Source organism: Oceanobacillus sp. FSL K6-2867, from assembly GCF_037963145.1.
In the GTDB taxonomy this organism is placed as follows: domain Bacteria; phylum Bacillota; class Bacilli; order Bacillales; family Amphibacillaceae; genus Oceanobacillus.
Genome location: NZ_CP150144.1, coordinates 519043 through 749728, shown reverse-complemented (window position 1 = coordinate 749728; position 230686 = coordinate 519043). Strand labels below are relative to the sequence as shown.

At 37.6% G+C, this 230686-nt stretch carries 233 protein-coding genes, 1 tRNA gene, 1 pseudogene, 4 riboswitches and 1 other annotated feature (1 of these 240 cut by a window edge); of the genes and pseudogenes, 153 read left to right on the top strand and 82 right to left on the bottom strand.

From position 1 onward, the window contains the following. From NSQ77_RS03525 to NSQ77_RS03515, 3 genes are all read left to right on the top strand, one after another. A protein-coding gene (locus NSQ77_RS03525; RefSeq protein ID WP_339228847.1) for an AAA family ATPase crosses the window boundary here: on the top strand, window positions 1-2651 show its 3' portion. It extends 295 nt beyond the left edge of the window; 2651 of the gene's 2946 nt are visible here — the last part of the coding sequence; its start codon lies off the left edge, out of view; it ends in the stop codon at window positions 2649-2651. 30 nt (window positions 2652-2681) lie between these two features. After that, the gene (gene yhaM, locus NSQ77_RS03520) at window positions 2682-3629 is read left to right on the top strand and encodes a 3'-5' exoribonuclease YhaM (RefSeq protein ID WP_339228846.1); all 948 of its coding nucleotides are present in this window, start codon (window positions 2682-2684) and stop codon (window positions 3627-3629) included. 72 nt (window positions 3630-3701) lie between these two features. Beyond that, a complete protein-coding gene (locus NSQ77_RS03515; protein WP_339228845.1) occupies window positions 3702-3902 on the top strand; it encodes a sporulation YhaL family protein in 201 nt (66 codons plus the stop codon). 46 nt (window positions 3903-3948) lie between these two features. On the opposite strand, the gene NSQ77_RS03510 is transcribed toward NSQ77_RS03515, so the two are convergent. Next, a complete protein-coding gene (locus tag NSQ77_RS03510) occupies window positions 3949-4848 on the bottom strand; it encodes a peptidylprolyl isomerase (protein ID WP_339228844.1) in 900 nt (299 codons plus the stop codon). A gap of 754 nt (window positions 4849-5602) precedes the next feature. Here NSQ77_RS03510 and NSQ77_RS03505 point away from each other — a divergent pair. Then, the gene (locus NSQ77_RS03505) at window positions 5603-5962 is read left to right on the top strand and encodes a DUF1878 family protein (RefSeq protein ID WP_339228843.1); all 360 of its coding nucleotides are present in this window, start codon (window positions 5603-5605) and stop codon (window positions 5960-5962) included. 61 nt (window positions 5963-6023) lie between these two features. Here NSQ77_RS03505 and NSQ77_RS03500 read toward each other — a convergent pair whose 3' ends face one another. The 3 genes from NSQ77_RS03500 to NSQ77_RS03490 all read right to left on the bottom strand — a co-directional run bounded on the left by NSQ77_RS03500 (window position 6024) and on the right by NSQ77_RS03490 (window position 7824). Further along, on the bottom strand, window positions 6024-6383 hold the full coding sequence (locus NSQ77_RS03500; protein ID WP_339228842.1) for a YtxH domain-containing protein: 360 nt from the start codon (window positions 6381-6383) through the stop codon (window positions 6024-6026). 267 nt (window positions 6384-6650) lie between these two features. Continuing rightward, window positions 6651-7172: a tryptophan transporter gene (locus NSQ77_RS03495; protein ID WP_339228841.1), complete on the bottom strand. Its 522-nt coding sequence runs from the start codon at window positions 7170-7172 to the stop codon at window positions 6651-6653. A gap of 226 nt (window positions 7173-7398) precedes the next feature. Next, on the bottom strand, window positions 7399-7824 hold the full coding sequence (locus NSQ77_RS03490) for an HIT family protein (protein WP_339228840.1): 426 nt from the start codon (window positions 7822-7824) through the stop codon (window positions 7399-7401). Between the two features lie 618 nt (window positions 7825-8442). Between NSQ77_RS03490 and NSQ77_RS03485 the strand changes: the two genes are divergently transcribed. Together NSQ77_RS03485 and NSQ77_RS03480 are read left to right on the top strand one after the other, a co-directional pair. After that, a complete protein-coding gene (locus NSQ77_RS03485; protein ID WP_339228839.1) occupies window positions 8443-9189 on the top strand; it encodes an ABC transporter ATP-binding protein in 747 nt (248 codons plus the stop codon). Then, on the top strand, window positions 9182-10396 hold the full coding sequence (locus tag NSQ77_RS03480) for an ABC transporter permease (RefSeq protein WP_339228838.1): 1215 nt from the start codon (window positions 9182-9184) through the stop codon (window positions 10394-10396). The genes NSQ77_RS03485 and NSQ77_RS03480 overlap by 8 nt, the downstream gene beginning before the upstream one ends. A 64-nt stretch (window positions 10397-10460) precedes the next feature. On the opposite strand, the gene NSQ77_RS03475 is transcribed toward NSQ77_RS03480, so the two are convergent. The 5 genes from NSQ77_RS03475 to NSQ77_RS03455 all read right to left on the bottom strand — a co-directional run bounded on the left by NSQ77_RS03475 (window position 10461) and on the right by NSQ77_RS03455 (window position 15638). Continuing rightward, the gene (locus NSQ77_RS03475; RefSeq protein ID WP_339228837.1) at window positions 10461-11630 is read right to left on the bottom strand and encodes a M20 family metallopeptidase; all 1170 of its coding nucleotides are present in this window, start codon (window positions 11628-11630) and stop codon (window positions 10461-10463) included. 357 nt (window positions 11631-11987) lie between these two features. Further along, window positions 11988-12830 (bottom strand): aldo/keto reductase, encoded by an 843-nt coding sequence (locus NSQ77_RS03470; RefSeq protein WP_339228836.1) that lies wholly within the window; start codon window positions 12828-12830, stop codon window positions 11988-11990. A 96-nt stretch (window positions 12831-12926) separates the two neighbouring features. Further along, complete coding sequence (locus NSQ77_RS03465; RefSeq protein ID WP_339228835.1) at window positions 12927-14225, bottom strand: MFS transporter; 1299 nt, start codon at window positions 14223-14225, stop codon at window positions 12927-12929. A gap of 113 nt (window positions 14226-14338) precedes the next feature. Continuing rightward, complete coding sequence (locus NSQ77_RS03460) at window positions 14339-14836, bottom strand: phosphatase PAP2 family protein (protein ID WP_339228834.1); 498 nt, start codon at window positions 14834-14836, stop codon at window positions 14339-14341. Between the two features lie 367 nt (window positions 14837-15203). Next, the gene (locus NSQ77_RS03455) at window positions 15204-15638 is read right to left on the bottom strand and encodes a ferritin-like domain-containing protein (protein ID WP_339228833.1); all 435 of its coding nucleotides are present in this window, start codon (window positions 15636-15638) and stop codon (window positions 15204-15206) included. Window positions 15639-15772: 134 nt separating this feature from the next. Between NSQ77_RS03455 and NSQ77_RS03450 the strand changes: the two genes are divergently transcribed. The 6 genes from NSQ77_RS03450 to NSQ77_RS03425 all read left to right on the top strand — a co-directional run bounded on the left by NSQ77_RS03450 (window position 15773) and on the right by NSQ77_RS03425 (window position 20237). Next, window positions 15773-16411 (top strand): phosphatase PAP2 family protein, encoded by a 639-nt coding sequence (locus tag NSQ77_RS03450; protein ID WP_339228832.1) that lies wholly within the window; start codon window positions 15773-15775, stop codon window positions 16409-16411. Between the two features lie 116 nt (window positions 16412-16527). Next, the gene (gene liaF / locus NSQ77_RS03445; RefSeq protein ID WP_339228831.1) at window positions 16528-17304 is read left to right on the top strand and encodes a cell wall-active antibiotics response protein LiaF; all 777 of its coding nucleotides are present in this window, start codon (window positions 16528-16530) and stop codon (window positions 17302-17304) included. Window positions 17305-17316: 12 nt separating this feature from the next. Then, a complete protein-coding gene (locus tag NSQ77_RS03440) occupies window positions 17317-18369 on the top strand; it encodes a sensor histidine kinase (protein ID WP_339228830.1) in 1053 nt (350 codons plus the stop codon). A 38-nt stretch (window positions 18370-18407) separates the two neighbouring features. After that, entirely contained in the window at window positions 18408-19034 is a 627-nt protein-coding gene (locus NSQ77_RS03435) for a response regulator transcription factor (RefSeq protein ID WP_339228829.1), read from the top strand. Window positions 19035-19319: 285 nt separating this feature from the next. Next, the gene (locus NSQ77_RS03430) at window positions 19320-19754 is read left to right on the top strand and encodes a disulfide oxidoreductase (protein ID WP_339228828.1); all 435 of its coding nucleotides are present in this window, start codon (window positions 19320-19322) and stop codon (window positions 19752-19754) included. A gap of 3 nt (window positions 19755-19757) precedes the next feature. Then, window positions 19758-20237 (top strand): thioredoxin family protein, encoded by a 480-nt coding sequence (locus NSQ77_RS03425; RefSeq protein ID WP_339228827.1) that lies wholly within the window; start codon window positions 19758-19760, stop codon window positions 20235-20237. Window positions 20238-20347: 110 nt separating this feature from the next. Here NSQ77_RS03425 and NSQ77_RS03420 read toward each other — a convergent pair whose 3' ends face one another. Then, window positions 20348-22117, bottom strand: coding sequence for a dihydroorotate dehydrogenase (locus tag NSQ77_RS03420; RefSeq protein WP_339228826.1), 1770 nt, complete (start codon window positions 22115-22117; stop codon window positions 20348-20350). 258 nt (window positions 22118-22375) lie between these two features. On the opposite strand from NSQ77_RS03420, the gene NSQ77_RS03415 reads away from it, so the two are divergent. Continuing rightward, window positions 22376-22747, top strand: coding sequence for a YbaN family protein (locus NSQ77_RS03415; protein ID WP_339228825.1), 372 nt, complete (start codon window positions 22376-22378; stop codon window positions 22745-22747). Between the two features lie 95 nt (window positions 22748-22842). Here NSQ77_RS03415 and NSQ77_RS03410 read toward each other — a convergent pair whose 3' ends face one another. Further along, window positions 22843-23343: an antibiotic biosynthesis monooxygenase gene (locus NSQ77_RS03410; RefSeq protein WP_339228824.1), complete on the bottom strand. Its 501-nt coding sequence runs from the start codon at window positions 23341-23343 to the stop codon at window positions 22843-22845. A gap of 160 nt (window positions 23344-23503) precedes the next feature. On the opposite strand from NSQ77_RS03410, the gene NSQ77_RS03405 reads away from it, so the two are divergent. From NSQ77_RS03405 to hemY, 4 genes are all read left to right on the top strand, one after another. Then, window positions 23504-25675, top strand: a complete 2172-nt coding sequence (locus NSQ77_RS03405; RefSeq protein WP_339228823.1) for a PBP1A family penicillin-binding protein — start codon at window positions 23504-23506, stop codon at window positions 25673-25675. A gap of 124 nt (window positions 25676-25799) precedes the next feature. Further along, window positions 25800-26834, top strand: a complete 1035-nt coding sequence (hemE, locus tag NSQ77_RS03400) for a uroporphyrinogen decarboxylase (RefSeq protein WP_339228822.1) — start codon at window positions 25800-25802, stop codon at window positions 26832-26834. A gap of 43 nt (window positions 26835-26877) precedes the next feature. Beyond that, entirely contained in the window at window positions 26878-27813 is a 936-nt protein-coding gene (gene hemH, locus NSQ77_RS03395) for a ferrochelatase (protein ID WP_339228821.1), read from the top strand. Then, window positions 27813-29219 carry a protoporphyrinogen oxidase gene (gene hemY / locus NSQ77_RS03390; RefSeq protein WP_339228820.1) on the top strand — a complete coding sequence of 469 codons (1407 nt, stop codon included), beginning with the start codon at window positions 27813-27815 and terminating at the stop codon, window positions 29217-29219. The genes hemH and hemY overlap by 1 nt, the downstream gene beginning before the upstream one ends. Before the next feature lie 210 nt (window positions 29220-29429). On the opposite strand, the gene NSQ77_RS03385 is transcribed toward hemY, so the two are convergent. From NSQ77_RS03385 to yhfH, 3 genes are all read right to left on the bottom strand, one after another. Beyond that, the gene (locus NSQ77_RS03385; protein ID WP_339228819.1) at window positions 29430-30056 is read right to left on the bottom strand and encodes a GyrI-like domain-containing protein; all 627 of its coding nucleotides are present in this window, start codon (window positions 30054-30056) and stop codon (window positions 29430-29432) included. Between the two features lie 153 nt (window positions 30057-30209). Continuing rightward, entirely contained in the window at window positions 30210-32021 is a 1812-nt protein-coding gene (gene pepF / locus NSQ77_RS03380; RefSeq protein WP_339228818.1) for an oligoendopeptidase F, read from the bottom strand. A 219-nt stretch (window positions 32022-32240) separates the two neighbouring features. Further along, on the bottom strand, window positions 32241-32372 hold the full coding sequence (gene yhfH, locus NSQ77_RS03375; protein WP_095309598.1) for a protein YhfH: 132 nt from the start codon (window positions 32370-32372) through the stop codon (window positions 32241-32243). A gap of 111 nt (window positions 32373-32483) precedes the next feature. Between yhfH and NSQ77_RS03370 the strand changes: the two genes are divergently transcribed. The 3 genes from NSQ77_RS03370 (at window position 32484) to NSQ77_RS03360 (ending at window position 34964) form a co-directional block, all read left to right on the top strand. Next, the gene (locus NSQ77_RS03370) at window positions 32484-33215 is read left to right on the top strand and encodes an MBL fold metallo-hydrolase (RefSeq protein ID WP_339228817.1); all 732 of its coding nucleotides are present in this window, start codon (window positions 32484-32486) and stop codon (window positions 33213-33215) included. 79 nt (window positions 33216-33294) lie between these two features. Next, on the top strand, window positions 33295-34290 hold the full coding sequence (locus tag NSQ77_RS03365; RefSeq protein ID WP_339228816.1) for a lipoate--protein ligase: 996 nt from the start codon (window positions 33295-33297) through the stop codon (window positions 34288-34290). Between the two features lie 155 nt (window positions 34291-34445). After that, window positions 34446-34964: a competence protein ComK gene (locus NSQ77_RS03360; RefSeq protein WP_339228815.1), complete on the top strand. Its 519-nt coding sequence runs from the start codon at window positions 34446-34448 to the stop codon at window positions 34962-34964. Here the strand turns inward: NSQ77_RS03360 and NSQ77_RS03355 are convergent. Next, complete coding sequence (locus NSQ77_RS03355; RefSeq protein WP_339228814.1) at window positions 34912-35301, bottom strand: hypothetical protein; 390 nt, start codon at window positions 35299-35301, stop codon at window positions 34912-34914. The two genes, NSQ77_RS03360 and NSQ77_RS03355, sit on opposite strands and share 53 nt — an antisense overlap. A gap of 222 nt (window positions 35302-35523) precedes the next feature. On the opposite strand from NSQ77_RS03355, the gene NSQ77_RS03350 reads away from it, so the two are divergent. From NSQ77_RS03350 to NSQ77_RS03315, 8 genes are all read left to right on the top strand, one after another. Continuing rightward, on the top strand, window positions 35524-36180 hold the full coding sequence (locus NSQ77_RS03350; RefSeq protein ID WP_339228813.1) for a TVP38/TMEM64 family protein: 657 nt from the start codon (window positions 35524-35526) through the stop codon (window positions 36178-36180). A 53-nt stretch (window positions 36181-36233) separates the two neighbouring features. Next, on the top strand, window positions 36234-36791 hold the full coding sequence (gene lepB / locus NSQ77_RS03345) for a signal peptidase I (RefSeq protein ID WP_339228812.1): 558 nt from the start codon (window positions 36234-36236) through the stop codon (window positions 36789-36791). Window positions 36792-37333: 542 nt separating this feature from the next. Next, window positions 37334-40801, top strand: a complete 3468-nt coding sequence (gene addB / locus NSQ77_RS03340) for a helicase-exonuclease AddAB subunit AddB (RefSeq protein WP_339228811.1) — start codon at window positions 37334-37336, stop codon at window positions 40799-40801. A gap of 103 nt (window positions 40802-40904) precedes the next feature. Continuing rightward, window positions 40905-44627: a helicase-exonuclease AddAB subunit AddA gene (addA, locus tag NSQ77_RS03335; protein ID WP_339228810.1), complete on the top strand. Its 3723-nt coding sequence runs from the start codon at window positions 40905-40907 to the stop codon at window positions 44625-44627. A 353-nt stretch (window positions 44628-44980) separates the two neighbouring features. Continuing rightward, window positions 44981-45226 carry a hypothetical protein gene (locus tag NSQ77_RS03330; protein ID WP_339228809.1) on the top strand — a complete coding sequence of 82 codons (246 nt, stop codon included), beginning with the start codon at window positions 44981-44983 and terminating at the stop codon, window positions 45224-45226. Window positions 45227-45230: 4 nt separating this feature from the next. Next, window positions 45231-46142: a DUF418 domain-containing protein gene (locus NSQ77_RS03325; protein ID WP_339228808.1), complete on the top strand. Its 912-nt coding sequence runs from the start codon at window positions 45231-45233 to the stop codon at window positions 46140-46142. Window positions 46143-46145: 3 nt separating this feature from the next. Continuing rightward, on the top strand, window positions 46146-47348 hold the full coding sequence (locus NSQ77_RS03320) for a DUF2157 domain-containing protein (protein ID WP_339228807.1): 1203 nt from the start codon (window positions 46146-46148) through the stop codon (window positions 47346-47348). A gap of 2 nt (window positions 47349-47350) precedes the next feature. Then, a complete protein-coding gene (locus tag NSQ77_RS03315) occupies window positions 47351-47863 on the top strand; it encodes a GDYXXLXY domain-containing protein (protein ID WP_339228806.1) in 513 nt (170 codons plus the stop codon). A 79-nt stretch (window positions 47864-47942) separates the two neighbouring features. Here the strand turns inward: NSQ77_RS03315 and NSQ77_RS03310 are convergent, their stop codons facing one another. After that, window positions 47943-49133, bottom strand: coding sequence for an ornithine--oxo-acid transaminase (locus tag NSQ77_RS03310; RefSeq protein WP_339228805.1), 1191 nt, complete (start codon window positions 49131-49133; stop codon window positions 47943-47945). A gap of 217 nt (window positions 49134-49350) precedes the next feature. Here NSQ77_RS03310 and NSQ77_RS03305 point away from each other — a divergent pair, with 217 nt between their 5' ends. After that, a complete protein-coding gene (locus NSQ77_RS03305) occupies window positions 49351-49725 on the top strand; it encodes a YisL family protein (RefSeq protein ID WP_339228804.1) in 375 nt (124 codons plus the stop codon). A gap of 168 nt (window positions 49726-49893) precedes the next feature. After that, a complete protein-coding gene (locus NSQ77_RS03300) occupies window positions 49894-51387 on the top strand; it encodes an alpha-amylase family glycosyl hydrolase (RefSeq protein WP_339228803.1) in 1494 nt (497 codons plus the stop codon). Between the two features lie 118 nt (window positions 51388-51505). Here NSQ77_RS03300 and NSQ77_RS03295 read toward each other — a convergent pair whose 3' ends face one another. The 3 genes from NSQ77_RS03295 to NSQ77_RS03285 all read right to left on the bottom strand — a co-directional run bounded on the left by NSQ77_RS03295 (window position 51506) and on the right by NSQ77_RS03285 (window position 53972). Next, window positions 51506-52378, bottom strand: coding sequence for an SDR family oxidoreductase (locus tag NSQ77_RS03295; protein WP_339228802.1), 873 nt, complete (start codon window positions 52376-52378; stop codon window positions 51506-51508). A 117-nt stretch (window positions 52379-52495) separates the two neighbouring features. Then, complete coding sequence (gene yppF / locus NSQ77_RS03290; RefSeq protein ID WP_339228801.1) at window positions 52496-52693, bottom strand: YppF family protein; 198 nt, start codon at window positions 52691-52693, stop codon at window positions 52496-52498. Between the two features lie 412 nt (window positions 52694-53105). After that, window positions 53106-53972: a DegV family protein gene (locus tag NSQ77_RS03285; protein WP_339228800.1), complete on the bottom strand. Its 867-nt coding sequence runs from the start codon at window positions 53970-53972 to the stop codon at window positions 53106-53108. 167 nt (window positions 53973-54139) lie between these two features. Between NSQ77_RS03285 and NSQ77_RS03280 the strand changes: the two genes are divergently transcribed. Together NSQ77_RS03280 and NSQ77_RS03275 are read left to right on the top strand one after the other, a co-directional pair. Next, window positions 54140-54982 (top strand): YitT family protein, encoded by an 843-nt coding sequence (locus NSQ77_RS03280; protein WP_339228799.1) that lies wholly within the window; start codon window positions 54140-54142, stop codon window positions 54980-54982. A gap of 14 nt (window positions 54983-54996) precedes the next feature. Next, window positions 54997-55383 (top strand): hypothetical protein, encoded by a 387-nt coding sequence (locus tag NSQ77_RS03275; protein ID WP_339228798.1) that lies wholly within the window; start codon window positions 54997-54999, stop codon window positions 55381-55383. Window positions 55384-55450: 67 nt separating this feature from the next. Here NSQ77_RS03275 and NSQ77_RS03270 read toward each other — a convergent pair whose 3' ends face one another. The 4 genes from NSQ77_RS03270 to NSQ77_RS03255 form a co-directional block, all read right to left on the bottom strand. Then, entirely contained in the window at window positions 55451-55714 is a 264-nt protein-coding gene (locus NSQ77_RS03270) for a NifU N-terminal domain-containing protein (RefSeq protein ID WP_339228797.1), read from the bottom strand. Window positions 55715-55917: 203 nt separating this feature from the next. Then, window positions 55918-56112 carry a DUF3813 family protein gene (locus tag NSQ77_RS03265; protein WP_339228796.1) on the bottom strand — a complete coding sequence of 65 codons (195 nt, stop codon included), beginning with the start codon at window positions 56110-56112 and terminating at the stop codon, window positions 55918-55920. Then, window positions 56113-56262, bottom strand: coding sequence for a hypothetical protein (locus tag NSQ77_RS03260; RefSeq protein ID WP_339228795.1), 150 nt, complete (start codon window positions 56260-56262; stop codon window positions 56113-56115). A 136-nt stretch (window positions 56263-56398) separates the two neighbouring features. Beyond that, entirely contained in the window at window positions 56399-57235 is an 837-nt protein-coding gene (locus tag NSQ77_RS03255) for a Cof-type HAD-IIB family hydrolase (protein WP_339228794.1), read from the bottom strand. 139 nt (window positions 57236-57374) lie between these two features. On the opposite strand from NSQ77_RS03255, the gene yjfP reads away from it, so the two are divergent. Together yjfP and NSQ77_RS03245 are read left to right on the top strand one after the other, a co-directional pair. Continuing rightward, entirely contained in the window at window positions 57375-58136 is a 762-nt protein-coding gene (gene yjfP / locus NSQ77_RS03250; protein ID WP_339230928.1) for an esterase, read from the top strand. A gap of 94 nt (window positions 58137-58230) precedes the next feature. Continuing rightward, on the top strand, window positions 58231-58542 hold the full coding sequence (locus NSQ77_RS03245; RefSeq protein ID WP_339228793.1) for a metal-sulfur cluster assembly factor: 312 nt from the start codon (window positions 58231-58233) through the stop codon (window positions 58540-58542). 51 nt (window positions 58543-58593) lie between these two features. On the opposite strand, the gene NSQ77_RS03240 is transcribed toward NSQ77_RS03245, so the two are convergent. After that, window positions 58594-59406, bottom strand: coding sequence for an undecaprenyl-diphosphate phosphatase (locus tag NSQ77_RS03240; protein WP_339230927.1), 813 nt, complete (start codon window positions 59404-59406; stop codon window positions 58594-58596). Between the two features lie 104 nt (window positions 59407-59510). Here NSQ77_RS03240 and NSQ77_RS03235 point away from each other — a divergent pair, with 104 nt between their 5' ends. After that, window positions 59511-59831: a hypothetical protein gene (locus NSQ77_RS03235; protein WP_339228792.1), complete on the top strand. Its 321-nt coding sequence runs from the start codon at window positions 59511-59513 to the stop codon at window positions 59829-59831. 49 nt (window positions 59832-59880) lie between these two features. Here the strand turns inward: NSQ77_RS03235 and NSQ77_RS03230 are convergent, their stop codons facing one another. Next, the gene (locus NSQ77_RS03230) at window positions 59881-60057 is read right to left on the bottom strand and encodes a DUF2929 family protein (protein WP_339228791.1); all 177 of its coding nucleotides are present in this window, start codon (window positions 60055-60057) and stop codon (window positions 59881-59883) included. Window positions 60058-60281: 224 nt separating this feature from the next. On the opposite strand from NSQ77_RS03230, the gene NSQ77_RS03225 reads away from it, so the two are divergent. From NSQ77_RS03225 to NSQ77_RS03200, 6 genes are all read left to right on the top strand, one after another. After that, on the top strand, window positions 60282-60899 hold the full coding sequence (locus NSQ77_RS03225; RefSeq protein ID WP_339228790.1) for a hypothetical protein: 618 nt from the start codon (window positions 60282-60284) through the stop codon (window positions 60897-60899). Window positions 60900-60995: 96 nt separating this feature from the next. Continuing rightward, window positions 60996-61943: a BMP family ABC transporter substrate-binding protein gene (locus NSQ77_RS03220; RefSeq protein ID WP_339228789.1), complete on the top strand. Its 948-nt coding sequence runs from the start codon at window positions 60996-60998 to the stop codon at window positions 61941-61943. A gap of 123 nt (window positions 61944-62066) precedes the next feature. Next, window positions 62067-63005: a beta-ketoacyl-ACP synthase III gene (locus NSQ77_RS03215; protein WP_339228788.1), complete on the top strand. Its 939-nt coding sequence runs from the start codon at window positions 62067-62069 to the stop codon at window positions 63003-63005. 31 nt (window positions 63006-63036) lie between these two features. Continuing rightward, window positions 63037-64275: a beta-ketoacyl-ACP synthase II gene (gene fabF, locus NSQ77_RS03210; protein WP_339228787.1), complete on the top strand. Its 1239-nt coding sequence runs from the start codon at window positions 63037-63039 to the stop codon at window positions 64273-64275. A gap of 431 nt (window positions 64276-64706) precedes the next feature. Then, window positions 64707-64907 carry a hypothetical protein gene (locus NSQ77_RS03205; protein ID WP_339228786.1) on the top strand — a complete coding sequence of 67 codons (201 nt, stop codon included), beginning with the start codon at window positions 64707-64709 and terminating at the stop codon, window positions 64905-64907. 83 nt (window positions 64908-64990) lie between these two features. Next, window positions 64991-65752, top strand: coding sequence for a YjbA family protein (locus tag NSQ77_RS03200; protein WP_339228785.1), 762 nt, complete (start codon window positions 64991-64993; stop codon window positions 65750-65752). A 73-nt stretch (window positions 65753-65825) separates the two neighbouring features. Here the strand turns inward: NSQ77_RS03200 and trpS are convergent, their stop codons facing one another. Then, entirely contained in the window at window positions 65826-66815 is a 990-nt protein-coding gene (gene trpS / locus NSQ77_RS03195; protein ID WP_339228784.1) for a tryptophan--tRNA ligase, read from the bottom strand. Window positions 66816-66872: 57 nt separating this feature from the next. Next, window positions 66873-67047: a binding site (T-box leader), on the bottom strand. A 720-nt stretch (window positions 67048-67767) separates the two neighbouring features. Between trpS and NSQ77_RS03190 the strand changes: the two genes are divergently transcribed. The 8 genes from NSQ77_RS03190 (at window position 67768) to pepF (NSQ77_RS03155) (ending at window position 77050) form a co-directional block, all read left to right on the top strand. Beyond that, a complete protein-coding gene (locus NSQ77_RS03190; protein ID WP_339228783.1) occupies window positions 67768-68976 on the top strand; it encodes a putative glycoside hydrolase in 1209 nt (402 codons plus the stop codon). A 120-nt stretch (window positions 68977-69096) separates the two neighbouring features. Further along, on the top strand, window positions 69097-69690 hold the full coding sequence (locus tag NSQ77_RS03185) for a GNAT family N-acetyltransferase (protein WP_339228782.1): 594 nt from the start codon (window positions 69097-69099) through the stop codon (window positions 69688-69690). 413 nt (window positions 69691-70103) lie between these two features. After that, entirely contained in the window at window positions 70104-70499 is a 396-nt protein-coding gene (gene spxA, locus NSQ77_RS03180; RefSeq protein WP_149474586.1) for a transcriptional regulator SpxA, read from the top strand. 90 nt (window positions 70500-70589) lie between these two features. Beyond that, entirely contained in the window at window positions 70590-70991 is a 402-nt protein-coding gene (locus NSQ77_RS03175; protein WP_339228781.1) for a thiol-disulfide oxidoreductase DCC family protein, read from the top strand. A 453-nt stretch (window positions 70992-71444) separates the two neighbouring features. Next, window positions 71445-72137 carry an adaptor protein MecA gene (gene mecA / locus NSQ77_RS03170; protein WP_339228780.1) on the top strand — a complete coding sequence of 231 codons (693 nt, stop codon included), beginning with the start codon at window positions 71445-71447 and terminating at the stop codon, window positions 72135-72137. Between the two features lie 145 nt (window positions 72138-72282). Next, window positions 72283-73584: a DUF5068 domain-containing protein gene (locus NSQ77_RS03165; protein ID WP_339228779.1), complete on the top strand. Its 1302-nt coding sequence runs from the start codon at window positions 72283-72285 to the stop codon at window positions 73582-73584. A 361-nt stretch (window positions 73585-73945) separates the two neighbouring features. Then, window positions 73946-75139, top strand: coding sequence for a competence protein CoiA family protein (locus NSQ77_RS03160; protein WP_339228778.1), 1194 nt, complete (start codon window positions 73946-73948; stop codon window positions 75137-75139). A gap of 99 nt (window positions 75140-75238) precedes the next feature. Further along, window positions 75239-77050: an oligoendopeptidase F gene (pepF, locus tag NSQ77_RS03155; RefSeq protein ID WP_339228777.1), complete on the top strand. Its 1812-nt coding sequence runs from the start codon at window positions 75239-75241 to the stop codon at window positions 77048-77050. A gap of 38 nt (window positions 77051-77088) precedes the next feature. Here pepF (NSQ77_RS03155) and NSQ77_RS03150 read toward each other — a convergent pair whose 3' ends face one another. The 4 genes from NSQ77_RS03150 to NSQ77_RS03135 all read right to left on the bottom strand — a co-directional run bounded on the left by NSQ77_RS03150 (window position 77089) and on the right by NSQ77_RS03135 (window position 79546). Then, window positions 77089-77280, bottom strand: a complete 192-nt coding sequence (locus tag NSQ77_RS03150) for a hypothetical protein (RefSeq protein WP_339228776.1) — start codon at window positions 77278-77280, stop codon at window positions 77089-77091. 306 nt (window positions 77281-77586) lie between these two features. Then, entirely contained in the window at window positions 77587-78480 is an 894-nt protein-coding gene (locus NSQ77_RS03145) for a ClpXP adapter SpxH family protein (protein ID WP_339228775.1), read from the bottom strand. An 18-nt stretch (window positions 78481-78498) separates the two neighbouring features. Next, entirely contained in the window at window positions 78499-78885 is a 387-nt protein-coding gene (locus NSQ77_RS03140) for a globin (RefSeq protein ID WP_339228774.1), read from the bottom strand. Between the two features lie 88 nt (window positions 78886-78973). Further along, window positions 78974-79546, bottom strand: coding sequence for a CYTH domain-containing protein (locus NSQ77_RS03135; RefSeq protein ID WP_339228773.1), 573 nt, complete (start codon window positions 79544-79546; stop codon window positions 78974-78976). Window positions 79547-79768: 222 nt separating this feature from the next. Between NSQ77_RS03135 and NSQ77_RS03130 the strand changes: the two genes are divergently transcribed. The 3 genes from NSQ77_RS03130 to NSQ77_RS03120 all read left to right on the top strand — a co-directional run bounded on the left by NSQ77_RS03130 (window position 79769) and on the right by NSQ77_RS03120 (window position 82467). Further along, entirely contained in the window at window positions 79769-80377 is a 609-nt protein-coding gene (locus NSQ77_RS03130) for a GTP pyrophosphokinase family protein (RefSeq protein WP_339228772.1), read from the top strand. A gap of 374 nt (window positions 80378-80751) precedes the next feature. Beyond that, a complete protein-coding gene (locus NSQ77_RS03125; RefSeq protein WP_339228771.1) occupies window positions 80752-81561 on the top strand; it encodes an NAD kinase in 810 nt (269 codons plus the stop codon). A 15-nt stretch (window positions 81562-81576) separates the two neighbouring features. Beyond that, window positions 81577-82467, top strand: coding sequence for an RluA family pseudouridine synthase (locus NSQ77_RS03120; RefSeq protein WP_339228770.1), 891 nt, complete (start codon window positions 81577-81579; stop codon window positions 82465-82467). Here NSQ77_RS03120 and prpE read toward each other — a convergent pair. Continuing rightward, the gene (prpE, locus tag NSQ77_RS03115) at window positions 82458-83195 is read right to left on the bottom strand and encodes a bis(5'-nucleosyl)-tetraphosphatase PrpE (protein ID WP_339228769.1); all 738 of its coding nucleotides are present in this window, start codon (window positions 83193-83195) and stop codon (window positions 82458-82460) included. The two genes, NSQ77_RS03120 and prpE, sit on opposite strands and share 10 nt — an antisense overlap. A gap of 237 nt (window positions 83196-83432) precedes the next feature. Here prpE and mgtE point away from each other — a divergent pair, with 237 nt between their 5' ends. Both mgtE and NSQ77_RS03105 read left to right on the top strand, forming a co-directional pair. Then, complete coding sequence (gene mgtE / locus NSQ77_RS03110) at window positions 83433-84818, top strand: magnesium transporter (protein WP_339228768.1); 1386 nt, start codon at window positions 83433-83435, stop codon at window positions 84816-84818. A gap of 125 nt (window positions 84819-84943) precedes the next feature. After that, entirely contained in the window at window positions 84944-85441 is a 498-nt protein-coding gene (locus NSQ77_RS03105) for a CotO family spore coat protein (protein WP_339228767.1), read from the top strand. Window positions 85442-85491: 50 nt separating this feature from the next. Here the strand turns inward: NSQ77_RS03105 and NSQ77_RS03100 are convergent, their stop codons facing one another. Further along, on the bottom strand, window positions 85492-85977 hold the full coding sequence (locus tag NSQ77_RS03100; RefSeq protein ID WP_339228766.1) for a CotY/CotZ family spore coat protein: 486 nt from the start codon (window positions 85975-85977) through the stop codon (window positions 85492-85494). A gap of 225 nt (window positions 85978-86202) precedes the next feature. On the opposite strand from NSQ77_RS03100, the gene NSQ77_RS03095 reads away from it, so the two are divergent. After that, entirely contained in the window at window positions 86203-86454 is a 252-nt protein-coding gene (locus NSQ77_RS03095; protein ID WP_339228765.1) for a hypothetical protein, read from the top strand. A gap of 53 nt (window positions 86455-86507) precedes the next feature. Here the strand turns inward: NSQ77_RS03095 and NSQ77_RS03090 are convergent, their stop codons facing one another. From NSQ77_RS03090 to NSQ77_RS03060, 7 genes are all read right to left on the bottom strand, one after another. After that, window positions 86508-87215: a DUF421 domain-containing protein gene (locus NSQ77_RS03090; protein ID WP_339228764.1), complete on the bottom strand. Its 708-nt coding sequence runs from the start codon at window positions 87213-87215 to the stop codon at window positions 86508-86510. Between the two features lie 156 nt (window positions 87216-87371). Continuing rightward, the gene (locus NSQ77_RS03085; RefSeq protein WP_339228763.1) at window positions 87372-87794 is read right to left on the bottom strand and encodes a GNAT family N-acetyltransferase; all 423 of its coding nucleotides are present in this window, start codon (window positions 87792-87794) and stop codon (window positions 87372-87374) included. Beyond that, entirely contained in the window at window positions 87791-88309 is a 519-nt protein-coding gene (locus NSQ77_RS03080; protein WP_339228762.1) for a YjcG family protein, read from the bottom strand. The genes NSQ77_RS03085 and NSQ77_RS03080 overlap by 4 nt, the downstream gene beginning before the upstream one ends. Before the next feature lie 94 nt (window positions 88310-88403). After that, complete coding sequence (locus tag NSQ77_RS03075) at window positions 88404-89129, bottom strand: alpha/beta hydrolase-fold protein (protein WP_339228761.1); 726 nt, start codon at window positions 89127-89129, stop codon at window positions 88404-88406. A 135-nt stretch (window positions 89130-89264) separates the two neighbouring features. Next, window positions 89265-91082: an ABC transporter ATP-binding protein gene (locus NSQ77_RS03070; protein ID WP_339228760.1), complete on the bottom strand. Its 1818-nt coding sequence runs from the start codon at window positions 91080-91082 to the stop codon at window positions 89265-89267. Beyond that, window positions 91072-92802, bottom strand: a complete 1731-nt coding sequence (locus NSQ77_RS03065; protein WP_339228759.1) for an ABC transporter ATP-binding protein — start codon at window positions 92800-92802, stop codon at window positions 91072-91074. The genes NSQ77_RS03070 and NSQ77_RS03065 overlap by 11 nt, the downstream gene beginning before the upstream one ends. A gap of 217 nt (window positions 92803-93019) precedes the next feature. Further along, window positions 93020-94309: an adenylosuccinate synthase gene (locus NSQ77_RS03060; protein WP_339228758.1), complete on the bottom strand. Its 1290-nt coding sequence runs from the start codon at window positions 94307-94309 to the stop codon at window positions 93020-93022. 324 nt (window positions 94310-94633) lie between these two features. On the opposite strand from NSQ77_RS03060, the gene purB reads away from it, so the two are divergent. The 13 genes from purB (at window position 94634) to NSQ77_RS02995 (ending at window position 110229) form a co-directional block, all read left to right on the top strand. Continuing rightward, the gene (gene purB, locus NSQ77_RS03055; RefSeq protein WP_339228757.1) at window positions 94634-95938 is read left to right on the top strand and encodes an adenylosuccinate lyase; all 1305 of its coding nucleotides are present in this window, start codon (window positions 94634-94636) and stop codon (window positions 95936-95938) included. Between the two features lies 1 nt (window position 95939). Next, window positions 95940-96650 (top strand): phosphoribosylaminoimidazolesuccinocarboxamide synthase, encoded by a 711-nt coding sequence (gene purC / locus NSQ77_RS03050; RefSeq protein WP_339228756.1) that lies wholly within the window; start codon window positions 95940-95942, stop codon window positions 96648-96650. Beyond that, the gene (gene purS / locus NSQ77_RS03045; protein ID WP_339228755.1) at window positions 96647-96898 is read left to right on the top strand and encodes a phosphoribosylformylglycinamidine synthase subunit PurS; all 252 of its coding nucleotides are present in this window, start codon (window positions 96647-96649) and stop codon (window positions 96896-96898) included. Before purC ends, purS begins: the two co-directional genes overlap by 4 nt. Next, window positions 96895-97578: a phosphoribosylformylglycinamidine synthase subunit PurQ gene (purQ, locus tag NSQ77_RS03040; RefSeq protein ID WP_339228754.1), complete on the top strand. Its 684-nt coding sequence runs from the start codon at window positions 96895-96897 to the stop codon at window positions 97576-97578. The genes purS and purQ overlap by 4 nt, the downstream gene beginning before the upstream one ends. Further along, entirely contained in the window at window positions 97562-99790 is a 2229-nt protein-coding gene (gene purL / locus NSQ77_RS03035) for a phosphoribosylformylglycinamidine synthase subunit PurL (protein ID WP_339228753.1), read from the top strand. Before purQ ends, purL begins: the two co-directional genes overlap by 17 nt. Then, window positions 99766-101175 carry an amidophosphoribosyltransferase gene (gene purF / locus NSQ77_RS03030; protein ID WP_339228752.1) on the top strand — a complete coding sequence of 470 codons (1410 nt, stop codon included), beginning with the start codon at window positions 99766-99768 and terminating at the stop codon, window positions 101173-101175. The genes purL and purF overlap by 25 nt, the downstream gene beginning before the upstream one ends. 243 nt (window positions 101176-101418) lie before the next feature. Then, window positions 101419-102675 (top strand): lactate racemase domain-containing protein, encoded by a 1257-nt coding sequence (locus tag NSQ77_RS03025; RefSeq protein ID WP_339228751.1) that lies wholly within the window; start codon window positions 101419-101421, stop codon window positions 102673-102675. A gap of 247 nt (window positions 102676-102922) precedes the next feature. Then, the gene (locus NSQ77_RS03020; protein WP_339228750.1) at window positions 102923-103936 is read left to right on the top strand and encodes a TAXI family TRAP transporter solute-binding subunit; all 1014 of its coding nucleotides are present in this window, start codon (window positions 102923-102925) and stop codon (window positions 103934-103936) included. A 36-nt stretch (window positions 103937-103972) separates the two neighbouring features. Continuing rightward, on the top strand, window positions 103973-105955 hold the full coding sequence (locus NSQ77_RS03015) for a TRAP transporter permease (protein WP_339228749.1): 1983 nt from the start codon (window positions 103973-103975) through the stop codon (window positions 105953-105955). A 23-nt stretch (window positions 105956-105978) separates the two neighbouring features. Next, window positions 105979-106707 (top strand): FadR/GntR family transcriptional regulator, encoded by a 729-nt coding sequence (locus NSQ77_RS03010; protein WP_339228748.1) that lies wholly within the window; start codon window positions 105979-105981, stop codon window positions 106705-106707. Between the two features lie 109 nt (window positions 106708-106816). Next, on the top strand, window positions 106817-107551 hold the full coding sequence (locus NSQ77_RS03005) for a FadR/GntR family transcriptional regulator (RefSeq protein ID WP_339228747.1): 735 nt from the start codon (window positions 106817-106819) through the stop codon (window positions 107549-107551). Next, window positions 107544-108956 (top strand): FAD-linked oxidase C-terminal domain-containing protein, encoded by a 1413-nt coding sequence (locus NSQ77_RS03000; RefSeq protein ID WP_339228746.1) that lies wholly within the window; start codon window positions 107544-107546, stop codon window positions 108954-108956. The genes NSQ77_RS03005 and NSQ77_RS03000 overlap by 8 nt, the downstream gene beginning before the upstream one ends. Then, complete coding sequence (locus tag NSQ77_RS02995) at window positions 108949-110229, top strand: (Fe-S)-binding protein (RefSeq protein ID WP_339228745.1); 1281 nt, start codon at window positions 108949-108951, stop codon at window positions 110227-110229. Before NSQ77_RS03000 ends, NSQ77_RS02995 begins: the two co-directional genes overlap by 8 nt. A 522-nt stretch (window positions 110230-110751) precedes the next feature. On the opposite strand, the gene NSQ77_RS02990 is transcribed toward NSQ77_RS02995, so the two are convergent. The 7 genes from NSQ77_RS02990 to NSQ77_RS02960 all read right to left on the bottom strand — a co-directional run bounded on the left by NSQ77_RS02990 (window position 110752) and on the right by NSQ77_RS02960 (window position 115943). Then, complete coding sequence (locus tag NSQ77_RS02990; RefSeq protein WP_339228744.1) at window positions 110752-111873, bottom strand: ATP-binding protein; 1122 nt, start codon at window positions 111871-111873, stop codon at window positions 110752-110754. Next, on the bottom strand, window positions 111860-112543 hold the full coding sequence (locus tag NSQ77_RS02985) for a response regulator transcription factor (RefSeq protein WP_339228743.1): 684 nt from the start codon (window positions 112541-112543) through the stop codon (window positions 111860-111862). The genes NSQ77_RS02990 and NSQ77_RS02985 overlap by 14 nt, the downstream gene beginning before the upstream one ends. Window positions 112544-112580: 37 nt before the next feature. Beyond that, window positions 112581-113213, bottom strand: a complete 633-nt coding sequence (locus NSQ77_RS02980) for a redoxin domain-containing protein (protein ID WP_339228742.1) — start codon at window positions 113211-113213, stop codon at window positions 112581-112583. Between the two features lie 29 nt (window positions 113214-113242). Then, window positions 113243-113833, bottom strand: coding sequence for a TlpA disulfide reductase family protein (locus NSQ77_RS02975; RefSeq protein ID WP_339228741.1), 591 nt, complete (start codon window positions 113831-113833; stop codon window positions 113243-113245). Between the two features lie 18 nt (window positions 113834-113851). Then, the gene (locus NSQ77_RS02970; RefSeq protein ID WP_339228740.1) at window positions 113852-114610 is read right to left on the bottom strand and encodes a cytochrome c biogenesis protein CcdA; all 759 of its coding nucleotides are present in this window, start codon (window positions 114608-114610) and stop codon (window positions 113852-113854) included. Continuing rightward, window positions 114610-115257, bottom strand: coding sequence for a hypothetical protein (locus tag NSQ77_RS02965; RefSeq protein ID WP_339228739.1), 648 nt, complete (start codon window positions 115255-115257; stop codon window positions 114610-114612). Before NSQ77_RS02965 ends, NSQ77_RS02970 begins: the two co-directional genes overlap by 1 nt. Window positions 115258-115361: 104 nt before the next feature. Beyond that, on the bottom strand, window positions 115362-115943 hold the full coding sequence (locus NSQ77_RS02960) for a class D sortase (RefSeq protein WP_339228738.1): 582 nt from the start codon (window positions 115941-115943) through the stop codon (window positions 115362-115364). 84 nt (window positions 115944-116027) lie between these two features. On the opposite strand from NSQ77_RS02960, the gene NSQ77_RS02955 reads away from it, so the two are divergent. Next, entirely contained in the window at window positions 116028-116342 is a 315-nt protein-coding gene (locus NSQ77_RS02955) for a DUF6526 family protein (RefSeq protein ID WP_339230926.1), read from the top strand. Window positions 116343-116583: 241 nt separating this feature from the next. On the opposite strand, the gene NSQ77_RS02950 is transcribed toward NSQ77_RS02955, so the two are convergent. Next, window positions 116584-116802 (bottom strand): hypothetical protein, encoded by a 219-nt coding sequence (locus tag NSQ77_RS02950; protein ID WP_339228737.1) that lies wholly within the window; start codon window positions 116800-116802, stop codon window positions 116584-116586. Window positions 116803-116939: 137 nt separating this feature from the next. Continuing rightward, a complete protein-coding gene (gene hpaB / locus NSQ77_RS02945) occupies window positions 116940-118382 on the bottom strand; it encodes a 4-hydroxyphenylacetate 3-monooxygenase, oxygenase component (protein WP_339228736.1) in 1443 nt (480 codons plus the stop codon). 640 nt (window positions 118383-119022) lie between these two features. On the opposite strand from hpaB, the gene NSQ77_RS02940 reads away from it, so the two are divergent. Beyond that, the gene (locus tag NSQ77_RS02940; RefSeq protein ID WP_339228735.1) at window positions 119023-119481 is read left to right on the top strand and encodes a hypothetical protein; all 459 of its coding nucleotides are present in this window, start codon (window positions 119023-119025) and stop codon (window positions 119479-119481) included. A 296-nt stretch (window positions 119482-119777) separates the two neighbouring features. Here the strand turns inward: NSQ77_RS02940 and NSQ77_RS02935 are convergent, their stop codons facing one another. Together NSQ77_RS02935 and NSQ77_RS02930 are read right to left on the bottom strand one after the other, a co-directional pair. After that, a complete protein-coding gene (locus NSQ77_RS02935; RefSeq protein WP_339228734.1) occupies window positions 119778-120185 on the bottom strand; it encodes an ester cyclase in 408 nt (135 codons plus the stop codon). Between the two features lie 29 nt (window positions 120186-120214). Further along, on the bottom strand, window positions 120215-120976 hold the full coding sequence (locus NSQ77_RS02930) for an MBL fold metallo-hydrolase (protein WP_339228733.1): 762 nt from the start codon (window positions 120974-120976) through the stop codon (window positions 120215-120217). Between the two features lie 125 nt (window positions 120977-121101). Here NSQ77_RS02930 and NSQ77_RS02925 point away from each other — a divergent pair, with 125 nt between their 5' ends. Together NSQ77_RS02925 and NSQ77_RS02920 are read left to right on the top strand one after the other, a co-directional pair. Next, window positions 121102-121512 carry an Lrp/AsnC family transcriptional regulator gene (locus NSQ77_RS02925; protein ID WP_339228732.1) on the top strand — a complete coding sequence of 137 codons (411 nt, stop codon included), beginning with the start codon at window positions 121102-121104 and terminating at the stop codon, window positions 121510-121512. Window positions 121513-121843: 331 nt separating this feature from the next. Beyond that, window positions 121844-122326 carry a GNAT family N-acetyltransferase gene (locus NSQ77_RS02920; protein WP_339228731.1) on the top strand — a complete coding sequence of 161 codons (483 nt, stop codon included), beginning with the start codon at window positions 121844-121846 and terminating at the stop codon, window positions 122324-122326. A gap of 573 nt (window positions 122327-122899) precedes the next feature. Here the strand turns inward: NSQ77_RS02920 and NSQ77_RS02915 are convergent. Next, window positions 122900-123601 (bottom strand): lysophospholipid acyltransferase family protein, encoded by a 702-nt coding sequence (locus tag NSQ77_RS02915; protein WP_339228730.1) that lies wholly within the window; start codon window positions 123599-123601, stop codon window positions 122900-122902. A gap of 670 nt (window positions 123602-124271) precedes the next feature. On the opposite strand from NSQ77_RS02915, the gene NSQ77_RS02910 reads away from it, so the two are divergent. The 5 genes from NSQ77_RS02910 to NSQ77_RS02890 all read left to right on the top strand — a co-directional run bounded on the left by NSQ77_RS02910 (window position 124272) and on the right by NSQ77_RS02890 (window position 126616). After that, a complete protein-coding gene (locus NSQ77_RS02910; RefSeq protein ID WP_339228729.1) occupies window positions 124272-124463 on the top strand; it encodes a DUF6366 family protein in 192 nt (63 codons plus the stop codon). Between the two features lie 3 nt (window positions 124464-124466). Continuing rightward, entirely contained in the window at window positions 124467-124913 is a 447-nt protein-coding gene (locus NSQ77_RS02905) for a DUF4181 domain-containing protein (RefSeq protein ID WP_339228728.1), read from the top strand. A 172-nt stretch (window positions 124914-125085) separates the two neighbouring features. Next, window positions 125086-125628 carry a topology modulation protein gene (locus NSQ77_RS02900; RefSeq protein WP_339228727.1) on the top strand — a complete coding sequence of 181 codons (543 nt, stop codon included), beginning with the start codon at window positions 125086-125088 and terminating at the stop codon, window positions 125626-125628. A 41-nt stretch (window positions 125629-125669) separates the two neighbouring features. Continuing rightward, window positions 125670-126023, top strand: coding sequence for a hypothetical protein (locus NSQ77_RS02895; protein WP_339228726.1), 354 nt, complete (start codon window positions 125670-125672; stop codon window positions 126021-126023). A 353-nt stretch (window positions 126024-126376) separates the two neighbouring features. Beyond that, the gene (locus NSQ77_RS02890) at window positions 126377-126616 is read left to right on the top strand and encodes a hypothetical protein (RefSeq protein ID WP_339228725.1); all 240 of its coding nucleotides are present in this window, start codon (window positions 126377-126379) and stop codon (window positions 126614-126616) included. Window positions 126617-127738: 1122 nt separating this feature from the next. Here the strand turns inward: NSQ77_RS02890 and NSQ77_RS02885 are convergent. Both NSQ77_RS02885 and NSQ77_RS02880 read right to left on the bottom strand, forming a co-directional pair. Beyond that, window positions 127739-127946: pseudogene (locus tag NSQ77_RS02885) on the bottom strand (IS5/IS1182 family transposase); the annotation flags it as partial. Window positions 127947-128088: 142 nt separating this feature from the next. Further along, complete coding sequence (locus tag NSQ77_RS02880) at window positions 128089-128649, bottom strand: hypothetical protein (RefSeq protein ID WP_339228724.1); 561 nt, start codon at window positions 128647-128649, stop codon at window positions 128089-128091. 288 nt (window positions 128650-128937) lie between these two features. Here NSQ77_RS02880 and NSQ77_RS02875 point away from each other — a divergent pair, with 288 nt between their 5' ends. Then, complete coding sequence (locus tag NSQ77_RS02875) at window positions 128938-129210, top strand: hypothetical protein (protein WP_339228723.1); 273 nt, start codon at window positions 128938-128940, stop codon at window positions 129208-129210. A 211-nt stretch (window positions 129211-129421) separates the two neighbouring features. Here the strand turns inward: NSQ77_RS02875 and NSQ77_RS02870 are convergent. Further along, window positions 129422-129494 (bottom strand) — tRNA-Val (locus tag NSQ77_RS02870). 168 nt (window positions 129495-129662) lie between these two features. Continuing rightward, window positions 129663-129770, top strand: a riboswitch (SAM riboswitch). Between the two features lie 99 nt (window positions 129771-129869). On the opposite strand from NSQ77_RS02870, the gene NSQ77_RS02865 reads away from it, so the two are divergent. The 8 genes from NSQ77_RS02865 (at window position 129870) to NSQ77_RS02830 (ending at window position 140040) form a co-directional block, all read left to right on the top strand. Continuing rightward, window positions 129870-131036 carry an acetyl-CoA C-acyltransferase gene (locus NSQ77_RS02865; RefSeq protein ID WP_339228722.1) on the top strand — a complete coding sequence of 389 codons (1167 nt, stop codon included), beginning with the start codon at window positions 129870-129872 and terminating at the stop codon, window positions 131034-131036. Between the two features lie 234 nt (window positions 131037-131270). Next, window positions 131271-132782 (top strand): sodium:solute symporter family protein, encoded by a 1512-nt coding sequence (locus NSQ77_RS02860; RefSeq protein ID WP_339228721.1) that lies wholly within the window; start codon window positions 131271-131273, stop codon window positions 132780-132782. 139 nt (window positions 132783-132921) lie between these two features. Further along, a complete protein-coding gene (locus NSQ77_RS02855) occupies window positions 132922-134883 on the top strand; it encodes an acetoacetate--CoA ligase (protein WP_339228720.1) in 1962 nt (653 codons plus the stop codon). Window positions 134884-135422: 539 nt separating this feature from the next. Beyond that, window positions 135423-135938, top strand: a complete 516-nt coding sequence (gene ectA, locus NSQ77_RS02850; protein ID WP_339228719.1) for a diaminobutyrate acetyltransferase — start codon at window positions 135423-135425, stop codon at window positions 135936-135938. Window positions 135939-135979: 41 nt separating this feature from the next. Next, window positions 135980-137227, top strand: a complete 1248-nt coding sequence (ectB, locus tag NSQ77_RS02845) for a diaminobutyrate--2-oxoglutarate transaminase (protein ID WP_339230925.1) — start codon at window positions 135980-135982, stop codon at window positions 137225-137227. A gap of 29 nt (window positions 137228-137256) precedes the next feature. Then, complete coding sequence (locus NSQ77_RS02840) at window positions 137257-137643, top strand: ectoine synthase (protein ID WP_339228718.1); 387 nt, start codon at window positions 137257-137259, stop codon at window positions 137641-137643. Window positions 137644-137811: 168 nt separating this feature from the next. After that, window positions 137812-138534 (top strand): sulfite exporter TauE/SafE family protein, encoded by a 723-nt coding sequence (locus NSQ77_RS02835; protein ID WP_339228717.1) that lies wholly within the window; start codon window positions 137812-137814, stop codon window positions 138532-138534. 450 nt (window positions 138535-138984) lie between these two features. Then, a complete protein-coding gene (locus NSQ77_RS02830) occupies window positions 138985-140040 on the top strand; it encodes a M42 family metallopeptidase (protein WP_339228716.1) in 1056 nt (351 codons plus the stop codon). A gap of 69 nt (window positions 140041-140109) precedes the next feature. Here NSQ77_RS02830 and NSQ77_RS02825 read toward each other — a convergent pair whose 3' ends face one another. After that, window positions 140110-140757 carry a hemolysin III family protein gene (locus NSQ77_RS02825; protein ID WP_339228715.1) on the bottom strand — a complete coding sequence of 216 codons (648 nt, stop codon included), beginning with the start codon at window positions 140755-140757 and terminating at the stop codon, window positions 140110-140112. A gap of 136 nt (window positions 140758-140893) precedes the next feature. On the opposite strand from NSQ77_RS02825, the gene NSQ77_RS02820 reads away from it, so the two are divergent. The 4 genes from NSQ77_RS02820 (at window position 140894) to NSQ77_RS02805 (ending at window position 143544) form a co-directional block, all read left to right on the top strand. Further along, a complete protein-coding gene (locus NSQ77_RS02820) occupies window positions 140894-141487 on the top strand; it encodes a DUF1836 domain-containing protein (protein ID WP_339228714.1) in 594 nt (197 codons plus the stop codon). Continuing rightward, entirely contained in the window at window positions 141477-142457 is a 981-nt protein-coding gene (locus NSQ77_RS02815) for an LLM class flavin-dependent oxidoreductase (protein WP_339228713.1), read from the top strand. Before NSQ77_RS02820 ends, NSQ77_RS02815 begins: the two co-directional genes overlap by 11 nt. Window positions 142458-142525: 68 nt before the next feature. Then, window positions 142526-142795: a GlsB/YeaQ/YmgE family stress response membrane protein gene (locus NSQ77_RS02810; protein WP_339228712.1), complete on the top strand. Its 270-nt coding sequence runs from the start codon at window positions 142526-142528 to the stop codon at window positions 142793-142795. A gap of 137 nt (window positions 142796-142932) precedes the next feature. Continuing rightward, the gene (locus tag NSQ77_RS02805) at window positions 142933-143544 is read left to right on the top strand and encodes a DedA family protein (protein WP_339230924.1); all 612 of its coding nucleotides are present in this window, start codon (window positions 142933-142935) and stop codon (window positions 143542-143544) included. Window positions 143545-143627: 83 nt separating this feature from the next. On the opposite strand, the gene NSQ77_RS02800 is transcribed toward NSQ77_RS02805, so the two are convergent. Both NSQ77_RS02800 and NSQ77_RS02795 read right to left on the bottom strand, forming a co-directional pair. Continuing rightward, window positions 143628-143885 (bottom strand): hypothetical protein, encoded by a 258-nt coding sequence (locus NSQ77_RS02800; protein ID WP_339228711.1) that lies wholly within the window; start codon window positions 143883-143885, stop codon window positions 143628-143630. After that, complete coding sequence (locus NSQ77_RS02795) at window positions 143882-144004, bottom strand: hypothetical protein (RefSeq protein WP_339228709.1); 123 nt, start codon at window positions 144002-144004, stop codon at window positions 143882-143884. Before NSQ77_RS02795 ends, NSQ77_RS02800 begins: the two co-directional genes overlap by 4 nt. Before the next feature lie 106 nt (window positions 144005-144110). Here NSQ77_RS02795 and NSQ77_RS02790 point away from each other — a divergent pair, with 106 nt between their 5' ends. From NSQ77_RS02790 to NSQ77_RS02770, 5 genes are all read left to right on the top strand, one after another. Further along, window positions 144111-144461 (top strand): flagellar basal body rod protein, encoded by a 351-nt coding sequence (locus tag NSQ77_RS02790; protein ID WP_339228708.1) that lies wholly within the window; start codon window positions 144111-144113, stop codon window positions 144459-144461. Window positions 144462-144531: 70 nt separating this feature from the next. Further along, window positions 144532-145164: a PspA/IM30 family protein gene (locus NSQ77_RS02785; RefSeq protein WP_339228707.1), complete on the top strand. Its 633-nt coding sequence runs from the start codon at window positions 144532-144534 to the stop codon at window positions 145162-145164. A gap of 149 nt (window positions 145165-145313) precedes the next feature. Then, window positions 145314-146042, top strand: coding sequence for a cell wall-active antibiotics response protein LiaF (gene liaF, locus NSQ77_RS02780; RefSeq protein WP_339228706.1), 729 nt, complete (start codon window positions 145314-145316; stop codon window positions 146040-146042). Next, window positions 146039-147088 (top strand): sensor histidine kinase, encoded by a 1050-nt coding sequence (locus NSQ77_RS02775; protein ID WP_339228705.1) that lies wholly within the window; start codon window positions 146039-146041, stop codon window positions 147086-147088. Before liaF (NSQ77_RS02780) ends, NSQ77_RS02775 begins: the two co-directional genes overlap by 4 nt. Next, window positions 147085-147717 carry a response regulator transcription factor gene (locus NSQ77_RS02770; protein WP_339228704.1) on the top strand — a complete coding sequence of 211 codons (633 nt, stop codon included), beginning with the start codon at window positions 147085-147087 and terminating at the stop codon, window positions 147715-147717. Before NSQ77_RS02775 ends, NSQ77_RS02770 begins: the two co-directional genes overlap by 4 nt. Before the next feature lie 130 nt (window positions 147718-147847). Here the strand turns inward: NSQ77_RS02770 and NSQ77_RS02765 are convergent, their stop codons facing one another. After that, window positions 147848-148894: an aromatic acid exporter family protein gene (locus NSQ77_RS02765; RefSeq protein WP_339228703.1), complete on the bottom strand. Its 1047-nt coding sequence runs from the start codon at window positions 148892-148894 to the stop codon at window positions 147848-147850. A 181-nt stretch (window positions 148895-149075) separates the two neighbouring features. On the opposite strand from NSQ77_RS02765, the gene NSQ77_RS02760 reads away from it, so the two are divergent. The 7 genes from NSQ77_RS02760 to NSQ77_RS02730 all read left to right on the top strand — a co-directional run bounded on the left by NSQ77_RS02760 (window position 149076) and on the right by NSQ77_RS02730 (window position 158202). Continuing rightward, entirely contained in the window at window positions 149076-149180 is a 105-nt protein-coding gene (locus NSQ77_RS02760; RefSeq protein ID WP_339228702.1) for a YhfH family protein, read from the top strand. A gap of 75 nt (window positions 149181-149255) precedes the next feature. Continuing rightward, complete coding sequence (gene aceB, locus NSQ77_RS02755; protein ID WP_339228701.1) at window positions 149256-150860, top strand: malate synthase A; 1605 nt, start codon at window positions 149256-149258, stop codon at window positions 150858-150860. After that, a complete protein-coding gene (gene aceA / locus NSQ77_RS02750) occupies window positions 150857-152134 on the top strand; it encodes an isocitrate lyase (protein ID WP_339228700.1) in 1278 nt (425 codons plus the stop codon). Before aceB ends, aceA begins: the two co-directional genes overlap by 4 nt. Window positions 152135-152493: 359 nt before the next feature. After that, on the top strand, window positions 152494-153762 hold the full coding sequence (locus NSQ77_RS02745; protein ID WP_339228699.1) for an NlpC/P60 family protein: 1269 nt from the start codon (window positions 152494-152496) through the stop codon (window positions 153760-153762). A 280-nt stretch (window positions 153763-154042) separates the two neighbouring features. After that, window positions 154043-155542 carry a BCCT family transporter gene (locus NSQ77_RS02740; RefSeq protein WP_339228698.1) on the top strand — a complete coding sequence of 500 codons (1500 nt, stop codon included), beginning with the start codon at window positions 154043-154045 and terminating at the stop codon, window positions 155540-155542. A 394-nt stretch (window positions 155543-155936) separates the two neighbouring features. Further along, window positions 155937-157232 (top strand): hemolysin family protein, encoded by a 1296-nt coding sequence (locus tag NSQ77_RS02735; protein ID WP_339228697.1) that lies wholly within the window; start codon window positions 155937-155939, stop codon window positions 157230-157232. 163 nt (window positions 157233-157395) lie between these two features. Beyond that, window positions 157396-158202 carry a VLRF1 family aeRF1-type release factor gene (locus NSQ77_RS02730; RefSeq protein ID WP_339228696.1) on the top strand — a complete coding sequence of 269 codons (807 nt, stop codon included), beginning with the start codon at window positions 157396-157398 and terminating at the stop codon, window positions 158200-158202. Window positions 158203-158381: 179 nt separating this feature from the next. Here the strand turns inward: NSQ77_RS02730 and NSQ77_RS02725 are convergent, their stop codons facing one another. The 7 genes from NSQ77_RS02725 to NSQ77_RS02695 all read right to left on the bottom strand — a co-directional run bounded on the left by NSQ77_RS02725 (window position 158382) and on the right by NSQ77_RS02695 (window position 162708). Then, complete coding sequence (locus NSQ77_RS02725) at window positions 158382-158828, bottom strand: SH3 domain-containing protein (RefSeq protein ID WP_339228695.1); 447 nt, start codon at window positions 158826-158828, stop codon at window positions 158382-158384. 78 nt (window positions 158829-158906) lie between these two features. After that, on the bottom strand, window positions 158907-159251 hold the full coding sequence (locus tag NSQ77_RS02720) for a CrcB family protein (protein ID WP_339228694.1): 345 nt from the start codon (window positions 159249-159251) through the stop codon (window positions 158907-158909). Continuing rightward, the gene (locus NSQ77_RS02715) at window positions 159248-159631 is read right to left on the bottom strand and encodes a CrcB family protein (protein WP_339228693.1); all 384 of its coding nucleotides are present in this window, start codon (window positions 159629-159631) and stop codon (window positions 159248-159250) included. Before NSQ77_RS02715 ends, NSQ77_RS02720 begins: the two co-directional genes overlap by 4 nt. Continuing rightward, a complete protein-coding gene (locus NSQ77_RS02710; protein ID WP_339228692.1) occupies window positions 159628-160041 on the bottom strand; it encodes a Fur family transcriptional regulator in 414 nt (137 codons plus the stop codon). Before NSQ77_RS02710 ends, NSQ77_RS02715 begins: the two co-directional genes overlap by 4 nt. A 41-nt stretch (window positions 160042-160082) precedes the next feature. After that, complete coding sequence (locus NSQ77_RS02705) at window positions 160083-160913, bottom strand: metal ABC transporter permease (protein WP_339228691.1); 831 nt, start codon at window positions 160911-160913, stop codon at window positions 160083-160085. A gap of 16 nt (window positions 160914-160929) precedes the next feature. After that, a complete protein-coding gene (locus NSQ77_RS02700) occupies window positions 160930-161685 on the bottom strand; it encodes a metal ABC transporter ATP-binding protein (protein ID WP_339228690.1) in 756 nt (251 codons plus the stop codon). A gap of 63 nt (window positions 161686-161748) precedes the next feature. Then, the gene (locus NSQ77_RS02695) at window positions 161749-162708 is read right to left on the bottom strand and encodes a zinc ABC transporter substrate-binding protein (protein WP_339228689.1); all 960 of its coding nucleotides are present in this window, start codon (window positions 162706-162708) and stop codon (window positions 161749-161751) included. A 394-nt stretch (window positions 162709-163102) separates the two neighbouring features. On the opposite strand from NSQ77_RS02695, the gene NSQ77_RS02690 reads away from it, so the two are divergent. The 17 genes from NSQ77_RS02690 to sufB all read left to right on the top strand — a co-directional run bounded on the left by NSQ77_RS02690 (window position 163103) and on the right by sufB (window position 180210). Then, window positions 163103-165490, top strand: a complete 2388-nt coding sequence (locus tag NSQ77_RS02690) for a 3-hydroxyacyl-CoA dehydrogenase/enoyl-CoA hydratase family protein (protein WP_339228688.1) — start codon at window positions 163103-163105, stop codon at window positions 165488-165490. Between the two features lie 18 nt (window positions 165491-165508). Continuing rightward, window positions 165509-166684, top strand: coding sequence for an acetyl-CoA C-acetyltransferase (locus NSQ77_RS02685; protein ID WP_339228687.1), 1176 nt, complete (start codon window positions 165509-165511; stop codon window positions 166682-166684). 177 nt (window positions 166685-166861) lie between these two features. Then, window positions 166862-168646 (top strand): acyl-CoA dehydrogenase family protein, encoded by a 1785-nt coding sequence (locus NSQ77_RS02680; protein WP_339228686.1) that lies wholly within the window; start codon window positions 166862-166864, stop codon window positions 168644-168646. Between the two features lie 378 nt (window positions 168647-169024). Beyond that, complete coding sequence (locus tag NSQ77_RS02675; protein WP_339228685.1) at window positions 169025-169498, top strand: DinB family protein; 474 nt, start codon at window positions 169025-169027, stop codon at window positions 169496-169498. 173 nt (window positions 169499-169671) lie between these two features. Beyond that, window positions 169672-170028 (top strand): arsenate reductase family protein, encoded by a 357-nt coding sequence (locus NSQ77_RS02670; protein ID WP_339228684.1) that lies wholly within the window; start codon window positions 169672-169674, stop codon window positions 170026-170028. A 106-nt stretch (window positions 170029-170134) separates the two neighbouring features. Further along, complete coding sequence (gene gcvH / locus NSQ77_RS02665) at window positions 170135-170515, top strand: glycine cleavage system protein GcvH (protein ID WP_339228683.1); 381 nt, start codon at window positions 170135-170137, stop codon at window positions 170513-170515. Window positions 170516-170701: 186 nt separating this feature from the next. Then, window positions 170702-171058: a toprim domain-containing protein gene (locus NSQ77_RS02660; RefSeq protein ID WP_339228682.1), complete on the top strand. Its 357-nt coding sequence runs from the start codon at window positions 170702-170704 to the stop codon at window positions 171056-171058. Window positions 171059-171080: 22 nt separating this feature from the next. Continuing rightward, a complete protein-coding gene (locus NSQ77_RS02655) occupies window positions 171081-171395 on the top strand; it encodes a thioredoxin family protein (protein WP_339228681.1) in 315 nt (104 codons plus the stop codon). A 193-nt stretch (window positions 171396-171588) separates the two neighbouring features. Then, a riboswitch (SAM riboswitch) is annotated at window positions 171589-171690 on the top strand. A 162-nt stretch (window positions 171691-171852) separates the two neighbouring features. Then, complete coding sequence (locus NSQ77_RS02650; RefSeq protein ID WP_339228680.1) at window positions 171853-172884, top strand: methionine ABC transporter ATP-binding protein; 1032 nt, start codon at window positions 171853-171855, stop codon at window positions 172882-172884. Further along, window positions 172874-173542: a methionine ABC transporter permease gene (locus NSQ77_RS02645; protein WP_339228679.1), complete on the top strand. Its 669-nt coding sequence runs from the start codon at window positions 172874-172876 to the stop codon at window positions 173540-173542. Before NSQ77_RS02650 ends, NSQ77_RS02645 begins: the two co-directional genes overlap by 11 nt. Before the next feature lie 64 nt (window positions 173543-173606). Beyond that, window positions 173607-174431 carry a MetQ/NlpA family ABC transporter substrate-binding protein gene (locus NSQ77_RS02640; protein WP_339228678.1) on the top strand — a complete coding sequence of 275 codons (825 nt, stop codon included), beginning with the start codon at window positions 173607-173609 and terminating at the stop codon, window positions 174429-174431. Window positions 174432-174630: 199 nt separating this feature from the next. Then, window positions 174631-174801 (top strand): hypothetical protein, encoded by a 171-nt coding sequence (locus NSQ77_RS02635; protein ID WP_339228677.1) that lies wholly within the window; start codon window positions 174631-174633, stop codon window positions 174799-174801. 219 nt (window positions 174802-175020) lie between these two features. Next, window positions 175021-175806, top strand: coding sequence for a Fe-S cluster assembly ATPase SufC (sufC, locus tag NSQ77_RS02630; RefSeq protein ID WP_095309326.1), 786 nt, complete (start codon window positions 175021-175023; stop codon window positions 175804-175806). Between the two features lie 16 nt (window positions 175807-175822). Next, the gene (gene sufD, locus NSQ77_RS02625; RefSeq protein ID WP_339228676.1) at window positions 175823-177133 is read left to right on the top strand and encodes a Fe-S cluster assembly protein SufD; all 1311 of its coding nucleotides are present in this window, start codon (window positions 175823-175825) and stop codon (window positions 177131-177133) included. Continuing rightward, a complete protein-coding gene (locus NSQ77_RS02620; protein WP_339228675.1) occupies window positions 177133-178353 on the top strand; it encodes a cysteine desulfurase in 1221 nt (406 codons plus the stop codon). The genes sufD and NSQ77_RS02620 overlap by 1 nt, the downstream gene beginning before the upstream one ends. After that, window positions 178343-178777: a Fe-S cluster assembly sulfur transfer protein SufU gene (gene sufU / locus NSQ77_RS02615; protein WP_339228674.1), complete on the top strand. Its 435-nt coding sequence runs from the start codon at window positions 178343-178345 to the stop codon at window positions 178775-178777. Before NSQ77_RS02620 ends, sufU begins: the two co-directional genes overlap by 11 nt. A 35-nt stretch (window positions 178778-178812) precedes the next feature. Beyond that, window positions 178813-180210: a Fe-S cluster assembly protein SufB gene (sufB, locus tag NSQ77_RS02610; RefSeq protein ID WP_339228673.1), complete on the top strand. Its 1398-nt coding sequence runs from the start codon at window positions 178813-178815 to the stop codon at window positions 180208-180210. Between the two features lie 61 nt (window positions 180211-180271). Here the strand turns inward: sufB and NSQ77_RS02605 are convergent, their stop codons facing one another. Both NSQ77_RS02605 and NSQ77_RS02600 read right to left on the bottom strand, forming a co-directional pair. Further along, window positions 180272-180517 carry a tyrosine-type recombinase/integrase gene (locus tag NSQ77_RS02605; RefSeq protein ID WP_339230923.1) on the bottom strand — a complete coding sequence of 82 codons (246 nt, stop codon included), beginning with the start codon at window positions 180515-180517 and terminating at the stop codon, window positions 180272-180274. Window positions 180518-181193: 676 nt separating this feature from the next. Continuing rightward, entirely contained in the window at window positions 181194-181649 is a 456-nt protein-coding gene (locus tag NSQ77_RS02600; RefSeq protein ID WP_339228672.1) for a hypothetical protein, read from the bottom strand. Window positions 181650-181838: 189 nt separating this feature from the next. On the opposite strand from NSQ77_RS02600, the gene NSQ77_RS02595 reads away from it, so the two are divergent. From NSQ77_RS02595 to NSQ77_RS02585, 3 genes are all read left to right on the top strand, one after another. After that, on the top strand, window positions 181839-182660 hold the full coding sequence (locus NSQ77_RS02595) for a hypothetical protein (RefSeq protein ID WP_339228671.1): 822 nt from the start codon (window positions 181839-181841) through the stop codon (window positions 182658-182660). Window positions 182661-182745: 85 nt separating this feature from the next. Beyond that, window positions 182746-183372: a putative immunity protein gene (locus NSQ77_RS02590; protein WP_339230922.1), complete on the top strand. Its 627-nt coding sequence runs from the start codon at window positions 182746-182748 to the stop codon at window positions 183370-183372. 303 nt (window positions 183373-183675) lie between these two features. Further along, window positions 183676-183777: riboswitch (glycine riboswitch) on the top strand. A gap of 218 nt (window positions 183778-183995) precedes the next feature. Continuing rightward, window positions 183996-185399, top strand: coding sequence for an amino acid permease (locus tag NSQ77_RS02585; RefSeq protein ID WP_339228670.1), 1404 nt, complete (start codon window positions 183996-183998; stop codon window positions 185397-185399). Window positions 185400-185666: 267 nt separating this feature from the next. Here the strand turns inward: NSQ77_RS02585 and NSQ77_RS02580 are convergent, their stop codons facing one another. Beyond that, window positions 185667-186587, bottom strand: coding sequence for a LysR family transcriptional regulator (locus tag NSQ77_RS02580; protein ID WP_339228669.1), 921 nt, complete (start codon window positions 186585-186587; stop codon window positions 185667-185669). A 383-nt stretch (window positions 186588-186970) separates the two neighbouring features. Here NSQ77_RS02580 and NSQ77_RS02575 point away from each other — a divergent pair, with 383 nt between their 5' ends. Further along, complete coding sequence (locus tag NSQ77_RS02575) at window positions 186971-187513, top strand: cupin domain-containing protein (RefSeq protein ID WP_339228668.1); 543 nt, start codon at window positions 186971-186973, stop codon at window positions 187511-187513. Window positions 187514-187717: 204 nt separating this feature from the next. Next, the gene (locus NSQ77_RS02570; RefSeq protein WP_339228667.1) at window positions 187718-188515 is read left to right on the top strand and encodes a dihydrodipicolinate synthase family protein; all 798 of its coding nucleotides are present in this window, start codon (window positions 187718-187720) and stop codon (window positions 188513-188515) included. A 463-nt stretch (window positions 188516-188978) separates the two neighbouring features. Here NSQ77_RS02570 and NSQ77_RS02565 read toward each other — a convergent pair whose 3' ends face one another. Then, window positions 188979-190265 (bottom strand): S8 family peptidase, encoded by a 1287-nt coding sequence (locus NSQ77_RS02565; RefSeq protein WP_339228666.1) that lies wholly within the window; start codon window positions 190263-190265, stop codon window positions 188979-188981. A gap of 439 nt (window positions 190266-190704) precedes the next feature. On the opposite strand from NSQ77_RS02565, the gene NSQ77_RS02560 reads away from it, so the two are divergent. The 3 genes from NSQ77_RS02560 (at window position 190705) to NSQ77_RS02550 (ending at window position 194090) form a co-directional block, all read left to right on the top strand. Continuing rightward, a complete protein-coding gene (locus NSQ77_RS02560; protein WP_339228665.1) occupies window positions 190705-191049 on the top strand; it encodes a MarR family transcriptional regulator in 345 nt (114 codons plus the stop codon). A 13-nt stretch (window positions 191050-191062) separates the two neighbouring features. Then, complete coding sequence (locus NSQ77_RS02555) at window positions 191063-192250, top strand: MFS transporter (protein WP_339228664.1); 1188 nt, start codon at window positions 191063-191065, stop codon at window positions 192248-192250. 361 nt (window positions 192251-192611) lie between these two features. Continuing rightward, the gene (locus tag NSQ77_RS02550) at window positions 192612-194090 is read left to right on the top strand and encodes an alkaline phosphatase family protein (RefSeq protein WP_339228663.1); all 1479 of its coding nucleotides are present in this window, start codon (window positions 192612-192614) and stop codon (window positions 194088-194090) included. A gap of 214 nt (window positions 194091-194304) precedes the next feature. Here the strand turns inward: NSQ77_RS02550 and NSQ77_RS02545 are convergent, their stop codons facing one another. Further along, complete coding sequence (locus NSQ77_RS02545) at window positions 194305-195906, bottom strand: glutathione ABC transporter substrate-binding protein (protein WP_339228662.1); 1602 nt, start codon at window positions 195904-195906, stop codon at window positions 194305-194307. Window positions 195907-196101: 195 nt separating this feature from the next. Between NSQ77_RS02545 and NSQ77_RS02540 the strand changes: the two genes are divergently transcribed. The 9 genes from NSQ77_RS02540 to NSQ77_RS02500 all read left to right on the top strand — a co-directional run bounded on the left by NSQ77_RS02540 (window position 196102) and on the right by NSQ77_RS02500 (window position 206314). Further along, window positions 196102-197223, top strand: coding sequence for an amidohydrolase (locus NSQ77_RS02540; protein WP_339228661.1), 1122 nt, complete (start codon window positions 196102-196104; stop codon window positions 197221-197223). A gap of 333 nt (window positions 197224-197556) precedes the next feature. After that, entirely contained in the window at window positions 197557-198477 is a 921-nt protein-coding gene (locus NSQ77_RS02535) for a DMT family transporter (protein ID WP_339228660.1), read from the top strand. A 345-nt stretch (window positions 198478-198822) separates the two neighbouring features. Continuing rightward, window positions 198823-199644 carry a sulfite exporter TauE/SafE family protein gene (locus NSQ77_RS02530; RefSeq protein WP_339228659.1) on the top strand — a complete coding sequence of 274 codons (822 nt, stop codon included), beginning with the start codon at window positions 198823-198825 and terminating at the stop codon, window positions 199642-199644. Window positions 199645-199656: 12 nt separating this feature from the next. Continuing rightward, the gene (locus NSQ77_RS02525) at window positions 199657-201066 is read left to right on the top strand and encodes a bifunctional UDP-sugar hydrolase/5'-nucleotidase (RefSeq protein WP_339228658.1); all 1410 of its coding nucleotides are present in this window, start codon (window positions 199657-199659) and stop codon (window positions 201064-201066) included. Between the two features lie 76 nt (window positions 201067-201142). Further along, entirely contained in the window at window positions 201143-201451 is a 309-nt protein-coding gene (locus tag NSQ77_RS02520) for a DUF1805 domain-containing protein (protein WP_339228657.1), read from the top strand. 108 nt (window positions 201452-201559) lie between these two features. Further along, on the top strand, window positions 201560-202336 hold the full coding sequence (yunB, locus tag NSQ77_RS02515; protein WP_339228656.1) for a sporulation protein YunB: 777 nt from the start codon (window positions 201560-201562) through the stop codon (window positions 202334-202336). 48 nt (window positions 202337-202384) lie between these two features. Next, window positions 202385-202564, top strand: a riboswitch (Lysine riboswitch). A 165-nt stretch (window positions 202565-202729) separates the two neighbouring features. Further along, on the top strand, window positions 202730-204286 hold the full coding sequence (locus NSQ77_RS02510) for a Na+/H+ antiporter NhaC family protein (RefSeq protein WP_339228655.1): 1557 nt from the start codon (window positions 202730-202732) through the stop codon (window positions 204284-204286). 385 nt (window positions 204287-204671) lie between these two features. Then, window positions 204672-206210: a sodium-dependent transporter gene (locus tag NSQ77_RS02505; protein WP_339228654.1), complete on the top strand. Its 1539-nt coding sequence runs from the start codon at window positions 204672-204674 to the stop codon at window positions 206208-206210. Next, window positions 206207-206314 (top strand): MetS family NSS transporter small subunit, encoded by a 108-nt coding sequence (locus NSQ77_RS02500; protein ID WP_339228653.1) that lies wholly within the window; start codon window positions 206207-206209, stop codon window positions 206312-206314. Before NSQ77_RS02505 ends, NSQ77_RS02500 begins: the two co-directional genes overlap by 4 nt. 64 nt (window positions 206315-206378) lie before the next feature. On the opposite strand, the gene NSQ77_RS02495 is transcribed toward NSQ77_RS02500, so the two are convergent. Both NSQ77_RS02495 and NSQ77_RS02490 read right to left on the bottom strand, forming a co-directional pair. Next, a complete protein-coding gene (locus tag NSQ77_RS02495) occupies window positions 206379-207314 on the bottom strand; it encodes a M23 family metallopeptidase (protein WP_339230921.1) in 936 nt (311 codons plus the stop codon). A gap of 69 nt (window positions 207315-207383) precedes the next feature. Then, on the bottom strand, window positions 207384-207944 hold the full coding sequence (locus NSQ77_RS02490) for a YhcN/YlaJ family sporulation lipoprotein (protein ID WP_339228652.1): 561 nt from the start codon (window positions 207942-207944) through the stop codon (window positions 207384-207386). Between the two features lie 150 nt (window positions 207945-208094). Here NSQ77_RS02490 and NSQ77_RS02485 point away from each other — a divergent pair, with 150 nt between their 5' ends. After that, complete coding sequence (locus tag NSQ77_RS02485; protein WP_339228651.1) at window positions 208095-208370, top strand: YutD family protein; 276 nt, start codon at window positions 208095-208097, stop codon at window positions 208368-208370. 27 nt (window positions 208371-208397) lie between these two features. Here NSQ77_RS02485 and NSQ77_RS02480 read toward each other — a convergent pair whose 3' ends face one another. Continuing rightward, the gene (locus NSQ77_RS02480) at window positions 208398-208673 is read right to left on the bottom strand and encodes a hypothetical protein (protein WP_339228650.1); all 276 of its coding nucleotides are present in this window, start codon (window positions 208671-208673) and stop codon (window positions 208398-208400) included. A 117-nt stretch (window positions 208674-208790) separates the two neighbouring features. After that, on the bottom strand, window positions 208791-210236 hold the full coding sequence (locus tag NSQ77_RS02475; protein ID WP_339228649.1) for an amidase: 1446 nt from the start codon (window positions 210234-210236) through the stop codon (window positions 208791-208793). 121 nt (window positions 210237-210357) lie between these two features. On the opposite strand from NSQ77_RS02475, the gene NSQ77_RS02470 reads away from it, so the two are divergent. Genes NSQ77_RS02470 through NSQ77_RS02460 form a run of 3 tightly spaced genes read left to right on the top strand, consistent with a single transcriptional unit; the run spans window position 210358 to window position 212250 of the window. After that, on the top strand, window positions 210358-210795 hold the full coding sequence (locus tag NSQ77_RS02470; RefSeq protein ID WP_339228648.1) for a DUF86 domain-containing protein: 438 nt from the start codon (window positions 210358-210360) through the stop codon (window positions 210793-210795). A gap of 11 nt (window positions 210796-210806) precedes the next feature. Beyond that, entirely contained in the window at window positions 210807-211442 is a 636-nt protein-coding gene (locus NSQ77_RS02465; RefSeq protein WP_339228647.1) for a winged helix-turn-helix transcriptional regulator, read from the top strand. Window positions 211443-211479: 37 nt separating this feature from the next. Continuing rightward, window positions 211480-212250 carry a TIGR01457 family HAD-type hydrolase gene (locus tag NSQ77_RS02460; RefSeq protein WP_339228646.1) on the top strand — a complete coding sequence of 257 codons (771 nt, stop codon included), beginning with the start codon at window positions 211480-211482 and terminating at the stop codon, window positions 212248-212250. A gap of 55 nt (window positions 212251-212305) precedes the next feature. On the opposite strand, the gene NSQ77_RS02455 is transcribed toward NSQ77_RS02460, so the two are convergent. Further along, on the bottom strand, window positions 212306-212821 hold the full coding sequence (locus NSQ77_RS02455) for a phosphatidylglycerophosphatase A (protein WP_339228645.1): 516 nt from the start codon (window positions 212819-212821) through the stop codon (window positions 212306-212308). A gap of 83 nt (window positions 212822-212904) precedes the next feature. Between NSQ77_RS02455 and NSQ77_RS02450 the strand changes: the two genes are divergently transcribed. Beyond that, window positions 212905-213870 (top strand): hypothetical protein, encoded by a 966-nt coding sequence (locus tag NSQ77_RS02450; RefSeq protein WP_339228644.1) that lies wholly within the window; start codon window positions 212905-212907, stop codon window positions 213868-213870. A gap of 23 nt (window positions 213871-213893) precedes the next feature. Then, complete coding sequence (locus NSQ77_RS02445) at window positions 213894-214859, top strand: D-glycerate dehydrogenase (RefSeq protein WP_339228643.1); 966 nt, start codon at window positions 213894-213896, stop codon at window positions 214857-214859. A 43-nt stretch (window positions 214860-214902) separates the two neighbouring features. On the opposite strand, the gene NSQ77_RS02440 is transcribed toward NSQ77_RS02445, so the two are convergent. After that, entirely contained in the window at window positions 214903-215127 is a 225-nt protein-coding gene (locus tag NSQ77_RS02440) for a NifU family protein (protein WP_339228642.1), read from the bottom strand. A 379-nt stretch (window positions 215128-215506) separates the two neighbouring features. Here NSQ77_RS02440 and dapF point away from each other — a divergent pair, with 379 nt between their 5' ends. Beyond that, on the top strand, window positions 215507-216367 hold the full coding sequence (gene dapF / locus NSQ77_RS02435; RefSeq protein ID WP_339228641.1) for a diaminopimelate epimerase: 861 nt from the start codon (window positions 215507-215509) through the stop codon (window positions 216365-216367). Window positions 216368-216430: 63 nt separating this feature from the next. After that, window positions 216431-216787, top strand: a complete 357-nt coding sequence (locus tag NSQ77_RS02430) for an iron-sulfur cluster assembly accessory protein (RefSeq protein WP_339228640.1) — start codon at window positions 216431-216433, stop codon at window positions 216785-216787. Window positions 216788-216930: 143 nt separating this feature from the next. On the opposite strand, the gene NSQ77_RS02425 is transcribed toward NSQ77_RS02430, so the two are convergent. Then, complete coding sequence (locus tag NSQ77_RS02425) at window positions 216931-217917, bottom strand: NAD(P)/FAD-dependent oxidoreductase (RefSeq protein WP_339228639.1); 987 nt, start codon at window positions 217915-217917, stop codon at window positions 216931-216933. A gap of 465 nt (window positions 217918-218382) precedes the next feature. Between NSQ77_RS02425 and NSQ77_RS02420 the strand changes: the two genes are divergently transcribed. From NSQ77_RS02420 to NSQ77_RS02410, 3 genes are all read left to right on the top strand, one after another. Further along, window positions 218383-219597, top strand: a complete 1215-nt coding sequence (locus tag NSQ77_RS02420; RefSeq protein WP_339228638.1) for an NAD(P)/FAD-dependent oxidoreductase — start codon at window positions 218383-218385, stop codon at window positions 219595-219597. A 122-nt stretch (window positions 219598-219719) separates the two neighbouring features. After that, complete coding sequence (locus NSQ77_RS02415; protein ID WP_339228637.1) at window positions 219720-220031, top strand: YuiB family protein; 312 nt, start codon at window positions 219720-219722, stop codon at window positions 220029-220031. A 141-nt stretch (window positions 220032-220172) separates the two neighbouring features. Further along, window positions 220173-220835: a 3D domain-containing protein gene (locus tag NSQ77_RS02410; protein WP_339228636.1), complete on the top strand. Its 663-nt coding sequence runs from the start codon at window positions 220173-220175 to the stop codon at window positions 220833-220835. Between the two features lie 101 nt (window positions 220836-220936). On the opposite strand, the gene NSQ77_RS02405 is transcribed toward NSQ77_RS02410, so the two are convergent. The 3 genes from NSQ77_RS02405 to deoD form a co-directional block, all read right to left on the bottom strand. Then, on the bottom strand, window positions 220937-221413 hold the full coding sequence (locus NSQ77_RS02405) for a divergent PAP2 family protein (RefSeq protein ID WP_339228635.1): 477 nt from the start codon (window positions 221411-221413) through the stop codon (window positions 220937-220939). A gap of 122 nt (window positions 221414-221535) precedes the next feature. Continuing rightward, window positions 221536-222132, bottom strand: coding sequence for a biotin transporter BioY (locus tag NSQ77_RS02400; RefSeq protein WP_339228634.1), 597 nt, complete (start codon window positions 222130-222132; stop codon window positions 221536-221538). A 118-nt stretch (window positions 222133-222250) separates the two neighbouring features. Next, the gene (deoD, locus tag NSQ77_RS02395; protein ID WP_339228633.1) at window positions 222251-222958 is read right to left on the bottom strand and encodes a purine-nucleoside phosphorylase; all 708 of its coding nucleotides are present in this window, start codon (window positions 222956-222958) and stop codon (window positions 222251-222253) included. Between the two features lie 212 nt (window positions 222959-223170). On the opposite strand from deoD, the gene NSQ77_RS02390 reads away from it, so the two are divergent. Beyond that, entirely contained in the window at window positions 223171-223434 is a 264-nt protein-coding gene (locus tag NSQ77_RS02390; protein ID WP_339228632.1) for a phosphocarrier protein HPr, read from the top strand. Window positions 223435-223501: 67 nt separating this feature from the next. Here the strand turns inward: NSQ77_RS02390 and kapB are convergent, their stop codons facing one another. Continuing rightward, window positions 223502-223906, bottom strand: coding sequence for a sporulation phosphorelay system protein KapB (kapB, locus tag NSQ77_RS02385; RefSeq protein ID WP_339228631.1), 405 nt, complete (start codon window positions 223904-223906; stop codon window positions 223502-223504). A gap of 119 nt (window positions 223907-224025) precedes the next feature. Between kapB and NSQ77_RS02380 the strand changes: the two genes are divergently transcribed. The 5 genes from NSQ77_RS02380 to NSQ77_RS02360 all read left to right on the top strand — a co-directional run bounded on the left by NSQ77_RS02380 (window position 224026) and on the right by NSQ77_RS02360 (window position 229063). Then, on the top strand, window positions 224026-224220 hold the full coding sequence (locus NSQ77_RS02380; RefSeq protein ID WP_339228630.1) for a hypothetical protein: 195 nt from the start codon (window positions 224026-224028) through the stop codon (window positions 224218-224220). 102 nt (window positions 224221-224322) lie between these two features. After that, complete coding sequence (locus NSQ77_RS02375) at window positions 224323-224904, top strand: superoxide dismutase family protein (RefSeq protein WP_339228629.1); 582 nt, start codon at window positions 224323-224325, stop codon at window positions 224902-224904. Between the two features lie 177 nt (window positions 224905-225081). After that, window positions 225082-226671 (top strand): spore germination protein, encoded by a 1590-nt coding sequence (locus NSQ77_RS02370; protein WP_339228628.1) that lies wholly within the window; start codon window positions 225082-225084, stop codon window positions 226669-226671. 70 nt (window positions 226672-226741) lie between these two features. Then, entirely contained in the window at window positions 226742-227917 is a 1176-nt protein-coding gene (locus NSQ77_RS02365) for a Ger(x)C family spore germination protein (protein ID WP_339228627.1), read from the top strand. A 45-nt stretch (window positions 227918-227962) separates the two neighbouring features. After that, window positions 227963-229063, top strand: coding sequence for an endospore germination permease (locus NSQ77_RS02360; protein ID WP_339228626.1), 1101 nt, complete (start codon window positions 227963-227965; stop codon window positions 229061-229063). A 201-nt stretch (window positions 229064-229264) separates the two neighbouring features. Here the strand turns inward: NSQ77_RS02360 and NSQ77_RS02355 are convergent, their stop codons facing one another. Further along, window positions 229265-230443 (bottom strand): MalY/PatB family protein, encoded by a 1179-nt coding sequence (locus tag NSQ77_RS02355; RefSeq protein ID WP_339228625.1) that lies wholly within the window; start codon window positions 230441-230443, stop codon window positions 229265-229267. Window positions 230444-230686 lie beyond the last annotated feature (243 nt).

The window sequence follows — 230686 nt, the reverse complement described above, 5'->3', positions numbered from 1 at the left end:
GAAAAACATATGATGAAGCATGGTTAAAGGAACAGCTAAATGGAATGACGGCAAAGACTTACGAATCCATTTTTTCTTTCTCTGCATTGGACTTAACAGAAATTCGCAATATGAAAGATGAAGATTTAGGTGAAGTGCTTCTTGGTATTGGGATGACAGGCTCCAATAATATTTATGCTGTGGAAAAAAGATTGGATGCAAAAATAGCTGAGCTGTTTAAACCAACTGGAAAAAAGCCAGTAATGAACCAGAAAATAGAATCATTAAATCGCATTTCCGATTCCTTGCAAAGCTTTCGCGAAGCAGAAGCCTCGTATCGCGAAAAAAAGGAAAACGCTGCACAATTAGAGCGGGAGCTAACGGAAACACAGCAGAAGCAGAAAGACAAAAAGAGTTTGGCATTTACAATTGAAAAAAAGCTGCATGCTCTGCCAGTAATGCAGGAACACCATAAAGTAAAAAGTCTGCTTGAAGATTATCCGGAGAGAATTAAATTTCCGGAAAATGGTGTCAGTCGTTTAGAGAAATGGAAGGAGGCATTATTGCCACTTCAAAGTGAATGGAATGTTGTGAAAGGTCAGGAAAAGAATTATAAGCATACAATTACGGAGATTGAACAGGGCTTACAACCAGAGGAAATTTCAAGAGAAGCAGAGGATCTCCTTGCTGAAAAGGAACGGATTCAATCTAAAGTCAGTGAACTGAAAAAATTACAAACTACTGTAAGCCAGGATGAATTTCAATTAAATGAAGCAATGGATCGATTACATTTAGGAATACAAGTTAAGGAACTTGCTGGACTGGAGATTCCTTTTTATTTAGAAAAGGCATGGACAGAATTAAAAAATGAAACCGACCAGCTTAAACTAGAATCTGAACAGCTGGACAATGAAAAAAAACAGCTAGAGCAAGAGAAACAGTATATGAACAATCAAATCGAGCAGCTTGAAGGTTCAATACTATCAGATAGTCATGTACATGAGCTGCGCAATCGATTAGACATTTTTAAATCAAATCAATTAATGAAACAGTTAAAAGAGGATGCAAAGGAAAAAGAAAAAGCGCGAAATAAAGATAAACAACTTGCTTCAAATCTTTTTATCGGAAGTATCATTATTGCTCTATTTGCAGGTATTGGCGCAGTAATGATGGATATCAGCTGGCTTTATACGGTTATGCTGCTGGTGCTTGTGCTTGGAACCGGGCAATGGCTGATGACGAAACGAACGCATAAAGAACTTGATTATGTTCTTCAAGAATATGAGCAATTTGGTGAACAGGTAACGGAAGCAGAGCGAAGAGAGGCCGAGCAACTGCTGGAAATGCAGGACACGTATAAAAGTGAGCAGGCAGCTTTGCAAGAGCAATTGAAACTTGGTCACATTCAGTATATTAAATGGAATGAAAAGCAGAACCTGTTAGCTGAACGAGAGCGGAGATTAGAAGAGCAAATTCGTCATCAGTATGAAAGCTTTCCTTTTTTAAAACAAATGGAAATAGCATACTGGCCAGAGCTGTATCATCATTTGAAACATGTTGTGAAATTAATAAAGGATTGGCAAAAGCATATAGATGAAGCAGCAGCACTGGAAAAGCAACTCAAGAAAATTCAGCAGAACATTGAGCGCTTCTTAGCGAAACAAGGAATCGCCAATCCAGATGAGCGTCTAGAACAAAACCTGCAAATAATAGAGCGATTCGTTAATTTACAACAAGAGCAACGCAAAGAGCTCAATTATTATAAGCAATTATTAACAGAAATTAAGGAAAAGCAAGATGAGCTGCAACAAAATATGCAAACGTATAAGACGGAAATAGAGCATTTATTTAAACTGGCAGAGGTTGACGCTGAAGAATTATTTTATGAAAAAGCGAGACTGAGAGAGGAAAAGACTGTGCTTGAAAGGGAATTAGTGAAAACGACAACACAGCTTAAAAATCTATTATCTTCGGAAGACATACAGAAGCTTGAAAAAACAATGGTGACAGAGGCAGAACTAGAAATGAATCGACAGCAAACCGAAAGCTCGATTCAATCACTAGAGAGCAAGCTAGAAAAAATAAGAGAAAATTTAGCAGATACAAAAGCAGAGCTTGTTGCAATGGAATCATCGGATTCTTATTCTGCAAGTCTCCATCAATTTGAAATGGAAACAGAGCATTTTAATCAGCTGGCGAAAGAATGGGCGGTTTTAAAAACTGCTAAAGAAATTCTTTCCGAGACAAAGCGTAATTACCGAGCAACTTATTTATCAAAGGTTATTGAAGTAACAGCTCAATATTTTAAAGATATAACAGATGGAAAATATCCTCATGTCTATCCACCAACAGATAGCAGTCCGTTTCAAGTAGAATCATTCGACAATATACGTTACACTGTAAATGAATTATCTCAAGGGACAGTTGATCAGTTATATGTAGCATTGCGTCTTGCAATTAGTGAGATAATGAGTGAAAAGCATGGATTGCCATTTGTGATTGATGATGCTTTCGTGCATTTTGATGCTGTTAGAGTTCAAAAAATGATCACTATTTTACAGCAGGCTGCAGCGAAGCAACAAGTGATTTTGTTTACATGCAGAAAAGAGATTGCTTCTGCTGTAACTGAAATGAAGCAAATCAATATAACGGAAAATGTCCAGCATATATAATTTTAAGAAACTGGAAGGGGTGGAGAAAATATGAAAAAAGGAATTGGTTATAGCACAGTGGGGGAGACATTTGATGACTTTCTATTAATCAAGGAAGCTACTAAAGGCACAACAAGCAATGGGAAACCTTTCCTAACCTTAATCCTGCGTGATGCAACTGGTGAAATAGAAGCAAAGCTTTGGGATGCAACGAAAGAGGATGAAGCCCTTTTTATTGCAGAGCAAATTATTCGGGTCACTGGAGAGATCAACCAATTCCGGGGTAAAAATCAATTAAAAATTTTGTCTGTAAGACCAGCACAGGCAACTGACGGTGTAAAGCTTTCTGATTTTGTTGAGAAAGCTCCCGTGGGTCGAGAGTATTTGACGGAAAAGCTGACAGAGGCAATTTTTGAAATGAAAAACCCAGTCATTCAAAGGATAGTCAGAGCATTTATAAAAAAATATCAGGAAGGGTTGCTTACCTATCCAGCAGCCTCTAAGAATCACCATGAATATGTATCGGGCTTAGCCCATCACGTTGTAAGCATGCTGCAAATAGCGAGAGAGCTGTCTAATCTTTATCCGCAGGTTAATAAAGATCTTCTATATGCGGGAATTATTTTACATGATCTTGGTAAGCTGAAGGAGCTTTCAGGGGTAGTATCCACTACATATACATTAGAAGGGAAATTGCTTGGGCATATCCCGATGATGGTAGAGGAAATTGGATTAATGGCTAGAGAATTGCAAATTGAAGGGGAAGAAGTACTCATTTTGCAGCATTTAGTATTAAGTCACCACGGAAAAGCAGAATGGGGAAGCCCGACGCCTCCATTAGTGCGTGAAGCCGAAATCCTTCACCTTATTGATTTGATTGATGCGAAGATGAATATGCTGAATCGTGCTCTAGATAAAGTGAAGCCAGGTGAGTTTACTGATCGGTTATTTGCTATGGATAATCGAGCATTTTATAAACCATCGTTTGAAGAAAAGTAAGCAATAGTTATTTTCTCGAGTTTTGTTCATATATATATAATAGAAGCTTGGACAAGATTGGGGGATTAATGGATGACTGAAGCAATTCCAATATGGGTATTTGCTGTAATTATTTTGATTTTCCTTAGCGGTTATATGGCATTCCGAGCAATGCTTGCAGAAAGGAAATTAGACCAGCAGTTTATTGAACGAGAAGGACAAATCTATATGGACCGTATTCATGAAGATAAGCTACGGCGTGAGTCAGAAAAAGGACAGCAACGCTCCAATTAAAATAGGCTGTCAGGTGTTTCGTTCACCTTGACAGCCAAATTGTTTTTTATCCTTTTGCTTCATCTGTTCCTTGTGTTTCATCTGTTTTTGGTTTTTCAAGAAGATCCTTAAATTCATCGATTTTAATATCGACCTTTGCGTCTTCAATTAGCGAATCCATTTTCTCTTGAACTTTTGTAACATCCATTCGCTTCGTTAGTAATTCACGACGAAGGTCTTCTTTTACATCTTCAAATTTACCGATGCTTTCTTCTTTATCACGAATATCATTTACTTTAATGATATGGTAACCGAATTGTGACTGTACTGGATCACTGATTTCGTCTACCTTCATGCTGTAAGCAACTTCTTCAAACTCAGGGACCATTTCACCGGTTGAAAAGTATCCAAGATCTCCGCCATCCTCAGCAGAACCGTCTGTTGAATATTCTTTTGCTAACTCAGCAAAATCTTCACCATCATCCAGCTTTTGTTTCACTTCATTCGCTGTAGCTTCATCAGCTACAAGAATATGCTGTGCTTTAATCTCAGTGTTTTGACGATTATATTCTTCCTTAAGATCTTCTTCTGTAATCTCTATATCTTCTGCAATTGCAGCTTCCTGCAGCAGGCTTATGCGAATAATTTCCCGCAGTTCATCTTCACTGCCAAAGTTTTGCTCGATAATTGAATCATATTGATCACCATATGTATCTTTCATCGATTTAATCTCAGCTTTCACGTCTTCATCAGTTACTTCATAATTATTCTCAAGAACCTTGATTGTAATCATTTCTTCAAGGATAGCTTCTCCATTACGGCTTTTTAATTTTTCATAAAAGTCATCTTTTGTAATATCTCCAGCTTCTGATTCCACAACCACTTCAGAATCTGCTTCATTATTTGTACATGCTGCCAACGTGAGAGTACCAGCAGTAATAATAGCAGCCAAGGCTAATTTCTTCATCGTCTTTAAACACTCCTAATCTGTTTGTTGGTTCTAGTTTTCATTAAACTTGGTATTCGCCAAGTATTTGGGCGGATAACTCAGTTGCACTTATGCAGATAAGAATAGTTTATACTGTATTATCTGCCAATGATAAATATAACATACTTCCTTTTAGAAAAAATAGTATTATGTAAAATACCTAAAAAATACCGTTAAACTGTCACATTCATGACACGCAGGTAGGAGCATACGAGTAATGCGACCATAATCATATTGATGACACGGAATATTTTTGCTTGCTTATGTATGTCCATTTGCATTTTGATGCAGAAGGACTTTGTAAGAGTGTTGAAAATAAGCAAAACGACAAAAGCAAAGCACATAAAAAAAATGATCATGATTTGAACTCCTCTCATTCAATGTACACTTGTAATCTTACTCTACCAAAAGAAGAGCTTGATGAACAGAGGCAGTTGAAGAAAAATAGAGAAATGCATTATCTTTTTACAGCTCAAATGAGTTCATTACGGATATATAATGTATGAATCGTTGTGAATAAAGTGAAAGAAGCTTTTTTTGTTATACATGTTTCTGTATAATAGTAGAAAGACGAAAAAATATAATTTTCAACACGAATTTAGCAAGTAGAGCTTCTGTGCAGCAAATGAAGGCAATATAATAGTTGAGCTGCTTGTTATTGATAAAAAAACACAGTTATATATAGAGAGAGAACAGTGTTTTATAGAGACGCTATCTTAAGGGGGAACCTGAGTTGGGGGAATTTGAAAATACAAATGACAGCTCATCATTTCATATACAATTACTTTCCAAAATAATAGATATGAATCAATACCCCGTCATCAAATTGATTATTGAACATAATCTTACCCGCAAGGAATACAGCGAAATGATGGACATGATTGAAGGTTTGAACGAAACGTATGAGCTTCAAAAAGAAGAAGGCCTGTTAGATTTTACATCATTGCTTATTCAATTTGCTGGTATGCTGAATGAAAAGCTGAATCCAAACGAGACAATTGAAGCGCTAAAATCAGAAGGGTGCTATCCATTGCTTATGTCGGAGTTCAGTAAGATATTAGAGGAATATGACAGGCAGCATCGGAGAAGGTGAGTTGGAAAAAACCAAAAATGAGACAGCCCTAACCAAGCTGTCTCATTTTTTAATTCTAGCATTAATAATTTTTGACTTTGTTTTCCAGGTCTCTCAGACTTGTTTCAATCTGTTCCAAGGATTGGTAAATGCTCTCTTGATGGGGTTCTACTGTGTCTTTCCATTCTTCAACAGATTTTCTGATTTCATCTGTTAAGTCTTTAATGAGGACAGCACCCTCTTTGGATGTGTGTTTGATTTGTTGCTGTAGTCGTATACCTTCTACTTTTAGTCGATTTAGGAGGAGTTTTAATTCCAATCCCTGATCTCTTACACGAACACGTACATCCCTTCCTGATTCAGGTGTGCTTAATAATGTAACTGCTGCACTAACTGTCCCCCCGACAAGCAGTCCTAGTAAAAATGATTTTCCCTTAGACATAGCTACGCACTCCTTTCCTGCTTCTATTATATCATTTCCACTTTTCATAGTGCTATCAAACATGTTTATAAAGGTGTTTCAAAAAAGTCCTGCAATAAGACGCTGCAGCCATGTCTGCTCCGGTCCTATTGATTCACATTCTTAACCTTGCACAAATATGAAAAGGCTTCACTAATTTGATTATAAAAAATAAGTGGAAATAATGCTACTTCAAAACAGAAAAACATGAAAAAAACCTCTGAAAATGTTGCAGAGGTTTTTTTAATATTAAGCTGCTGTCATTGGTTTGGACCGTCTCATAATACCCTGTACAATCGGATAAACAACAATCATGATGATGGTGTTTAATACTGTGGCAGGTAATACAATACCAACAAACAATGCCAGGAATCCACCTTCCATTAATCCAACAATAAATAATGCAACGGAAAGGAAGATAGCACCACTGATTATTGTACCAATTGCAGCTAAAACAGGTGCCCCAATTGTAATTTTAACTTTATTCTTAATAAGTAAAAATAAAGCAAAAAATACAAAGGCTGTAACAGGTTTATCAATAATATTGGCAATTTGCCCTCCTGGTGCGGATGTTGTTAAAGCGGATATGATGCCTGTTGCAATGGATAGGATAAGAACATATTTTGCTTTAGGAAATAGTAAAATTCCCAGAAACATCATCGACAACAGCATATCTGGCTTTACACCAAAAAGCATGGGTGGAACAACTGCATGCAAAACAGCACCGATACCTACCAATAGGGATAAAATAATCAATATTCTCGTATTCATTTTTAACTCTCCTCATCTATTCTATGCTCAAGCTTTTCTATTTCCAACTGTACACTCATTGTCAGTTGCGAAATGTTAGCAATAGTATAGCAGAATTTATTGAAAATTAAAAGCTCTAATTTTTGCTAAATGTCTTGAATAGGCATGTCCATAAAGTGCTTCAGCCATAACGAGACTTCTTTCCTTGAAATTCTTACGTTGCTAACGAGGACCTCCGCTTTTGAGCTTAAAACGCTGTTTGAATTTCCTGGGCAATATTTTGCAGATCTTCTGATGTATACTCATCCGTATGTACAATCCAGTTTGGCGTATAGCCATCACCTTCGCCATACCTTGGAATCAGATGCAAGTGGAGATGGAATACAGATTGCTCTGCGGGTGCTTCATTATTGTTTAAAACATTCATACCTAAAGGGCTGTACGTCTTTTTAATGGCATTGGCAATAATTGGAACCCGAGCGAATAATTCCTTTGCAATCTCAGGAGGTGTTTCATAAATGTTTTTTGTATGTGTTTTTGGAATAACAAGTGTATGTCCCTTTGTAACCTGACTTAAATCCAGGAATGCATAGACATGCTCATCTTCATATACTTTGGCAGAAGGAAGTTCGCCAGTAACTATTTTGCAAAAAATACAATCGTCATGTTTCATTTTTTATCTCTCCTTTAATAATTGAATTCGTATGATTATTTTTATTGTAGTAACTTTTAGGGACAAAAGTAAAGCAATTCCCTTTGTTTTCAAAAAAAAAGACAAATTTAAGCAAAATAAAGAAACAGGTCAGACCCGCTTCAAGCGAATCTGCCTGTTATAGGAAGAAAGAGGATGTTTTAACTAATGCTGGGGAACTGTAAACACCTGTAACTCATCAAAGATGATTTGTTATTGGTTTACAAAAACCGTTATACCAATTGTCCACTTCTTATGAAGCGGAAGCTGGTAAAAGGGCTTTATATCATTAGTATGCCAACACTGACACCCCATCTCGTTTTAGTACGAAAAATCAGAGTAATTATCGAACACTAACACCTCATTTTGTGTGTTTTTTACACGAAATTACATTAGATATTCGATCGTCAACACCTCATTTGCGTATGACAAGATTTTGTTGTAGTGAGACATCCTCGTTTCTTCCTTACTATTTTGTTCTGAAATAATTATCCTATACATGGATTTTTAAAAAAGTTGAAGAAAACTGTCGTAAGGTTTGCCTTTGGCAATGTACCACAATAATGATAAAATCAGAAGTAATGAGAAGGAGGGACTTTAATGGAATCCTTATTACATATCGATAACCTTCATGGAGGGTATACACATAAAAATGTATTGCATGGTATTTCATTTGACGTTAAACCAAAGGAAATTGTAGGTTTAATTGGTTTAAATGGTGCTGGGAAAAGTACGACAATCAAGCATATTATTGGGCTAATGCAGCCGAAAAAAGGAACAGTCCGGGTGAATGGAGAGAGTTACAAGGATAATCCAGAAACATACCGCAATCAAATGGCATATATACCAGAGATGCCAATTTTATATGATGAATTAACACTTTATGAGCATCTGCGCCTAACGGCGATGGCATATGGAATTGCTGAGGACGTATTCGAGGAAAGGCTTCATCCGCTTTTAAAGGAATTTCGCCTAGAGAAAAAGCTGAACTGGTTCCCAGTCCATTTTTCAAAGGGGATGCGTCAAAAGGTCATGATTATGTGTGCGTTTTTAATTGAACCACCACTTTATATAGTTGACGAGCCTTTTGTAGGGTTGGATCCATTAGGTATTCAATCTTATCTGCAATTAATGGAAGGGATGAAAAATAATGGATCAGGTGTGTTAATGTCGACACATATTCTTGCTACTGCAGAGCGCTATTGTGATCGTTTTGTTATTTTGCATGATGGGGTTGTGCGTGCGATTGGAACACTGGAAGAATTACGTGAAAGCTTTCAGATGCCTGATTCGACGTTGGATGATTTGTATGTGCAATTAACGAAAGAAGAAGATAGCCATGTTTGATTCACATGAATTTTATAAAAAGCGGTTTTCTTCTCATTTAAAGGAGACAAGCCGTTATTTGAAATATATTTTTAATGGTCATATGGCATTTGCTATTCTATTCTTTATTTCTGCATCTGCTTATTATTACCAACAATGGTTAACGGATCTGCCAGCGAATTTCCCGACAGCAGTAATTATTGGGAGTACATTCGGTTTAATTGCAAGCTATAGCCCTGTCAGAACACTGCTGAAAGAACCTGATCTTGTGTTTCTTATTGTGGCGGAGACAAAGATGGGAGCTTATTTCCGTAATGCGCTGATTTATAGTTTTGTCATCCAGCTTTATATTATCCTGCTGTTCGCTGCGGCATTTGGACCGCTATATTTTGCTACTTATCCAGAAAGAGCAGGAAACATTTACTTGCTCACATTAGTTCTGCTCCTATTATTTAAAGTGGCAAATTTACTGGCAAATTGGTGGATGCTTAAAGTAAGGGAGCCAGGCATTCGTAGTATTGATCTCCTAATTCGCACAATCTTAAATGGAGTTACCTTTTATTTTATCGTAAATGGTGACATGCTGTTTGCAGGAATTACATCCATTTTATTTGTCATCGTTTTTCTCTATGATTATTACTATTCCAGTAAACAATCTGGGTTAGCTTGGGATTTACTTGTTGAAAAAGACCAAAATCGCATGCAGACATTTTATAGGATTGCCAATATGTTTGCCGATGTTCCGCATTTAAAAAACCGTGTGAAAAAAAGGCAATGGCTTGTTCATTTAGTCAATAGGGGAGTTCCTTTTGAAACGAAACATACGTATGACTACTTATTTCGAATTTCCTTTATTCGCAGCGGGGATTATTTAGGGATGTATGTACGTCTCATCATAATTGGATGTCTGTTCATTTATTTCATTCCGAATTTATGGGTGAAGGTGCTGTTTGCAATTTTATTTCTGTATTTAAGCACCTTCCAGCTGATGCCGCTTTATCAGCATCATCGGACAAATATGTGGCTTGATTTATACCCGGTGGAACTCACATATAAGAAAAATGCCGTTCTTAAAATTGTATATCAATTGGCTACTATCCAAACAATCCTATTCGCACTCCTGTTTATTTTAATGCAGGAATATTTAGGATTTGTTATTGTTCTTGGGGGAGGGCTGCTTTTTACAGTTCTCTTTGTAAATGGATACATGAAGCCGAGATTAAAGTAGTAATAAAGGAGACCAAATCTGAATTTGATCTGGTCTCCTTCTTTTGGTCTTAAAAAATATAATATCAGGAATTTTGGTATTCGAAATAAGCACCGATCAATGTCTTTGCAGCTATCGGTAAAGCTTTCTCATCAATATCAAATTTCGGATGATGATGCGGATATGGATTTCCTTCTTTGTTCGCACCTGTAAAGAAGTATGCTCCAGGTTTCTCCAGCATATAATAAGCAAAGTCCTCTCCGCCCATTACAGGTAAAACCTCTTCAGCTGTATGAATTTCATCAATTTGTTTGCTCGCTTCAAGCACGATTTCAGCGCCTTCCGAATGATTGATTAATGGTGGATAGCCTTTTATATAGTTGAAGGTATAAGATGCATCATTTGATGTGCAAATACCTTTAAGGATTTTTTCCATTTCATTGATAATTTGTTCTTGAACATTCATATTAAAATAGCGTACTGTCCCAACTAATTCAGCTTGATCTGCAATAACATTAAATGCATTCCCTGCTTGGAAAATTCCAGTCGTTAACACGGCAGTTTCTAATGGATCTACTCTTCTGCTGACGATTTGCTGAAATTGAGTGATGACTTCTGCTCCAAGAACAATCGCATCCTTTGTTTCATGTGGGTATGCACCATGTCCACCCTGTCCCTGAATCTTTATTTCAAATCGATCTGCCCCAGCCATAAATTCCTTCTTAGAAGTTTGGAGCACGCCTAGAGGAACGGTTGCCCACAAATGAGTTCCGAATACTGCGTCTACTTCATTAAGCACCCCGGCTTCAATCATTGGTTTTGCCCCACCTGGTGCATACTCTTCCGCATGCTGATGAATAAATACAATTGTCCCTGTCAGCTCTGCTTGATACTTTTTCATTACTTTAGCAAGTGTTAGCAGTGTTGCCGTATGACCGTCATGACCACAAGCATGCATGACGCCAGGAACCTTTGATTTATAGGCTACATCTTTTTCATCCTGAATTGGCAATGCATCAAAATCGGCTCTTAAAGCAACTGTTTTACCGGGCTTTGCACCTTTTAATGTTGCCACTACACCATTTCCGCCAACGTTTGTTTTATATGGAATTCCGAGCTTCTTATAACGGTCTGCTATGTATTTCGCTGTTTTTGTTTCTTGAAAGGATAATTCAGGGTATTGATGCAAGTATCTTCTGATCTCTACCATTTCCGGATAAAGCTCATCAATTGATTGATGTATATTTTCTAACAATAATAACGCCACCTTCTTAGTTAATTCACTTTGATAATTATTTTATTATAACATGAGTTTTTACACATAAACTCAATTTTCGCACAAAAATTATTCCGTAACTGTATGTTCTAACAAATATAGATTGTTTGAAATCGGGTATAATTTAGTTGTGTTAAACTATTTTGTGATTGTACTGTGGAAGGTAGCGAAGCAAAATTAGCGTAGGAAGCATACGTAGTCTCATGCGGGAAACGTGGCCAGTCAAGCTTTCTTTAAACGATTGGGTTAGGAAATAGAGTATTACGATATAATGAAAATTGAATTAGTAAAAAGGTAGCGCACCATTTACTGATTATATGATGCGCTAAAGTGAATTTAAAACTCTTCATATACAGCTGGATCTTGATTTTTATTTCTGCCATCAGGTCGGGTTAAATCCCCGATGAGGTTCATTTCTGTTTCGTCCAGTGAGAAGTCAAAAATTGATATGTTTTCTAATTGTCTTTTAGTTGAGCCGGATTTCGGAATTGGAATTGCATCTAGTTGATAATGCCATCGTAAAATTACTTGTGACACTGTTTTGTTATGGTTATTGGCAATTTGCTGGAGTACTTCATTTTGCAATACATCATTTGCACGAGCGATTGGACTCCAAGATTGGGTCTGAACGTGATTATCTTGATGCCACTTTCGTTGTTGTTCTTGGTTGAAAAATGGATGCAATTCAATTTGGTTCATACTCGGTTTTACACCGGTTTCCTTTTCTAATCGCTCTATATGTTCCGGTAAGAAATTACAAACACCGATAGAACGAATGAGTCCCCATTTCTTTGCATCAATTAATGCTTGCCAAGCTTCCACATAGATATCTTGGATTGGGTTTGGCCAATGGATAAGGTATAAATCGTAGTAATCCAGATTTGCACGGTATAATGATTCCTGAATAGTTGTAACAGCTTTATCATATTCATGATATCTTCCCGGTAATTTGGATGTTATTCTTAGTTCTTCTCTCGGAACAGAGCTGCGTCTGACCGCTTCTCCAACTGTTCCTTCATTTTCATAATTGTAGGCTGTATCGATTAAGCGATAGCCAATATCGATAGCACTCGTGATTGCATTTACACCTGGATTACCATTTAGATTATATGTACCAAATCCAATTGCTGGCACATTCATACCGTCATGTAGCCTAATTTCTGGAATTGATGTCGTCAAGATAAACCACTCCTCTCTATAATAAATTAAGCGTATCACTATATTAAAGATAAATTCAAATAAATAAATCGATTTTTACTATTTCCATGTTATACATTATTGCAAAGATGTTTTAAGCTTCTCATCAACCGTGCGTTGTCTGCCAGATCCAATTCCAGATAGCATCAGTAATCCGATGACACCTACTAATAATAGTAATGGGATATGCCAGCTGTTGGTTATATCGTGAATCCCTCCGATAAGTACTGGCCCCGACGCCGCTAATAGGTAACCAAATGATTGAGCCATTCCGGATAACGCTGCAGCCTGTTTTCCATCCGAAGTTCTTAGTGTAAAGAACATCATTGACAAACTAAATGCACTACCAGAGGCAATACCAATCAGGATAGCGCTAATAGGAACGATAGAAGGATGTCCGATTAACAATCCAAGTATGCCTGTTGCATATAAACAAGCGGTTACGATGCTAAGACCGATTTGGTTTTTCAAGCGCTCAGCAATAATCGGGATAATGAAGGTGATAGGAATAACAGAGAATTGCATCAAGAAAACCATCCATCCTGCTGCACTTGAACGATAGCCAATTGTTCGTAATATATCAGGAAGCCAGGTTATTAATGTATAGAATAGAAAAGATTGACATCCCATATATAGTGTAATCTTCCAGGCTAAACCAGATTTCCATAAATGATTACCATTTTTCTTTACAGTAATCGAGTTAGCTGAAATTTTACTTTGAAGTAACTGTGGGATCCAAACAAGTATGGCTAAAAATGAAATACTTGCGAAAACTGCTAAAGCGCCAGACCAGCCAAAACCTTGAACTCCAGCAAGAGGGACACTTAATCCAGAGCCCAACGCACCAAATATGTTCATGGATACAGCATACACACCTGTCATGATTCCGATTTTTAAAGGAAAATTCATTTTGATAAATCCTGGTAGTAACACATTACCAAAAGCTATTGCTATTCCTATTAAGATTGTTCCAATGAATAGAAAGTTAACATCTGCTGCTAACGAACGTACAATAATCCCTGTAGTTAGAACAAGCATGGAAAGAAAAATCGTCCATTCCATGCCAAGACGATTTGCCAGTTTTGGTACAAAGGGAGAAAGAAGTGCAAATGCGATTAATGGTAAAGTAGTAATACTTCCTGCTATGGCATTGGTTAATGCTAAATCATCCCGAATAAATGGGATGAGGGACCCGACAGATGTTAGTGGTGCTCTTAAATTGGAACCAATCAGAATAATACCGAAGACAAGCAGCCAAACTGTTCGTTTAGATGATTGTTGATTTTCTAATATAATATATTTGTTCTTCAATTTTAACCTCCAATAGATTCTGGTTATAGTATGGTGCTTATTAATAAATGATGTTATACTTAACATTGCGATGAGCTGATTTGTGTAAGTCAAAGCACAACGCAATAGATGTGAATGTGAACACATCGTGCTTTGCCGCAAATTTCGTAAAGGCGCCTGTATAAAATACGGGCGCCTTCTTATTTTATAATGGCGTCGCTTTGATTCTTTAACTGCAATTTACGAAGTGAGTTTTTGAGCGGTTGCTGAACGGTAATATAAGTCCCGATTGATATAAATACGGCAGCCATACCAAATAGAAATCCAGCAAGAACGTCAGTTGGGAAGTGGGCTCCTAAGTAAACACGTGTAAATAATATGAAACCAATCCATGCCAGTGTGATAAAGCCAACCACAAGTTTCAGCCAAATTTTAGCAATGATACATACAAGTATTAGACCGATAAACCCATAAAAAATAGTTGATCCTGTGGCATGCCCACTTGGAAAACTTTCATTTGTTTTTTCAATAAGCTGCAAAAAAGCGGGACGTTCCCGGTCAAAAGCCTTTTTTAGAACCTTTCCAGCGATTGCAGCACAAAAGAGTATGGTGCCGCCAAACCAAAGCCCTTCGGCATACTTATGCTTAAAAAATAAAACAATCACGAGGATCATGGTTAAGGCGATAATAAGCTTCATGTTTCCAAGCTCTGTTGTTATTTTAATAAAGGATGTTTTGCTTTCTGATATTGTTCCTTGAATTCGTTCTATCCATAAGGAGTCCAGGGAAGCAATCCATTGACTTTCAACGTGGACGCCCCTAGCTACAGTACAGAATAATAGTAAAAATAAAAACCCTGTCAGAAAAAAGGGCATAGTTGATAATTTTTTATTCCTGATGGTATCACTCTTTCTAATGCTGCTTTGCTTATTTTATATATAAACCTGGTAAATTCTAATTTATTTATCATACCATGAATACACGAGAAATTGTATAAGTAAATGGATGTTAACAAAGAAAGGAGGACAGCTGTTTTAGCCGTCCTAAATAAAAGGGGGGAATCTATTAAGAAAGTCGTGGATCAGCGAGTAATCGTTCGATTTCTTCCTTATGGTGTGTTTCATCCGAAATTAAATCTTCTAATTTAACAACAAGCTCTGTTAATCCAAGATCTTCTGCCTGTTTTTTTCGTTCTTCATAGCGCGTAATCGTATCTGATTCGGCTTGGAGGGTTGCTTCCAATATTGATTTTAATTCTGTTGGCTGTGGTACATCAGCTGATTTAGTTGTTGGAGTGCCCCCAAGAGCTTTGATCTTTTCAGAAAGATAGAGTGCATGTCCAAGTTCATCCGTAATTTCCGATTCGAAAAACGGTTTTAATGCAGAACGGTATAAACCGGAAACAACAGATGCACTGTATGTGTATTGAATTGCAGCACCATACTCATGAGCTAGGTCTTCATTTAAACCATCGATTAAATTTTGTAAGTCTTTTTCCATTATTCATCTCCACCTTTTCAATAGTAAAACCGTTAAGTATATTAATACAATACCCGCTCTGATTTTGTTTAAACCTAAATCCCTGTATAATAGCATTAAATTGAAATGAGAAGATAAAATGGAGGTGTGAAATAATGAAGAAAAATCGAACAGTATTGTTGTTCCTATTTGTCGCAGTACTTATCATTACAGGAGTTTGGGTTATACAAATTGTAAATGGTAATGTGCCCGCTATTGATAGGTGGACAAATCAATTTGTTGAAAGCTTGCACGATTCCATTATTTATCAGCCATTCCGATTGATAACAAATCTTGGATCAGAATCATTTCTTGAGCCATTTGTTGTAATAATGGCGATTGTGTTAAGTGTTTTACTGAAAAAATGGTTTGTTGCTATTCTTTTTCCAGGTGGAATTTTACTTGCGCATCAATTGAATATATTTATTAAAAGCATTGTAGTAAGGGAAAGACCAAGCATTTCGGCAGCAGCTAATGCAGAGGGTTATAGCTTTCCATCTGGACATGCTATGATTTCAATGGTTTGTTACGGCCTGATTGCTTATTTATTGGTAAAGAAAATGAAATCGAATGTCCTGATTGTTATTACACAAACAACGTTTACCACCCTTATATTTCTGATTGGAATCAGCAGATACGTTATTCATGTCCATTATATAACCGATATTGTTGCCGGATTTGCACTTGGGTTTATTTGTTTATGGGGACTCATATATGTATATGAAAAGATTGAATCAGTCTTAAGTCGGAGCTGAAAGCCTCCTCTGGATGGTTTAACAGCGCAGAATCTAGGTTTATGATAAAAGTAATAAAACAGGAAAGCTTTGAACAGTCTCTGTTTATATTGATAGGCTTGGAAGGATGACAAGAGATGAGAAATTTCATTCGGTATTTCTTTGCAATTTTTTTAATTGTAATTGGCATTATGCTTGTTTTGGCTAATCTTGAAGTGATTGATTTCAATTTTAGTGTTGCCTGGCATTATATTTATCCGATTTTCTTTGTTGTGATCGGCTTTACAGGTTTGATTCGTTTTTGGCGAAGAAGAGGGGGAAGCTGGATCTTTGGTTCCTTTTTTCTAATATTTGGTTCGTTGCTAATCATGGATCGGTTAGACTGGATAACATTCACATTTAAGGATGTTATTAATTTATGGCCACTGCTTATTGTATATATTGGATTTTCTCTAATTGGTCGTAAGCGGGTCACGGTCGCTTATTCCTTTGATGACGACAAAAATCGTAATTATGATTACGATACAACATGGTATAAAAGGCATTTCGATAATTCAATGTTTTCCGTCGGCAGCCAAACCTTCGATGAGCAAAATTGGGTTGCAGAGCCGATGCATCTCAAGCATATGGCTGGAGATTTTTATTTTAATTTTTCGAAGGCATTTATTCCTGAAAAGAAAATACCGATTACAATTGATTCACTTGCGGCAGATGTGAATATGGTAGTACCAGAAAACGTTGATTTTCGTATTAATGCGAGAGTAAAAGCTGGTAGTATACAAGTTCTGGATCAGTCTGCGGATGGTATAAATCGTACATTAGTCTATCAAACGAATAACTATGAGGCTGCAGTCAGAAAGCTAGACTTTTATATCAATCTAAAAGCTGGAAACATTCGTATTGATCGTGTGTGAGGAGGCTGTATGATGAAAAACAGGTTTTCAAGTATTCGCTATATCTTTATTCGTTCCCATCTTTACAGTATGTTTTTAACGTCTATCTTGCTGCTTACCATTTTATTATCTGTGTATGTTTTATTTGAGCCAGAATGGCTAACGGTACAAAGCATTTTTCTGTTTGTGGTTTTATATGTACTTATTGCCTTTGTTATCTCATTATATACTGGCTTTAAAGAGGTAGGGAATATGTTAAAAACTAAGCTGGATGGCATTTCACTTCTTATAACGCAGTTTTCAAATGGAAATTATGATTCTTCCATACAGTTTCCAAAGTCAATGAAAGACGAAGATGAGATTACGAGAATTGCTAAAGATTTAAATGAGCTAGGTAATAAATTAAAGAATCAAGTGAAATCGCTGCAGCGAATGGCAGATGAAAAAGCAGATTTTGCTAAGTCAGCACATAAGGCAGCAGTTATTGAGGAAAGGCAACGGATTGCAAGAGACCTTCATGATGCTGTCAGCCAGCAGCTTTTTGCCTTAACGATGATCTCAGAGGCTTCGATCAAGCAATTTGACAAAGATCCAGTATTAGCGAAAAAGCAAATGAAGGAAGTTGCTACCGCAGCATTACAGGCACAAACCGAAATGCGTGCGCTTTTACTTCATTTACGACCTGTTCATCTATCAGGGGATTCATTGGCCACAGGGATACATAAATTAATCGAAGAGTTAAAACAGAAGAGTCCAATTCATTTCCAAGTCACAATAAATGGGGAACTTGAACTTAGTGAAACGATTGAAGAGCATGTATTTCGAATCGTGCAGGAATCTTTATCGAATATTTTGAGACATGCAAATGCGAACACTGTTCAGGTCGAGATTTATAAGAAATCCAGTGAATTATTTGTCCATATTCAGGATGACGGCAAAGGATTTGATGTAGTGAACGATACAGAAAGAAAGACATCCTATGGATTGAAAACAATGCGAGAGCGCAGTGAGGAATTAGGAGGGACATTTGTAATTCGTTCTAATCCAGATGAAGGAACATATATTGATATTCGGATTCCTTGTTAGCAGGAGATAAATCGGGTTATTTAGTGGGAGGAATGAAAATGGTTCGTGTTGTAGTTGTTGATGATCATGAGATAGTCAGAAAAGGAATAATTGCTTATTTGCAGACAGAAGATGATATTGAAATTATCGGTCAAGCATCAAGCGGGAATAAAGGTGCAGAGCTCGCCCTCCAATTAAAGCCAGATGTTGTTTTAATGGATTTAATTATGGATGATGGAACCGGGATTGAAGCGACAAAGCAAATAATGGGAAGCTATCCAGAGTGTAAAATTATTATTTTGACGAGCTATTATGATGATGAACAAATATTTCCAGCGCTTGAAGCTGGGGCTTTTAGTTATATATTAAAAACTTCCGCTGCACCTGAAATTGCAGCAACTATAAAAAAAGCATTTAACGGAGAAAATGTCATTGAGCCAAAAGTAGCTGGGAAAATGATGTCCAATTTCCGCGCTGATCAAAAAAAGCCACATGATGCATTGACAGAACGTGAAATGGAAGTTTTGCTCTGTATCGGAAATGGAATGACGAATCAAGAGATCAGTGACAAACTTTATATTGGCATCAAAACAGTTAAAACACATGTTAGCAACATTTTATCGAAATTGGATGTTAATGACCGAACACAAGCCGCTGTTTACGTACACCGTAATCAATTACTATAAACTGGCTTAAAGCCGCTTAATAGGAATCACTTTAAGCGGCTTTTCCAAAGAAAAAGTATAGAATTCACTTCCGATCAACAACTTTTACTTCATGATTTAAACATGTCCATCCACGAGTAGATCATTCACTTACAATAAAAATTATAAATAAATATAGGAATTACACTTCTCTTGATTGTTCAATAATTTGTCATATTAAGAAAAACAATCAAAGCTGTTTTATTGTTTTTCACTACAACCATTTGTATAATACAAATGTATAAAAGTAGAGAGGAATACTCGAATATGCGGCAGATGACTAAAAAAACTGAGAATTTATTGTTGTTCATGTGGGTACAAGCATTTTTAGCAACTACAGGCAGCCTGTTTTATTCAGAAATAATGGGATATGTTCCGTGTGAAATGTGCTGGTATCAAAGAATCATAATGTATCCACTTGTCATTATTTATGGGACTGCAGCAATTAAAAAGGATATTTCAATTGCATTGCCAGGATTAATTTTGAGTGTAATTGGCTTGCCAATTTCCATTTATCACTACATGCTGCAAAAAGTACCTGCAATGCATGAATTGGGAGGAGCATGTACAGGAGCGGTTCCGTGCAATGCTGTCTATGTCAATTATTTTGGTTTTATAACCATACCATTTTTAGCAGGTATAGCATTTACGGTAATTATTGTTTTACATCTTCTGCTTTTAAAGGAACAAAGGAGGAAATAACGGATGGGTAAGAAAATGATAGCTATTATTGGGGTAATCGTTGTATTATTTATTGCTTTATTTTTCGTTCTCGATTATAAAAATAATCAAGCACTCGATAACAATGAAAATCCATATGGAACAGATAATTTGGATCAGGCAACGATTGACCAGCTAGATGATCCATTATATCAAAATCAAATTCTTCCAGATGAACTAAGTGAAACGATTCAAAGTGGGGAACCTGTAACGGTTTACTTCTACAGTCCAACCTGTATTTATTGTCAAAATACAACACCATACCTTGCACCATTAGCTGAAACAATGGATGTCGATATGAAGAAATTCAATTTACTAGAGTTTGGTCAAGAGGGCAGTGCATATCGTATTGAATCAACACCAACACTGATTCATTTTGAAGATGGAGAAGAGGTTGCCCGTCTAGTTGGACAATACCCTGAAGAGGGCTACGAGACCTTTTTTAATGAATATGTAGTGAACTAATAAAAAAGTAATGGCTTCCTTGACGAAGCCATTACTTCTTTCATGTTGTGATGTAATACTGCTAAAGGAAAATTAAACATGCACTAGGCTTGTATTAAAAAAGTTTAGCACTATACCTTTGTTTTGTTAAAAAACGGATAGGAAAGGACTAACCCAATAAAAAACAAACCAAGCGCAATATATGCAGGTAATAAATGGATAAAAGCCGTATAGCCAATTGCGAAGTGAATATAGATCCCTGCCCCAAATGCTGGCAGACCACCTATTAGATATGTCCACCACACCCACTGATTACCTTGTTGAAATCCCCATAACGAGAGTGTTAATACGAGTAAGCCAACGCTTAATAATGCACTTCCAAATCCAGCGCGATCATGTGCTAGAACAGACAGCAAGTTCTCATTAAATGCGTTCATCATTTCAGGTGGCATACAAATATAAGTCAAATCAGTTGGGACGAAAATGGTAGTTACTCCAATAGTGGAAATGATGATCCCGCCTAATATAAATGAAAATCCTAACAATACAAATGCTAATTGTCCAAATAATCCTTTTTTAAAAATGACATCATTTTTTCTGTTTTTCGAAGATGATGTGCCAGTAATGCCTTTGGTTTTTCTATATCCATATATATATACAGGCAGCAAAACAAGCCAAAAAATAAGATGAAGCCAATCGAAATAACCAAATCCAATAAAAGCAAAAATACCCAAAAAGCCAATAATGGCAGCAAAATCAATTGCTTGCTTTGCCCATTTTATTCCATGTTTCACCCCATGCTTGGATAATTGCATATAAACAATCCCCCCGGATATCATAGTTCCGGCAAGGGTCATCCGGTCATGAGCCATAAATAGCATAATCCGCTCATTAAAAGTTATAATGGTTTGGCGTTTGATGCCTAAAAAAAACTCATCATAGGGAAGGACTACAGTTGTCATGCTGAATAGCAGTGCCAGCAGTCCCCCAATTACAATAAATAAACCAAAAAGCCAATAGGAAAACCATCCAGATTGGTGGGAAGGATTATAATCAAGACGGTCGAGAAGTGCTTCATTGATTCGTTTCGTTAATCCTGGCCCAGCAAATACATAGCCATCTGAAAGCATCATGAAATCAGCACCAGCATCTAATAACTGTAACGCTTGTTCTGGTTCCTTGATTCCACCTGAAGTTATAATTGTGCCTTGAAAGCCGTTTTTTCTTAAATCAACTACTTTATCAAGGAGGGGAACATCTTTTTCCGCATGTTCCAACACAATACCGGCAAAAGGATATTCTGTACGATTCTTATTTGGTGAAGTGGTTGAAAAGAATATAGGCTTATCTGTTTCTCGCATTAAATCTGGATACGGTGATTCAATAATATAACCATCAGCAAATTGATCAAGCCGCTTTATCATCATGCATAGCTCTTCATATGTCCCGATAAGTCTGATGAAGAATGGCTGATTCTTTTTTACCTTATGTAAATGCTCGCGCGTTTTTTCAATTCCAATGGATTCCGCCGTGGCAGCAAAATGAATCTTTTCTATCTTTCTATCAACGATTGGAGTTGAGAAATGATTTATTTGCTTTACTGTTACAGGCCCGATTTCCAGGAAGCCAAAACCTAGGTTCGTAAAAGCTTTTGTTCCGGAAAGGAGCGGATCGATTTTTCCGGATAATCCAACTGGATTATGAAAGGTTAATCCGTGTTCATTTTTTTGAATAAGCGGGGAACTTTCTTCCCTGCCGAGAAATTGGATTACTTGGGGTCCAATCCGGAATGGAAGTGCAGCGATGAGATTCATTCCCCGATGTATAAATTCTCTTGAGGTGGTGGGCGGCAATCTATTTAATAAAGGACGAAAAATACTATGATAGGACCAGTCTGGCACGGTATCCCTCCTTCCAGATGTATTTTATCCCATTGTAGCATGGATGTATTTATGAAAGGAAGAACGCTAGTGTTTGCTTAATTTGGGTAGGAAAATAGAATGTTCATAGTAAAATTGCATTTTCAAATGAACAGGAAGTTGATATTATGGAAGTAAAACGTAATAATAGATATGATTTTATACACTTGCTATTTTGTATTGCTCAAATTCATATAAAGTAAGGTGATTACCATTAAAAATATAAGAAGTGCTCTATTTATGCTTCTAGGCCTTATCTCCTTTGGTATTGGTATTGCTGGTACGATCCTGCCGATCCTGCCAGGGGGACCTTTTTTTCTGTTTTCTGCGTTTTGTTTTGGGAAAAGCTCACAGCGTATTGATAATTGGTTTAAGAGCACCAAGTTTTATGAAAACTACGTTGTTCGTATCAAAGAAAACCGGGGCATGACCAAGAAGGAAAAAGTTCGGATCAACATAATTGCTGATGCTTTTATTTTATTTTCCGTATTTTATGTCGATATCCTGCTTGTAAGGATTGTTTTAATTATACTTATGTTTTATAAGCATTATTATTTCATAAAGAAAATAAAGACAATAACCCCGGAAGAAGCAAAATTAATGCAATCTTAAATATACTAAACAAGGAATAGTCCCTTCATAAATTACTTTGAAAAAACTGCTCAGAGGTTATCCCCTGAGCAGTTTTTTTCAAGCGTGCTTGCTTCTTATTGATCATTTTCATTATACATATTGCAAATTGTTAAAAACGGTTGTTCAAGAAAGTTTGCTGGCTTTTTAGCGTCTTGTTTTTTATGTGCTTCCTTAAATTCTTTCGATTCCTTCCAGTTTTCGAAGTCCTCCGCAGATTTCCACTGGGTGAAGACAACATAGGTATTGCTTTTTGTCGGCCTTAATAAGCGGAAGGCTTGGAATCCAGGCATCCCCTCAACTGAATTGTTGCGTTGTTTGAATCGATATTCAAATCCGGGTTTACTTTCATCGGAAACAGGAATGTTATTCATAACAACAAATCCTTCTGCAAGAATTTCCCCTGTTTGAATTAAAATTTCATATTCTCTTCCAGATTGAAATAGTTTCTTATCATGATTCTCATAATAAGCAATACCTCCTTCACTATTATACATGAGGTGCAGGTTTAATTCTGGGTTTGTCTTTTGCAGCTTTAGAAGAAATTCAATTGTCCCATTTGTCATAAATGCTTTCATGTAACATCCCCCTTTTCTTTTTATACTATCATAATTCCCTTTAATGGCAACGATTACACAAAGCTATATTAAAATTATTATTAAATAATAGGTAGTATATTCTTTAGATTCGGCGAAAAATGTCGTATAATAAATACTGTAATTGTGTAGAGGTGAACATATGCGGAAAAATATTAGAAAAGATAAGCGCAGGCTAACAATTCGGCGCAGATTAAAAGCATTTCTATTTATAATCGTCTTTATGATTGGAATTGGTCTTCTTGGATATGGTGCTGCTTTATTTGGTGGAAAGCTTATTGTTGATCAGGCAGGTATGGTATTAGATGAAACGACTACCATTGAAACACAGAATGGAGAGGTAATCGGGTCGTTATACAATGAAAATCGCATTTATGTCCCAATTGATCAAATACCAGAGCACTTACAACAGGCTTATGTTGCGATTGAAGATAGACGCTTTTATGACCATTCAGGAATTGATATCAAATCAATTATCCGTGCGATCTACCGGGACATAATTGCGATGAGTAAGGTAGAAGGAGCAAGTACGATTACGCAGCAGTTATCGAAGAATCTGTTTTTATATAATGATAAAACATGGTCACGAAAAATCAAGGAAGCAATGGCAGCCATTTATTTGGAAAAAGAATTAACAAAGGATCAGATCCTGGAATTATATATGAATGAAATTTATTTTGGTCACGGTTTATATGGAGTGGAAGTGGCTTCAAACTATTTCTTCTCGAAGTCGGTCAGTGATTTGACAATTGCAGAGAGTGCTATGCTTGCTGGGCTGGCTAAAGCGCCAAATGGATATTCACCAATTAACCATCCAGACAAAGCGCTGAATAGAAGAAATGTTGTCCTGCAAGCGATGGAGAATGCTGAATTTATTTCAGCCGAAACAAGACTTGCAGAACAGGAAAAAACATTGGGGCTGGAAATACAGGAAAAAGAGGCAAAGTCTTGGACAGATAGTTATATAGACCTTGTGATGAAAGAAGCTGCAAGTGATCATCAGCTTTCAGTTGACGCATTAAAGCGTGGTGGATATCGAATTATCGTTAACATGGATAGTACGATTCAAAAAGTCGCATACGATCAATTTCTGAATGACGAATTTTTCCCGGGAAATACAGATGGAGTGGAAGGCGCGTTTGTGATGATGGAAGGTGAAACAGGGAATATAGTTTCTGTTATTGGCGGTAGAAATTATCAGCTTGGCGATTTAAATCGTACAGTAGTTAAACGTCAGCCAGGCTCAACCTTCAAACCAGTCGCAGTATATGGACCAGCTCTCATGCAAGAGGAAAGATATACACCTTTTACACTTTTACCTGACCAGCAGATGGATAAATACATGGTCTCAAACTCGGATGGAACATACTCGAATGCAGTTACCATATATGAAGCATTAATCAGTTCAAAAAATACATCGACCGTATGGCTGCTAGATCAAATAGGTGTTGACTATGCAAAAGGTTATCTGGAGCAACTAGGAATGCCAATTGAGGATGAGGGATTAGCAATTGCTCTTGGTGGGTTAGCTGAAGGTGTAACACCGCTTCAGCTTGCTGCGAGCTATCGTTCCTTTTCGGAAGAAGGAAATATCGTGGAACCTCTAACAATTCATCGCATTTTTGATCGAGATAATGAAATAATATTTGAAGATGAAGCTAGAGCTACATCCGTTTTTAGTCCGCGAGTGGCATGGCAGATGACAGAGATGCTCACAGAAACTGTTAATACAGGAACAGCATCTGCAGGTGAATACACTAAAGCCTTAGCTGGAAAAACAGGTACAACGCAGCATCCGCATGTTGAGGGACAAGCCAAGGATGCTTGGTTTGTTGGATATACACCAGAATATGTAACTGCAGCCTGGATTGGGTATGATAAATCGGATGAAAATCATTATTTAACGGGAGGCAGTTCTTATCCAACGAGATTAACGAAAGCAATCTTAACTGAGGTTGACAGGCAAACTGGCGGTGCGCTAGCTGCGGAATTTACAAGACCGGATGGTGTGAGTGAGCTGCCAAAGCCAATCAAGCTTCCACAAATTACAAATCTCCGTGCAGCATATCAATTTGGTGGTTTTTCGTTGGTGCAAGGAAAGTTAACGTGGGAAGGCTCAGATGATGAGCGTGTGCATTATCGAATATATCTAGAAAAACCTGGAATCGATAAACGCATTGGTGAGGTACAAGGTGTAACAGCGTATACCATAAATCATGCATTATTTCGCGGAAGTGCGTATTATGTTGTAGCGTATGATCCCTTGACCAAACTGGAAGGTGGCAGATCGGAAGTAGTGGAACTTAATTGGTAAAATGAAATTAGACAAATTGATGACAATCAGCTACCGTTACTATACAGTAAGGGATGTAATCGCTATAGTTAAGTATGGATATATAGGGGATTAACGCACAGTATGTTAAAAGGGTGAATAAATTATGTCGAAACGAATCAATGATACGATTTTAAAAGCATATAAAGGAGAAGATACGGATTATACACCTGCTTGGTTTATGAGACAGGCGGGACGTTCCCAACCAGAATACCGGGAATTGAAAAAAAAATATTCGTTATTTGAAATCACGCATCAGCCGGAATTATGTGCTTATGTAACAAGGCTTCCCGTTGAAAATTATGGGGTTGATGCCGCTATTTTATACAAGGATATTATGACCCCATTACCTGCGATGGGTGTGGATGTGGAAATTAAAGCTGGAATTGGACCAGTCATTGACAATCCAATCAGAAACCTTGCTGACATTGAAAAGCTTGGCGAAATTAATCCAGAAGCAGATATTCCATACGTACTTGATACGATACGTATCTTAACAAAGGAACAGCTTGATGTGCCTTTAATTGGATTTAGTGGTGCACCGTTCACGCTAGCAAGCTATATGATAGAAGGCGGCCCATCCAAAAATTACAGCAAAACCAAAAGCTTGATGTACCGTGAGCCAGAAGCTTGGTTTGCTTTAATGGATAAGCTGGCAGACATGGTTATAACATATGTTGAAGCTCAAGTAAAAGCTGGTGTAAAAGCAGTCCAAATTTTTGATTCTTGGGTAGGTTCATTAAATGCTGCAGACTATCGTGTATTTATTAAACCAGTAATGACGAGAATATTCTCTGAGCTTAAAAAGCATAATGTACCGTTGATAACGTTTGGGGTCGGAGCCCGTCACTTATTATTAGAGTGGAATGACCTCCCTGTTGACGTAATTGGTCTGGATTGGCGTACGTCTATTGCCGAAGCTCGTGCGATGGGTGTAACAAAAGTTGTCCAAGGAAACTTGGATCCGACCATTCTGCTGACGGACTGGGAAACTATTGAAAAACGAACGAAAGTTATTCTAGATGAAGGAATGCAGCATGGGAAGCATGTGTTTAATCTTGGACACGGCGTGACACCTGATATTAAACCAGAAACATTGAAAAAGTTAACAGCGCTTATTCATTCTTATACACAAAAATAAGAAGTTGTTTACACTATAATTTTTCACAAAGAGGTGCAATGAAATGGAAAAGAAAAAAGTGGGATTATTAGTAATGGCATATGGAACTCCGACGAAGGAGGAAGAGATTGAACCGTATTACACACATATTCGCCATGGAAGAAAGCCAGAGCCAGAGGCACTTCAAGACTTGAAAGATCGCTATAAGGCAATTGGTGGAACTTCTCCATTAGCAAAAATCACCGAAGAACAAGCATATGCAATTGAAAATGGTTTAAATGAATCGCAAAATGAATATGAATTTAAAGCATATATTGGATTAAAGCATATTTCCCCATTTATTGAAGATGCGGTACAAGAGATGGCAAAGGATGGTATCAAAGAGGCTGTTTCTATAGTGCTGGCACCACATTATTCAACGTTTAGTGTGAAATCTTATAATGATCGTGCCGCAAATGAAGCAGAGAAGCATGGTATTTCCATTGAGGCTGTTGAAAGCTGGTATAAAGAGCCAGGGTTTATCCAATTTTGGGTGGATGGAGTTAAAAAGATTTACAATGAAATGACTGAGGCAGAACGTGAAAAAGCAGTACTTATCGTATCTGCACACAGCTTACCAGAGAAAATTTTAAAAAATGGTGATCCATATCCAGAGCAGTTGCAAGAAACAGCGGATTTAATTGTCGAAGGAGCTGGGGTTAAAAATTATGCAGTTGGCTGGCAAAGTGAAGGAAATACGCCAGACCCTTGGTTAGGACCAGATGTTCAGGATCTTACGCGAAATCTGTATAATCAGGAAGGTTATCAAGCTTTTGTCTATGCACCAGTCGGTTTTATTGCAGATCACTTGGAAGTGTTATATGACAATGATTATGAATGTAAAGTAGTTTGTGACGAGTTGGGGGTATCCTATTATCGTCCTGAAATGCCAAACGTTCATCCTGACTTCATTGATTCACTAGTAAAGGTAGTATTAAGTAAAGTAAAGAGTGAAGTGTGATGGAACGTAAAAAAATTGTGATAGTAGGTGGCGGGATAACCGGATTATCCGCCGCTTACTATTTGCAAAAGCAAATTCGTGAAAAGCAAATAGCTGTCGATGTAAAATTGGTTGAAGCTAGTGAGCGTCTTGGAGGTCGAATTCACACGATCAAAACGGATGGTTTTACGATTGAACGTGGACCAGATTCTTTGTTAGCAAGAAAACCAGAAGCAATGAATCTTGTCCAAGAACTAGGTCTGGAAGACGAGATTGTATACAATGGTACAGGACAATCCTATATTTTAGTGAAAAATAAATTACATAAAATGCCTAAAGGTGCTTTCATGGGGGTGCCAAAAGAAATTAAACCACTGCTTGCATCCAATGTTTTTTCCTTAAAAGGTAAAATACGAGCGCTTTGGGATTTGATTTTACCGAAAAGCAAGGAAACAGTTGATCAATCAGTTGGTGCATTAATGCGCCGACGGTTTGGAAATGAGCTTGTTGATTATCAGATTGATCCACTGCTTTCAGGAATTCATTCTGGTGATATTGATCAAATGAGCCTCCAAGCGACGTATCCTATGTTTGAGCGTATGGAGCAAGAGCATGGCAGTTTAATCAAAGGTTTGCAAAAAACAATGTCAAAGCCAGCAAAAAAAGTAAAAGAGAAAAAGTCGCAAGGAATGTTTTTTTCCTTTGAAAACGGACTTGAGACATTAATCGACCGACTTGAAGAAAAATTAGCTGATGGAACGGTACGTACGCATACTGCTGTTGATCATATAGAGAAGAAGGAACATGGTTATCATTTGTTATTAAGCAATGGAAAAGTGTATCGGGCAGATGCGATTATTATGACCGCGCCACATAATAAAGTTCCAAAGATGCTTTCACAATATGATTTCCTTAAAAACTTATATGATATTCCGGCAACATCAACTGCAAATGTTGTTCTTGCGTTCGATCAGGCACAAATAAAAAAAGATATCGATGGTACTGGTTTTCTTGTTAGTCGGAGAGAAAAATATCGAATCACGGCTTGTACGTGGACACATCGCAAATGGCCAAATACAACTCCGGAAGGGAAAGCTTTATTCCGCTGCTATGTTGGAAAACCCGATGATCAAGATATTGTTAATTTATCAGATGAAGAAATTACAGACATCGTTTTACGTGATTTGAATAAAACGATGAAAATAAAAGCAAAGCCCGAATTCAGCATTATTACACGTTTTAAACATGCAAGACCGCAATACCATGTTGGACATTTGGAGCTTGTGGCAGATATCCGCGCAAATGCAGCAAGTGAATTGCCTGGTTTATTTTTAACAGGAAGCTCTTATGATGGCGTTGGGATCCCAGATTGCATTGGACATGGGCGCAAAAGTGCTGAAGATGCGCTAGGATTTTTAAATCAATAATAGTTTTAATGCTCTGGACAATTGCTAGTCTGGAGCTTTTTGGCTTATTTAAGGAAATTCTTTTCTTGGGGAAATACTGATGTTCAGACTAAGCAGGCTGATATTTAAGATGATTTGGTTGATATTCGACATTTCATGTGACAATTGAGCAATTTAAACCGAGTAAAAAAGTAGATGACCAGCAATCAGCTGTATCATCTACTCAAACGATTATATTTTCTGTCTTACCTTGTAACGAAGAACGGTTTTAAGCTTAGATGCTTCAACTTTTCGAAAATCTGATAGGTAAATTTCTTTATGTGTTAAAGACATTCTTTCAAGCTGATTGCTAGCTATAAATTCATCCATCTTCTGAAACGTTTTTGGTTCATCATCATATGGACCAACGTGAAGCATTTGTACAGACAAACCTTCTTCCATCGAGTTAAATGTCACTTCATCTAGTAGAGGATGTGCTTTCTTCTTTCGTACATGTTCAAAGGCTCTCTCTACCACTTCTTCAGTTACAAATGCGGGTTGTTTAATCATAATGGTATATAAGAATTCATTCTTATCCAGAGAATCCTGTTGTCTGCCTTTCTCGGTCAAATCCCATATTCCTTCTAATGGATAAACCGTATATTCGAAATAACCTTCAGGAGTATATCCTTGTTTTGGCATCATTCGCACAGCGTATGCTAACGAATAGAGGACGTTTATTCTGTTGGAAAATTCCTCGTTATTCGGATTTCCTTGTCCCTGAATCATAAAAAAATGCTGATTTGGAACGGTAACTAGTTGGGGTTGTTGTTTCGGTATATATATATCCTTTTCCTTTTTTCTCCACTCATATTTCATTTATTATCATCCTCTATTAATCACTTGACGTTACTAATCAAATTATAAAAAGGATAGGGCTGGAATACAAGATTCCAATCCTATCCCAAATTGTGAGAGCGGAATTATTCCAGCTCTCAAGCGTTTATTTGCTTAACAAGTAGGTCGCAAACTTCATTCGTAGGTTCTTTCCAATTCATCTACAAGTAATCCTACATAATTAACAGCAATATGAATTGCATCTGGTTTAGACATATCAACTCCAGCTTGTTTAATTAATTCAAGCGGCTTTTTCGTTCCTCCAGCTTTTAATACATCTAACCAGCGATCAATTGCTGGTTTACCTTCTGTTTTAATTTTTTCTGCTACTGCTGTGGAAACAGTTAGTCCTGCTGAATAGGTGTATGGATAAAGCCCCATATAATAATGTGGCTGACGCATCCAGGTTAAGCCAGCACCCTCATCAAATACCACGTCATTTCCCCAGAAAGCCTCAAGTGTTTCTTTTTTCTCCTTGCAAAGTACGTTTGCTGTAAGGGGAACCCCTTGCTCCGCTAGCGTGTAGATACGGCGCTGAAATTCTCCCTCTAATAAATGCGTAACAAAGTTATGATAGTAGGTTCCAAGCAATTGGGTGATTACCCAACGTTTCATGCGCTTGTCATCGTTGTTTTTCATTAGATGCTCTGCCAGCAGCAGCTCATTTAAAGTGGATGGAGCTTCAATGAAATAAGTAGATGGTCGTGTATTGACTAGAGATTGATTCTTTCCTGCCAGATAAAAATGCCCGGCATGACCAAGCTCATGTGCCAATACGAACGCGCCACGCATTGTATCTGTCCATGTTATTAAGATATATGGATGAACGCCGTATGGACTGGAACAAAATGCTCCATTTGCTTTACCGGCATTATCAGAGCGGTCAATCCAGCGGTTAGAAATCCCCTCTTTCATAATTTCCGTATATTCCGGTCCCATTACCTGCAGTGCTTCAATAATGGTAGCTGCTGCATCTTCATACGTTGTTTTAGGATTAAATGTCGGGTCTAGCGGCGCTTTTAAATCACAGTACCGCATTTCATCAAGCTCGAGTTTTTCCTTCTTTAACTTTGCAAATCTGCGCATGTGTGATGCCAGTCCTTGCTGTATAACATCTAACTGATTGTGATACATTTTCTCTGTAACTTGCTGCGATGCTAAAAGCATATCTGTTACGGATTTGTAACCACGAAGGTTAGCCATTGTAACTTGTTTTGTTACTTCTGTGGCATAGGTAGCAGCAAACGTATTCTTGTATCGATCTAATGTTTTTGTAAAGGATTTGTATGCTGCCCGGCGTGTATTAGTATCTGCTGTAAATTCATAACGGTCTTCATAAAGAGCTGCAGACATAGGCAAGTCGACATTCTCCTCATTTTTAATGGAGTCGAACTGCATATCGGCAGCTTTACTGCGCTGATAAATCATATATGGGGCATTATGTACCTCGCTAAGTGCAGCCAATGTCTTTTCAATTTCTGGAGAAAGGGTGTATGGCTTTCTTTCCATTAAATCTTCAAGCATTTTTTTATAGGTTGTCAGTTCAGATTGTTCACTGAGAAATTGATTTATTGTTGCTTCAGAAAGCGTCAATAGCTCAGATTGGAAAAATGCTGTTTTTGCTTGTATAGAAGCCATAGCAGCAGCTACTCTCGCAGAGTCTCGCTGGTTATCGGGATCTGATCCATCTGCACTGGAACGAAGCATTGCATAAACCGAAACACGCGTAAGTTTTTGCTGGAATGCTTCCAATGCCTGCAATGCTTGTAATAACGTATTGGAATCATTGCCTAACTTGCCTTTATAGGCTGTAATTTCTGTAACATCTTCCTGTAATTTCTTAAGCTCTTCATTCCAAGCAGTATGGGAAGGGAATAAGTCTTTTAAATCCCACTTCTGTTCTTCCGGTATGTCCGAACGATTTTTGGTTATTGTGTGAATTGCCATTATTAATCTCCTTTACTAAATGTTTCGTATCTCTAAGTAAATTATATTATAATTTGACAGTTAATAATAGAACCTTCTAAAATATTTTGAGTATTTCCTGTGCTTGCAAAAAAAATACAGCTATAATAATAGCTGTAAAAAATGTTTTGTTGTAGTACAGTTGGCATAGAAGTAATCTGTTTAGGTAATACACATTAATAAATAATTGTCGTATTGCAGTTATCTTGCTGGATGGTCACATTCATCGCAGATATTGCCATAGCAGTCAGCTTTCTCGTGAATCATGTCTTCACCGCATTGCTTGCACTTCTTTTTAGGCAGGTTTCTGAAAAATTCAACAATACTAGTCATGTGTATCCTCCTTTAGTGTTAACGTATTTAATATTAGATCCATTGTAATATAACAATATGTTGTTTGTCAATGCTGTGTTACAACAAAATTTATAACAGGAGTGTTTTTTTATGAAATTAACGGTTATTGGTTGCTGGGGCGGGTACCCGGCAAGGGATGGAGCAACATCCTCCTATTTACTTGAAAAAGAAGGTTTTTCATTGTTAATTGATGTTGGAAGTGGGGCACTGTCTAAATTGCAAAAATATAAAGCAGTTGCCACTCTTGATGCGGTTATCATTTCACATTATCATCATGATCATATTGCTGATATTGGGGTGCTCCAGTATTCTAAGCTAATTGAGTACTATGTAAAGGGTTCAAATAAATTATTGCCGATCTATGGGCATACAGCAGATCAAACGAGCTTTCAAGCTTTAACCCATGACTATACAAAAGCTATGCCATATAATCCGCAAGAAGAATTAAAACTTGGACCATTTACGATTCAATTTTTCGAAACGGACCACCCAGTTTTGTGCTATGGCATGCGAATTTCGGATGGAAAAAAGGTAATCGTCTATACAGCAGACACAAGCTATAAAGCAGAATGGAAGGATTTTGCACAGGGGGCAGACCTATTGATTGCTGATTGTAATTATTATGCTGGTCAAGACGGGACGAAAGCGGGTCATATGAATAGCGAGGAAGGCGCAAAAATAGCGGAGGGTGCTGATGTGGAGACATTAATGCTTAGTCATTTGCCGCAATATGGTGATATTCATCAATTAGTGGTAGAAGCGAAAAATCATTATAAAGGAAATGTAAGATTAGCAGAGGAAGGTGCAATCTGGCAAAGCTAGCTGTGAGGAGCGATATCCATTGATTACTTTGGTTCTTTGGCTTAAAATTAATTATAGACAATATAGGAGGTAACGGTAAATGAAATTTATTAATAATAATGGGATTACAGATCCAATGGTAAACTTGGCTATTGAAGAATATGTTCTGGAAAACTTTGGGGAGAAGGATACATACCTATTATTTTATGTGAATAAACCGTCTATTATCATTGGGCGAAATCAAAATACAATAGAAGAAATAAATACAGATTATGTGGATGATAAAGGAATTAAAGTGGTACGCCGTCTTTCAGGTGGCGGAGCAGTTTACCATGATGAACAAAATCTTAATTTCAGCTTTATAACAAAGGATGACGGAAACAGCTTTCAAAACTTTGCTAAATTTACAAAGCCGATGGTTGATGCATTGAATAAATTAGGTGTTCCAGCAGAAATGCAGGGGCGAAACGATTTAGCTGTAGAGGGACGTAAAATTTCCGGAAATGCAATGTTCTCGACAAAGGGCCGTATGTTCAGCCATGGAACTTTAATGCTGGATTCTGAGCTTGAGGAACTTACAAAAGCATTGAAGGTTAAAAAGATAAAAATTGAATCAAAAGGAATTAAATCTATTCGTAGTCGAGTTGCTAATATTGCCGAGTATCTGGACGAGCCAATTACGATGAATCAATTTAAAGAAATCATCCTGAAAAATGTTTTTGATGTAGAGGATACAAACGATGTTCCACAGTATATATTGACAGAAGAAGATTGGGAGAAGATCTACGAAATCTCAAAAAAACGTTATCAGCAATGGGAGTGGAATTTCGGGAAATCTCCGGCATTTAATGTGCAGGAAACGTATAAATTTGATGCAGGCCTTGTAGATGTCCGTTTGGATGTTAAAAAAGGAATCATTGAAAACTGCAAAATTTATGGTGACTTTTTTGGGGTGGGAAATGTGAAAGAGCTTGAAGATAAGCTAAAGGGTGTTCGCCATGAACGAAGAGCGATTGAAGCTGCATTAGAAGATTTTGATGTATCTCACTATCTCGGCAGAATTTCCAAAGAGGACTTTATTAATTTGCTCTATTAATTAAAAAATCCCGCCACGGTGTTTTGGGTGGGATTTTTTTGGTTTACGTTAATTTTTCTCAATATTTGGTTTTTAGCTGTTATTATTTATACAAATATGGTAAATTAGTCCTTGAGCCACTTTCTTTTTATTTTTTAGAAAGGATGAATTGTTTGATGGAAAATTATTATTTTGCCTCTCATGAAATAACCCCTGTTACAATGGCAGTCTTATCTTTACGTGATGTAAACGGTGATGCAGTTACACGTGTAATTGAAGAGGATGGAGAATATGTGGTCGATCACTCCCCGACAAAGATCATTGACAATGCATGCCGCTTTTTTGGCAGCAGTCTAAAAGGCAGGCAGGATGGGACTAAAGATATAAGCGGTATCACACATAAAGCACCAATCTCCATTGACCCTTCAAGTGGAATGTACTTTTTTCCAACTACTTCACCGAGCAATCGAAAATGTTCATGGATTGCACATTCATTTATCGATAAGATAAAAAAGGCTGCTGAAAAGCATACGGAAATTCAATTTACAAATGGCAGAAAAGTAGTCATTGATGCATCGTATGGATCGATGATGAATCAATTGCAGCGTACTGCTCAATTCCGGTACTTATTGGATCATCGAGTCAGACTTTTCCAGCAGTATCAGCCTGGTTCTGTGGCAGATCCATCACAATGAGTTCATCTAGAATTGCTTCTACTTTTTTGCGAATTGCGGGATTGAAAAAGTTTCGCTTCTCTTCCCGGTTTTGACAAATAAAAAGGAATGAAGAAAACGAATCGTTCTTATTTAATGTAATTACTTGCATCCCCTTCTGCTTCATCGCCACACGCAGAATTCTTCGTTCATTGGATGCTTTTTCTTCCATCTTTGTTAAATGCTTTATATAGGTTTCCTTAATTTTAAAGGCGCCACGCTGAATATGTTCCATATCTTGTCTGATGACAACCATTGCCATTGATAAGAAAAGAAAGCGAGTACTTAGTTCTAATTCTTCATCTGTAAGATAGCGCATATCGATAACCTCCTCTAAAACAAGAACATAGGTTCTATTATATTATATGCTAAAAGTTTAAGGAAATACACTATTAAAATAAAAATACATGCTAAATAAAAAGAAAGTGGCCGAATCGTTAATTAAAATTATGCATTTTTCAAGGTTTGTTTTAGAATGTATAGTGAGATAATTGTATTTATAATCGAAAATGGCTTATGTTAACGAGGGGAATTAGAATACATGTACTTGTCAAACATCAATTTTTCTAATTGGAAAGAAGTTCTTGAAACAGAAGGGCTGGAAGATTTTATACAACAACTATTACAACAATATGAAGGCTTAGGTCCTCTGCCGGGAATAATACTCCCATTTACAGAAGCTTTTTTGCCTTTTTTGCCGTTAATTGTATTTGTATTGGGTAATGCGGCGGCATATGGTTTACTGGAAGGATTTTTATTGTCTTGGGCTGGTGCCAGTAGTGGAGCAATCGTTGTATTTATTGTTATCAGAAGGCTAGGAAACACAAAGCTGTTTCTAAGGATACGTAAAAATAATCAAGTAAAGAGGATTACGGCGTGGGTGGAAAGGCATGGTTTTGGTCCGCTATTTCTTCTGCTTTGTTTTCCGTTTTCGCCATCGGCAATTATTAATGTTGTTGCAGGTCTATCAAAAGTTAGTACACATCAATTTATTCTTGCTGTTTTTCTAGGAAAAGCGGTTATGATTTTTTCGATATCCTATGTTGGTTCCAGTATTATGGAATTCGCAAAGAACCCAGTTCGAACGATTGTCGTTGGTATTGGTATATTTCTCTTTTGGATACTAGGAAAATACCTGGAACAGAAATTGCAAAATAAAGTTGTGGAAAAGGCTTATCCAGATAGGAAGAAAGATTAAAAGGGCGTCCTTTAGGGTATTATAGGAATATAATAACCTGGAGGCAGATGAAGATGAAAAAAATTAATTATCGCAGACTCGTTCCTTTGGCAATACTTCTCGTTTTATTTGCGGTAATTCTCAGATCAAGCATCTTTGCAAGCTATGTAGTTGACGGTGAATCGATGCAGCCAACATTATATGATGGCAATTTATTAATTGTAAATAAAATTATATATAATATAAGAGATGTGGGTCGCTTTGATGTAATTGTATTTCATGCGAACAAAGAAGACGATTATGTGAAACGAGTCATCGGCTTGCCAGGTGATGAAATTGAGTATAAGGATGATAAGCTGTATATCAATGGCGAATACGTTCCAGAAAAGTTTTTGCGGATGGATGGTTATGTACAGGCGAGTGACAGCCATCCATATACAAAAAATTTTACACTTACTGAAATAACGGGAGAAAAAGTTGTTCCCGAAGGTCAGTTGTTTGTTATGGGGGACAATCGCGGTGATAGTTACGACAGCCGGGCATTTGGATTTATATCGATGGATCAGCTTGTGGGCAAGGTAGATATTAAATATTGGCCACTCTCCCAGACCAAGCTTAGTTTTGGCAAATAGCTATAATGGAGCTTCTACTTTTGGTAAAATAGGTAGGAGCTCTATTTATTATTTGACTGTTTTTGTGAAATTTGTTGCTTCTTAAGCTTCGTAGTTGGAAAAACTGTGGAGTAATGTGTAATTACGGGTTGCGCGTATACCCGATACGGAGACACACTCCGCGCATCTTAGGGTGACCCGTGAGCCTCTTCGAACTCTGTTCTTCAGAGTCTCACTCTGGCCATGTATCCCGCAGAAGTCTACGTGTGTTTCCTGCGCTTATACTGGCACATTGGCTAATACAAATATATTTAACGAAACAAAAACGTTGCTTTAACCAGTCTGGGTGAGCGTAGCGCAGTCGACTCCTGTGGGAACAGCCCGTGTCTGAAGACTCGCAGGAAGTGGTTTCCTTCCGGAGAGGCTGAAGCCGTGCCCACGGAAAGCGACTGCTTGTAGCGATCCCCGACGGCGATAGTTACTCATACCACAACAGCTAGTTAGAAGTTTATATATTGTGTCAAAAAGCAACAACTTTTATGGTTTAAGGAGGGCTAACACCAATGGGATTACGATTTATCATGGGAAGATCTGGTACGGGAAAAAGCGGGAGAACATTAGATGAAATCAAAGAGAAACTGTTAGCAAATCCTCAAGGTTCCCCAATATTTTATATTGTTCCAGACCAAATGACATTTCAACAGGAATTTGCATTGTTTAATGATGAAGATATAAAAGGAAGCATACGTGCACAAGTAGTCAGCTTTTCTCGTCTGGCATGGCGTATATTACAAGAAACGGGTGGCGGTACAAGACAATTTATTAGCTCTATTGGACTGCAAATGATGCTTCGCAAAATAATTGAGGAGAAACAGGGAGAGTGGCAGGTTTTCCAAAAAGCAATGGAAAAGCAAGGCTTCTTGAATCAATTGGAGCAGATGATTACGGAATTTAAGCGATATCAGATTAGCCCAGAGATTTTACACATGCAGATGGAGCATATGAATCAGTTTGTACATAAAGCACCCGGTGAGGTCGCTTTGTTGAATAAGCTTGATGATTTAGTATATATTTACGAAAAACTTACGGCTGCATTGAAGGATCATTACATGGATGGAGAAGATCAATTACAGCTATTAGCGGAGAAAATAGTAGAATCATCGATTTTAAAAGATGCAGAAATCTATATCGATGGATTTCATAGCTTTACACCAAATGAGCTTATTGTGGTTGAAGCGCTAATGAAGCAATGTCAATCGGTTACGATTACGCTTGCTGTTGATAATCCGAATGATACAACCTCTGAACTTGACTTGTTTCATCAAACATCGGAAACGTATCATACACTAAAGCAAATTGCGTACGAGAATTACGTGATGGTTGATGAAACAATTGTTATGAATCCGGCTAATGGCAGGTTCAAGGATAGACCGTATTTTGCACATTTAGAACAAAATTTTGATGTTAGGCCATCACCTGAATTCCACGGTGAAGTACCAATTCAAATAGCAGAAGCAGTTCATCCGCGTGCAGAAGTAGAAGGAACTGCGCAGGAAATATTGCGTCTTATTCGAGAGGAAAAGTATCGCTTTCAAGATATTGCTATTTTTATTCGACAAACAGATGTCTATCATAGTCTAATTCAAACAATTTTCGATGACCACGATATTCCAGTATTTATCGATGAAAAAAGAACAATGCTGAACCATGCATTGATAGAATTTATTCGGTCCATGCTTGATATTGTAGAAGGAAACTGGCGATATGATGCTGTTTTCCGTGTTTTAAAAACAGGGTTTATTCCGGTATCAAATCAGAAGTTCCCCTTAACAAATGATGCAATCGATGAGTTAGAAAATTATGTATTAGAATATGGAATTCGCTCGAGAGAACGCTGGTTTAGTGATGAGGAATGGAAATTTCAGCGGTTCCGCGGCTTTGAAAATAAGGTGCAAACCGATATGGAAAAGCAAACACAGGAGAGAATTAATACTTATCGGGCCCAGATTGTAAAGGCGTTACAGCCGTTTGATGAACAGATAAGAAAAGCAGCTACAGTAAGAGAACTTTCTGAAATAACCTATTTATTACTCGAAAAACTCGGTGTTCCGGAGCGCTTAGAAGACATGCGAACTTATTATGATGAGCATGGCGAAATTGAAAAAGGAAGAGAGCAGGAGCAGGTCTGGGCAGCGGTGATTCAGCTATTCGATGAAATGGTGGAAATGGCTGGTGATGAACCGATGAAATTGGGTACTTTTCGCTCAGCACTTGATGCTGGCTTTGAAACGCTAAAATTTGCCCATGTTCCACCAAGTATGGATCATGTAATTGTTGGAACAGTTGATCGTTCACGGCTAAGCGGGGTGCAATGTGCATTTCTCCTCGGTGTGAACGACGGAATTTGGCCAATGAAACCGCCAACTGATAGCATGATTAATGAAGAAGAAAGAGCGGTTTTAGCGGAAAACGGTATGAAGCTAGCTGAAAGCGGAAAACGTCAATTATTAGATGATTGGTTTTATATGTATCTTGCATTTACAGTAGCACAGGACAAGCTGATGATCAGCTATCCATTGAGTGATGAGGAAGGAAAGGCAAAAATGCCGTCCCAGCTTATTAAACGTATTGAAGATTTATTCCCGTCTTGCTGTAATCATTTATTACTGCAGGACCCGGATGAATTGGCAGATGCGGAACGATTTATCACGACTTCGGTAAAAACGAGGTCGGCACTGACCGCGCAATTGGCAAGAAGCCAAAAAGGCTATCCAATACAGCCTGTCTGGTGGGAAGTGTATAATTGGTATGTGGAACACCAGCCAAAATATAGTACAACCTATAAGATATTACAGAGCCTATATTATGAAAATAAACCTAGCAATCTAGCGAAGGATACAGTGGAAGAGCTTTATCCGAAACAAGTGAAGGCAAGTGTAAGCAGACTGGAGACATATTACAGATGCTCGTATCAGCATTTTGCGAAATATAGCTTGAAGCTAGATGAACGAAAGACGTATAAATTAGATGCGCCAGATATTGGTCAGCTTTTCCATGAAGCGTTAAAAATCATTACCGATTGGATTCAAGGTGAAGGAAAAGACTTTGCACAGCTAACGAAAAAAGATGCAGATGGCTATGCCGGAAAGGCTGTATTTAATCTTGCTCCTATTTTACAGCATCAAATTCTTCACAGCTCGAATCGATATAAATATATTCAGCAAAAGCTGCAGGAGGTTATCGCGAGAGCCACCTACATTCTAAGTGAACAAGCAAGACAGAGTAATTTCTCACCAGTTGGATTAGAGCTTGGCTTTGGTGACAAGGAAAAGCTTCCACCATTAAAAATGCAATTGCCGAATGGATATGAGCTTTTGCTTCGCGGAAGAATTGACCGTGTCGATAAGGCTTTGAATGAAGATAATCTATATTTGAGGATTATTGATTATAAATCAAGTGCGAAAGGCTTAAATCTAATGGAGGTTTATTATGGTATTGCATTACAAATGCTTGCTTATTTAGATGTCGTCTTAACGCATTCGGAGCAATGGCTTGGCAGGGAGGCAACCCCGGCAGGAGTGCTCTATTTCCATGTTCATAATCCAATGATTTCAAGCAAACAAAAAATAAATGATGATCAAATTAGCGAAGAGATCTTTAAGAAGTATAAAATGCAAGGCTTGCTGCTGTCCGATGAGGAAATTGTCAAAATGATGGACAAGTCGCTGGAGTCCGGATCCAGTCAAATTGTACCTGCTGGCATCAAGAAGAATGGCGGGTTTTATGGTTACTCCAAAATTGCGGATCAAGAAACGTTTTCCAGCTTACAACATCATATTCATCAATTAATGCGAAACGCAGGGATTGATATGACATCTGGTGGCGTGGATTTAAATCCATACCAGCATAAAGAGCAGATTGCATGTACATTTTGTCCGTTTCATTCGGTTTGTCAATTTGATCCAGAATTACGAGAGAATAATTACCGGAAGCTTAAAGAAATAAAAGAACAGGATATTCTGGGCAAATAAGTAAGTATAAAACTTACCAATTTGCATAAGTGCAACTTTAGATTTCACCGAAAGGCTTGGTGAATACCAAGTTTTCTAAAAAAACTAAGAGAGGAGTGAACATATGGTTAATTGGACAAAGGAACAGGAAGAGGCGATTTATACTGCCGGTAGCGATATTCTCGTAGCCGCAGCAGCAGGCTCTGGAAAAACTGCAGTACTTGTTGAACGGATTATTAAAAAGCTGTTATCTACTAGCAATCCAGTTGATATCGACTCTTTGCTTGTCGTGACATTTACGAATGCTGCGGCACAGGAGATGCGTAATCGAGTCGGAATTGCACTTGAAAAAGCATTAGCAGAAAATCCGACATCTATGCATTTAAAGAAACAGCTTTCCTTATTGCAGCGTGCTTCCATTTCCACATTGCACTCCTTTTGTCTTGATGTCGTTCGAAAATATGCGTATTTGATTGATATGGATCCATCTTTTCGAATTGCCGATGATATGGAAGGGGACCTCATCAAGCAGGAAGTTTTGGAGGATTTATTTGAAGAATGGTACGGAGCCGAACCGGGGGAGCAACAAGCGTTTTTTGCGGTGGTGGATCGTTTTTCTAATGACCGAAGCGACCTTGAAGTGGAAAATCTAATACTGGATTTATACACATTTGCGACTCAGAATCCATGGCCAGAAAAATGGCTAGATAAGTTAGCTGAATCCTATCATATTCCGGAGGATTGGAGAGAGGAGGATTTAGCTTGGTTAACGATAATAAAACGGGAAGTGAACAACCAGTTTGAAGCAATCCGTCAAGAAATGGAGCTTGCTTTAAGCATAACCCGGGAAAATGATGGACCATACCATTATGCGGATACGATTGATACGGAAATTGCGTTGTTGCATGAAGCAATGAACTTGGTTGATTCATGGGATGAATTGCAGCAGTTCATGTCATCAAACTCTTTCGGCAGGCTTTCGGGAAAAAAAGCCGACTGTGATGAGCAAAAGAAGGAGAAAGTGAAACAGCTAAGAAAAAGCTACAAGAAACGCTGGGACGATATGAACAGCGAATGGTTCAGGCGGAATTTATCCAGTCATATCGAGGATATGCGTGAGCTTGCCCCGGTAATTAAACAGTTGACAGAGCTCGTGAAACAATTTAAAAATCGATTTACGGAACTGAAGCGTGAGAAAGCACTAGTGGATTTCTCCGATTTGGAGCATTATTGTTTGCAGTTGCTTGCCAGCGAAGCATCGACAGCAGATAACATCATTCCATCAAACGTAGCGACGGGGTTTCAAAATCAGTTCAGCGAGGTACTTGTTGATGAATACCAAGATACAAACCTCGTTCAGGAAACGATTTTAACATTGATTAGCAATCGTACCGAAGCCGGAAACATGTTTATGGTCGGCGATGTGAAACAAAGTATTTATCGGTTCCGTCATGCAGAGCCATCTCTTTTTATCGAAAAATATAAACGGTTTGCGCGAGAAGAAGAGCAGGCAAAGCGAATTGATTTGGCAAGTAATTTCCGCAGCAGAGAACAGGTTTTAATTGGCGCGAACTATATATTCAGACAGATTTTAAATGAAGAGCTTGGTGAAATTGATTATGATCAGGATGCTGAGCTGATCTATGGAAATAAAATGTATGAGGATATGCCGTTTGATAAACCTTTTCCTGAGCTGCTGTTAATTGATCGGGAAACAGGGGAAGAGCATGCTGAGGTATCAGATGAAGAAGAAGATTTTCAGGATTTAGAAAAGGCGCAGTTAGAGGCAAGAGCGTATGCAGAAAAAATTAAAACTTGGATTGGTTCAAAAGAGGGTACTAAGCCAATGCAAGTTGTTGATAAAGCGACACAATCACAACGGGATCTGCAATATCGTGACATCGTGATTTTAATGCGTTCCATGACTTGGGCACCAACAATTGTAGATGAGCTGAAAAAGCAAGGAATTCCAGTCTATGCAGAGCTTTCAACAGGTTATTTTGAAGCAATTGAAGTAAAGGTAATGCTTAGTCTGTTGAAGGCGATTGATAATCCAAGACAGGATATTCCACTCGCTTCGGTATTAAAATCGCCGATTGTTGGTTTAAATGAGGATGAGCTTGCTGCGATACGCCTAGCAGCAAAACAGGATTCATTTTATGAAGCTGTTCTCACCTATTCAAAACAGCAAACAAATGAAACGGCCACGAAATTAAACCGGTTTTTAGAACAGCTCGAACAATTTCGCTTAGCGTCCAGACAAGGTGCATTATCGGAATTGATTTGGGATATTTATCGGGAAACAGGCTACTATGATTTTGTTGGTGGGATGCCAGGCGGAAGACAGCGTCAGGCGAATCTAAGGGCACTTTATGATCGGGCAAGAGGCTATGAAACAACCTCCTTCCGAGGACTATTCCGTTTTCTCCGATTTATTGAAAGAATGGAAGAGCGTGGCGATGATTTAGGGTCAGCTCGGGCGCTCAGTGAGCAAGAAGATGTTGTACGTATCATGACGATTCATAAGAGTAAAGGACTGGAATTTCCGGTTGTTATTGTTGGGGCAATGGACAAGCTGTTTAATCAGCGGGATTTAATGCAAAAATACTTATTGCATAAAGATTTAGGGTTAGCGAGTAAGTATATTGATCCAATCAAGCGTATCACCTATCCAACACTATTTTATCATGCTTTTAAGGAGGAAATGCGAAGGGAGCTGCTTGCAGAGGAAATGCGAGTGCTTTACGTAGCTTTGACAAGAGCAAAGGAAAAATTAATAATGGTTGGAAATGTAGCATCTGTTGAGAAGAAGCTGCAAAAATGGCAAAAAATACAAAATCATCCAGACTGGGTACTTCCAGCATACTTCCGAGCGGAGTCGAAAACATACTTGGACTGGGTTGGGCCAGCTCTCATTCGTCACAAAGAATCAGAGAAGCTACGTGAAGAGGAAATCAGCAATGACGTATTAGATGAAATCAAAGCAGATCCATCAAAGTGGGATATTTCGATTATCCATGCCAGTGAATTGACAAATTTGGAAGAAAGAACAATCGAAACAGATTTGAATTTGAAAGAGAAGATTATCGAATGGCAGCCTGTAAATGTCGGGGATAGAACATTAAAAGAATTTGTTGATGAACGTTTATCCTATCGCTATCCATTTAGCCAAGCTGCAAGGTCACGGGCAAAGCAGTCTGTGACAGAATTGAAGCGTCAGCAGGAAATGAAGGACGAATATAGTGATGATCGCTTTGTACAAGCCTTCCGAGCGCCGATTATAAAGCGACCAAATTTCATGCAGCAGGAAAGACAAGTAACAGCTGCAGAAAAAGGGACAGCCTTGCATACGGTCATGCAGCATTTGCCAATACGTAAACCGCTGACGAAAAAAGAAATAGAGGAAGCGGTGGAAATGTTGGCTGATAAAGAAATATTGACGCGTGTAGAAGCTTCCGTTATCGACAGTGAAGCCATTGAGCAGTTTTTTCATTGTGAAATTGCCGAACGGATGATGGAAAGTCCACAGGTCATTCGTGAAATTCCATTTAGTTTAACGTTGCCTGCAAGCCAGGTTTATGCAACTTGGGAAAGTGAGACAGATGAGCAAGTATTGATACAGGGTGTAATTGATTGCTTAATTCAAAGTGAGGATGGCTGGATTATTTTAGATTATAAAACAGATGCGATTACAGCAGATGTTACAGAAGAGGTAAAGGTACAATTAATAAAACGTTATGAAACACAAATGCGGCTTTACCGAACAGCATTGGAAACAATCTGGAAGGAACCAGTGAAGGAAACATATCTGTATTTCTTTGCTAAGCATCTATTGCTCAAAGTATGATCAAAATTGGTTTGAAACTGCATGTAGTGGGGGATAAATCTCACTACATGCTAGTTTTTTTAGATGCGTGTTCAAAAGGAGGATAAAAAAGGACCAAGAAGTTCGAGGCGGCATAGCTTTGAGTAGCGGAACGTATGGGTTTAATACGTGAGCAGACGTTCTTGCACGCAGGAAAAGCGTTTTTTCTTTTCCAAGGAACGGAAAAGCAAGCCAACGAGCTTCCACAGGATGTGGTGACTTCGACGTTCGACACAGGACGTGTCGGTAGTTAGTTGAAGGTCCCCTGTTCTCGATGTGTCATTTTTACCGGACTTTTTGAACAACCTCTAGAAGCCGGAATTGAAAGGATATCAATGATGGATATAAATGCAGCACCAACTAAAGAAAAGAACCGTCTTGCAGCAATCGATGCTGCAAGGGGCTTTGCTATTTTCGGGATATTCATTGTAAATATTGGAGCTTTCTCAGCTCCTGACTTTATCTATGGTGGTGCAACTGCAGCGTGGAATTCTACCGCTGACCGCTATGTTTTTTCAAGCAAGCTTTTATACGTTGTTTTCACTTTTGTTTGGTTTTGGAATCCAATTGCTGAAGGATAGGCTGGTGGAACGCAAAATTCGTGTAAGCTGTTTTTTAGCGAAGCGGTTAACAATTTTAGCAGGGCTCGGATTAATCCATGCATTTGTTATTTGGCACGGAGATATTTTACTATCCTATGGTCTTATTGGACTGCTATTGCTATTGTTTCTAAAAGCTAGCAATGCATCCTTGCTTGCATGGGGAGCAGCTCTTTTAGGTGGAAGTGTTGGTTTATTATCATTAGCTTTATATGGAACGCGAAGTGCTTTAGGAGGGTCAAACCAACTCGCTATTACGCAAGCTATTACAAGTTATCAAAGCGAGAGCCTTATTACGATTTGGGAGCAAAATTATAATGACTGGATGAATGCCAATGGTGGAATAGGGTTCTTTTTTCTAATTATGGTATTACTCCCATTATTTTTATTCGGTATGTATATCGCGAGAAAGCGCTGGCTGCATGAACCAGAAAAGCATAAATCCATTTTGAGAAAGCTCTGGCTGGTTTCACTTATTGGTTTTGTAGGGTTCAAAGTTGGGCCGTATCTTGTTGGGAATCCACTTTGGCTATCCTACCTTCAGGATAATGTCGGCGGGACATTTTCGGCCATATTTTATATTGTATCGATTACATTTATAGCGCAACGAAAAATTGGTCAGAGAATCATCCAGCCTTTTGCGGCAGTTGGAAGAATGGCATTAACCAACTACCTCATGCAGTCAATGATTTGCTTTATTCTTTTTTATGGTATTGGTTTCGGTTTATACGGTTCGATACGTCCGCTAGCTGGAGTAGGAATGGTGCTTGTTATTTTTACTGGTCAAATCTTTCTTAGTAACTGGTGGTTAAGGCGATTTCGGTTTGGACCATTTGAGTGGCTATGGCGTAGTTTAACCTATGGAAAGCGACAGCCATTACGGAAGCTGGAGGGTTGACAGATGAATAAGCAAAAGCTAAAACGGGAAGCAAGGGCATGGGTGGAAGAAGGTATTATTTCTGACGAGCAGTACGATAAGATTATAGAACGCTATTCTAAAAGTGGTCCAAATTCAATTATCCTTCTATTTGCTATTTTACTAATGGCACTCGGATTTTTGACATTTATTATGTCTGACTGGGCGCGGGAACCGCATTTATCAAGGATTGTTATCCTTGCAAGCGTAACGACTGTGCTCTATGTATTAGGAGATATACGTTACCGAAAAAGTGCAGATTTAATAGCAATCAGTTTTATTGTGCTTGGCTACATTGCTTTCGGGGCGGGAATGCTATTAGCTATTGATATTTATACCATTCAAGTGACGTTTGCTTGGCCGTTTATCATATGGGCAGTTGTAGGTCTTGGCGTCTATTTTATCTATGAGCATAAATTATTATATTCAGCTGCGATTGCAGTAACAACAATTGGCCAAATATACAATGCGACTATTAATTCAGCTTTTAGCTGGATTCTGCTGCTTCTATTACTACTCGGTTTTGGTCATTTTGTCTATCACCATCGGAATTATTTATTCAGCTATCTGTTTAGTATAAGCTTTGTTGTGCAATTATTAACGCTTGTTTTCATAGCGTCCCAGCAGTATTATTGGTTGATTCTTTACTTTTTAATTTTGTATGTTGCTGGTGATTTACTTAGAGAACAAGTCTATCGGGAGCCATTTAAAAGGATCAGCTTACTTGCAATTTTTATTTTCGGGATGTACCAGACTTTCATTCTCCAAAACGAATTTTACATGGAGGATGTTACCCTTCAATGGAGCTTTATAGCAGCTTGGTTCGTGCTTTTTGGGGCAGCAATAGTTATAAAAATAATAGATAATCGAGGCTATCAGCTGATTGACTTCGTTTTATTCTTACCAATCGTGTTTATACCATTTTCATATAGTATGAGTTTAATTGTTTTATTTATATTTGCACTTGGCTGGCTCTTTATCGGCTATAAGGTGGAGAATAGTGAGTATGTTTTACTTGGAACGATCTCCTTTTTAGTCAGTGTTTTCACAGTATATATTCAATTTGCATGGGATGCGATGAATAAGTCTCTTTTCTTTTTAATAGGAGGTATACTATTATTTTTAATTAGTTTATCAGTCGAAAAACAGCGCCGTACAATTGTCGAAAATCAAAAAGGGGGAGAATGAGCATGAAGCGTTTATTATTCTATACCCTGCTTGGGCTGCAAATTGTGATACTTTTTCTTTTAGGTATCCAATATTATTTTATCGATGATTATGGGCGTACGGTAAAATTGCTTAGTAAGCATGAGGAAATGACGGATACGTATGGAAACTATAATCAGCATACGACATCTATCAATTATGAAATTAATTTCATATCAGAGGATGCATGGAAGATTGAAGAAGAAGTAGATTATAATACGAAGATAAATGTCTTGCTTGAAGCTGATGCGCAAGGGTTTTTTCATGCTGTAAAAGCAACGGATCGGAAAGTAGATGCTGAACAGGACCAGATCGTTCTCCAAGGGAAATATCAATACTACAATGACATGCAAAAAGAATATCATGTGACCTATGGAATTGAATCTTTTCATCCTGATTTTGACTTTAGTCGTTCGGCCAGGGGTCAATCATTAATCACTGTACAACTTGCACCATGGGGGCAAAAAAAGGTGACTGAAATAGAAAATCTGAAATAGCTTGATTTGAATACTTCGTTTGACAAAAATCGCAGAAATGTTGATGTGTCGACATTTCTGCGATTCTCTATGTTGTTTTTTATGGCTGTAATACATCTTTGATTCGTTCTATAGCCCAATCTAAGTCTTTTTTAGAAATGACAAGTGGTGGGGCAAAACGGATAACATTCTCATGTGTTTCTTTACATAATAGACCTTTCTCCTTTAATGCCTCACAATATGGGCGAGCACTTTCAGCAAGCTCAACACCAACAAATAATCCTTTGCCACGGACTTCCTTTATGATTGCATTATTAATTTTCTTAAGTTCATTGAGCATGTGATTGCCCATCTCAAGGGACCGGCCAGCTAGCTTTTCTTCTTCCAAAACCTCTAATGATGCAATCGAAACCGCACAGGCAAGTGGGTTCCCGCCAAAAGTAGAACCATGTGATCCAGGATTGAATACACCAAGAATGTCATTGTTGGCAACAATACAGGAAATTGGGAAAACGCCGCCACCTAAGGCTTTTCCGAGAATTAAAATATCTGGAGAAACATGCTCCCAGTCGCAAGCAAATAGTTTTCCGCTTCGACCAAGTCCCGATTGAATTTCATCTGCAATATATAGGACATTATTTTCCTTGCACACGTCATAAGCTTCTTTTAGAAATCCATCAGGTGGAATAATAATCCCGGCTTCTCCTTGAATTGGTTCGAAAAGAAAACCAGCCGTATTCTCATTAATAGCATTCTTTAGAGCATCAATATCTCCGTACGGGATTAGTTTAATCCCTGGGAGCATTGGCCCGAAGCCGCGTTGGTATTCAAATTCAGAAGATAAAGAAACCGCTGTCATTGTTCGACCATGAAAGTTGCCTTCGCAAGCGATAATTTCAGCTTTGTTATTTTCTACTCCTTTGACATCATATGCCCAGCGCCTTGCAGCTTTGATTGCTGTTTCTACAGCTTCGGCGCCAGTATTCATTGGAAGTGCCATATCTTTATTTGTCAGCTTGCAAATTTTTTCATACCATGTTCCTAATTGATCATTATGAAACGCTCTGGATGTTAGTGTGACATTGTCTGCCTGCTTTTTTAATGCTGCAATAATTTTAGGATGCCTGTGTCCCTGATTAACGGCTGAATAAGCGCTAAGCATATCTAAATAACGATTTCCTTCTGGATCCTCGACCCAAACATTTTCTGCTTTTGAAATGACTACTGGAAGGGGATGATAGTTCTTCGCACCAAATTGCTGTGTCTGGTCGATAATTTCTTGACTTCTCATATTTGACCCTCCATTGTTGGAAAATTTAAACACTAACTTCAGTATAACAGCTTTGGAATTGATTTACTTCACCTTAGAGCAAATAAATGAATTATTCTTAGTTCCATGATATGATACGAATAGAAATCGGTATATCAGATCTGAAGAATGTGTGCAAAAGGAAGATTTTAACGACTTTTTGGACAACTTTGAATGCTGATATAAGGAGGTAGCATTAATGACACATATGCACATTACTGGATGGGTATTAGGATTAATTTTGTTCATCGTTGCAATTGTAATGCAAAAACAAGGTAAAGCAAAACCAGCGAAAATCGTACACATGATCTTACGTCTAGTTTACTTGTTTATTCTGTATACAGGTATTGTACTCGTATTGGATTATTTCAGTGGCGGCTATCAAATGCCATATCCGGCAGAAGCTGCTACAAAAGGAGCTGCAGGTATCTGGCTTATTGCCGCAATGGAAATGATTCTTGTAAAATTAGGCAAAGGAAAACCAGCAAAAAGTGTTTGGATACAATTTTGGATTGCACTTCTCATTGTACTTGTACTTGGTTTCTTCCGCTTGCCAATGGGCTTTTATTTTTAATAGCGAAGGGAAAAGGCTGTCCATTTTGGGCAGCCTTTTTAGATGAATTTAATCTAATAATGTGAAGGCTTTTCAACAATCGAAGCAATGGCATTGACTATTTTTTTCCTTCCTTAATAATAAAGTAAAGAGATAGTTTGCAGCCTGAAAAGTGATGGAGGATTGTTTATGAGGAAAATAGCAGGGGTGCTTTTAGCAATAAGTATGATGGCGTTTGCGTCATTTGTTCCCAATGTTGCAGCAGAGGGAGAACGGGGACTAGAGGACGAAATTATATATAATATCATGATAGATCGTTACAATAATGGGACACCGACTAATGACACTCAAGTAAATCTGGACGATCAGCAAGCATATCAAGGAGGAGATTTGCAAGGCGTAATTGCAAAGCTTGATGATTTACAGGAAATCGGGGTTACAACAATTTCTTTATCCTCTTTAATGGAAAATAGTGAAAAAGGCTTCCATGGCTATTGGATTGAAGATTTTTATCAAGTGGAAGAGCATTTTGGGACAATGGAAGACCTGCAAACTTTGATTGAAGAAGCGCATAATCGGGGTATGAAAGTAGTTATGGAATTTGTTGCAAATTACGCTGCAGCAAGTCATCCATTCATCGACGATCCTGAGAAAGCAGACTGGTTCATTGATAATGAATTGACAGATCCAGCTTGGATGGAGAACACTGCTCGTTTAAACTTGGAGCATCCAGATGTGGAAGCTTATTTACTTGACATTGCAGAATACTGGATGAATGAAACAGAAATTGATGGCTTTAAGCTTCAGGCAGTTGATCAAGCGCCCTTGGCGTTTCTGAAGAGCTTTACACAGCACGTAAAAGAATTGAATCCTGAGTTTTATTTGCTTGGTGATATCCTCGTTACGGATGAGAATAGTGCTGAATTAATAAGTGATACTTCACTGGATGCGGTAAGCAGTATGCGCTTAAAAGATGCAATGGTGGAGGTATTTGCTGAACCAGACAGTGCTGTGAAAAATATTTATGAAGTATGGCAAACAGCAGAAAATCAGAAACCGTTATTGTATATGGATGATTTTAATTCAAAACGATTTACACAGGAATTTTCAGAGAATAGAAGAAATACGCTAACGACATGGTCATTGGCATTAACTTATATGTACACAACACCAGGTGTACCAATGGTGCTTCAAGGAAGTGAACTTCCGATGTATGGTGCAGATGCAGAAGAATCGCAGCGTTTAGTACCGTTTAATAGTGGTGAGCCGGATTTAAAGGAATTCCATAATCGGATCTCTGCATTGCGTAATGAGTTTCCTGTATTAAGGTATGGAGACTTCGAAATTGTTGATACCTCTGATGCGATGAGTGTGTTTAAACGAACGTATAAGGATGAATCGATGTATATTGCAATCAACAATGGTAGTGAGTCAGCATATGTCGATATTGCTGACATACCTTCTAATATGGAATTAAGAGGATACCTTGGTGATAATTTAGTTAGAGAAAATGAAAACGGAGATTATCGTATTGGATTAGCACGAGAAAGTGCTGAAGTGTATACAATTCAACCAGACGCAGGCATTAATTGGTTATTTATTGGGTTTGTCGCCGGTGTATTTATTTTGTTTGTTGGAGCTGTAATTTACTTAAGTACAAAACAAAAGAAACGGATGCAATAAGAAGGAAGGCTCTCCAGAAGCGAAGGATATTTCTGCGGAGCCTTCATCTATTTTGTTTGGCAAATAAGAAAGCAAAGAACGCTACCTAAAAAAATCTATGTGATGGCAAGTTCTCTAATTATCCATTCAGAATTGTACCGCCATTAATATGAATCATTTGACCAGTAATATAGCTTGCATCTTCACTTGCCAGATAGACATATGCTGGTCCTAATTCCTGCGGCTGCCCAGGGCGTTTCATTGGTGTATCTGCACCGAAATTACTTACTTTTTCCTCTGTAAAAGATGCTGGGATTAATGGTGTCCAAATTGGTCCCGGCGCAATACCATTTACCCGAATGCCTTTATCTACAAGAGATCCGGAAAGTGAACGGGTAAAGGAAGTAATTGCTCCCTTTGTAGCCGAATAATCAATTAAATCTACATTCCCTTTGTATGCAGTAACGGAGGATGTATTAATAATGCTGCTGCCTGCTTTCAGGTTCGGTAATACAGCTTTTGTCAAATAAAACATACTGAAAATATTTGTGCGGAATGTTTTTTCCAGCTGTTCACTCGTAATACCCATGATGCTGTTTTGTATGTGCTGTTCAGCAGCATTATTTACTAATATATCAATTTTTCCGAATGTATCTAAAACCTCTGTAACAGCGGCCTCACAAAAGGATTGATTTCCAATATCGCCGCTAATTAAAATGCATTTCTGACCTTCATTTTCAACCAGTCTTTTTGTATCATTCGCATCCTCATGTTCATCCAGATAGATAATAGCGACAGATGCACCTTCCCTTGCAAAGTGGACACTTGCAGATCTTCCAATACCACTGTCTCCGCCAGTAATAATGGCAACCTTATCCTTTAATTTATCACTGCCTTTGTAATTATTTCGAATATATGCTGGCTCTGGTTTCATTTTTGCTTCTATTCCTGGCTGTTTATGCTGTATTTGTGCAGGTGGTGTTTGTGTTCCGTTTTTTTGTTCCATATCCATAATAATAGGTCCTCCTTGAAAATCGCTTATTAACAATGTACCCGGGATCGATAAATTTCAATCATGGAAAAAGATTAGGAAGACCCGAGGAGAGAAGGCACAGGCAATGTAATACGTTTAAATTTTACTCTCGATTGAGAGCTCATGTGCAGAAACAGCACCTTTTTCATGTAAGCAATTATAAAATTTGCGATATGTTTTAAGGTCTATTTCGCCATGGATATATTTTTTCTGGCAATAGTCTAATAAATTATCAATTGTTTGAGGGGCAAATTTGTGTTCCATCTCAAACGCGTCCAATAATTCATTAATCATGGAAAACCTCCATCATAAGTTATTTATACATTCATATGATGGAGGAAGTTCATTCATACTATTTTTTCATTTCGGCCGGTTACTTTAGAAAGCTTTGCTGATGGGTTATCGTATCATTGGTCACTATAAATGATATGGATTAAAAAATAAATACAGTATTGTATTCTAACCAGTCCGGGTGAGCGTAGGGTGATGACTCCAGCGGGAACAGCACGTGTCTGAAGACACGTAGGAAGGTTTTCTTCCGGAGAAGCTGAAGCTGTTCCCTAAGGTGCGCATCCGCGCGAAGTGATCCCGGACACTCAGGCTTACACATACCTCAGTAATTATTTTGAATTTTATATTTTAAACTCACCAATTTAGGGTAAATAAAAAAAGCCTGTCCAATTTATCAGGAGCAGGCAAGAGAAAGTTATTTAGTTGGTTTGTTTGAGAAGAATAGTGCGATTGTTCCAGGTCCTGAATGAGAGCCAATTGCTGAACCGACCATTTCAATAAGAATGTTTTCTCTTTTTACACCAAATTTTTCACTAATCATCGAAGCGAGCTTTTCAGCAGTTTCCAGGGCATCTCCATGACTAATGCCGATTGTTTGATTTTGAAAATCAGTCCCGCGTTCTTCCATAAGTTCAAGCATTCTGCCAAGTACTTTTTTAGAGCCTCTAATTTTTTCAAGTGGTATTAACTTACCGCCCTCAACATGGAGTAATGGCTTGATTTTAAGCAATGTACCGACAAATGCTGCAGTTTTGCTGACCCGTCCACCACGATATAAATATTCTAAATCATCTACCGTAAAGATATGCTCCATATGTTCAGCCTGGTAGGTTGCAGCTTCGATAATTTCTTCTAGACAGGCACCATTTTGTGCAAGCTTTGCAGCATATAAGACAACAAGGCCATATCCAATTGAAGCGCATTTTGTATCAATAATATAAATTGGCGCATCTGGGTACTCTTCCTTTACTTCCTGTTCCATCATTTTGGCGGTTTGATAGGTTCCTGATAGGGCGGAAGAGAAAGCAATGTAAACAAGAGGTTTATTTGCTTTTGCAAAGCTTGTGAAGACAGATTTAAATGTTTGCGGAGAGACTTGAGAAGTTTTCGGAGATTTCCCATCTCTCATTGCGTTATAGACACTTTTTGGGTCAATGGTTTTTCCGTCTTCATATTCTTTTTCTTCTAAATGAACGGTTAATGATACCATTTCGATGTTAAATTCGTTATAATGTTTCAATGATAAATCACTTGCTGAGTCAGCGAGAATTTGTATTGTCATTTTTTTTCACCTACAATCTGATTTCTTTCTATGTCTAGTTTATAGCTATCTAGTGCTTTAGTCAAAATATAATCCAGCAATAGTTAGAATTATCTACAAATTTCACACCGGCAGTTAGTAACGATAAGGTGTACGAACTATATTTTAGAGGAGGTTGAAGTACTGCTATGTTTATGATGGAAGCGAAGCGTATTGTAGTTGTAATATTTGGAGCGTTATTAAATGCGATTTCGTTAAACTTTTTCTTAATCGGAGCTAATGTATATGCAAGTGGATTTACTGGAGCTGCACAGCTATTATCAAGTGTTTTTAATGATTTTATTGGAATAGGTGTCAGTACAGGGATTTTGCTTTTCTTGCTTAACATACCGGTTTTACTTTTGGGCTGGTATAAAGTTGGAAAAGGGTTTACGATTTACAGCATTATTTCTGTATTTTTTTCAACGCTTTTCTTAGAGGTTATCCCTGTAATCGGGCTATCCAGTGATATTATATTAAATGCAGCATTTGGAGGAGTTATTGGTGGTGTTGGAGTCGGTATTACACTGAAAATCGGTGCCTCTACTGGAGGAATGGATATTGTAGCAATGATTTTATCACGCTTGAAGGATAAGCCGATTGGTAATTATTTTTTAATAATGAATGCTGTCATTATTTTATTTGCTGGAATCTTATACGAACCAGAGAATGCATTGTATACAATGGTTACATTATATGTATCAACTCGGGTAATTGATGCCATTCATACACGCCATGAGAAAGTTACTGCATGGATAGTGACATTAAAAGCAGATGAATTGCAGGAAGCAATTCATCGGAAAATGATTAGGGGTATAACAATTTTACCTGCAAAGGGTGCTTATACAAAAACAGATAAAAGTGTAATGTATCTTGTCATTACACGTTATGAGTTATATGATTTGGAAAAAATAATAAATGAAGTTGACCCAACTGCGTTTACAAATGTGGTGGAAACAGCAGGTGTATTTGGTTCTTTCAGACGTGATTGATAGGAGAATGATATATGAGATATTTTATGCTTGCAACTATAGTCTTTCTGCTGGCGGCATGTGGAGATGATAATCCAGCAGTGGAAAATACTAATTCAGTCGTATTTCAAAATATTGATATTGTATCAAAAGGGAATGAATTTGTGCTAACTGGTGAGGTTATTGCAGCAGAGGGTGAGTTCTTCTATATTATTGAGCAGGGGGACAAGCAAATTTTTGAAGAAAGGCGAATTTCTGCCCCTCAAGAATCAGGAGATTGGGGAAAGTTTGAAATTAAAGAACAGCTTTCCAATGCTATGATTGAAAGTAATGATCCACCAATTTTGATGTTATATGGTAAAAATAAAGACGGCGAAATTGTAAATCCGAACTATATTCCAGTTGATATAAAAAAGGAATAACATGTGTATGCAATATAAAAACAAGAGGTTAACCAGTTTACCATGGTTAACCTCTTGCTTTATGTACTTAATAACCGTGCTTTTCAAAAACTTCAAGTACTTTTGGATTAACAGCATCCCACTCAGCATCAAATTGTTTATTGACAGTGATGAAATTTTGGTAGCCAAATACATTATCTACTTCTTCAAGTTTCATCAAATCATTTAAAATATCGTATTCGCTTGTATTGCCTGGCATAACGGAAACGCTATTTGTACCTTCAAAGATTAGCTTATCAGTAGTAAATTTCATCGCATTGGGGTTAGGTGTAGCTTCTATGCGAACTCCCATAATAAAATCCCTCCTAAACATACTTGTCTATATAGTAGCAGAAATACGTATAAAAAAAAAGAAAGATACTTATGACCCAGATGAATTTCAACAGTTAAAATGTGGATACAGCATAAATAAAAAAATCCCCCCGATGGACGAGGAGATTTTTTTCAGCAAACCAGCATCATCATTAGATGAATTAGAGATTGCTTAAAGAATCATTACTGCAATTGATTTTGCTGTTTCAACTGCTGTTCAAGTTGTTGTAATTGATTACGTTCCTCAGGTGTAGCTTCGGTGTAAGCTGCTTGGATTGCATTTTGTGCAGCTTGCTTATCTTGGGAGTTAGCATTGCCACCTTGCATCATCATGTTTGAAACTGCGTCTTTAGCTTGCTGGAATAGGTTGTTTTGCACCTAAAACCCTCCTAGATTGTGATTGTCTGCTTCTTCATGCTTTCGTTCTTCATCCGATAACGTGGAACGATAGGTGAAAATTTCTGCATGTTTTTTGACAGAAGCGGCTCCCTGATGAATGAAACGCTTCGATTTACTTCGTTTGCCCAAGACGAAAACCTCCTTGGTTAATAACGAATCACTCGAACAGATGCTAAAAGTAAAGCAAATCAAAAGTGAACGTATGATACGTTCACTAAGTAGTTTGGACAATAGTTCAATTTATATAGCTGGTAACTACTGGCGTTTAAACTGTCTTTACCTTAATTTTCAGGTATTCCTCCAGAAAAACTCCAATTCCATCTTGTTCATTTGTTAAGGTTTGATAATTGGAAACGGACTTCAGTTCATCAATTGCATTCCCCATCGCAACCCCGACACCTGCAAAGTCAATCATTTCTAAATCATTATCCTCATCACCAAACGCTATAATTCGTTCTTTCGGTATACCGTAATAATCAGCAATTTTTTGCAATCCAACGGCTTTGTTTATTCCTTTTTTAATGATTTCAATGATGTTCCAAGGTGCTCCCCATCGACGGTGCTCAATAATTTCAGCATGATAATCATCTAGATGATTGCGCAATGACTCAATATGGTCTTTTTTCGGGTAAATTAGAACAGAAGTTGGATTCTCTTTTAATTTATCCTTGATGCTTCCAATAATATAAGGTCGATCCTTTTGTGTTTGATGGAAAATATCGATGATTTCCTGGCTGTAATTATCAAGATAAACATCATCCATTACTTCAGCCAGTATGTTATTAACCTCCAGATCATAGCAGGCATCAATTATTGTATGTGCGGTTTTGAGCGGCATAGGTGTATGCATGGCATAGTCCCATGTGCGATCTTGAGGATGGTGAATCAATGCACCATTGAAATTCACCATGGGGGAATTTAAACCAAGTTCATTATAATAATGAACACTTGCACGATGTGGTCTACCAGTAGAAATCACAACGAGATGCCCATCCTCCATGGCAGTCTGAATCGTTTGCTTCGTTCGAGCACTAATCTCTTGTTTATTCGTCAGGAGTGTACCATCCAAATCCAACGCAATTAAATGTTTTTTATTTTCCATAAAATTCACCTCGTATGTGACTAGTGTATAGAGGAAAGCGAAATATGTAAAGTAATTTTTCCTTTACATTATTTGCAACAAGCTCAAGCTTACCCTTAAAATAGAACATAGTATACAGAGAAGGAGCGGAATGACATACATGATTGGAATTTATACAGAAACAATTCAAACAATACCAAGCTTAGTAGTTGTTGATGCAGAAAAGAAAAATGAGGCATTGCCGATTATTGCCTATTTTCATGGATTTACAAGTGCCAAAGAGCATAATCTTTCATTAGCATATTTACTGGCTGAAAAAGGGTTTAGAGTAGTATTGCCTGATAGTATGTACCATGGGGAAAGAGAACCGGATATCCCTAAATTGAAAAGGCAAGTTTCTTTTTGGGACATCGTTATGCAAAATGTAAAGGAATTAGCTGTAATTAAAAAATACTTTGAAGAAAAAGACTTAATTTTGGACGGACGTTTTGGAGTAGCTGGGACAAGCATGGGAGGAATTACAACATCTGCAGCATTAACCCAGTATCCATGGATTAAAGCGGCCGCTATTTTAATGGGGTCTCCCAAAATTACCACTTATGCAAAGACATTAGTAGAGAGCTTTAAAAAAGTGGGCAATTTGCCGGTAACAGAAGAAATGATTGAGAACCTTTATGAACAGCTGAAAAAATATGATTTATCGAAGCAGCCAGAGAAATTAAATGACCGGCCATTATTATTTTGGCATGGTGAAATTGATTCTGTTGTTCCATTTGACCATTCATACACATTTTATGATGAGGTCTATGCGGTGTACCAAAATAAAAACAACATAAAATTTATTAAAGAGCCAAATCAAAATCATAAAGTAAGTCGTTCAGCTATACTGGAAACAGTAAAGTGGTTTGAAAAACACTTATAATCACTTTTGTGACTGGAGGATTAGGCTAAAATCATTTAATAAAAGCTGAATTTATGTTTAAATAGATATAGATGAAGGATTGGAGGTAAAACATATGGATGAAGCGTTAAAAGAGAATTTACTTGGCGCATTGGAGAATGTAATCGACCCTGAGTTAGGCATTGACATTGTTAATTTAGGATTAATATATGATGTTGACTTAGATGAAGATGGGGTTTGTAACGTTACGATGACCTTAACGTCCATGGGATGTCCGCTGGCTGCGCATATTGAAACAGATATTAAGCATGCACTTGCAGATATTCCAGAAGCGAAAGAAATAAGAGTAAATGTCGTATGGGATCCGCCATGGGGCAAAGATAAAATGTCACGTTATGCTAAAATTGCCCTTGGAATTCCGGATTGATCTTAAATAATAAGGAAAGCAGCCCATTCTTGAAGTGAGCTGCTTTTAGTTTTATAAAAAGAATATAACCAATAATCCGACGACAACACAGTAATAGGAGAAATATTTTAAATTGCCTTTTGCCATGATATTCATAAACCATTTTAAAGCAAAGTAAGTTGCAATAAACGCTGTAATAAAGGCAATGATATTCGGAATGAGCATAGATTGAAATTCGGGGCTGCTCACTAATTCAGGTACCTCCAGAATGGTTGTCCCAAGGCTGACAGGGATATATAACAGGAATGAAAAGCGAAGTGCTGTTTCCTGCCTCATCCCAACTAGCATCGATGCAACAATTGTTGAACCTGAACGACTAATCCCTGGTGTCACCGCAACTGCTTGTGTAAGTCCGACAATCAATGCATCTCTCATTGATAAGTCACGGTCATTTTTTCTTCCTCTTAAATTACGAATCATCCATATAGCAACTGCAGTAATGAGCAGGGTAACTCCCACTACATTTGTTCCGCTTAATGCATCTCCAATTGCATCACCGAAAAATACACCAATTATACCAACTGGGATTGTAGCGACAATAAGATAAATAATAAATTGAAAGTCGCTTTTAGCTTCTGGATCCTGTTTTATTAAGTAAGTAAAGCCATTTTTAATTAAACGAATAATATCGTTCCAGTAAATAATAAAAACTGCTAAAAGTGAAGCGAAGTTCACGAATATCTCGAAGGATAAACCCCTTGCTTCAATTCCAAAGAGTTCCCTGAAAATAATTAGATGTCCACTTGATGAAATTGGAATTGGTTCCGTAACACCTTGTACGAGTCCTAAAATAAAATACTGAATGATTGTCCACAATTCTGACACAAAGTCCATTGTTCTCTCTCCTTTTGCCGTTCATTTTCACCTGCAAACAAGTCACCATATACTGGGCCAATGAATAGGCTGTTGGTGAGAAGGAGGTTACGAAAATGAAAAGTAATACTAAACATATGTATGATTTATGTAAAAGCCATATGCATTCGTATGTATTTGCACAAACTACCGATGGCTCAAGTTTTGATGGAATTATAACCGGTTTGGATGATGAATATGTATATTTTGCTGTTCCAGTAGATCCGAATCAACAAGCTTACCAAGAGCATGAAGATAATAGACAATTTGGTTTTGGTTATCCCGGTTTCGGCTATCCAGGATTCGGTTACGGGTTTGGTCGGCCGCCTCGTAGATTTCAACGATTAATTTTGCCACTAGCAGCACTCGCAGCCATAAGTATCCTTCCCTGGTATTAAAACGGAAAACCCTTGCCATCATTGCTTAAGGCAAGGGTTATTTCTGCTTTTAATTACTTTCTTCTCGAAGCACGCCATCACTTAAAATGAAAGCAGCCACTGCAAAAACAGCTGAAAGAATTAACGCATCTGATAGGACGAAAGGTTCTCCGCCCATGCTGGTTAATACATAGGATACAGCAGCGCCAATCAATATGGCCCAAACAATTGTCATTATGTAACGCATAGCTCCCACCTCATTTTTTTATTCTATAAAAGGTTATAATCAGGTGAATCTTTTGAAACAACCCAGTTTCATATTGTTTTGAAAATCATTTTATAAATCGTACGATATTCATCTTAATACCCTCATATAGTTTATCAAATACGAATGAAAATGAAAAGGCTTGTCATGAAATTATAATATTTAAATGCAACACAAGAATCCTTGATAAGGGAAGGTGTTTACGAATGTCTATTTTTGTAATGGATTGTAATGAATGGATAACCTATCATATTGCTGATATGCTTTTAGAAAATGGTTATCATGTTAATGCTTTGGAAGCTTCTGATAATGAAGAGGATTTAAGCATGTTTTTTATACGGAATAGCTCATTTTCCATGATTTCAGGAGACGTTCAAAAAAAGTTTAATACAGGTATCTTTGTCAGAGATCTTGCAAGTGACATATTGCATGATTTTGAACAATTAATTGTAATTAATCCTGCTAAAAACGCCGATTATTTGGAAGGGCATAAGAGATGCACTGCTATTTACACTCCAATTCTTTTTGGAGAGTGGATGCCGATGAAAGAAGAAGGGATATTTGACCAAGGTAAGTTCATACCTTTTGCATCAGAAGCATTTAAGAAAAATGCACTTTATATAGGTGATTTTTCAAAAGCACTGCTCCAGTGGCTGCAAATTTCAGATTTGCCGAGGGTCTTATATGTTAATCATCATGATAAAGGAAAATCAGATGATTCTAAACTTGAAAAAAACGTCTTCATCCGTGAGAATATACCTAAACATAAAAGAGTGAAAGCGGTAATTGAACACTACCGTTCTAAAAGAAATTTTATGATTTGATATATATGGATAACATAGGGATGATTTACCTAAGAAAATATAGCAGGTATGATGTTGAGAACTTTCATAAATGTGGCAGAACGGAGGGTCAAAGCCTTGAAGCAAAATATAATCTTACTATTATTCATATTCATTCTCTCTGGCTGCTCGTATTTTGATACAGGTGAGATTCAAAATGTTGGGTTGCTGGTTGATACTGCCATTGATGAAAATGCATGGAGTAAGAAAGGCTATAATGGTCTTTTGCTAATCGAAGAACGTTTTGATGTCCAAGTATATTACAAGGAAAATATAACATCAGAAGAGGAGATTAATGAAGCTGTTGATGAACTAGTCCAAGATGGAGTGAACTTAATATTTGGCCATAGCAACATATATGGTGATTATTTTATTGATATTGCAGAGCTATACCCGGATGTTCATTTTGTTTATGTTAATGGTGGTGAGACCAGTGAAAATGTTACGAGCTTAAACTTTAACTCGCATGCGATGGGATTTTTTGCTGGAATGGTAGCTGGTAAGATGACAGCCACAAATGAAATAGGTGTCATTGCTGCTTTTTCGTGGCAATCTGAAGCGGAGGGGTTTTATGAGGGCGTAAAATATCAAAACCCAGATGCCCATATACGAATTAATTATACAAATAGCTGGACAAATATTGATATTGCAACAGGCATTTATAAAACGATGCAGCAAAATGGTGTGGATATAGTGTATCCGATTGGAGATTCTTATAGTGATGAAATAATCCGAAAAGCCGCTGCAGATCAAAATTATGCAATTGGTTATATTACAGATCAGCTTTCTATTGCTCCTGACACAGTGTTGACAAGTACAATCCAGCATGTAGACGAGCTCTATGAAATAACGGCCGAGCAATTTAATGAAGGTAAGCTGGCGGGGGAGTTACTAACTTTTGATTTTCAAGATGAGTTTATTACATTAGGAGAATTCAATGATGCAATTCCAGAGACGTTTCAGGTAGAAATAAATGATCTCATCAAAGAATATAAAGAGACAGGCCTGCTTCCTAATGAGCAGTGAATAAACGGTGAAATTCCGTTTTTTCTTGCTAAATGAACGATTTTACATTAAAATTAGTACCAAGTCATAATAATTGATATTAAAACGCAACATCATTAATGAATATATAAGGGAGCTGTCAGTATGAACGTAGGTATATTGGGGACAGGACATTATCTTCCAACGAGAGTTGTTACAAATAAAGATTTGGAAAAAATAGTTGACACAAATGATGAATGGATCCGCACCCGAACTGGGATTGAAGAAAGAAGGCTAGCTGAAGACGATATAAACACATCGGATATGTCCTATTACGCAGCACTTGGGGCACTTGAAGAAGCTAAAATGGATGCAAGTGAAATTGATTTAATATTAGTTGCAACCGTAACAGCAGATACCCCATTTCCTTCTGTAGCATGCATGGTGCAAGAACGCCTTGGAGCTACAAAGGCCGCAGCAATGGATATTGGCGCTGCATGTGCTGGGTTTATGTATGGTTTGATTACAGCTAAACAATTTATCGAAACAAAAGCTTACAAAAATGTACTCGTTATTGGCGCAGATAAACTATCTAAAATAATTAATTGGGAAGACCGTTCTACCTGTGTATTGCTTGGAGATGGAGCTGGAGCAGCGGTTGTCGGTGAAGTAACTGAAGGAAAAGGAATATTATCCTTTGAATTAGGAGCTAATGGATCTGGCGGTAAAGATTTATATCAGAATGAAAATGATCAACTCGTTATGAACGGGCGTGAAGTATTTAAATTTGCAGTAAGACAAATGCCGGAGTCTACAGTTAACGTAATTAATCAATTAGGTTATAGTAAAGAGGATGTTGATTATTTAGTGCCGCATCAGGCGAATATTCGGATTATGGATGCTGCGCGTGAGCGTTTAGGAATTTCATCCGATAAAATGGCCCAGACGATTCGAAAGTATGGAAATAATTCTGCTGCATCAATACCTATGGCTTTATCAGAATCGGTAAAAGAAGGTAAAATAAAGGATAATGATTTAATTGTATTAGTTGGCTTTGGTGGCGGGCTAACCTGGGGTGCCGTTGCAATGCGCTGGGGCAGATAAGCCGTTAATTTAGTGAAAGGTGGAAAAGGTCATGAAAAAAAACAGGGTAGTCGTTACTGGACTAGGAGCAGTAACACCTCTAGGAAATAACGTGGAAACAATGTGGGAAAATATTCTTGCAGGCAAATCAGGAATTGACTTTGTAACAAAAGTCAACAAGGATAATTATCCTGCCAAGGTTGCTGCGGAAGTAAAGGATTTCGATCCAACAGAGTATATGGATAAAAAAGATATGCGTAAGATGGATCCATTTACACAGTATGCAGTTGCTGCTGCAAAAATGGCTGTAGAGGATGCAAAGCTTACGATTGATGACAGCAATGCACACCGAGTAGGAGTATGGATTGGATCAGGAATCGGTGGTATGAAAACATGGGAAGAGCAGCATACAAAGCTATTGGAAAAAGGACCGAAAAGGGTTAGTCCATTTTTTGTTCCTATGATGATTCCGGATATGGCGGCAGGTCAGGTATCTATTCAGTTAGGTGCCAAAGGCATTAACTCTTGCTCTGTTACAGCATGCGCATCAGGTGCTAATTCAATTGGAGATGCTTTCAAAGCTATTGAACGTGGTGATGTTGACTACATTATTGCTGGAGGAACAGAGGCACCGATTTCCGATATGGCCTTTGCAGGGTTCTCTTCAGCGAAAGCTTTGTCTACGAATGAAGATCCACGTACAGCTAGCCGTCCATTTGATCAAAATCGTGATGGTTTTGTCATGGGTGAAGGAGCCGGAATCCTAATACTCGAATCATTGGAAACGGCACTTGAACGTGGTGCAGAAATTTATGGAGAGATTGTAGGCTATGGAGCTACAGGTGATGCGTATCATATTACCGCTCCAGCAGAAAATGGGGAAGGTGCAGCACGTGCGATGGAACTTGCACTTAAGGATGCTGGAATTGCTCCAGAAGAAGTTGATTATCTTAATGCCCACGGGACAAGCACGAATTTAAATGATAAATATGAAACGGCTGCAATTAAATCTGTTTTCGGTGATCATGCTAGCAAGCTTGCAATTTCGTCCACGAAATCCATGACAGGACATCTGCTTGGAGCTGCAGGCGGAGTAGAAGCAGTTATTTCTATCAAATCGATTAAAGATAGTGTTGTTCCTGCAACCATCAATTATGAAACACCAGATCCAGACTGTGATTTAGATTATGTTCCGAATGAAGCAAGACAACAAAATGTAGATATTGTAGTAAGTAACTCACTTGGCTTCGGCGGCCACAATGTCGCACTTGTATTTAAAAAATATAAATAATAGCAGTAAAAAGCTGGCAGCGGTTTGAAACGCTAGTCAGCTTTTCCTGTAAATGAGAAGCGTTCAATTTCTTTATTTTTAAAGAGGTGAAATAATTGGTAAGAGAGTAGCGATGTTAGGAAGTTCATTCGGAAACTTTGTTCCCAGTATGGAAGTAAGGTTAGGACATTTCCATTCTACCCGTTAATAAACTACTTAACGCAGACAGATGTCTGTGTTTTTTTATAGTGTTTTTCAAGGATAAAAGCCTATATCTTATATAGTAATAAAGGGGATGGGAAAATGATAGATAGAAAGGGCTCAATCTGAAAAGAGTGTTATTCAGATCAGCGATTCCTGCGTAAGCGAATAATCTTGTACAAAGTGACATGCTCTTGTTTGTACAAGCATAGGATGTATTAATAAAAACGGACAAGCTTAGGTGGGGTATGATGGGGTATATTTTTATTTTTCTCATTGGTTTTGGACTAGCTGTTACTGGTGGCGTTACCATTATTGCATATATGAACTTCTTGCCAGCTGGCTTATCATGGGCAGACTATTTTATCTTTATTAGTGGAAGGATTGAATGCTACTTTCTATTAATCGGACTTGCAATCATGGCATATGTGCTTTATCGTTATCCAAATTAATTTTAATGGAACTTCTCGAATATTTTTCTCCGTGATGGTCATAATGTATTCTAAATCGGAATATGAAAAGTGAGGGTTGTTCTATGTTATATTTGCACGATGTATGGGTGAATTGGTTTGAAGGGGAAGAAAATGGCTATAGTGTCTGCCATTTTCATGAGTGGCGTAAAGAGGACACAATTGAGCTGCTGGACCAAGTGCCATTGTTATACATAACAGAATCACTATATAACTACATTGAAAATGATATGCATGATCTGCCAAAAGCTTTGCTTGATTCAATTTACAAAAGAGCATATACACGAAAAGGCCAGCAAAGATCGGTTGTGGAGTATGCATGTATTGTTACCGATGGCAATGAAATACTTGCTTTTGATACGATTGGCTATTCCATTCCAATTCGTAAAAGCAGATTAATACCACGTCAGGAACAGCTTGTGTTCGATATGATTGCCAATACGAAAGCCCAATCCTTTAAATTTGTTGAAAGTGATTATAAGAAAGAATACCATATGCTATCCATGCCACCGGAGCTAATATTTGGTCTTACACGAAAAGAAAGACAACTTAAGCAATTGCTGATGATTGGCTTAGACCAATTAAAAACAACAAATAATCGTGAAGAATTGCGGTATTGGTTAACAGAATGGGATCCAAAAAAGTATCCTGCCATCCGTTTTATGGATGAAGATAAGGTATGGCAAGCATTGTATAACGGTGTAAAGGATGGATGGAGTACTGCACATGAAGAGTTATGTATGAAACTGATTCGTGGACAACCATTTTTGGAAAAGATGTGGGAAGCGGAAATTGGACCAGAGCATGATACATCAAATCAAAAATAATTTTCATCATGTCATTGAATGAGCTAAAGCAATGCGCTAAGCAGAATTGATCTGCCTAGCGCATTTTAAATTGTTATTTTCTAACCCTTCCGAGACCCATTGCTTTCTTTGCTTTTGCAACAGTTTTGTTTGCTGTAAAGGAGGCTTTTTCTGCACCTTGATCCAGAATTTCATCAAGGTTTTCTGAATTAATTAATGCTGCATAACGTTCCTGAATTGGTTTTAGAACTCCAATCACGGCGTCTGCAACACCTTGTTTGAAATCTCCGTAGCCTTTGCCTTCATATTTAGCTTCAAGCGCTTCAATGGATTCACCTGTACAGCTTGAATAAATAGTAAGCAAGTTCGAAACACCAGGCTTGTTTTCTTTGTCAAATTTCACAATACCCTCAGAATCTGTTACAGCACTCTTAATTTTCTTCTCAATTTTCTTTGGTTCATCCAGCATCGAGATATAGCCTTTTTCATTTTCATCCGATTTACTCATTTTCTTAGTGGGATCTTGCAAGGACATAATTCGTGCTCCAACCTTCGGAATGCGAATTTCCGGGATTGTAAAAATATCATTGAAGCGATTATTAAAGCGCTGCGCCAAATTTCGTGTTAGTTCCAGATGCTGCTTCTGATCATCTCCGACAGGCACGACATTCGTATTATAAAGAAGTATATCTGCTGCCATTAATGACGGATAAGTAAGCAATGCAGAGGACACTGCATCTTTTCCTTCAGACTTATCTTTATACTGGGTCATACGCTCCAGCTCACCAACATAGCTGATAGACTGCAGCATCCATCCTAGCTGTGTATGTGCTGGAACCTCTGATTGAATGAACAATGTTGCTTTCTCAGGATCAATACCTGAAGCAAGATATAAAGCTGCAAGGGAACGAATGTTTTGTCTTAATTTTAATCGTTCTTGAGGAACTGTAATTGCATGTTCATCTACAATACAGAAGAAACAATCATAATCATTTTGTAATTCAACAAACTGCTGGATTGCACCAAGATAGTTCCCTAGTGTTAACGTACCACTTGGCTGAATTCCAGAAAAAATTTTCTCCATATCCTATCACTCCATCTTATCATTTTAAAGCATTAAAAAAGCCCATTCTCCCTATAGAAAAGGGACGAATGAACCGCGGTGCCACCCTAATTATCTTAACTGTGTAAGATCACTTTAATTGTCATCAGCTCTAAAGCCCAATTCCAAATTACCTTGATGCTTGCTCCCACCAACCACAAGCTCTCTAAAAATCAGCGGGTAAATTGTACTATATCTTTATCATCGCTTAACATATTGAGTTTTTAACTATTATATATATCATTTTATTGAAATGCAAGGGGCAAGATATACAGAAACGACCGAGAAGAGTACCGTCACGGTTGATAAATTTGGAAATGATATGAGAATTAACTGAGATAGTTGCTGTCACGGTCGATAGAACTAAATATAATATAAAAACCACCGAGAGGAATGCTGTCACGGTTGATAGAACCCAAAAAGACATGAGAATCATCCGAGAAGAGAGCCGTCACAGTCGATAGAACCCAAAAAGATATGAGAATCACGCGTGAAGGATCCCATGTAGTTTTCTGTGAAATGATCGAATAGAACTTCTCCTTCATATCCTTTATACAGATTGAAGTAGTGTTGTTTTTCTTTTTTCGTTTGTTTAAAAACTCGAGAATATATAATGCTTTTGGCTTTGTACGAGATTTGTAGGGCAAACATCCTTTCTATTACTATATATTAACTAATTCAATTATACTGAAAGAAATCATTTAATGAAATAGAATTGAAGGGCTGTTTAGGAGCTCTTTCAATTTTCCAGCGTTTTATTCTAACCCCGAAAAAAAGTTATAAAAAAGGCGTTTTTAATTTATGTGCGGAGGGTAATGTACTTTAAGTTAATAGAGATGAAAAGTATTTAAAATGAATTCGGGTTATCCATTTAAATGAACGAACTTTTCATTTATACTTAACTTATTAACTTTTAATAGGAGATTGATTCAACATGAGGAAAAGGCGTAGTACGATTATGGCATTCATTGGAATTCTCTTGCTTAGTATTTCAATTCCAACAGTGGCGGCAGCGGAAGAGGAGATGCAGGCATCCTTGCATCAAGAAAGAAAGACAAACATAGAATTAATGGATATCTTACAAAACATGAAGCGTTTTACATATGACTCTGGTTATGACTTTGAATATCCTGATGCGGTTAGAGGAATCTATGTAACTGGAAATTCCGTTGGGTCAAGCAAATTTGAAAGCTTGGTAGACTTGGTAGATACAACAGATTTGAATGCGATGGTAATTGATATTAAAGAAGATCATGGACATTTAACGTTTAAGCCGGAAGAAGGGTCTCCCTATGAAGATATTTCAACCAATAATATTTCGGATCCTGAAGGGCTGATGAAACTTTTAGAGGAAAAGAAAATTTATCCAATTGCCAGAATCGTTGTATTTAAGGATTCACTGCTTGCTAAAAAGCGCCCTGACTTATCATTCACTAAAAATGGAGAAGTGTGGGTGAACAACAAAGGGGAAGCCTTTGTCAGTCCTTTTGAAAAAGAAGTATGGGAATATAATGTTGAAATCGCCAAAATGGCAGCGGAAATGGGATTCCAGGAGATTCAATTTGATTATGTTCGTTTCCCAGAAGGATTTGAAACAAAGGATGAAGAACTGGAGTATACACTTGGTGATTATAAGGATTTAGAATTAAACAATATTAAAAAACGAGTTGAGGCGGTATCAGACTTTGTTGCATATGCAAGAGAAGAACTGTCTAATTATGATGTAGATGTGTCTGTTGATATTTTTGGTTATGCAGCAACAATTGAAGAGACACCAGGCATCGGGCAAAACTTCTCAAGAATTTCGGAAAATGTTGATGTCATTTCTTCCATGATTTATCCAAGTCATTGGACATCTTACTTTGGTATTGAAAATCCTGATGAAGAGCCATACAAGCTCGTTTCAGAATATGCAAAGGTTGAAAATGCAGTATTAGGTGAGCTGAAGACACCGCCAGTATCAAGACCTTGGCTGCAGGACTTTGAAGCACCATGGCTATACAGTGGAGCCACGAAACAGTATGGTAAAGCGGAAGTAGAAGCTCAGATTAAAGGGCTGTATGAGAACGGTATTGATGAGTTTCTGCTATGGAATTCAGGTAATGTTTATACAGAAAATGTGGACTATATGATTGGGAAATAATACCAAGGGGCTGCTTTAAGGCGGTCTCTTGCTTTTTTGTATAATATTCTTCACACCTCATTTAACAAATGAGAAGTTTTTCGTTATACTATGTGGGACTACGGAAAAAGGAGTAGATCCATGAATTGGTATGAAAAGCTGAATGAATATTTTCCAATTGAAGAAATGAAGTCAAAGAAGCATATGGAAATCCTTTTAGATGAAAAAGGGGATGTGTACTATAAGGATGAAAGTCCGAAGCATGTGCTGATGTATGCTGAATTTAAGACATTCCTTTTTATTGATTACCTTTGGGTTTCAACAGACACGAGAGGACAGGGAATTGGTCATCAATTAATCGAAACTTTAAAGGCTAAGAATAAACCAATTATATTAGAGGTTGAGCCGATTGATTATGATGATTCAGATTCTGAAAAAAGATTGCGTTTTTATAATCGAGAAGGATTTACCCACGCACAATCAATCGGATATAATCGCAGGTCTTTAGCTACTAATGAAGAGACACAGCTGGAAATATTATACTGGTCACCAAATGACGATGCTGAAGAGATTATTTTTGAGCAAATGAAGAAAATGTATAATGATATCCATACGTATAAAGATGAAGAAATATATGGAAAAGCATATCAACCTGTTGATGAGGTATTGAGTTACAATGAGGAACGCGATTCAAAGGATATCTTAGAAGGATTGAAAAAAACCGAGAAAGCATAATTGTCAGGTGTGCTTCATTGAGTGGGGAAAATGCTTGAAACAATTAAAATAAGTAAGGAATGCGGCGGAAGCCAGCTTAGTTTTCGTCGCATTCTATTTCCATTTTGGTTAAATATTTTTCTTAAATTATTTGCATGCTTTTAGAAAATTCTAAAGCGGAAAAAACCTAATTGAAGTGGAAACTTTTTCAATTCATAGGTTTAATTAAATTGTGAATGGGTACATTACATAATGAGCTAAGATATTATCAAAAACATTAAAACTTCCTGTTATTTCTAGAATATCCTCTACCTTTTGGTTGACAGATGTAGTATACTTATACATATAGGTAGTTTAAACTTATTATAATTTAGTAAGTTTACCAATGTTTATGATAATGATCTAACATACTTAAAAATGAGGAGTGAAGTTTCATGGTAACACTTTATACCTCGCCAAGTTGTACTTCTTGCAGAAAGGCAAAAGCATGGCTAGAAGAACACAACATACCGTTTACAGAGCGTAATATTTTCTCTGAACCTTTAACGCTTAATGAGATTAAAGAAATATTACGTATGACTGAAGATGGAACGGATGAGATAATTTCGACGCGTTCGAAGGTTTTTCAAAAGTTGGATGTTAATATTGAACAGCTTCCAATGAAGGATCTATTTAGTCTAATTCAAAAAAATCCTGGATTATTGAGACGGCCAATTATACTGGATGAAAAGCGCCTGCAAGTAGGTTATAACGAAGATGAGATTCGCAGATTCTTACCGAGAACTGTGCGTACATTTCAATTACGCGAAGCTCAGAGGATGGTTAACTAACTGTTTTTTCATAAATAAAATAAGAAACGCAGTCTCCAATATGGAGCTGCGTTTTTCTACTGTATTAGCATTCAAGAAAGGGGGGATTTCATGGATAAGCTGATATTATTTGACGGAGATTGTAATTTTTGTGACAGAGGTGTGCAATTTATCATTGCGCGTGACCCCAAAGGCCATTTTAAATTTGCCTCCTTACAAAGTGACATTGGTCAGCAAATATTGGGTAACCTTAATGCTCCTGAAGATTTAGATAGTATGGTGCTTATTGAAAATGACACGTATTATATTAAATCTACAGCAGCACTTCGAATATGTAAGCATTTAAAGGGATTATGGAAAGCAGCTTATGTTTTTGCAGTAATCCCAAAGCCCATTCGGGATTTCCTTTATGAATTTATTGCAAATAATCGATATAAATGGTTTGGAAAAAAAACAAGCTGTGAATTGCCGAGCCCTGAAATCAGGAAACGATTTTTGACAGATCCAAACTAAAACCCTTTTGAACGGGGCATTGCTATACTGATATCCCCGATGATATGACTGTTTTATAGGTTTTCGCCTTATTCAGCATGAATTTTTGTGCTGAAAATGTCATCATATCATGGCGGAAACGGATGACAAAATGGGGGAAATGCTGTAAAATAGCATACTAACTATCCACTCCTAATTGGGTAGGAGGCAGAAATTCATATGATAAATAGGCATATTAATTTCCAAGATGCCGTACACTATCATACAATGGAAGTAAGCAGAGAATAGCGATGGTTAGAGTCACCGCAAATCGGGTACTACAAACTATAGAGCAGCAAATAAGCTGAAATAAATAATTGGTGAAGATGTCTCTTCCACCTAACTGTTTTTCCTTAATAAAAATGAAATGATTAAGCTATGCTTTGCAAGGACGAAACAGCGATTAATTTTTCAATTTGAAGGGAGAGAATTAAATTGGAAATAGAGAGAATAAATGAGAATACCATAAAGTTTTATATTTCGTATATCGATATTGAAGATCTCGGTTTTGAACGTGAAGAAATTTGGTACAACCGGGAACGCAGTGAACAGCTTTTTTGGCAAATGATGGATGAGGTTAATTACCAGGAAGACTTTAATCCGGATGGTCCACTATGGATTCAAGTACAAGCGATGGAAAAAGGGCTTGAAATTGTAGTTACAAAAGCGAAAGTATCTAAAAATGGTGAGCATCACGAATTAGATACAGAGGATGCCGATGGTTTCGATTTACCAGTTGAAGAAAAGATTGAAAACCTGCTTGAAGATAAATTCGGCAAAAACGTTTCATCTTCAGAGGATGATGCAGAGGATATGATTGAAGATAATTTATGGATCATTGTAGAATTTAGTGAATTTGAGGACGTCATTCAATTAAGTCATTATTTTAACAGCTTATCTGAATTTGGGGAAGAGACACTATACCATTATCGTGACAAATATTATCTGTACATGGAATTTTCTCACGATATACTCGATGATAACAAGCAGGAGAATATCATTAGTCAGGTACTTGAGTTTGCAAATGATTCCGATATATCCATTCATTTGTTGGAAGAATACGGTAAAATTATTTTTGAATCCAATACTTTTTCACAAGTAAGATCATATTTTCCAGTTGAAGCATAGACATTCTGTAACAGGAATGTCTATTTTTCTGTTTTTAAGACCTCCAAATACCTAGGACAAACAGCTCATTTTTCGCAATATTCATAGACTTTCCTTTTGGGTATAGTACAATAGTAATTGTGTTTAAAAAGAAGGAGGGAAACTGTTGAAACAGAAAGGACTTATCGCTTTTATTACATTACTATTTTTAGCTATCGTATTAACTGCATGTGGTAACGAAGATGGAGAAAACAAGGATGCAGCTAGTGCAGAAGAACCAAAGGAAGAGGCAACTAAAAAAGAAACGGAAGAAGAAACAGAAAAAGAATCAGAAGAAACAGGGCAAGAAGAACAAGAGGAAAACAAAGAAGAAACTGCTGCAACGAATAATGAAGGCAGCTTTAGTGATTTAATTACATATATGGAAGATGAAACACAAGGTACAGCAAGTGTACTATTTGAAAATGATAAATCTCAGACTCATGATATGGAAGGTATATCTTTATCATTAGATGCTTATACATTAGTTGAATTACTAGACTTTCATAGAGATTTCTCTATCCCATTTGATGACCAAAACAATGGAGCAGTCATTATTGCGCAGTACACAGTAAAAAATGATACAGATGAAAATGTACACTACATGCCAAGTCTTTATATGACCTATGTTGGTGCTGATAAAGATTTAAGTAATCATCGTTATCTTTTACCAGAAGAACAGCAGCTCCCAACATTACTCTCACCGAACAATGAATACTTGCTAGAAGCAGGCCAAGAGATTACAGGATATTTTGCATATCCAATTGGAGAAGATCGTTTGAAAGATGTATTAAAGGCTGGCAGCGTGGATGTGGAAGTGGCAAAACCACAAACGGATAAAGATGATTTCTCCACGACTTTTGGTTCAGAAGGAAGATTTACACTGCCGCTGGATGCAGAAAGTGCTGATAAAGTAGAACAAACCGCAAGTCAAGGCTTCTATAAAGATAAAGCAACTGCAGATAATATGGGTGAAAAAGAGATGCTGGAAAGTGAAGAAAGTATAGGGGAAAGCAAGAAATTAGACAAAGCAACTGTAACATTAGAAGGCTACCAATTCACAAACTTTGTTCCAAATGCAGATGAAGCTCCTCGTTTTCAGTCAGAAGAGGTTGTATTATTAACGGTAAGGTTTACTATTGATAATGAATATGATGAGGATATTTCAAAAAGCTCTATGTCCTCTAATTTGTACGTAAATGATGGTAAACAATGGACATTAAATGAAGGCATGTTATTGCCATATAGTTATGGGGATGCTATTCCTGCTAATGAAAGTGGTGAATTGCTGCAAGTCTATCTTTTAGATCAGGAGCAGTATGAAAAAATTTGGAAAGATAAATCATTTGAAATGGAAATCGGGCCACTTCGAAATATGGATGCTGAAGATATTTCCAAAGGTGCAAGAGCGGAATTTAAGCTAAAGTAAAATGATTTATATAAAGAACGAATAGCAGCCAGCTAAACGAGTTGGACACTATTCGTTTTTTTATGTCTGTCTGAATTGTTCTCGTAAAGTCTATTAATACTGCTGAAGTAAGCAGTAAATAACGGTATAAAACTAGTTGTTTTTGCTTCATATAACAAAGGTGGAATTATTTGGAGAGAGATTCATTTTTCTGAAACAGCCGTATTATAACAATCTATAATAAAATGCAACCAACGATTTTATAAAGTTATTCTAAACATTGTTTTTTCAGAAGTCTGAAGTTGCCTAGAAACAATAATAAAAATAATAGCAGGAGATTGTTCATTTGCTGTCGAATATATAGCTTGATGGAGGTGAAGTTATGCTGCAAGCTAAAACAAAAGATGGCAGAACCATTACGCTTGCGACAATGAATCATGAAAGCATTATTAAATTAAAAGCAACTGGTACGTTATATTATTGTCCTGTGTGTGGTAAACAGGTGATTATGAAGGTGGGGATTAAGACAATTCCTCATTTTGCTCATAAGTCGACTGCAGATTGTCCTTCCTATAAAGGGGGAGAGGGAGTTTATCATGAACAAGGAAAGCTTATGCTATATCAATGGTTGATGCGCCACAATATGAAGGTGGAACTGGAAGTGTTTCTTCCTGAAATCCAACAGAGACCAGATATACTCGTGACATGGAATAACAGAAGAATTGCCATTGAATACCAATGTGCCAGAGTCCCCGACAAAATAATAAAACTACGTAATGAAGGATATCAATCGGTTGGAATTATACCAATATGGATTGCAGGTGCAACTCTTTTTACGCGTTATCAAGCAAATAGCTTTCGGATAGACCAGTTTACAAAGCAATTAATGCAACAATATAACCCTCAAATGCCCCCTGTACTTTATTATTTTTGCCCACATACCGCCCAGCTCGCTATCTTACAAGATATTTTCATAACTACAAGCACACAAGCTATAGGAAAACTTCATATTTCAGCTCTTGAGAAGAGAAAATTCACAGATTTATTTCACTTACAGTCTTTTACGAATACAGAATTGCAGTTGCTATGGCAGAAGCAAAAATATAAATTCCGCCATGCACAAGGAAGAAAAGCTTATGGAAATGAATTGACCTGGCGCAGATGGCTCTATTCCAAAGGCTTTCATCTTGAAAATCTCCCGTCTATTATTCATCTTCCAATTGCCACTCAATATCGAATGAAAATTCCACTATGGAACTGGCAGAGTAAAGTCTGCTTGGAAATAATTGATCCACTTCCCATGAAAGGTCTTTTTTCTATTGGGGAATGTCAACATCTCCTTTTCCGACAACAATACAACTCTAATTACTTTCCTTTATGTATTTCACAAACTACTCCTGTTCAAGAATACCTTAGATTGCTCGAACGCCTTCAAGTAATTCAGAAGGTCTCTAAAGATGTGTATAAAAAATTCCAGCCAATTACTTTTTATCACCATATTGAGGAAGCAGTACAAGGGGATAATCAGCTTGTAAAGGAATTATTTAGTCAAAAATCAAACATAATACGAGCATGAATTGGGAATAGTTCGTTATACTAAAGTATAGATTGAATTTATAAAGGATTTCTGCAAGAAATAGAAATCTGAAGAAATCGTAAAGGGAGGAATTTATTCATGTCAAAAACATCAAAAGAATTACCTAAACGCAGTGAAATACCGGTTGAATCAACATGGAAATTAGAAGATATTTTCGCAACAGATGAATTATGGCAGGAAGAATTAAAAAAGCTGCAGCAGGAAATACCAAAGGCAGAAGCATACAAAGGAAAATTATCAGAGTCTGCCGATGCGTTATATGAACTTTTAAAACTGCAGGATGACCTCTTTAAACGTCTTGGAAAACTGTATACATATTCGCATATGCGATATGATCAGGATACTACGAATTCCTTTTATCAAGGGTTGAATGCTCAAGCGGAGATGGTATTGACCCAGGCTTCAAGTGCAATGAGCTATGTTGTTCCAGAAGTACTGCAAATGGATGAAAACCAAATTAATCAATTTCTGGAGGAAAAAGAAGAATTAAGATTATATAAGAAAGTATTGGATGAGATTAATCGTCAGCGTCCACATGTGCTAAGTGAGAAAGAAGAGGTATTACTCGCTGAAGCTTCCGAAGCATTATCCAGCTCATCACAGACGTTCAGCATGCTCAATAATGCTGATCTAACCTTTCCAACAATCGTGAACGAACAAGGGGAAGAAGTTGATCTTACACATGGAAGATATTCTACTTTCTTAGAATCGAAGGACCGTCGTGTGAGAGAAGATGCATTTAATAAGATGTATGATACGTATGGTAAATTCAAAAATACATTTGCATCAACACTCAGTGGAGCGGTGAAAACCCATAATTTTTCTGCAAAAGTTCGTAATTATGAATCTGCAAGACAGGCGGCTCTTGATAACAATAATATTCCAGAGCAAGTATATGATAATTTAGTTGAAGCGGTTAATGAAAAACTACCACTACTGCATCGCTATACAAAACTTCGGAAAAAGGTCCTAAAGCTTGATGAATTGCATATGTACGATTTGTACACACCATTAGTAAAAGAAGTAGAAATGAAGGTTACCTATGAAGATGCAAAGGACTTTGTATTTAAAGGGCTTGCTCCACTTGGAAATGAATATGCGGATATTCTAAAAGAGGCATTTGAAAATCGCTGGATTGATGTGGAAGAGAATAAAGGAAAACGAAGTGGTGCATACTCTTCTGGATCCTATGCGACAAACCCGTATATTTTAATGAATTGGCAAGATGATGTAAACAATACATTTACATTGGCGCATGAGCTAGGTCATTCTCTTCATAGCTACTATACGAGAAAAACGCAGCCTTTCCGCTATGGAGATTATTCCATTTTTGTAGCAGAAGTTGCATCTACGACAAATGAAGCATTGTTAAATGATTATTTATTAAATAATCTAGCAGACGAGAAGCAGAAATTATATATTCTAAATCATTTTTTAGAAGGCTTCCGTGGTACAGTATTCCGTCAGACAATGTTTGCAGAATTTGAACATGAAATCCATGTAAGAGCAAAAGACGGGGAAGCACTTACGGCAGATAAGCTAACAGAAATATACTATGATTTAAACAAGAAATATTATGGGGAAGCTGTTGTTTCAGATGAAGCAATCGGGCTTGAATGGACAAGAATCCCACATTTCTATTACAACTATTATGTGTATCAGTATGCAACAGGATATTCTGCTGCAACAGCACTTGCAAATGGAATATTAGAAGGAAAAGAAGGAGCTGTTGATCGCTATCTTGACTTCCTGAAATCCGGAAGCAGTGACTATCCAATTGAAGTGCTGAAAAAGGCTGGCGTCGACATGACATCGAAACAACCGATTTTAGATGCGCTTGATGTGTTTGAGGAAAAGTTAAATGAAATGGAACGTATGTTATTAGAATAAGTCACCATTAAAAATAAGAGGGAACCATCTGGTTCCCTCTATCTATACCTTCGGACATCCCGCTGTGTTAAAGAATGAAGTGTTAAGTAGATGGATAAGAAAAATAGCGGCAATGTAACAAAAAGCGGAATGAGCTTCATTAAGCCTAATAGATTTAAGAAAAAGGCAAAAACTGTTAATGCGATAAATAGAACAGGATAAAACCGATAAAAACGATAAGACCTGCGCATCTCAATCCCTCCAGTAGCATCTTCAATCGGCTCATTACACTATATGATAATTACAACTTGTATAGAAGTGAACATTTTGTGAATATGTGCACATATAGGTTGAAAATCAATTTACTTCTTGTTATTATAAGATTGTAAGTTAAGTACAAACAAATACCCCTTTTGTTTGATCATGAAACTTTCTCCCATCCCCCTTTGTATAAATACAAAGTAGGAATAAGGATATACGCTGCCCCGTATATCCTTTATTTTTTTGTCTTCATTTTGAAGGCAAAAAAAAAGCCTCATTATTGTAAGGCTGAAAAACTAAAAATTATATTTCCAAAAGGATCCATATTTTGCTGGAATTTTTTCGACCACTTGCTGGAATTGCAGCTTCTTCATTTCCTTTTCCGTCTTTGCAAGTGACCAATCATAAACCACTGAAATCTCTTTGGTACCAACTACCTCGTAATATTGTAAAAAGGTTTCTAAAGGCGGCTTTACGGAAGGGATCGGTGTTCTCTGCAGTATTTCTTTCAATACAAGCTCATAAATTTCATATGGATAAAGGCCTGAAATCTTAATGCCTTCCTCTTCGGCAACCTGATTAAAGAATACAATGGTTGGGATATAGTCTACTTCCATTTCGCGCGTTAGCTTTAAATCACATTGGTATGCTTTTTTGGCAGAGGACGAGAATAGGTCTCTTTCAAATTCTTCAACGTCTAGCTTAGCTTCTTTCGCACATTGAAGCAGCACGTCTTCATCTGAAATATTCTGCTTTTTTAAGAAAAGATTCTCCTGTAACTTTCGCAGAAACAACATTCCTGCCTTTTTACCTTGAAGCTCTGCAGCTTTAATTGCAAGTGATGCAATCCATGGATATGATACTGGATTTTCGATCCAGAAATCTCCATCACAGCTCATACCAGTACGTTTGGCAGTTCTTTCCCATATTTCTTTTAATTTTCTCGGTTTATCAAATGAATCTGTATTGAGTGCTCTAAGTTGGCCACTTACAATTTGGCGTATAGTGAAAAAACGTCCGTATTCAACAGACAGTTTTTTTAGATAAGGCTCTAAGGACCAGCATTCCGCACAAAGCGGATCAATAAATACAAAAATCTCTATCGGTTTTTGCACAATATCAATATAGCTATAATTGGCCGATGTGTTTGTATGATTTGAGCTTGTAAGCTCAGTTTGATTCCAACTCACATCGAATTCTCCTTTCTCTTATTCAGGCGTGTTCATCATGTGGTTTGCAGTAAGGGTCAATTTCTCAAATATAGCCGTGCGGTATGGTTCCTCGATTCCTGCTTCGTCTAACGCTTCTGCCATACAATCTAGCCAAGCATCTCTTCTGGAAGGAGTAATTTCAAATGGCAAGTGACGTCTTCGCATCATTGGATGGCCGCGTTCTGCTTCATAAAGCCTTGGACCTCCGAAAAACTGCGTTAAAAAAAGACTCTGCTTTCTTGCAGTTTCTGTGAGGTCTTCTGGAAATATTGGTATAAGTTTTGGATGTTTTCCAACACGTTTATAAAAGGCATTAACTAGTTTGTCTATTGTATCGAATCCGCCAATGGCATCGTAAATCGTTCCATGTACAATATGCTCCATAAAAATATCTCCTTGGATGTTTGTATATATTGTAGCAACGGAAAGCAAAATGAGCAACAAATCTGATTGTGACCAGCTTATTACTTAATTAATTTTCCAGCGAGTGGAAAAAACGTTCAATTTTATTCGGGGTTGCGCGTTCCTTGATCTTATTTTCTTCGAGCAGCTGATGAAATATACGCAATCCTTCTTTTTGTGAATTTGCCTCTACTTCTAATTCGTAATCTGCTTGATCATTATACGTGCTGTAATCAAGTACGAGTAACACACCTTGATCGGAAACTTCTCTTCTCAATGTAGAGAGACTTCCGCAATAGACTAGCTTTTCTAGTTGAATATCTTTTTGCAATAGCTGTTTGGATGTGTTGTATTTCGGAATAATGGTACCGTTAATCCAGCTCAGCGCTTCTTGTTTTGTTAATAAATCATGAGTTTCAAGCAAGCCGTCAGGATGTGGTTCCTTTAATGTTAGCGTATATTTCCCATGCTTTTCTCGTATCCGAAGCGCGCATCCTTGTTCTTTAAGCGAAAAGTTTGAGGTCTCAAAATAATGGTTTATTTGCAGTTTTCCTTCTGTTGGAAAAGGAATGTTTTTTAGTAAATAATCATACTCCTCCTTTTCTAATAAATTTTTAAATTCAATTTCTATTTCTTGTGTCATAATCTGTCCCCCAACTTGAAAATAGGTTATTATTAATTATGGCGAAAGATGGACATGTATGCAAAGATTAGCCATTTTCGTTTGATGTGTTAAAATAAGGTTGATTAATAATAGTTATTCAAACAATGCCAGGTAATACATTATTGTCATGCTGACAATTCGAAATACTATTTTGCATATTGAAGACTGTTATGAACCTGATGAACGGTAAGGGTGATAACAATGAGATGGGAAGTAATCCTTGCTCCATATAAACAGATTGTTGAAGAGCTAAAAGTAAAACTGAGGGGTATGCGTGCACAATTTGAACTTGAATCCAGCCATTCTCCAATTGAATTTGTAACAGGTCGTGTAAAACCAGTACATAGTATTATGGAAAAGGCTGAAATGCGAGGAATATCGCTTGATAAAATCGATACGGAAATTCAGGATATTGCTGGGGTTCGCGTTGTTTGTCAATTTGTTGATGATATTTATACAATAGTAGATATGCTTCATACGAGAACCGATTTTACGATAGTCGAAGAAAAAGATTATATCGCGAATAAGAAAACGAGTGGCTATCGCTCGTATCATATGATTATTGAATATCCAGTTGAAACAATTCATGGTACAAAGCTGCACCTTGCAGAGATTCAAATAAGGACGCTCGCAATGAACTTTTGGGCAACTAATGAGCATTCCTTAAATTATAAATATGAAGGTAAACTGCCAGAAGAGGTAGAGTCCAGGCTGCAGAGAGCGGCAGAAGCGGCATTTAAATTAGATGAAGAAATGTCTAAGATAAAAAGCGAAATTCAGGAAGCACAACGAATATTCCACCGCAAGTAAAGCGCAAAAGCTCAGGGAGTCCGGTTAACAATGTACAGACTGTGCTCCGAACTGTGGGTGCTTCGACATGTCGAATATTCTTACGCAGGAGATTCACTCAAAAGTGTAAGCTGCTTTATAACTTTCGCCGTTAAGGGAGAAAGTCATCTAAAAGGAAACATGCTCCATTTAGGGATATGGCTTAGGCTTTTTTATCGCTTTTACATGAAGTCGATACCCGCTCGCCTTCACCATAAGAGTATAAGTCCAACCAGGTTTTATGTCTTGGCAGTCGCAGGTTTTCTATAGACTGTCATGAGATGAGAAAAGTCTCACTGGAATGATGCTATCAGTATGAAAGAGCTCGTAATATAAGAAATAAGGGGAGAGAATGGATGAAGTTTAAAATTGTTTCAAAAGGTGATGAACGTTCCAATAAGATGAAAGCAACGATGAAGCAGTACTTGTCGGACTTTGATTTAGTATATGATAAAGTTGAGCCGGATCTTGTTATATCGGTTGGGGGAGATGGAACATTTCTGGAGGCTTTCCATCGGTATAATCATCGGCTTGAAACAACTGCATTTATTGGGGTGCATACCGGTCATTTGGGATTTTATACAGATTGGGTTCCTTCTGAAATTGAAAAGCTAATTATTGAAATTGCCAAAACACCGTTTCAAACTGTAGAGTATCCATTGCTTGAAGTAATTATTCGCGGGAAAACAGGAGACAAGGAGGATCGTTTTTTGGCATTGAATGAAGCAATGATTAAGACTGCTGACGGTTCTTCAGTTGTTTTTGATGTGGAAATTAAGGGGGAGCATTTTGAAACCTTCCGCGGAGATGGTATTTGTATATCTACTCCTTCTGGAAGTACGGCATATAATAAGGCGCTTGGCGGGGCAATTTTACATCCGTCCCTTGAAGCAATACAAATAACGGAAAATGCGTCGATCAATAACCGTGTGTTTCGAACAATCGGATCACCATTAGTGCTGCCAAAGCATCATACGTGTTTCTTAAAGCCTATGGTAGACAGCAGCTTTCTTATTCAAATCGATCATTTTATTAAAACATACACAAATGTGAAATCAATCCAATGCCGTGTGGCAAATGAGCGTATTCGATTTGCGCGTTTTAAACAATTTCCGTTTTGGAACAGGGTCCGTGACTCCTTTGTTGCGGATGAAGATAATAGATAGTGAGGCTTTAGCAAAATGAATTGGGTAATCGAGAAAAATCACGCTGGATTAACCATCCGTGATTATTTGCAAGCTGTTCATGGTTTTTCAAGGAGAATACTTATTGCAATAAAGCAGGAAGGAAAACTCCTTGTAAATGACATGGAAAGGAGTGTTCGCTATATTTTGGTCGAGGGGGATGTGTTAGAAATTCGTTTTCCTGCTGAAAAGGTAAGCGATAGTCTGCAGCCTGAAAATATAAATCTAAATATTGCTTATGAAGACGAAGCTGTGATTGTTATTGATAAACCCGCGGGAATGGCAACGATGCCTTCCAAGAACCATCCAATAGGTACAATGGCAAATGGGATAATTGGTTATTACACGCGAAATGATTGCAGGTTTACTGTACATGTTGTAACGCGATTGGATCGTGACACATCTGGTCTCGTGTTAGTTGCAAAGGATAGATACAGCCACTCATTACTGTCGAAACAGCAGCAGTTGAATCAGGTGAAACGTACATATATTGCGTTTGTGGAAGGGCATTTAGCGGCAGATGCAGGAACCATTGATGCCCCAATAGCGCGCAAAGCAGGTTCTATTATTGAACGCATGGTTCATGAAAGTGGAAAACAGGCAATAACGCACTATAAAAAAAGATCTGAAGTTGGAAAAAATACGATGGTTGAGATAGAGCTGGAGACGGGCAGAACTCATCAAATTCGTGTTCATTTCTCCCACTGTGGTCATCCATTAGTGGGAGATGATTTATATGGTGGATCTTTACAAAGTATCAATAGACAGGCATTGCATTGTTATGAGCTTTCGTTTGAACACCCAATTACGAAAGAAAACATAACAATCCAATCGATGCTACCTGAAGATATGAAAAAACTATTAGAACAGCACCACCATCAGAAGTAGGTGAACTTTTCTTCCAACAGTGGTTGCTGGGATGGAACAGATATGATTTTTTCCTCAGGCAAACGAAACGCTGTTAATTGGTTGCCGAATACACATCCAGTGTCAATATTTATTGTTTTATTTAGGATACGCGGCTCCATTACTGGTGTATGTCCATAAACAATCCAAACTTTCCCGTGGTAGTGTTTTGCCCAGTCCCTGCGAATCGGTCGTCCGCTGCTGTCAAACTCACCACTAATATCGCCATACAATACGAAGGTTTTGGCCTTTTTATCGGTACGGCCAATCAGGTTTTCTTTTATCCCTGCATGAGCGATAATAACGTTCAGTTCTGGCAACTGCAAATAAAGAGGCGCCTGCTCATAAAGTGTGAGAAATTGCTTTTGGACAAATTTCTGTTCCCTTGCAGGGAGAGCTTCATATTCAGCGACTGTTGTTTCTAAACCATGTTTTTGCTGGACATTATTGCCTAGGAAATAACGATATAGCTTATTGCAATGATTTCCTGGAACATAAAGTGCTTTTTTATGATTTGCAACCATCTGATATACAAGTTCGATAACTGCTATAGAGTTAGGGCCGCGGTCGGTGATATCTCCCAGAAATACTGGTATTCGATTATTTTGATGGACAAAGATATCTCCTTTTTGCTCGTAATCCAATGCTTTGAATAAGGATTGCAATTCATCGAAGCAGCCATGGATATCGCCGATAATATCAATTTTCAAGGGTAACACTCCAATCTAAAAAAGTGAGATTATTTCAGTCTTGCTTCATATAATAGCACAGTGTGCATTTAGCATAAGTAAATATAGATGTAATATCAGCAATAGGTTGCTGATATCCCCCTTACATCACATTCGTATTAATTTGAATATAAAAGAAGTGGCATTGTTTTATTTATCTCCATCTAGGGAATTAATATAAGAATGATTGTCGCTGCGTTTGGGAAAGGAAGTGGTAAGATGAGCGTGAAACAGGATAGGCATGAGGAACGATATGAGGAAAAAGTGAGAGAACGATTTGAGGAAGTACAAAACCTCTTGCTAGAGGAAAAAATGGAAGGTTTTCGAACGAAATTTCTTGATATGCATCCATATGATCGAGCTATTTTTTTCCAGGAGCAAGATAAACCGAATCGAATGAATATATATTCTTACTTATCACCTGAAGAAATTGCTGAAATCATGATCAATATAGAACTGGAAGATGTAACAGATTTTTTTATTGAGATGGATCCCCGCTATGCTGCAATGGTATTCTCGAAAATGCCTGCGGATGATGCGGTCGATGTGTTGAATGAATTAGATAAGGAAGAAGTCGCTAGTTTTCTAACCATAATGGAAAAAGATGCAGCAGAAGAAATAAAACAATTGCTGCATTATGAAGAAAAAACTGCTGGTAGTATTATGACGACAGAGTATGTCGCTATCTATCAAAATGAAACAGTAAAAGAAACAATGCAGCTTTTAAAAAAGGAAGCGCCGGATGCAGAAACGATTTATTATTTATTCGTTCTCGATGATGCGAAACGCTTAGTTGGTGTTCTTTCTATTCGTGACTTGATTATCGCAGATGAAGATACCCGAATTGAGGAAATTATGAGTGGGAGTGTCGTTGCAGTTTCTGTTGCGAAAGACCAGGAAGAAGTAGCGCAAATGTTTAGAGATTATGATTTTCTTGCGTTGCCAGTTGTTGACTTTCAATATCATTTATTAGGAATCATTACTGTCGATGATATTCTGGATGTTATGGAAGAGGAAGCGAGCGAAGACTATTCCCGTCTTGCTGCGATGTCTGACACCGATAAACGAGATGATACCGCATTGACATCAGCTAAACGACGCTTGCCATGGCTTGTCATTTTACTATTTTTAGGTCTTTTTACAGCTAGCTTGATTGGCAGGTTTGAGGAAACACTAAATCAAGTAGCAGTTCTAGCCATCTTTATACCATTAATTGCTGGAATGGCAGGAAATACTGGAACGCAAGCACTTGCAGTGGCAGTAAGAGGGATTGCTACTGGTGATTATGATAAAGAAGGTAAGATGAAATTAATTTTACGTGAGGCGGTTACTGGATTAATTACGGGAACTGTATGTGGTATTTTAATAGCGATAGTTATTTATCTATGGCAAGGAAATCTTTTCCTAGGTCTGCTCGTTGGTGTTTCCATTCTAGCTTCATTACTGGTTGCAACACTTGCAGGCTCATTGATACCGATGCTCATGCATAAATTTAATATCGACCCAGCAGTAGCTTCAGGTCCCTTTATTACAACAATTAATGATATTATTTCAATTCTAATATACTTTGGAATGGCAACGACGTTTATGAGATATTTAATCTAATTGCTAAAACAGCTTCTTCCGTTTGGAAGGAGCTGTTTTTATATGTGGCCTTGTCTGGGTGGGCAACACATTTCATTTCTTGGGTTCATATAATGGGTTGAGGAAATAAGAAGGGGAGATTATACATGAGTGAAAAAAAGTTTGCGAATGAGCCATTGCTATATATTCATCAACCCGATATTGGGTCGACAAAGGCACCAATGCAGCATAATTATATGGGGCAAATGAAAGCGAAACAAGACCAAAGCAGTCCAGAAGCAATGCATATGCCAAAGAGAACTAATCGCAGACACCATGCGTTCCGTCAAGGGGAAGCTTCAGATGAAAACGAAGAGAAAAAAATGGAAAGCAGTCAAAATAATGAAGAGCAGCAACATGTAGCTTCAAGAGAGCGACGTAAACATTTTAAGGAAATGGATATTCAGGAACGTATCGATTATTTTCTAAACCGACCAAAGTTTGCTCCACAGGTTAGATGTGAAATAAGAACAAAGGGGAAAACATATCGCGGCATTATGCTTGGAAAGCAAGAAGAAGGAGTCGTATTCAAAACTGGAAATCGATCTGCACCAGTACAAATAGCGATTGATGAAATTACAGAAGTGCAAATACTTGGATTTTAAAGAAAAACACCATTTAGAGGGTATTCCCCCTAAATGGTGTTTTTGCAATATTAGTGAAAGTCTCGATTGAATGCATCGATTGCTGGAAGACAAGTTACATGGCAGAAGCAATCTAGGTCAACTGTTATACAAATACCTGTTGCGCGAAGTTTATCTGTGCTTTGATCCGTAGGACACTTCAAATGTTCACATCCAGTATTTTCACCGTCTTTTAGCAGAAGTTCAAGGACAGCACAATGAACTTTGTCGACTTTTTTCACTCTAAAAATAAAGCTAGCAAGAATTGGTCCGATTTTATTTCTTCTCTCTTTTAGAGCACCAAATCCCTTAAATGGTTTACAGCCATCTTTACAATATAAAATTATTGGTACTGTATCTAAACCATTACCATTATCATTCTCACCGAGTAGATCGCTAATGGATTCATCACAGCTCGTGTCACAGCAATTTTCCACGATATCATTTTGTGCGTCTACAATGTCTTTAAGGATATCTACAACACAATTTCCAGAATCATTATTTTTCCCACATCCCATGAAAATAGCTCCTCTCAAAAGTATTTACTTTCCTTTATAGGATATGTGCCTTTACTTGGATTGTGTGGGCATTTAACCGAGTTTTATGGATGGAGAATAAACCGCTAAAAATAATAAGGAGATTACGTTTATAAAAAAGGGGATATATAAATAGTTGCTGAACGGACAATAATCTTATATGTTATACGTATATATATTTTAAATAATCTGATAAGGGGTGGGGGAATGAGTTATATTTTACCGATAACGCACTTTCAATATAATGATTATCAGAGAAGAACCATACATGAGAAGGGGAACAAGCATTTTATCGAAAGCCCTTTTAAAGTAATTCTTGAAAAAGAGCATCAAGAAATTTCAGCCAAATATGACGCGTTTAACAGGGGAAACATGCGTCAATATGATGCTCGAGGGGTGGCCGGGGATTTATTTGGAGAATTAACTGGAAAGGGGATGCACATTAATAATTATATATAAAAGAAAACGCTACTTTATTGTAGCGTTTTTTATTGAAAGGGTCTCAAAAATTCTTATGGTTCCCATTTTTGATGGTTTCGATTAGTGTAAGGAAGTATAAGCATTTTCTGTCCTTTCGTGTACTCCGCATAGAATACATCTTCTATTCGATTATATCCTTGTTCAATTAATTGCTCCATTAACCATTCCTCGTTTAAGTTCTTCTCATTTAAATTATCATATATAATTTCTCCGTCATTAATTAAAGTTGTTGATAAATCAACATCCTGTGAAGCAAGCTTCATGTCTTTTCTCGTAGGGTTTTGATAATCGGATTTTTTTAACACAGATAGTGAACCATTTGCTTCTAAGATTGCAAACTCGACTTCACGTATTGAAAATGTATCCTTCTCACGTAGTAAATGCTGCAATTGATCAATATCAAGTTTATTCTTTTTCATAGTATCGCGTATTAATTTTCCATTATAAATAACAATTGCCGGATTTCCTTCGATAAAGCTGCGGGTACCTTTAAATTTTTGAGTAATAATTTCTGTAACATACATCAAAATACCGTAAACGGCCACCACAAAAGCAATTTCCAGAACACCAGCCTGTGGATCAAATAAAGCGTTGCCGACGAGTTCTCCCAACAGTAGGGCAGATATAAAATCAAATGCTGTTATTTGCGAAATTTGTGTTTTTCCCAATACCTTCGTTGCAACAAAAAGAGCAAAAAAGCCGAAAACAAGCTCATAAAACATCGTTAAATATTCATGCATGATTTATTGCCCTCCTGTTTAAAACATTTAAGGCTTAGTGTAACCAGGAAAGGAAATTTAATGTGTTAATGATATGGAGAATAAAAAACTATAGTATGTAAATGATCCAAATTGTTTAAAGAAAAAACGCGCTGCAAGATTGCAGCGCGCAAATTGTTAAAGCTCCTTGACCATCGTAATATGTGGAATACCGGCATCCAAAAATTCCCCGGATATGGTTTGATATCCTAACTTTTTATAAAAATCCTCAGCGTGTGTTTGAGCATTCAACTTTGCCTTTTGATATCCCTTATGAGCAATTGTCTTCTCCATTGCATCAATAAGCTGTTTACCGCAGGATTTTCCGCGATATGTTTTTAGTACACAAATACGCTCCAGTTTTCCATATTCATCAACAAATCGCAGGCGACTTGCAGCAATAGGCTTATCCTGGTCATACATTACAAAATGTGTTGCAGTTGCTTCAAAGTCATCTATTTCTTCTTCTGGAGGAACGTTTTGTTCATCAACAAAAACTTCCATCCGAACTTGATAAGCATCTTGCAGTTCTTTTTTTGTCTCTACTGTTTTTAAATTCATACCTGTTCCTTTCCAAACACAAATGTTTCATAGACAGTCCATGATCCGTTATCTAACTGGTATAGTAATTGGAAACGATCAATTGTATCTTCAAACTGAAACGATTCCATTTTCAATCTGCCGAAAACATCGGAATATTCATCATGTACAAGATCCTGAGCAATTGTAATATGCGGGACAAATGGATGCTCATTGTTATCCTCAAATTTCCCTAGATGCATTTTAGCTTGTAAATCCAATAAAGCTTGAACGGGTTCCACCTTAAAGTAAATCGTATTCGTGACTGGCGAAAACGAACTGACTTTATTAATATAAATGGTAAATGGATCTGTCTCATTGGCAATATGTTTCATTTCCTTAATCAATTCATCCAATTTATCATCATTTGCTTCAAAAGATTCTTTCAGCGTGATGTGTGGCGGAATTAAAGCATAATGAGGATCATACCGTTTTCTGTATGCATTTGCTTGATCCTGAATTGGCTTCGATGGGAAAATTGCAATACCATAATTCATTAATAAAACCTCCTGCATCGTAGTTAATTTTAATGATGAATAAGTGCTGTCATTATTTAATGTTAAGTATAGCAAAAATTACAAAGGAAAAGAATTAATTAAACATTGTAGTGAGAACTCGCGGCATATCTTGCTGCCAATACTTCCACGTATGTTTTCCTTCCTCTAGCTCATCGTAATAATAGGTTGCTCCTTTTTCCTGCAATAGTTGATTGAGCTTGCGGTTTGGCTCTACAAAATCTGCTTTATTGCCGTCAGTCATCTGAACTTCTGTTTCCAGCCTGCCAATAGTATGGTAAATATCCATGGAATCAAGGGATGCAGATTTTTTTACAGCTTCCAATACTTGTTCATCTACGTATGGTGATTGCATGATGATTTTACCAAATGTATTGGGATACTTAAGTGCGGTCACTAATGCAAGTGTACCTGCTAAGGAGTCACCCATTAAAGCTCTAGACTGTCCCATATGGTAGCCTGGAATCAGCTCATCTAATAAAGGAACAACTTCATGGACGAGAAATTTCGTATAAGCTTTATTTTGTTCACCACTTGGATGATACTTTTTTCTGCGATCATATTTATCTTTGTAATGGATTCCGGCAAACACAGTATTTGTAATTTCGAAGCTGTCATGAAGCTTGTCGCTGAGTGTTGCAACCCTTCCCATTTGAAAATAATCATTCCCGTCCTGCATAATGCAAATATTATATTTATAAAGCGGGGAGAATGATTCCGGTTGATAAATGTGAACGGACATTTTTTCATTCAGAAGGTGGCTATCAATGTCCTTAACGAGCATCGTACCTTTTCTACCCAAAATATACACCTCAGGCTTTCTATTAATCAATCTGCACGTATTTAACCATAGTCTATCACTAACAAGCAGCATCTGTCACCTATTGAAATGAACGTATGGCTGTTCTATTCCATTATGGAATATCTTTTCAGGAGCTTAATGTAGTTGTCCTTTGTAAAGTCGGTAATAGCTGCCTTTTTGGTTAATAAGTTCATCATGGTTGCCTTGTTCAATAATTTCCCCATTCTCAAGCATGATAATTGTATCAGCCTCTTGAATTGTATTTAATCGATGAGCAATAACAAAGCTTGTTCTGCCAACCATCAACCGTTTTAATGCATCTTGAATTTTCATCTCAGTAATTGTGTCAATATTACTGGTTGCTTCGTCTAATATTAAAATAGAGGGTGCTGCAAGCAGAGCTCGTGCAATTGTTAATAATTGCTTTTGACCTTGACTAATCCCACTGCCATCTTGATCGAGGATTGTATCATAACTATTTGGTAGCTTTACTATGAAATCATGAGCATTCGCATTCATCGCTGCTGCCTCTACTTCTTTATCTGTTGCATGAAGTTTTCCATAGCGAATATTTTCCCGAACGGTACCGTGAAAGAGGAAGGGGTCCTGGAGTACAAATGCCATATGCTGCCTGAGACTGCTACGTTTAATTGCTTTTAAATCAATCCCATCTACTGTGATTTTCCCTGAATTATAGTTATAGAAACGCGAAATCAGATTAATAATCGTTGTTTTGCCTGCACCAGTGTGACCAACAAATGCTACTGTCTCATCAGGTCTTGCTTCAAAATCAATTCCTTTTAATATGGCTGTATCCTCATAACCAAAGGTTACATCTTTAAATTTAATATTTCCTTTTGTGTTTTCCAATTCAATTGCATTTGTTTCATCAGATTCTTCCTCTGTTTCATCCATGACTTGAAATACTCGTTCAGCACCGGCAATTGATGAAAGCAGAAGATTAAATTGGTTTGATAGCTCATTAAGCGGCCGTGTGAACTGACGTGCATATTCGGTGAAGATAACAATAATCCCAACCGTTACGAGTTGTTGGTCGTAAACAATGACGAGAATTCCTCCAACTAATGCGATTAAAGCAAAGCTTAAGAAGTTAAGCATATTCATGATCTTTGGAATAAATCCGGCGAATGTAAGTGCCCAGAAACCAGTTCGTTTGAGGCTATGATTGTGCTTTTCGAACCATCGAATTACTTTTTCTTCCTGTGAGTATGTTTTAACAATATGCTGACCAGAAACAATTTCTTCCACATATCCGTTCACTTCACCCAGATCATTTTGCTGTAACTTGTATAGAGGGCCCGTGCGTTTGGTAATCCAACGCATGGCGAGAAACATGGCGGGAATAACAGACATGGTTACAACCGTTAAGATTGGACTTAAATAGAGCATTACCGCAACAGTTCCAATTAATGTTAAAACACTGGCGAAAACCTGGATGACGGATTGATTGAGTGTATTATTCACGTTGTCAATATCGTTCGTTAAGCGACTCATCAGGTCTCCGTGCTGCCGTTTATCAAAATATGAAATCGGCAGCCGGTGGAACTGTTTGAAAAGGTCTTTACGTAACGTATACACGGTATTCTGCGCAATACCAATCATCCAATAGTTTTGTAGGAAGATAGATAAAGAGTGGAACAAATAGACAATGATTAGGCCAATTAATAGCATTCCAAGACCTGCTGCTTCTTGTGTTACGATATAATCATCGATTGCCATACCTACCATAAATGGACCGAGAAGGCCTAGAACAGAGCTTATCGTCACCATTAGGATTACAAGGATCAGCTTACCTTTCTCTACAGCTAAATAATTCCATAATCGTTTTAATGTATTGCTCATATTTTTTGCCTTTTTCTTGTTATCTACCGTTACATTTTCAAGTGGGATTTTTTCATATTGAAAAGGAGCTTTTAATTGATTACTGGACATGTTCATACTCCTTTCCGAATTGTGATTCAACGATTGCTCTATACAAACTTGAAAGTTGCAATAACTCTTGATGCGTCCCTGTAGCAAGAATTTTGCCTTCATCTAGAACCATAATGCGATCTGCTGTACTTGCTGTGGAAATTTTTTGTGTAATTATAAAAATGGTGCAATTATAAGTTTCAATCGCAGTAAGGAGTCGGGATTCAGTTGCTAAATCAAGCGCGCTTGTGCTGTCATCAAGCATTAAAATTTTTGGTTTGCGAATCAAGGCTCGTGCAATTGAAATACGCTGTTTCTGACCACCGGAAAGGTTAACGCCTTTTTGCCCGACTCTTGTGTCATATTGATTTGGCAGCCCCATAATGGTTTCGTGAATTTGTGCGTCTTTGGCAGCTTGCATAATCTCTTCTATCGTCGCATCGTTTTTCCCCCATGAAATATTATCTTTAATGGACCCTGAAAATAATAGGGGACTTTGCGGGACATATCCAATGCTGCTGCGAATCTGGTCAAAGCTATAAGAAGTAATAGGTTTATCATCGACAAGGATATTTCCTTTGTGAACATCGTATAATCGCGGCATGAGCTGAAATAAAGATGTTTTACCAGAGCCAGTTGCCCCGATTACAGCGAATCTTTCTCCTGGATTAACCTTAAATGAGATATCTTTTAATGTAGACATGGCTGCACCTGGATAGATGAATGAAACGTGATTAAATTCTACCTTTCCACGAGTGACGGCTTTTTGCTTATCTGCTTCTGCATGATCAACAAGATCGACTTCTAGAGACAGTACCTCATCAACCCGTAGTGCAGAAGCTTTCGTTCTTGAAAGTGCCATGATGATAAAAGAGAACATAGAAATCGCCATCGCAACACGCAGGGCGTAATTGACCATTGTAACGACTTCACCAACATTTGCATTACCATTAACCATTTGTTGATTTCCAAACCAAAGAATAACAATGATGCTTACGTTCATAACAAATAGAAGTATAGGCATCGACGATTCAACAAAGCGAAAAGTCTTACGTGTAGTGTCTGCAAGTCCAGTATTCGCTTCCATAAATCGAACTTCTTCAAAGTCCCTTCGTGTAAATGCCTTAATGAGTCGCATTCCTGCAAGGTTTTCTTGCATCACTCGGTTTACTTGGTCTACATTGCTTTGAACATTGGCAAACATTTTACTCGCTAACTTAAGGACGTAAAGTAAAAAGATGACAAGTAATGGCACGGTGATTAAGAAAATGGTTGCAAGTTTGGCATTTACGATGAATGCCATCAAAACACCACCGATTACGATTAATGGAGCTTTTGCCATAATTCGCAATGCCATAAATATTGTATTTTGAATTTGCCTAATATCATTTGTGAACCTGGTGACTAAACCTGAGGTTGGATACTGGTTCAGATTTGCAAAGGAAAAAGCCTGAATTTTTTCAAATAGATTCTGTCGGATGTCATAGCCGAAACCAATGCTGACGTGTGAAGAGAAAAAGGAATTCGTAATACCTGCTAGTAATGCAAGGAATGCAAGACCAATCATAATAGAGCCCCACATCACAATGTTATTTAAATCTTGATTGAGAACCCCCTGGTTAATCATTAAACCTAAAAATAGAGGAAGGAGTAATTCTACTGCGAGCTCAACTAGCATTAAGATGAAAGCTGCTACAGCAGGGAGCTTATACGGTTTTAAAAAGGAAAAGACATTTCTCAATCGTGACCCACCTACAATCTCAGATATAAAACAATTTTTTTACTATTATAAGGCGAGAAAAGGATTTTATCCACTATTCTATTTCGAGTATCGAAATGATTCGCGAGGAGCTTTATTGGAAAGTGAACGTGAAGAGGTACAAAAAGATCCATTTAGAGGTATCACTTTATACTTCTAAATGGATCTATTTGTGGAATTGTCTATTAGTGCTTTTTAATTAAGAACGATACACACTTTTTACAACATTGGTTTGTGAACGGTCTGGACCAACAGAGAAGATGGACAATGGAATTTCTGTTAATTGGGAGATGCGTTCCAAATAATGCCGCGCATTTACAGGAAGTTCATGTAAGCTTTTCACGCCTGTTATATCTTCTGTCCATCCTGGCATTTCTTCATAAACAGGTTCACATTCTGCAAGAGTTTTATGACTTACTGGGAATTCCTTCATTATTTCTCCTTGATACCTATATGCAGTACAAATTTTTAATGTCTTAATTCCTGTTAAAACATCAATGGAATTTAAAGAAAGATCCGTAATTCCACTAACTCGTCGTGCATGACGTACGACAACACTGTCAAACCAGCCTATTCGGCGTGCTCTTCCAGTTGTTGTTCCATATTCTCTTCCTACTTCACGGATTTGATTTCCAATTTCATCCTGCAATTCTGTAGGGAAAGGACCATCACCGACACGGGTAGTATATGCTTTTGATACACCAACAACATGGTTTATTTTACTTGGACCGACACCAGATCCAATGGTTACTCCACCAGCAATTGGGCTTGAGGACGTTACAAATGGATATGTACCCTGGTCAATATCCAGCATAACACCTTGTGCGCCTTCAAACAAAACGCGTTTTCCTTCATCCAACGCATCATTTAGCACAACAGATGTATCGCAAACATATTTTGCCATCCTTTGTCCATACTCAAAATATTCGTTTAAAATAGCCTCTGTAATCATTGGTTCGACTCCGTATACTTTTTCAAATATACGATTTTTCTCGTTTACGTTTTGCTCTAATTTTTCAAGGAAAACTTCTTTATCTAGTAAATCTGCGACACGAATTCCAATACGAGCAACTTTATCCATGTAGGCAGGACCAATTCCCTTTTTCGTTGTGCCGATTTTATTAGCACCTTTTTCTTCTTCCTGCAATATATCCAGCTTTAGATGATAAGGTAAGATAATATGTGCACGATTGCTGATACGAAGGTTTTCTGTTGTTATATTGTGTTTATGCAAATAGTCTATTTCATCAACAAAGGCCTTTGGATTAATGACCATTCCATTACCCAGCACACACATTTTTTCTTTGAAAAAGATTCCTGAGGGGATTAAATGTAGTTTATATGTTGTATTATCAAATTTAATGGTATGACCTGCATTGTCCCCACCTTGATATCTAGCAACAACTTCAGCGTGCTGCGACAAAAAATCAGTGATTTTCCCTTTTCCTTCATCGCCCCATTGTGTTCCAACTACGACTACTGATGACATAGGCCTTCACTCCAATGATTTAATTTAATGTTCGTCCCGATTTTTCTAGATGGTAAAGTTTAATACTTTTTTATTGTCTAAATATTTTTGACGAGTTTATTTTACTTTTTGGAAAAAGATGTGTCAACCTAAAATACATACGTTTTTAAATTTTATTAATTTAACGTATGAATTTTATTGACGTTAAATTAAAATATTGCTAATATAATCGCATGAAAAGTATATAACCCTTACGTTGTAATTGGGAGATAATACAAGTTTGTAATTTTTTTGATTATAACGGAAACCGAATGGTGAAATTTGGGGATACGAGGAGGAAAAACATTGATTGAACGTTATACTCGAGAGGAAATGGGAGCTATTTGGAAGGAAGACAATAAGTTCAAAGCATGGTTAGAGGTTGAAATCTTAGCATGTGAAGCATGGAGTGAACGTGGTGTCATTCCTAAAGAAGATGTGAAAAAACTTTGGAAAAACGCATCTTATAATATTCAGCGAATCTATGAAATTGAGCAAGAAACTCGCCATGATGTTGTTGCCTTTACACGTGCAGTATCCGAAACATTAGGTGAGGAACGCAAATGGGTTCACTATGGGTTAACTTCTACAGACGTGGTCGACACAGCACTTTCTTACCAAATCAAACAAGCAAATGAAATCCTTCGTAAAGACTTACACAACTTCATTCGAATCCTAAAAAATAAAGCCATTGAACATAAACATACCGTTATGATGGGGCGGACACATGGTGTGCATGCAGAACCGACAACATTTGGTCTCAAAATTGCCCTTTGGTATGAAGAAATGAAACGTAATTTAGAGCGTTTTGAAGCAGCAGCTAAAAATATAGAATTTGGAAAACTATCTGGAGCTGTTGGAACGTATGCAAACATTGATCCATTTGTGGAGGAGTATGTTTGCCGAAAATTAGGACTCTCACCTGCACCTGTCTCAACACAAACCCTACAGCGTGATCGCCATGCTGTCTATATATCAACACTTGCCTTAATCGCAACATCTATTGAAAAATTTGCAACCGAAATTCGTGGGCTGCAAAAGACAGAAACAAGAGAAGTAGAGGAAAGGTTTGCTAAAGGTCAAAAAGGATCATCCGCAATGCCGCATAAACGAAACCCGATTGGTTCAGAGAACATGACAGGGATGGCGCGTGTCATTCGAGGATATATGATGACTGCTTATGAAAATGTCAGCCTATGGCATGAACGTGATATTTCCCATTCATCTGCAGAGCGTGTGATTATACCAGACGCTACGATTGCACTCAACTATATGCTCAATCGCTTCAGCAATATTGTTCAGAATTTAACTGTGTTCCCAGAGAATATGAAGCGCACTATCGATAAAACCTATGGAGTTATTTTTTCCCAACGCGTATTGCTTAAATTAATTGATAAAGGAATGGCGAGGGAAACAGCGTACGATATCACGCAACCAAAAGCGATGGAAGCATGGGAAACAGAAACACACTTTAAGCAGCTTGTGGAACAGGATATACAGATTAGCAACATGCTTACGCAAGAGGAAATTGATGATTGTTTCGATGCGACTTGGCATTTGAAAAATGTTGACCTTATATTTGACCGAATTGGACTAGTGGAAGGGGAATAACATGAAAGCTGAACTTTTATATGAAGGGAAAGCAAAGAAGGTCTATCAAGCACAGGGCCAGCAAGGGAAATTAGTTTTAGCCTATAAAAATGATGCAACAGCTTTTAATGGTGAAAAAAAAGCTACTTTCATTGGAAAAGGTCGGTTAAATAATGAAATTTCATCACGGATTTTTGAATACCTTCGTGATAAAGGAATGGAATCTCATTTTATCCAGCAATTAAACGAAACAGAACAGCTTGTACATAAAACGGAAATCATCCCACTTGAAGTTGTAGTTCGAAACCTTGCAACAGGAAGTATTACAAAACGATTAGGGATAGATGAGGGAACGGAACTTAGCCCACCACTTGTGGAATTGTACTATAAAAAGGATGAACTCGGTGATCCCTTAATTAATGACGACCAGGCATATTTTTTAACAGAGATTACACCAAGCGAATTACAAGAAATAAAAACAAAAGCACTTCAAATTAATCAGCTTTTAATGGAGTTATTTACAGGTTTAAACGTGCTATTAGTAGATTTTAAATTAGAGTTTGGAAAAATGAGGGACACCATTATTCTTTCCGATGAAATATCACCAGACACTTGTCGGTTATGGGATAAAGATACAAAAGAGAAATTAGATAAAGATGTTTTCAGGCAAAATACAGGAAACTTAATTACAGTTTATGAAGAGATTTTAAATCGACTGGAGGCAAACGTATGAAACAAGTAACGGTTTATATCACATTAAAAGCAGGTGTGCTGGATCCACAAGGAAAAGCGATCGGTGAGTCATTGCATTCATTAGGTTTTGAAGAAGTAAAAGAAGCAAAAGTTGGGAAAGTTATTGAATTAAATATAGAAGATGGTCCTAATTTAGAAGCTCGTGTCACAAAAATGTGTGATAAATTACTAGCGAATCCGGTAATGGAAGATTACCGATTTGAAATCGAGGAGGCCGTCCAGTCGTGAAATTTGCAGTCATTGTTTTTCCAGGGTCGAACTGTGATCGGGATATGTATCATGCGATAAAAGATATTCTCGGAAAAGAAGCAGATTTAGTCTGGTATCAAAATAGTAATCTAGAAGACTATGATGCTATTTTGCTCCCGGGCGGCTTTTCTTATGGAGATTACCTACGAACTGGTGCTGTCGCTGCAACATCAGAGGTGATGACACAAGTGAAGGAGCATGCAGAAAAAGGAAAGCCAGTACTGGGGGTTTGTAATGGATTCCAAGTCTTAACAGAATCCGGTTTACTGCCAGGAGCGTTAATGAAGAATAAACAGCTATCCTTCCTGTGTCGTCAGGAAAATATCATCGTAGAAAATAATAAAACAATGTTTACCACAGGGTATGAAAAAGGAGAAATCGTCGAGTTTCCAATTGCGCACGGGGAAGGAAATTACTTTTGTAATGAGGAAACATTAGCTGAACTAAAAGCAAATAATCAAATTGTTTTTACATACCAACGTAACCCCAATGGGTCGGTAGCTGATATCGCAGGAATTACCAATAAACAGGGGAATGTGCTTGGGATGATGCCTCATCCAGAGCGTGCGGTGGAAGCACTGGTAGGTAGTGATGACGGTGTGAGATTATTCGAGTCCATAATTAATAATTGGAGGCAAGCTTATGTTACAAACGCGTGAATGGAGCCCAGAGCAAATCGAGGAGAAGAAAATCTATCAAGAAATGGGGTTAAGCGACGAGGAATACGACAGGGTAAAAGAAATTCTGAATCACCGTCCGAACTTCACCGAAACGGGAATATTTTCTGTTATGTGGTCTGAGCATTGCAGTTATAAAACGTCTAAAACCTTGTTGAAAAAGTTCCCAACGAAGGCAACTAATGTGCTCCAAGGTCCTGGGGAAGGCGCAGGGGTTATTGATATTGGTGATAATCAAGCAGTTGTTTTTAAAGTGGAAAGTCATAACCACCCATCTGCAGTAGAACCGTATCAAGGGGCAGCAACAGGTGTTGGTGGAATTCTTCGTGATATTTTTTCAATGGGTGCACGCCCAATTGCGGTCATGAATTCCCTCCGTTTCGGAAATTTAACATCTGAACGTACGAAATATCTTTTTAGAGAAGTAGTAAATGGGATTGCTGGATACGGGAACTGCGTGGGAGTTCCAACTGTTGGCGGTGACGTTCAATTTGATGATAGCTATGAAGAGAACCCGCTCGTTAATGCGATGGGTATTGGGCTAATTAACCACAATGATATCCAGAAAGGTCAAGCCAAGGGTATTGGAAATACGATCCTCTATGCAGGTCCTGCGACTGGACGTGATGGCATTCATGGAGCAACATTTGCGTCCGACGACTTAGGAGAAGATACAGATAAGAAGCGTCCATCTGTTCAAGTTGGTGATCCATTTATGGAGAAGCTTATTATTGAAGCATGTTTGGAAGTTATTCATTCAGATGCTTTAGTTGGAATGCAAGATATGGGAGCAGCGGGACTTACATCTTCTGCATCGGAAATGGCAAGCAAAGCAGGTACAGGATTGGAAATGGACCTCGATCTTGTCCCGCAGCGTGAATTAAATATGACTGCATATGAAATGATGCTATCGGAATCACAGGAACGGATGCTGTTATGTGTGAAACGAGGACGAGAACAGGAAATTATCGATGTCTTCGAGAAATATGGATTGAATGCCGTTCCTGTCGGTAAAGTAGTGGAAGAAAAGGTGTTTCGAATTAAACATCATGGCGAAGTAGTGGCTGATATTCCTGTTGACTCTCTAGCAGATGATGCACCTGTTTATCATATGCCGTCAAAGGAAGCGGAGTATTTTAACGCATTTCAAAAGATGGAAAGCAAAGTTCCAGAAGTTCAACATCATGGAGATATGTTAAAGAACTTACTACAGCAGCCAACAATCGCAAGTAAAGAATGGGTTTATGATCAATATGATTATATGGTACAAACGAACACGGTCGTTACACCTGGGTCAGACGCAGCTGTACTTCGGATTAAAGGGTATGATAAAGCACTTGCGATTACAACCGATTGCAATTCGCGTTACATCTATTTAGACCCTGAAACAGGTGGTAAAATTGCAGTCGCAGAAGCAGCGCGAAACATTGTCTGCTCTGGGGCAAAACCGCTTGGATTAACCGATGGGCTGAATTTCGGTAATCCGCAAAACCCAGAAATTTTCTGGCAAATGGAGAAAAGTGTAGCAGGCATGAGTTCGGCATGTCAAGCGCTTGAAACACCTGTTATTAGTGGAAATGTTTCCCTTTATAATCAATCAAAAGGAAAATCTATTTTCCCAACCCCGATTGTAGGAATGGTTGGCTTATATGAGTCATTAGAACATATTACGCCAAGCTTTTTCCAACGTGCAGGAGATGTCGTTTATGTGATTGGAGAAACTAAAGCAGAATTTGGCGGAAGCGAATTGCAAAATGTAACACAAGGAAAATATGAAGGAAAAGCACCTGTAATTGATTTAGATGTAGAAGCGAAACGACAAAAAGAGTTGCTAACAGCAATTCAATCGGGGCTGGTTCAATCTGCACATGATGTAGCTGAAGGTGGCTTAGCAGTCGCATTAGCGGAAAGTGTTTTTAGTGACAAGGGATTAGGTACAACTGTTGAATTAGCAGGTGATGCAACCGTTGCATTATTTAGTGAATCACAATCGCGATTTGTCGTATCCGTAAGCAAAGAGAATGCTAAGAAGTTTGAAGATATGGTGCAGGATGCTAAAGCAGTTGGTACGGTTACAGATAACGGAATGCTTAAAGTACTCGTAAACAGTTCAGAAGTGATAAACGATAGTGTGCAGGAACTCGAAAAAGTCTGGAAGGGAGCTATCCCATGCTTGCTGAAATCAAAAGCATAAATGACGAATGTGGTGTATTTGGAATTTGGGGACATGAGAAAGCAGCTGAATTAACGTATTATGGACTTCATTCTCTGCAACATCGTGGGCAAGAAGGTGCTGGAATTGTTGTGAATGACGGAATAGAATTAAATGTTCACAAAGGATTAGGTCTCGTTAATGATGTATTTAAGGATGCAAAGTTTGACCAATTGCAAGGACGTGTTGCCATTGGTCATGTCCGCTATTCCACACAAGGGGAGAAAGTGTATGAAAATGTACAGCCATTGTTGTTCCGTGGACAAAAGGCAAGTATAGCACTCGCGCATAACGGAAATATTGTGAATGCTTATAAACTACGCGGACTGTTAGAAGAGCAAGGCAGTATCTTTCAAACGTCTTCTGATACAGAGGTTCTAATGCATTTACTGAAACGTGACGGGCAAGATGTTAATGAAGAGACTATTGGCAATGCATTGAATCAATTGGTCGGTGCTTATGCTTATTTAATTTTAACGGAAAATAAAATGTTTGCAGCACTTGATCCAACAGGTATTCGCCCGTTATCAATCGGCATGCTTGGCAATGCTTATGTTGTAGCATCAGAAACATGTGCATTTGATCAAATCGGTGCAAGCTTTTTAAGAGAAGTAATGCCTGGAGAATTAATTACCATTGATGATGAGGGAATAAAATCAATCAGATTTACAGCAAGTAATCAGCGAAGAATGTGTGCCATGGAATATGTGTATTTAGCGAGACCAGACAGTAATCTGAACGATGTAAATGTGCATGCTTCTCGCAAACAAATGGGCAAGGAATTGGCGAAGGAAGCACCAAAAGATGCGGATATCGTTATTGGTGTTCCAGATTCCAGTATTTCTTCCGCAATTGGATATGCAGAGGAAAGCGGATTACCGTATGAAATGGGTATTATTAAAAATCGATACGTTGGCAGAACATTTATCCAGCCATCACAGGAACTTCGGGAACAAGGTGTAAAAATGAAGCTCGCACCGGTTCGTGGTATTATTGAAGGCAAACGTGTGATTATGATTGATGATTCGATTGTACGAGGGACGACAAGCAAGCGAATCGTCCAGATGTTAAAAGATGCAGGAGCGAAAGAAGTCCATGTTCGAATCGCAGCTCCTCCCATTCAGAACCCATGTTATTACGGGATTGATATGTCAACAAGAGATGAACTCATTGCTGCGAATCACAATATTGATGAAATAGCTGAAATAATCGGTGCTGACAGTATTGCCTATTTGTCAGAAGAAGGATTGGAAAGAGCTGTTTTAAAAGGGGATTCTCTTAATCAAGGGCTATGTATGGCATGTATGAATGGGAAATATCCTGTGAAAGAGATAGTGGAGAAAGAGGTAGTTTATAGCAGTTATTAGAAATTAATGCAACATTCTTTATTTAGTTGCTTAGTGTCACTGGAAGACACCTCATCAGTATGGTTGTGTGATTTTCAAGAATCTACTATACCAAGCGTTGAGGTGCTTTTTTATTGTTATTTTTTAATACCAGAGTTGTGTAAATTAAATAATTTTAGGGACAATTCATGTTATTTCACTTGATTAATTAAAACGAAAAGCTAAAATTAAAGAAATAGAGGGGGAACAGGAGGGGGATTAAACATGATTTTATACGAGATCGAACAAAAGTTTAAGAGAGAAAAACTAACAGATCTTAAAGGGCAGATTAGATCTGAATTAAAAGCAAACAAACAATTGAATTCGCTTCCAATAGACGCAGAAATAGCGATAACAGCAGGAAGTCGTGGAATCAATAATATTGTAGTTATTTTAAGGGAGATTATTAATTATCTAGATGAGCATGGTTATCGACCATTTATTGTACCAGCTATGGGAAGCCATGGTGGAGCAACCGCGGAGGGGCAAATGGGTGTGCTTCGCTATTTAGGGATTACAGAGGATGCCATGGGTGTGCCAATTCGTTCTTCGATGGAAGTGATGGATCTTGCTACAACACCTGAAGGGTTACCTGTTTATATGGATAAACATGCATACCATGCTGATGGTATTATTGTTGTCAATCGAATTAAAGCACATACAGCATTTCGGGGAAGCGTCGAAAGTGGATTAAGCAAGATGGTTGCAATCGGTTTGGGTAAACAGAAGGGAGCAAGTTTTGTACATAGCGAAGGGGCAGCGAATATGGAGCAAAATATTTTAGCTGTTTCTAAGCATGCTTTACATCATACGCCAATATGTATGGGGCTAGCTATTATTGAAAATAGCTATGATCAAACAGCTATCATTCAAGGAATCGAAGTGGATAAGTGGTTTGAGCAAGAATCACAGCTTCTAAGAAAATCAAAAGAACTTATGCCGACCCTTCCATTAAAAGAGGTTGATTTATTAGTTGTTGAGGAAATGGGGAAAAACTACAGTGGTACTGGAATGGACCCGAATATAATTGGCAGATGGCGCATTGATGGAGTAGACGAACCGAAAGAGCCCTGTATTAAGCGTCTTGCAGTGCTTGATTTATCCGAACAATCATTTGGAAATGCACAAGGAATTGGACTGGCAGATTTCACTACGGAAAAATTAATTAATAAAATTAACCGGAATGCTACCTATATGAATGCGCTGACTAGTACATTCTTACGACGCGTAATGTTTCCGCTTTATTATGCATCCGAACGACAGGTGTTAGAATACGCATTTAAAAGCTTGGGTCCAAAAGCTAAGCGGGAGGATGTTGATTACGTCCAAATCCCAAACACCCTTCATTTAAATAAAATGTTAGTTTCAGAGAGTGCTTTAAGGAAGATTGACAGCAATGCTATCGATTATAGCATCGAGCGTAAGCTGCAGTTAGAATTCATAAATGAAGAACTTAAATACCGGCTTTTAAGCTTTACATAATACAAAGTGAAGAGAGTCCGGATAATGGGCTTCATAAAAGTATTACGAAGCTGCTAAGAATAATAACTTAGCAGCTTTTTAAGTAATGAGAAATCATCATTTATAATTTGTTTAGCAAACAAATTAAATTCAGATTTAGGGCATAATAATTTATTTTCAGAAAACTATTGATTTTGAAAGTTATCATATTATATACTTGTAATACAAGTTTGGAAAAATGATTTACATGAAGACATAGAGGAGTTGAATGAAATTGAAAAAAAGGTTTGTTTTACCATTATTAATTATGTTAGCGCTTACTATTTCTGCTTGCGGCACAGCGAATGGCGGAACTCAGTACATATCTATTGCAACAGCTTCGTCTGGAGGTACATATTACCCGATTGGTGTAGGGATAGGAAATCTATGGTCTGAAACCATTGATGGACTTAAGGCAACCGGACAATCCTCAGCTGGATCAGTAGAAAATGTTGATTTGCTCAGGAAAAATGAAGCGGATTTAGCGATCTTACAAGGTTTAATTGGAGCCCAAGCCTACGAGGGCACTGGAATTTTTGAGGATAATGCCTATAAGGATCTTCGGTCAATGGCGGTGCTCTGGCCGAATGTGGAACACTTTGTATTAATGAATAACAGAGTTAAAACAGGAACTATTGAAGACATTGCAGGTGATTCCTTCTCTGTTGGTCCCCAGGCGAGTGGTACTGAGCAATCGACACTAGTCATTATGCGAGGGATTGATTTAACAAAGGAGGATATAACCCCAGAGTATTTAGGGTATGACGATACGATTTCAGCTATGCGTGATGGCCGTCTATCTGGAGGATCACTACCAGCTGGTACGCCAGTTTCAGCAATTATGGATATGTATGCAAGTAAAGTGAATGCCAGTGTATTAGAAGTAACAGATGAGCAATTAGAAGCAATCAATGGACTGCATAATGCGTGGGTGCGTTATGTTATACCAGCTGACACTTATCCAGGATTAAGCGAAGAGATTCACACAATTGCACAGCCGAATTTTATCGCCTTATCAAAAGAAATGGATGAAGATTTAGTATACGAGCTTACGAAGGCAATGTTTGAAAATCTTGAAAAAGTGCATGAGATTCATAATTCAGCTAAAGATGTTTCTTTAGAAACAGCATTAACAGGCTTGCCTGCCCCACTTCATATTGGTGCTTACAAATACTTTGAAGAGCAAGGAATAGAGATTCCAGAAGAGATTATCCCTGTCGAAGTGAAAGAATCTCAAAAGTAAATAACAACAATACTAAAAATAAGGATGGTGGACTTTATGGAAAATAAAAATCTTGCTACAGATACACAAAACGCAGATGCAGACAAAGAGGGGGGCGGCGGTGCTAGAAAGCTGAAAGGAATACAAGCGTACATTATCGCTGCAGTTGCATTAGGCCTATCCTTATTTGCTATCTATGTGAACAGCTTTATGAATATCCAAGAAATTTACCGCAATATTATTTTTCTCGGATTTGTGCTTATATTAGGATTCTCCTTATACCCAGCAATGAAGAAAGGTGATAAAACAAAAGTATCAACGATTGACTTCATATGGATTATTGCAGGTTTGTCCGGAACCATTTATATTCTATTTAACTATATTGTCATTCATAGTGTTAGAATTTCCCAGGCAATTACAATTGATTATGTATTTGCAGCTCTTACAATCATTGCACTTCTGGAAGTAGCAAGAAGAAGCATTGGAATATTCATACCATTACTTTCATTAATGGCGATTGTATACGCTTTATTTGGTCCATATTTTCCGGGAGTGCTGGGTCATGCTGGATTTACATTGGAGCGTTTATTATTCCGTTTTTATATGACAACGGAAGGCGTCTTCGGAATGACTTTATCGATTGCAACGACCTATATTATTCTGTTTATTCTGTTTGGCGCTTTTTTAAATGCGAGTGGTGCAAGCAAGCTATTCAATGACTTAGCTATTGCCCTGGCCGGACAGCGACGTGGCGGTCCAGCTCAAGTGGCAGTAATATCGAGTGCGCTAACTGGTTCATTGAGTGGCAGTGCAGTTGCGAATGTAGCAACAACTGGTCCATTTACGATTCCATTGATGAAGAGCATTGGATTAAATTCAAGATTTGCTGGTGCAGTTGAAGCTGCTGCATCAACAGGTGGGATGATTATGCCACCAATTATGGGGGCAGCTGCATTCATTATGGCTGGATTTCTCGGTGTCAGCTATAACATTATCATTATCGCTGCGATCATTCCCGCATTGCTTTATTATGGCGGATTAGTAATTGCAATTGATATTGAAGCCAAAAAACGAGGACTTAAAGGGATTAGTAAAGATTCTATTCCGCAGGTCTGGTCTGTTTTAAAAGAGGGAGGCGTATTGCTGCTTCCGCTGATTGTTGTAATAGGGACATTGCTGAGCGGTAAAACCCCGATCGTAGCAGGTTTCTCAGGTATTATTTCTGCAATTATTGTCAGCTGGTTAACAAAGGATAAAACAAACCGAATTACGTTTAAAAAAGCTATTCAAACATTAATAGACGGTGCAAAAGGTACCATTCAGGTTACAGTTGCCTGTGCTTCAGTTGGTATTCTAATTGCTGTTATAACGATGACAGGGCTTGGAACCACACTTGCATATAATATTATCGATATATCTGGCGGAAATTTAGCGGTTATTTTATTTCTAGTAATGATTACTTGTATTGTGCTAAGTATGGGATTGCCTTCAACTGCACTTTATATTGTAGTAGCAGTTACAGCAGCACCTGCATTAGTTGAAGCTGGCGTAAACCCAATTGCTGCTCACTTTTTTGTATTTTGGTTTGGTGCGCTATCCAACATAACTCCACCTGTAGCATTAGCTGCTTACACGGCATCCGGTATATCTGGAGGCGATCCGATGAAGACATCATGGACTGCTTTAAAACTCTGCCTACCAGGTTTTATTATTCCGTTTATGATTGCATACAATCCAATTATGGTTATGCAGACAGATGCAGGCGAGTTAGCAACATTTATGGAGGGCTTAATCGTTTTTGTAACCGCATTACTTGGTGTGTTTGCTTTATCTATTGCTACATTCAATTACTTCAGTATAAAGCTGAATATAATTGAGAGAATCGGTTTTTTTGCAATTGCATTTTTGCTTATTAAACCAGGCATAATAACTGATTTATTTGGATTAGGAATTGGAGCAATTATTTTAACGTGGCATATTTTACGGGCCAACAAATTAAAACAAAATGCCACTAGTGGTGATAAAATGGTTGGTGCTTAACTGGAAGAAGGAGATGGGTATGGTTGAAAATTGAAAGAAAGAAAGTATCCGAATTGGTGCTTGAGGAATTGAAAGAAATGATAAAGACTGGCAAGTTTCCTCCAAACAGTCAATTGCCCTCTGAGAATGAACTCGTTAAGATGTTCGGTGTTAGTCGTTCACCTATACGAGAAGCATTAAGCGTTTTAGCAGCAAGTGGTTTGATTGAGTCCAGGCAGGGTGGTAGAAGCTGGATAAAAGAAGTGAATGTAGCAGAAATGTTAAAGCAAGTACATTTTGAGATGATAAAAGTAGAAGAGGTACAAAATTTGCTGGAATTACGTACAATTGTTGAATCAAATGCCGCTTATCTTGCTGCTAAGCGGCATAAGCAAGAGGATATAGTTGATCTAAAAGCAAGCCTGGAAGCTTTTAGTCAAACTGTTAAAGACCCTTATATAAATGGGTTTGAAGCCGATTATGCATTCCATCGAATTATTGTTCGCTCGGCTTATAACCCTTTTTTAACGCAAACGATGGATAATATATCGGATCTCCACTTAAAAGCTGTCCAGTTTTCATTATCCAAAAACCAAGGCTGGGAGGTTCGACGAAAAACAGTCTATGCTGAACATGAAAAAATTTACCTTGCGATCAAAAATCGAGATGCGCAAACTGCAATGGCAGCAGTAGCTGAACATTTAACAAACGCCCGAATTAAACTTGGAGATAAGCGCGTTATTATAGAGAATAATACCAATGAAATTCATTAATTATATTCGTGTATATATCTGGTTATATATATGCAAATGCCTAAACGGGGTATTTGCATATATTCTGTGGACTGTCCACTAGACCAACTGCTGGGATGGAGGGAATCACTTGGAGTTTCAAGCAATACAAAAGAAGAAAAAAATCTATCAAACGATTATTGATCAAATTAAACATTCCATTGCTGAAGGAACTATTCAGCCTGGCGATAAATTACCGTCAGAACGAGCGCTTGCAACGATGTTTAAAGTGTCAAGAACTTCTGTAAAAGAGGCAATGACTGTTCTGGAATCCTCTGGGATTATCACAGTCAGGCCAGGAGTAGGGATGTATGTGAACACGAAGGCTAAATCTGGACCACTTCTTGAATTTTCCAACTTGATTGGAGATAAGCCGTATGATTTTATGAATCTGATTGAATTGCGACAGACGATTGAAGGGGACGCAGCTTTTTATGCGGCGAAACGGATTAAGAAGCACCAAAGAGAACGGTTGGAATCGGACTACGAAAATTTATTAGTGCAAAGTCTGGAAGGCAAGATTGCAATGAAGGAAGATTACCAGTTCCATTATACAATTGTTGAAGCTGCAAATAACCCTGTCATGTTAGAGATTATTAAATTAGTAGCTGATAAGATTTTGATCCATTTACGTGAGAGCCGAGCGTACTCCATAACAGATGATTCATTGAATGACCAGGTTATAAAAGAGCATGAACATATTTTTCGTGCAATTATAGAAGGAAGACCAGATGCAGCAAAAGAAGCGATGTGGAAGCATCATCAAGGAATTAAATTGCGGCATCAGCAGTTTCGTTTAAATTCAGGAGGGATACGGAATGATTAATGACACAATCATCCAGTTGTTAAAAGATATTATAAAGGATGAAAAGCGAATATTAACAGACAAAGTAGATTTATATAGTTATTCCTATGACTCCTCGTTTGGGGTATATCTCCCAGATGTAGTTGTTCAGCCAAAGGAGACAGAAGAAGTAGCCGAAATGATGAAGCTTGCAAATAAATACGAAATACCTGTCTGTCCTCGTGGGCAAGGAACAAGTTTAAGTGGCGGTCCTTTACCAGTGAAAGGTGGGATTGTTTTTGATTTATCCAAATGGGATAACAAATTAATCATTGATGCTGAAGACATGGTAGCGGTTGTTTCACCAGGAGTTATAACCGCGGATATTAATAATGCCGCAATCGAGGTAGGGATGATTTATCCGCCTGATCCGAGCAGCTCAAATGTTTCAACGATTGGTGGCAACTTAGCCGAAAATTCAGGAGGACCTCGTGGGTTGAAATACGGGGTTACAAAAGATTATGTTATTGGACTGGAGGTTGTAACACCAGAGGGAGAGGTTATTCGTACAGGTGGAAGAACTGTTAAAAATGTAACAGGATACGACTTAACAAAATTAATCGTTGGATCAGAAGGGACATTAGGAATTATCACTGAAGCTACATTACGGCTTTTTCCAAAACCGCAAGCAAATCAAACATTGATGGCAGTATTTGACGACATAGTTGATTCCGGTCGAGCAATTACGAACATTTTAAGCTCTGGAATTTTGCCTTCCAAGCTGGAAATAATGGATAATGCAACGATTAATGCCGTTGAATCCTATGAACCACTTGGACTTCCTATTGAGGCGGAAGCATTGTTATTAATTGAATTAGATGGTCACCCGGCAGCAATAGAAGATGAAATTGTACGTGTTCAGCAGGTATGTGAATCTACTCAAGCAAGCGAAGTAAGAATAGCTAATACGGCGGAAGAGGCAAGTGAGCTCTGGAGGGCTAGAAAGCTTGTATCACCTGCGATTGTCCGTGAGAAGCCGACAAAAATTTCGGAGGATGCAACAATCCCAAGAAGTAAGATTCCAGAAATGTTTAAGCGATTAAAAGAAATTCGAGAAAAGTATCACATTAATTTAGTCGTATTCGGACATGCGGGTGATGGAAATTTGCACCCGAATATTATTGCTGATAAACGTGATCAAGAAGAAATGCACCGAGTGGAAAAAGCGGTAGAGGAAATCTTTGAAGCGGCTATTGAACTTGGTGGCACATTATCTGGAGAGCATGGGATTGGTACATTAAAAGCTCCGTTTATGGAAATGGAGCTCGGAGAAATTGGATTGGATATGATGAAGCGGATCAAAGAAAGCTGGGACCCCAAAAATGTGCTGAATCCTGGCAAAATTTTTCCGGAACCGGGTCAAAGGCTGGTGTTAACTAATGGCTGAGCTAGCATATGAAGAAACGTTTGATTGTGTACAATGCGGCTATTGCTTACCAGCTTGTCCAACATATATAACAATGGAGAAAGAAACGCACTCACCAAGAGGGCGAATCAATTTAGTGAAAATGGCAGCTGAAGGCAAAATTACGTATTCTGAATTAGAAGGGCCAATTAATCTTTGCCTTGGATGTCGAGCATGTGAAGTGGTTTGTCCAACAAATGTACAATACGGGACGATTTTAGAATCGGCAAAAGAATTTATTGAAGAAAATAAGAAAAAAGAAACGCCAAAGCGCGTAAAATTATTTCGGGAATTTTTATTTAATAAAACGATACCTAATAAAAAGATTTTAAATACGGTAGGCGGAGGAATTGCATTATACCAAAAATCCGGCTTGCAAAAGGTAGCACATAAAGCAAGAGCAACCAATGTTTTACCAGAAAACCTACGTACGTTTGAGAAAATCCTCCCGAATGCAGAAGGCAGTATCAAACGCAGAAAACGGGAGGAATACTATCCGCCAATCCAGCGTCCTGCATTTCGCATCGGATTTTTTACAGGATGTGTGATGGACACAATGTTTTCATCGATTAACACGCAAAGCATAAAATTACTTCAATTAGCTGGATGTGAAGTGACAGTTATTAAAGAGCAAACCTGTTGTGGAGCCTTACAAAGTCATAGCGGAGAAACGGAAATTACGAAAAGATTAGCGAAGGAAAATATTAAGGCATTTGAAAAACACAACTTCGATTATATTGTAAACAGCATTGGTGGCTGCGGTGCCATGCTCGTTGAGTATGATAAATTATTTGCCGGTGATCCAGAATGGGCGAATCGAGCAAAGCAGTTTGCAGAAAAAAATGCTGATATTAGTGTTATTTTAAGTCAGTTGAATTTACCATTTGAAAAGGAAATCAATAGAGCCGTGACCTATCAGCCATCCTGTCATATGAGCAATGTCCAGAAGCGGGTAAATGAACCATTGCGATTATTAAAATCTGTACCGGGGATCACATACTTAGAATTTCCGAAAAAGGATATGTGCTGTGGGTCAGCGGGAATCTACAATATTGTAAATTATAATGAGTCGATGGAATTGATTGATGAAAAAATGAAACACTTGACCACTATAACACCAGAAATAATAGTTACAACAAATCCTGGTTGTCACCTGCAAATGAAGGTTGGAGTAGAGCGAGAAGGATTGACTGAACAGATTCAGGTTGTTCATTTAATAGAATTATTGGCGGAGGCTTGCGGGGTGGAAGCTTAATGAAGGGAAATCTGAAATGCAGTGGATAGAGGGTTAGAAAATACCCTCTTCCATAGCTCTAGTTATTTTTGAAACTCTGTAACACCTGTTTTGTCAGTTAAAGCTGGGAATCAAACTGATATTATTATTTCTTTTTAATCATTTTAATTATTGTAGATATCCATGCCATAGGTTAAATGTAAGCCAGTCCCTATAGCCCTGATAATTATACTGACAGTTTGCCAGAGTACTATATTCTTTTTATCTGCTTTTCCTACTATACAAACCAATGCTCCAATATGATTTGTTCCGATTACAGGTCCCAAAAGTGAAATCCCAGGTACTCCGTATTTATTGAAGTATGTAGATGCTTTTTGAAAACGTCTATTAATAAAATGGTCAGATCTATTGGTGCTGAACCCTAAAAGTCAGTTTTCTTACTCTAACTTTTGGGATTCAGCACCTACAATGAATCTCTTTTTGAGCGACGAGCGTTGATCAAGCCGTCGTAAATATAGCGGAGACTGGCCTAGCATGGAAAGACTAATCTAGACCACCATCGTGAGCCGTTGTCTGAAGGAGATGAGGCAATACAAACCAAAAAGTATGTATATCACTCTCTGACTGTAATCCTATTTTTCCATTATGCCGTTCTACTATTTCTTTTGAAATAGCTAGCCCTAAGCCCGATCCTCCTAATTTCCGGGATCTTGATTTTTCAGTGCGATAAAATCTATCAAAAATTCTTTCTCTATCAGCTTTTGAAATTATCCGTCCTGGCCCTGTTACAGAGACTTTATATTCGCTAGGCAGTTTTTCTCCTTTTATTATGATTGGCCCTGTACCCTTATAATAACGGATAGCATTATCCAATAAATTACTCATTACTTGTGAAATGCTTGTAGAATCAATGGCAACAATACTTGACTCCACATCTAAAACCAGATCCATGTCATTCTGCTCCAGCGTCCAATGGAATATTTTAACGGATTTTCCAATAAACTCCTTCATATTAACCGCTTCTTTTTCAACCACTGTCCGTTCAGCCATATCATCCCATTCTTTCAGCTTTTCTATTTGTTCTACAAGCTGGGTGAGTTTTGAAGACTCTTCATAAAGTGCCTGATACAGCCTTTCGTCACCTTCCAATATACCACTTTGCAATGCACGCAAATAACCATTTAAATTCGTAAGTGGTGTTCGAAACTCATGAGATAAATCAGATACCAATTTTCTTCGCTGCTTTTCATTCGTTTCCAATTGCTGTGCAAGTTCATTGAAATGATTGATTAACTCTCCGATTTCTCCATCTCGTTTTACAGTTACTGAAATCGGCACATATTGACCTTGTTTCATCTTTTTTGTTGAAAAAATTAATTTTTTTAATGGCTCAGTGACTTTCTTTGTTAAATAATAATGAATAAGTCCGCCTAAAAATACAGCGCAAAGACTGAACACCCATAGATATTGGTATAATGTTGATTCAAATAGATTCTGTTTTTGTACTGTCATGGAAAGCATGCCATCTGCCAATAAGCAGGCTGTATTATAAATTGCCCAGCTGCTAAGGGCAACAAAAACTGCGGTTACGGCTATATTAATAAATGTTAATAGGAAGATAAACTGATTTGGGAAAAATATACTCCGCAATTTACTGCGTAACAAATTTATACCCCATTCCCCGTACTGTTGTAATACGCTCTGGAACAGCCGGATTATTTTCAATTTTTTTCCGCAGCTTTTTTATATGGGCATCAATCGTACGGTAGGATACCAGTTTATCTGCATAGGGATATAATTGGTCCATTAAATTCTCCCTGGAAATAACAACATTCGGATTCTCCATAAATGTATATAAAAGATTAAATTCATGCTTTGTCAGCTTCAATTCTTTATCAAACAACAGTACTTCGCCTTTACGAGGTTTAATGCATAAACCATCATAAGCAATCTTTTGGCAAAACTGTCCTGTACGCCGTAATACAGCTTCAACATGGGCCATTAATTCTTCCGGGTGAAAAGGTTTTACAAGATAATCATCTGCTCCAAGCTTTAAACCATTGATTTTATCTTCTGTACGGACTTTCGCTGATAACATAATGATGGAAACTTCATTTCTTTCCAGTTCCCGAATCCAAATACAAAATTCTTCTCCTGAAAGTTTAGGCAGCATTAGATCAAGTATTACCATACAAGGATGCATTTTCATAAATACCTGTTTTGCTTCTTCTCCGTCAGCAGCCTCTGCAACAGCATATCCAGCCTTTTTTAAATATAGGCTGATAAGGTTTCGAATCATTTTATCATCTTCGACAACTAATATTGTCTGTTCCATCCTGCTCACCTCATACTTAATATACTAACACAGAAGGTTAATCCATATCTTTTGAGACTTGTACCATCTGGTCGTATGTTAAGGGACCAATAGATTTAAACTGAATAATACCTTCTGAGTCTATCATAAATGAAGTAGGTACTGGCTGTATCGCATAAATTGTTGCAACCTCGACTTTCTCATCTAATAAAATAGGAAAAGTTAATCCATATTCATCTGCAAATTGCTGAACCTGATTGGGATGAGGCTCGGTTTCCGTTAAGTTTACTGCCAGAATTTCGACATCTGTATCCTGATGAAATTTCTCCATATCGGGCATTTCTGCACGGCATGGAGGACACCAGGTTGCCCAGAAATTAAGCATAATTTTGCTGCCGCGATAATCCGACAATGCTGTCTCTTCTCCAGTCAACGTAGTTAATTGAAAGTCGGGAGCAAGGTTTCCGATTTCGAGACCAATCTCTTTTTCAGCTGTAGTTTCTTCTTCTGCTTCATCCGCTTCAGCTGTTTCAAATGCTTTTTTTACATCTGCTGCAAACCCTTCTTCACTCTCAGAGTCATCCGATACCATTTCTTGTCCATTATCTGAACTATCAGATGCAAGGGCAAATTCATACACAGTCCAGCCAACCATACCAAGTAGTACAATTGCCAATAAAAATCTTCTCATTAAGCACACATCCCGTATTTTTGTTCGAATTAATCGATTTTGCTCATTTGCTGCAGCATCTGATCATAATTCATCGCTCCAAGAGTAATATATTGAATTCTTCCATTGGAATCAATCATATAAGATGTTGGGTATACTTGAACTTTATAAGAAGTCATCACATCAGATGTTTCATCCATTAAAACTGGAAAAGTTAATCCAAGCTCATCAATAAATTCCTCAACTCTTTCAACATTATTCTCCGTCTCTGTCATATTTAAGGCTAATATCGTAACATCTTCTTCCTCGTACAGCTTTTGCATATCAGGCATTTCTGCCCGACATGGAGGACACCAGGTTGCCCAAAAGTTCAGCAAAACGCGTTCCCCTCGATAATCCGATAATTTTACTTGCTCACCATTTAGTGTCATCACTTCGAAATCCGGGGCAATCATCCCTCTTTCCAGCCCTACTTCATCGGATTCCACTACTTCTTCTGTATCTTCTTCCAGTGGAGAAGTGATACTATTTCCTGACATCGCATCATTTTCGACCTCTTCATTGGTTGATGATCCAATAAAATCAAATAATGCCCAACCAAGCATCCCTATAACAATGACAATAGGTATTGCTTTTTTCATTATAAATCCCTCCAGTAATTAACCTAATCGCGATAACCATGTATCTTGTATTAAATCAAGTAAAAATGTGGAGATACGAGGCATCAGACCAAAGAATAAAACCAATCCCATCACAATCATTAACAGGCCGCCGACTTTCATAATAATACCGCTGTGCCGTACAATCCATTTCGTTGAACCGAGGAAAAAGGTCAGCACTACAAAAGGTAATGCAAAACCGATGACATAAAAAATCGTATAGAATACACCTTGTCCAGGATTTGATGCTGCCAGCAGCAGAATCGATCCAAAAATAGGACCAATACAAGGCGTCCATCCAGCAGCAAATCCTAATCCGATAAAGAATGTTCCAAGAAATCCTGCTGGTTTCTTGGCTTGATGTATTCTTCTCTCTTTCATCAAAGTGGGTAAATTAATCCATCCAGCAACAAATAATCCCATAAAGACAATAAAGATCCCGGCAATGCGTTGAATCAACAAACCAGTATCACCAATTAGCAGATTTTGCACCCATTGTCCCAAAAATGAAGCGCCGGCGCCCAAACTGATAAACACGAGAGACACCCCAAGTAAAAAGAAAAAAGAGTGGCTAAGTAATTTCCCGCGAATTCTCGTATCCTGACTTCCTTGTAAATCTTTTACACTAATCCCAGTAATATAAGACATATAGGCAGGAAAAATTGGAAGCACACAAGGTGATAAAAAGGACATTGCTCCTGCACCAATTGCTAAAATCACTCCTACTAACAACATTGTATCTGTTTCAATAATTCCCATTATGATCTCCCTTTCTTTTCATATAAGATAAGAATGGCTCCGCAGAAGATGAAAAATGTGATAATAAAACCCCAACCAAGGAGATAACCAAATACGGCAACAAAAGGATAAATATAGTTTAGAATAAGCACCCCCACAGTCCATCCAGTTAAAATCATCATTAACAGGGAAAATAGTTTAATACGGTCATGTATAAAGAAAAAAATAATCAGCAGTATGCCCGATAGGATGAGATATCCAAGCGAATAAATATCGTCTTTTAGAACCAATTGTAAAAATTCATAGATAAATAATGAAATAAGAAATACATATGTAAGTGCTTCAGCAAATACAAACAGATTCAGGTTTTTACGCAGTGTTTTATAAATAATGATGATGGCAGTAAATAAAACTGCTAAATAAAAGGCATTTGAATCTCCTGGATAAGCTAATACTGCCAGCGGATCCTGAACAAATAAGGATACACTCAACAAAATCTTACCGACCCAGATAAAAAGGATGAAATTAATCAACTGTGAAATTAATTCATCTGTATATTTTTTCTTCTCATTTTTAGGCAAATGACTGAAGAAATAATGAAAAATTACTCCGACAGCCAAGCTGATAATGATAACACCAATCGTTTCGGCTTTGCTTGCAATTGCCATTCGAATTTCCTCCGTTTACTCTGCTGATTATTATCATATCTGTTCAATATGAAAGTTTAATGAAAAAGGACTGGCGAATGCTTGTTTCGCGAATTTGACTCATTTCACTCAGGATAAGCATATAACACATAACGGTCAGGTGCGCTTCCAATCATGTAAAAAGGATAACAGGTGGAAACTGTTAAATATTCATCTTTTCTTGATGGATCAATCACTGTTGTGTTATCTGCTGCAACAACTTCCTGGTCTCTTATTCGATAAATATACGTACCATATTCCATTTTTACATGGAACTCATCTCCATCTTTTAATTGATCAAAATCCCTGAATACAGTATCCCTGTGCCCCGATAAAAGGATTTGCCGATTCTGTCCGGGAAGACCTGTGTCATGGTAATGACCTACCCCCTCTGCAAGCTCTTCTTCATCCGTGCCCTCTATAATAGCTATTTGACGATCCAATTTAGGAATATGCAGTAATCCGATGGTTTCTCCTGTCTCATACGCGATATCCGTAACCCCTTCTATCGTTATGCCTTTGGACGTATGTTCCCCATTGGCAAGAATTGCATATGCTTCCGAGAGTCTCTCTTCTTCCTTTTCAGACGAGCTCAAAAGCTGGTAACCGCCAATCGATAATATAGATAAGCCTGCAATAATTAACAGCCAAGAGAAAACTTTAAGCACTCTGGTCAACTCCAAACTCATAATTAATCATCTGTTTTATATTTCAATCAAATCATTACATAGGCATTTACATATAACAACTCTATAATACCCACGCTGGTATGTAAAGGAGGCAGCTTTATAAAACAAACTCAATCTGCTGATAATCAAACCGCAACAGCGTTTTTTCCGGCTGCCCCTGACTCTGATTATCTCCTTGCTGGCATTACATCCATGATCACCGTAATCGCGCAAGGTAATTTTACCTTTTCTCATGCTCTCTTACTCGGTTTGATTCTCACTATTATTACAGGTATACTTGCACGAAAATACGCACTTAGCCTGCAAGACAGATTAATTTGGACCGAAGAAACTCTCGCATATATTTATTCATACCTATCAAAAATCTCTCCATCTTAATCGTAGCTGCTCAATGTGAAAGTTTGATGAAAATAAGAATTATATGTATTAAGAAAGGCAGCAGCTTTTGAGAGTGCAAGGTTTGCAAATGAAGAAGAGCATTACTATTTGATAGAGTTGAAAAGAAAATGGACAGAATCCTTGAGCTGAAGGAAGCAAGGAACTGTCCATTTTATTACTACTCCTGATTTGCCAAATGAGAGCTAAGCAATTTAACCTTGGGAAATATGCAAAAATAACACTAAAGAGGCCTATTAGAGCGAAATAACCGTTGTCCATTAGATTTTTCTTTACATATGATTAAACCGTTTTTAAAAATCATGAAACGTTGAAAAATGATATCATCCTCAACAACGAATTTGAGGACGATATCAGCATCAGTCACACCAATAATTGATATTCCCGAATGACCTGTGTCGCTTTTAACAATTTTATATGTCAAATCTTCTTCTTGAACCAATTCAGCTCCCCTTTGAATTGTCATGATTGGACAAAGAGCAGCTTTTTTCTTGAGAAAAAGCTATGACAGAAATATATTGGTTAATCAAGTAAATCAGATTATTACACAGAATCTGGCTTATTAAGCCAGATTCATTTTCAGTCCATCTCTAACAAAGTCTTCACCCGTTTTACATATGGTTCCTTATCATACGAAAAATACAAATCATTAGATAGCCGGATTGGATCACCAAAGAAAAATCGTTCATACTGGATTTCCCGTGTACCAAAGGCATTCATTGTCATTTCCCAAGCTAAACGGAAAATCCTGACACGTGTTTCAGCATCATCGGCTTTCGATTGCAAATATTGATCCAAGTCTTTTTTCAGTGATGAACGAAAGGCCTTTTCTGTTGGGATGGACATTAATCCACTTGCTCCTAGTTGCTGGATAATTTCACCGAAGCGCGCATAGGACCGTGGGAATACATTACAGGCTACCTGCAGCGTTTTTTGATTTGGTCTCATAAAACCCCAATCATCCAATTCAGCTTCAACTTCTGATTTGATTATCAGTGCTTTCATTGTTTCCAATGCGACGATAATCTCAGATACCTTTTCCTGTACATGTTGGTATTCACTGATATTGATTGAATCAATGATTGACTGAGCTACCCCTAAAACAAATTCAGTTTTTACGATTTGTCTGGAAACAGCCTGATGTAAAGTGAATGGTAGAAAGGAACTAGCATTCATGAAAGTATTAGAGATTTGCAGGTTATTGTAGTAAAACACGCGTTCCCAAGGAACAAGTACATTATTGAAAACTACAATCGTATCCATTTCTTCATAGCGTGAACTTAATGGATAGTTAAATGTGGAATCGCCCCCAACAAATGATTCCCTGCAAATAAATTTTAAACCTTTTGTATTACTGGGTATAGAAAATGCAAAGCCATTCGCCTTATCCTGAACTCCGCCAGCCGAAAGTACAACAATTTCATCTGTTATTCCGCCTTGTGTTGCCAATAGCCTAGCCCCTTTAATAATGAGACCTTTAGCTGTTTTGTCTACAACCTTTGTGGCAATTGGTTCATCATCCGTATCTTCAAAATAGAATTGCCCACGATTGACTTGCGGATTTATAAATGTATGTGTCATGGAAATGTCGTTTTCACGGGCATATTCATAAAAGGATAATAAATGTTCGGGGAAGCAGTTTTCCTTTCCCTTTAAAAGGTCTGCGGATGATGCAAGTGCCATCACTACTGTATTCATATAGTCTGGACTTCTTCCCATCATGCCATTCGTTGATAGAGCCCATTGTTGGACCATCTTTCTTCTTTTTACCAGATCTTCTTTCGTCTTTGGCTGCAAATAGGACATCCCAACTGGCTCACTAGTTGATGGAGAAGAATAGGTCATGATATCTTGTAATGATTTATCATGTTGTAAATCATACAATGCTGCTTGGCTCCTTATAACTCCTTTAAATGCTGGGTGCTCAGAGACTTCTCCTGTGACCGGATGGCCATCTGCCCATATATCCATTTGCAGACGATTGATTCGATCAATATATTCACTTCCTGTAATGATTGACATATATTCACTTTCACCCCTTATGATTTTTACAGAGTATGAACAAACGCCTATGCTTTTTTGTATTTTATTCGGTTTTTATTAGGATGTTACTGTCTTGAATTCAGTCATTATTCATTTCTGAGAACAAACACTGGATATGTGATATCTCTATTTTTCACGGGTGACTTTATGGATAAACGAAGGTAATCCATTCCAATTCCTTATTCAATTACTTAGTGATTTACTTTAAGATACAGCGGTTTTTTTCTTATTGCACTATTGAGGAAGGTAAGTGCAATAAGAAAACTGGGGGTTTTGATAATTTCAAATGAAAATATAATTAAAATGGAACTTCTATTTCTTTCAAACGTATTTATTAAAGGGTCCTTTAATCAGAAAGAGATGTTGCTGAATTGAGGAAATTTTTTATTGGTTTATCAATTATTTGTTTCTCATTTTCATTCTTTATAGTTTAGACGAAAGGGACACCGTCTAGGAATATGCCGGGTAGTTTTTGTTATTCAGCTTCAGGGGGGCAATCCTTGAAGGAGGAGATTAAAGAAGAGCAACGATTGTAGCAACAACTTCATTAAATTAGGCTGTTTTAGTAAATATTGTTGTTTATTGGGATTGATAATAAGCACAAGGTAGGTGTTCTAAAATGAAGAAATTGTCTAAAATAGGAAAAGTATTGGCCTTTATAGGTGTCGGGGTAGTTGCATGTGGTATTATATTGATGATAAATGATGATGGTGGGCCTTTTTCTGCGCTCTCTATTCCTTTGATATTTATAGGTGTTTTAATAATAATCGCGTCAATCTTATTTACAGGAAACTTGAGTAAAAAAGCATTTCACATAAATAACTTTATCATTTTGTTTTTATTGTTGTCATTTAACCTTTTAGCCTCATTTGGGGCTGGGATGAGTGAAGGTGGAATACAGTCTTATATGCATTTTGCAATGGGGCTATCGTTTGTCATCTGGGGTATCTTTTATTTCATTCAATTTGTACGCCCCGCTAAGGCTTGGCGAACTTTTTGTTTTCTCTTTATGGTAACATTTTTATTTTTTTGGCAAACAGGTCTTGGTTCATCAGTTGGTCTAATGATTTTTGACTAAAGGATGCGATTGTTCTACGAAGGAGGTAAATAATAAATTGGATTATTGCATGAGTTCATTCGTTACGTAAGCCCGACCTTTCTTTGTCAATTTGTACTTATGACCTTAGAACTTCAATTTTTCATTCACATTTTTGTGACTGATAGGTGAGCTAGTGGTCTGTGCTAATATAAAGAACATTTACAGGATATAACAAGAAGTATCCTTTCCATACGTACCAATAAGATAGTTTATAAAGAATAATAAAAGAGACCCGGGTAGGGTCTCTTGCCTTACAAATAAATTTATTTTTTTACTTAATCCTTTATTTGACGAATGATGTCATGAACATCTACAAAAGATCGTTGCTCAATAATTTTGCCTTCAGAGATACGTAAAAGTATCATAAGAGAAAATCTAGCTTCTTTCCCAGTTGCGGGGACATCGGCAAATGGGATACCCGTATGTTTTCCTTGAAAGATAAAATAAGCGGCTACAAGATCACCTTCAGCTACCATTTCTACAATCGGCATTTCAAAGCCTGGGAAAGCATCAAAGTTTTTCTTTTCTGATTCTATAAGACCTTCTACACCCGGAAACGGGGTACCAATTTGTGGATAAAATACATAGTCTTCATGACAAAAATCTTTAAGAGCATCATAGTTCTCTTTTTCTATCGTTTCAAAAAAACGGCGAACTAATTCTTTATTAGCTTCTGCTGACATAATTATCCCCCCCATTTTTTGTTTTAATTTTAAAATGAATACGATTCTCCGTCATCTGGCACGGACACATTTGACGAGATACCTTTTTCGATAATAAAGCTTTTTAATTCTTCTCTTGATAGTCCCCAATGGTTTACTGCTTCCATATGGACAGCGATAATTTTCGCCTCAGGAGCAGCTTTGTAGACTTCATAGACATCATCTTTGTTCATAACGAGAGAACCGCCTTCATTGAAGTGATTATCCCCGGCATTTACAACGATAACTTCTGGATTATGAGTATCAATTACTTCTTGGACAGCGTCATACCATACGGTATCTCCTGCTACATATAATGTTTTCTCACTATCATGTTTGAAGACAACCCCACACACTAGACCAGCGAGTTTCAGAATTTCTCCTCTTCCATGCTCACCTTTTGTTTTCACTAATTGAATACCTTCAAAGGTAGTGTCCTCTTGTAAGACCTCTACATTTTGAAAACCAGCATTTCGAATTTCTGTTGCATCCTCTTCATTTTGAGAAAATAACTTGATATCCTTTGGTAATACTTCTTTTGCAACCTCATCCCAATGATCATAGTGAAGATGCGTTACGATGACTGCATCAATATCTTTAATAATAGTATCAATGGAAGTTGGCAAATCAACTAACGGATTATATTGATCGTCTCTTGGTGCATTTGGAAAAGGTGGGTAGGTACCTTTTTCAGCTAGCATTGGATCAACTAAAAACTTCTTACCTGCATATTCTACAACGATTGTTGCATTACGAATTTGATGTATATTCATAAATAAACTCCTTTATTGTTTTTTTAAATGACAATGTATATTCTATACTAGGGACATATAGTAAATACATGGAATAAACAAAGTCTTTTGGCCGTTTTACTTTCTTTTTGAAAGGAGTTAATGAAATGTTTGATGATACAGATAAACGAATTTTAGACGAACTATCTAAAAATAGTCGGATTACCATAAAAGAGTTGGGAGAAAAAATCCATTTAACTGGACCAGCTGCTTCAGCAAGAGTTGAAAAATTAGAGGACAGTGGTGTGATTGAGGGATATACGATTAAAGTGAACCAAGTAAAATTAGGCTGCTATATACATGCTTTTATTACAATCATTACAGAAAGCATTTCTCATCAACCATATTTGAATTTTATAAAGAAACAAGAAAAATATCTCATTAATAACTATAAAATCAGTGGAGATGGGTGTTACATACTCGAATGTCACTTTCCATCCAATGAACTGATGAATCAATTTCTTGAAGAATTAAACGAGTATGCGAACTATAAATTATCTATTGTTATTGATAAATAGTGAATCAATACAACTGAAAGTTTGCGAAAAGATGTACTTAAACAAACGGGTGCAAGAAAAATAAGAAATTCGCTCTATCTTGTAGAAACAGGCCAAATGTGGAATGAAATTTGTTCAATATATAATACTTTTTTTGCATAATCTAGACTTTACTTACTGGTATGATTGACAATTAAAATTAATAATGTTAAGTTGTTTGCATCAATTAAGGAGGGTGTATTATGAGACAATACACAACTAGTAACCTGGTATAAACGCAGAAGGCCAGCATAGATGAATTAGCCTTCTGCGTTATTAAAACACTATGAATACCAATTACCAGGAGGACATTATGTATATAGATAAAACAAAATTAACTTTTACGAACGTAAAACATTCTAAAGTATCCGAAATTAAAGACCTTGCGAGTGTAGTTGTAAGAAAGAACTATACATCTTTTTTAGGTGAAGATAATGTAAACTATTTTATTAATAGTGGAATGTCAGATAAAGAAATTAATGATCATTTAGATAATATGATCGTTTGTGAATACAATGATGAAGTGGTCGGAATATGTGTATACTTGGATGATTTATTACATTTAATAATGGTGAAGTATGGATATCAGGGTCAAGGAATAGGTAAAGTTATCATTGATTATGTGGAAAATGAAATGTTTAAAAAACATAAAATCATTAAATTAGAAACATTTGAAAAAAATTACCCAACAATTACTTTTTATAAGAAAAACGGTTGGTTTGAAGAAGATAAACAATATTCAGAGTTGACAGGTGGATACATTTTAACATTTAAAAAAAGGAAGAGCTCATTGTAATATCCTTTCTTTGTGACATCCATTTAAAAACCGGGCAACTTGTAGAAGATGATCTCAGTTCTATAAAGGGATCATCTTTTTTAATCCACTTATAACCAATCTCACTATTCCATTGAATATAAAATTAAGTGATCTTCCACAATCGGGCGCTTTTCTTGATTTACCGTAAAATTTAATGAATGTAATGAATTTGTTTTAAATTAAGAGTAGTCCTATAGGTACCAAACTCTGTATATCAATATGGATACAGCATTTGGGTGTTGACATATTTTATCAATCGATTGGGTTTTAATTTGGTGTATTCATATTTGGAATTATTTCAAATATAATTATGATTTTTTTATTTTTATGTTCTTTGGATATCTTTTCGAATCGATTTTTTGGCAGATAGTCATTAGGGTTTGTTTACCAAACTGGTGCGACAGTTCAGGAAGGTAAGAGCTTATTCCCTTATTGTACTAATGGGGCTGTTTAGTTGAACAAGGACTGTAAGCTTGCAACTCCCAGAGTAATAATAATCAAAGGGGTACCAAGAAAGGGGGATAGCGTAATCCTCACTGTCTACCTGTCCAGTTACAAATGTTTTTTAATTTGTGTTAGAACTGTTGTAGCTAGTTTGTTTGTATCTTTAAAATTTCTTGAATCGATTGGATCAGAGTAATGGACAGAAACTTTTGCTGGTGTATTCTTACCCTTTTTCCCTATCAATTTGTAAGAATCCTTGAAGGTCACAGGAATGACTTTGACGCCTGATTTAATCGCAATTCGTAAACTACCCGATTTAAAGTCTCCAATTTCAGGCCCTTTACTTCTAGTTCCTTCTGGAAAAACTGCTATTGAATGACCTGATTTTAAGCTTTCTATTGCTTGGTTAATAGCCTGCAGGGAACTACGAGCATTATCCCTGTTGATAAACACGCATCCTCGTTCTTTCATCCAATAACCTAGCAACGGAATTTTCTCCATTTCTTTTTTGGCAACAAAAGCCATCGTTTGAGGAGCTGTTGAATATAAAATTGGAATATCCATACTACTTTGATGGTTGCTAACATATAATACAGGTTCATCTAAAGGAATATTTTCTGTCCCCGTTATTATAAGGTCGGCACCCGAGATTCTAATTAAATTTTTGGTACATTTTAGAATGATTTTATCCATCAGTTCTAGTTTTTCTTTGTTCTTACCTGCTTTATTTAATTTATTAATAGTAAATGATTTGTTTGCTTTACTTAAAATATAACCCCACATGTATCCTTGAAATAATAAAGTACGCATTTTTTTCCTCTTTTCCATCATGTTTAATCTATTACAATCATAAAAGACATGAACAAATAAAATAAGTCACAAATGTCACATTGTTAATATTGAATATGTCACATTACGAAGGGAAATATCGGTTGCTTTTTTCTAGAGAGTCTTCTGATAGTCAAATTAAAGATTAGGAAAGAAACACCGACTAGTATAAAAGATTATATTTTGGAAGGCAGGCCATTTATCATATATACTTTTCTTTCAGTAAAAGGATTAACGATTTAATTTAGATAGCGCTTCACTACGCAGAGCAAACGGATACCGGTCTTAAAAAAGTTAAAAACTTAATTCTGTGTTGGATTAAGCATGGTTTGATCAGGTGATTCGAGCATGACATTAGTTTGAAGAAGACAATAAAGGTAACATTGTAATTGGAAAACATAATAATACATTGCATAATAAAAAAGTAGGTAAGAATTAGTACAGGAGTGTAATTGAAATTATGCCAGAAAAAGAACTTCCAAATAATTATGATGTAAAATATATTCTTGATGTATTGTTATACCAACCTGAAAGTGGACAATAGAATTTCATTTATAATCCTAAAATTTTAAGTCAGTTAAGTATGCTTGTGAAAAATTGTACTTAAAGTATCTCGTGCATTAACACAACAGGGAGATCGGAGGGTACGTTAATGAGTGAAAATAGAGAAACTCCTGAAGAAAGAAGAGAACGAATGAGACAAAAGGAATTAAAAAATCCCTCAAGTAGTATTCACGGGAGTAATCTTTCTGATCTAGTTGGAGGAATGGGCTGGAAAGGGACTGGAATCCTTATTGCTGTAGTAACTTTAGGATTTATAATATACGTCGGCTTCTTTCGCTAACGGGTGCGAATATTCAATAATGAAGTCGATTCCTATACAAAAGGGAAAGGTTTATTAAGGGGGGATTATGTGATTTGGTTAAATTTTGCATTGATCGTGTTAATTACCTTTGCTCTAATCACAGTAGTTAAGCTATGTTTGAGAAAAGTATTTAATATTGAGAAAGTGAAAAAGGAGCTTTTTTCGTATAACCACATAAACGATTTGCATAAAAAATTAGATTGGGCTATAAGAATTACTTCTCCGATTGTATTAATCATTATTGTTTACTGGATAATCTTCCGAGACTATTCGGTAAATATTTTTCTAATTGCATTAATCATCACCAGTGGGATAGATTATGCGGTTAGAGCGTTTTTTGAGTGGAGATACACCCAAAATCCAAAACAATCTATCTTAACGATTAGTGAAATATTTATACTGGTATTAGTTCTAATTGTCATCATTTAATTTGACTTACTCATTACGTAATTCTCTTTATTGTGCTAAAGGGTGCTTTAATTCAAGAAGGATTAACTCTATTTTATATAGAAGTAATTGTACTTAAAGATGTAGGTTTGTATAACTAAGAATAACATTCTAATTTGTAGCATAGGAACCTATTAAGAGGCGGTGACCTGGGATGAGAAGAATTATGGTAATTGGCGTTTCGGCTGGTGTTGGGAAGTCGACTTTCGCACAAAAGTTAGGGAAAGAGCTTAATATAAAAGTTAATCATTTAGATGTCTTATATTGGAAGCCAAATTGGGTAGAAGCCACATCAGAAGAGTTTTCAGAAGCACAGCAGAAGATTGTGAAACAAGGGGAATGGATAATCGAAGGGAACTATTTTAATACTATTCAGATCCGTGCAAAACACGCTGACACAATAATTTATTTGGAATTACCATTATACGTTTGTTTATATCGTGTTGTTAAGCGATGGCTAAAGAACTTCGGGAAAACACGACCTGATATGGGAAATGGATGTAACGAAAAATTAGATTGGAAATTCATTAAGTTTATAATTACTACTTACTATCCTCGAAAAAGAAAAATGATTGAACGATTTCAGGACTTTCAAGCCATAGATTCTAGAAAAGAGATTATTATTTTAAAGGGTAGACAAGAAATTAAGTCTTATTTAGACAATATAAGTAATCGTGAAAGATTGAACCTAAACTAGCGGATGTAAGAGCTAAAGAAATACAGGATTGGGGCGAAAAAGTGACACATTACTATTATTTAGCATCGGACAAGAAAATGGGATTAGGTAACGGTTCCGTTGACTACATGGAGACAGATTATATTATTCCAGGATTCGATTATCCAGTTCAATTTGAAACACTAAGTCTTGAAAAAGAATGGGAGCTAAAGGCATTATTACAGTATATCCGTAATCACACTGCACCTTATAAAGTTTGTACCATACAAATAGCTAACTTATTAAATTCGAACAAAGTTGAGCTAAAAGTACAGGGGAAATCCAATATATTGTTACACAAGATTGTTAATCCAAAACAGCTTTTATTGGAAGAAGGGCATTTGTTGACAATTAAAAAGGTCCCATATTTTAATTAAGAATTTCTTTAAACTCTTATATTGGTGCTTTAACACAACAAGGAGATCGTTAATACGGCGATCTTTTTACTAAATGGCAGAAGAGTTTAATAGGGTCCAGGTTAAATGGAGTATAAAGATATATCAAAAAACGGGGAGGATATGGAAGCATTCAAGTAATTAAGGAAATATAAAATTCATACAGGCTGTAACTATTTTCACACCAAACCTGGAACAGTCTGTGGAGTTTTACAAAAATACTTTTGGAGCAAATGAAATGTTTCGTTCTAATCAAACGGATGGTTCTAATGGAGCAAGAGTTAAGGAAGGCTTAATTGCTTAATAGAGCAATTATGAGAATTTAGGGGGATATGATGACTAGATATTATATTGCAGTGACGTATGATGTTTGCGAACATAATAATATATATGAAGATATGAACGAATTTCTATTAGATTTGTCTATTGATATCGATCAGCAAATAAGGGAACTCGCAAAAACGGATGTTGCTCCCTTAGTTAAGATTTATGAATCAGATACCAGTGACTTTAAGGAGTTAAAGTTGTACAAAGAATATAAGTTTAAGGAATATGATTGCGGATGTAAGGGGTAGCGGCAATAAATAAAGTGAAGAAATTTAGACCTATTCATTTTACCGTTTAATTATTACAAAACGAAATACAGGTTTTACAATCACACAAGCCTCCCGGGCCTAAGAAAAGAGAAGGATTCTGTTGGATGATGAGATTCACCTACAGAAAAGAAAAGATGTAATTATGTTTCAAGGGAATTTGCGAAAAAGCACAATTGTGCTCTTAACATTATATATAACTTTGATCTTTTTTTCTTGTATCTTGGTTTTGACAGAGGTTCTATGAGGCAAAACTCCGGCTTACGATTTAATCAAGTACCTGAAAGGGTTCCATTGCTTTTTCCCATGGGAAAATACTTTCAAATCTAGTTTTTTGAATACGAGAATTTTTTAGCATTTATACCTTTTGGGATAATCATCCCACTCCTGTTTCGATGTAGTTTAAGGCGATTTTTAACCTTTTTTATCAATAACAATAGTTGAGTCACTGCAAATGATTTCTCGTTTGGTAGCTTTTGATATAAAAAAAGTGGATCTGTACAGTGGGATGAAAGCTTGTCGAGCTTTACAGTAGCTCAAAAAGAGGTTAGGCCTCAAATAAATCTGTATAGTAGAAACAATACAAAAGTTAATGAATTCTCGTATCTATTGGATGGCAAATATAAAAACATAACAGGCTATTTTGCAATACCAGACGATGTAATTAACGCTGCAAGCAAAGAGAGTAGTGTGAGGTTGGGTTATCAGCTAAAAGTGGAGAAAATCAGGAAGTCTCTTTTCAAGTCCCTTTAAATGGAGTAAATGACCTTACAATAAAAATTATTAACGAAGATACCAATCCAAATGCGGTGTGGGATATTACTCTTACAGAGGTAAATATAGGACAAAGGATTATAAACAATATTAGAGAAAAAATAAGTTTATTATTCTAACTGAACCTCAACAAAGCTATGCAGACAATAATGGTTCGGTTATCGAAAATAATATATGAACTAATGTACTTAAACTATATGGTTTTAACACAGCGAGGAGATCGTCAATAGGGCGGTCTTTTTTTAAATAAAGGGCAAAGAGGGAAAATTGAAACTAATCTTATAGTATTTCGTATTGAAGTTAAATGTTAAAGCGGCATTAAGTTATATGAACGGATTGCGTGTAAGCAGCTAAAATCATTTTCATCATCATGCATGGATGGTAAGCAGAACAACCTGTCTACGAAAGAATACTACGAATGCCTCATCCGGAATAGTTTCCACCACTTCATTCACCGCATGGGCAATATCATTTTCTTATAATTTCATTTCTAAATCTAAAGGCAAAAAACTTGGTTCCTGGTATTATGTTTAAACATAAGGATACCTCCATATATTATTGTGTGGTAACTTTAATTTTATCAGAAGGTATCCTTTTTGCGTGCAAAAATACTGGAACTCCTCAACTTATTGGCGAGCAGCACTCTTTTTAATTCTGGGGGGGGGGTTCCAGCCGCTTTACTATCTTGCAATTGCATTCGCATTTAAGTAATATACTCGTCCTGTATCATTGTCAGTTGTCTTGTACATTACTTGTCCTGCATAGTGTGCATAGTCAGTCCAGCTATCCCAATGATTACTTCTGGTATCTACTAAGTGTTTATACTCACAAACCTCATAGTTTCCTGCTGCTCCCACATCTGAACCGTTATCTCCAACAGCACTAACTAGTCCAAAACTAGAAACTGTGGTGCCAATTACTGAAGTGGCTGTTTTATTTGATGATACCCAAGATATAGATTGTGATAGGGATTTTGCAATAATTCCTTGTACAGAAGCAAATCCTAATACCGCCAAAGCAACAGCTGCTACCTTCTGATCACTTTCAGCTTTTCTTATTGCTTCTGCTTCTGCGTGACTAACATTCTGAGTAGAACACGTGACTTTAGGATCATGATGACCTCGTATTTGAGAAGTTCCATTAAATCCATCAGCGCTAGGAATTTCTGCAGCTAAAATATTGATTGGCATAGCACTAAAAATAAGAGTAAACGACAAAATAATAAAGATAACTTTTTTCAAAAAAACCCTCCTCATATTAATTGACAAAATTTGATAATTCCAATACGTTAATAATTCTAACAATTTTATATATTAAATTAAATGGGGAGAAAGTCTTGAATTTATAAAATTAGGGTGAATAATTATGCCTGAAATAATAAAACAACTAATCAAGCTGTTACTTAATTAAAGGCAATTTAATATAGTTTAAGTAAGTCAACTGTAATTATTAATTTTATGATGATTATATTTATTATTGTTAAAATAATGTTATTCCTATATATTTGACATATACTTGGGGGGATTTTAATGGTTGTAGATAATAAAAAAAAAAGATATGAAGTATTAGATAATTATATATTGAAGATAAAAATGTTGTTTGGTCCTTTAATTTTGCTAATTGTAGCATTTATAGACATTAGCAATACTATCATTTATTTTTTAAGTGCATTTTTATTGTTATTAATTATTTTTCAATCGATTCTTAATTTCAAAATGCATAATAGATTTAAGAAATCATTCTTGCTTGAAATCCTCATAGTATTAGTAGCTATCTATGCTATAGTTTTTCGTCTAACATAATTTTTTATAGTGGTTGATGAAATGGAATACACGCTCACCTTGTTCCCAACAATAATTATGGATGTTGCCGATATGTTTGAAATGGCTCTAGAAAATCCTGTAACTGATCTGTGACTGCTAACCAAAATCAGATGAAAAACCAATCTCTACAAGAAAAATAAAAAAGCCTGTACTCCTTGATACACAAGGGATACAGACCAACGTGTTAGAATGATTCCGATTGGACTCGAACCAACGACTTCTACCCTGTCAAGGTAGCGCTCTCCCAGCTGAGCTACGGAATCGTATGTATTATTCTCAACTTTAACTATACTTGCAAAATAGAAGGCTGTCAATAGAAGCTGTTTAGTTACGTTTACAAAATAACTATTGACCTTCTGTTTGCGTTCTGTTAATATTGCAATAATTTAATAAACGAATATATTTCAACAATAAAACAAAATAACAGATTACTCTTATCACGAGTTGGCTGAGGGATTTGGCCCTATGACGCCCGGCAACCGCCCCTTTAGGGGGAATGGTGCTACTTCCAACAGACAGAAATGTCTGAAAGATAAGAGGGGGAATCCGCAATAGTTTATGATTTCAACCCTCTTTCTTTGGAAAGAGGGTTTTTTTATGGACAAAATGAGCAGATTTATAGGAAAGGATGAGGCGTTATGAATACGGTGATTCTAGAAGGAGTAAGAACACCTTTTGGGAAGTGGAAAGGATTTTTATCTGGATTAGAGGCAAAAGAGATAGGAACTTTAGCTGTTAAAGAGTTAGTGAGACGAGTACCTGAGGCAAAAGAAGCTGATGGGACAATACTTGCACAGGTGCTTCAAGCGGGGCAGGGTCAAAATCCGGCTAGAAGAGTTGCGAAGGATGCCGGTGTATCGTTATCTGTTCCTGCAGTTACTTTAAACAATGTATGTTTAGCTGGATTAGCATCCATTTCCGACGCTGTCCGCCGTATTCATTTTGGCGAAGGGGAATTATATATTACTGGTGGATTTGACTCGATGACAAATGCCCCGTACACTGCTCCGATTCGTAAGGAGCTGTCGATGGGATCCCTGCAATTTACGGATACATTAATAAACGACGGATTATGGTGCTCGTTAGCAGATGATTCGATGGGGGTGCTGACGGATTTAAAAAATAAAGATTTTAAGATTAATAGACTAGAGCAGGATCAATACGCACAGTTGTCACAGGAACGAGCTGCTGAAGCGCTGGAAAAAGGTCGCCTGCAAGATGAAATTGTTTCAATCAAACTTAAAGGCAAAACCTTCTCTAGCGATGAAGGCATTCGCCTCAATTCGAACATAGAAAAATTAGCAACATTAAGACCGGCGTTTGTTGACGACGGTACAATCACAGCGGGAAATGCGTCGCAAATGACAGATGGCGCAAGCGTTGGCATTGTTTCATCCGAAAAGAAAGCGGAGGAGCTTGGTAAAGCGCCGTTAGCTCGTATTCTTGGTTGGGCTGAAGTCGCGGGGCCAGATACGAGCCTACATACAAAGCCTGCCCAGGCAATCAAAGCAGTTTTAGAGAAAACGAACCTAACATTGAGCGATATTGATTTATTTGAAATCAATGAGGCTTTTGCAAGTGTGGTTATCGCAAGCTGCCGTGAGCTTGGAATTGGCTATGAAAGAGTGAATGTTAATGGTGGCGCAATTGCAATTGGTCATCCGCTTGGCGGAACGGGTTTTCGACTTGCCTTAACTCTTGCAAAAGAACTTAAACGCCGTGGTGGTGGAAAAGGTATTGCATCTCTCTGCGGTGGCGGCGGTCAGGGAATGGCTCTATTAATAGAAGTTCCAAAAAGCTGGTAAAGCCAAAACTTAGTATAAATTATGGAACAGTATGTGAGCAGTTCGCCTTGTATTAGACGAGGTGGGTCTATAATAGACGGAAGATTTCTACAAACGGAATTTTTAAATGAATGACGTAATTAGGAGGATGACAATCATGATATTAACGTATTTTATATTGCTTGCCTTATTCTGGGCAGTTGGTTTAATCATATGGAAAAATTATTATCCAAAAGAGGGAAAGGAGAATAAATGATGCCTACAGTACCGGATTCTTTAATTTGGACAATTATTATGATATTAGTTGTTTATTTTGGATATATTGTTTGGATGGGCAAAAGAGGCGGGCGCCATAGCAAGTCGATGGCTGGGTTTGCAACGGCTCGTGGGAAGGTAAGCCCCGTACTTGTCGGTGCAAGCTTTGCGACCACGTATTCAAGTGCCAATTTATTTATCGGTGTTCCCGGGCTTGCTTATGAATATGGTACATCCGTACTTTGGTATACGTTAGGATGTTTCGGTGTTTCGTGGATTGGTTTACTATTATTCGCTAAAACATTTTGGAGATACAACAAAAAGTTTGGTGGTGTTTCAACATTGCCAGAATGGCTTGGAAGAAGATACAACAGCAAAGCGCTTCAAGTCATTGTAGCTGTATTAATTTTATTCAATGTATATTATATTGTCGGTCAAAATGTTGGACTTGCAACAATCTTTGAGTCGGTCCTGAACATCCCATATTTCTGGGGGATTATCATTGGTGTAGGGATCACGATACTATACATTGGACTTGGTGGTGCCTACGCGCAGATTATCACAGACGGTATTCAAGGAATTTTGATGGCAACTACTTCTATCCTTGTTTTTGTTTCGCTATTTTGGACGATTGGGGGAGGATGGAATGTATTTGGAGAGCTGACAAAAAGATTAGGGGCTATTGACCCGAATCTGACTGGATTTTTATCAGTTGGTGGTCCATATGATAGCGCAATAGCGATAATGGCCGTGCAATTTTTATTATTTAGCTTTGTGCTAATGCCACATTTATTAAATAAAGTATTGTCGCTTGAAAGTGAAGAGCAGCTTGCTCCATTTACATTATCAGCAGGAGTTGTGCTATTTTTTATCTCAACTTTAATGGTTCTTGGAGGATTAGCAGCACGAGTGATTTTTCCATCATTGGCTAGTGCCGATTCAGCGATTCCAGCTTATGTGATTGAATCATTTCCACCAATCCTTGCGGCAGTTATCATAATAGGAATTATTACAGCTATTCTTTCAAGTACAGACAGCCTTTATTTGGGGATTACATCTAGTATCGGAAACGATTTTTATAAAGTATTAGCACCAATTTTATCAAAGAAACCGATTGCGACAGACGTTTTAGATAGAAATGCCGTAAAGGTAGCAAAAGTGTCCCTGGTATTTGCAGGTTTAGCTACATTATATATATCGTTGGAGCGCCCTGAATCGTTATCGATTTTAATTCAATTTAGTTTTTCAGCAATAATCAGTGGGATTCTTGCACCTGTTGTTTTAGGATATTTTTGGAAAAAGTCAAATGGGCCTGGAGCAATTGCTGCCGTCATTACTGGTACAGTATTGTATGTGTTATTTACAAATCAAAGTATTATTGGAAATATCTATTTAGCGATGTTCTTTGCTTCAGTTATCGCATTTGTTGTGATGATCGTTACGTGCCTGGCCACACAGAGAGCTACAGACAATCAGCATGAATCTATTACGGTTTCTAAGAAATCATCGTAGTTTCCCGGTCTTACAGAGATGTTTTTTAACTTCAACAAACATTTTCTATTTAGAAGCTAGCTTTTTACTTAACCTTTGACACAGTTTGTATAAATTGTTTAATTACCAACAACAGAGCCTAAAAGAGGAGAGAAATGAAATGATAGATCAACAAGTAAGAGATAACAATATAGTATGGCAGCCTTCTGAACAGCGAGTTTCTGAGTCGAATATTAAAAAGTTTTCAGAACAAGTGGGAATTCCAGCTGTTCCATATGATCGCCTATATAGCTGGTCGATTGCAAAGCCTGGAGATTTTTGGTCAGCGGTTTGGGATTTTGCTGGTATTATTGGGGAAAAAGGTGAAATAGCCTTTGTTCCAGCAGAAGGTGGGGGTATGTTAGGCGCAAAATGGTTTCCTGAAGCGAGTCTAAATTTAGCGGAAAATGTATTGCGTGGAGATGCTTCTCGTGTTGCGGTTTATGTAGCGAATGAGCAAGGTGTTCAGCGGAAAGTGAAAATGGCTGAATTGCGCAGTCTAGTTGCAAAAGCGCAAGCTGGTTTACGTAAGCTTGGCGTGACCCAAGGCGATCGTGTCGCGGGGATTGTGACCAACGGCTTGGAATCATTGGTTTCATTACTTGCAACGTCTTCACTTGGTGCGGTTTGGAGCTCTTGCTCACCCGACTTTGGGGCCAAAGGGATTATTGATCGCATTGGTCAAGTCGGACCAAAAGTAATTATTGCTTCTCTTGATTATCAATATAATGGAAAGCAATTTAATATACGTGAGAACATAATGGCCATTAGCGATGAGTTGAAAAACCTGTCTGCGGTTGTTAGTTTGTCAGAAATACCAGAATTGGATATGGGGGTTGGTACGCAGTTGTTAACGTGGAGCGAGCTATTGGCACATGATGTGGACGTACCGACATTCACGCGGGTACCGTTTCACCATCCGCTTTATATTTTATATACATCTGGAACGACGGGTTTGCCGAAATGTATTGTCCATTCTGTCGGTGGCGTTTTGCTCCAGCATGTGAAAGAGCATCAGCTGCATTGCGATGTGAAACAGGGAGATGTTTTATCCTGGTATACAAGTACGGCATGGATGATGTATCCATGGCTTATATCTGGTCTTGCGAGCGAGGCATCAATTTTGCTTTATGATGGTTCACCAATCCAAAAGGAACGTATCGGTATTCTTTGGGAAATTGCAGAAGAAATAGGTATTACGCATTTTGGTATAAGTCCAAAATATCTTGATACACTCGAAAAATATGGGTATGAAGTTGGTAAAAATCATGATTTGTCTAAACTGCAAGTTATGATGTCTTCCGGGGCGCCACTCATTAGTGAGCAGTATGATTGGATTTATAACACGATCAAGAAAGATGTCTTATTGGAATCCATTTCCGGCGGTACGGAAATTATTGGATGCTTTGTCATGGGGTCACCGGTTCATCCAGTTTTCCGAGGGGAAAATGCATGTAAAGCGCTCGGTATGGCAGTTGATATTTTTGATGAGCATGGTAATTCAGTGCTTGGTAAAAAAGGTGAACTAGTTTGTACGCAGAGCTTCCCAAGCATGCCCCTTACATTTTGGGGCGATGGAGGAGATGAACGCTATTTCAACGCTTATTTTGCAAAGCGTGAGGGCATTTGGACGCATGGCGATTTAGCGGAGCAAACTACTCGCGACTCGCTGATTATTTATGGCCGTACGGATACTGTATTGAATCCAGGTGGTGTTCGAATAGGTACGGCGGAAATTTATCGTGTGGTGGAGCAAATTCCGCAAATTAAAGATTCTATTGTATTCGGCTTTCCAATTGAAAATGATGAAGAAATCGTATTGTGTGTGGTGACTGAAAATGGTGATGTGGATAAGGCACTGGTAGAGCAAATCCGTCGCAATGTACGGAAAAAAGCATCACCACGCCATGTACCACGCCGCATTTATGCTGTCAAAGAAGTTCCGTATACGAATAACGGTAAAAAGGTGGAAGGAGCTGTTCGTTCGATTGTTCGTGGACAAGAGGTTAAAAACAAAGCATCTTTAAGAAACCCGGAATGTCTCAGGGAATATGCAGCATTAGCTGATAGAAGTTATATTTAATGTGAAAATGTCTAATGCTGTGATTGTTTGTGGGCATCGATGAATTAAAACCAGTCGATATACAGAAGGGGGACACTGCCCAACTTGTTTGCTGAATTTGTAAGATTGGCAGCACTTGAATCGGAATTAAACTGCAAAAAGCCTATAATCATTTTTAATCAATGAGTACAGGCTTTTTCTTAGTTAAGAATTTAAACTAGCTCGCGCTAGAAGGGTATATTGTTTCAAAAGTGCAGATCTATTAAGCGAGTCCTATTCAAATCGAAAATCCAAGTTAGATTACTATGAATTAAAGGATAATTTTTTCACCTTAAAATTGCAAAAAGAATCAAATATTGTAAAAACTAGACCATACCTCAGCATTTGCTAGCTTTTAATAGACATCTTCAATCAAACTATGCTCAGCATACCTCACCGTGAATAATCTGTAAATTCCCGCCTTTATCAATTTTGACGAAACGAGAGCTTATTATTAATCTTATAGAGTACTTATAAAAAGCGCAGGAGGTGAGAGCATCAATACAAATGGAATTATAGGAATGGCGACAGTAACTGATATTGAAACGGATTTTCATTTTCGTAAGCCAGACAAAGACGATGGATCGGTTGTTTGGCAGCTTATAAAAAATACAAAAGTACTTGATCTGAATTCATCATATAGTTATCTGATGTGGTGCGATATTTTCTCAGAAACATCGATCGTGGCCGAAAGAGATGGGGACATTGTTGGTTTTATTTCCGGGTTTTTGCATCCGAATACAATGGATAAATTATTCATTTGGCAGGTTGCTGTTAATGAATCTGAGCGGGGTAAAGGATTAGCAACAAAGATGTTGTATCAATTATTGAACCGTACAGCATGTGAAACGGTTCAATATATTGAAGCAACGGTTTCACCTTCTAATAAAGCGTCACAGTCATTATTTAAAGGTCTTGCAAAGAAGCTTGAGACAAAATGCAATATCAGTGAATATTTCTCTTCAGAGGATTTTCCAGCTGAAGGGCATGAAGATGAATTGCTATTCATGATAGGTCCTATAAAAAATAAAAGGTAAAGGATGATTTGGTGACTACAGCTGTATTAAATGATGCGAAAATGAGAACATTTGAGGAAGTGGAATCTGTAGTAAGAAGTTATAGCAGAGGGTGGCCGACAGTTTTTAATAAAGCAAAGGGCTATAAGCTTTGGGATACGGATGGCAAGGAATATATTGATTTTTTTGCCGGTGCCGGAACAATGAATTATGGCCATAATGATGAGACGATGCAGCAAAAAGTGATTGATTATATCCAAAATGATGGCATTATACATAGCCTCGACATGGGTACAACTCCACGAAAAGAATTCCTTGAAAACTTTAAAGAAATAATTCTTACACCACGTAAGCTTGACTATAAAATTATGTTTCCAGGTCCAACTGGAACAAATACGGTGGAAAGTGCTCTGAAAATTGCTAGAAAGGTAACGGGACGGGAAACCGTAATCAGCTTTACAAATGCCTTTCACGGGATGACGATTGGTTCTCTTTCTGTGACAGGCAATTCCTTTAAACGTCATGGAGCAGGTGTACCACTTCATCATGCCGTATCTATGCCATTTGATAACTATGTGGAAAACCATGATTCCACCGCCTATTTAGAGCGGTTCTTAGAGGATAGTGGCAGTGGTGTGGCATTGCCGGCTGCCATTATTCTGGAAACGGTACAGGGTGAAGGCGGCATTAATGCAGCACGAATCGAATGGTTGCAAAAGATAGAGGAACTGTGTAAACGCTGGGACATTTTATTAATTGTAGATGATGTGCAGGCGGGGAATGGCCGGACCGGTACTTTCTTTAGCTTTGAGCCGGCTGGTATTGAACCGGATGTTGTTTGTCTTTCCAAATCGATCGGCGGCTTTGGTCTGCCAATGGCAATTACATTAATCAAATCGGAACATGACAAATGGGGTCCGGGTGAACACAATGGTACCTTCCGTGGAAATAATTTAGCGTTTATTGCAGCAACCGAAGCATTGCGCTATTGGAAAAATAATGACTTTGAAAAAGAAGTTCAGGAAAAAGCAGAAATTCTAAAGTCTGCTGTAAGTACAATAATTGAAAAATATCCTGAACTGAATGGAGAAGCAAGGGGCAGAGGATTAATGCAAGGAATTGCAGTAGAGGAAGAAGGTCTAGCGACTGAAATTTGTGCAGAAGCATTTCAGCGTGGTTTAATTGTAGAAACTTCTGGTCCTGATGACGAAGTTGTTAAGTTCCTGCCGCCGCTTATTATTGACGAAGCGGGATTAGAAAAGGGATTTCAGCTATTAGATGACAGTATTAAACACGTATTGAACAAATAATGAAGGATAAATAGAAAGGGGAATGTACTATGATCGTTAAATCATTAGAAGAAATTATTGGAACAGAGGACGAAACATTCAGTGAAAACTGGTCGAGCCGCAGATTTATATTGAAGAAGGATGGCGTTGGTTTTAGTATGAACGATACGATTATTAAAGCTGGTACGGATAACTTTTTCTGGTATAAAAATCATATTGAAGCAGTTTATTGCATCGAGGGAGAAGGGGAAATTGAAAAGGTGGAAACTGGAGATGTTTACCAAATTAAGCCTGGAACAATGTATCTGCTGAATGATAATGATAAGCATCGTCTTCGTGCACGTACACAAATGCGAATGGTTTGTGTATTCAACCCGCCATTAGTTGGGACAGAAACACATAATGAGGAAGGGTACTATCCGCTTTTAGTTGAATAATAGTTTGATTTAGGCCATCTGATTCATATCAGGTGGCTTCTTCTTTGTAAATATCGTTCATATATAAATAAGATCCACCCCTCTATTTTTACCGAGCAGAACAAAAAACACCTGATTCATGCTATGATGAAATATGTACAAGATCATGCAGGCTAGAGGGTGTACATATTGGAAACGATATTTTTATTTATTACGATTATTTTAGTTGCTTCTATTCTCCAAACAAGTACTGGGTTTGGCTTTTCGATTATGGCTACACCATTTTTGCTTATGTTATTTTTACCTCAAGAAGCAATCCAGATAAATATTATTTTATCCTTAATTATTTCGATTGCATTAGTATATAAAATTAGAAGAGATATTGATTTTAAGATTGTAAAGCGATTTACGTTAGGAAGTTTAACTGGCATTCCTGTAGGTGTCATCATTATTACAGCTATCGAGGATATGAACATTTTCAAGCTGGGAATTAGTATCCTTATTTTGCTTTTAACCGTGCTGTTAATGCTAAATTTCAAAGTAAAGCCAACTCCAATAAGAGATTTCATCGTTGGAGGGATATCTGGCGGGTTAACAACGAGTGTTGGCATGCCTGGACCACCATTATTATTATATTTTACTGGAGCAGATACGGAAAAAGCAAAGCTGCGGGCAACAACTTTAGCATTTTATCTCTTTATTTATCTTGTCAGTCTTATAACGCAAATCATTTTTACGGGTACAAATATAGTGATTTGGGAATCGAGTTTATATGCGGTTCCGTTTGTGGTTTTAGGGTTATTCCTGGGACAGCTTCTGTTTAAATGGATTAATCAAAAGGTTTTCAGACTGTTTACATACATTCTATTATTGTTTACAGGGATTTTCCTTTTACTAGAGAGTTTATTTTAAACATGCATACACTTTTTAGAATCAGAAGTAGGGATTTTAGAAAAATTTACATACGTACAAATACCTAGGATGTATTTAGAAATGCAATCACATCCTAGGGTTTATTTAAATGTTAATAGTTCGCGATTAAATTTCATATATTGTAAAACAGCACCTCCAACAAAATGCCCTGCAAGTGTGAATGCTGTAATCCAAGTGTATCTGCAATAACTCGAATATAATCTGATAGTCGATCGATCATATGAATAACGATTCCGCGGTTTGTCTGATTGACCAAATCCTCTTAAATCAATTCCAATACAGCGTTATTCCATTCCAGGCAAAACATTAAGCCCATATTCAAAAAGTGGCTAGGATAAGAACTAATTCGAACAATAATAAAAGGTATTTACTGTTCAGGCAGTTATATTAACGATAAAATAAGGATATCGATTAAAAGGAGTGATCCAGGTGACGACATATCCAAATGTTACCGAAACTAAAGAACTAATTAAACAATTAGTATCGATTCCAAGTCCATCAGGAAATACGTTTAAAGTAATTCAGTTCGTTGAACAATTTTTACAGGACTTAAATGTAGAAACAAAACGTAATCGCAAGGGTGGTCTAATTGCGACTTTGTCTGGTGAAAACAATGACGAGCATAGGATGCTGACTGCCCATGTAGATACATTAGGAGCGATGGTAAAAGAGATAAAAAGCAATGGTCGTCTTCGCCTTGATTTGATTGGCGGTTTTCGCTATAACTCGATTGAAGGGGAGTATTGTGAAATTCATACATCGAATGGAAAAGTTATTACCGGAACTATTTTAATGCACCAAACCTCCGTTCATGTGTATAAAGATGCCGGCGACGCCAAACGTGATCAGACGAATATGGAAGTGCGGATTGATGCGAAGGTTGAAAGTGCAGAAGAGGTTCGGGCACTTGGGATTGAGGTTGGGGATTTTATTTCCTTTGATCCACGGGTACAGCTGACTGACAATGGATTTATTAAATCACGTCATTTAGATGATAAAGCAAGTGTAGGCATTTTATTGCAGCTTATTAAACGAATTAAAGAGGAAGGAATTACGCTTCCATACACAACGCATTTTCTAATTTCCAATAATGAAGAGATTGGCTATGGAGGTAACTCAAATATTACACCCGAAACTGTCGAGTATTTAGCGGTGGACATGGGAGCAATGGGGGATGGCCAATCGACGGATGAGTATACCGTGTCTATTTGTGTCAAGGATGCGAGCGGCCCATACCATTATGGATTGCGAAAGCGTCTCGTTGAGCTGGCTGAAGCAAATGATATCGGCTATCAATTGGATATTTATCCTTTTTATGGTTCAGATGCGTCCGCAGCAATTCGCGCAGGCCACGATATTATTCACGGATTAATTGGTCCGGGAATAGACTCATCACATGCCTTTGAGCGAACCCATGAAAGCTCACTTATTCAAACTGAAAATTTGTTGTTTCATTATGTGCAATCGGATATGGTTGGTTATTAACTTGGAGTGATGAACATCTCAAAAAAAAGGGCTATCTCATTTTTTGAGATAGCCCTTTAAAATACATTTTTATAGTACGTACCCGTAAATACATATGAAATGGAATAGGGTGCCAAGCAAGATAAAAATATGAAAAATTTCATGGAAACCGACATGCTTAAATTCCAGAAATGCGGGTTTCAGCCAATAAATAACTGCTCCAATAGTATAAATCAGACCTCCGGCAATAAGGTAGAACATACCGTTTGTTCCAATAATCGGCGCAAGTGATCCGCTGAAAAACACAACTATCCAGCCCATGATTACATAAAGAGCGGTTGATAGCCATCTTGGTGCATGAAACCAAACTAGTTTAAAAATAACCCCAGCAATTGCAAGTCCACTGATTACACCAAATAAAACCCAGCCTGTTACACCATTCAAGCTGATTAAACAAAACGGTGTATATGTCCCAGCAATCAGAACAAATATCATTGAATGATCGACCCGTCGTAAAAATGCGATGATTCGGTCCTTTGCTATAACCATGTGATATGTAGCAGAGGCGGCATATAAGAGAATCATGCTAATTCCAAAAATAATAACTGCTGTTATGGCTAGTGCTGATTCTGTTGTCGTCAGAGCTTTCATTACCAGTGCGACAAGTCCCGCAATGGATAATATTGCCCCGAATAAATGCGTAAATCCATTGATCGGTTCCCGAACGTAATTATTCAAATTAACACCCCTATAATGATAAGTAGTTTTAAAAACTATATATACATAATAAACGTATTATAAGATGTAGTCAATGTTTACTTTGATAAAATTTCGCTTTATAATGAAGATACTTTAAATAAATGAGGTTGTTAGGATGAAACATAAACATGAATGGATGGAAACACTCCATTTAGATAACCAGCTGTCACTGGAGGATATACCAGATTTGGATTTGTATATGGATCAGGTAATTCAGCTATTTGAGAAGAAGTTTGCAGATCAAAAGCGGAATGAAAATGAAAAAATACTTACAAAAACAATGATTAATAATTACGCTAAAGGGAAATTATTTTTTCCGATTAAAAATAAGAAGTATTCGAAGGAACATTTGATGCTGATAAGCATGATCTACCAAATGAAAGGTGCATTATCAATCAATGATGTGAAATTGACACTTGAAAGACTGAATACAAAAATAACGGACGAGACTTTTGATCTTCAGCAGTTCTACAGCAGTTATTTGGAAATAATGAATGTCAACCATACTATGTTTGAAAAGGATCTGCACGAGCACATGACAGAGGTTGAAACAGAAGTTACTAAAGTGAATCGCGATGATGAAGGATATTTGGAACAAGTACTGCTCATAGCAACCCTTACGAATATGAGTAATTTTTACCGAAAGGCTGCAGAGAAACTTGTGGATGAAATGACTCAAAAGGAACAAGGTGATAAGAATGAAGCTTAGTATATTGGACCAGGCACCAATCGCAAAAGGGTATACTGCGAAAGAAGCGTTAGAAGCATCTGTTGAGCTTGCTATGCTTACTGACCGCCTGGGCTATAAACGGTATTGGGTAGCAGAGCATCATGAGCTTGATGGATTAGCAAGTCCAGCGCCGGATATTCTCCTTGGAATCATTGGATCGCGCACAGAAACAATTCGAATAGGATCTGGAGCTGTTTTACTACCAAATTATAAACCGTATAACGTGGCAGAAAGATACCATGTGCTAGCAACATTATTTCCTGGGCGGGTAGATTTAGGTATTGGTCGAGCACCTGGCGGAACGGCTGAGGTTTCAATTGCACTAGCTGGGAATTTTTTGGAGAAAGTAAAGAATATGTCTAAGCTATTAGACGAATTGCTTCATTTTATCCATCGTGATTTTCCAGAAGATAATATGTTTGCAAAAATTGTCGCCACGCCACTTCCAGAGGTAGCACCAGTTCCATGGCTTTTAGGGACGAGTGAAAAAAGTGCACAGCTCGCTGCTGAAAAAGGTCTTCCATATGTATTTGGTCATTTTATGAGCGATGCAGATGGACCAGCTATCGTTAAAAGCTATTTTGATCATTGTGTAACTGATAAAGCAAAGGCTATCGTAACGGTCAATGTTATTTGTGCTGAAACGATAGAAGAAGCAGAAAAAATTGCACAAAGTAATTTGCATTGGAAAGTCCTTCAAGCGAAAGGTGAAGGAAAGAAAGGTGTTCCTTCCATCGCAGAGGCGGAACAATTTCAGTATACGAATGAAGAAATGAAAATAATCGAAAAAGAGAAGCAAAATCAAATCATCGGTGACCCCGAACATGTTAAGCGGGAACTCGAGAAGCTGCAAAAACGTTATAATGTGGACGAATTCATGATCGTTACAATTACCCATAGCTATGAAGCAAGGAAAAGGTCGTACGAGTTACTAGCAGAGCTTTTTTGATAATGTATGTTACTGAAAAAATTGGTTAAACTACTCCTGCAAAATAAAGATGAAGGAGGAGTAGTAAAATGGGATTTATTTGGTCATTAATTATTGGAGGAATTCTTGGATGGGTAGCTAGTCTAATTACAGGGCGTGACATTCCAGGAGGAGTTTTCGGAAATATCATCGCAGGTATTATCGGTGCATGGCTCGGAACACTTCTTCTTGGTCAATGGGGGCCGGTGATGGGAGGATTTTATATTGTCCCTGCTTTAATTGGAGCGATTGTGCTCATCTTAGTTGTGAGCTTTGTAATGCGAAGTATGCGTCGTAATACGAAGTCAGCAGAAAGCTGAAGGTAATAAAAATTGTAAAAGAACCCTTTTCAAAGAGGGTTCTTTTTCTTTTGCTTTTAATTTAATCAAGCATAAAAGTCGATCTCTAACAATACATATTAATGGACAAGCACATGTACTTGAAGGTGGTGGGGATGATAGAAAATTGGGTTACAGATATTATGGAGAAGCTTGGATACTTAGGAGTTTATCTTATGATGGTCTTGGAAAATGTTTTTCCCCCGATTCCATCAGAAATTGTACTGCCATTTGGCGGCTTTCTGACAACCTATACTGATTTAACAGTTTTAGGTGTTGTTGTTGCTGCAACTGCAGGCTCCGTAATTGGTGCAATGATCTTATATAGTATTGGTATGCTGCTCGATATAGAACGATTAGAAAGAATTGTAGATCGCTGGGGACATATTCTGCGATTGAAAAAGGAAGACGTTCGAAAGGCAGATGCCTGGTTTGACAAATATGGCTATTGGACTGTCTTATTTTGCAGAATGGTACCAATTGTTCGAAGCTTGATCTCCATTCCGGCTGGTATGGCTCAGATGAATTTTTGGCTTTTCCTGTTATTTACAACCATTGGCACAATAATGTGGAACATTATTTTAATCACGCTAGGAGCAGCACTTGGAGCTAATTGGCAAAACATAATTGGATTTATGAATCTTTATAAGGATTTCGTTTATGCAGCACTCATTATTGGAACGATTCTATTTATTATCTGGCTTATTTGGAAAAAGAGAAAGAGGAAGTAAAAAAAGTATTTTACTTCCTCTTTCTCCTGCCACTTCTGCTCTATCCCCATTGTAGCACCATTCGCAGCTGAAACAGCACCATCCTAGACCCAAACAGCACCCCCAGCCGAAACAGCACCATCTCCGACCGAAACAGCGCCATCCCGGACCCAAACAGCACGACCCCCAGCTGAAACAGCACCATCCCGGACCCAAACAGCACCACCCCCAGCTGAAACAGCACCATCCCGGACCGAAACAGCACGACCCCTAGCTGAAACAGCACCACCCCCAGCCGAAACAGCACCATCCCGGACCCAAACAGCACCACCCCCAGCTGTAACAGCACCATCCCGGATCAAAACAGCACCACCCCAGCCGAAACAGCACCATCTCCGACCGAAACAGCGCCATCCCGGACCCAAACAGCACCACCTCCAACCAAAATAACACCATCCAGCCCGAAGACCCGAAGACGCACACCACCCTAAGCCCCAAGACCTAGTCCAAAATATTACTCAGGCTCATTATCGAAGGCCATCTAAACCGGTAAGATGGAATCAAGATAAAGAAAGGAGGCAAACGAAATGAAAAAATTTATGTTGTTTATCGGAGGGTTAATTGCCCTGTTTATATTATTAGCAAACATTGGACCAATGGTGCTCTTAGCGCTTAGCGTTTGGTTGCTGTATGTATGCTTTAAGAAATTTGTAAAAACCGATTCGACACTGGCAAAAGTTGGCTGGACATTAGTTGGTTTGCTTGTGTTAAGTATTACGTTCTCCAATCTATATGCTGTTATGGGAGTAGCTGCAGCATACGCGCTCTACCTTATTTACAAAAACTGGAATAAAGAAGAAAGTCCGGTTGTTCATGTTGTAGAAGATGATGATCCATTCACAAATTTTGAAAGACAATGGGCTGAATTAAATAAGTAAACAAAATGTATCATAAACAAATTAGAAACCACCACCCTTAAATAAACTGTAGAAAAAAGGAGAGATTTTTATGTCAACAAATATTTTCACACGCATTAAAGATTCCATATCTGCTGATCTTCATACAATGATGGATAAAAAGGAACAAAAAAATCCGATTGCTGCATTAAATCAATATCTACGTCAAAGCGAGCAAGAAAAAGAAAAGGTTCGAAAACTTATTGACCGTCAGTATAAATTAAAAGAAGAATTTTCCCGTGAATATTTGAAAGCACAAGAATTAGCTGATAAACGCTTAAAACAAGCGGCAATCGCTGAAAAGGCAGAGGAACAAGCCATGCATGAATTTGCGATGAAAGAATATGAGGAGTACCAAGCTCGTGCTGATCGTATGAAAGCATCAAGAGAAGAAGCAATTGAACAGCTAGAAACATTAGAGCAAAAGTACGAAGATATGAAACATCGTTTAAAAGATATGCACTTGCGGCGCATGGAATTAATGGGACGCGAAAATATAGCCAAAGCAAACCACCAAATTAATCGAGTAGTTGAGGATACTTCAGAAAAGCCATTCTCAAAATTTGCTGAGATGGAGCAGTACATCGAGAACCTTGAATACAAAGTGAACAGCTCATACTACCGCAGCACATTTGATAATAAAATCGCTGCACTTGAAAAAGAACTAAACGAAAATACAAACTAATACGCAAAAATCATACGTGCAGAAAAAATTAAAAACATGATATACTAATACAGGCGCAGAAATTCCCTGCGTCTGTATTGTTTAGAAATAGCAAATAAGCTCCACTATTAAAATACCACTACATAATTATTCCAAAGGAGGATTACAAAATGTTCAAAAGACTAACCACAGATTATTTCAACTGGATATTGATCATTGGTGTGATCCTCCTAATATTTGAGATTGCCTTTTATTTCGGTGGCTCAATCATTCCAGCATTATTTTCTGCATTGTTTGTGTATATTGGCTGGAAGAATTTTCACAAGCTATGGGGGAAAATTGTATTCTGGATAGCGCTTGTCAGCCTCGTTTTTTCGGTGCTAAACCTGCTTGCAGTGCGCTTTTTAATTATCGCCGCTATTATTATTTTTATCATTAACTATTCAAAGTCCAAAAACGAAGCAACTCAATTTGAACCGATTCTTCCGGATGGCGAAAAGAAATATGAAACGATCTTGAAAGTGGATCCGTTATTCGATCATAAGTTATTTGATGACCAATTAACCGAAGATGTTGCTTATCAGTGGAAAGATATAAATATTCATGGGGCATTTGGCGATCGGATTATTGACTTAAGTAATACAGTATTGCCTAATGATACAGCTGTTATATCAATTCGCCATGTAATTGGAAATATCGAAATTTATGTGCCTTATGAAGTTGAAGTAAGCATTCATCATAGCTCGGTGTTTGGTAAAGCTCATATTTTAGGGAAACATCATCTAAAGTTAATGAATAAATCAATCCACTATCAAACAGCAAATTACGATACAGCATATCCGCGTGTGAAAATAATTACCTCACTTTTTTCTGGAGATATTGAGGTGAAACGGATATGAATACAATTTTCAAGCATATTTTAATGGCAGTTGCTTGCAGTTTATTACTAGCAGTTACATTGGTGCTTATTACCTTCTTTGGCTTTTCGCTTGATGAGGCAGTGGGCTGGAAATTACTTTGGCAGCAGAAAATCGGGGATGTCTCTTTTTTACTCGCAATTGTAGTAATAGCAATCATGTTTGGTACAATTATCGGTTTTACGACAGGCTGGTATTGGAAGCAAAGATTAACCCAAATTGATCGAAAGCTGGATGTCATGATAAAGGGCGGGAAGCTATCAGCGATTGAAGAATCGTATAAAGAATTGGATAGTATTGAACACAGGATGTATCAGTTGCAGGAAAAAATCCGAAATCAAGCAGAAAATGCACAGCGACTTGCGACCGAAAGAGCAAACGAGCGAGAACAGAGCCTCCAAGAGATTGTTGTGCAAGAACGTAATCGGCTTGCACGTGAGTTGCATGATTCTGTCAGTCAGCAGCTTTTTGCCGCATCCATGCTTATGTCTGCTATTAATGAAACGGGTTTACTGGAGGACCAAGGATTAAAAAAACAACTGGAAATGGTTGAAAAAATGATTCATCAATCACAGCTGGAAATGCGGGCATTGCTACTTCATTTGCGTCCTGTTGCCCTAAAAGGAAAGACGCTGCAGGAGGGTGTTGAAGAGCTATTGCTTGAACTGACGCAAAAGGTTCCAATGGAAATTGAAACAAAAGTAGAAGATTTTAAAGTTGATAAGGGTGTAGAGGATCAACTGTTTCGTATTTTACAGGAGTCCTTATCAAACACCCTACGACATTCTAGGGCAACAACATTGCATGTTTTGCTGATTGAGCGAGATGAAACTATTATTTTACGTGTTACTGACAATGGGGTTGGCTTCAAAACTGATGCTGTAAAAACAAGCTCTTATGGGATGCAAAATATGCGGGAACGTGCCTATGAGGTCGGCGGAACATTCAAAGTCATTAGTTTACCAAATGAAGGTACTCGATTAGAAGTGAAGGTCCCTGTACTAAGGAAGGAGGATGCTGAAACGTGATTAAAGTATTGTTTGTTGATGATCATGAAATGGTGCGTATTGGTGTTTCCGCTTATCTTTCTGCACAGCCGGATATAGATGTCGTTGCGGAAGCAGATGATGGTGCTCCAGCTGTTGAATTAGCACTGGAATTGCGCCCGGATATTATCTTAATGGATTTAGTAATGAAGGAAATGGATGGTATCGAAGCAACAAAGAGAATTATCGAAAAATGGCCTGAAGCAAAAATTATTATTGTAACAAGCTTTCTCGATGACGAAAAAGTATATCCCGCACTTGAAGCCGGTGCAACCAGCTATATGTTAAAAACATCAAAGGCCAGTGAAATCGCGAAAGCAATCCGCGCTACCCACGGCGGCCAATCAATCCTTGAACCGGAAGTAACCGGGAAAATTATGAACCGTATGCGGCATAAACCGGAAGCAGCCCTCCATGACCAATTGACAGAGCGAGAAATGGAAATTTTACTGCTGATCGCTCAAGGGAAAACGAATCAGGAGATAGCTGATGAATTATTCATTGCGCTGAAGACCGTGAAAGTGCATGTGAGTAATATTTTAGGTAAGCTTGAAGTGCAGGATCGCACACAGGCAGTCATTTATGCTTTTCAAAATAACCTTGTGAAATAAGCAGCCGCTCTAAATCGTGAGCGGCTCTTCTTTTTGTTTAGGTCTGAGAAATTAGCGTATTTAAGTAGCCAAAACAGCCGCCATTACAAAGTACTATACCATCCCCGCAAGCGTTCTTTTCCCTCCGGAGCTAACCGTGTGCTTCTGCTTTGGCACCTGTATGCTCATAGGAATAAAATCTTTCAACCATTTGATAAATGGAAACTAATTCATATAAAATAATTAATTCAGGTGGGAAATTCGTCAGGGATGAAAGATTGCTCCTTATGGTTTCCTCACTGTCCTCCCAAAATAAATCGGTAATTTCTTTTAATTGTCTATGATGAATCGAAATGATAAAGAATTCATCACCCTGTAATCGTTTGGTGGCCCCATATACAGCATTCATGATTGTTTTTCTTTCCAATTCTGTCCATGATAAATTCGTAATTGAACTACGAATTAAATTATTTAAATGATAATGAATGATTCGTAAACTGTTTAATTGGTGCTGTAATTGTTCAAACTGTTCCTGTTCCGTTTCAAGAAGAGGATGGAATTTTGCCTCGTCTCTTTGAAACCGACTTAGTTGTTCTGTCTGCAGCAAGGCATGATCAGTTTTATTTAAATTCTCCTTTATTAAAGCGTTATTATCCCGTTTCCCTTCTAAAATAGCTTGGAAGGTTTGTTCAATCAGATTTGCAGTATCAATTCGGATTGTTTTAACCCTTTTAAAAATATGCAACCGATATTTCGGCGGCAGAATGAACATGTTTACCAAGGTTGATACAGCAAGTCCAATTGTTGTGGTTCCCAATCGAATAAAAAATGAAACTAAAAAGTTGCTGTGAATCACTTCCACCATTGCTACAGCAGTTAAGGTAGCAACAAGTAAACCAGCATGAAGCTTTAAACGAAAACAAGTAACAATGGTACAGACTGTCGCAAGTGTATAGGTGATCGGTGAGTTACCGAAAAGAGAGATAAATAGCACCGCGTAAGCAGAGCCTATTGCCGATGCTGGAAAACGTACCAGCCCTTTTTTTATTGAATCAGAAACAGTAGGCTCTACAGTTACAATGGCAGTGATGACGGCGAATACTGGTGGCCAGCCAATCCATTGACAAACAAGTGCTGTTAAGAATACGGCAACACCTGTTTTAAAAATCCTATCCCCAATAAATGAAAAAAATTTCATGATGACTCCACTCCAACTAAACAGGTTCTTAGACGTCCATGTCACGTACCTATTTTCTTACTTCTGATAAAAAATTTCAAACTTTTATAAAAAATGGTTGCATTATTTTTTGAAATCACATAGACTGTATTATAACAAATAAACAATTTTGGAAATTGTTATATAAAAGGAGGGAGATTACATGAAAAAATATGAAAAGCTGTCCTGTCCAGAATGCGGTAAAGAGGTTGATTCTAAAAGCTATACAATGGAATGTGATTACTGTCTGTCAAAGAAGGAGGATTAAATTTTTTTATCATCTTTGTTATATAACAATAAATATTAATATTGGTTATAATATAACAGTTATGGAGGAGAGAAAATGCTTATAAATCAAACCAAGGTTCAAATCCATCATGAAAAGCAGTTTAACGAAATTCTAACACCTCAAGCAATGGAGTTTCTGGAGAAGCTGCATCACCATTTTGAAGAACGTCGCAAAAACCTATTGGAGATTAGACAGCAAATTCAAAAGAAGCTGAATGGGGGGAGACATCTGCAATTTCTTTCAGAGACAAAACATGTTCGGGAAGGAAGTTGGACAATTGACCAGCTCCCGAGAGATTTGCGGGATAGAAGGGTTGAAATAACTGGACCTGTAGACCGCAAAATGATTATCAATGCGTTGAATTCAGGTGCTAAAACCTTTATGGCGGATTTTGAGGATGCTACATCGCCGACGTGGGAAAATGTAATGAATGGGCAAATCAATTTAAAAGATGCAATTCGTCGAACAATTGATTTTGAGGCGGACAATGGAAAAAAATATGTGCTGCAAAATAAACCTGCTGTGTTAATTGTACGGCCTCGCGGCTGGCATTTAGATGAGAAGCACTTAACAGTTGAGGGCAAGCCGATGTCTGCAAGTCTAGCAGATTTTGGAATTTATTTTTTTCATAATGCAAAGGAATTGCTTTCGAGAGACTCAGGGCCATATTTTTATTTGCCCAAAATAGAAAATCATCTGGAAGCACGCCTGTGGAATGATATATTTATTTTTTCACAAAATGAGCTAGGTATTTCACAAGGGACAATTAAGGCTACTGTTCTTATTGAGACAATAACAGCTGCATATGAAATGGATGAAATTTTATATGAGATTCGTGAACATGCTGCTGGTTTGAATTGTGGACGTTGGGATTATATATTCAGCTATATTAAAAAATTTCATAAGCATCCAGATCGAATTCTCCCTGATAGGTCAACTGTTACGATGGAAGTTCCATTTATGAGATCATACTCATTACTTGCAATCCAAACTTGTCATAAGCGTAAAGCGATGGCGATCGGTGGAATGGCAGCCCAAATACCAGTTAAAAACGATGATGCTGCTAATAAAGTCGCATTTGATAAGGTTCGTGCAGATAAGGAAAGGGAAGCAAATGATGGGCATGATGGTACATGGGTTGCACATCCAGGTATGGTTCAGCTTGTCAAAGATATTTTTGATAAAGCGATGCCACAATCAAACCAAATTGATAAGAAACGAGAAGATGTCCACGTAACAGCAGAAGATTTGGTCCGGTTACCTGCTGGTGAAATCACAGAAGAAGGCCTGCGAACCAATATTAATGTTGGAATTCAATACACGGCAGCATGGCTTAGTGGAAGGGGAGCTGTACCAATCAACAATTTGATGGAGGATGCAGCTACTGCGGAGATATCTAGAGCACAAGTATGGCAATGGATTCGCTATCCAAAAGGTGTGCTTGCTGACGGGAGAAAAGTAACGATGGAACTAGTCGCGACAATCATGCAAGAAGAACTTATGGAGATCGAAGACCAAATTGGTACAGCTGCTTATCAGAAGGGGAATTTCAGACAGGCAGCGAGGATATTTGATGAGCTTATCAAGCAAGATACCTTTTCCGAATTTTTAACAATACCAGCATATAAGGAATTATTAAAAGGGGGAAATGAATCATGACAAATCAACGTATAGAACATTTACAAAAAAGCTGGAAAGAGGATCTTCGCTGGGCAGGTATAGAACGACCTTATACAGCAGAAGAGGTTATCCGTTTAAGGGGTTCCATTGATTTAGAATATACATTAGCATCACGAGGAGCAAAGAAGCTGTGGGAATCGATTAATACAGATGATTATGTAAACGCATTAGGAGCACTTACTGGAAATCAAGCTGTACAGCAAGTAAGGGCAGGGCTAAAAGCAATTTACTTAAGTGGCTGGCAGGTTGCAGCAGATGCGAACTTAGCTGGACAAATGTATCCTGATCAAAGCCTGTACCCGGCTAACAGTGTACCAAATGTAGTTAAGCGGATTAACCAGGCATTACAGCGAGCAGATCAGATTCATTTTTCGGAAGGAAATACAGATACGGATTGGTTTGTACCAATTGTAGCGGATGCAGAAGCAGGTTTTGGCGGGCAGCTTAATGTATTTGAATTAATGAAGTCGATGATTGAATCTGGTGCGGCTGGCGTACACTTTGAAGATCAGTTATCTTCGGAAAAGAAATGCGGGCATTTAGGTGGTAAGGTCTTGCTGCCGACGCAAACAGCAGTAAAGAACTTAATTGCAGCGCGTTTTGCTGCAGATGTAATGGGGACCCCGACAGTTATTATTGCTCGGACAGATGCCAATGCTGCGGATATGATTACAAGTGATGTAGACCCGTATGATGCACCATTTATTCAAGGGGAACGAACATCTGAAGGATTTTATCGAACAAAGGCTGGTATTGATCAGGCAATTGCTCGAGGATTAGCATATGCACCATATTCGGATATGATTTGGTGTGAAACTTCGGAACCGAATATGGAAGAGGCAAGACATTTTGCTGATGCAATCCATGAGAGATATCCAAATAAGCTATTGGCATACAATTGTTCTCCGTCCTTTAACTGGAGGCGTAAACTTTCCGAAAATGAGATTGCTAACTTCCAAAAGGAGCTTGGAAAAATGGGTTACAAATTTCAGTTTGTAACATTGGCAGGATTCCATGCCCTTAATCATAGTATGTTTGAGCTAGCAAGGAGATACAAAGATGAAGGAATGGCAGCATATTCTGAATTACAACAGGCTGAATTTGCGAGCGAAAAGCATGGTTATAGTGCAACAAGACATCAGCGTGAAGTGGGAACTGGCTACTTTGATGAAGTAGCACAAGTAATTTCAGGTGGAACTGCATCAACGACCGCGCTGAAAGGGTCGACGGAAGCTGCACAATTTACAAGCTGATAATCCCGGTATTAATGTAGTTCTAGATGCCTGATATATTGATGGGAATGATAAAAAAATACTTATCCTAAATAAATGGGATAAGTATTTTTTTATAGGACATTTTTGTTGAATTTTTTCGATATCTGCGGGGGTGTTTGGTTAGGATATGAAGAAAATCAGGCGAATTATGTCGTTTTTGAAATATAATTGTAACATTACTATAATATGAATGTCATTTTACAATGCTATAATGCATATTGCCTAGAAAAATTAATACATAATTAAAAAACAATCACATAGCTTTAGCAATACTTAATACATAGAAGATTACATAAAAAGAGCTTTGCGGTGTGAAATGGGAAGCGGGGAAATGAAAGTTGAGAAAGACATTTATGGCATTATCCACTGTTGCAGTGGTTGGTTTAGGTAGTACTTTATTCACTGTATCAGCCCAAGCAGAATCCATTCAAGATATTGAAAATAAGCAAGCACAAATTCAAGAAGAGCGAGACGCAATTAAAGCAAACCTATCAGATGCTGATAGTAAAATAGCAGAGGTTTTAATAGATTTAGAAAAATTGAATGAAGAGATTGAAAAGGTAAATAAAGCCTTAAAAGAAAACCAAAAACAAATGGATCAAACAAATGAATCTATTTCTGAAAAAGAAGAAGAGGTAGCTCAGCTGGAAAAAGAAATTAAAGTATTGGAAGAGGCAATTGAAAAGCGTTTTGAAATCTTAAAGGAACGCGCTGTATCCTATCAGCAAAGCGGCGGGGATATCAGTTACCTTGAAGTGATTTTCGGATCACAGAGCTTTGGTGACTTTATTAGCCGTGTTTCGGCAGTAAATAAAATTTCAGAGTCTGACAGTACATTAATCAAAAAGCAAGAAGAAGATAAAGCTGCTGTTGAAGAAAAACAGGATGCTGTACTTGCGAAATTAGATGAATTAAACGAAATGAAGGTTGAAATCGAAGGAATGCTTGCTTTAGTTGAAGATCAAAAAGCTTCAAATGAAGATAAGGAAGAAACACTTCAAGCAAAGGAAAATGATTTGCGTTCATTAAAAAATGAACTTCAGGTAGAAGATTCTAAGCTTGCAACATTGGAAAAAGATGTAAAAGCTAGTTTGCAAGCTGCAGTAGAGCCTGCACCTGAAACAGAAGTTGCAAGTGCTGATACAAATGAAAATACAGATACAGCTTCATCGGAAAAAGCTGCATCTGGTGGAGAATTACAAACATTAAGCAAAGAATCAACATCAAGACCTGCAGCATCTGGAAATATCAATACAGCAATTAACGCTGGATTCTCTCACCTTGGAACACCATATGTTTGGGGAGGTAAAGGACCAGGAGGCTTTGATTGTTCTGGGTTCGTATCTTGGGCATTTGCTCAAGCAGGAACTTCTATTCCTTCAAGCACTACGGGGTTAGCGACAACAGGTTCAAAAGTATCTTCTAGCAGTATGCAGCCTGGCGATCTAGTATTCTTTGACACATACAAAAAGAATGGCCATGTTGGAATCTACCTTGGTGGCGGTAAGTTTATCGGTGCACAAAATTCTACAGGATTAGCTGTTGCTGATATGACAAGCGGTTACTGGGCAAGCAAGTTCTCAGGTCATGTTCGCAGTGTAAAATAATAGTTTAATAGAAGAACCACTCTGAAGATAGTCAGAGTGGTTTTTTGTATTTATAAAAGTGAAGAATTGGGCGCGTAAATAGTAAATTCTAAGGTTTAGTTGTTTGTTAGTGCTTCCTTTTGTATATCAAAACGATAAACATTTATATCTGCGCCTTTTAACCTGAAAAAAATCGAAACAGCAAAAAGTGGTTTAGACGGTTGTCAAGCAGGTAATATAATATATGCTGTAATCGTGAAGATTTTACAGTGAAATTTCAGCTGACGAGAGGAACACACAAATGAAAAATAAATCATTTTTAAATCCAGTATTTTTTGTTTCGGCTATTATCATATTTCTGCTCGTTATTATTGGAGCAGTTGCATCTTCAAGATTTGGGAAAATTGCTGAGACACTATTTAATTTTACAACAACGAATTTTGGATGGTTTTATTTACTTGCAGTATTTAGTTTTATCGCATTTCTAATTGGCCTTGCAGTAAGCAAATATGGAAGACTGAGACTTGGAGCAGTCAATTCTCGTCCGGAATATCCTTTTTTCACATGGATTGGTATGCTCTTTTCAACAGGGTTTGGCTCTGGTCTTGTATTCTGGGGAGTTGCAGAACCGATGAGCCATTTTTTAAATACGCCTTTTCCCGGGCTTGAGCCTCAGACTCCAGAGGCAGCAAGAGTAGCAATGGGATATGCATTCTTCAACTGGGGTATTAGCCAATGGTCAGTGTTTGCGATAGTGGGTCTTGTCATTGGTTATGTACAATTTAGAAAAGAAAAAAATGGTCTTATTTCCACTTCGATTCGACCTGTAGTCGGTTCTAAAAAACTAGTTGCGAATACGGTGGATTCTTTTGCCGTTATCGCAACCGTAATGGGAGTCGCAACTTCATTAGGTCTCGGAATTTTACAGATGAATGGTGGGATGACTTCGATATTCGGTCTGCCAAATTCAATTGGAATTCAAATTGTCATTGCATTAGTAATGCTTATTACTTATTTATCTTCTTCGATTACCGGTCTGAATAAAGGGATGAAATGGTTGAGTAATATTAATCTTGCAGCTTGCCTTATTTTGCTGCTGTTTGTTTTCATTGCAGGTCCAACGGTATTTATATTAGAAACCTTTGTTTTAGGGTTAGGAGATTATTTAACAAATTTTATTCATTATAGCTTTCGAATGACACCGTATGAAGGTGGTACATGGGTACAAGAGTGGACAATTTTCTACTGGGCTTGGGTAATCTCCTGGTCACCATTTGTAGGGGCTTTTGTTGCACGCGTTTCACGGGGAAGGACTATCCGAGAGTTTATTTTTGGAGTACTTGTTGTTCCACCTGGGATTGCCTGTTTATGGATAGCTGTCTTTGGAGGAACAACGCTCTACAGTGATTTAAATCTTGGAACACAAATAGCGGGGGCTGTAGATGTAGATTTAGCAGTAGCCTTATTTGAAACCTTTGGAACATTGCCACTGTCGACAATATCTTCGGTATTAGCTGTTTTGCTCATCTTTACATTTTTAGTAACCTCTGCAGACTCAGCAACCTATATAATAGGAAGCATGACATCAAGAGGAAGCATCAATCCATCTATAATTACAAAAGTAATCTGGGGTATTTTAATTACAGCAATTGCTGTTGTTCTGCTAATGGCAGGCGGGCTGGAAGCATTGCAAACTGCATCATTAACATCCGCATTGCCATTTACCATTATAATCATAATTATGATGATAGCATTTTTAAGGACTTTATCAAAAGACTTTAGAGATAAAACGAAACGTTGACAATGAAACAGCTGGAAATACAGCTGTTTTTTTGTGCGGAAAATCGTAGCACATGTACAAAGTATTACATTTCTATTTATATGGCTATATATAGTGGCTACATAAAAATACATACACCACTTATGGCTGAGGTTGAAACAGGTAGAACATAAAATTTACTATGTTAATTGTTCGTTAAATATAGACTCATATTTTTAAATATATTATAATCATTTTAGGGAAGTGGGTGATTCAGATGGGAAGGTAAAACAATATAACAGATTCAGCAATGATTCGGTGAATGTATTTTTTACCTATATGTTGAATCATCAATGTGCGGAGTTTCAATTTTATTATACTTAATTTTTAGAAATCAGGAGGTGAAGTCCTTGTGTGTCACACACAAGGACCTTAATTGGACATATCCACGATAGTGAATTTACTTGCAGTTGCTGTACTAATCGCAATGACCGCTTTTTTTGTAATGGCAGAATTTGCCATTGTAAAGGTGCGTAGTACACAACTTGAACCACATATTGAAAATGGTAAGAAAAAGGCGATTTATGCCAAACAGGTTGTTTCGCACCTGGACGAATACCTATCTGCCTGTCAACTTGGTATTACAATTACGGCGTTAGGTATTGGACGTTTGGCAGAACCTACATTTGAGCGAATGCTTCATTCGTTATTCGGAGCACTTGAACTTGGCAGTGCAGTTGTTACGACACTTTCAATTGTTGTATCATTTGCATTTGCTACGTTTCTCCACGTTGTTGTTGGGGAGCTTGCACCGAAGACATTGGCAATTCAAAAAGCAGAGCAGGTTACACTGTTTGTTGCAAGACCTTTAATGTGGTTCTATCGTTTGCTCTTCCCTTTCATTTGGTTCTTAAACGGTTCAGCTCGCCTCTTAACAAGGACTGTAGGATTAAAGCCTATGAGCGGTCACGAAGAGTCGCATAGCGAGGAAGAACTTCGCTTGATTCTTGCAGATAGCTATAAGAGTGGTGAGATCAATCAATCAGAAATGATGTATGTGAACAACATTTTTGATTTTGATGAACGTGTAGCAAGGGAAATAATGGTTCCTCGAACGGAAATGATTTATTTTTCAAAAGAGGACACTTTCGAAGCGAATCTTGATATTATGCGCGAGGGACAATTTACAAGATACCCTGTTGCGGATGAGGATAAAGATAATATAATCGGATTAGTAAATTTAAAAGAGATTCTTACTGGCAAGTTTGACGAGCATCGTCCTAATACAATTGAGAAATTTATACGTCCAATTATTCATGTATCAGAAGCCACACCAATTAAACAGCTACTGCTTAAAATGCAGAAGGAAAGAATCCATATGGCTATTGTAAATGATGAATATGGCGGGACGGCAGGTCTTGTTACAGTTGAGGATATTCTGGAAGAAATCGTAGGAGATATCCGAGATGAGTTTGACGAAGATGAACTGCCAGAGGTAGAACAAATCGATGAAAATACACATCTTGTTTCGGGTAAGGTTAGCTTGGAAGAAGTAAATCAGCTGCTAAACATTTACCTTGTTGATGATGAAGTCGATACAATCGGTGGCTGGTTCTTTACAAATAATCTGGAAGCCGAAGTTGGTACAGCAATGGAATATGATGGCTATGAATTTATTCTTGAAGAAAAGGATGGCTATCAGATTAAGCGAATTAAAATTGTTAAATTATAATGTGTGAAAAGAAGGCAAGCTCTTTAGGGCTTGTCTTCTTTGCTATGCATGCAGTGTTATTTATATTCCATAGTTCCCTTTGCGATTACTAGTCATTTTGTTAGGTTTAACGTTAGCGAATTTAGGATAAAGAAGTAGTACAATTTCTAATAGGAGGTTGCCTATGGATGTAAATGCTAAGTTAAAAGAACTGGAAAAAGTGAAAACAGAAGGGCGTAATAAGGTTTTTACAATGTACTTAAATACAGATAGAGCCGATCCAGATCAGCAAGGTGGGGAGTGGAAAATCCATTTAAAAAATGGCATGCGTAATTTTGAAAGCTATTTAAAAGAAGCTGATGATAAAGAAGAGTTAAATAATTTCCAACACGTAAAGGAAAAGGTAGAACGGTTTATTAAGGAAAACGAGCAGCATCAGTTAAAAGGGATTATTGTATTTGCAACTGCAGATGATGAAGTGTGGTATGCAGAAATCGTCCAAATGCGGTTGGAGAATGAATTTTATTGGCAAGAAACTCCAGAGCTGGATCAATTTCGCAAACTAAAGGAAACTTATCCTAAAACGGGAATTATTCTCGTGCAGCAGAATCAAATCAAGATTATTGATTCTTACCTTAACCAAATTAAAGATACCATTTCTTATGAGCTTGATGTTGAAACGGACACATGGAGAATAATGCAAGGACCACGTAAAGGTACTTCTGGTACAACTGGATTAGGTTCTGCTAATTTACAAAAGGACAAATTTGATGCGCGTTATGAAGTGAACCAACAGCGCTGGTATAAAGAAGTTGCCTCAAAAATAGACAAGCAGGCAAAAGACAGGGATTGGAAGAGAATCTATGTAGTAGGAGAGAATGGGGCTTCCAACGTACTTACCGATCAAATGAATAAACCGGTCGATGAAGTTATTCAGAAAAATATGCTTGATCATGAGGAATCAAAAGTAATGCAAGAAGTACTGGGCTAGGGATTGAGGAGAACAAAGTTAGAAACTTGGCACTCGTCAAAGAAATTCTTAGAAGGCGTTCTTTGCGTATATCTTGGAATGCAACCCTTTGGGTAAATGTCTTATCTGACCAAAAAGTGTCTAAGCGAATTGTCGCTTAGACACTTTTTGGCTATGCATTGTTCGATACATCTTAATACCTAATCTTCCTCACTTAAATATTTCTCATTTACATAGCCAGTAAAATCTGGCGTTGTTATTTTAACCCATTCGCTGCCATCATCTTCTACTTCTACTTCCTGGTCAATCGTTACAATTCCGACAATGTCATAATCTGTACCAGGGCCACTGCGGGCATTTAATAAATCAGCCGTAACGGTACGGGTAGAATAGGTAATCTCCTCAGATTCTTCCTCATCTTCTGTTTGTATCTTTTCGTTGTCATCAGAAGGCGACTTACTGGATTTATCATTTTTAGCTTCGTTTATAGTCGCAGAGCTATTTAGCGCAGTGTTAGCCATACTTTGCTTTTCGCTAGCAGCAAAGTCCGGATTCATAAAATTATGCTGCATAATGGCAACAAATGCTATAAATAGAGCACTGAAAATGAGTAATATTGTAAAAATGATACCTTTTTTTCTATCCATTTCTCACTTCTCCCAAAACTAATATCTAGAAGATAGTATACATGAAAGCATAGAAAAAAGAAAAGAAGAAATCAAAAATTAAAACACTTGAAGAACAAGGAGGACTATTGTAATGGAAACGAAAAAAGAGCTTAAAACATACCCAAATGCTTTCCAATATTTCTTTTTCAATAAGAGGTTCATTGTCTCATTCCCGAAGGTTGAAAATGTGGTATAGGCTCCACAAAATCCAACTCCAAAGAATAGCCAAATGCTATCGAAAGTTATTCCTTCTTGATTAAATTTAAATAAAAAAGCTAAAAACATGGAGCCGCTAATGTTGACAGCCCATGTTGCAATGATTCGTTTTTTTAGTTTAAGTGAGATGGAATACCTCACAATACTTCCGATAAATCCTCCGAGCGCAACGATAAGTATATTCATTGATTTACCTGCTTTCTAGAAGATAAATAGTAGCCTAGAAAACATAGTGCAAGTCCTGCAAAAAAAGAAATCAATATATAGCTGATTGCAATTACAACACTTTCATTCCATAATCTAGCTGTTTCAAGGGCCAGCGTAGAGAAAGTTGTAAATGAACCAATAACGCCGACAGTGAGTGCCGTTAACAACTCTGGAGACAGTTTTTGCTTAGTATATGGGTGATTTAAAAGAAAAGGAAGCATAAAACAGCCAATCAAATTTACGGTTAGCGTAGCGAAAGGGTAACCGTTCGTATCACCATAAAGCAATGAAATACTGTAACGGCCCCCTGCACCAAGCATGCCGCCTAATCCTACGGCTAAGAACAGTTTTATATTCATGCTGTTTTGCAATGTGGACATAAACCGTAGATTTCAAACTTATGTCCTTCAATAGCATAGTTGGCAAGTGTTTGCTGAACTTCATCCATTGGACAAACCTCGATTTCCTTTGTTTTTCCGCATGCATTACAGATAAAATGATGATGGTGATGATGTGTGCATTTCATTCGGAATTGTTTTTCACCATTTAGCTCTGTTGTTTCCAGTATTCCTACTTCATTATATAAATGAAGGTTACGGTAAACCGTATCAAAGCTGATCCCCTCATAGGTTTCTTCGAGATGATTAATTAAATCCTTGGCAGTACGGTATCCGTCAGCCTTCTCGAAAAAAGCGAGAATATCCTTTCTTCTTCCTGTCGTTTTATAGCCTTTATTTTTTAATAAATCAATCGCTTCATTGATGTTCATGCTAAATCCCCTCCTGGAATCGTTTGGGTTTAAGAGGTATGTCATAGACGAACTTTAAGTCGTTTTATCCCAATAGCAATTAATAAAATAATAATAGATACCATCACAATTGTCCCACCTGGCGGGATGGATAAATAGTATCCTGATATGAGTCCTATAATGACAGATAGCTCTCCAAATAAAATAGATAATAGCATCATTTGTTTAAAGCCTTTGGCAAGTCGCATGCTTGCGGCCACAGGTAATGTCATTAGTGCAGAAACAAGCAGTACACCGACTATTCGAATCGATGCAGCAATCACTAGTGCGGTAAGCACGATAAAAAGTAAATGAATCCGTTTTGAATGCAGTCCGGATACCGTTGCATGCTCTTCATCAAAAGATAATGTAAAAAGCTCCTTATAAAATAGAACTACTACTAGTATAACAAAAATTGCGATTGTAAGTATCATCAAAAAATCTTGCTGACTAACAGCGGAGACAGATCCAAATAAATAATTAAATAAATCTGTATTAAAACCATCAGCGACAGAAATGAAAATGACACTTAATCCAACCCCGCCAGATAAAATAATCGGGATTGCAAGCTCTTGGTATGCGTTATATACTGAGCGAAGCTTTTCTATGAGAATGGATCCGAGTACGGAAAAGGCCATACCACTATACAAGGGCCCAATCATTAATCCAAACTTCTTTTCTGCCATCAGCCCAAAGGCTATTCCGGCAAGAGTTACATGGGATAATGCATCTGCAATTAAAGACAAACGCCGCACAACGATAAACGTACCGAGGAGCGGGGCGAGAACTCCAATTAGCAATCCAGTTAAAAATGTATATCGTAAAAAGTCATATTGAAAAAAATCTGCTAGCATAATAGTTCCTCCAACATTAATGATTGTGACTAACAATATTCACGGGATGCCCATAAAATTGTGATAAGTCCCTTTCAGTTAAAGACGTGTATTCTTCCGGTTTTCCATGAAAGTGTAATGTTTTATTTAAACAAACGATATCTGTCGCATATTCTGTCATTGTGCCCGTATCATGTGTTACAAGCAACAATGTTTTATCTTGTTTTTGATGTAATTGGTGCAATAGCTCATAAAATCGTTTAACATTTTCATAGTCGATACCAACCGTAGGCTCGTCCAGAATAATTAATTCCGGGTCGCTGACCAGTGCCCGTGCAATAAAAATTCGTTGCTGCTGTCCGCCGGAAAGGTTTCCGATATTTTCATATGCATAATCAAGCATTCCTACTTGGTCGATTGCGTGTAATATTTTTTCTTTATGTGTTTTATTAAAAAATTTGAGGTAACCGATTGTTGCTGTTAGTCCAGAAGAAACCACTTCATAAACCGTTGCTGGAAAGCCTTTATTAAAGGCGTTCGCTTTTTGAGAAACAAACCCAATTTTATTGCGAGCTTGCAGTTTTTCTCCATGTTTATTAAAGATAGTAATGGAGCCTTGATCAGGCTTCAGCAAGCCAAGAATGAGTTTAATTAAGGTAGTCTTGCCTCCACCATTAGGACCGACTACACCCATAAAAGCCCCTCTGGGGATTTCGAAGTTAATCTGATCAAGTACTGTTTTATTTTCATAGGCGTAACTGACATTTTTCATTGTTACTGCAGGGTATTCCATATTGACACCTCTTTCTCTTAAATGAAGGAAGCATCTGCATTAAAACAGATGCTAAAGGATTGACTATTTTGTTGCTTGGTCGAGAACATCGAGATTATATTGCATTAAAGATAAATAATCTTCGTCATTAGCAATATCATCTTCCGTTAATACAGATAAATTATGAATCATTAAATTCTCGGCACCAATTTCATTCTGAATAACTTCGGAAACTCGATTGGAACTGTTCTGTTCAAAAATGATATAGTCTAGATTATAGCTATTCGCCTGATCGATAATTTCTGTTAATTCCTTTTGCGAAGGCTCGCTTTCAGAAGTTAATCCATTGATCGAGATTTGTTCAATTCCATAGCGCTCTTCCCAATAACCGAATGCTGCATGCGAGACTAAAATTTGTTTATTTTTCTTTTCATCTAATTTTCCCTGAAATGCTTCATCCAATGCAAGCAAATCTGTTTTCAATTTGCTAAAGTTTTCATTGTAATAGGCTTCTTTTTCAGGGTTAAGCGCAATTAGTTCTTCTTTAATGATAGATGCCATTTCAATCATTCGGACAGGATCAATCCAAATATGCGGGTCATGATCACCATGATGATGGCCGTCATGCGCATGACTATCTTCTGAAATTGCTCCATGTTCATGATTTTTTTCTTCAACATGGAATAGTTCTTCATGCTCGCCAATTTCAATCAATTGAACATCCTGTTTGGCCAAGGCCTCTGCAGCACTTTCGGCAAAGCTCTCCATTCCTGCACCTAAATAAATGAATGCAGTACTATCCGCAATAGCTGTAATATCTTTTGTTGTCGGCTCATAAGAATGGGCATCGACACCTGGAGGATAAACAGTTTTAGCTGCTACCGTATCTCCGCCGATTCGTTCGACAGCATATTGGATTGGATAGAGAGTTGTGAATATTTTAAGCTGACCATTATTTGCTTTTGAGCTTTGATCAGCCGAACTGCAACCAGCTATTAAAATACTAAATAAAATGATTAATATAAGACTTTTTAAAATTTTCATACATACAAACCCTTCTAAAACAATAAAGTAAATAATCCTTTCCTATCATAACGGAATCATTACGTTTTGTAAATAGGAATGGTTACGATGATGTTTTTTCAAGCAGTTACAAGCTGTAATATGCTCAAGTGTGAAACGTGGATTAGGCCTCATGGCAGCCATTTCGCTAGTTTTACCATTTCGAGGGATGCGTCACTCACCGAATAAAGTTTATGCTTTTGAAAAATGTTAAACTGGTAAATCACTTAGTTCTGATTATAAAAAGTCAATTAAATTTATTGCGAAATGTCAGTTATTCGTTTATAGTATAAATTAGATGGATAGAAAGCTGTCTTTTATTTTTTAATCAAAAATGAATGAGTATTCATTCAATGTGAGATTGGGGGATGAAATGTTGAAGCATTCAATAAAAACAGCAGCAGTCCTTGGTTCAGGTGTAATGGGTTCTGGGATTGCTGCGCATCTGGCAAATCTGGGAATAGCTGTGACGATGCTTGATATTGTGCCACGGGATTTAACGGAAGCAGAAAAAAAGCAGGGGCTTACGTTAGATGATCCGAAAGTTCGCAACCGAATTGCAGCAGCAAGCAAAAAAGCATTGCTAAAGCAAAAGCCATCGCCTATTACGACAAAGAAAAGCCTGGAAATGATAACAATCGGCAATATGGAAGATGATATGGAAAAACTGGCTGAGGCAGATTGGATTATCGAGGTAGTAGTCGAAAACCTGGAAGTGAAGAAGAAGGTTTTTGCTTCAATTGATCAGTATCGTAAGGAGGGTACGATTGTAAGCTCCAATACTTCTGGTATTTCTATAGAAGCAATGATTGCAGATTGTTCAGAGGACATGAAGCAACATTTTTTAGGAACGCACTTTTTCAACCCGCCGCGCTATTTGAAGCTATTGGAGATTATCCCAACTGTTCATACCGACCCAGAGGTTTTGTCTTTCATGAAACGTTTTGGTGAAGACGTGCTCGGAAAAGGAGTAGTTGAAGCAAAAGATACTCCGAATTTCATTGCAAACCGGATTGGGACATATGGCTTGCTTATAACCGCAAGAGAAATGTTAAAGGGGGGCTTTTCGGTTGGTGAGATCGATTCGGTAACAGGAACATTAATTGGCAGACCGAAAAGTGCTACATTTCGAACGTTAGATGTCGTTGGACTCGATACATTTAGTCACGTTGCTAAAAATGTATATGATCAAGTCGCAGGCTCAGAAAAGAATTTATTTACGTTACCTGATTTTATGAATAGCATGCTTGATAAGGGCTGGATTGGGGCAAAAAGCGGTCAAGGTTTTTTTGTTAAAAAAGACCGTGTTATTTATGAGCTGAATCCAAAAACAATGGAATATGAAGAGCGAAAGAAGCTGAAAACAAGTGCAACAGAAATGGCTAAGCAGGCAAAGGGAACACGAAATAAAATGAAAGCGCTTCTTTCTAATCCAGGTGATAAGGCAAGTGACCTTGTCTGGTCCATTATAAAGCCAGTGCTTCTTTATTCGGCAGAGCTTTTAGGAGAGATAGCTGATGACATTATTTCAATTGATCAAGCAATGAAATGGGGGTTCGGCTGGGAACTTGGCCCGTTTGAAACGTGGGATGCAATTGGAGTTCGTGAATCTGCAGCGCGAATGCAGCAAGAAGGGGCAGATGTACCTGAATGGGTGCTGACCATGCTGGAAAATGGCAATGAAACTTTTTACCAAATGGCAGAAGGTACTGTCCGCTATTTTGATAATGGAACATATAAGCAACAACAATGGAATCAAAAAGAGATTCATATAAAACGGCTGAAACAAACAAATAAGGTAATCAAAAAGAATACCGGTGCAAGTCTAATTGATATGGGTGACGGCGCTTTATTATTAGAGTTTCATTCAAGAAGCAATGCAATTGGACTGGACATCATTCAAATGGTGAACTATTCCATTGAGGAAGTTGAGAAAAATTACGACGGACTGGTAATCGGGAATCAAGGAAAGAATTTCTGCGTTGGCGCGAATCTAGCAATGATGCTAATGGAAGCGCAAGATGATAATTTCTTTGAATTAGATATGGTTATCCGTCAGTTTCAGAATATGACAATGGCGATTAAATATGCAGAAAAGCCTGTTGTTGCAGCACCATTCAATATGGCGCTTGGAGGTGGTGCTGAAGTAACACTGCCTGCAGCTGCAATACAAGCATCTCCAGAAACATATATTGGATTAGTAGAAGTAGGTGTCGGGCTGATTCCTGGTGGAGGAGGTACGAAAGAGCTGTATTTAAAAGAACTTCGCAATCTCCCAAATGGTGTGTCACTAGATCTAACGAAAATTGCAAATGATGTGTTTGAAAAGATAGCTACTGCAAAGGTTTCTGCATCAGCTGCTGAAGCAATTGAAAATGGTTATCTCAATACAAATGACCACATCAGTGCTAACCCGGATCATCTTTTATACGATGCAAAGCGAAGGGTGCTGGGGTTAGCAAGTGCAGGATACCGGAAGCCGCAGCGTGAAAAGATTCCCGTAGTTGGGGATGCAGGTTACGCTGCCATGCTGATGGGAGCGAAGATGATGCAGTACAGTGGTTATGCATCAGAACATGACATAAAAATAGCAGAAAAATTAGCCTATATTTTATCTGGAGGACGAATAAAAGAGGGAACTGAAATTGACGAGCAAGTAATGCTTGATCTCGAGCGTGAGGCGTTCTTAAGTCTCATTGGAGAGCCTTTAACACAACAGCGGATGCAGCACATGCTTGTTAAAGGGAAGCCATTACGCAATTAATTGGAAGGGGGCTAAACCGTGAAAGAAGCAGTAATTGTGGCTGGTGCAAGAACACCGGTTGGGAAGGCGAATAAAGGCTCACTAGCAAATACGAGACCAGATGATTTAGCTGCACGAACAATTAAAGAGACTTTAAAACGTGCAGGAGGGTATGACGGGAACATTGATGATGTCATTATTGGCTGTGCGACCCCGGAGGCGGAGCAAGGAATGAATATGGCTCGAAATGTGGCTGCTCTGGCTGGATTAAAGAATGATGTCCCTGGTATTACAATCAATCGTTATTGTTCGTCGGGATTGCAAAGCATTGCCTATGCTGCTGAGCGAATTATGGTTGGAGCAAGTGATGCAATTATAGCTGGCGGTGCAGAATCAATGAGTATGCTTCCAATGGGAGGACATGTGATTAAACCAAATCCACTCCTTGTTCAGGAAATGCCGGGCTATTATATGGGGATGGGGCATACAGCTGAAGAAGTTGCAAAGCGTTTTGACATCTCTCGTGCAGATCAAGATGCATTTGCTGTCCAAAGTCATCAACGTGCACAGAAGGCAATTGAAGAAGGCAAGTTTGTGGATGAAATCGTTGCGGTAGAAGTAACTGAACGTGTTGTTGGTTCAAATAATAAAATTGAAGAAAGAAAGTCGACATTTGCAATGGATGAAGGAGTCCGTCCTGACACAACAACGGAGATTTTGGAAAAATTACGTCCAGCCTTTCATGCAAAAGGCTCTGTAACAGCAGGAAACGCATCGCAAATGAGCGATGGTGCGGCATCTGTTCTTGTAATGGATCGCGAGAAAGCTGAAGCAGAGGGGCTGCCGCCTATTCTGAAATTCCGTTCATTTGCAGTTGCTGGTGTAGAACCAGAGATTATGGGGGTTGGACCAGTTGAGGCAATACCGAAAGCGTTAAAAATCGCAAGGTTGGAGCTATCAGACATTGGATTATTTGAGCTTAATGAAGCGTTCGCCTCTCAGTCCTTACGCGTTATACAGGCACTTAATCTTGATCCTGAAAAAGTAAATGTAAATGGCGGAGCAATTGCACTAGGGCACCCGCTTGGATGTACGGGAACAAAGCTGACAGTAACATTAATGCATGAAATGAAACGAAGAAATGAGCAATTTGGGATTGTCACCATGTGTATTGGCGGCGGCATGGGGGCAGCTGGGGTTTTTGAGCTCTTGTAATGTGATTGATGTGAATTGGAAGCTTCCTATTTATAATTATTGAAGTTCTTTTTAATGTGGCTGATATTTTGAACGGGAAAATCGATATTTATATTTAAAAGACTGTTACCTACAAATAAATTCGATGATATGATAAACAAATTTTATTCATATTCCTAAATGGAAAGGGAGATTCGGATGAGTGAAACAAAGGACAGAGTTTTCAAGGGCGGGGCGTTTTTAGTTGAGGATTTAACCGGTGAAGATATTATTACACCGGAGGATTTTACAGAAGAGCATCAAATGATTGCCAAAACGACAGAGGATTTTATTTCAAGTGAGGTATTACCAAAACTGGATCAATTGGAAAATCATGAATTTGAGCACTCTGTTGAGCTTTTAAAAAAAGCTGGCGAACTTGGTCTGTTAGGAGTTGATGTACCAGAGGAATACGGAGGTCTGGCACTTGATAAAATTAGCTCATCCTTAATTACAGAAAGATTTTCACGTGCAGGCGGATTTTCTATTACACATGGTGCTCATGTAGGGATAGGATCACTTCCAATCGTATTTTTTGGCAATGAGGAGCAGAAACAAAAATATTTGCCGAAGCTTGCAACTGGTGAATTAATCGCTGCCTACGCATTAACTGAGCCTAGTTCTGGTTCAGATGCGCTCGGTGCAAAAACAACAGCCAAACTAAATGAAGCTGGAACACATTATATTTTAAATGGAGAAAAACAATGGATTACAAACTCAGCTTTTGCAGATGTGTTTGTAGTCTATGCGAAAATTGATGGAGAGCATTTTTCTGCCTTTATTGTTGAGAGGGAATTTCCAGGGGTGTCAACAGGTGTTGAAGAAAAGAAAATGGGAATTAAAAGCTCATCAACACGAACTCTGATTCTTGAGGATGCAGAAGTTCCAGCAGAAAATTTGTTAGGTGAAAAAGGGCGAGGCCATATTATTGCTTTTAATATTTTAAATGTTGGGCGCTATAAGCTTGCAGTCGGAGGCGTAGGTGGCGCTAAACGAGCATTAGAGCTTGCTGCGGCTTATGTGAATGAGCGTAAGCAGTTTAATACACCGATTTCCAGCTTTTCTTTAACACAGGAAAAACTAGCAACAATGGGTTCCGAGATCTATGCAAACGAAAGTGCGGTTTATCGTACAGTAGGACTATTTGAACAGCGGATGGGGGCATTAACAGACGAACAATTAAAGGACGGACGTGAAGTAGCACGTGCCATTGCTGAATACCAAATTGAATGCTCCATGAATAAATATATGGCAACTGAATTGCTGGATTATACAGCAGATGAAGCGGTACAGATGCATGGTGGCTATGGATTTATGCAAGAGTATGAAGTAGAGCGTATTTATCGTGACTCACGAATCAACCGTATTTTTGAAGGCACGAACGAAATTAATCGCTTGCTAGTTCCGGGAACATTGCTGAAAAAAGCTATGAAGGGTGATCTTCCATTGCTGCAAAAAGCTCAAGGGCTGCAAGAAGAATTAATGATGATGATGCCAGAGGAAGTTGGTACAGAGCCTTTGGAGCGAGAAAAGTATCTTTTGCGCAATGCGAAGAAAATTGTTCTCCTTGGTGCCGGATTAGCTGCACAGAAATATATGCAGAAATTAGAGAAAGAGCAAGAAATTCTGGTTAATCTAGCTGATATGGTTGCAGAGGTTTACAATATGGAATCAGCAATTCTCCGTACTGATAAAGCAATCAACAAAGGTGGAGCTGAGAAGAACAAACAAAAACTGCTGTATACGCAGGTTTATGTGCAAGAAGCATTCAATCGGATCGAAGCAGACGCGAAGGAAACACTAATTGCAGTAGAGGAAGGCGATACATTGAGAATGATGCTCTCGTCCTTACGTAAACTGACACGTCATACACCAATTAATGTTATTGTAAAAAAGCGTGAGATTGCTAAAAGTATTATAGAAGAAGAGAAATATACCGTCTGATTTTCTATGCCACTCCTTGTCTTACAGGAGTGGCATACTCTATTGGTTGGACTAGTTATTTCCCGGGTTTATTATTTGATGGAAAATATTTATACTGTTAATCTTGATAGAGAAATAGCTATTTAGATTGGGGGGGGGGGAATTGCGAACAAATGTCAATTATGGTTGAACGTAAACCCGCTGTGGAAACACATTTTGTGTATCTTAGAGTGACCCGTGATCCTACTTGAACTATATTCTGCGAAGTCTCGCTCTGACCACGTATCCACAGAAGTCTACGTGTTTCCTCCGCTAAAAATTGGTGCGCTAACTATTATTAACATCGAATCGAATAAGTACAGTTTCAACCTAAAAAAATAAAACAAGGGAGAGATAATTATGTATCGTATAGTAAAAGATTTTGTGAATGATTGGGATCATGCGGCGAAAGGGACAATTGCGGTTCTCGAATCGTTAACAGATGATAAACTAAATCAAGCAATTGTAGAAGGCCACAGCACATTAGGATGGCTAGGATGGCATTTAGCGGCAAGCCCAGTATTTTTTAGCGGACTTGTAGGTGTGGAGGTTGACGCACCTGAAACTCAAAACGCTACTCCAGAAAAAGCAAGTGAAATTGTAGAGGTATATAAAAAAGTAACAACATTAGTTAAAGAACAAGTTGAACAAAACGTAACGGATGAGATGCTGGAGGAAGAAGTTGATGCTATGGGTGGCTCTGTAGCAAGAGGTGCATTGTTGCGTACACTTATTGACCATCAAACCCATCATCGCGGCCAAATGACCGTATTATTACGTCAAGCAGGCTTGCGTGTGCCTGGTGTCATGGGACCAACAAAAGAAGACCGCTAAGATATGCAGCCATGAAGAAAACGGGCAGTCTTTTTACCTGATTTTCTTCATGGCATTTTAATTTTTTCTTTTTTGGATTACAAAAGAAACTGCTAAGCAGCAATACTAATAATTTTATAGAAATCATGATAGAATAAACCTTAAACAATGCAACTTGATTGGAGGAGTTATACATGGCATTAACATTTTACTGGTATCCCAATTGCGGAACGTGCAAAAAGGCGAAGAAATGGTTTGATGATCATAACATCGATTATACAAGTATACATATTGTGGAAAAAACACCTGCAAAGGAAGAACTGCTTGATTTGATTGCCAAAAGTGATTTGCCTGCTAAAAAGTTCTTTAATACGAGCGGGAAGAAATATCGTGAATTAAATATTAAGGAAAAAATAAATGATGCAAGTACAGAGGAATTAGCAGAAATCCTTGCTTCAGATGGAATGTTAATCAAACGCCCGATCGTTACAGACGGGACAAAGGTAACCGTCGGATTTAAAGAAGAAACATTTCAAGAAAATTGGTTGTAGTTACTTGTTAAAATGATTAACTTTTCATTTAATTTCAAGTAAAGACTAGAAAAATACAAGGTTAGATTGTATAGTTAAATTGGAATGAATTAATGGAGGGATTACAATGAGTTTGCCACAAGATTTACTTTATTCAAAAGAACATGAATGGATTAAAAAAGAAGAAGGAAATGTGCGTATTGGAATTACTGACTTTGCGCAAGATGAGCTAGGTGATATCGTATTTGTTGAGTTGCCGGAGGTTGGAGATGAAATTACTGCAGACGAGCCGTTTGGCAGTGTAGAATCTGTAAAAACAGTTTCTGAATTATATGCTCCAATCAGCGGGAAAGTTGTCGCGGTTAATGAAGAATTGGAAGATAGTCCAGAGTTTGTAAATGAATCTCCTTACGAAAAAGCATGGATGGTTGTTGTTGAGCCTTCTGATGAAGCAGAGCTCGAGCAATTATTGTCTTCCGATGCATATCAAGAATTAACTGAAGAATAATGCCCAAAGGCTAATTGTGCGCGTAAAAGTGTATAGTTAGCCTTATTTCAATCATATAATGTAGTAATAGATGTTGTTCAAAAGGTCCGATGAAAATGAACATCGAATTTCGCGGTCCTTTTCATCCTCCTTTTTGAACATGAATTAGGTAGGCAACTTTCTTGCTTGCATAAGGAGTGCTCATGTATGATATCTGCTGAATTTGAAAAAGTGATTATTGTCGAAGGGCTTACAGATAAAAAACAAATTGAAAAAGTAATCAATGACGAAGTTACAATCGTATGTACAAACGGTACATTCGGGGTAGAGCGGTTTGATGAATTACTCGAAACATATGGATTGGACGATAAGGATGTGTTTATTCTAGTAGACGAGGATAAATCTGGATTGAAATTGCGTAAGCAGCTGGCTCGTGAATTGCCGCATGCTGAGCATATTTATATTAGTAGTGAGTATCGGGAAGTAGCAGCTACGCCAGAGAAAATACTTGCCAGTACACTGCTGAGTAAACATTTTTCTGTTCGTCCAATATTTTTAATATAGATAGAACTTAAGGTGGTAAACAATGCAGCAAATAACAGAAGCAAATCTGGACCAGGAACGCATGTTACTATATATCTACACACCTTTTTGTGGAACATGTACAGTAGCAAGGTCAATGCTTGATAAAATCGAGTCTGTTCACGGACTGGATATTTTTTTCGAGATGAATGCGTCCCTGTATCCAGACTTTATGCAGGAAAATAAAATTGAAAGTGTACCATGCCTTCTCATTAAAGAAGGAAATGAAGTGAAAGAAAAAATCTATGCCTTTCAATCAATAGGTAATTTATATAGCTATTTAATGACATATAAGCCGGAATTATTTGCCGCGCACTAATGAGTATTATTATTCGTCTTTAAAGTGCATAAAATAAAAACTGGAAGGACGGGAGATACTATTTTCAGTGAAAGAACCCCTCCCTCTAATTGAAGTTTCACTTTGCCAGCAGTTAAATGCCAATTATAATTGACACAGGTATTTTCACATGCTACGATAGTGACACTGAATTGCCAAATCAGATACGATCTATCTCTTATCTTGAGCGGTGGAGGGACTGGCCCTTTGAAACCGCGGCAACCTTCAATTTTTGAAAGGTGCCAATTCCTGCAAAGTAAACTTTGACAGATGAGAGAACGTGAGACTTTTAATGATATAACGTCTTTCTGTTCTCTTTACAGATGGACGTTTTTTGTTTTTCACAGATGGAAAGTATTAATCTTCTTACCTGCGCAAGTGTAATGAAGGAATTTGTTTATAGGCATTGTGAAAGCCAGAGCATAAAGGAGGACGTGAAGTGATTTCGATTGAGGGTTTACGTAAGGTTTTTAAACTAAATAATAATGACATTACAGCTGTTGATGATTTGACCCTTACGATTCCTGAAGGTGATATTTTCGGTGTGATTGGCTATAGTGGTGCAGGAAAGAGTACATTCGTCAGACTGCTTAACCGACTGGAAGAACCATCATCAGGACGAATAGTTATTAATAATGAAGAAATAACCGCACTTAATTCTAAAGAGCTCCGCTTGGCAAGACAGGGCATTGGGATGATTTTTCAGCATTTCAATTTGCTCTGGTCCAGAACGGTTGAAGCAAATATTGCATTTCCGCTGGAAATCGCGGGAGTTCCAAAACAAGAGCGTGAAAGGCGAGTACAAGAGCTCATTGATTTGGTTGGATTAAGCGGACGTGAAAAAGCGTATCCGTCACAGTTAAGTGGCGGACAAAAGCAGCGTGTTGGTATCGCCCGGGCACTTGCGAATAATCCCAAAGTGCTATTATGTGACGAAGCAACATCTGCACTGGATCCGGAAACGACGAATGCAATCTTGAATTTGCTCGTTGATATTAATCAAAAACTTGGACTGACAATTATTCTAATCACACACGAGATGCATGTGATTCGGAAAATTTGTAACCAAGTAGCTGTTATGGAGAATGGAAAAATTGTTGAACAAGGTAATGTTCTTGATGTATTTACCAATCCAGTACAGCCTGTTACGAAGAAATTTGTACAGCAAATTATGGGGATGCATGATGAAGAAGATGACATTACCAATTTAATTGAGAACTATGAAAATGGTAATATTCTTAAGCTTCACTTTTTAGGGGAAGCAACCAATCAAACGCTTATAAGCCAACTGGCAAAGCGCTTTGATATTGATTTAAATATTTTACAAGGAAAAATTACACAAACACAGGCTGGCGGATATGGTACTTTATTCGTTCAAGCTATAGGTGAACAAGAGGAAATTGGTAGAGCAGTAAGCTTTATACAGGAACAAACCTCGGTCGAAGTGGAGGTTATCCGGGATGTTAACTAAGTTATTCCCAAATATTAAATATGATGATTTAGTTGAAGCAGTTTATGAAACATTTTATATGACCGTTATATCTGTAATTGGTACGTGTATATTTGGTCTGCTATTAGGCTTGCTTCTATATTTAACGTCAAAAGAAGGCATTTGGCAAAATAAATTTATTAATTTTATCGTAGCGGCTTTTGTGAATATATTTAGAGCAATTCCGTTCATTATATTAATCTTATTATTATTTCCGTTTACCAACTTTCTTGTCGGAACAATACGTGGACCAAACGCAGCATTACCAGCACTGATTATTGGTTCTGCACCGTTTTACGGAAGACTTGTTGAAATTGCGCTTAAGGAAGTAGATAAAGGTGTGGTCGAGGCAGCAAAAGCAATGGGTGCCAAAACACGAACAATTATTTTTCGCGTTCTGCTCCCTGAATCAATGCCAGCATTGGTTTCAGGGCTTACAGTTACCTCAATTGCATTAATTGGCTATACAGCTATGGCTGGAGCGATAGGTGCAGGTGGCCTTGGGAGCTACGCTTATTATTTCGGATTCCAGCGCAGAGATTTTGATGTTGTATTTCTTTGTACCGTTATTATTGTAATTATCGTGTTTATTTTCCAATTTATTGGAGATTTTATCACAAATAAGCTTGATAAACGTTAAGTTTAACATGGAAATTGGAACTATCTTTATCAATTCAATAAAATAGTGGGAAGGAAGAACAAAAATGAAAAAGTTTTTAGCAATTGCGGCATTTGCACTCGTACTTTTATTAGCAGCGTGCGGTGGAAATGATTCAGACAATGGATCGGAAACAGAAATCACTGTTGGAGCTTCAAGCACTCCACATGCAGAAATTTTGGAAGAAGCTCAGCCATTGCTTGAAGAACAAGGAGTAACACTTCATATTGAAGAATATCAGGATTATGTACTTCCAAATGATGATTTAGATAATGGCACATTAGATGCGAACTACTTTCAGCATATTCCATATTTAAATCAAACCGTTGAAGACACTGGCTATGAGATTGAATCCCTTGGAGCTATCCATGTTGAACCAATGGGTGTTTATTCAAAAGGTATTGCATCTGTAGATGATATTAAAGATGGAACTGAAGTTATTTTAAGTAATTCTGTTTCAGATCATGGACGTATTTTAACATTGTTTGAGCGGGAAGGCTTGATTACTTTAGACGACAGTGTAAAAAAATCTGCTGCGACAATTGATGATATCGTTGAAAACCCGAAAAATTTAGTTTTCTCACCAGATTATGATCCAGCCCTGCTCCCTGAACTTTATAATGCAGAAGAAGATACACTTGCTGTTATTAACACAAACTATGCTATTGGTGCAGGACTTAATCCGTTAGAGGATGCTTTATTTGTTGAAGACGAGGAATCTGAATATCTAAACGTTATTGCTGTAAGATCGGAAGATGCTGATAACGAAGCATTGAAGAAACTGGTTGAAGTACTGAAGTCTGAAGAAATTCAAAACTTTATGATGGACAATTACGAAGGTGCAGTCTTGCCAGTCGGTGACAGCAATTAATAATAGCAATCTAAAGGATACGTGCGTTATTTGCCATAATTGTATGTCGTTTCATTGTTTTCATGTTGTGAATCAGCCATATATAGAATAATCGGTCTATAGACGTTTAGATCCGTATTGTAGCGGGAACGTTTTTAGTGTTACCATAATTTACGTAACCAAAACGAAAGGATGATTCACTATTGACAGTGGTCTGAGGTTGAATTACACTTCGGAAATGGAAAAAGGAATGACAAAGTCCCGACATGTTTGTTACGCTGAATACAGCAGGAAACTTGAAAAGCGATTGGACGTAGAAAAACAGCGGGAACGGGAATATAAAATGGCTAAAATGCTTGTGGCGGAAATGGATAGACAATTAGTAAAATAACAAATTAATGATTACCTTTGTGCTGGTGTCCTCATGATTGGACATCAGCACTATTTATTTGTACATTTATAACTAGTTTGGTATGGTAAAGCAGTAATAGGTGTGCATTTAAAAGAGTTGATAATTAATTTGAAATGCTTTAAGATTGTAATGAGAATAAGTTGAGAATGATATCAATTCATTTCATACTAGAAAATAGCTTACTTGGAGGTATGTACTATGTCAGGATCAGTTTTAGAAATTAAGAATCTTCATGTATCCATTGAAGACAAAGAGATATTAAAAGGTGTAAACCTTACGATAAAAGGTGGAGAATTCCACGCAATTATGGGACCGAACGGAACAGGTAAATCTACACTTGCTTCTGCAATCATGGGACACCCAAAATATGAAGTTACCGAAGGAAGCATTATTCTTGATGGTGAAGATGTACTAGAAATGGAAGTAGATGAGCGTGCTCGTGCAGGTCTATTCCTAGCAATGCAGTATCCAAGTGAAATCAGTGGTGTAACAACGTCTGATTTTCTTCGTTCTGCAATAAATGCACGTCGTGAAGAAGGCGATGAAGTATCTTTAATGAAATTTATTAAACAATTAGATAAAGACTTAGATTTGCTTGAAATTGACCAAAATATGGCTACACGTTACTTAAACGAAGGTTTCTCTGGCGGGGAGAAAAAACGTAATGAAATCCTTCAATTATTGCAAATAAATCCTGCTATTGCAATTTTAGATGAAATCGATTCTGGATTAGATATCGATGCATTGAAAATTGTGTCTAAAGGAATTAACAAAATGCGCGGAGAAGACTTTGGTTGCCTAATGATTACGCACTACCAACGTTTACTAAACTACATTACTCCTGACTTTGTTCATGTTATGATGCAAGGCCGTGTTGTGAAATCAGGTGGACCTGAGCTTGCAAAACGTTTAGAAGAAGAAGGTTATGAGTGGATTAAAGAAGAGTTAGGAATTACAGACGAAACAGTAGAACAAAACGCGTAATGTTAGGAGGAGTAAAATGACTGTCGAAACAAAGCTGCCATTTGATAAAGACTATATAGAACAGTTTTCAAAAGAACGAAACGAACCTGCGTGGATGTCTGAATTACGCGTGAGCGCTCTTTCTCAGGCGAACACGCTTGAAATGCCAAAGCCGGATAAAACGAATATCCGTAACTGGAATTTCAGCACGTTCAAACATGAATTTACATCAGGTCAGGCTGTAAGTGCTACAACTGAATTGCCTGAAGATATACAAGCATACTTTGACGAAGAAAATAAAGCGGAAAACTTGTTGATTCAACGTAACCATTCTGTTGCATTTTCTACTTTAAGTGAAGATTTAAAGGATAAAGGTGTTATATTTACAGACATTTTTACTGCCTTGAATGAACATAGTGACTTAGTTGAAAAATATTACATGAAAGAAGCAGTTTCTGTTGATCAGGATCGTTTAACTGCACTTCATGCTGCATTAATGAATGGCGGAATCTTTATCTATGTTCCTAAAAATGTTCAAATTGAAGCACCAGTCCAAGCTATTTTCTGGCAAGAAGATCCTGAAACAGCATTGTTCAACCACGTGCTGATCGTTGCTGAAGAAGGAAGCTCGCTCACATACTTGGAGAACTACGTTTCCCATAATGAAGAGCAAAAAACAGTAGCAAACATTGTAACGGAAGTATTTGCTCATAATAATGCAGAGGTTGCATATGGTGCAGTAGACCATTTTGCAGCGGGAACCACAACGTATGTAAATCGTCGTGGTGTTGCACAGCGTGATGCGAAGATTAACTGGGCATTAGGACAAATGAATGACGGAAATACGGTTTCCGAAAACATTACCTACTTACTTGGTGATAATGCAACGTCTGAGGCTAAAGCTGTTACTGTTGGACGTGGAAAACAAACACAAAACTTTACATCAAGCATTCGCCAATTCGGTAAACAAACAGATGCATTTATTTTACAACGGGGTGTTATGAAAGGTAGCGCAACGACTATCTTTAACGCTGTTGGTAAAATTGAACATGGTGGTACGAAATCGAATTCTGAACAAGAGTCACGTGTACTTATGCTAAGTGAAAAAGCACGTGGGGATGCCAACCCAATACTATTAATTGATGAAGATGATGTAACAGCTGGTCATGCAGCTTCTGTTGGTCGTGTTGATCCTTTACAAATGTACTACTTGATGAGCCGTGGACTTACAAAGGAAGAAGCTGAGCGCTTAGTTATCCATGGCTTCCTTGAGCCAGTGGTATCACAGATCCCTATTGAGTCTGTTCGTAAGCAATTGACTCAAGTAATTGAAAGGAAAGTTAATTAATGGACGTTACAGCCATTAAAGAACAGTTCCCCATTTTAAATCAGGAAGTTAATGGACATCCTTTAGTTTATTTGGATTCATCAGCGACTTCTCAGAAACCACTGTCTGTTATTGAGGCTGTCAATACGTATTATCGTGAGGATAATTCAAATGTGCACCGTGGCGTCCATACGTTAGGAACAAGGGCAACGGATAAATATGAAGGTGCTCGAGAGAAGGTTCGCGCATTTATCAATGCAAGCAGTACAGCTGAAATTATTTTTACTAGAGGAACAACAACGGCAATTAATCTTGTTGCATCCAGCTACGGGCGAGCGAATTTAAAGCCGGGAGATGAAATTGTGATTACGCCAATGGAGCATCACAGTAATATTATCCCTTGGCAACAGGCAGCAAAAGCAACTGGTGCAACCTTGAAATATATTCCATTAGAAAGCGATGGAACTATAACACTGGAAGCTGTTCGAGAGACGATTACAGCAAATACGAAGATTGTAGCAATGACACAGGTTTCCAATGTGCTAGGTACAATCAACCCAATTAAGGAAGTTACACAGATTGCCCACGAGCATGGAGCAGTTATGCTTGTTGATGGCGCTCAAGGTGCACCGCATTTGAAAGTAGATATAGCTGATCTTGACTGTGATTTCTATGCGTTTTCGGGTCATAAAATGTGTGGACCAACGGGCATTGGTGTTTTATACGGAAAGAAAGAACTACTTGAAAACATGGAACCAATTGAATTTGGCGGTGAAATGATTGATTTCGTTAACCTTTATGATTCTACGTGGAAGGAATTGCCGTGGAAATTTGAAGGTGGTACGCCGATTATTGCAGGTGCAATTGGACTTGCCGCAGCAATAGACTTTTTAAATGAAATTGGACATGAAAATATTTTAAATCATGAACAAAAATTAGCAGACTATGCAATGCAGCAATTACGCACAATTGATGGTATCTCAATCTATGGCCCAGAAAATCGTGCTGGACTTGTTACATTTAATCTTAATGATGTGCATCCACATGATACAGCAACAGCACTTGATGCTGAGGGAATTGCTGTCCGTGCTGGACATCATTGTGCCCAGCCGTTGATGAAATGGCTCGATGTAACAGCAACAGCACGTGCCAGCTTCTATCTTTACAATACTGAAGAGGATATTGACCTGCTGGTAAATGGACTGTTGAAAACAAAGGAGTATTTTGGGAATGTCTTTTAATAACCTCGATACACTTTACCGACAAGTAATTATGGATCATTATAAAAACCCTAGAAACCGTGGACAAATTAAGGGTGATTCGGTAACAATCGATATGAATAACCCAACATGCGGTGATCGTATTCAACTGCAAATGCAAGTTGAAAATGGTGTTGTAAAAGATGCCAAGTTTGAAGGGGAAGGCTGCTCAATCAGTATGTCATCTGCATCAATGATGACTCAAGCAATTAAAGGGAAAAGTCTTGAACAAGCAGTTAAAATGTCAAGAGCATTTTCTGATATGATGCTTGGCAAAGAGATTGATACAGAAGAATTGGATATGGGAGACATTGAAGCATTGCAGGGTGTCTCCAAATTTCCAGCAAGAATCAAGTGTGCAACTTTGGCATGGAAAGCAATGGAAAAGGGAGCACTGGAGGATTAGGTATCGTTTTTTAAATACCACGAGGAGGTTATATAATGGCTAAAAAAATGCCTGAAATTGAAGAATATAAATATGGATTTCATGATAAAGACGTCTCTGTTTTCCGAACAGAAAGAGGATTAACACGTAAAGTCGTTGAAGAAATCTCTAAAATGAAAGAAGAGCCACAGTGGATGCTTGACTATCGCTTGAAAGCATTAGAGCATTTTTACGAGCGCCCAATGCCACAATGGGGTGGAGATCTAACTGAACTTGATTTCGATGAGATTGTTTATTATGTTAAACCATCTGAGAAACAAGGTAGAACATGGGATGAAGTACCTGCTGAAATCAAAGAAACCTTTGATAAATTAGGTATTCCAGAAGCGGAACAAAAATATTTAGCTGGTGTATCCGCACAGTATGAGTCAGAAGTTGTTTACCACAGCTTGAAAGAAGATCTTCAAGAATTGGGTATTGTATTTAAGGATACAGATACTGCACTAAAAGAAAACGAAGATTTATTTAAAGAATACTTTGGAAAAGTTATTCCATATTCTGATAATAAATTTGCTGCACTGAACTCAGCAGTATGGTCTGGTGGATCATTTATCTATGTTCCAAAAGGTGTACAAACGTCAACTCCATTACAAGCATATTTCCGTATTAACTCAGAAAATATGGGACAGTTTGAAAGAACATTAATCATTGTTGATGAAGGTGCATCTGTACACTATGTTGAGGGCTGTACAGCACCAGTCTTTACAACAAACTCACTTCACAGTGCGGTTGTTGAAATCATCGTTAAAAAAGATGCATATTGCCGTTATACAACGATTCAAAACTGGGCGAATAACGTATACAACTTAGTTACAAAACGTGCAGTAGTTGATGCAAATGGAACGATGGAATGGATTGATGGTAACATCGGTTCGAAATTAACGATGAAATACCCTGCAATCTTGCTTAAAGGTGAAGGTGCACGTGGTAACACACTATCCATCGCTATCGCTGGTAAAGGACAATTACAACACGCTGGTGCAAAAATGCATCACTTAGCACCAAACACGTCTTCAACAATTGTTTCAAAATCAATTTCGAAGCAAGGTGGTAAGGTTTCTTACCTTGGTCTTGTACACTTTGGACGTAAAGCAGACGGTGCACGTGCAAACATCGAATGTGATACGCTAATCATGGATAACGAATCGTTCTCTGATACAATTCCATACAATGAAATTTTAAATGATAACATTTCACTGGAGCATGAAGCGAAAGTTTCTAAAGTATCTGAAGAGCAATTGTTCTACTTGATGAGCAGAGGATTAACAGAAGAAGAAGCAACAGAAATGATCGTAATGGGCTTCATCGAGCCATTTACAAAAGAACTTCCGATGGAATATGCAGTAGAGATGAACAGATTGATTAAGTTCGAAATGGAAGGTTCTATTGGTTAACCCTTATTTATAGGAGGGGATAACCATTGAAGACGATGCTTGCCCGTTTTTTGCCCGATCGCTAATTTCGGATATATTTCTCGTAAAGAGTTAAAGCATCATCCTCGATTTTTTTAGTAACATGTAAATAAGTATCGGCTGTTACCTTAATCCTTGCGTGTCCGAGTCTATCGGGCACGTTTTTTATATCTACGCCAGCCTTTAATAGATGAACAGCGTGTGTATACCTTAATGCATGTGGTAATAATCTTGGAAGATTGGCACGTTTACATATCTCTTTAAATATTCCTGAAAAACATTTAAACAAACGGTAAATAAAATTGCTCAATGACAATCATCAGAGGCGCTTATTTACCATACGTAACATAACATAACAATGTATCAATGCTGGTATATTGTAGAAACAAATTCAACTATGAAAGACTCTGGAACGTATAAGCGTGGAAATCGTAAAATTGTTCCTATAGAACCAGACGAAAAAAATGATTGACCGCAGTAAAAATTTGATTTGGTCTAATGGTGTTGCTCAATCAATACCGCTTCATACAAATATTTTTGATGCGATGTATTCCATCTGGGATTCTTTTTTGATGGTATTACTGAGATTGATGAAGGATTAAATGAAGTCGAAAGAGTTGTTAAAGATGGCGCACGTACTATTATAGGTAGATAATTACGGTGAAGATGAGTTTTGTTCTCTCTTACCTTATAAGGTTTCAAGCACCTTTTCCCAGTGAGGACAGCATGGATTCGAATAAGGGGTCATAGATACGGAGTTTATTTTTGAAACTGTCGGACAAGCAAATAAAGTGAATAAAACTATACTTTAATATAATGTGGTTGTGTTTTGTTTTACGAAACGCACTTCTTCTTTACTAAACCATTCTGTTGTTCATTTATTGCGCTAACTGGTGCGTTTCCATAATAAACAAACTGATATTAAAGCAAAAAGGAGAGGGAGTTTTCTCCTCACTCTCTACTCTTTATTGTTTAAAAATAAATTCTTCTTTGTACTTACGGGATTCTTTGCCTTCTTTTTTCCAAGTAACAATAACTTTCAATTTCGCTGCCTCAGTAGAGATTGGAAAATTCTGATGGCTAATTACTGGGTGATCGCTATTCTTTTCTAATACCCCTAAATCATCACCAGAAGCAGTAAGTAATTCAAAATCATACGAAGAACTTGGGTCATTTCTATACATTTCCACTCTTTCAATTTTAATGCCTTCATTACCAATATACTTAATAGCCATACTATATATATTGTAGACACCAGGTTTTGGTTTGACTTCATTATTTTTAGGTTTATCAATAACTATTTCCCATTCATTTGATTTTTCTGATGATGGTAATTTCTCAAGTGTTGATGCCATTCCACTGATGGGAAATAAAAGAAATGATAAAATAGTGGTGAGAATAAATACCCTAATAAATTTCATCTTTTTCACCTCACTTTTTTTATTAGTTTGTAAATAACTTGGAATTATATTCATTGGAATATTGTTCGTTAAGCTTATTGTGCTAACTGGTGCGTTAGTTCAGCAAGTTAAACTTAAATTGACCATCTACTACTTTGTATGAGAAGATATCTCAATGTAAAGATCCTAAATATTCTTAGGAGGATAAATGTGAAATTTAGAATATTAGTCATATGCGTAGTTATTATCCCTTTAATGGGAGCGTGTAGTACAGAAAAAAACAGTTCAACGGAACAACAAAATTCTAAAGAATATAGTTTAGAAAATGTATATCAATGGTTAGAAGAATCGAATCTTTTAGATGGAGAACGAGAAGATGTAACAAAAAATCATACCGATGATTATGAAGGAATAACACAAGCAACTAGTATTGGAGATATTATAATTTTTGAATTTGAAGAAAAGGAGGACACAATTCAGTTTGAAGGGATTCCCTTTGCAGTTTCAAAAGAGAATATAGGTGTATTTGTTTTAGGGTTTAGTTCTGAAATCGAAGGCGTACAAGAAGTTCTCGATGCAAGAGAACCTATCGAGGGTTTACATAAAGGATACTATTTATCCGCTGAGCAACAGAATTTTGTTGAATCTATGAGAAATGACGAGTTAACAAATCTTCAGGATTTTAGCGATAAATTTTATTCTTTTGATGAGGATACTCAAAGGGATACTTTCAATCGTTTTCTGTATGGCGAGCAATTTGCTTTGGAAGGTGTGGTCGTAAAAAGCAGTCCGGAATTAGTTATTTATGGAGATGAAAATTATAACAATGAAAATTGGGAAAGTATCCAATCGGAGCATACGCAAATGCTGCCTTATATAGTGGAAGCTGAGAATGTATATGTAATGACTGCATCGGAGCAAAAAAGATTCGAGCGTGGAGATCCGATTACAGTTAGAGGAACAATTTTTCAACAAGGCAGTATGGACGAAGAAAAACATTGGAAACTCTTTAATGTATTTATTTTGGAATAATCTCAAACATAAAATCGAAACTGATTTTTTTGTCAACCAGCGCTTTAATTAAAAAAGGAGCTGCGGTGTTTGTTCCTTGTTTATTATGTTAAGTGGCAGGATTGTTGAAGAAGATATAGGAGGGGTAGAAATTTTTTCCGATGTAGAACTCAAGTTAAAGAAAAAAAATAAATTGTTGTTTTCACGTGACAGTCATTGCTTACAAGACTTGATAAAATTAATTCAATTACAAAGCCATCGAACTCTTGTAATGTGGCCATTGGATTGTGCAAAACTACCTTTGACACAATTTGAGACAAAGTATCCCAGCGAACAGAGACCCAGAACCTGTTTAGAACTTTGTGAGGCATGGGCAAGAGGCAAAATTAAAATGCCCATGGCAAAACAAGCTATTTTAGGTTCGCATGCAGTTGCAAAGGAAATTAATGACAATGAGTACGGTGCTTTATGCCAAGCAATTGGTCATGCTGGTGCTACTGTTCATGTAGAAACTCATGCTTTGGGGCTGCCTATCTATGAATTGACGGCAATTGTTCGAAAAGCAGATGATTTTAAAGAACCAGTAAGTAAAAAGATAGATTACTATTACAAACAATTGCAATACTGGCAAGAAAATACTGATAAGCTTGAACTTGAATGGGCAAATTTTTTGTTAGATGACACTAAGCCTAATAAGGAATACCTGCTAAGTAAAAAAAGTAAGTCAAAGTAATAGTGAGCAATATTTCCTTATGCCATTATCGAGTGTGATAGTTAAACAAGGTGATCATTAAATTTGATCGCCCTTTTCTATTTTTTGGAAGTAAGTATCAGCTGTTGTTTTGATCGATTTATGGCCGAGAGGAACCAACAAACTGAGTTTTAAATATTCCCACCTGTGTTTCAACACATAATATAATCGCTTTATTTTGATTTTAAGTTTAATGAAATTCCTTGGATTATTCCAATAATATGTTATAATAAAATTTCTATTGTTACTACAATTAAATATATTATACAACAACATGATTTGCGGATGATTGTATTGGGAGAGAGCGAAGCATATCGCCACCGAAGGAGCAAGTTCCAAAAAAACCATTGGAATTAATCTCTCAGGTAAAAGCACCAATACAGGACGCTACTCTGGAGAGTGCAATTTATGCCACCAAAGGGGACCCTCTATTATAGAAGGATAAACTTTCAGGTAAAAGGACAGAGAATGGAAATAATATAGCCCTTCTCTATCCTTTTTTATTTAAATGGGGGATCTTTCAGTTATATCATTTAAAATGATGTTCTATAAAAGACCACTAAATTAAATAATAATTAACAAAAAAGTTGAGAGAAGGGAATTATATGCAAGAACAAAAATTAGATAGGGGCTTAAAAAACAGACATGTACAACTGATAGCTATTGGTGGAGCAATTGGTACGGGACTATTTCTAGGTGCGGGAAAATCAATACATTTAGCAGGACCATCCATATTATTCGCATACTTGATCACAGGTGTCGTTCTCTTTTTAATCATGCGTGCACTTGGAGAATTGCTGCTAAGTAATTTAAACTATCACTCGTTTGTTGACTTTGTTAGAGACTATTTAGGTGAAATGGCAGCATTTTTAACTGGCTGGACATATTGGTTTTGTTGGATTTCTATTGCAATGGCTGATTTAACAGCAGTTGGTCTCTATACTCAGTATTGGTTTCCAACTATACCACAATGGATGCCAGGATTAATTGCACTTGTTATTTTATTATGTATGAACTTGGCCACCGTAAAACTGTTTGGAGAAATGGAATTCTGGTTTGCATTAATTAAAGTCCTCGCAATTTTAGCCTTAATTGTAACTGGTATTGTTATGATTATTAGTGGTTTTTCTACGGATTCAGGTGGAGCCAGTTTCACGAATCTATGGAGCCACGGTGGCATGTTTCCAAATGGTGTAAATGGTTTCATCCTTTCGTTTCAGATGGTCGTATTTGCGTTTGTTGGTATCGAACTTGTAGGACTTACAGCTGGTGAAACAGAAAACCCAGAGAAAGTTATACCTAAAGCGATTAATAATATTCCTATTCGAATTATTATTTTCTATATTGGTGCACTTCTTGTCATTATGAGTGTGTATCCGTGGACGGCTATCAACCCAACTGAGAGCCCATTTGTCCAAGTCTTTACGGTAGTTGGTATTGTGGGAGCTGCTGGCATTATCAATTTTGTCGTTCTAACTTCTGCTGCTTCAGCATGTAATAGTGCTATCTTCAGTACAAGCCGGATGGTATATTCACTCGCCAAAGAGAAAAACGCACCCGAAAAGTTTGCCAAGCTTGATAAACGGAAGGTTCCTTCCAATGCATTATTCTTTTCGGCTGCAGTTGTTTTAATTTCTGTCGCATTAAACTATATAATGCCAGAAGGAGTATTTACACTCGTTACAAGTATTTCTACAGTATGTTTTATATTTATTTGGGGGATTACGGTCATCAGTCATTTAAAATACCGTAAAACAAGACCTGATCTCGCAAAAGTGAACAAATTTAAGATGCCGTTTTATCCATTTGCAAATTACTTAATCCTTGCTTTCCTGACATTCGTTCTTGTTGTGCTTGCAATTGCGGAAGATACACGTGTTTCTTTAATGATAACTCCCGTTTGGTTTATTGCTCTAATTGTGATTTACAAGGCACGCAAAAAAATTATGACTCATAAAGATAAACAAATCGAGGAAGAATTAATCGAGGATGAGGTTAAGAGGGGATAATAATCTATTTGTGAAGCCGTGGTTCATCATTTAATCGCAGTTTTATGATTAACGTTTCAAATGGGTTATAATTGAAGAAATAAATCAATAATACTATTAGGATAATATGAAACCCCGCTACAGTAAAATTGTAGCGGTTTTTTTGTGTGCGCTCTGCAACTTGTTTGATAGAAACCTATTAAGAACAACTTAAATCAAGTTTATTTTCAAGTAGTCAGAAATAAAGGAGCAGCTGGGGTGAATGGTATGAGATACTCAGCAACAGTGTTAATCAATATCTTTATCGATCCCATAATTTAAATTTGCTACAGTAACTTTTAACTGCTCAATAAATACACGTGCAGCAGCACTCATGTATTTATCCCTTCTATAGATAACCCCCACTTGCTGAGCAAGATTAAAATTTAGAATCGGAATGCATTTTACCTTGTTATTGTTTAAGTTTTCCAAGTAGGGTTTAGGCAATATCGTTACCCCTATACCTTCTCCTACCATGTTAATTAATGATTCCATAGTTGTTATTTCAAAGACTGGTTTAGGTAGAAATCCTAAATTATGACAAGCTTTGTTGATAAGTTTCCTTACATAGTAATCTTCAGGAAGTAATATGGATGGTGTTGTCTGCAAAACTTCTAATGATAGACTTTCATTGTCCTCAAGTGGATGCCCCTTTGGTACCGCGAAGGCCATCTCTTCTATATATAAAGGAATTGTTTCTAGTTCATCACTTTGATCTTTCATCCCTAGAAAAACAATACCTAAGTCCAACTTATTTTCTAACAAGCTTTGCCAAATGGTTGCCGTACGTAATCCAATTACGGATATTTTAATTGCAGGGTACAGGCGATGAAAGTTAAGTAATGTCGCTGGAATAAGATAGTTTTCTACTGTTAACAATGTTCCGACCGAAATATTGCCTTTTTGTATCCCTTTTAATTCCTTTATAGCGGTTTGAGCTTGTTCTAGTTCGTGAAAAATATTCCAAGTAGACTTAAGAAGCAACTTTCCTGATTCTGTAAGTGCTGTCTTTTTACCAATTCGATCGAATAAAGGTGTTCCAATCTCGTGTTCTAATAAACGAATTTGCTGGCTTAAAGATGGTTGGGAAATTCCAACCTTTTCCGCTGCCCTGGTAAAGTGAAGCTCTTGGCACACCGAAAGAAAATATTCAAGTTGTCTTAATTCCATTTGAAGCCCCCTCAGATTTTTTTGATAAAATATTCAACATTATATGGGAAAAGGATTTGCTGTCTTTGTCTATATGAAGTCTATAAAAAGCCAATTTACTATCGTATGCATTATATCATAGTTTTAACCTATCGTTATTATATAAATAATTGAATTGATTTATGGTTTTAAAGAATCTAAACTATTATTTAATACAGAAAATTTAATAAAGTATATTGCCTTTTAACTACTTTCTGATTCACCTCTGCCAATATATGTTCATAGTCAAAATCATATTGCGAATTTTGGTATTAGTCAATTCGTAGAGGGGGTGATGCTATTAGACTTGGCGGAGATATACTGGAGATCAACAAAGCTTTATAAAAATTTAGGAGGTTATCAAAATGAGCGACAAAAGAACAGATATCATCAACTATAGTAAATTCCTGCAAGAAAGTACGAAACCTATGATTAGAGCGTGTTCCTGGAAATGGAAAGATATTTATCCTTTATTAGAAGAGTCAGTATCAGAAGATTTTCTTGAAGCTGGACGTGGAACACTTGCACTCACTCATAAGGATGTAGAAAGTCAGCATGGTACATTAGGAGCTTCACCAACAATGAATGTTGTTGTACAAATGTTTAAACCTGGTGAGCATAACGAAGGCCATCGTCATACGAATGTAGCTCTTAATTTGGTGTTTCAGGGAGAAGGCTATAGTATTGTTGACGGTGAGAAGATTTATTGGGAAAAAGGTGATTTATTCCTGGCACCTCCTTGGTCTGCACATGAACATTGCAACACCTCAGATACAGAGGATGCTATTTTATTTACCTTTCAGGATGTTCCTGTCCATACTACAATGGGTACATGGTTTTTAGCAGATCCAATTGACAGTCCAGCTAAGCATTTAATAAAACAGAAAGCAGAAAAAGATAAAAAGTAAAGAGTTTCTGCTGTAATCTATTACACATACCTGACATAAGATTGTACGGATTCGTGTGCACCTGGGGCTGAGTCTCGCACCATTTCCATATAGTAGGTCCGAAATATAAAATTGTAAAATAATTGCACTGTATGATGGTAATTTTTCAATCTCTTAAGTAGTTCAATATTGAGTTATTGAGTAAATAATTGGAGGATATAATTGATGAAAATTTTAAACGTTGCTATTCCAACCCCGTTTCATGATGATGAAAGTTTAAATCTGGAAGGCTTTACACCTATTGTTGAACATATGAAAGATAATGGTATAGAGTCACTGCTTATATCTGGCAGTACCGGTGAACAAAACTCAATGAGTATTGACGAACGATTACAGATCATTGATTACTTTAACCAGCAAAATTTTGAAGGTATAGAGCTTATGTTTGGTGTTGCAGCTACGAGAACGAATGATGCTCTTAGACTTGTTCAGGCACTTGAGGATTCGGTTTTTGATGCAATTTTACTGCAGTTCCCGCTCTATATTCAACCAACACAACAACAAGCGATTGCTTATGTTAATGAATTATTAGGGCATACCACCAAGAAAGTTGTGCTCTATAATAACCCTGGCCGAACCGGTTTTAATTTAAGTGCAGAATCTCTTAAAGAGCTTATCAGTCAACAACATGCGAACTTGATTGGACTTAAAGAAGAATACAATGTAAGGCGTCATAAAAATACAAAATTACCTGATGGTTTCATTATGTTTGCTGGAGGAGATGTTGATCTTATAGAAAAAATCCTCGGCGGCTGTAATGGGCTTTCCAGTATGGTAGGAAATGTCTATCCTAAAGAAATCAAGCAAATATTAAATGATCTATTAATGAAAAAACCAGTAGATGTTCATAAAACAAACCAACTAATTGATGAAGTTACACATTATCAAACTGTGATGAATATAAAAAGTCATTATAATTCACTCGGTATAAAAGCAGGACCTTGTCGATCACCAATTAATTAGTATTTAATATACCGAGTAATAATGTTTAATTGTAAGTGTAAACTAGTCCGCAAATTGGCTGTTTAAGCTTATGGTTTTAGGCTGAATTTATTGGTTTGAAGATTTTATTTGTCTTTTTTATAATTAGTCAGTAATTTTTTTCTTTATTAGACAAATCTTTGATGCCCTAGCTGTACTATAAGCTTGATAAAATATAGATAAGGTCATAACCAAAGTTGAGATGGAAGTTTCTATATGGATACATGTATGAAACCCTCGCTGTCGTATAATTGATATACTCTCCCATAAACTGCCAGATTTTTATTTTTTAATCCGTCTAATAAAAAGGGAATATAGCATAAATATAGCGAGGGTTTTTAATTTTTTGGGGTTAGAAATCTTTTATTTATAGGGACGCAATTTAAACTAGAATTTGCAGGAAGGCTTTTTTGAATCTTTATTCGACATTTGGATTATTTATTATCTAGCCCTCAATCAACTTGCTGGCATTTAAATAACCAGCACCTTGAATATGTGGGGATTGTCCCAAATCGTCGCATGCATTTAAAAGTTTTTCTTTAACTTGATCTGGCGTAAGATTTGGATCATTTTGTAGCAATTGTGCAATTACACCTGCGCATATTGGCGTGGCCATTGACGTTCCGGATAACGACATATAGTGAGTGTCCACACGTGCTGCTTTATTGGTTTTATCAAGGAAAGATCTGGGAGCACGTAAAGAAATAATATCGACTCCTGGTGTTAACAAATCTGGCTTAATAAGCCCATCAATCGTCGGACCTCTGCTTGAAAAATCAGCTACTGAATCATCAGACCGGTCAGCAGTATTATTGTCATCAGCTGCACCGACTGTAATCACCTTTCGACTTATACCTGGGCTTGCGATGGTTTGTTCTCCGGGTCCGGAGTTGCCAGCAGCTACACAAACAACCATTCCGTTATCCCAAGCTATTTCAACCGCATTTACGACAGGGTCATCTTCGGCAGGTGCAACAGCATCCGAACCGAGTGAAAGGGAAAGAATATCAATATTATATTCGGACTGATGCTGGATACACCATTCAATCCCTTCAATAACAGTTGATAATGAACCAGCCCCCATTTTATCCAGTACTTTAACACCAACTAAATTAGCTTGTGATGCTGGAGCCTCATATTGGCCATTTGATAACAAGCCATTGCCTGCCGCATCTCCTGCACAATGGGTTCCATGACCGTTATCATCATAGGGATCAGATTTGCCATTAACCAAATCCTTAAAACCAATAATGCGATCTTGTAAATCTTCATGTGGATGTATACCTGTATCGATAACTGCAATGGTTACGCCTTCTCCTGTTAACCCATTATCTTTTAACACATCAGAGTTTACTGCCGGGGAAGCAGTATCCAGTAAAGTTGTTACCTTTCTGTCTAAATAGATTTTTTGAATATGGTTGCAGTTATTAATTAAATGCTCAATATTTTTTACAGATAATTTAGCTGAACAACAAGATATTGAAGGATATTCGCGAAGAGAACGACACTTTGTTTCCTTTACATTGTTTAAACCAGAAGCAAAGGAATCTGGGGCAAATTTTATTACAACTGGTAATTTCTTTGTCTTTTTTCTAACTCGCTCTATAGAGCTTTGCAGGAAACAAGGGATATAACGAAAAGGCCGATAAAAGTTAACCATTTCTCCCCTTATATTTTTGTCAAACTTTTTCCCATTGCGTCGGACCAAGTCAATCATTGAAAAATTTAACATAAAATCTCTCCTTTCTTAGATTTACGATATTCTACGTAAACTGTTAGAAAGGAGCGTGATTAAATAGTATAGAAAACAATAAAAAAGGTAGATAACCATATTGCATATAGGTTGAACTACCCGTCAGGAAAAGTTAGAGAAAAATCTCATCTAACAAGGTTTGGGCGTTTAATATGATTATTTATCTATCTTTTATCTAAGAATAATTATATTCATCTAAAAGAATAATTTTGTTTATAGCTTATAGAAACTTTTAATAGTAACTTCAGCACCATCTAGACAGTTTGCTTAAATTCTGTTACCATGGATAATAGTTACCTAAGATAACTGTTAACTATGGTAACTATTATAGGAGGCGTTTCCCATAAAATTTGCACAGAAGTTTTTCCATCAACTAATAATGTTATACCGTCCTTTTGAAAACCGGCTTAATGTCCTGTTGAATAAACATAATCTGCATCGTGCACAGTGGACTGTATTGTATTACTTGTACAATTATGGCAATGCAACACTTGTGGAAATTTCTCATTATCAAGGTGTGGAGAAGCCTACGATCACTAGAACCTTCGCCAGCTTAGAGGAAATGGGGTATGTCGAACAGGTTGCTGGGAGAGACAAACGCGAAAAACGTATGCAGCTGACTGAACGAGGAATAGCTGTTTATGAGGAAGTACGTGTGACCATTGATCAGTTTGAAAAGGAAATTCTAAAAGACATCTCGGAATCAGAATTGATTGATTTCATTCGTGTGATGGAAGAAATTAAAAATAATATTAAGAAGTGAAGTGATAGATACTGTGAAACAAACAAAATCTCAATTATGGACGAAAAATTTTATTATTGTAGCAGCAGCAAATTTTTTCTTGTATTTAGTTTTTTACCTATTATTAGTAACGATGGCTGTTTATGCAGTCGATAAATATCAAGTTTCAGAGAGTGTAGCTGGTCTTGTAACAGGTATATTTATCATCGGAACATTAGTAGGACGTTTATTTATTGGACGAATGATTTCTTCTATTGGAAACAAGCAAGTTTTATATTATGGGCTTATCTTTTTTATTTTAACATCCCTTTTATACTTTATTCATGCAGGAATAGAAATTCTGCTGATAACCCGTTTATTGCACGGAATTGCATTAGGGGTGGCAAGTACAGCGACAGGAACTATTATTGCTAAGGTGATTCCTGATGACCGAAAAGGGGAAGGAATCGGCTATTTCAGCATGAGTATTACATTGGCAACTGCAATTGGGCCATTCTTTGGATTATATATGAGCTCACATACGAGCTATCAAGTGATTTTTGGTTTTTGTCTTGCATTAGCGGTTATTAGTTTTATTATATCTCTGTTTGTTAAGGTGCCAGTCATCGAAACACCTATAAAAGCTACTGAAAGAAAGAAATTAAAGTTTTCTGATTTTGTAGAACCAAGTGCGTTACCAATTGCACTGATTGTGATTATTGTATCTCTTGGTTATTCCAGTGTGCTTTCGTTTATTAATTTCTATGCGATTGAAATTAATCTTGTCGATGTGGCAAGCTTTTTTTTCGTTGTCTATGCAGCAGCTATCTTAGTATCACGTCCATTTACAGGCCGCTTAATGGACTTAAAAGGTGAAAATGCAGTTATGTATCCAGCTTTTATTTTGTTTGGTGCAGGATTGCTCCTTTTAAGCTTCACAACGAATAGCATTACCTTATTAGCAGCCGGTGTTCTGATTGGTCTTGGATTCGGTAACATGCAATCCATTACCCAAGCAATAGCGGTTAAGATGACACCGCCACATCGGATTGGTTTAGCAACATCAACTTACTATATCGCACTTGATGCCGGTCTTGGATTCGGTCCTTATGTACTTGGATATCTGATTCCTCTAACTGGATATAGTAGCTTATATATTATTATGGGGCTAATGGTTCTTGTTACGACAGTACTTTATTTCTTTTTGCATGGGAAAAACAGTTCCTATGTAAACATTAATTAGATTTTAAAGAAATCCAGCTTGTTCGGCATGCAATATTTGTACGTTCCGAATCAAAATATAAAATATAGAAGGAAAATCAAACTGCTGACACAGCACTAACTGTGTCAGCGGTTATTTTTATTTTTCCTGACATTCATAAAATGATAGATACTGTGCAAAATAATAGGTAATATGGAATTCACTTAAGCCGTAATTTTTAATTGCTTTTATAAGGCTCACACTAAGTAATCATTATATTAATAATAAAAATTCGAAGATCGCTGCTGGCCAACCATCGCTGAGTTGCTGTTAAAGAAAATATAAACCTTTTAAAGCAAAGAGGCAAAAAATTCACATACAAAGCAGTGGATATTATGTAAGGATGATAATTATAAAAACACAAAAACAATTAGTGAAACCTGTAATCTTGCTGAACATCGATTCATTGATGTCTGAACCGCTGGAAGTGGCTATCCAAACTGGACGAGCTCCAGCTTTACAATTTTTGATGGAAAATGGCAGTTATTTTACGAATATGGTGACTTCATTTCCAACCATGTCGGTAACAATCGACAGCAGCCTTTTGACAGGTACTTATGCAGACCAACATCATATACCTGGTTTAACTTGGTTCGATAATTCCAAAAAAGAGATTATTAACTACGGTACTGGTTTTAGGGAAACGTTTAGGTTAGGGATTCGCAGGACGGTCCATAATATGCTTTTCCGACTGAATAATGAGCATCTGAGCAGTGAAGTCACTACAATTTATGAAGAATTAGCTAAAAAGGGAATGAACTCAGCTTCCATTAATTCCTTTGTATATCGTGGAAACACCCCGCAAAAGTTACAAACACCAAAGTTATTCAGTGCCTTGACGCGATTTAGATATGGAAAGTGGACAACGGAAGCAGCAAATATCTTTTCTTTAGGAACATTTTCAAAGATACGTCCATGGGGGGTCGCAACGCAAATAGCTACCGGAAACTATAAATATACTGCTCGGGAACTTAAGTATCTTATTAGAAAGAACAAACTTCCTTCATTTACTTTCTGTATATTTCAGGACATGGATGCCCGAATTCATTTAAAGGGGCCGATGGATATTAAAGGCATCACAAAGATTGATAAAGAAATTCAAAAAATATTGGATGTGTATCCAAGCTGGGAGAAAGCAATTAATCAAAATACATGGCTAGTGATGGGGGATAATGGTCATTCTGCAACAGGAACAAATCATCGAGAATTTGTCATTGATTTAAGAAAATGGTTAAAAAAATACCGTATCTCTAGAATAAAACGCCCAGTATATAAGAAAGATCAGATCGTTCTATGTGTAAATCAGCGGATGTCTTATATTTATGTACTGGATGACAGTCTGCCGTTGTCTGCTATTATCGAACAGCTCAAAAATGATGAGAGAATTGATATTATAGCCTGGAAAAATGAAAGCTTCATTCATGTAGAATCTGGTATGAAAGAAGGGTCACTGAAATATCGCCCTTCCGGGAAATTTACTGATATTTATAATCAATCATGGAGTATAGAAGGGGATGCTGCGCTTCTGGATTTAAATCTGATCAATGAACAAAGACTCACCTATGGCAACTATCCAGATGCGTTAATTCGGTTGTATAGTGTTTTGAACTCCCATTCGGGGCGTTTCATTGTCATCAATGCGAAACCGGGTTGTGAATTTAAGGCCCAATCATCACCTGTTCATCTTTCTGGTGCAGCACACGGTTCATTGCACAAACAAGAATCTCTGGTTCCGTTGATAATAACAGGAACTAAGGAGCAACCAATATATCCACGGGTTGTAAATATAAAAGATTTTATAATTCGTTTACTTCAGGACTAAGGTAATTCAGCTGCAGTCCGTGACAGCAAATGAAGCTTGCTGTAAAGAAGTTGGTGGACATTATAACTGGGATCATAAATGAATGGATAAAAAATACCCTATAATAAAACAGAAAGGAGTGAACTTAAGCCTCGTAATTATGAGGTTTTGGAAGATAAATATATAAAATGAGGAAGCTGTCCAAACGATTGGACAGCTTCCTGAATAAGTATGCTTATTCCTCAATAGATACCTCTTTCAAATTTAACAATTTGGAAGGGTACATCGTTAACCCCTTCACTTCATCACGTACACCCAATAAATAATCTTTGTGTGTCAAGTAAGTCATTGGAGCTAAATCTACAAGCATTTCTTCTGCTTGCTTATAAAGTTCTAACTGCTCAGCTTGATCTTGGGTCTGGCGAGCTTCTTCAATTAATGCATTCATTTCTTTATCATCAAAGAAAACTGTATTGCCAGCTGATCCAAGATTATCGCTGTGGAACAATGGATAAAATGTATTGTCCGCATGGGCAGTACTGTTAGACCAGCCTAAAATAAACATTTCCTGTTCACCTGCATCCAGTTTTTCAATATATGTTCCCCATTCTAACACTTCGATTTCAACGGTAATACCAATTTCCGCAAGCTGCGCTTGAACATTGGTTGCAATATCCATGCGTTCACGTGTATCGTTTGTCATAAGGGTTGTTGTAAATCCATCCGAGAAGCCTGCTTCAGAAAGTAATTCTTTTGCTTTGTCCAAGTCACCAGATAGTCCTTCTACATTTTCATCATAACCGTATACATTTGGTGGAAGTGGTCCTTCTGCAACTTGTGCATACCCTTCGTAAATCCCGTCAATTATTTGATTTTTATCAATCGCCATCGTAATTGCCTGACGGACAAGCTTGTCGTCAAATGGCGCTTTTGCAGTATTAAATCCAAGATAATCAAGTGCCAGACTGCCTTGCTGTACAACTGATAAATTTTCTTTAGCTTCGATTTGTGATACATCCGAAGAACTTAATGGATTCGAAATATGGGTGTCTCCTGTTTCCAATTCAGCAATACGTGTTAAATCTTCTGGTACAACCTTAAATGTAACAGAATCGATTTTTGCTGGTTCTTCCCAATATACTTCGTTTTTCACTAGACGGATAAGCTGTCCAGGCTGCCAATCGTCAAATTTCAAGAAGCCGGTTCCTATTGGGTTTGCATTGATAACACTGCCAACAGATTCTCCTTCTTCCATTGCAGCATAATCTTCACGGATTTGTTCCGGAGACACCATACCTGAAACAGAATGACTTAGGTTGGAAGGCAAACCAGAGTACGGGAATTCAGTTTTGAACTGAACGGTATAATCATCTATAACTACAACTTCGCTAATCATATCAAGTAAGTATGCTGCAGGAGCTGCAACTTCTGGATCATTGATGCGTTCTATGTTCGCTTTTACAGCTTCGGCATTAAATTCAGAACCGTCATGGAAGGTTACCCCTTCACGTAGTTTAAACTCCCAGGTTGTTTCGTCAATTTGTTCCCAGCTTTTTGCAAGTCCTGGCTGAAGTTCCATATTTTGATCGTAAGATACCAATCTTTCAAAAATATTGTTTTGAACATCGAATGAAGGGACATCATTCGCCCCGGCGGGATCCAGTGATATTGCATCAGAAGCAGTAGAGATGACTAAATCTTTCCCGCCTGCCGTTTCTTCTCCACCTTTTGAGCTGGAAGAAGATTCTTCTGGTTCACTAGCACAAGCTGTAAGTATAACAGCTAAGAAAAAGATGCTTACTAGCAATAATGAGTATTTTTTTAATGATTCAAACAATTTTGTGTGCTCCTCTCGTGTCGGAAAATGTCTAAATTTGTACAAAAGATATAATAATTAATATATAATAACTTTTAGAATAAAACAATAGCATGCTAACGGAAATTATTTAAAAAGTTAGGGAAAAAGGCTCATCAGCTATTTTTTTATGAGAAATCTAGGATACTACCAATTAACCTTGAAGGAGTGTTATTCATGCTTGCAATAACCAATGCAATTATTTATGACGGGAAAGGAAATAGATTCGAAGATCGAGCTCTAATCGTTGAAAAAGGGAAATTCACGAAGCTCATACCCGTGAATGAGGTTACAGATTCTTTTCGTATAATCAATGCACAGGAGAAAGTACTAACCCCAGGTCTTATTGATGTGCACACCCATTTAGGAATTTCTGAGGAAGGTGTTGGGATAGAAGGAGCTGATTATAATGAAACGAGCAGTTCCGTTACCCCCAGCTTACGTGCGATTGATGGAATTAATCCAATGGAAATTGGGTTTAAGGATGCAAGAAGATCCGGTGTTACGACCGTTCAAGTTATGCCGGGGAGTGCCAATGTTATTGGTGGTGAAATGGCAGTATTAAAAACCGCTGGAAATATTGTCGATGAAATGGTCGTAAAAGCACCATCAGGTATGAAAGCTGCCTTAGGAGAAAATCCGAAACGATTTCATGGCGGAAAAGGAAGAATGCCTGTTACGAGAATGGGTGTTGCCGCCCAGTTGCGAGAGAAACTAATCGAAGCACAAAACTATTTGCAAAAAGAGGAAAAAGAACGAAAACTAGACTTAGAGAATTTAGCGAAGGTCCTGAAGAAAGAGATTCCACTGCGTGTTCATGCCCATCGAGCGGATGACATTCTTACAGCGCTTCGCATCAAACGTGAATTTGATATCGATATGACTATCGAACATTGTACAGAGGGACATAAAATTTCGGAATTCATAGCTGAACACAATGTAAAAGTGTCTGTTGGTCCAACGATGTCTACCCGTTCGAAAGTGGAATTAAAGGATAAGGGCTGGACAACAATTAAAACGTTAATAGATGCTGGTATATCTTGCTCGCTTACGACAGATCATCCAGTTGTTGGAATTGATTACCTTGCAACAAGCGCTGTTCATGCAATTCGTAATGGGCTAAGTGAACAGGAGGCGCTTCAAACGATTACACTAAATGCCGCAAAACATCTCGGAATTGAAAATCGTGTGGGCTCCATTGAGCCGGGGAAGGATGCTGATTTCGTTATTTGGAGTGGGAGTCCTTTTGATTTAATGGCTAAAGTGGAGCGGGTGTTTATTGAAGGGGAAGAGGTGTAAACAGTTACTTATTATTGTATGATTGAAATAATTTAAAGAACATATAATGGCAGGACAGTATTATATCTTAATAGGGAATTATATGAAATAGTTAACTAGTTGGGTAAATATGGGCTGCTCAGCAATTTTCATAAAACTGATTCTTGCATTTGGTTCTGTAAGCTTCCAGTGTAGTCTTCAAACTCTTCCAGCATGCTGATAAGATAAAGCTGGTATAGGGCCTAGAGAATAGGACCTGAACTAAAAGATGATGCATAAGGGATGCTGGAAAAAACATTGGATAGCAGTTGTAGTAAAAGTAACGAAAGAAGGGATTAAATGGGGAACCCCCTGATGTATGGGCAGCTTGTTTTAGTTATGGTCTTGTGGGGATTTAATGTGATTGCAATTAAAGTAATCGTAGGCCAATTTGCAGCAGTGACAATTACTTCTTTTCGCATTTTCTTAGCGGCTGTTATTGTGTATTTAATCTTATGGGCAAGAAAACAAATTCGTTTACCTAAAAAACAAGAATTTCTTTATATTATTCTCATATCGGTTACAGGGGTAGCTGCCCATCATTTTTTTCTATCGGTTGGGCTGACGCAGACGACTGCTTCCAATTCTGGTTTGCTGTTAGGGACAGTACCATTATTTACTTCCATACTTGCAAGTAAATTGTTAGAAGATAAGCTTTCCGTGATGAGAATAATTGGCATTGTTTTTGGCTTGTCCGGTGTTGCTTTCGTTATTCTAGTTGGGAATATAGATGGTCTGACATTGAATATTGGCGATATTTATATTTTCCTTGCAGTACTATCCCAAGCGTTAAGTTTTATTTACATAAAAAAAGCAACTGAAACGATGGAAGCGAGATTAGTTACTGCAACTACCTTGTTGATAGGGTCATTTTTATTGTTTAGTATCAGTTTGGTGTTGGAACCAAAAGGTATTTCAAGTTTGCAAGATGGGACTTTGCTTGGCTGGTCTATCTTTCTTGCTTCCGCTATTTTCGCAACAGCACTTGGTCAATTTCTTTACAATCATGCAATTCAGAGTATAGGACCAGGTAAATCATCGATTTTTATGAATTTACAACCTTTTTTTGCGTTGCTGGGTTCCTTTTTATTCCTTGGAGAACAAATTTCATTTGCTCATTTCTTTGGTTTTATTCTAATTGTAACGGGAGTTGTTTTAGGATCTGGCATAATCGATCGATTTATTTATAAGAAGGCTTTGAGAAGAAATAGTTTAAGGAGACACTACTATGATTAAGAAATAGTACCATGTTAATTGTTTGCTAATTTATTTATCCATTGAATACAGAAGGCTTACTCATTCTGTCAATTGTGTTCATATTATAATAATGATATAAAGAGAAAGAATATAACATTGTAAAACAGAATTATTCACAGTAGAGTAAATAACTCCTGGAGATGCTGAGCTGCACAGGTTCGATTAAAAGCTGATTTAAGAGGATCTCCTGTTTGTAGAATACCTCTTTTGGTTTTTAAAAAAATATACAAAGCTAATAAGAATATTTTTAACTGAATATAATGCGAGTTTACTTCATCGATATGATAAGATATAGGTACAATATTACAGATGGTAGGGGTTGTTTTGGTTTTTATTATATGTTTAGCTATTGGAATGATTACCGCATTTGTCGGCTCAATAATGGGGCTTGGCGGAGGAATTATTCTGATACCCACTTTACTACTGGCAAGCTCATTTTTAGACAGCTTTGCATGGGTGACACCACAGTCTATTGTTGGAATTTCTTTGATTGCGATGATTGTTACGGCACTATCCTCGACACTTGCATATGCAAAGGGGAAACGGGTTGACTATAAAACAGGGCTCTTATTCCTTACAGGAAGTATTCCAGGCGGTGCAATTGGATCATGGTTAAATCAGTTTGTTGATTCGCAGTCATTTTTATTATATTTCGGTGTATTAATGATCGTTATATCCCTTCTTTTCTTTATTAAAAGGGATCGAAATTCTAAAAAAGAATTCTCTGGGACTGAAAAGGGTGTTCGTACATATGAATTGTTCGGGGAGACATATCGATACCGTGTACCGGTTATAGGGGCTTTTGCACTATCATTGATTGTCGGGACATTATCAGGGCTTTTTGGAATTGGCGGTGGTTCCATAATGGTGCCGGCAATGATTCTATTGTTCGGTTTCCCTGCGCATATTGCAACAGCAACTTCAATGTTTATGATTTTCTTTGTCAGTATTGTTGGAGCAAGCACTCATATAATTCTTGGGCATATTGCATGGGAATATGTTTTATTCTTTATTCCGGGGGCCTGGATTGGTGGGAAGCTAGGTGCGAAGGTAAATCAGCTTCTTCCGGGAAAAGTATTAGAATGGGGATTACGTCTTATATTAATATTTATTGGATTGCGTATGATTTTTCAAGGATTATCCTAAGGGGTTATGTAAATGGAAGAGAAACTCTACTTTTATTATACAAATGATTTGCATAGTAATTTTGAACAATGGCCACGTGTTGTGACCTATTTAAATGAAGCAAGAACACTACGAAATAAACATGGTGAATTGAACTGGACAATTGACATTGGTGATCATGTAGACCGCTCCCATCCGATAACAGAAGCATCGATGGGGAGGGCGAATGTCAGGCTATTGAATGATGCAGATTATGATTTTGTGACCATAGGCAATAATGAAGGAATCACGATGTCGCATCAGGATTTATACCACTTATATGATGAGGCTGCATTCGAAGTCACCTGTGCAAACCTTCACAGCACCGATAACATTCAGCCGCCATGGCTTCGTCCAACCGTTAAAATTGAAACTGCTCAAGGCTTGAGAATCGGAATGATTGGTTTAACTGCGCCATTTAATGCCTTTTATGAACTGTTAAATTGGCATGTTTCACCCGAATTTGAAGTTTTGGACAAATATATGAAAGATCTAGAGCAATACGCAGATATTATTATTGTCATGTCGCATCTTGGTATTACTGTAGATCAGGAAATTGCAAGAAGGTATGATGCTGTAGATGCGATAATCGGCGGACATACCCACCATTTACTTCGTACTGGTGAATATGTCAATAATGCTCTCATTACTGCAGCAGGAAAGCATTGCGTTTATATTGGTGAAGTTATTCTCACATGGGACCATAAGCAAAAACGATTGGTGAAAAAAGAAGCGTATACAACTGATATTACGCATTTGGAAAAGGATGCTGAAACGGATCAGACATTACGTTCGATGCAAAAAAAAGCTGATAGCTTACTAGGAGAAACCGTTGTACAGATTGACAGACCATTGGATGTCAATTGGTATGGGAGTACACCAATCGTGCAGGAACTGGCGAATACAGTTATGGAATGGACAAAAGCCGATGCGGCGATGCTGAATAATGGCCTGTTGCTGGAAGGATTGCCTGTAGGAGCTGTTACGTATAAGGATATACATCGAATTTGTCCACATCCGATTAATCCTGTTGTTGTAGATCTGAAGGGAAATGAATTGATTGAGGTTGTCCGTGCCTCCCTGACAAAGGAATTTACGCAGCTGGAATTAAAAGGCTTCGGATTCCGCGGGAAGGTATTGGGAAGAATGATGTTTGCTGGACTTCAGGTAGAGACAGCGTTTCATAATAATGGTGAGGAGTATGTGAAACAGGTTTTGTTCCAAAATGGCGCGCCAATCGATCCAGATCGTACTTATTATATTGCGACTGCGGACACCTTTACATTCGGTCGTTTATTGCCAGAGGTAGCAAAATCAGATTCGAAGCATTATTTCGTGCCGGAATTTTTAAGGGATTTGCTTGCACAGACACTTCGCGCAAAGTTTTCTTCAAATCAAGCTTGAGCATTTTGCTTGTTGTGACACGTTGCCCCCTTCATGCATACAAATATATGGTACATTGTGAAGGGGGCATTTCATTATGATTACGGTGAATCCACTTGAAGTAGACGGCATTATTTTTACAGCAGTACGTGTTGAGCTTCCAAAAACGAATTTGCTGACGATATCCAATGACATTGGCTATATTATGTGTGCTGCATTGGATGTAGATATTTTTAATGAAGTTCCAAAGCTAATGGAGCGTAATGTCATCGCGGGGCGTGCGATGGGCGTACGAACAATCGATGAATTATTAAATGCTCCATTACAGAAGATAACAGATGCTTCTAAAGCGTATGGCTGGGAAGTAGGTATGACCGGAAAAGAAGCTTTATTAAAAATATCATGATTAAGTTAAATGTCTTCCATTTGGAAGGCATTTTTATTATGCTTCTCAATTTACCTAGTCTAACCCTAATGGAACAAGCATAAATTTATTCCAGAGGGGGGGGTTGAGTTGAGACACAGGAAACGTTTTCGCAAAAGAACAGCATTGCCTCCAGGGAAGCAAATTTTAATTATAACGATGATTATCTTTGTGGTCTGTATATTTTTAAGCATTCGATTAATTGACAAACGAATTGAACCGGTTTTAATTGAAACAGCAACTGTAAAATTAGATGAGTTTGCAACAAGGGCGATCAATTCAGCTGTTCGATATGTTGAGGATTATAGCTTTGAAGACATGCTGAACATTACTTACGATAATGAGGGGCAGATTGCAACATACAATTGGAATTCCTCTGTTATCAGTGAAATCAATCGAGTTGCAACAGACCGGGTTGAGGAATTTTTCATTAATGTGAATCGCGGGGACCCGCTTGAATTTGAGGACCCGTTACAAGAGCCATATGAATATAATGATGGTGCCGAGGATCTGGCAAAACAGGATCCAACATTAGTTGAAATACCTTTAGGTCAGGTTACAGGAAATACAGTACTTTCTAACCTAGGGCCGAAAATACCAATAAACTTAGAAGTGGTTGGAAATGTTCGAACGAATATAGTGCGTGAAGTGGAGGAATTTGGTATTAATGGTGCTTGGGTGTCCTTATATCTTAATGTGGAAGCCGATGTTCAGATTGTCATTCCATTTACAACAGAAGTAACAACTGTCAATACGGAGATTTATCTGGATGGCGGAGCGATTATGGGCAAGGTTCCAGATTTTTATGGAGGCGGCAGTGACGGCCCTTCAATTTCTGTTCCAAAAGACGACTTGCAGAATAACTAAAAGTCTAGTATAGTATGTTAAGTAACTGAATAATAAACCTTATCAGATCGGTGAGGTAGAGGCGCAAATATTATCAGTAATCAACTGGAGAATGACAACGATGATAGTTGATGAAAGGGGTATTTGCCGAAGCGTAATAAGGGTCGAACTTATTATTTGCTGGTATATCTTTGAACAAGAGATGTACTGTCATGCTTAAAACGATGTGCATGGAGAACTACTGATCGAAATGGAGGATAACGTATATTGTAAAAAACAATGATGGTTATTTTCTGTCATTGTTTTTTTGTTGCTTTTTAAAGTCAATAACAAATATATCCAGTCGACCACATTTCGTAATAAATTCATTTAGTTCTAATATACATCAATTATCAAATTATTGGGGGGACTACAATGGAAGGAACGATTTATTCAATTATTCCAGCACTAATAATGCTGGTGCTCGTGATCGTGACGAGAAAAATTTTATTGTCCTTGGGATCAGGGATTGTAATTGGTGCATTGTTTATTCATGATTTTAATATCTTACAGGCGCTGAAGGAAATTTGGCTTGTATTTTATGAAATTTTTATTTCAGAGGGAGCGCTAAATACGGGGAACCTCCTGTTGATTGGGTTTTTATTATTATTAGGAATGATGACGGCCTTTTTACAAGCTTCCGGGGGGAGCAGAGCGTTTGGTGAATGGATGATGAAACGTGTTAAAACGCGTGCAGGAGCCCAAGTTATGACCGGTGTTTTAGGATTAATTATTTTTATTGATGATTATTTTAACAGCTTGGCAGTTGGTCAAATTGCAAGACCGCTGACGGACCGTCATAAAGTCTCCCGTGCAAAACTTGCTTATTATATTGATTCAACATCTGCACCGATAACGGTAATATCTCCTATTTCAAGCTGGGGAGCTTATATTATTGGGATACTTGGTGGATTATTTGCTGCCAATGGAATCACAGAATATCAGCCTATCGAGGCATTCATCTGGATGATACCTATGAATTTTTATGCACTATCAGCCATAATACTCGTATTTGTTGTGGCATATTTTCAGTTTAATATTGGCCCAATGCGTACACATGAAAAACGTGCAATGGAAACGGGTGAGCTTTTAAATCCTGAACAAGACACGGTTGCGGGAGATTTAGGCGATGTATTTAAGCCGAATCAAAACGGAAAGGTATATCATTTGTTTATACCAATATTCGTTCTTTTTGCAGCAACCATTATAGCGATGATCACAACAGGTATTGCTGCCACTGAGGGTAAAGCGACGATTCTCGATGCCTTTGCGAATACAAATGTTAATTTATCGTTAGCAATAGGTGGTATTTCAGCAGTGCTTACCGCACTTATTTTCCACCTTATTCAAAGAAAGCCAAAGGCGAATGTTGCTAAAATATTCGTCGAAGGAATAAAAACGATGCTGCCAGCCATATACATTCTCGTGCTAGCTTGGATGATTGGTTCGATAATCAGCACGTTGGAAACCGGGACATATTTAGCCAATTTGGTTAATAACTCTTCTATCAGTGCTGGCTATTTACCGTTAATATTCTTTGTTATTGCAGCTGTTATGGCATTGTCTACAGGGTCTTCTTGGGGGACTTTTGGTATCATGCTGCCAATTGCGGCAGAAGTAATGAGCAATACGAATGTCGAGCTATTACTGCCAGCATTAGCAGCAGTGCTAGCCGGTGCTGTGTTTGGTGATCATTGCTCACCTATTTCTGATACAACGATATTGTCTTCAACAGGTGCAGGAGCAAATCATATCGATCACGTTTTAACGCAGTTACCATATGCGGTACTTGCTGCAGTTGTAGCGATACTTGGATTTTTACTGCTTGGATTGACAGAACAAGTTTTTCTTTCCTTAGCAGTTTCACTTGTGTTCCTTATTGGGATTGTATTTATATTTCAAACTGTTTTAAAAAATAAATCTGCGAAATAGATTATTATAAGATGTGTTGTGGCAGCTATGTCATGACACATCTTTTTTTTGCGGATAAAAAAATATAAAACTTTCTTTTCTGCATAAACGAAACATAGGCATTCGTCTAAAAGTCTTCGCTCCAAGTCAGAAGCTTCTAAGAAAGTAAAGAACGTCTTAATACCTTTACCAAGTGCCTGGTTTTCTAAATATATACTGCACGCCAGTGATTTACTTATTATGAAAAAAGCCTGTGAGCAATTATAACTACATATAAGAGGAAAAAAGGATTCATTTATGAATAAGGTTATATACGTGATAAATTCAACAGAAAAAAGTAATTATTATGAACCTTCCTAATATAAATAATATAAGGCTTGTATGAAAAGAAAGGGGAGGTTTGGACATGGAAACACGTTCACAATGGGGAACAAGGGCAGGATTTATTTTGGCTGCAGTCGGATCAGCTATCGGCTTGGGGAACATTTGGCGTTTTCCGGCAGTTGCCTATGAAAATGGCGGTGGTGCATTTTTAATTCCTTATCTGTTTGCCTTGCTTACCGCTGGGATTCCGATTTTGATACTGGAGTTTACAATAGGACACAAGTATCGCGGATCTGCGCCATTAACGTTTAGACGCATGCATAAGAAAACAGAGTGGGTTGGCTGGTGGGGAGTTGCAGTAGCATTCATCATATCAACCTATTATTCGGTAATTGTTGCCTGGGCCATATCGTATTCTGTTTTTTCCTTCAATTTAGGATGGGGAGAGGATACGCAAGGGTTTCTATATGGTGATTATTTAAATTTAGCAGAAGTACCTGGTCAAATAGGGAATTTAGTTCCTGGGGTACTTATTCCTTTGATAATTGTCTGGGCGTTGGTATTAGGAATCTTATTTAAAGGTGTTAAAAAAGGAATTGAAATAGCAAACCGCATTTTTATTCCCGCATTAGTCATTATATTCCTCATAATTGTAATTCGAGCAATAACTCTTCCAGGCGCTATGCAGGGATTGGATGCATTTTTTGCTCCGGATTTCAAGCAAATTTTCTCTCCGGATGTCTGGATTGCTGCTTATGGTCAAATTTTCTTTAGTTTATCAATTGCGTTTGCCATTATGATTACTTACGCTAGTTATCTGCCAAAGAAATCGGACATTACAAATAACGCTTTTATCGTAGGTTTTGCAAACTCTGGGTTTGAATTGTTAGCAGGAATTGGTGTGTTCGGTATTTTAGGATTTATGGCATTACAGTCAGGCCTGCCGATTAATGAAGTCGTAAGTGGCGGTGTGGGCTTGGCATTCGTTGCATTTCCGGCAATCATTAATGAATTCACTGCCTTTAATGAATTATTTGGAGTATTATTCTTCGTTTCGTTAATGTTAGCTGGATTAACCTCTTTAATATCGATCACAGAGACATATGTGTCTGGTTTGGCAGATAAGTTTCAAATTTCCAGGAAAAAAGCAGTCCTCATTGGTGGTGGAATAGCCGCTGTTATCTCGCTGCTGTTTGCTACACAAGGCGGCTTGTTCTTCCTGGATGTAGCCGATTATTTTGTAAATCAATTTGGTGTGGCAATGCTCGGGTTGGTTGAGGTTGTTTTAATTGCTTGGATTCTTCGTAAAGTAATGATGTTTAAAAACCATGCAGATAGTATTTCAGATATTCATCTCGGATCTTGGTGGACGATAAGCCTGGGAGTTATCACGCCGATTGTTATGGGTTATATGATGTATGGTCTGTTTAAGCAAAACTTATTAAAGGAATTCGGAACGGAAACAGGCAATTATGAAGGGTATTCCAATGCATTCATTTTATTTGGCGGCTGGTCAGTTGCCATAGGAGCGCTCGTTATTGGTATTGTCATGTCGTTAATTAAATGGAGGCATTCAGCACCTGCTGAAGGAGTCGAAGAGAAAGGGGAGGACAACGAATGAGTGGTGCATCGATTGCTGTAATGTTAATTGGGATGATAATTATTTGGGGCGGCCTGATTGCAAGCGTGTGGAATGCGATGAGAAAATCAAAGCAAGCGGAATAAACTTTTTATAAAGGGTCGTTACCATTTCGGGTAACGACTCCTTTATTGTGCTTCGACCTGTCACCTATTCTTTATCTTCAGACATGCGTTCCCATTTTCGAAGGTAAGGGTAGGGGTCAAAGGACCATTCACTGTACCCGTTATCTTTATACATTCCGTAGTGCAAATGAGGCGGAAACTTTCCAGATGTTCCTGGTGGTCCATATCCTGTTGAACCGACACTGCCTAGGACATCCCCAGGCTTTACAACTTGGCCAAGCTTGATATTATCGTCATAACCGCTCATATGCGCGTAATAATGATAAATATTAAAAATATCACGGATTCCGATGCGCCATCCACCATATAAATTCCAGCCCATCATTTCTATCACACCATACGTTGTTGAATGAACAGGGACACCATAATTCGCAAAGATATCCGTACCTTCATGAATGCGCAGTCCGCCAAAACCTCTACGGTCCCCCCACGTGTTACGATAGCTGTAATTATGCTTGGTCGATACTGGGAAATCTCGGTCCGTTAAATTGATATCCTGGAACGTTTCGAAAACCTTTGCAGTATTCATGATCGTTTGAACGGTTAAATCTCGCTGATAATGATTCCACAATGCGATTTTAATGTCATCTTTGGCAGCCCCATATTCTGAAATTAGCATTGCCATCGTATAAAGAATATCTTCTTCATTTGCTGGATCTGCCTTACCATCACCATTTCCGTCTTTTCCTTTGCCATCAAAAGTGATGATAATAGCTTCGTCCGTTATTTTTGAGCTGTTTCCTGGTCCAAACCATAATTCAGAAGGGAATTCTATTGAAATTACCTGTTCAGGCTCATCACTGTTTTTTATGTTTCGTTCATAGTTATCAATGGCGGCAAAATAGTACCAAGGGATTTGTGTTAATGCTTCGGTCTTTTTAAAAAGTGCCATTCGTTTGTCATAAATAGATGTTTCTTCCTTCGCATAGACAGCGTTAGTGTGCAAGAAAAAGAGAACAATGATAATAATGGAGAAGCTAAGCTTGTTCGTCAATGTATTCACCTCCTAAATTTTGTTATTGATTAAAGACTATTCCACTGCGTCAATATTTGGTGTTTTTTCCATTTCTTTTATAATAGCGTTTATCGTGTTATCATAATTTCGATTTTCCGATGTGGAACGATGCAGACTTTGAATATCCTGCATGAGTGTCTCATTATCCGAAACATGTATATTAAAATAGCCTGGCATGATTGATACAGCAGTTTTTTTGCTTACATTTGCAGCTTCCTCAGCGGATAGATCTTCGTTTCTTTGATACGCAATTAAAACTTCCTTATCTGTAACAAGTGTTGCAACTTCTTCAAAACCATCATTCCGAAGAATAATTTTCGTAATCATGTCAGCCATTTCATTTCGATCAATCGTGAGCTGTTGTTCACTGTTTTCTGTTTCGTTGTTTAATTGATCCTTTGTGTATCGCACATACCCCAGCTTCGAGCTAAGCTCATCATCTGTAGGTTCTGGCGTATTTCTTGTAGGATCCAACTCATCAAGTATTTCTTCACGTTCACCTTCTGAGTTGTCAAATGTTGTACAACCAACAAGGATCGATGTCATCATAAGCATTATAACAAGAATTGCTTTCATGTTTTTCTTCTGCCTCCTGCATTTAGATTGATTAGTTCTAGTTTCTTTAAAACGGCGAAAAAAATGCATGTAAATATTTCTGGTTTCTATATCGAAACGTATGGTAAACTAGAAGCAATATAGATGTGCAGGAAAAGTGGGGTGAATCGTTTGATTGAATTGAACGGTAAGAGCTATGAAATTATAGAAAATATAAGGGATGGCTTTCAAGAGGAAGCAATTAAGGATCGCTATTCCGAAATATTAGCTAAATATGATTACATTGTAGGAGACTGGGGCTATGAGCAGCTTAGATTAAAAGGATTTTACAAGGATAGAAATGCAAAAGCCTCAATTGAATCAAAAATAAGTGCGTTAGATGATTATTTATTTGAATACTGTAATTTTGGATGCGCCTATTTTGTGTTGAAGAAAGTACATAATTAAAAGGTAGCAGTTCATACGCTTGAGCTGCTACCTTTCGTTGTCTTCTAACTCAGACTCATCATGTGTCGGGTGTGATCCATCCACTTGTCTGGGAATGCCTGCATGCTGGTTTTTATCGGGAAAAGTAAATGCACTCGTACGATACTGTCCTTCACCCCATGGCTCAGATTTACTCGAAACTTTTTCGTAATTATTAATTGCTGAACCAAATGGTCCTTCCGGAAATTCCTCTGGTATTAATTGATTGCGTTGCTGGTCTACATTTGGAAAATCAGAAAAATGCTTTTCTCTTTTCTTTTTCATTATTCTCCACTTCTTTCCGCATTTTGAATGATGTTTTGTTTAGAAGTAGTATTCGTCAATAATTGGATCCTATTCGATGAAAAATAGAGCAAAGCATAGAAAGCATAGTCATCCCCATTACATGGATGACTGTTCTGCTATCTCATTTGTGCAATGCACATAACCTCTAAATTTCTTTTCAATCAATCTGCCCAGGCGGAATATAGCGTCTTCATTACCTGTGGAGCTCATGATTTGAATACTAATTGGCATATTATTTTCATCGGTTCCAACAGGAATGGTTAAAGCAGGCAGTCCCCACACATTTGCATAGGCTACATAGGGCATATACTGCAGAAAAGTTTTTCGAATCGAGAATATTTCCTTGAATACCTGACCGTGTGCAAGCGCCCCCGAATGGTAAACCGGAAAAATAAGCAGTCGATTCATTAAATACGTTTTTAATAATTCATCGCCTTGTTCGATAATTGATTCAATTTCACGAATGCGCTTTCTTGAAGGGCGAAACATTTTTGCCCCCATAATCGCCCAGGAAAGGTATGGATGTACCTTTGTACGCTGTGTTAATTTTTCCTTTAGGAAAGAGGTGTACACATTCGATCTATCATTGTTATATGCCTCTTGCTCAATCAATTTACTTCCTTCCATTGACAAAATTTCCTGCCAAATGAGAGCACTGTCTTTAAAATAGGGAGGAATAGATTGTTTCGTGGAGAACGTTTTTTTAAGAAAAAACTCGGTTTGGTTAAGTATTTGTTTTGTTTTTTCAGATAATGGATAACCAATTGTATTTGGTAAAATTTCCATGCGGAATCGATTTAAAGGCTTTTGTTCCAATGGTATTCCAGAAAGGACCTTATAAAGCATCCGCATATCTTGCACAGATTTCCCCATTGGTCCAACTGTTAGCATGCGGGCTTGGAGCTCATGCATTACAGCTGGAAAATGACCATCATTGGAAATGGTGAACATTCCAGGTTTGAAACCAATAATGCCATTAAAGTGTGCAGGGAAACGAATTGACCCGCCAATGTCTGAGCCAATACCTGCAGCAGCCCCACCTACTGCAAGTAGAGCACCTTCTCCTCCTGAAGAACCGCCGGCTGTTCTATTTAGATTCCAAGGATTATTTGTTCTGCCATATAATTTATTTTCTGTTTCTTGACAAAAGCAAAGTGCAGGCGTATTTGTCTTACCTAAAATGATAGCACCAGCATCCTTTAAGCGTCCAATGACTTCAGCATCTTCTCTGGATATTAAATCCTGCCGGTGTTCTAAACCGCCTGTCGTTTTCATTTCTGCCACGTTAAGTGATTCCTTTACCGATATCGGTACACCATGAAGCGGCCCCTTTACTTCTCCTCTAGCAAGCATTTCATCCAATTCGTCAGCTTCATGCAGAGCAGCATCAAATCGATCCTCAACCATCGCATTGATGCTAGGGTTTGTGTTTAAAATATGGGTAATATATGTTGAAACTACTTCCTTGCTTGTAACTTGATTATTTTGAATTGCATCTGCTATTGATGTTGCATCCAGTGTAACCAGTTGACTTTCCTTCATTCTGCTTCCCTCATTATAAAGTTGTGATAAACCTTCTTAGCTTAAATATACCATGTTTTCATTCATAAACATATGGAATATGATATGATAAAATTATAGACAGACAGCAGGGGGAATATGTATGTATTTTGTGGATCGCAGCAAAATTGAGAAAACGCTTTTATATTTAGATCAAATCTTAGATGAGCTAAGAAATCATCAAGCTACCAGTTTTTCAGAAAAATTAAGCGTGGAACGAATGGTGCATGTTTGTATTGAAGCAATACTTGATGTTGGCAATATGATGATTGATGGATTTATTATGCGTGATCCTGGGAGCTATGATGATATCATTGATATTTTAATTGATGAGAAAGTTCTGCCACAAGATGAGGAAGAAGCATACAAAACGTTAGTGTCACTTCGTAAAATGCTCGTTTCAGAATACACAGAAGTAAACCATAACAAATTGCTAGAAGCAAAGCATGCGTATCATGTGGTTTGGAGTAAGTTCAGCAGCAGAATTCGCACGTATTTGAATAATGAGCTCGGTGTGGCAAACGCATTTTCTAACGAATGAAGGTGATGGTGGTGAGCAAGCACACATCAACAAAACAACAGCTATTAAATATTTTAAAAAAGGCTGACAGACTAACAATTCGAGAAATAATGGAGCATTTCGCAATCTCTGAAATCGCAGTAAGAAAACAGCTCCATGAGCTCGTACAGCGGGGCTTTGTTAAGCAAATATCTCACAAACAAAAGCTTGGCAGACCATATCTTACGTATGAGCTTTCCAAAAAAGGTCATGAAACATTTCCGAATCAATATAAAACATTTCCAGTAGAGCTCCTTGAGGATTTAAAGGAATTACAGGGAGAACAAGCAGTTCGGAAGTTATTAGATAAGCATGGAGAACGGGAAAGAACCTATATGGATAACGTGATTCAGGAAGATGACCTGGATAAAAAATTGGCGGAAATGGTTCACGTGCAAAATGAGCGGGGCTATATGCTGGAAGTTATGAAAACAGCTCGGGGTGATATTGAGATTCGAAATTTCAATTGTCCAGTCGCTGCCATTGCTCTATGTTACGACCAAATGTGTATGAACGAACAAAAGCTCTATGAAGAAATTTTTCATGAAAGTGAAGTAAAAGCACATTCCTTTATTACCCAAGGGAATCATTTTTGTAAATGGACAATAAAAAATCCCAAAGGAAGATGAGTCGTTCATCTTCTTTTTTTAAGGAGAAGAGGCTGGATTGAAAAGATATAAAGGCTATTTAATTGACTTAGATGGAACGATGTATCGTGGAACAGAAGAAATCGAAGGAGCTAAAGAATTTATTAGTGAACTCCACCAAAAGGAAATTCCTTATTTATTTGTAACAAATAATTCCTCTAAGACCCCGGAGGATGTAGTGAACAAATTAAATACGATGGGAATAAAAGCTGCCCCCAGTCAAATCGTAACATCAGCTCTTGCTGCAGCGAATTACATCCAGTCGATAAAAGAAAAAGCAAGATGCTTTGTAATTGGTGAAGCAGGATTGCTGGATGCACTGGAAACGAAGGGGGTTATAATTACGGATACGGATTGCGATTTTGTTGTAATGGGAATTGATCGTCAAATTACGTACGAGAAATATACAAAGGCGTGTCTAGCTATTCGTAAAGGTGCAAAGCTGATAGCTACGAACGGTGATGTCGCACTACCAACAGAACGCGGTCTGCTTCCGGGAAATGGTGCTCTTGTTTCAGTTGTTTCGACCAGTACGGGAGAAAAACCGCTATTTATTGGCAAGCCAGAAACAATCATTATGGAAGAGGCACTTAAGCTTATTGGATTAACGAAAGATGAAGCATTGATGGTTGGAGATAATTATCAAACGGATATTTCAGCTGGTATTCGTGCTGGACTGGACACATTAATGGTTTTTACCGGAGTGACTCCATTTGAAGACTTAGAAGCATTTGAGGTAGCACCGACATATTATGTCCATCAATTAACAGAGTGGCTGGATAATATTTAACAAGTTAAATAGGAGTAAAAAGAAACACACAAGACAGATTGTGTGTTTCTTTATTTTAAGCATCCACATCATCAAGTGCATCTGCATCACTATGGGCTAACCGGCTTGAAGCAGCTGCGGCAATTGCACCAACAATATCATCGAGGAACGTATGAATCTCACCGCTGGATTTATCGTTTAATTTTTTCAATATTCCAGGTTTCTGTTTATCAATATAGCCGAAGTTGGTCATGCCGATTGATCCGTAAACATTAACGATGGATAAAGCAATTACTTCGTCAATCCCATAAAGCCCTTCATCTGTTTCGATTGTCTTTTGCAATGGCTGTGTCAGCTTTTTTTGTTCTGCAAGCATATCAAGTTCAATACCTGTTAAAATGGCATTTTGAACCTCACGTTTAGTCAATACACGCTCGACATTATGCAGGCAATCATCCATAGATAAATCCTGATGATATTTAGATTGCAAATAATAGACAAGTTCTGCGATATCCTGAACTTTAACACCACGGTCTTTCAAAGATTGTCTTGCTTTCACTTCAAGTTCGCTTTTTTTCGTATACTTCGCCATCAAATCACCTTTTCATTATTATAGTTAAAATATTCTTGGTACAATCATACACTTTAATAAAAGAGGAAAAAGGGGAGATCGTGTTGCCACTAACAGGAATGCTCGCTATTTATTACCGTATCCATCCGGAGCGGAAAATATTATTTGGCAATAAAGAAGGCTACAAGCAGGGTGATACTATTTATTTTACCATTTCAGGAAGAAACAAGGAAACAATTCTAACTGAACAAGCGGCAATAACTTATTTTTTAAAGGATTATCCAGTGGAAATAATGACACTTCCAATTCCAAATTTACAAGGTGAATGGTTCACACTCTATGGTGATGAAACATGGATGGTTATCCAAATGCAGCAAGTCGAAAATAGAGAGTATACCTCAAAGCCTGCAGGTATACGACTTGCTGAGTTTCATCAAATTGGGACAGCATTTGGTTATGAACCAAAATCAATATCGAGTTATGGGAAGTGGAAAGAATTATGGGTGGAAAAATTAACAGCTTTTGAAGCTGGAATCGAGCGGGAAGCAAAGGATAAGCCATCTGACTATCATCGAGCCTTGATGAATTTTTTACCGTATATAATCGGAATAAGTGAAAATGCAATTCAATTTCTGCAAGAGAGTGAACGAGAACGGCGAATTTTGGAAACCGATCAAGGAACAATTACGTTTAATCGCTATGAATCATTGGATTTTCCGGTTGTTTGGACAGATCAGCTTATGTATGATCATCCAGCAAGAGATATTGCTGAATATATACGCAGTATTGTTTTGAATGATGACAAAATAGAAAAAATAATTGCTTTCTTAAATGATTATCAACAAATAGCTCCAATTTCTATATTTGGTTGGCGGCTAGTCTATGCACGTTTGCTGTTCCCAATTCATTTGTTTGATTTCATTGAACGAGGATTTAGCTCTCCAGATATGAAAGGTTTAGAAAAAATTATCGAACAGCAGGCAATGTATGAGAGGGTTTTGAGTGAATTTTTCGAAATGACAGGTGTTGATGCTGAAACCTGGGGAATTCCTGTGGTACACTGGTTGTAATTGTTCAAAGAAAGAGGGATCATATGGAAAAATCTACAATCTATATCACAAGAAAAATACCAGAAGAATTATTAAAACCATACGAGGAACGTTTTTCATTTCGGATGTGGGAGAAGGAGGATGAACGTGTTCCCCGAGATGTACTGTTACAAGAGGCAAAGGACGCTGATGGCCTGTTCACTATGTTAAGTGACCTTGTTGACGAAGAGCTTTTGGCACAAGCTTCAAATTTAAAGGTTGTCGCAAATCTAGCGGTTGGTTATGACAATATTGATATAGTAGCCGCGAAGAAACATCATGTCATTGTTACGAATACACCTGACGTGTTGTCTGAGACAACAGCGGATTTAGGATTTTCATTATTAATGGCAGCTGCTAGAAGAATTGTTGAAGCTAGCAAATTTATTGAACAGGATAAATGGAATGAATGGGCTCCATATCTTCTTGCAGGAGCAGATATTCATCATAAAACAATTGGCATTTTTGGAATGGGGAGAATTGGTGAGGGGATAGCAAAACGTGCCACAGGATTTAATATGAACGTTCGCTACCATAACAGGAACCGAAAACCAGCAGTTGAGAAGGAACTTGGGGTCATTTATTCCAGCTTTGATGAACTATTGCGTGAATCAGATTTTATTGTTTCCGTAGTGCCATTAACAGACGAAACGGCGAACGTATTTAATAGTGAAGCATTTAAAAAAATGAAATCCAGCGCTATTTTCATCAATATTTCCAGGGGTGCCGTTGTGGATGAAGATGCATTGCTAGAAGCTTTGGATAGTGGTGAAATTCGAGCTGCAGGTCTAGATGTCTTTCGCGAAGAGCCAATTCGCTCAAGTCATCCGCTTGCATTAAGAAATGATGTTGTCTGCTTGCCTCATATTGGCTCTGCAAGTACAGAGACACGTACGACAATGATTCAGCTTTGCCTGGATAACATTACTGCAGTGCTGGATGGCAAAGAGCCGAAGACACCAGTAAAATAAAAAAAGGCAGACATTTGCTTGTCTGCCTTAAACCTATATATTATTAAAATACTTGTTCAAGCTCTTTAACACCAGGAACTTCTGCGATTAACGCACGTTCAATTCCTGCTTTTAATGTAATAGTAGAACTTGGGCAGTTACCACATGCTCCCATAAGACGAACGAGCACTACGCCGTCTTCATCTACATCAATTAATTCAACATCTCCACCGTCACGCAGTAAGAATGGACGTAATTTATTTAATACTTCTTGTACTTGTTCATGCATATCCATCTAACCCCTTTCCATACTCCTATTATAGAATGACTTTGTATAAAAATCTATCTAAAATTTAATAAGTTAGTTTCAGTTAATTATATTTTATCTTTTTATGAGGTTTTTGTAAAATAAAAGAAACTTAGATAAGTTATAGTATAGGGGGAGAGAATGGATGCAAAAAAAGTAACCAGTACTGTTTATGGACCTTAGCAAATTTGCGCAAGCTTTGCAGGAGCATTAGGTCCCAAGGATACGTACGAATGGCTTTAAGCTGGAATTGCGAGAAAATACATTACTGATGCAATTACCTTATGAATATGAAATTAATGATCCATATGATGTGGGTAAGCAAAGTGCAGAAATACAGTCATAGGAAGTTGGAGTATAGATGGAAATACCTTTTACTAAAATGCATGGTCTTGGAAATAATTATGTCTATATCGATTTATTTCAATTTGACATAGAAGAAAATATCCTTACTGATCTTGCTCAACAGCTAGCGAATGTCAATACAGGAATTGGTTCAGATGGAATGATACTAATTCATCCAAGTGAAAAAGCTGATCTTGGGATGCGGATTTTCAATAAGGATGGTTCGGAAGGGAAAAGCTGTGGGAATGGACTGCGTTGTACAGCGAAATACGCATATGAGCATGGAATTGTGATAAATGAAAAGTTTACAATCGAAACGAAAGCTAATATTGTGGAAGCTGAAGTAACTGCAGCTGGCAATCAGGCAGAGCTTATTACAATCAATATGGGTCCGCCCCAATTACGTAGGGTGGATATTCCAATGATGGGAAGTGATGTGCCTAACGTTAAAGCAGAGATCTTTATTGTAAATGGCGAAAAACTAGAAGTAACTGCTCTGTCGATGGGAAATCCTCATGCAGTATTTTTCGTTGGTGCTATTGATTCTGCACCACTGTATGAGCTTGGTCCTATTATCGAGAAGGATTCAAGGTTTCCAGAGGGAGTTAATGTGGAGTTTGTTGAGGTTATTTCTTCAAATGAACTGCATTTTCGTGTGTGGGAGCGAGGATCTGGGGTAACACAGGCATGTGGCACAGGAGCATGTGCTGCTGTAGTGGCTTCAACTTTAAACCGATATTGTAGACGCAATGAAGTAATTACAGTTCATCTTGCTGGAGGAGATTTAACAATTAAATGGGATGAAGCTGGAGACGTATGGATGACTGGTGATGCACAGGTAATTGCGGAAGGCGTGTTTCAATATAAGCGGAAATAGTTGAACATCTTGATTTCTCTTTGTATACTTAATATAAAGTTCGAAATGAGGAGGTCCGTCAAAATGGTCATTACGTTAACAGATAATGCCAGCGCCCAAATCAAAGAAATGATGAAGGATGAATCCGAGGGAGCACACCTTCGTTTTGGAATTAAAGGCGGAGGATGCAGCGGATTATCTTATTCTTTAGGATTTGAGTATGATATAAATGAAGAATTAGACATCGTAGAAGATATAAATGGAATTCCAGTTGTATTTTTCAACCAGGATATTCCGATTATTGAAGGAACGACAATTGATTTTAAACAAAATATGATGGGCGGCGGGTTTGCAATTGATAACCCGAACGCTATTGTATCCTGTGGATGTGGTTCATCTTTCCGTACGAAGGATAAAGTAGGAACACCAGGAGATTGTTAATAAAAGCCGGAGCTTATTGCTCTGGTTTTTTTGTTTAGCATTTAAACCCCCAATGTTCAATCCTGATTCAGTGAAGGACTCCCCGAATCTTGCGCTTTCTGCCCCAATAAAAAAAGTCATCCGACCGGGATGACTTAATATAATTAAAACATTGCTGTTGAGTGCTTTGGCTGGATACGTGCTTTTGGATCGATGTAATTTTTAGCATTGTTAATCGCTGTCGGTCCTTCGCCAAATCCAGTAACAATGAGCTTTACTTTTCCTTCGTACGTACAAATATCACCTGCTGCATAGATACCTGGAATATTTGTTTCCATTTTCGTATTGACAACGATACTGTTTTTCTCGATTTCTAGGCCCCAATTTTTGATAGGTCCTAAGCTTGAAATGAAACCGTAATTACAAATAACATCATCTACTTCTAATTCGACAGTTCGGTCACCTTTTACCTCTTGGAAGATAATTTGGTCGATTTTATCAGATGCTACAATTTCAGAAGGTGTAAATGGTGTTAATAATTCGACAGTTGAAGTCTTAAGTTGCTCTACGCTGTGTTCGTGTGCACGGAATTGATCACGTCTGTGAACGAGCGTCACCTTCTTGGCAACCTTCTCCAGCATAAGTGCCCAGTCTACTGCTGAATCGCCCCCACCTAATAATACAACATTTTTATCTTTAAATTGATTCATATCTTTTACATAATAATGTAAATTAGCACCTTCAAAACGTTCACTTTCACCAATATTCAGACGACGTGGCTGAAAGGCGCCATTTCCTGCTGTAATGATAATTGTTTTTGTACGATGAACTTCGCCAGTATTGGAAGTTAATTTAAACGAATCATCCTCAAGTCTCTCAACAGTTTCAATAGCTTGTCCAAGCACAATTTCAGGATTGAACATGTTTGCTTGTTCCTCTAATCTATCAATAAGCTCCTGGGCGCGAACCTTTGGAAATCCTGCTACATCGTATATATATTTTTCCGGATAAAGGGCTGTGAGCTGGCCACCAGTATGTGGTAAGCTTTCAATTATTTTTACACTTGCTTGGCGCATTCCGCCATAGAAAGCAGTAAATAATCCGGTAGGGCCCGATCCGATAATGGTGACATCATAGATTTGTTCAGACATGATAAAAACCCCCGCTTTATTTCGATAAATTTCAACATTCTTATCGTACCATAATCAATTCATGAAGTGTACGATTGAAAACATTTTAAGTAAAACAGTTAATAAATATACAATTAGGAAAATAAAATATAGGGTTGAAAACTTTCCTGAAAAACGCTAATATAAATGAGGGAATATTACAGAATGATGACAAATTAGTTTTAATATAATTATAGAAAAAGAGATCCTGGACTTTACCAGGTTTTTATATTGGAAAAAATAATATAAAACTTAGCCTGTTAGCTAGGAAATACATAGGAATTCGTATTGAAGACATGAACTCCGGCATGTAAGAAGTCTAAGAAAGCTTTCTTTAGAATTACTTCAACGGATGTTCAGTTTGCTAAAGGTGATAGTGAAATTTGTCACATAGGTTTGCAGACCATAAGTGACGATGTAAATTAAAAAATGGAGTCGTGAATAAAAATGAATAAACCACACATTGTAATTTTAGGTGCAGGTTATGGTGGGATGATGACAGCGTCGAAGTTACAGAGAACGATGCATATGAATGAAGCAGAAATAACCCTTGTAAATAAAAATGATTACCACTACCAAGCGACCTGGCTTCATGAAAATGCTGCAGGAACTCTCCATCCAGACCGAACAAAAATTAAGATTAAAGATATTATTAATTCAAGGAAAGTTAATATTGTCTTAGATGAAGTAATCAGTATAAAGCCTGAAGAAAAAATAGTGAAATTAGCAAATTCTGAATTGAAATATGATGTACTTGTTATCGGATTAGGATTTGAATCAGCTACATTTGGCATTCCTGGTCTTGAAGAAAATGCGTTAATGATAAATAATATTAATAGTGCTCGCTTAGTTAGAGAGCATTTGGAATATAATTTTGCAAACTATCATAATGAGCTTGAAAAGAATAATGCACGTTTAAATATTGTTATTGGTGGGGGTGGATTCACTGGAATTGAGTTTGCTGGTGAATTAATCAATCGAATTCCAGAACTCTGTGCGGAATATGACATTGAAAAAACACAGGTGAGAGTTATTGTTGTTGAGGGAGCACCTACAATCCTGCCTGGGTTTGATGAAGAGCTTGTAGAATATGCTGTGAACTCTTTATCAGCTCGTGGTGTAGAATTTATTAATGGAGCAATGCTGAAAGAATGTAATACAGATAGTATTGTATACGAAAAAGACGGAAAGCTTACCGAGATTCCGACAATGACAACTGTCTGGGCAGCAGGAGTAAAAGCAAATTCAATTGTGGAGCAGTCTGGATTTTCAACAAATCGCGGTAAGGTAGAAGTTCGTAAAGATATGCGCACACCTGATTATGATGATGTGTTTGTTATTGGAGATTGTGCGTTAATTATGAATGAGCAGACTGGGAGACCTTATCCGCCAACTGCCCAAATAGCAATTCAGGAATCAGGTACGGTTGCACATAACGTCAGAGCTTCAGTACGTGGCGAAGAGCTGCAATCTTTTGAGCCTAACTTATTAGGTACTATCGCATCATTAGGTCATGATGATGCAATCGCTGAGGTGTTTGGGCGCAAATTATTTGGCTGGAAAGCTACAGTTATGAAGAAGATGAGTGATAATCGTTACCTATTGAAATTAGGTGGAATTGGTCTTTTAGTGAAAAAAGGAAAATTTAACATCTTTTACTAGAATTAAAATATGCAAGCTATCATAAAAAAAGCAAAGGAAGCGTACAGCCTTTGCTTTTTTCGTTATTTATTATAAAATGACAGTTGTATGCCTACATCGATTACATGAGGGGAGTTAGTGGAGTGATCCAATTAATCGTTTCCATTATTTTATATTTTGTTATTTTTTTCGGAATCGCGTTCATTCTAAATATGCTATTAAGAAGAACATGGCTGATGGCATTCCTTTATCCGTTAGTTGTCATTATGATTATCGATAAACTATCAACAAAGGAATATTTTACAAATACAAATGCTGCATTTTCGCAACTAGGTCAAGAATTGATGAGTTTGAAGATTGCTGATATCGTAATTCTTGCCTCTGGACTTGCTGGAGCAATTGTTTCCGGCATCGTCATAAGAATCCTGCGTAAAAGCGGGTATCGTATGTTTTAGTGGCAGCCTTAACTTGTATACATAATTAATTAGAAGTAAAGAGATTATTGAAAAATGTTTTGCCATGTCAATTCGTTTTCTAATAGGTTGATGAATAAAATTTTACTAGATTGGAAATGATGACATCCAAGAGGTGTTATTATGAAAATCAAAAGTTTTATTTGGCATGCTGGAATGTTAACGCTTATTATGATTTTATTTATTCAGCTGATGGGAACCATTTCAAATGCTGGGGAAGAACATGTGAAGTCGGGTACTGGGACAGCAAAGGCAGCGGAGCTCAGACAATCAGCGTTAGAACAGAAAGAGCTCAACCTTACCAAAGCGAAGCAGCGTTATATTTCAAGTGATGAAATTGAAGCAAAGCAAACGATTGAGGAAGCAATTGATTTTGAACAGTATCCAATAGCTACAGTTGTAGCGACTGGTTACACTGCTGGAATTGAATCGACAGGAAAAACAGAAGAACATCCTGAATATGGGATTACATTTTCAGGTGTTAAAGTGAAGAGAGACTTGTATTCTACCATTGCTGCAGACTTAACGGTTTACCCCATAGGAACAATTCTTTATATACCTAATTATGGCTATGGTGTTGTTGCCGACAAAGGAAGTGCAATAAAAGGAAATAAAATCGATTTGTTTTATGACACGGTTGATGATGTTTACGCACAGTGGGGGAAAAGGGAACTAGAAGTTTATGTCGTTGAAATGGGCGATGGAGAATTGACAGAAAAAGAGCTCATGGAATTAAATGAAAATGAAGCGATGCAAGTATTCAGACAGCAATTTAACGAAGGTTAATGAAAGAACAAAAGCGCAAGCGCCCGGTACTGACGTTTAATTTCCTAGACAATAATAAAACTCCCGAAATCCAATAATCGGGAGTTTTTCAATGATCTTTATTATTGAAAAAACGAATAGAGAAAGAAAGCAATTCCAATTCCAGTTAAACCGCCAAAAAATACTTCAATTGGCTGATGACCTAAAAGCTCCTTCAACTCTCTGCGTTTCTCATATTCTTCTTTTTTATTCCAATCCTTCGCACTTTCTGTAAAATACTGAAAGTCTTTAATTAATCGATTAAGCACCGCTGCATGCTCTCCAGCTTGCCTTCGTACACCTGAAGCATCAAACATCGTAATCACACTAAAGATACATGCAAGTGCAAATACACTTGATGTGACCCCTTCAATGATACCGATAGCAGTTGTCAGTGCAGTTACGGCAGCAGAATGACTGCTGGGCATTCCACCAGTACTAAATGCAAGGCCAGGCTGAAACTCTCTTGTAAAGATCAATTTAATTGGAATTTTAATAACTTGAGCAAAAACAATTGCTGTTAAAGCTGCCCACAAAGGGAAATTTAAAAATAACTCCATAAGCTATAAAACATCCTTCCTACTGCAATTTCCTGATCATCTCTGCATAACTGCTGGTGTCATATTGCTGTTATTTTACCATAGAGATGTGACAAGGTAAACGGATGTCTATAGCATAGGCATTATTGGGTGTTTACATTCTTTAAGGTTGAAGGAATTCTTTTAGCGAGGCTTAGCATGAAAAGGGCAGCAATAACCGATAACATTGCATCTTTAATCAGGAAAGGCACCATTCCAGCCCATGCAACAGTATAGGAGATCGATAAATCGAGCCATGTATTCATTGCCAAATACATATACGTAGTTCCAACACCATAATTAATCGCCAAACCGATAATTGCAGCAAAGATAAAGTATGGGACAGTGCGTATTTTTCGACCTTCTGTCATCCAGCCAACAAAAAAGGCAATTAATATAAAAGAAAATATAAATCCTCCGGTTGGGCTAATGAATTGAAAGATTCCGCCTTTTAAACCAGCAAAGATAGGTAACCCTGCTGCTCCAAGCAAGGCATAAACCACCATGGATACCGTACCAAGTTTTCTGCCGAGCATCATCCCGGCTAAGATAGCAAAAAAGGTTTGTAAAGATACCGGAACGGTTGCTCCTCCAATCGGAATCGCCAAAAATGGAAACCAAACAGTAATATTCGCCCCGATTGCCATTAAACAAACAAACATAGCCCCAAACGTTAAGTCAATAGGACGTAATTTTTTCATGTAAAAATCCCCCTTATAACAAAATAATAAGTGGAATACATCACATTGTCAACCTAATTTAATTATTAGTTGACATTAAAAAGACAGCCATTAAAAAAGCTGCCTTAAACGTATAGAACTATTTAATAATTGCATCCAATGCAATTTCCATCATATCATTGAAGGTTGTTTGGCGTTCCATTGCTGTAGTTTCTTCTCCGGTTAAGATGTGGTCAGAAACAGTAAGTACAGACAGAGCCTTGCGTCCGTATTTTGCTGCAAGGGTATAAAGTGCTGTTGATTCCATTTCAATAGCTAAAACGTTGTACTTGGCAAGCAGCTCGTTCACTTCTTTTGCATTATCACGATAGAATGTGTCACTTGTAAAAATATTGCCAACACGAAGGTTAAGACCTTTTTCAATACCTGCATCATACGTATTCTTAAGTAATTCAAAATCTGCTATTGGCGCATAGTCAATGCCATTAAAAATTAATCGGTTCATTTGTGAATCTGTTGTTGCCCCTTGTCCTAAAATAATATCGCGAACCTTGACATCTTTTTGAATAGCTCCACATGTGCCAACACGAATTAATTTTTTCACATCATAGCTTTGTATTAGCTCGTTAACATAAATGGAAATGGAAGGTACACCCATTCCTGTACCTTGTACAGAAACACGTTCTCCTTTATAGGTTCCAGTATAGCCCAGCATACCACGTACTTCATTGTAAATTTTAGCATCTTCTAAGTACGTTTCTGCAATATATTTTGCACGAAGGGGATCCCCAGGCAAAAGTATTTTATCTGCAATTTCACCTTGTTTAGCACCTATGTGAACACTCATTTATTTTTCCTCCTTGTATCGAAAGCAATTCTTTTCAACGTTACGTTATCATAACATGTGGCGAAAGACAAATATCCACTGTATTCGATTTTTTTTTGCTTATTTCTTTCATTAATTACTGTAATTGTATATAATAGGAGTAGGTTTATGTGAATCACATAACATAAATGTTAGAAAAAATATGATAAATAGATTTGGAAGGATGGATTTAAATGAAGTCACAAACATTTACAATTACTGCTGAAACTGGTGTACATGCTAGACCTGCAACATTATTAGTTAATAAAGCTGGCCAATATGATTCTGAAGTTGAAATTTCATATAAAGGTAAGAAAGTTAACTTAAAATCGATTATGGGCGTTATGTCACTAGGTATCCCTAAAGGGTCTGAAATCGAAATTATTGCAAATGGAAATGATGAAGAAGAAGCATTAAACGGTGTTGCTGAAGTTATTAAAGAACACTTAGGTGAATAAGTTGAAATTAAGGTAAGCGACTACATGCTTGCTATGGTTAGAAAAAAGCTAGAGGATAAGTTTTTCTCTAGCTTAATTCTTGATTATATAACTTTTTATAATATGTCATCACCAGACTATCGAGCTTTTGTCGTGCCATGCTGTTAAATGAAGTATCTTCTGCTGCAAGCTTTTCTCTGTATATCTCTACTGCTTCTTGTAAAGAAATGCCATAGTCTGGAATTTCCCCCTCATACCTTTTAACTGCAGATTTTTTAACGTTCATTTTTTCGTGAAAGGCTAACGCTTTTCGTTCATGGAAAAATACGTCCTCCAGTTTCCCATAATTGTGCAAGTCTCCTTGTAATGGATGTTTTTGGACAGCTAAAACTTCAACTAGATAATTCTCACCCCGCAGCTCTTTCACGACACCAAGATACGTTCCTGAACGATAATGGGCCTTTACCGGACTTCCAATTGTAATTTCTGACATCAAATCACCTTCCTTAGCTCTAGTTTGCCAAAAATAGGGCGAATTTGCGAATATTTAATTCCATTAGTTGGCTAATAGCAGAAGTTTGTTATAATTGCTATAGAAGGATGTGAAGATTGATGATGCCGTTTCTCTATTTTCCAGAAGATAAGACGGAATATATTCCAGCTGTTATTGCCTTGATCATTTTTATCGTTTTAGCAGTTGTTGCGATGTACTTAATGGTGAAAAAGTCGAGAAGAGATGAGCGAAAATTTAATCAACAGTATCAGCAGCAATTGGAAAATAATCGACACACAACAGAACATACGTAACCTAATTAAGGTCTCCTATTCTAAAAGTAGGAGGCTTTTTTGTTTAGATTATTCCTTTGTTGCAAATACTGATTAGAAAGGAATGCAGAAGGAGATTTTTACATGCGTTTTATAGTTATTTTTATTACTTTACTTTTGTTAACTGCTTGCCAATCATCAGATGAAATTACGAGTAAGACAGTTGAAATGTATAATGGGTCTGGTGATCGAGTCGGCACAGCTTTGTTAAATGAAACGTCAGAGGGTGTACAAATTGAACTTACACTCGAGGGGTTAAAACCAGGGTTTCATGGAATACATGTTCATGAGTACCCGGCTTGTGAAGGCCCAGATTTCAAAAGCTCAGGAAACCATTTAGATCCAGAAGGAAATGAGCATGGACTTATGCATCCGGATGGCGCGCATCTTGGTGATTTACCGAATATTGAAGCAGACGGTGCGGGATTAGTTGATATAGAACTAATGCTTGCAGAGGCTACATTGCTGGATGGAAAAAATTCGCTTTTTGAAAGAGGCGGGGCTTCTTTAATTGTGACGGAAAAACAAGATGATGGTGTTAGTCAGCCAAGCGGAAATTCTGGAGCAAGAATTATATGTGGTGTCATTGCAAAAGAAGATGGAGGGGGAGAGTCAGAAGACGCTCCGACAGATCCGACAGAATTTAATAAGGAACAAGAAGAATAGCGTTGCAGCAGGGATCTGATAAATCGAAATAAATTGGCGGCTTGCTATCCATTTTATTGCAAGCCGTTTTAGTATAAAGAAATAGAAATGGGTCAAACGATTTTAATTATTGTAGTTAATAAATGCGGTATTACAATACATAATAACCCCTTAACCAGGTAAGAATAATGTGTATGATTGAATAGGGGGCGTGATTTTATCATTAAAAGTATTAATAAGCTATTTAAATTTTTAAACAATAAACACCCTCTTGAAGAACACGCGGGTCCATTTCAAAACGAAATACTTACAGGGAATTTAGAGAATGATTTAACCGAATTAAAAGCAGTATTTGAAAAATCCTCTGACATCGTCTACCGTGAGCTGCATATTGGAAATAAAAAAGGAATGCTTATTTTCTTTGATGGACTTGTTAATCTGCAGTTAATTGACGCGGATGTTTTAAAGCCGTTATTGAATTTGGATGAACAAGGTATAAAATCATCAGGAATTACTCCAATTAAACAGCTATTAGAACGAGTCGTTTCAACAGCTGCTATTTCCAGTGGTCAAAAGTTGCAAGATGTTACCTATCATATTCTAACCGGAGACACAGTTTTATTAATTGATGGAATGACAGATGCACTGTTTATAAGTATAAAAGGGGGGGAGAAACGAGCAGTTGAACAGCCGGAATCAGAAGTAGTTGTTCGGGGACCACGTGATGGTTTTACGGAAAACTTACGAACGAATACGAGTTTAATCCGCAGAAGATTAAAAACCCCTAGACTGAAAATGGAACAAAAAACTGTTGGACGTTTATCAAAAACTGATCTTGTTATTACATATATTGAAGGAATTGCCGAAGATTCATTAATTCAGGAGATTCATGATCGAATTGATCGAATAGATATTGATGCTATCGTAGAAAGCGGCTATATCGAAGAGTTGATCGATGACAACCCATTTTCTGTTTTTCCTTTAGTTGGTCATACAGAACGTCCTGATCGAGTTGTTGGGAACTTATTAGAAGGAAATGTCGGTATTATTATTGATAATACACCTTTTTGTCTGATTGCACCACAAACATTTTTTCAATTGATTCAAAGTCCTGAAGATTACTATCAGCGTTATATTACGGCTTCGTTTATCAGGATGCTACGTTATTTGAATTTGATTATCTCCTTATTATTACCATCGATTTATATTGCTGTAACAACGTTTCATCAGGAAATGCTTCCAACCAGTTTATTACTTAGTTTAGCTGCTGCTCGGGAGGCTACTCCTTTTCCTGCGCTTATTGAAGCGTTAATGATGGAGATTGCATTTGAGGGATTGCGGGAAGCTGGAGTTCGCCTGCCGCGGGCAGTTGGATCGGCTGTTAGTATTGTCGGCGCATTGGTCATTGGTCAGGCTGCTGTGGAAGCAGGTATTGTCTCGAGTCCAATGGTGATCATTGTGGCAACTACTGGGATTGCTTCGTTTATTATTCCAGGTTATGAACAAGCTAACTCCATTCGAATTCTTCGGTTTCCAATGATGTTTCTTGCTGGATTTATGGGACTGTATGGCATTTTCTTAGGCGTGCTAATCTTACAAATTTATATTTTAAGGCTGAGGTCGTTTGGAGTTTCATATTTTTCACCAGTTGCTCCATTAGAAGTTTCTAATTTAAAGGATATTTTTGTTCGAGCCCCGTGGTGGGCGATGAAAAGGCGCCCAGGGTATCAAGGGAAAAATAAAACAGACCGGATTAACCGTAATTCACGTCCTGGTCCAGATCGTTAACGTCGAGTTTCATGGATGCGACTGTTCAATACAAAAATAAAAAGCATGTCAGAGTAGAAAGGGTACATGTATGAAAAGCGTACGTATGTTGATTCTGATTATTGTGATGTTACCTCTTCTTACGAGTTGCTGGGGCAGAACTGAGGTAAGTGATATTGCCATCGTAACTGCTATTGCAGTCGATAAAGGAGAAAATGAAAATATTTTGCTTAGCTTACAAATCGCAGTTCCAAAAAACCTCGGCTCGCAAGGATCTTCAGGTTTAAGTTCTGGAGGATCTGAAGCAACGATAGTGGTTTCAGAAGAGGGAAGAGACATTATGCAATTATACCGGCAAATTCAGATGAAGTTGTCTCGGGAGATCTTTTTTGCCCATATTGGCGTTATTATAGTTGGAGAAGAGCTGGCAATGGAGGGTGTTTCTTCTATATTCGATTTCTTCTCCAGGTATCGAGAACCGCAATTAAATATCCCAATTTTATTTGCAAAAGGAAAAGCAAGTGAAATATTAAATATAACCCCGCAATTAGAAACGCTCACATCAGAAGAAGTCAGAAAACAAGAAAGGAGAGGGGCTGGGTTAGAAGTAAAACTAAGAGATTTTTTGACACGTATGTTAGCAGTTGGCGAAGAACCGTTTGCTTCCCATATTTCAAGTGAAACATTGGAAAAAGAGGGTGACGCTTCAAAAATGGTTCCGTCGCTTAATGGTGCAGCAATCTTTCGGGGAGATAAATTAGTAGGCTGGATGGATGCGAAAGAATCTCGAGGTCTGTTATGGATGCGCAATGAATTTATAGCTGGGGTGATTTCTCTAAAGGTACCAGATGATGAGGGCGGGGGAAATATTGGAGCAGAAATACGGGAAATAACCTCCAAGATTAAGCCAACTGTATCGAAAGAGAGAGTGAAAATAAAAGTCGATACTTACGGGGAAATTGAAATTTTTGATAATTCCTCTGCATTCAATTTAAATGATCCAAAGGCGATTGAAAAGGTGAAAAAATTGTTTGAAGATGATGTTAAAGAAAGGCTTAAATTAACGGTGAATAAAGCCCAAAAAGAACTAAATTCAGATGTGTTTGGTTTTGGGCAGGCGGTTTATCGCACACATCCTAAACTGTGGAATGAAATATATAAAAGTAAATGGGCAGAGGTTTATCCTGATATCGAAATCGAGATAAATGCTGAAATCAAGATAAGTGGTAGTGGGTTCAGTAACCAATCAATAACATTGTTCAATTAGAAAAATGAAGGAAATCCTTTTACTAACTGTTTTTAGGGGGTTTGTATGGAACGTATATCGATCTATCAGCTTTTTACAATTACGGTATTTTTCCAGCTTGGTACATCTGTAATATTTGGGTTTGCTACTTCTGCTGGCAGAGATGCATGGCTGGCAAACCTATTCTCTTGTGCATTGGGAATCCTGCTGATTTTAATATATATTGTTCTAATGAAAATGAACCCGGGGTTAACGGTTGTGGAATGGTTTCCGGAACAGCTTGGAAAATGGATTGGTATGCCGATTGCTTGGCTGTATCCGCTGTTATTTATCTATACAGCAGGGCGTATTTTATCCGATGTCAAGTTCATTATCCCGGATACGCTCCTTCCTAATAGTATATCCTGGCTCGTAATTCCCCCGTTTTTATTCGTAGTTGTGTACGGAGTGGCATCAGGGATTGAAGTTATTGCTCGACTAACCGAATATTTATTACCGATGATATTAATGATTATTATTGTTGAGGTAATCCTGCTCTTTTTTTCCGATGTTTTAAATATAGACTATATCTTTCCTGTTATTGGGCAGGGGTGGGGGAAGATTTGGACAGCTGTATGGCCGACAGGTATTACGCAAACATTTGCGGAGACATTAACATTAGCGATGATATGGCCCTTGGTAAAAGAAACTGAAAAGGTAATGAAGGTAACGATTATAGCTACGATTGTAACTGGAATAACGATTGCTCTATTTAGTTTGATGCAGGTACTTGTTTTTGGGGAAGATACTCTAGAGCGCTCCATGTATCCTGTATATATTTTAATGCAACAAATAGAGATCGCTGATTTTCTATACAATTTGGATGCGATTGTAAGTTTAATTATGATTCTCACAGCTTTTGCTAAATTAACGCTTTATTTTTATGCAGCGGTCCGCTCGATGCAATTGTTGTTGAAATTAAATTCGACCCGCTTACTTATTTTACTAGTAGCTATTATTATCTACACAATGGGGATGACAATGTCTGAAAATCTAAACAAACATATTTATGTCGGTATTCATATTTTTCCTCTGCATTTATGGGTCCCATTGTTAATTGTTTTGCCGTTTCTGTTGCTGATTGTGACTGTCATACGAAGAAAATTTGGTAAAGTCTCTTCAAAATAAATCAAGGAGTGATTACAGAATGAGCAGGTTTATCTGGCCCTGGCAGTCTGAAGTAGTGATTGAGTATCCGTGGATTTTATTAGTATTTTTTTTAATTCTTTCGCTTCCATTATCGATTGTTTCCTGGGTACGCTGGAAAAAAAGTTCGGCAAAGACAAAAAACACATGATCAACATTATGTGACCATGTGTTTTTATAGTGTTATTTATTTAGAGACTGTACGGCATCAATAATTCGTTTGACCCCTTCTTCTAAAGTCGCACGTGGACAGGCGATATTCATGCGCATATAATGTTCGCCTTCTTTTCCGTAAGATGCCCCAGAGTTTAAGCCAACTTTTGCTTTTTCAATCATAAATTTATTCAAAGACTTACTATCCATATTAAGTGCACTGCAATTAATCCAAAGGAGGTAAGTACCTTCTGTTTTCACAACTTTTAATTCAGGTATGTGCTGATCAAACATCTGTGTTACATAATTGGTATGATTTTCAATCAAGCGATTTAATTCCTCAAGCCATGGCTCACCAAGTGTATATGCAGCTTCCATTGCGGTATTTCCCATTGTGTTTAACTGGTTATGGAAGCCTTGCTTATTAAAGGAAGCATCAAGCTTTTTACGATTTTCTTCATTGCTTGTAATCACATAGGATGCATCAAGTCCTGCAAGATTAAATGTTTTTGATGGAGCCATACATGTAATAGTGTGATCAGCAACTTCTTGAGAAAGCGATGCGATTGGAATATGCATTTGATTTGGGAACACAAGGTCAGCATGAATTTCATCTGAAATAATGATGACATCATATTTCAAACACAGTTTTGCCATTTCCTCCAGCTCTTCTTTTTTCCAAACACGTCCAACAGGATTATGTGGGGAACATAAGATAAAAGCTTTCACACCAAGCTTTAATTTATTTTCAAAGTCTGCAAAATCTATCGTATAGTAATTGTCCTTATTTACGAGCGGGTTCTCAATTACTTTGCGATCATGTGCTTCGATTACATTATAAAATGGTGGATAGACTGGTGTTTGGATGAGAATTTTATCCTGTGGATCTGTGAAAGCTTGTACGGCAATATGTAAGCTGGTGACGACACCATTACTATAGGATAACCAAGCAGGATCAATTGTCCAGTTATGTCTTTTTTCTAACCAGTTAACGATAGAGCCAGAAACTGCCTCATCAATAATCGTATATCCGTAAATGCCATGCTGTGCCCGTTTTATTAATGCTTCATTAACAGCGGCAGGGGCTTTGAAATCCATATCAGCAACCCACATTGGCAGTACGTCCTCCGATTGGAACATTGCTTGCAGCATATCCCATTTAACAGACCTTGTATTTTTACGGTCATATAATTCATCAAATATACTCATAAAATGCCTCCTATTAATTCATTAATGCTATTATAATTAGAAAACTAGGTATTCGCAAAGCTTTTAGACGAATATCATAGCTCACTTATGCAAATAGCAAAGGATTGCTATTCACCTTGCAAAGAAAGCTTATATGAAAACGAAAAAAAAAGCAAAGCGTTAAACGCCTTGCCTACAGGGGGAATACGAGAAAGTCTTACAGTTATAGTATTACCCTGAAATAAAAAATATAAACAGGGATTT

What these genes read in the sequence shown, in the direction of transcription:
- spxA (WP_149474586.1), top strand. Translation starts at nt 70,104, where the DNA reads ATGGTAACACTTTATACCTCGCCAAGTTGTACTTCTTGCAGAAAGGCA.
- NSQ77_RS02810 (WP_339228712.1), top strand. Translation starts at nt 142,526, where the DNA reads ATGGGATTTATTTGGTCATTAATTATTGGAGGAATTCTTGGATGGGTA.
- NSQ77_RS02540 (WP_339228661.1), top strand. Translation starts at nt 196,102, where the DNA reads ATGCTTGCAATAACCAATGCAATTATTTATGACGGGAAAGGAAATAGA.
- NSQ77_RS02380 (WP_339228630.1), top strand. Translation starts at nt 224,026, where the DNA reads ATGATGCCGTTTCTCTATTTTCCAGAAGATAAGACGGAATATATTCCA.
- NSQ77_RS02660 (WP_339228682.1), top strand. Translation starts at nt 170,702, where the DNA reads ATGATATCTGCTGAATTTGAAAAAGTGATTATTGTCGAAGGGCTTACA.
- mgtE (WP_339228768.1), top strand. Translation starts at nt 83,433, where the DNA reads ATGAGCGTGAAACAGGATAGGCATGAGGAACGATATGAGGAAAAAGTG.
- NSQ77_RS03150 (WP_339228776.1), bottom strand. Translation starts at nt 77,280, where the DNA reads ATGCGCAGGTCTTATCGTTTTTATCGGTTTTATCCTGTTCTATTTATC.
- NSQ77_RS03070 (WP_339228760.1), bottom strand. Translation starts at nt 91,082, where the DNA reads ATGTCCAGTAATCAATTAAAAGCTCCTTTTCAATATGAAAAAATCCCA.
- yppF (WP_339228801.1), bottom strand. Translation starts at nt 52,693, where the DNA reads ATGATTAATGAATTATTGGACGCGTTTGAGATGGAACACAAATTTGCC.
- NSQ77_RS02640 (WP_339228678.1), top strand. Translation starts at nt 173,607, where the DNA reads ATGAAAAAGTTTTTAGCAATTGCGGCATTTGCACTCGTACTTTTATTA.
- NSQ77_RS03095 (WP_339228765.1), top strand. Translation starts at nt 86,203, where the DNA reads ATGAGTTATATTTTACCGATAACGCACTTTCAATATAATGATTATCAG.
- NSQ77_RS03285 (WP_339228800.1), bottom strand. Translation starts at nt 53,972, where the DNA reads ATGACAATACAAATTCTCGCTGACTCAGCAAGTGATTTATCATTGAAA.
- NSQ77_RS02580 (WP_339228669.1), bottom strand. Translation starts at nt 186,587, where the DNA reads ATGGAATTAAGACAACTTGAATATTTTCTTTCGGTGTGCCAAGAGCTT.
- purS (WP_339228755.1), top strand. Translation starts at nt 96,647, where the DNA reads ATGAAACAAGTAACGGTTTATATCACATTAAAAGCAGGTGTGCTGGAT.
- pepF (WP_339228818.1), bottom strand. Translation starts at nt 32,021, where the DNA reads ATGGCAATTCACACAATAACCAAAAATCGTTCGGACATACCGGAAGAA.
- NSQ77_RS02785 (WP_339228707.1), top strand. Translation starts at nt 144,532, where the DNA reads ATGTCAACAAATATTTTCACACGCATTAAAGATTCCATATCTGCTGAT.
- yhaM (WP_339228846.1), top strand. Translation starts at nt 2,682, where the DNA reads ATGAAAAAAGGAATTGGTTATAGCACAGTGGGGGAGACATTTGATGAC.
- NSQ77_RS02425 (WP_339228639.1), bottom strand. Translation starts at nt 217,917, where the DNA reads ATGTCTGAACAAATCTATGATGTCACCATTATCGGATCGGGCCCTACC.
- purL (WP_339228753.1), top strand. Translation starts at nt 97,562, where the DNA reads ATGTTACAAACGCGTGAATGGAGCCCAGAGCAAATCGAGGAGAAGAAA.
- NSQ77_RS02725 (WP_339228695.1), bottom strand. Translation starts at nt 158,828, where the DNA reads ATGGATAGAAAAAAAGGTATCATTTTTACAATATTACTCATTTTCAGT.
- NSQ77_RS02440 (WP_339228642.1), bottom strand. Translation starts at nt 215,127, where the DNA reads ATGCATGAACAAGTACAAGAAGTATTAAATAAATTACGTCCATTCTTA.
- NSQ77_RS03365 (WP_339228816.1), top strand. Translation starts at nt 33,295, where the DNA reads ATGAAATTTATTAATAATAATGGGATTACAGATCCAATGGTAAACTTG.
- NSQ77_RS03440 (WP_339228830.1), top strand. Translation starts at nt 17,317, where the DNA reads ATGAAAAACAGGTTTTCAAGTATTCGCTATATCTTTATTCGTTCCCAT.
- NSQ77_RS02695 (WP_339228689.1), bottom strand. Translation starts at nt 162,708, where the DNA reads ATGAAAATTTTAAAAAGTCTTATATTAATCATTTTATTTAGTATTTTA.
- kapB (WP_339228631.1), bottom strand. Translation starts at nt 223,906, where the DNA reads ATGTCAGAAATTACAATTGGAAGTCCGGTAAAGGCCCATTATCGTTCA.
- NSQ77_RS02935 (WP_339228734.1), bottom strand. Translation starts at nt 120,185, where the DNA reads ATGTCAGCAGAAGCTAATAAAGAATTAGTTCGCCGTTTTTTTGAAACG.
- NSQ77_RS03090 (WP_339228764.1), bottom strand. Translation starts at nt 87,215, where the DNA reads ATGCATGAATATTTAACGATGTTTTATGAGCTTGTTTTCGGCTTTTTT.
- NSQ77_RS02865 (WP_339228722.1), top strand. Translation starts at nt 129,870, where the DNA reads ATGAATACGGTGATTCTAGAAGGAGTAAGAACACCTTTTGGGAAGTGG.
- NSQ77_RS03455 (WP_339228833.1), bottom strand. Translation starts at nt 15,638, where the DNA reads ATGGAAAAAGACTTACAAAATTTAATCGATGGTTTAAATGAAGACCTA.
- deoD (WP_339228633.1), bottom strand. Translation starts at nt 222,958, where the DNA reads ATGAGTGTTCACATAGGTGCTAAACAAGGTGAAATTGCAGATAAAATA.
- NSQ77_RS02710 (WP_339228692.1), bottom strand. Translation starts at nt 160,041, where the DNA reads ATGAACATCAATGAAGCGATTGATTTATTAAAAAATAAAGGCTATAAA.
- NSQ77_RS03315 (WP_339228806.1), top strand. Translation starts at nt 47,351, where the DNA reads ATGAAGCGTTTATTATTCTATACCCTGCTTGGGCTGCAAATTGTGATA.
- NSQ77_RS03015 (WP_339228749.1), top strand. Translation starts at nt 103,973, where the DNA reads ATGGAAAATAAAAATCTTGCTACAGATACACAAAACGCAGATGCAGAC.
- NSQ77_RS03360 (WP_339228815.1), top strand. Translation starts at nt 34,446, where the DNA reads ATGGAAAATTATTATTTTGCCTCTCATGAAATAACCCCTGTTACAATG.
- NSQ77_RS02890 (WP_339228725.1), top strand. Translation starts at nt 126,377, where the DNA reads ATGACTAGATATTATATTGCAGTGACGTATGATGTTTGCGAACATAAT.
- NSQ77_RS03460 (WP_339228834.1), bottom strand. Translation starts at nt 14,836, where the DNA reads ATGAAGCTTATTATCGCCTTAACCATGATCCTCGTGATTGTTTTATTT.
- NSQ77_RS02550 (WP_339228663.1), top strand. Translation starts at nt 192,612, where the DNA reads ATGATAATTATAAAAACACAAAAACAATTAGTGAAACCTGTAATCTTG.
- NSQ77_RS02535 (WP_339228660.1), top strand. Translation starts at nt 197,557, where the DNA reads ATGTATGGGCAGCTTGTTTTAGTTATGGTCTTGTGGGGATTTAATGTG.
- NSQ77_RS03185 (WP_339228782.1), top strand. Translation starts at nt 69,097, where the DNA reads ATGAATTGGTATGAAAAGCTGAATGAATATTTTCCAATTGAAGAAATG.
- NSQ77_RS03020 (WP_339228750.1), top strand. Translation starts at nt 102,923, where the DNA reads ATGAAATTGAAAAAAAGGTTTGTTTTACCATTATTAATTATGTTAGCG.
- sufD (WP_339228676.1), top strand. Translation starts at nt 175,823, where the DNA reads ATGACTGTCGAAACAAAGCTGCCATTTGATAAAGACTATATAGAACAG.
- NSQ77_RS02500 (WP_339228653.1), top strand. Translation starts at nt 206,207, where the DNA reads ATGAGTGGTGCATCGATTGCTGTAATGTTAATTGGGATGATAATTATT.
- NSQ77_RS03120 (WP_339228770.1), top strand. Translation starts at nt 81,577, where the DNA reads ATGAATTGGGTAATCGAGAAAAATCACGCTGGATTAACCATCCGTGAT.
- NSQ77_RS03245 (WP_339228793.1), top strand. Translation starts at nt 58,231, where the DNA reads ATGGATGAAGCGTTAAAAGAGAATTTACTTGGCGCATTGGAGAATGTA.
- sufC (WP_095309326.1), top strand. Translation starts at nt 175,021, where the DNA reads ATGTCAGGATCAGTTTTAGAAATTAAGAATCTTCATGTATCCATTGAA.
- NSQ77_RS02915 (WP_339228730.1), bottom strand. Translation starts at nt 123,601, where the DNA reads ATGCGTACTTTATTATTTCAAGGATACATGTGGGGTTATATTTTAAGT.
- NSQ77_RS03320 (WP_339228807.1), top strand. Translation starts at nt 46,146, where the DNA reads ATGAATAAGCAAAAGCTAAAACGGGAAGCAAGGGCATGGGTGGAAGAA.
- hemH (WP_339228821.1), top strand. Translation starts at nt 26,878, where the DNA reads ATGGAAAAGAAAAAAGTGGGATTATTAGTAATGGCATATGGAACTCCG.
- NSQ77_RS02820 (WP_339228714.1), top strand. Translation starts at nt 140,894, where the DNA reads ATGAAACATAAACATGAATGGATGGAAACACTCCATTTAGATAACCAG.
- NSQ77_RS02430 (WP_339228640.1), top strand. Translation starts at nt 216,431, where the DNA reads ATGGTCATTACGTTAACAGATAATGCCAGCGCCCAAATCAAAGAAATG.
- hemY (WP_339228820.1), top strand. Translation starts at nt 27,813, where the DNA reads ATGGAACGTAAAAAAATTGTGATAGTAGGTGGCGGGATAACCGGATTA.
- aceA (WP_339228700.1), top strand. Translation starts at nt 150,857, where the DNA reads ATGACAAATCAACGTATAGAACATTTACAAAAAAGCTGGAAAGAGGAT.
- gcvH (WP_339228683.1), top strand. Translation starts at nt 170,135, where the DNA reads ATGAGTTTGCCACAAGATTTACTTTATTCAAAAGAACATGAATGGATT.
- NSQ77_RS02860 (WP_339228721.1), top strand. Translation starts at nt 131,271, where the DNA reads ATGCCTACAGTACCGGATTCTTTAATTTGGACAATTATTATGATATTA.
- NSQ77_RS03465 (WP_339228835.1), bottom strand. Translation starts at nt 14,225, where the DNA reads ATGTTAAGTATAACATCATTTATTAATAAGCACCATACTATAACCAGA.
- NSQ77_RS03305 (WP_339228804.1), top strand. Translation starts at nt 49,351, where the DNA reads ATGACACATATGCACATTACTGGATGGGTATTAGGATTAATTTTGTTC.
- yjfP (WP_339230928.1), top strand. Translation starts at nt 57,375, where the DNA reads ATGATTGGAATTTATACAGAAACAATTCAAACAATACCAAGCTTAGTA.
- NSQ77_RS02815 (WP_339228713.1), top strand. Translation starts at nt 141,477, where the DNA reads ATGAAGCTTAGTATATTGGACCAGGCACCAATCGCAAAAGGGTATACT.
- fabF (WP_339228787.1), top strand. Translation starts at nt 63,037, where the DNA reads ATGAAAAAAAACAGGGTAGTCGTTACTGGACTAGGAGCAGTAACACCT.
- NSQ77_RS02475 (WP_339228649.1), bottom strand. Translation starts at nt 210,236, where the DNA reads ATGAAGGAAAGTCAACTGGTTACACTGGATGCAACATCAATAGCAGAT.
- NSQ77_RS03280 (WP_339228799.1), top strand. Translation starts at nt 54,140, where the DNA reads ATGTTTATGATGGAAGCGAAGCGTATTGTAGTTGTAATATTTGGAGCG.
- NSQ77_RS03125 (WP_339228771.1), top strand. Translation starts at nt 80,752, where the DNA reads ATGAAGTTTAAAATTGTTTCAAAAGGTGATGAACGTTCCAATAAGATG.
- NSQ77_RS02355 (WP_339228625.1), bottom strand. Translation starts at nt 230,443, where the DNA reads ATGAGTATATTTGATGAATTATATGACCGTAAAAATACAAGGTCTGTT.
- NSQ77_RS03230 (WP_339228791.1), bottom strand. Translation starts at nt 60,057, where the DNA reads ATGCGTTACATAATGACAATTGTTTGGGCCATATTGATTGGCGCTGCT.
- aceB (WP_339228701.1), top strand. Translation starts at nt 149,256, where the DNA reads ATGCTTATAAATCAAACCAAGGTTCAAATCCATCATGAAAAGCAGTTT.
- NSQ77_RS03510 (WP_339228844.1), bottom strand. Translation starts at nt 4,848, where the DNA reads ATGAAGAAATTAGCCTTGGCTGCTATTATTACTGCTGGTACTCTCACG.
- NSQ77_RS03490 (WP_339228840.1), bottom strand. Translation starts at nt 7,824, where the DNA reads ATGAAACATGACGATTGTATTTTTTGCAAAATAGTTACTGGCGAACTT.
- liaF (WP_339228706.1), top strand. Translation starts at nt 145,314, where the DNA reads ATGTTCAAAAGACTAACCACAGATTATTTCAACTGGATATTGATCATT.
- NSQ77_RS02565 (WP_339228666.1), bottom strand. Translation starts at nt 190,265, where the DNA reads ATGTTAAATTTTTCAATGATTGACTTGGTCCGACGCAATGGGAAAAAG.
- NSQ77_RS02455 (WP_339228645.1), bottom strand. Translation starts at nt 212,821, where the DNA reads ATGGCGAAGTATACGAAAAAAAGCGAACTTGAAGTGAAAGCAAGACAA.
- NSQ77_RS03270 (WP_339228797.1), bottom strand. Translation starts at nt 55,714, where the DNA reads ATGGGAGTTCGCATAGAAGCTACACCTAACCCCAATGCGATGAAATTT.
- NSQ77_RS03430 (WP_339228828.1), top strand. Translation starts at nt 19,320, where the DNA reads ATGCGGCAGATGACTAAAAAAACTGAGAATTTATTGTTGTTCATGTGG.
- NSQ77_RS02645 (WP_339228679.1), top strand. Translation starts at nt 172,874, where the DNA reads ATGTTAACTAAGTTATTCCCAAATATTAAATATGATGATTTAGTTGAA.
- NSQ77_RS03025 (WP_339228751.1), top strand. Translation starts at nt 101,419, where the DNA reads ATGATTTTATACGAGATCGAACAAAAGTTTAAGAGAGAAAAACTAACA.
- NSQ77_RS02470 (WP_339228648.1), top strand. Translation starts at nt 210,358, where the DNA reads ATGTATTTTGTGGATCGCAGCAAAATTGAGAAAACGCTTTTATATTTA.
- NSQ77_RS02910 (WP_339228729.1), top strand. Translation starts at nt 124,272, where the DNA reads ATGAGTGAAAATAGAGAAACTCCTGAAGAAAGAAGAGAACGAATGAGA.
- sufU (WP_339228674.1), top strand. Translation starts at nt 178,343, where the DNA reads ATGTCTTTTAATAACCTCGATACACTTTACCGACAAGTAATTATGGAT.
- NSQ77_RS03415 (WP_339228825.1), top strand. Translation starts at nt 22,376, where the DNA reads ATGCTTCTAGGCCTTATCTCCTTTGGTATTGGTATTGCTGGTACGATC.
- NSQ77_RS03085 (WP_339228763.1), bottom strand. Translation starts at nt 87,794, where the DNA reads ATGAATTTAAAAACAGTAGAGACAAAAAAAGAACTGCAAGATGCTTAT.
- NSQ77_RS03500 (WP_339228842.1), bottom strand. Translation starts at nt 6,383, where the DNA reads ATGTCTAAGGGAAAATCATTTTTACTAGGACTGCTTGTCGGGGGGACA.
- NSQ77_RS03100 (WP_339228766.1), bottom strand. Translation starts at nt 85,977, where the DNA reads ATGGGATGTGGGAAAAATAATGATTCTGGAAATTGTGTTGTAGATATC.
- NSQ77_RS03000 (WP_339228746.1), top strand. Translation starts at nt 107,544, where the DNA reads ATGATTAATGACACAATCATCCAGTTGTTAAAAGATATTATAAAGGAT.
- NSQ77_RS03080 (WP_339228762.1), bottom strand. Translation starts at nt 88,309, where the DNA reads ATGAATTATGGTATTGCAATTTTCCCATCGAAGCCAATTCAGGATCAA.
- NSQ77_RS03425 (WP_339228827.1), top strand. Translation starts at nt 19,758, where the DNA reads ATGGGTAAGAAAATGATAGCTATTATTGGGGTAATCGTTGTATTATTT.
- NSQ77_RS03300 (WP_339228803.1), top strand. Translation starts at nt 49,894, where the DNA reads ATGAGGAAAATAGCAGGGGTGCTTTTAGCAATAAGTATGATGGCGTTT.
- NSQ77_RS02505 (WP_339228654.1), top strand. Translation starts at nt 204,672, where the DNA reads ATGGAAACACGTTCACAATGGGGAACAAGGGCAGGATTTATTTTGGCT.
- NSQ77_RS03140 (WP_339228774.1), bottom strand. Translation starts at nt 78,885, where the DNA reads ATGGAGCATATTGTACATGGAACGATTTACGATGCCATTGGCGGATTC.
- NSQ77_RS03385 (WP_339228819.1), bottom strand. Translation starts at nt 30,056, where the DNA reads ATGAAATATGAGTGGAGAAAAAAGGAAAAGGATATATATATACCGAAA.
- NSQ77_RS03350 (WP_339228813.1), top strand. Translation starts at nt 35,524, where the DNA reads ATGTACTTGTCAAACATCAATTTTTCTAATTGGAAAGAAGTTCTTGAA.
- NSQ77_RS02620 (WP_339228675.1), top strand. Translation starts at nt 177,133, where the DNA reads ATGGACGTTACAGCCATTAAAGAACAGTTCCCCATTTTAAATCAGGAA.
- NSQ77_RS03330 (WP_339228809.1), top strand. Translation starts at nt 44,981, where the DNA reads ATGATGGATATAAATGCAGCACCAACTAAAGAAAAGAACCGTCTTGCA.
- NSQ77_RS02575 (WP_339228668.1), top strand. Translation starts at nt 186,971, where the DNA reads ATGAGCGACAAAAGAACAGATATCATCAACTATAGTAAATTCCTGCAA.
- sufB (WP_339228673.1), top strand. Translation starts at nt 178,813, where the DNA reads ATGGCTAAAAAAATGCCTGAAATTGAAGAATATAAATATGGATTTCAT.
- NSQ77_RS02730 (WP_339228696.1), top strand. Translation starts at nt 157,396, where the DNA reads ATGGATGTAAATGCTAAGTTAAAAGAACTGGAAAAAGTGAAAACAGAA.
- lepB (WP_339228812.1), top strand. Translation starts at nt 36,234, where the DNA reads ATGAAAAAAATTAATTATCGCAGACTCGTTCCTTTGGCAATACTTCTC.
- NSQ77_RS02390 (WP_339228632.1), top strand. Translation starts at nt 223,171, where the DNA reads ATGAAGTCACAAACATTTACAATTACTGCTGAAACTGGTGTACATGCT.
- NSQ77_RS02760 (WP_339228702.1), top strand. Translation starts at nt 149,076, where the DNA reads ATGAAAAAATATGAAAAGCTGTCCTGTCCAGAATGCGGTAAAGAGGTT.
- NSQ77_RS03205 (WP_339228786.1), top strand. Translation starts at nt 64,707, where the DNA reads ATGGGGTATATTTTTATTTTTCTCATTGGTTTTGGACTAGCTGTTACT.
- liaF (WP_339228831.1), top strand. Translation starts at nt 16,528, where the DNA reads ATGAGAAATTTCATTCGGTATTTCTTTGCAATTTTTTTAATTGTAATT.
- NSQ77_RS03275 (WP_339228798.1), top strand. Translation starts at nt 54,997, where the DNA reads ATGAGATATTTTATGCTTGCAACTATAGTCTTTCTGCTGGCGGCATGT.
- pepF (WP_339228777.1), top strand. Translation starts at nt 75,239, where the DNA reads ATGTCAAAAACATCAAAAGAATTACCTAAACGCAGTGAAATACCGGTT.
- hemE (WP_339228822.1), top strand. Translation starts at nt 25,800, where the DNA reads ATGTCGAAACGAATCAATGATACGATTTTAAAAGCATATAAAGGAGAA.
- NSQ77_RS03225 (WP_339228790.1), top strand. Translation starts at nt 60,282, where the DNA reads ATGTCTATTTTTGTAATGGATTGTAATGAATGGATAACCTATCATATT.
- ectA (WP_339228719.1), top strand. Translation starts at nt 135,423, where the DNA reads ATGGCGACAGTAACTGATATTGAAACGGATTTTCATTTTCGTAAGCCA.
- NSQ77_RS03215 (WP_339228788.1), top strand. Translation starts at nt 62,067, where the DNA reads ATGAACGTAGGTATATTGGGGACAGGACATTATCTTCCAACGAGAGTT.
- NSQ77_RS02720 (WP_339228694.1), bottom strand. Translation starts at nt 159,251, where the DNA reads ATGAATATACTTATCGTTGCGCTCGGAGGATTTATCGGAAGTATTGTG.
- NSQ77_RS02445 (WP_339228643.1), top strand. Translation starts at nt 213,894, where the DNA reads ATGGAAAAATCTACAATCTATATCACAAGAAAAATACCAGAAGAATTA.
- NSQ77_RS02405 (WP_339228635.1), bottom strand. Translation starts at nt 221,413, where the DNA reads ATGGAGTTATTTTTAAATTTCCCTTTGTGGGCAGCTTTAACAGCAATT.
- NSQ77_RS02925 (WP_339228732.1), top strand. Translation starts at nt 121,102, where the DNA reads ATGTTTGATGATACAGATAAACGAATTTTAGACGAACTATCTAAAAAT.
- NSQ77_RS02375 (WP_339228629.1), top strand. Translation starts at nt 224,323, where the DNA reads ATGCGTTTTATAGTTATTTTTATTACTTTACTTTTGTTAACTGCTTGC.
- NSQ77_RS02365 (WP_339228627.1), top strand. Translation starts at nt 226,742, where the DNA reads ATGAAAAGCGTACGTATGTTGATTCTGATTATTGTGATGTTACCTCTT.
- NSQ77_RS02480 (WP_339228650.1), bottom strand. Translation starts at nt 208,673, where the DNA reads ATGAAAAAGAAAAGAGAAAAGCATTTTTCTGATTTTCCAAATGTAGAC.
- NSQ77_RS02675 (WP_339228685.1), top strand. Translation starts at nt 169,025, where the DNA reads ATGTATCGTATAGTAAAAGATTTTGTGAATGATTGGGATCATGCGGCG.
- NSQ77_RS02700 (WP_339228690.1), bottom strand. Translation starts at nt 161,685, where the DNA reads ATGGAATACCCTGCAGTAACAATGAAAAATGTCAGTTACGCCTATGAA.
- NSQ77_RS03295 (WP_339228802.1), bottom strand. Translation starts at nt 52,378, where the DNA reads ATGGATATGGAACAAAAAAACGGAACACAAACACCACCTGCACAAATA.
- NSQ77_RS02790 (WP_339228708.1), top strand. Translation starts at nt 144,111, where the DNA reads ATGAAAAAATTTATGTTGTTTATCGGAGGGTTAATTGCCCTGTTTATA.
- NSQ77_RS03405 (WP_339228823.1), top strand. Translation starts at nt 23,504, where the DNA reads ATGCGGAAAAATATTAGAAAAGATAAGCGCAGGCTAACAATTCGGCGC.
- NSQ77_RS03060 (WP_339228758.1), bottom strand. Translation starts at nt 94,309, where the DNA reads ATGTCATCAGTAGTCGTAGTTGGAACACAATGGGGCGATGAAGGAAAA.
- NSQ77_RS02970 (WP_339228740.1), bottom strand. Translation starts at nt 114,610, where the DNA reads ATGGGAATTATTGAAACAGATACAATGTTGTTAGTAGGAGTGATTTTA.
- NSQ77_RS03450 (WP_339228832.1), top strand. Translation starts at nt 15,773, where the DNA reads ATGAAGAAAAATCGAACAGTATTGTTGTTCCTATTTGTCGCAGTACTT.
- NSQ77_RS03480 (WP_339228838.1), top strand. Translation starts at nt 9,182, where the DNA reads ATGTTTGATTCACATGAATTTTATAAAAAGCGGTTTTCTTCTCATTTA.
- NSQ77_RS03135 (WP_339228773.1), bottom strand. Translation starts at nt 79,546, where the DNA reads ATGACACAAGAAATAGAAATTGAATTTAAAAATTTATTAGAAAAGGAG.
- NSQ77_RS02940 (WP_339228735.1), top strand. Translation starts at nt 119,023, where the DNA reads ATGAAGAAATTGTCTAAAATAGGAAAAGTATTGGCCTTTATAGGTGTC.
- NSQ77_RS02920 (WP_339228731.1), top strand. Translation starts at nt 121,844, where the DNA reads ATGTATATAGATAAAACAAAATTAACTTTTACGAACGTAAAACATTCT.
- NSQ77_RS02875 (WP_339228723.1), top strand. Translation starts at nt 128,938, where the DNA reads ATGGTTGTAGATAATAAAAAAAAAAGATATGAAGTATTAGATAATTAT.
- NSQ77_RS02900 (WP_339228727.1), top strand. Translation starts at nt 125,086, where the DNA reads ATGAGAAGAATTATGGTAATTGGCGTTTCGGCTGGTGTTGGGAAGTCG.
- NSQ77_RS02510 (WP_339228655.1), top strand. Translation starts at nt 202,730, where the DNA reads ATGGAAGGAACGATTTATTCAATTATTCCAGCACTAATAATGCTGGTG.
- NSQ77_RS03105 (WP_339228767.1), top strand. Translation starts at nt 84,944, where the DNA reads ATGAGTGAAAAAAAGTTTGCGAATGAGCCATTGCTATATATTCATCAA.
- NSQ77_RS02930 (WP_339228733.1), bottom strand. Translation starts at nt 120,976, where the DNA reads ATGAATATACATCAAATTCGTAATGCAACAATCGTTGTAGAATATGCA.
- NSQ77_RS02570 (WP_339228667.1), top strand. Translation starts at nt 187,718, where the DNA reads ATGAAAATTTTAAACGTTGCTATTCCAACCCCGTTTCATGATGATGAA.
- NSQ77_RS02995 (WP_339228745.1), top strand. Translation starts at nt 108,949, where the DNA reads ATGGCTGAGCTAGCATATGAAGAAACGTTTGATTGTGTACAATGCGGC.
- ectB (WP_339230925.1), top strand. Translation starts at nt 135,980, where the DNA reads ATGAGAACATTTGAGGAAGTGGAATCTGTAGTAAGAAGTTATAGCAGA.
- NSQ77_RS03435 (WP_339228829.1), top strand. Translation starts at nt 18,408, where the DNA reads ATGGTTCGTGTTGTAGTTGTTGATGATCATGAGATAGTCAGAAAAGGA.
- purF (WP_339228752.1), top strand. Translation starts at nt 99,766, where the DNA reads ATGCTTGCTGAAATCAAAAGCATAAATGACGAATGTGGTGTATTTGGA.
- NSQ77_RS03200 (WP_339228785.1), top strand. Translation starts at nt 64,991, where the DNA reads ATGTTATATTTGCACGATGTATGGGTGAATTGGTTTGAAGGGGAAGAA.
- NSQ77_RS03235 (WP_339228792.1), top strand. Translation starts at nt 59,511, where the DNA reads ATGAAAAGTAATACTAAACATATGTATGATTTATGTAAAAGCCATATG.
- NSQ77_RS02840 (WP_339228718.1), top strand. Translation starts at nt 137,257, where the DNA reads ATGATCGTTAAATCATTAGAAGAAATTATTGGAACAGAGGACGAAACA.
- NSQ77_RS02765 (WP_339228703.1), bottom strand. Translation starts at nt 148,894, where the DNA reads ATGAAATTTTTTTCATTTATTGGGGATAGGATTTTTAAAACAGGTGTT.
- addB (WP_339228811.1), top strand. Translation starts at nt 37,334, where the DNA reads ATGGGATTACGATTTATCATGGGAAGATCTGGTACGGGAAAAAGCGGG.
- NSQ77_RS02360 (WP_339228626.1), top strand. Translation starts at nt 227,963, where the DNA reads ATGGAACGTATATCGATCTATCAGCTTTTTACAATTACGGTATTTTTC.
- NSQ77_RS02980 (WP_339228742.1), bottom strand. Translation starts at nt 113,213, where the DNA reads ATGAGAAGATTTTTATTGGCAATTGTACTACTTGGTATGGTTGGCTGG.
- NSQ77_RS03515 (WP_339228845.1), top strand. Translation starts at nt 3,702, where the DNA reads ATGACTGAAGCAATTCCAATATGGGTATTTGCTGTAATTATTTTGATT.
- NSQ77_RS02590 (WP_339230922.1), top strand. Translation starts at nt 182,746, where the DNA reads ATGTTAAGTGGCAGGATTGTTGAAGAAGATATAGGAGGGGTAGAAATT.
- NSQ77_RS02705 (WP_339228691.1), bottom strand. Translation starts at nt 160,913, where the DNA reads ATGCTAGCAGATTTTTTTCAATATGACTTTTTACGATATACATTTTTA.
- NSQ77_RS03190 (WP_339228783.1), top strand. Translation starts at nt 67,768, where the DNA reads ATGAGGAAAAGGCGTAGTACGATTATGGCATTCATTGGAATTCTCTTG.
- NSQ77_RS03355 (WP_339228814.1), bottom strand. Translation starts at nt 35,301, where the DNA reads ATGCGCTATCTTACAGATGAAGAATTAGAACTAAGTACTCGCTTTCTT.
- NSQ77_RS02680 (WP_339228686.1), top strand. Translation starts at nt 166,862, where the DNA reads ATGAGTGAAACAAAGGACAGAGTTTTCAAGGGCGGGGCGTTTTTAGTT.
- yhfH (WP_095309598.1), bottom strand. Translation starts at nt 32,372, where the DNA reads ATGACTAGTATTGTTGAATTTTTCAGAAACCTGCCTAAAAAGAAGTGC.
- trpS (WP_339228784.1), bottom strand. Translation starts at nt 66,815, where the DNA reads ATGGAGAAAATTTTTTCTGGAATTCAGCCAAGTGGTACGTTAACACTA.
- NSQ77_RS02490 (WP_339228652.1), bottom strand. Translation starts at nt 207,944, where the DNA reads ATGAAAGCAATTCTTGTTATAATGCTTATGATGACATCGATCCTTGTT.
- NSQ77_RS02585 (WP_339228670.1), top strand. Translation starts at nt 183,996, where the DNA reads ATGCAAGAACAAAAATTAGATAGGGGCTTAAAAAACAGACATGTACAA.
- NSQ77_RS02410 (WP_339228636.1), top strand. Translation starts at nt 220,173, where the DNA reads ATGAAAATCAAAAGTTTTATTTGGCATGCTGGAATGTTAACGCTTATT.
- NSQ77_RS02965 (WP_339228739.1), bottom strand. Translation starts at nt 115,257, where the DNA reads ATGGCAATTGCAAGCAAAGCCGAAACGATTGGTGTTATCATTATCAGC.
- NSQ77_RS03130 (WP_339228772.1), top strand. Translation starts at nt 79,769, where the DNA reads ATGAGATGGGAAGTAATCCTTGCTCCATATAAACAGATTGTTGAAGAG.
- NSQ77_RS02670 (WP_339228684.1), top strand. Translation starts at nt 169,672, where the DNA reads ATGGCATTAACATTTTACTGGTATCCCAATTGCGGAACGTGCAAAAAG.
- NSQ77_RS02525 (WP_339228658.1), top strand. Translation starts at nt 199,657, where the DNA reads ATGGAAGAGAAACTCTACTTTTATTATACAAATGATTTGCATAGTAAT.
- NSQ77_RS02715 (WP_339228693.1), bottom strand. Translation starts at nt 159,631, where the DNA reads ATGAATATAAAACTGTTCTTAGCCGTAGGATTAGGCGGCATGCTTGGT.
- purC (WP_339228756.1), top strand. Translation starts at nt 95,940, where the DNA reads ATGAAAGCTGAACTTTTATATGAAGGGAAAGCAAAGAAGGTCTATCAA.
- NSQ77_RS03410 (WP_339228824.1), bottom strand. Translation starts at nt 23,343, where the DNA reads ATGAAAGCATTTATGACAAATGGGACAATTGAATTTCTTCTAAAGCTG.
- NSQ77_RS02600 (WP_339228672.1), bottom strand. Translation starts at nt 181,649, where the DNA reads ATGAAATTTATTAGGGTATTTATTCTCACCACTATTTTATCATTTCTT.
- addA (WP_339228810.1), top strand. Translation starts at nt 40,905, where the DNA reads ATGGTTAATTGGACAAAGGAACAGGAAGAGGCGATTTATACTGCCGGT.
- NSQ77_RS03485 (WP_339228839.1), top strand. Translation starts at nt 8,443, where the DNA reads ATGGAATCCTTATTACATATCGATAACCTTCATGGAGGGTATACACAT.
- NSQ77_RS03255 (WP_339228794.1), bottom strand. Translation starts at nt 57,235, where the DNA reads ATGGAAAATAAAAAACATTTAATTGCGTTGGATTTGGATGGTACACTC.
- dapF (WP_339228641.1), top strand. Translation starts at nt 215,507, where the DNA reads ATGGAAATACCTTTTACTAAAATGCATGGTCTTGGAAATAATTATGTC.
- NSQ77_RS02855 (WP_339228720.1), top strand. Translation starts at nt 132,922, where the DNA reads ATGATAGATCAACAAGTAAGAGATAACAATATAGTATGGCAGCCTTCT.
- NSQ77_RS02740 (WP_339228698.1), top strand. Translation starts at nt 154,043, where the DNA reads ATGAAAAATAAATCATTTTTAAATCCAGTATTTTTTGTTTCGGCTATT.
- NSQ77_RS02975 (WP_339228741.1), bottom strand. Translation starts at nt 113,833, where the DNA reads ATGAAAAAAGCAATACCTATTGTCATTGTTATAGGGATGCTTGGTTGG.
- NSQ77_RS02520 (WP_339228657.1), top strand. Translation starts at nt 201,143, where the DNA reads ATGATTACGGTGAATCCACTTGAAGTAGACGGCATTATTTTTACAGCA.
- NSQ77_RS03160 (WP_339228778.1), top strand. Translation starts at nt 73,946, where the DNA reads ATGCTGCAAGCTAAAACAAAAGATGGCAGAACCATTACGCTTGCGACA.
- NSQ77_RS02400 (WP_339228634.1), bottom strand. Translation starts at nt 222,132, where the DNA reads ATGAAAAAATTACGTCCTATTGACTTAACGTTTGGGGCTATGTTTGTT.
- NSQ77_RS02985 (WP_339228743.1), bottom strand. Translation starts at nt 112,543, where the DNA reads ATGGAACAGACAATATTAGTTGTCGAAGATGATAAAATGATTCGAAAC.
- hpaB (WP_339228736.1), bottom strand. Translation starts at nt 118,382, where the DNA reads ATGTCAATCATTACAGGAAGTGAATATATTGATCGAATCAATCGTCTG.
- NSQ77_RS03310 (WP_339228805.1), bottom strand. Translation starts at nt 49,133, where the DNA reads ATGAGAAGTCAAGAAATTATCGACCAGACACAGCAATTTGGTGCGAAG.
- NSQ77_RS03370 (WP_339228817.1), top strand. Translation starts at nt 32,484, where the DNA reads ATGAAATTAACGGTTATTGGTTGCTGGGGCGGGTACCCGGCAAGGGAT.
- NSQ77_RS02655 (WP_339228681.1), top strand. Translation starts at nt 171,081, where the DNA reads ATGCAGCAAATAACAGAAGCAAATCTGGACCAGGAACGCATGTTACTA.
- NSQ77_RS02420 (WP_339228638.1), top strand. Translation starts at nt 218,383, where the DNA reads ATGAATAAACCACACATTGTAATTTTAGGTGCAGGTTATGGTGGGATG.
- NSQ77_RS03495 (WP_339228841.1), bottom strand. Translation starts at nt 7,172, where the DNA reads ATGAATACGAGAATATTGATTATTTTATCCCTATTGGTAGGTATCGGT.
- NSQ77_RS03175 (WP_339228781.1), top strand. Translation starts at nt 70,590, where the DNA reads ATGGATAAGCTGATATTATTTGACGGAGATTGTAATTTTTGTGACAGA.
- NSQ77_RS02775 (WP_339228705.1), top strand. Translation starts at nt 146,039, where the DNA reads ATGAATACAATTTTCAAGCATATTTTAATGGCAGTTGCTTGCAGTTTA.